Origin of the sequence: Dankookia rubra, assembly GCF_004355005.1 — a bacterium.
Lineage (GTDB): Bacteria > Pseudomonadota > Alphaproteobacteria > Acetobacterales > Acetobacteraceae > Paracraurococcus > Paracraurococcus ruber_A.
Map to the genome: position 1 here is coordinate 54,518 of NZ_SMSJ01000006.1, position 184,400 is coordinate 238,917.

The window sequence follows — 184,400 nt, forward strand, 5'->3', positions numbered from 1 at the left end:
CGCGGAAGCGCGTAGCCTCCGGCCCATGCGCCTGTTCTATTCCTCCGGCTCCCCCTTCGCCCGCGCGGTGCGCGTCGCGCTGCGCGAGACCGGATTGATCCACCGGGTCGAGGAGGTTGAGACCACCCTCCGCGACCCTGCCTCCACCCTGCTGCCGCACAACCCGGTCGGCCGGGTGCCGACGCTGGTGCTGCCGGACAGCACGGCGCTGACCGAAACCGCGCTGATCCTGCCCTTCCTCGACACGCTCGGCGGCGCCTATCCGCTCGTGCCGCAGGGCGCCCTGGCCGATTTCGGCCGCGTGCTCGGGGCGACGGACGGCATGGGGGTCTGGAACCGCGAGCTGCGCCGGCCGCTCAATGAACGCTCCCCCACCGTCATCGCGCTGGAAACCACCCGCACCAACCGCGTCGCCGATGCACTTGAGGCGGAGGTCGCTGCCGGCGGCTGGGCGCTCGACGCGCCGCCCGATGCACCGCGCATCGCCCTCGGATGCCTGCTCGGCTATGCCGAGATGCGCCACCGCGCCTGGCCCTGGCGGGAGGGGCGGCCGGCGCTCTCGGCCTGGTTCGACCGGCTGGCGGCGCGGTCCAGCTTCGCCGCCACCATCCCGCCCGTCAGCGGCATTTGACATGGGCGGGCAGGGCGGCAGACTCCCGGCAATACCGGAGGGTCCAGGCATGGCCATGCAGCCGCGCGAGCGCGTCCCCTATTCCGCCATCGTCGACCGGCCGGCGCTGAAGCTGCCTGGCGGCGCCCGCGTCGCGGTCTGGACCATCGTCAACCTCGAGGTCTGGGACATCGGGAAGCCGATGGCCCGCCAGGTGCTGCCGGCGCCGACCGGCCAGGTGCTGAGCCCGGACGTGCCGAACTGGTCCTGGCACGAATACGGCATGCGCGTCGGCGTCTGGCGCTTCTTCAAGCTCTACGAGAAGCTCGGCATCGCGCCCACGCTGTCGGTCAATGCGCGCGTGGTCGAGGACTATGAGCGCGTCGCGGCGCAGGCGCGCGAGGCCGGTTGGGAATTCATGGGCCATAGCTGGGAGCAGGGGCCGATCCACAAGGAGCCGGACCAGCGGGCGATGATCCACCGCTCGATGGACCGGCTGGAGACGTTCACGGGCAAGCGCCCCGTCGGCTGGCTCGGCCCGGGCCTGACCCAGACCTGGGAGACGCCGGAGCTGCTGGCCGAGGCCGGCGTGCAATACATCGGCGACTGGGTCTATGATGACGAGCCGACCACGATCCACACCGACCGCGGCCCGCTGGTCACGCTGCCTTATACGGTGGAGCTGAACGACATCCCGATGATGATCGTGCAGCACCACGAGAGCGACTACCTGCTGAAGCGCGCCATCGACCAGTTCGACCGGTTGTACGAGGAAGGCGCGGAGCGGGCGAAGATCCTGTCGATCGCCATCCATCCGTATATTTCGGGGCAGCCGCACCGGATCAGGTATCTCGAAGCCTTCTACGACCATGTCGCGCAGAAAACCGGCGTGCTGCACTGGAACGGCGTGCAGCTGCTGGACTGGTACCGCGCCGAGCAGGCGCGGCTGGGCCTCTAGGATGAAGCTCTACTACGCGCCCAATACGCGCGCGGTCCGCATCGTCTGGCTGCTCGAGGAGCTCGGGCTGCCCTACGAGATCGAGCGCTTCACCCTGGGCGACCGGCGGATGCGGGCGCCGGACTACCTGGCGGTGCATCCGATGGGGCGGGTGCCGACCCTGGTGGATGGCGAGGTCACGCTCTTCGAATCCGGCGCCATCGTCGAATACCTGCTGGCGCGGCATGGCGGCGGGCGGCTGCGGCCAGCGGTCGCCTCGGCGGAATTCCCGCGCTACCTGCAATGGCTGCACTATGCCGAGGGCATGATCATGCCGCCGGTCAATACCATCGTGGTCGAGACCAAGCTGCTGGCGCCGGAACGCCGCAACCCCGTGAACGTCGAGCGCGCGACCAAGCTGCTGTCGCGCATGCTGGACGCGGTGGAAGGGGGGCTGGCGGGGCGCGACTACCTGGCCGGCGCGTTCAGCGGCGCCGACATCATGACCGGCCATGCCTGCACCGTCGCGGCGCGGCTCGGCGCCGACCTCGCGGACAAGCCGTTGGCCGCCGCCTATATCGACCGGCTGAACGCGCGGCCGGCGCTGCAGCGGGCCTGGGCCACCTGATCAGCCCAGGATATCGGCCGGTGCCTCGCGCCGCAGCCGGTCGCCGAGTTCCATTCCCAGCCGCGCGGCATCGGCGACCGGGCCTTCGATGGTCCGCTTCAGCACGAAGCTGCCATCGGGGCGGGCGATCAGCCCGCTGAGGAACAACGTGTTGTCCGGCCGCAGCGTCGCATAGGCGCCGATCGGCGTGCGGCAGGAGCCGTCGAGCGCGCCGAGCAGGGCGCGTTCCGCGGTGGCGACGCTGCGGGCGGTGCGGCATTCGATCGCCGAGAGCAGCTCGTGCAGCTCGACATCCGCGGCGCGCACCGTGACGCCGACGATGCCCTGGCAGGCCGCGGGCAGCATCATCCCGGGGTCGAGCAGCACGCCGGCCTCGCGCTCCAGCCCCATCCGCCGCAGCCCGGCCAGCGCGAGGAAGGACGCCGCGAAATCGCCGTTGCGGACGCGGCCGAGGCGGGTCTGGATATTGCCGCGGATCACCTCGCAGCGCAGGTCGGGGCGCATGGCCAGGATCTGCGACTGGCGGCGGACGGAGGCGGTGCCGACCAGCGCGCCGTAGGGGATGCAGGCCAGCGGGTCGCCGCGGTCGGGCGCGCCGCAGACAGGCCCGAGGATGATGGCGTCACGCGGGTCCTCCCGCTGCAGGGTGCAGGCGAGCACGATGCCGGGCGGCAATTCGGTTTCGAGGTCCTTCAGGCTGTGCACCGCGAAGTCCACCTGGCCGTCCAGCAGCGCCTCGTGGATTTCCTTGGCGAAGAGGCCCTTGCCGCCGATATCCGCCAGCGGCCGGTCCTGCACCCGGTCGCCCTCGGTGCTGATGACGTGTTCCTCGAAGGCCTTGGCGTCGCGCAGCACCGGGCAGAAGCCGCTGATGATCGAGAGGAAATGCCGTGTCTGCCACAGCGCCAGCGGCGAGCCGCGGGTGCCGACGCGCAGCGGCAGGGTGCGGCCCTGGCCGTGGCGGCCGGCGGCAGGGGCATCGAGGGTGCGAAGGCGGCTCATGGTCAGGCTCCGGCGATCACAGGCTCAGGCACGCGCCAGGCCGAAGAGATGGGCGAGGTCCTTGAAGAAGATCCGCACATGCGCCATCGGGTCGCGGCGGACCAGCTCCTTGTTCATGTAGCTTTCCCAGGTCAGGCGCTGCACGTCCTTGTCCCGGCAGATGGAGACGAACTTCTCCCGCCGCTTCTCCGACGAGTACCAGAAGTACTGCATGATCCCGAGGATCCAGAAGACCCGGCCATGCGCCTTCATGAAGCGCTTGCGGGCGAGGCCGAGCGCGGCGGCCCTGCCGGTGGCGAGGCATTCCTCCACCGCCCCCGCCGCCAGGTGGCCGCCGAGCATGGCATAGTAGATGCCCTCGCCCGAGGCTGGCGCGACCACCCCTGCGGCATCGCCCGCCAGCACCACGTCACGGCCGTTGTCCCAGCGCCTGGCGGGCTTCATCGGGATCGGCGCGCCCTCGTGCCGGATGGTGCGGGCACCGTCGAGGCCGGTGGTCCTGCGCAACTCGGCGATCGAGCCGCGCAGCGGGAAGCCCTTCACCGCGGAGCCGGTGCCGATGCTGGCGGTGTCGCCATGCGGGAAGATCCAGGAATAGAAATCTGGGGAGTGCTTGCCCTGGTAGAAGACGTCGCAGCGGCGGGCGTCGTAGCTGCCGGTGCCGGGCTGCGGCGCCTCGATGATCTCGTGATAGGCGAAGACGCAGGGCACGGTGGCGGCGATCGGCACTTCCTGCTTCGCCACCCTGGATTTCGCGCCATCGGCACCGATGACGGTGCGGGCACGCAGCCGCACCTCCTCGCCCGACTTCGTCGCATAGACCACGACCGCCATGCCGTCGGCGTCGCGTTCGATCCGCTCGAAGCTGCCGGTGTGGCGCTCGGCGCCTGCCTCGGCGGCGCGCACGCGCAGGTACTCGTCGAAATGTTCGCGGTCGACCATGGCGACATAGCCGTTGCCGTCGATCGGCATGTCCACCTCGCGGTTGGACGGCGCGATCATGCGCGCGGCATTGACCCGGGCGACGATGATGTGGTCGGGGATGTCGAAGTCGCGGATCGCCCGCGGCGGGATGGCGCCGCCACAGGGCTTGATGCGCCCCGCCCTGTCCAGCAGGGCGACATGCCGGCCGCCGCGCGCCAGGTCATGCGCCGCGGTGGCGCCCGAAGGCCCGCCGCCCACGATCACCACGTCCCAGGTCTCGGTCGGCATGGATCGTCTCCCTAGGGTCTGGACGGCGCGAGCGCGCCGAAATCACCCGCCGCCGAGGCCGGGCGGCCGATGCGGGTGGCGAGCAGGGCGGAGAAGAGGAAGAGCAGCGCCTCGGCCGCGAAGACCGCGCCATAGGCGATGCCGGGGGAGGCGACGAGGCTGCGCGCCAGGTCGCTGGCCGCCGCGCCCGCCAGGCCGCCGAGCCCGAAGGCGACGGCCTGCGCCGCGCCCCAGAGGCCGACGCGCATGCCTTCCCGGTTGTCGCGGCCGCGGCCGGCGAGCTGCATCATGGTGGCGATGGCCGCCGCGGCGAAGGCACCGTTGGCGATGCCGAGCGCGACATAGGCGGCGCGCAGCGGAAAGCCGGGCCCCATGGTGCCGGCCGCGGCCAGCGCCGCGAGCGCGAGCGCCGAGGCGAGGCAGCCGCCGATGGTCCAGGCGCGCAGCGAGCCGAGGCGCTCGCCGCCGAGGCCCCCGGCCAGCGCCGCCAGGATCATGCCACCGAAGACGCCCATGTGCTGGGCCGAGGCGAGCTTCGTCGTCTCGCCCAGCGAGAGGCCGAAGACCTGGCCGCCGAAGGGCTCGAGGATCAGGTCCTGCGCCGAATAGGCGAGCATCGAGACGAAGACGAAGATGGTGAAGCGCCGCGCCTCCGGCTCCGCCCAGATCTGGGCGAGCGCGTCGCGGAAGCTGCCCCTCGGCGCGGGCCGGGCCTCGGCGGCGGGGGCGGCGGGTTCCATGCGCCAGATCGCGGCGACGGCCAGCAGCACGGCGATGCCGCAGACCGTGCCGGTCACCGCCAGCAGCCGCTGCGGCGAATAAGGGTCGAGGAAGCGGCCGGCCAGCGCCGTGGTGACGATGAAGCCGAAGATCATCATCAGCCAAACGATGGTCGCCGCCGGCGCCCGACGGTTCGGCGCCACCCGTGTCGCCAGCAGCGCCAGCAGCGAGGTGCCCGCCGCGCCCACCCCGGCCCCGACGCCGAGGAAGGACAGCACCGCAAGGCCGATGCCGAGCGCCAAGTGCTCCGCCATCAGCGCTGTCGCCGCCGCGGCGCCGAGCCCGCCGAGGGCGAGGACGCCGATGCCGCCGATGATCCAGGGCGTCCGCCGCCCGCCGCGGTCGGAGCCATGGCCCATGGCCGGGCGGGACAGCTGCACGGCGTAGTGCAGCGCCACCAGCAGGCCGGGGATGGTCGCGGGCAGCGCGAGCTCCACCACCATGACGCGGTTGATGGCGGAGGTGGTCAGCACGACGACGGCGCCGAGCGCGGTCTGCACCAGCCCCAGCCGGAAGATCCCGAGCCAGCCCAGGGTGTGACCCCGGCGCGGCCGATCCACGCTGCGGTCCTGCGGATCTCCGCGATCGGACGCGCTCATGGCAGCACCACCGGCCGCAGCGCAAAGGCCGTCACTAGCATCCCCAGCACATAGAGCGTGGTGCCGGTGCCGTTGTACCAGGGCGCCTTCTCCCGCGGGCTGGCCAGCAGCACGCGCATCAAGGCCACCTGCGCCAGCAGCGACGCGGCGATCGCCGCCGCGTGCCAGGGCGCGCCCCAGCTCAGCAGCAGGCCGACCACCGCCACCTGCGGCACCGCCATCAGCGCGCAGGCGAGCTGCGCCGCGCGGTCGACCCCGAGCGTGACGGGCAGGGAGTTGATGCCGGTGCGGCGATCGCCCTCGACGGCCTTGAAGTCGTTCAGCGTCATGATGCCGATGGCGCCGAAGCTGTAGAGCCCCGCCATTAGCAGCACCCGCGCGTCCGGCGCGCCGGCGCTCATCACCGCCGCGCCGGTGATCCAGGGCAGGCCCTCGTAGCAGGCGGCGCAGGCGATGCCGCCGAGCCACCCATCCCGCTTCAGCCGCAGCGGCGGCGCGGAATAAGCCCAGGCGAGGGCGAGCCCCAGCACCGTCGCGGCGAAGCCCCAGGGGCCGAGGATGGTGGCGACGGCCAGCGACAGCGCGGTCCACATGACCGCGATGCGAAAGCCCCAGTCGCCCGGGATGCGGCCGGAGGGGATCGGCCGGTTCGGCTCGTTGATCGCGTCCACGTGCCGGTCGTACCAGTCGTTGATCGCCTGGCTGGTGCCGCAGACCAGCGGCCCGGTCAGCAGGATGCCGGCGACGATCAGGTGCCAGCGGCCATTGCCGCCGAGGCCGGAGGAGACGACGCCGCAGGAGAAGGCCCACATCGGCGCGAACCAGGTGACCGGCTTCAGCAGCTCGAGGCAGGCGGACAGGGCTGGGCGCGCGACGGTGGCTGACATGCACTACCCCTGTTCGGATCCGTCGGCCGGCAGGTCGCCGAGCCCGTAGCGCCGCAGCTTCACGTAGAGGCTCTGCCGGCTGAGCCCGAGCATCTCGGCGGCCGATGCGCGGTTGTCGCCCGTCAATTCCAGCGCCGCCTCGATGCAGAGCCGCTCGATCACGTCGGTTGCCTCCCGCACCAGGTCCTTCAGCGGCACCTGGCCGATCAGCTCGGTCAGCTGTTCCACCGAGCGCGGCGTGCGGGTGGAGGCGCGGGCCGGCGCGGTGACGCGCGGGCCGACATCGCGGATGGCGAAGCCGTAGCAGGGGCCGACACCGTTCATGACGGAGACGGCGGAGATCTCGACCTCGGTCGTCGCGCCGTACTCGCCGCGCATGGTGGTGACGAAGAGGCGCACCGGGCCGCGCTGCCGCAGGCTGGCGGTCAGCACCTCGAGCTCGACGCCGGGCTGGCCCAGCCAGCGCTCCAGCGGTTCGCCCAGTGCCTGGTCCTCGTTCGCCAGCTGCGCCATGTCGAGGAAGGCGGCATTCGCGGTCATGATCCGGCCGTCCTGGCCGGTGACGACAAAGGCGTCCGGCACGTTCTCGACCAGCTTCAGCAGCTTGGTCTTGGCCTTGGGCAGGACGATCGCATTGGCATCGGCGACCGGGATGCCGAGCCGCACCAGCAGGTAGGTCGTGCTCTCCTGCCGGAAGGGGGAGGCAGAGACGATAATATCCTTGCTGTCCTCCTCCAGCTGCACCCGGACCTCGTCGGCGCGGCCGGTGGCGCGGACGCCGGACAGCAGCAGCTCGACCGCTTCGCGGCCCTTGGGGTCGAAGATCTCGAGGAAGTCGCGCCCGGCCGGCCGGCGCGGCGTGCGGCCCAGCAGGCGGTCGGCTGCCTGGTTGGTCTCGGTCACCTTCTGCGCCTGGGGGTCGAGGATCAGCACCGGGTCGGACCAGAGCTGGAAGAGCATGCGGTAGCGCGTCTCGGCATGCCGCAGCCGGGAATAGTCGCGGTCGAGCGACTGCTGCGCTTCCAGCAGCCGCTGTTGCAGCGCCGAGAGCTGGCGGAGGTCGCGGCCGAAAGCGACGGCGCGGCTGCCGTCACCGATCCGCACCGCGGAGAACAGGATGGGTACGGAGGCGCCGCGGGCCGAGAGCAGGTTCACGTGCCGCCATTGCCGGCCCGCCACGGCATCCGAGTCGGCCAGCAGCGACTCGACCTTGGCCCGGCTGTCCGGCGCGACCGTGTCGATCCAGGGCTTGCCCAGCCAGGAATCCTGGCCGGCCAATTCCTCCGCGAGGCTTTCGCTGTTGAAGGCGACATCGCGGACCGCGCCCGCGGCATCCACGATGATGGCGACGTCGGCGGCTGCCGTGATCAGAATCGCCGCGGCTTCCGCATCCAGGTCGCCCAGCGACGTCTTCGGGGCTTTGAATGCCTTCACGAGCGAGATATCCCTTTACGGCTGAGAGCGCAGCCCTCCTCTTTCCTACCGCCATGCGGCTCAGTCCAGATGAGCCATCAAAGAAAGCATCCGTTCGGCCTGCAGGATGGCCTGCTCGCCATCGGTCGCGGTCGCATCGGCGCCGACCAGTGCCACGAATTCCGGGTGGGCGTTGAAGATCGGGCCGCCCACCATCACGCCGGCGCCGCGGTTGCGGACGCTTTTCCGCACCCTGCGGATGCAGGTGGCGATGGCGTCCAGCCGGTCCTCGGACGCCGCCGAGATGCCGATCACCTGGAAGCTCTCGCGCCGCATCAGGGTGGCGAATTCGGCTTCCCCGCGCGGGGCCGGGTCCCAGACATCCCAGCCGGCCTGACGGAAGAAGGCGGCCAGCATGTCGCGGCCGAAGCTGTGCTGCTCCCCCGGCGGGTTCATCAGCAGCACGCGGCGGTTGCGCGATTGCGGCCTGACATGGCGGCTCAGCGCGTCGTCGTAGTCCCGCACCATGTGCTGCAGCCGCATCAGGCCGAGCGTCACGGTCGAGAAGTCCGCCCGGTCATCCGCCCAGGCCTGGCCGAGCCAGCGCGCCGCCGGCGCCAGCAGGTCGAGGTAGACGCGCGGCAGCGTCACGCCCCGCGCGCGCAGCCCCTCGACCAACGCCAGGGCGGCGACGTGGTCGTCGATGACCAGCAGGGCGCAGAGGGATTCGACATCCGCCATGGTCGGCATGGCGCCGAACAGGGCATCGAGGTCGGTGCGGGGCGTGGCGGTGCCGCGGGTCAGCAGCAGCCGGGGCAGGACGGTGTCCTCGATCGCCCGGGACAGGGCGCGGCGCTGGATTTGCCGCTGGTCGGGCTCGGGAAGCAGCCAGAGGCTCTGCGCATCATCGAGCCCCAGGCGGGCCGGGGGTGGGCCGGCGGCAGAGGGTGCCTCGGCCCGGTGCCTGGATGCGATGCTCTCTCCCAAGGACACCATTGGGCCTCTCCCCGTTGCGGAGTTTATCGACCCGCTCGCAACCGAGTGTCAATCACTCCTTACGTCAATCGAGCTTGACACTCCAAAGCGACCGGACCTAGCCTTCCTGACAGCGAGATCGTCGCTGCGGGAGGCACGCCGGAACGCCGGAAGGATCTGCCAAGAAATTGCCGGTTCTCCGCGGAGGCCGGGATCGCATTGGCTGGACCAAGACCGACGACTGAGCGGACCTTCGGGACAGAGGGTTGTCAAGCGATGTTTACGTCCGGCGTGCTGGCAAAGCTCACTGCCCCCATCGATTCCTGCCCCTGGGGCACCGTGGCGGGACGCCACGCTCGCCACGCACCCGCCCGCCGGCCGCTCTACACGCAGGAGGAGCGCCGCCGCCGCGACGCCTCCCCCTGGACCCTGGTGCAGGGCGTGCTTGCCCCGCTGCAATTCGCGGTCTTCCTCGTCAGCCTCGGCCTGGTGCTGAACTTCCTGGCGACGGGGGAAGGCTATGCAGTCGCCACCGCCTCGGTCGTGGTCAAGACCGTCGTGCTCTACGTCATCATGGTCACCGGCTCGATCTGGGAGAAGGTGGTCTTCGGCCGCTGGCTCTTCGCCCGCGCCTTCTTCTGGGAAGACGTCTTCAGTATGCTGGTGCTGGGGCTGCACACCGCATACCTCGCCCTGCTGCTGACCGGCGCCGGCGACGCGCAGGGCCTGATGCTGCTGGCGCTTGCCGCCTATGCCGCCTACGTCGTCAACGCCATGCAGTTCGTCATGAAGCTGCGGGCCGCCCGGCGTGACGAGCGCGGCTGGCGCGGCGCCGAGCCCGACGCGCTGGGCTATTCCAAGTGAGCAGCCTCGCAGCCCTCGGCCGGTCGCCCGCCGACCAGGCGGGCTGCACCGAGGCCCCCGTCCTGCGGGAGCGTGGCCAGCGCGAGGTCTTCTGCGGCCTCACCGGCATCATCTGGCTGCACCGCAAGATCCAGGACGCCTTCTTCCTCGTCGTCGGCAGCCGCACCTGCGCGCACCTGATCCAATCCGCCGCGGGGGTGATGATCTTCGCCGAGCCCCGCTTCGCCACCGCCATCATCGACGAGCGCGACCTGGCCGGACTGGCCGACGCAAACGACGAGCTGGACCGCGTGGTCGGCCAGCTGCTGGCGCGGCGGCCCGACATCCGGCTGCTCTTCCTGGTCGGCTCCTGCCCATCCGAGGTCATCAAGCTCGACCTCTCGCGCGCGGCGCAGCGGCTGAACCGCACGCATTCGCCGGATGTGCGGGTGCTGAACTACTCCGGCAGCGGCATCGAGACGACCTTCACCCAGGGCGAGGATGCCTGCCTCGCCTCCCTCGTGCCGGAGATGCCGGCCTCGGTCACCAGCGCGCCGGCGCTGCTGGTGGTGGGCGCGCTGGCCGAGGTGGTGGAGGACCAGATGCGCCGGCTCTTCGCCGCGCTCGGCATCGGCCCGGTCGCCTTCCTGCCGCCGCGCCGGGCGCGCGAGCTGCCCGCGGTCGGGCCGAATACCCGCATGCTGCTGGCGCAGCCCTTCCTGGCCGATACCGCCCGCGCGCTGGAAGCCCGCGGCGCGGTGCACCTGCCCGCGCCCTTCCCGCTGGGGGCCGAGGGCACCACCGGCTGGCTGCGCGCCGCGGCCGGAGCCTGGGGCATTCCCGCCGACCGCTCCCGCGCGGTGACCGAGGCCGGCGAGCAGCGTGCCCGCATCGTGCTCGACCGCCACCGGGAGGCGCTGGCCGGCCGTCGCATCTTCTTCTTTCCCGACAGCCAGCTGGAAATTCCGCTGGCGCGCTTCCTGGCGCGGGAGCTCGGCATGCGTCCGGTGGAGATCGGCACGCCCTATCTTCACCGCGCGCATCTGGCGGCCGAACTGCCGCTGCTGCCGCGGGACGTGCTGCTGTCCGAGGGGCAGGATGTCGACCGGCAGCTCGACCGCTGCCGCGCGGAGAAGCCGGACCTCGTCGTCTGCGGCCTCGGGCTGGCCAATCCGCTGGAGGCCGAGGGCTTCGCCACCAAGTGGTCGATCGAGCTCGTCTTCACGCCGATCCAGGGCTACGAGCAGGCCGGCGACCTCGCCGAGCTTTTTGCGCGGCCGCTGGTGCGGCGCCAGAAGCTGAGGGTCTAGGCCGATGCAGCTCGCCGTCTGGACCTATGAGGGGCCGCCGCATGTCGGGGCGATGCGCGTCGCCACGGGGATGGCGGGGCTGCACTACGTCCTGCATGCCCCGCAGGGCGACACCTATGCCGACCTGCTCTTCACCATGATCGAGCGGCGCAGCGCGCGCCCGCCCGTCACCTACACCACCTTCCAGGCGCGCGACCTCGGCGGCGACACCGCCGAGCTGTTCAAGACGGCGGCGCTGGATGCCTATCGGCGCTTCGAGCCGGAGGCGATGATCGTCGGCTCCTCCTGCACCGCCGAGCTGATCCAGGACGACCCGGGCGGCCTGGCCAAGGCGCTGCGGCTGCCGGTCCCCGTGGTGGCGCTGGAGCTGCCCTCCTACTCCAAGAAGGAGAATTGGGGGGCATCCGAGACCTTCTACCAGCTGGTCCGCGCCCTGGCCGGGCCGCATGCGCCGCCGCCCGGCACCCGGCGCGGCCCGGGGCGCGTCTGCAACATCCTCGGCCCGACCGCGCTCGGCTTCCGCCACCGCGACGATGTCAGGGAGATCACCGGGCTGCTCGGCCGCATGGGCATTGAGGTGCGGGTGACCGCGCCGATGGGCGCGCGGCCGTCCGACCTCGCGCGGCTGGGCGAGGCCGACTTCAACGTGGTGCTCTACCCCGAGGTCGCGGGGCAGGCGGCATCCTGGCTGACCCGGACCTTTGGCCAGAAGGCGACGCGGACCATCCCGATCGGCACCAACGCGACCCGCGCCTTCGTCGAGGAAGTGGCCGCGCTGGCCGGCATCGACGCCGCACCGGTGCTGGCCGCCGAGGAGGCGCGCGCCGCCTGGTATGCCCGCTCGGTCGACAGCAACTACCTGACGGGCAAGCGGGTCTTCGTCTTCGGCGACGCGACGCATGCGGTGGCCGCGGCCCGCGTCGCCGCCGAGGAGATGGGCTTCAAGGTCGTGGGTCTCGGCACCTACAGCCGCGAATTCGCCCGCGACATCCGCGAGGCGGCGAAGCTCCACGATGTGGAGCCGCTGATCGGCGAGGACTACCTCGAGGTCGAGGCGGCGATCCAGGCGGCGCAGCCGGAGCTCATCCTCGGCACCCAGATGGAACGCCACATCGCCAAGCGCCTGGGCATCCCCTGCGCGGTGATCTCGGCGCCGGTCCACGTGCAGGACTACCCCGCGCGCTATTCGCCGCAAATGGGGTTCGAGGGGGCGAATGTCCTCTTCGACACCTGGGTCCATCCGCTGATGATGGGCCTCGAGGAACACCTGCTAGGCATGTTCCGCGAGGATTTCGAGTTCCATGCCGAGGCCGCGCCCTCGCATCTCGGCGGCGCGCCTGCGCCAGCCCCCGTTGCAATCGCCGAAGCCCCCGCCGGCCCGGCCGGCTGGACCGCCGAGGCCGAGGCCGAGCTGAGGAAGATCCCGTTCTTCGTCCGTGGCAAGGCGAGGCGCAATACCGAGCGCTTCGCCGGGGAGCGTGGCCTCGCCAGCATCACGCTGGAGACCCTGTATGACGCCAAAGCCCATTTTTCCCGCTGAGGAGGCCGCATGAGGATCGAGACGCCGCATGCCGCGCTGCACCGTGGCCGCACAGCCTCCCATCTCGACGGGGAGGGCAGCGTGCAGGTGCACCTCGACCCGAACATGACCATCGGCACCGCCAAGGTCTTCTCGGTCTACGGCAAGGGCGGGATCGGCAAGAGCACGACCAGCTCCAACCTCTCGGTCGCCTTCTCCAAACTCGGCAAGCGGGTCCTGCAGATCGGCTGCGACCCGAAGCATGACAGCACCTTCACCCTGACCAAGTCGCTGATCCCGACCGTCATCGACGTGCTGGAATCCGTGCAGTTCCACGCCGAGGAGCTGCGGCCCGAGGATTTCGTCTTCCAGGGCTACAACGGCGTGATGTGCGTGGAGGCGGGCGGCCCGCCGGCCGGCACCGGCTGCGGCGGCTACGTCGTCGGCCAGACGGTGAAGCTGCTGAAGGAGCACCACCTGCTGGAGGAGACCGACGTCGTCATCTTCGACGTGCTCGGCGACGTGGTCTGCGGTGGCTTCGCAGCACCTTTGCAGCATGCCGACCGCGGCATCATCGTCGCGGCCAACGACTTCGACAGCATCTTCGCGATGAACCGCATCATCGCCGCGATCAAGGCGAAGTCGAAGAACTACGACGTCCGGCTCGGCGGCGTCATCGTCAACCGCAGCGACGACACCGACCAGATCGACAAATTCAACGCCGCGACCGGGATGAAGAGCCTGGCGCATTTCCCCAACCTCGACGTCATCCGCCGCTCCCGCCTGAAGAAGGCGACGCTGTTCGAGATGGACAGCACGCCGGAGCTGGAGGCGGTGAAGCTCGAGTATCTACGCCTCGCGGCCAGCCTCTGGGCGGGCACGCCGGCGCTGGAAGCCTCGCCGATGAAGGACCGCGACATCTTCGACCTGCTGGGGTTCGACTGATCCCATGAAGCTCTCCCGCGTCTGGATGAAGCTCAGCCCGGACCTGCTGCCCTTCGCGGATGCGGCGTCCGAGACGCTGCCGCTCGACCGGCTGCTGCGGCTGTCGCTGTTCCAGGTCTCGGTCGGCATGGTGGCGGTGCTGCTGATCGGCACGCTCAACCGGGTGATGATCGTCGAGCTCGGCGTGCCGACCTGGATGGTCGCCGTCATGGTCTCCCTGCCGCTGGTCTTCGCGCCCTTCCGCGCGCTGATCGGCTTCCGCTCGGACCAGTACAAGTCGGTGCTGGGCTGGAAGCGAGTGCCTTACGTGTGGCTCGGCTCGGTTTGGATCTTCGGCGGTCTGGCGATGATGCCCTTCGCGCTGATCATCCTGTCCGGCGACACCTTCGCGCCGCCGGTCGTCGGCCAGGTCGCCGCCGGCATCGCCTTCCTCTGCGTCGGCGCGGGCATGCATACCGTGCAGACCGTCGGCCTGGCCCTGGCCACCGACCTTTCCCCGGTCGAGCAGCAGCCGCGGGTCGTCGCCCTGCTCTCGGTCATGCTGCTGCTGGGCATGCTGCTCAGCGCCCTGGCCTTCGGCGCGCTGCTGGCGAATTTCAGCCAGCTGCGGCTGATCCAGGTGATCCAGGGCGCCGCCGTCGTCAGCATCGTCCTCAACCTCGTCGCCGTCTGGAAGCAGGAGGTGCGGAACCCCGCCGCCACCCGCCCGGACCGCGATCGCCCGGCTTTCCAGCAGGCCTGGGACGAGCTGCGCCGGACCGGCCAGTGGGTCCGCCGGCTGACCGCGACCGGGCTCGGCAGCTTCGCCTTCGCCATGCAGGACGTGCTGCTGGAACCCTATGGCGGGCAGATTCTCGGCCTGACCGTCTCGCAGACCACGCTGCTGACCGCGGGCTTCGCGGCGGGCGGCATCATCGGCTTCATCCGCGCAGCGCGGCGCATCTCGGACGGCGGCGACGCGCACCGCGTGGCGGCGACCGGGGCACTCTGCGGCGCCTTTGCCTTCACCACCGTCATCGCCGCGGCGCCGCTGAGCAGCGGCTTCGTCTTCGCCTTGGGCGTCGGGCTGATCGGCTTCGGCGGCGGGCTCTTCGCGCATGCGACGCTGACCGCCTGCATGCGCGCCGCACCGCCGGCGCAGATCGGCCTGGCGCTCGGCAGCTGGGGCGCGGTGCAGGCGACCTGCGCCGGCGGCGCCATCGCCGTCGGCGGCCTGCTGCGCGATGCCATCTCCGGCCTCGCCATGCGCGGCGCGCTGGGGGAGGCACTGGCCGGCCCCGTCACCGGCTACGGCCTGGTCTACCTGCTCGAGATTGCGCTGCTGTTCGCCACCATCGTCGCCATCGGCCCGCTGGTGCGGCCGGTGGGCAATGACCTGCAACCCGAGGACGTGCGGCTCGGCCTGGCCGGGTCGCGCGGGGCATCCTAGCGCGAGGAGACAAGCGTCATGACATACATCGCCTATTCCACGCAGTTCGACGCAGCGCTCTTCTCGCTGTACGCCTTCTACGTCGCCTTCATCATCCTGATCATGTACCTCCGCAACGAGGACCGGCGGGAAGGCTTCCCCCTGGTGCACGAGCAGAACGGCGATCTCGTCATCATCAACCCGCGCAGCGCGCCGAAGCCGAAGGTCTGGAACCTGGCGCATGGCGGGCCGACCGTGGCGGGGCGCGAGGAGCGCGACCTGACCGGCCTGCTGACGCCGACCGCCCGCGTCCCCGGCGCGCCGCGGCTGCCGCTCGGCAACCCGCTCGCCGATGGCGTCGGCCCGGCCGCCTATGCCCTGCGCGCCGACGTGCCCGACCTGACCTTCGACGCTTCGCTGCCGAAGATCGTCCCGCTCCGCGCCGCACCGGAATACAGCATCGCGCATGAGGATATCGACCCGCGCGGCTGGTACATGATCACCGCCGACAAGCGCGTCGTCGGCACGGTGAAGGACCTCTGGGTCGATCGCTCCGACGTCATCCTGCGCTACATCGAGATCGCCGTGCCGGGCGCGAATGCCCGCAACGTCGTCTTCCCGATCGGCCTGGCGAATTTCGACGCGGGCAGGCGGGAGGCGCATACCAGCGCGCTGCTGGCCGACCAGTTCCTCGCGGCGCCGGCGCTGAAGAACCCCGACCAGATCACCCTGCTCGAGGAAGACAAGGTCAGCGCCTATTTCGCCGGCGGCTACATGTACGCCACCCCGAACCGGCAGGAGCCGGCGCTGTGATCAAGGAACACGACTATGAGCCGGTCTGGGGCCTGCCGGAGAAGCTGCCGGAGGGTGAGGTCATTTTCTGGCAGGGCCGGCCCGACCAGCGGGCCTTCGCGCGGCGGGCGCTGCACCTGCCGGGCCTCGCCGCCTATTTCGGCGTGCTGGTCGCGGCCCGCGTCGTCTCGGTGCTGATGGCCGGCGCCTCGCTGCCCGTCACCGCGCGGGATGCGCTCTGGTTCATCCTGCCCTCGCTGCTGGTCATCGGCATCGCCCTGGTCTTCGCCTGGGGCGTGGTGCGCACCACGGCCTATACCATCACCAACCGCCGCCTGGTCATGCGCTTCGGCATCGCGCTGTCGATGACGGTGAACCTGCCCTATGCGCTGGTCGGCTCGGCCGCGGCGAAGCTGCATGCCGATGGCTCGGGCGATGTCAGCCTGGCGCTGCTGAAGCCGCACCGCGTCTCCTACCTGTTTTTCTGGCCGCATGCGCGCCCCTGGCACCTGCTGCGGCCGCAGCCGACCCTGCGCGGCATCGCCGATGCCGGCGCGGTCGCGCAGATTCTGGCCCGTGCCTTGGCCGGCGCCGCCTCGGTCCCGGTGCAGGCCATGGCGACCGCCGGCGCCAAGCCGGGCAGTGCCGACCTGCCGCAACCGCAAGCGGCTTGAAGGAGGGGAGGGGAGCATGCCGGTGCGCAACCCAGGCCGCAGGATCCCGCGGGCACCGCTGCTGATCGGGCTCGGCCTGCTGGCCTTCACCCTGGCCGTCACCGATCTCTTCGGTCTGGTCGGCGGCGCCGGCGCCTCCACCACCGCGCCGGCGCTGGAACGTTCGCTGCGCTTCGAGGACCGGGCCGATGGCGCCATTGTCGCCCGCGAAGCCGCGACCGGCGCCGAGGTGATGGTCTTCGATCCCGGCACCAACGGCTTCGTCCGCGGCACGCTGCGGGCGCTCGCGCGCGGCCGGCGCCAGGCCGATCTCGGCCGCGACGCTCCCTTCCGCCTCGCTGCCTGGCGCGATGGCCGCGTCATGCTGCAGGACACCGCGACGGGCCGGGAGGTCGAGCTGAATGCCTTCGGCGACACCAACAAGGATGTCTTCCTGCGCCTGCTGATTGCCCCGGAGCCCAAGCCATGAACGGCCCCCTCGCCTGGCTGACCGGCGGACGCACCGTCGAGGTGCCCTGCACGGTCGATATCGAGCAGACCTTCGACAGCCTGCACGCGCATGCCATCCCGGAAGGCGTCACCTTGCGCCCCGGCGACCGCGTGGTGGTGCATGGCGCCCCGGCCGGCATACCCTATGGCCAGGCCGTCAGCTTCACCTGCCGCGCCACGGTCTACCGCGCCGGCTGGCTGCAGCGGGTCTGGACCGAGGCCTCGGCCATCCTGGAGCTTGCTGACCTGTACCACTGCGGCTTCGAGCCGAGGGAAACGCCATGAACGCCGTCACCCCGAAGCGGGCGATCAACGATTCCACCCGGATGGCCACCACCGACACGGTGCTGACCCCGCGCTTCTACACCACCGACTTCGACGCGATGGACCGCATCGACGTCAGCAGCATCCGCGCCGAATGGGATGCGCTGATGGCCGAGTTCAAGTCCGACCCGAACAAGGGCCACTTCGTCCGCTCCGCCGCCTTCGACGAATTCCGGATGGAGGACCTGCCGCCCGGGCTGCAGGCCGAGCTGAAGGAATTCCTGGTCAGTTCCGTCACCGCCGAGTTCAGCGGCTGCGTCCTCTACGCCGAGATCAGGAAGCGGGTGAAGAACCCGGACATGAAGGACCTGTTCGGGGTGATGAGCCGCGACGAGGCCCGCCATGCCGGCTTCATCAACGACGCGCTGAAGGATATCGGGATCGGCGTCGATCTCGGCTTCCTGACCAAGGCGAAGAAGTACCACTACTTCTCGCCGAAGTTCATCTTCTACGCGACCTACCTGTCCGAGAAGATCGGCTACGCCCGCTACATCACCATCTTCCGCCAGTTCGAGAAGCACCCCGAGCTGCGCTTCCACCCGATCTTCATGTGGTTCGAGAAGTGGTGCAACGACGAGTTCCGCCACGGCGAGGCCTTCGCCCTGCTGATGCGCGCCAACCCGCACCTGCTGCAGGGGCGCAACAAGCTCTGGGTCAAGTTCTTCCAGCTGGCGGTCTACGCGACGATGTACGTGCGCGACCACGGCCGGCCGGAATTCCACAAGGCGCTCGGCATGACGCCGACGGAATACGACCACCGCGTCTTCCAGACCTGCACCGCCATCTGCACCCAGGTATTCCCGGTGACGCTTGACACCGACCGCCCGGCCTTCCGGCGCGGCCTCGACCGGCTGTTCGAGATCACCGAGAAGCTTGCCGCGCTGAAGGGCCGGAGCGGCCTCGGCGCCTCGCTCCGCCGCACCGGCCTCAAGCTCTCGGCCGGCGCGACCTTCGCGCGGCTCTATTTGCTGCCCGGCAAGCATGCGGCGCTGCCGGCCGATGTCCGCATGGCGCCGGCCTGGTAGCATGGCCGACTTCGCCCTTCCCGCCCTCTTCGCGCTGTTCATCTGGTGGTTCAGCACCGGCGCGATCCTGTGGCTGGACGGGCTGCCGGCGCGGACCTACCGCATCAGCATGGCGGGGGCGACGCTCGTCCTCGCCGCGGCGCTCTGGGGGCTTTCGGCCAGCAGCGCGGATGCCTCGGTGCTCGGCGCCTATTGCGCCTTCTCCTGCGGGCTGCTCGCCTGGGCCTGGCAGGAGATGGCCTTCCTGATGGGCTACGCCACCGGCCCGTCCCGCGCGCCCTGCCCGGCGGAGGCCACGGGCTGGCGCCGCTTCACCCTGGCGCTGCGGGCGATCCTCTACCACGAACTGGCGATCCTCGTCGGCGCGGTCGCCGTGGTCGCCGTCACCTGGGGCCAGCCGAACCAGGTCGGCACCTGGACCTACCTGCTGATCTGGGGGATGCGGCAGAGCGCCAAGCTCAATGTCTTCCTCGGGGCGCGCAACCTGAACGAGAATTTCCTGCCGCCGCACCTTCGCTATCTCGGCAGCTTCTTCCTGCGCCGGCCGATGAACCTGCTCTTCCCCTTCGCGGTGACGCTGGCGACCCTGCTGACCGCGCTGCTCTTCCACCTCGCCCTGGCGCCCGGGGCGACCGACTTCCAGGCCGCCGGTTTCACCTTCCTCGGCACCCTCGCGGCGCTGGCGACGCTGGAGCACTGGTTCCTCGTCCTCCCCATCCCGGCCGAGGCGCTGTGGAAATGGGGCCTTCGTTCGCGGGCGGCGCCGAAGCCGGCGCAGCCCGACATCCACCCGGCGCGCTTCCGCGCCGGTACGGCGCCCGCCGCATGAACGGCGCCCGCGTGTCCAGCATCGGTGCGGTCGTCGATGCCCTGCCGTGAGGCCCGGTGAGGCCAGAGGGAGGTACCATGAACTACGAGGCGTTCTTCAAGAAGCAGATCGGCACCCTGCACCGCGAGGGGCGCTACCGCGTCTTCGCCGATCTCGAACGCCAGGCCGGCGCCTATCCGCGCGCCGTGCACCACCGCTCGCGCGGCGCGCAGGACGTGACCGTCTGGTGCTCGAACGACTATCTCGGCATGGGCCAGCACCCGAAGGTGCTGGCGGCGATGCACGAGGCGCTGGACAAGTGCGGCGCCGGGGCCGGCGGCACGCGCAACATCGGCGGCACCAACCATTACCACGTGCTGCTCGAACAGGAATTGGCCGACCTGCACGGCACCGAGGCGGCGCTGCTGTTCAACAGCGGCTACATGTCGAACTGGGCCAGCCTGTCCACGCTTGCCGGCCGCATGCCGGGCTGCGTCATCGTCTCCGACGAGCTGAACCACGCCTCGATGATCGAGGGCATCCGCCACAGCCGGGCCGAGCGCCGGGTCTTCGCCCATAACGACCCCGAGGACCTGCGCCGCAAGCTGGCCGACCTGAACCCGGAAACCCCGAAGCTGGTCGCCTTCGAGAGCGTCTATTCCATGGACGGCGACATCGCCCCGATCGCCGAGCTCTGCGACGTCTGCGACGAATACGGCGCCATGACCTATGTGGACGAGGTCCATGCGGTCGGCCTCTACGGCAAGCGCGGCGGCGGCATCACCGAACGCGACGGCGTCGCCCACCGGCTGACGGTCATCGAGGGCACGCTCGCCAAGGCCTTCGGCGTGGTCGGCGGCTACATCGCCGGGTCGGCCGCGATGTGCGACTTCGTCCGCAGCTATGCCTCGGGCTTCATCTTCACGACAGCGATCCCGCCCGCGGTCGCCGCCGGCGTGCTGGCCAGCATCCGCCACCTGAAGGCCAGCAGCCTCGAGCGGGACGCGCTGCAGGAGCGTGCGGCGACCGTCCGCCGCCGGCTGGACGCGATCGGCGTGCCGCATCTCGACAACCCCAGCCACATCGTCCCGGTGATGGTACGTGACCCGGTGGTCTGCAAGGAGATCAGCGACCTGCTGCTCGACCAGTACGGGATCTACGTGCAGCCGATCAACTACCCGACCGTCCCGCGCGGGACGGAAAGGCTGCGCCTGACCCCCGGCCCGCTGCATTCGGACGCCGACATAGACCACTTGGTCTTCGCCCTCGGCGAGATCTGGGCGCGGTTCAGCCTGCAGCGGGCGGCCTGAGGTCGGCGGGGAGCCTGCGAAGGCTCCCCGGCAGGCGCGGTCCGGCGGATTGGCAAAAGCCGGAACGGCACCAATCTACCCGCGGCCGGATGAACATTGAGGAGATTTCCAGGGTGACGTCAGACAACAAGACCCCGAAACCGCGCCGTGCCGTCCTGCAGGCCGCCGGCCTGGCCGCTTTGGCCCCGATCGCCATTCGTCCCGCCAAGGCGCAGGACAAGCTGCAGGGCTCCATGGTCATGTACCAGGACAAGCCGAAGGATGGCCAGAAATGCGGCGGCTGCCTGCATTTCCAGCCGCCGAATGCCTGCGCCATCGTCGCCGGCAATATCAGCCCCGAGGGCTGGTGCGCGGTTTGGGCGGCGAAGCCCTGAGGCTAGACTAGACCCGGCGCGGCCCCCACGGCCGCGCCGGAGCCACATATGCCGCAGCCTGCATGTCCGGACGGGGCCCCATGAGCCAGCGAGTCCCGTTCCCATTTTCCGCGATCGTCGGCCAGGACGAGATGAAGCTGGCCATCTTGGTGGCGGCGGTCGATCCCGGGATCGGCGGCGTGCTCGCCTTCGGCGACCGCGGCACCGGCAAGTCCACCGCCATCCGGGCGCTCGCCGGCCTGTTGCCGGACATCCCCGTGGTCGAGGGCTGCGCCTATCGCTGCGACCCCGGCGATGCCCGCGCGCTCTGCGACGACTGCCGTGCCCGCCAGGCCCGCGGCCCGCTGCGCACGCGGATGGCGCCGGTCCCCGTGGTCGACCTGCCGCTCGGCGCGACCGAGGACCGGGTGGTCGGCGCGCTCGACATCCAGCGGGCGCTGGCCAATGGCGAAAAGGCCTTCGAGCCCGGCCTGCTGGCCCGCGCCAATCGCGGCTTCCTCTACATAGACGAGGCGAACCTGCTGGAGGACCACTTGGTCGACCTCCTGCTCGACGTCGCCGCCTCCGGCGAGAACGTGGTGGAGCGCGAGGGACTGTCCATCCGCCACCCCGCCCGCTTCGTCCTGGTCGGCTCCGGCAACCCCGAGGAGGGGGAGCTGCGGCCGCAATTGCTCGACCGCTTCGGCCTTTCGGTCGAGGTCCGCACCCCCGGCGACCTGCCGAGCCGGATCGAGGTGATCCGCCGGCGCGATGCCTATGACCGCGACCCCGCCGGCTTCGCCGCGCAATGGGGTGGCGCCGAGGCCGAGTTGCGCGGGCGCATCCTCGCGGCGCGCGAGGGGCTGGCGCAGGTCGCGGTGCCGGACACGGCCTATGAGCGCGCGGCGCAGCTCTGCCTTTCGCTCGGCACCGATGGCCTCCGCGGCGAGCTGACCTTGATCCGCACCGCCCGGGCGCTCGCGGCGCTCGAGGGCAGCGCCGCGGTCGGCGATGCCGAATTGCGCCGCGTCGCCCCGCCCGCCCTGCGCCACCGGCTCCGCCGCAACCCGCTGGACGAGGCGGTGGCCGGCACCCGGGTGGAGCGCGCGGTGCAGGAGTTGTTCGGCCCGTGACCACGCAGGGGCCCGACGACCCGACCCCTTGGGCGGAGGCCATGCAGGCCGCCGCGCTGCTGGCGATCGACCCGGCCGGGCTCGGCGGCGCCTCGCTCCGCGCCATGCCGGGGCCGGTGCGCGACGCGTGGCTGGCCCTGCTGCGCGGCCTGCTGCCGGCGGGCACGCCCTGGCGCCGCGTGCCGCTCGCGGTTGGCGACAGCCGGCTGCTCGGCGGGCTCGACCTGACCGCGACCCTGCAATCCGGCCGCCCGGTGGCCGAGCGCGGCCTGCTGGCCGAGGCCGATGGCGGCGTGCTGGTCCTGGCCATGGCCGAGCGCGTCACCGCCAATACCGCGGCGCATCTGGCCATGGCGCTCGACACCGGCGAGGCCATCGCCGAGCGCGACGGCCTGGCGCTGCGGGCCCCGGCGCGGCTGGCCGTGGTGGCCCTCGACGAGGGCCTGGCGCCGGAGGAGGCACCGCCCGCCGCCCTGCTGGAACGCCTGGCCTTCCGCCTCGACCTGCACGCCATCGCGCCGCGCGAGGCGGAGGGCGAGGCGCCGGATGTCGCCGCGGCGCGGGCGCGGCTGCCCGCCGTCACCGCCGGCGACGACATCCTCGTGGCGCTCTGCGGCACCGCGCTGGCCCTCGGCATCGGCACGTTGCGGGCACCGGTCCTGGCCTTGCGGGCGGCCAGGGCCGCGGCGGCGCTGGCCGGCCGCGACGCGGTGACCGAGGACGACGCTGCGCTCGCGGCACGGCTGGTGCTGGGGCCGCGCGCCCTGGTACTGCCGGCCGAGGCGCCCGCGGAGGAGCCCGGATCCGAGGCGGAGCAGCCGGCGCCCGAGCCGCCGCCCGACCCGGGCGAGGAGGATGACCTGCCCGACCCGCAGGCGCTGCAGGACATGATCCTTGCCGCCGCCGCGGCGGCGGTGCCGGCGCACCTGCTGGACGGGCTCAAGCTCGGCGAGGCGGCGCGCTCGCGCACGCCCGGCAAGGCCGGGGCGCAGAAGGCCTCGCCGCGGCGCGGCAGGCCGATCGGCGTCCGCGCCGGGGAGCCTCGGGGCGGCGCGCGCCTGGCGCTGGTCGAGACGCTGCGGGCTGCGGCGCCCTGGCAGCGGCTGCGCCGGCGGAGCGCGGCGCCGATCGCGGCGCGGCCCGGTGAGGACATGCCGCGCCGGATCGAGATCCGGCCCGGTGAGGACACGCCGCGTCGGATCGAGATCCGGCGCGAGGACCTGCGCATCCGCCGCTTCCGGCAGCGCTCCGAGACGGCGACGATCTTCGCCGTCGACGCCTCCGGCTCCGCCGCGCTGCACCGGCTCGGCGAGGCGAAGGGCGCGGTCGAGCTGCTGCTGGCGGATTGCTACGTGCGCCGCGACAAGGTGGCGCTGCTGGCCTTCCGCGGCACCGGGGCCGAGTTGCTGCTGCCGCCGACCAGCTCGCTAGTGCGGGCCAAGCGCAGCCTGGCCGGGCTGCCCGGCGGCGGCGGGACGCCGGTGGCCGCGGCGCTCGACGCGGCCCTGGCCCTGGCCGATGCGGTGCGGCGGAAGGGACAGACCCCGCTGCTGGTGATGCTGACCGATGGCCGCGCCAATGTCGCCCGCGACGGCGCCGGCGGCCGTGCCCGGGCCGAGGCCGAGGCGCTGGAGGCCGCCCGGGCGCTGCGCGCCGCCCGCGTCGCCTGCGTGCTGGTCGATGTCTCTCCCCGCCCGGCCGAGGCCGGCCGGCGGCTGGCCGCCGAGATGGGCGCCAAGTACCTGGCGCTGCCCTACGCCGACGCAGCGACGCTCTCCCGCGCCGTGAAGGCCGAGGCGGCATGAGCCGCGAACGCGGGTCGGGGTCCGGGGACCGACCCGGTCCCCGGTGGGGGGCCAGGGGGCAAAGCCCCCTGGAAGGCCGTTGATCCCCGCGGACTGGCCGAACCGGAGTTCCAGCCGGTTCGTCACCGCGGGCGGCCTGCGCTGGCACGTCCAGGTCGCCGGCAGCGGCCCCGTGCTCCTGCTGGTCCACGGCACCGGCGCCGCGACGCATTCCTGGCGCGACCTGCTGCCCCTGCTCGCCCGGCACTTCACCGTCGTCGCGCCCGACCTGCCCGGCCATGGCTTCACCCAGCGGCCGCGCGCCGAGGGGCTGTCGCTGCCCGGCATGGCGCGCGGCGTCACCACACTGCTGCGCGCGCTCGGCCTCAAGCCGGCGCTCGCCGCGGGGCATTCCGCCGGCGCCGCGGTGATCGCCCGGATGACGCTCGACGGCGGCATAGCACCAAGGGCGCTGGTCGGGCTCAACGCCGCGCTGCTGCCCTTCGAGGGGCTGGCCGGGCAGATCTTCTCCCCCATCGCCCGGCTGCTCTCCGGCCTCCCCGCGGTGCCCTGGTTCTTCGCTTGGCGCGCCGGCGACCGCGGCCTGGTCGAACGCCTGCTGCGCGACACCGGCTCGACCCTCGATCCGCGCGGCGTCGAGCTCTATGGCCGGCTGGTGCGGCAGCCCGGGCATGTCGCCGCGGCGCTCGGCATGATGGCGCATTGGGAGCTGCGGCCGCTGCTGCGCGACCTGAAGGCGCTTTCCGTGCCCCTGGTGCTGGTGGTCGGCGGGCATGACCGGACCGTGCCGCCCTCCGACGCCCGGCGCATCCGCGCCGCGGTGCCGGGCACCCGGATCCTCGACCTGCCGGCGCTCGGCCACCTCGCCCATGAGGAGCGGCCGGCCGAGGTCGCCGGCATCCTTCTGCGGATCGCCGAGGAGGCCGGCGCGCTGGCCGCCGTCACCGCATGATCCTGCCCGCGTCCCACCCGCAGCGGCTCGAGCTGAACGACGAGGTCCATGCCCGGCCGCCGGAGGCGATGGCGCCGCCGCTGCGCGTCTCCTACCTCGCGCTGCTGAACGACCCGGCGCGACGCGACGCGGCCTGGGAGGCGGTGGTGGCGCTGGCGCAGCGCATGGCGGTCGCACCGCCGCTGCCCGGGGCCAGCCATTTCAGCGCCGATTTCGGCCCCTTCCGGCTGAAATGGGAAAGCCACACCGAGTTCCACCGCATCATGATCTTCGCGCCCCTGAAGGGCGACGTCTCCGCCCCGCTGGCCGGCGACGACCCCTTCACCGAGCCGGCCATCGCCACCGTCCCGGCCGATTGGGTCGAGGCGCTGCCCGGCCGGCTGCTGGTGGCGGCGCATGTCGGGCTGCTGTCCTCCGCCGCGGCGGCGCCCGACCTGGACACGATCTCGGATCGGCTGTTTGCCGGCAACGTCCTGGCCGGCGGGCAGATGGCCGGCGGCCTCGCGCACGCCTTCACCGATTTCCGCATCCATACCGGCGGCTTCAGCCGGATGCTGGTGCTCGACGGCGGGATGAGCCCGCGCCAGGCCGGCCGCTACGTGCAGCGGCTGCTGGAGATCGACACCTACCGGATGCTGGCGCTGCTGGCGCTGCCCATGGCGCGCGAGATCGGCCCCTTCCTGACGCGGTCCGAGCAGGAACTGGCGCGGATCATCAGCGCCCTGGTGAAGGCGAGCGACGCGGACGAGCCGGAGCTGCTGGAGCGGCTGACCAACCTGGCCGCCGAGGTGGAGGCGCGCGAGGCCGAGTCGCTGTACCGCTTCAGCGCGGCCGATGCCTATTACGAGCTGGTGCAGCGCCGCATCGCCGAGCTCCGCGAGGTGCGGATCGAGGGCGTGCAGACGCTGCAGGAGTTCACCGAGCGCCGCCTGGCGCCGGCGATGAACACCTGCCGGGCCATCGCGGCGCGGCAGGATGCGCTGTCCCGCCGCGTGGCACGGGCGACGGCGCTGCTGTCCACCCGCGTCGATCTCACGCGCGAGCGGCAGAACCAGGAAGTGCTGGCCTCGATGAACCGCCGGGCGCAGCAGCAGCTGAGGCTGCAGGAGACGGTGGAGGGGCTGTCGATCGCGGCGGTGACCTACTACGTCGTCGGGCTGGTCGGCTATGTCGCGAAGGGCCTCAAGGCGGGCGGGGCGAAGCTCGACCCCGACCTGGTGACGGGCGTTGCCATCCCCGTGGTGGCGGTGGTGGTGGCCTTGGGCCTGCGGCAGGTGCGGCGCTTCCTGAAGCGGCGGCGGAAGCCCCGGGCGGGCGAGTGGGGCGGCTTCAAGCCGCCTCAACCGGGTTGAGGCCGATCCGGTCTTTTCGCCGGGAAAGCCGCGGTCCTGCCCGGCGCCGCGCCCGCACGGGTTTTAGCTTTCAGGCTTTGAGGCGCCTCGGCCGGCCTTCCGGGGATGCCATGCGCGGTTTCGGACAAACTCCGTCCGCTGACATTATTCCTATCGCACGGAGCCGGGCAAAGCGCAACGAATCCCGTGCCCGGACAGGCATGCCGGGCGCAGCCGCGGCCCTTGGTGGTGCCGATGCCGGCGCCCGGCCCTTCTGGCCGCGGATCGGACCTCCGTGCGCCGCCCGTCAGCCGAGGAAGCGGTCGAGCTGGTCGAAGCTGCCGCCCCAGCCGCCGCTCATCGACGGGATGGCGGCGGCGAAGGCCGCGCGCTCCTCGGCCGTCGCCTCGATCGGCGACCAGCGCAGCGTCACCTGCGTCGCCTCGGCCTCGCCCGATGCCGGCTCGAAGGTCACGGTGGTCAGCAGCTCCGGCGGCCAGGCGCCACCGAAGGGAGAGGGCGCGATATTGCCCGCCGCATCGCCGAAGGCATGCGCCCAGACCAGGCGGGCGGGCGGGACGACCTCACGATAAACGAAGCGCGCCCACATCGTGCCGCCCTCCGGCATTTCCATCCGCGCATGCAGCAGGCCGCCCGGCCGCAGCTCGAAGCGGAGGACGGTGGTGGTGACGCCCTTCGGGCCGAACCACTGCGCCAGCATCTCGGGCTTCGTCCAGGCATCCCAGACCCGCCGGCGCGGCGCCCGGAACAGCCGGGTGATGGTGAACTCGGGTCCCGGTTCGGCGGCAGCCATGGGTCAGCCTTTCCTGTCCTGGGTGTGGGGGGCCTCAGTGCCGGGTGACCGCAGCAGCGTGTCCAGCCGGTCGAAGCTGTCGGTCCAGAGGCTGCGGAGCTGGTCGAGCCAGGCGCTGGTCTCGTCCACCGCCGCCAGGCGCAGCCGGCGGGGCCGCGCCTGGCGGTCCTGGCCGCGCTCGATCAGCCCGGCGCCCTCCAGCACCTTGAGGTGCTTCGAGATGGCCGGCTGGCTGATGCTGAAGGGCTTCTGCAGCTCGGCGACGGTGGCCTCGCCATGGGCCAGCCGGGCCAGGATGGCGCGGCGGGTCGGGTCGGCCAGGGCGGCAAAGGTCCGGTCGAGCCTGTCCTGCATAGCCGGAAGGCTATATAGCCGATCGGTTATGCGCAAGGATGCTGAGGCGGCCGGGCCCGGTTCGCGGCGACCGGTGCCACCGCGGCGCGGCCGGCGAGAGGCCCGGCGCGGCCCAGCTTGGCCTGCCGGAACGAGGGATGGGCATGGCCGGCCCAGCGCCCGGACGCTGCTCGCGCGCTCACCGGCTTTGCCGCCTTGCTGGCCCTGTCCGGGCCGCCCGCGCTGGCCTTCTCCGACCCGCGGCGGCGTGGCGGGATGCCGTCGGCCGATCCGGCGCGGCTTGCCATAGCGCCGGGCCGGCCTTCCTCAGCCGCCGTACTGCGCCTCGCTCACCTGCTCCATCCAGGTCACCGCACTGCCGTCCAGCTTCTCCTGGATGGCGATATGCGACATCGCGGTGGTGGGGGCGGCGCCGTGCCAGTGCTTCTCGCCGGGCGGGAACCAGACCACGTCGCCGGGGCGGATCTCCTCGATGGGCCCGCCCTCCCGCTGCACCCGGCCGCAGCCGGCGGTGACCACCAGGGTCTGGCCGAGCGGGTGGGTGTGCCAGGCGGTGCGGGCGCCGGGCTCGAAGGTGACCAGGGCACCGGCGACCCGGGCGGGGTCGGGCGGGCTGAACAGCGGGTCGATCCGGACGATGCCGGTGAACCAGTCCGATGGCCCCTTGCCGGAGGGCTGGGTGCCCGCGCGCCTGATGTCCATGCGGGGTTTCCTGATCGATGGAGGCAAACAAATGTCGGGGTGGGGGAAAGCGTTCCCTCCCCGAACCCCATGTTTCCGTTCTGCGGGCCGGGTGTTGTCGCGGGAAGGAGGCGGGCAGGGGCCGGTTAATAGATTGGATAGAATCGTCGGCAATGGGCGAGGGCCGGACCCTGGGCGGCCGATCCCATGAATTCTGACGTCGCCCAAGGCACCCATGCAGGCTGACCTCCCATTTCAGCGATGATGCGATGTCCTACAACCTTGAGAAAGAACTCGAAGCCGACATTCGTCTGAATACCTGGCTCCGCCGCTGCAACGGGGCCATGTCGGAGACGCTGGTCTGGTTGACCGTGGTGACGTCGTTTGCCTTGACCGTCGTGGCGTCCGTGTTTCCGGATGCGAAAGTCTTCAGCAATCTGACCTTCATCGCGTTGTTGTCGCCGCTGCCCGGCATCCTCACCGTCATTCGCACTGCGCTCGGTCCGAACCGGAAGGCGGCCTTCTTCGTCGAGAAGGAAGCCAGGCTGAAGAACATCCGCCGCAGGCTCGGCGCGTGTGTCATCGACGCCAAGGAAGCCGCGAGCGAATGGTGCGCGCTTGAGGAAGACGCCATGCGCCGGTGGCAGGAGATCATGCGACTGGAAGGTGAAGGGTCTTACGGCAGCCAGTCCGGTGGCGCATCGCCGCAGCCTAGTGCGAGCTTGGACGCAGCGCGCCTCAAGCTGCCGAGGAAGGGGCAGACCGAAAGACCTGCCGGGGCAGGCGACGGACCTATGCCCTGATAGGGCGCCGCATCCGATACCACCTGCGTTAGCGCCGGGCCCGCGGCGGGACGGGCCGCATGGGGCTGGTTCGCCGAATGGCCGCTGCGGATCGCGTGCCGCAGCACGCCTCCCGGCCGGTGCGGGCACCGCTGGACCGGGTCCTCCGCGAAGGCGGGGAACATGCCGCCTTCCCGCCCCGCCTCTTCCTACCGCGGCACCACCGGAAACGTCGCCGCCATCGCCCAGGCCAGCGCCAGCGCATTGGCCAGCGCCGCCGGCAGCGGCGACCCCGTGGCGCGGAAGCTCCAGCGGCCGAACAGCCCGAAGACCACCAGAAAGACCAGCATCACCGGCACGATGATGATCAGGAAGAACAGCCGCCGCGCGTCGAGCGCCACCGCGCCGAGCAGCGAAAGCAGGAACAGCGCCTTGGTCGCCGGATAGGCCAGCCGCGCCGCCGCTGTCCCGCGCGTCGCCCATTCGTCCGCCAGGAACCAGGGCAGGGTGCCGAGCAGGATCAGCGGCACCAGCCAGGCGCGGTGCGGCGCCGGCAGGAAGGACAGCACGAAGCGGTCGAGCGCGAGGCCCAAGCCGAGGATGGCATAGGCGGCGATCGCCAGCGCCGCGACGGCGACGGCCAGCGGGGCGGCGCGCGCGCCCGGCGCCTCGCCGCGCCGCGCCCACCACAACCCGGCCGCGGTCAGCGCGCCGTAGGCCGCGCAATGCACCGTCAGGTAGTCGCCGAGCAGGATGGGCAGGAAGCCGGTGGGCAGCAGCCGCAGCAGCAGCGGCGTGGCGACGGCGGGCAGCACCGCCACCGGCCAGAAGCGCCGCCAGGGCAGGCCGCCGCCGCCCGGCGCCGCCGCGGCGCGCGGCAGCAGGTGCGAGAGCGGCCAGGCCAGCGCCAGCAGCCCGCCGAGCAGCAGGCCGATCGCGCCGCCGCGCGCGTCGAGCATTCCCTCGCCGTCGCGGCCGAAGGCGGCGTTCAGCCAGGCGCGGGCCTCGGCCAGGCTCTGCCGGGCATAGAGGATGCCGATATGCTCGACCCCCTGCACCAGCACCAGGCGGCGGGCGGTGCCGGCGTCGAACGCGCCATAGGTCGTCTCGGGCTCCGGCGGGCCGGGAGAGGCCAGCGCCACGATCCGCCGCGCCGCCTCCTGCAGGAAGGCGGGCTCCCAGGCCCCCACCGCGACCAGCAGGTTGCGCGGCTGGTCGGCCGTGACCTCCGGCCCGAAGCCGGAGAAGGCCACGGTCGCCGCGGCCTCCGGCCGGGCGAAGGCCCAGCGGATGACGATGTCGGCCGCCATGGAATGGCCGAGCAGCGCCAGCCGCCCGTCGCCGAGCGGCCGCGCCGCCGCGGCCACCCGGCCCAGCGCCTCGAGCAGCACGCCCGAGGCCGCCTTGTCGTCCGACAGCCCGCCCGAGAGCGGCGTGGGGTTCCGGCCATGGCCGGGGAAGTCGAAGGTCACCGCGGTGAAGCCGGCCTGGGCGAGCGTGGTGGCGAAGGGCTGCATCATCTGCTGCGAGCCGGCGAAGCCATGCGCGATGACGACGACCGGCGCCGCGCCGCCGGATGCGGGGCGGTAGACCGTCGCCGGGATCTCCCCCACCGCCAGCGGCGCCACCGCCAGCCCGCCGAGCGGCGCGCGCAGCCGCGTCAGGCCGAGCGCAATGCCGGCCAGGGCCAGGAGGGTCACCATTCCCAGGGCAAGACGCCGCACCCGATTTGTCCCCGTTGTCTGACGTTTTGCCCTGGCCACGACTGTCAGGCTGGATTTACAGTAACCGATCAACGGGTTTCCGACAGCCGCGGCGCAGACCGCGCGCCTCCAGATGGGGTCCAAGATGCGTCTGTCCCGGCAAGAACCCGTTCTCGGCCCCGAAGACCTCGCCGCCTGCCGGGCGCTGCTCGCCGGCGGGTCGAAAAGCTTCCACGCGGCCTCCCGGTTGCTGCCGCGGCGGATCGCCGAGCCGGCCACCGCGCTCTATGCCTTCTGCCGGGTCGCCGACGACGTCATCGACCTCGACCCCGGCCCTGCCGCGCTGGCCGGGCTGCAGGACCGGCTGCGGCGGGCCTATGAGGGCCGGCCGCTGCCGATGGCCGCCGACCGGGCGCTGGCCTCGGTCATCGCCCGCTACGCCATCCCCCGCGCGGTGCCGGAGGCGCTGCTGGAAGGCTTCGCCTGGGACCGCGCCGGGCGGCGCTACGAGACGCTGGCCGACCTCACCGCCTATGCCGCCCGCGTCGCCGGCACGGTCGGCGCCATGATGGCGCTGCTGATGGAGGAGCGGAGGCCGGCGGTGCTGGCCCGCGCCTGCGACCTCGGCGTCGCCATGCAATTCTCCAACATCGCCCGCGACGTCGGCGAGGATGCCCGGGCCGGGCGGCTCTACCTGCCCATGGCGTGGATGCGGGAGGCCGGGCTCGACCCCGAGGCTTGGCTGGCCGACCCGGTCTTCGATGCCCGGCTGGCCGGGGTGGTGCGGCGGCTGCTGGCCGAGGCGGCGGCGCTTTATCGCCGCTCGGAGGCCGGGATCGCCCGGCTGCCGCTCTCCTGCCGCCCGGGAATCGGCGCCGCGCGCTGGATCTATGCCGAGATCGGCCACCAGGTGGCGCGGGAGGGCTTCGACAGCGTTTCCCGCCGCGCCGTGGTCTCGGGCCGGCGCAAGGCGGCGCTGCTGGCCCGCAGCCTCGGCGCCATCGCCCTGCCGGCCGGCGCCACCGACGCGCCCTGCCTGCCGGAAACGCGCTTCCTGGTCGAGGCGGTGGCGGCCGAGCCGCGCCGCCTGCGCCCGGCGCCGCCGGACCGGCGCCTCGGCCAGCAGGTGGGCTGGATGCTCGACCTGATGCTGCGGCTGGAGCAGGAGCGGCCGCTGAACGGCGGCATGCGCTAAACCGAAGCGGCCATCGCCGCGTTCCGCTGCGCATCGAAGCGGCGGAGGCGGTTTGCATGGGTCAGTCCCTGGTCGAGACGGCGCGCGGCGCGCTGGCGCCGCGGCGGGTCGGCGACGGCGACATCGCCACGGCGCTGGCGGTCTGCGGCGGGGCGGTGCTAGCCTCGGCGCTGCTGGCGGCGCGCTGGTCGCCCTCCCCGGTGCATGGGCGCATCCGGCGGGACTACGAACGCTTGGAGAAGCCGCCCTTCAACCCGCCCGATGCCGCCTTCGCCATCTGGGGGCCGATCTATGCGGCGCTGACGGTCTCCGGCGCCCGGCTGTGGAATGCCCGGCCGAGCCCGGCGCGCAGCCGCGCCCTGGCGCATTGGTGGGGCATCCAGGGGCTGAACGCCGTCTGGGTGTGGCTCGGCTTCGGCAAGCGGCTGCGCGGCGCGGCGACGCTGGAAGCGGCCGTCACGGTGGTGAATGCCGCGGCCTATGTGGAGACCGCCCGCAAGGTGGACCGGCCGGCGGCCTGGCTCGCGGTGCCCTATGCCGCCTGGATCGGCTTCGCGGCGCTGCTGAGCGAGGAACTGTGGCGGCGGAACCGGTAGGCAAGGAAGGCAAGGCCAGGGAGGAGGTATCCTCCCAGGACCCTTTTCTGTTTTTCTGAGTCTTGCGTGCGCCGCGTGGCGGCAGCCGACTCATGAAAGGAAGGGGCGGGGCTCGGGAAGGGACACCCGTTTCCCTTCCCAACCAGTGTCATTTGAAACCGATTTGATCTCTGTCAAGGTGACCTGACAATTCCCCGGGCAGCCTCCCAGTGCCGGCCGAAGCCGGGGGAGGCCCAAGCGATGCGCATCGTCCTGATCCACCCGAACTACCATTCGGGCGGCGCCGAGATCGCCGGCACCTGGCCGCCGGCCTGGGTCGCCTATCTCTCCGGTTTCCTGAAGGCGGCCGGCTATGCCGACATCACCTTCATCGACGCAATGACCGAGCAGCTCGACCACGCGCAGGTGCGGGAACGGCTGGGCGCGCTGCGGCCCGACCTGGTCGGCTGCACCGCCATCACCCCCGCGATCTACGAGGCCGAGGCGATCCTGCGCATCGCCAAGGAGGCTTGCCCGCAGGCGGTGACCGTCCTGGGCGGCATCCACGGCACCTTCATGTACGGCCAGGTTCTCGCCGAGGCGCCCTGGATCGACGCCATCGTGGGCGGGGAGGGGGAGCAGGTGCTGCTCGACCTGGTCCGCTGCGTCGAGGCGGGCCGCTGGCCGGCGGAACGCGCCGGCGTCAAGGGCATCGCCTATGGCGAAGCGGGCCAGGCGGTGGCGACCCCCGCCGCGGCGCCGATCGCCGACATGGACCGCATCACGCCGGACTGGGGCATCCTCGACTGGCAGCGCTACATCTACACGCCGACCGGCACGCGCGTCGCGATCCCCAACCTGGCGCGCGGCTGCCCCTTCACCTGCAGCTTCTGCAGCCAGTGGAAATTCTGGCGCGACTACCGGGTGCGCGACCCCCGCAAGGTGGTGGACGAGATCGAAGGGCTGGTGCGCGACCACCAGGTCGGCTTCTTCATCCTGGCGGACGAGGAACCAACCATCCACAGGAAGAAGTTCGTCGAGTTCTGCGAGCTTCTGGTCGAGCGCAGGCTGCCCGTGCTCTGGGGCATCAACACCCGTGTCACCGACATCCTGCGGGACGAGGCGCTGCTGCCGCTCTACCGCAAGGCCGGGCTGATCCACGTCTCGCTCGGCACGGAAGCCGCGGCGCAGTTGAAGCTCGAGCGCTTCAACAAGGAGACGACGATCGCCCAGAACAGGAAGGCCATCCAGCTGCTGCGCGCCAACGGCATCGTTGCCGAGGCGCAGTTCATCGTCGGACTCGAGAACGAGACGGCGGAGACGCTGGAGGAGACCTACCGCATGGCGCTCGACTGGAACCCGGACATGGCGAATTGGGCGATGTACACGCCCTGGCCCTTCAGCGACCTGTTCCAGGAACTCGGCGACAAGGTCGAGGTCTTCGACTTCTCGAAGTACAATTTCGTCACGCCGATCATGAAGCCGGACGCGATGGACCGGGCGACGCTGCTCGACCGCACCATGGCGAACTACCGGCGCTTCTACCTGCGCAAGTCCTTCCTCGGCTACCCGTTCGAGCGCGACAAGGCGAAGCGGAAGTATCTGCTGGGCTGCCTCAAGGCCTTCCTGAAATCCGGCTTCCGGCGGACCTTCTACGACCTTGGCAAGGTCGGCTACTGGGGGCCGCAGACCAAGACATCGGTCGACTTCCATTTCGACGCGACGCGCACGATGAGCGCGGCGGCGGCGCGCGCCGCACAACGCGATGTGGAAGACCATGCACCGTCCCAAGGCGAAGCTGCCGGCGGCCAACGTCAAAGCCTGCGGTGGCGGCACGGAGCAACTGCCCGAAAGCGTCGAGTAGATGGACGGCGGCGCGCATCCCGGCGGCCGGATCGGGCCGAACGCCATCACCCGGATGGCCGAGGCGCTGCCGGCCGACGCCGTCGATGCGCTCTTTGCCGAGGCCGGCCTCGCCGCCTATCGCCGCGCCCCACCGGCCGGGATGGTGGCGGAGCGCGAGGTCGCCGCGCTGCACCGCGTGCTGCGGGCGCGGCTCGACCGCGCGGCCTATGCCGCGGCCGCCTGGGAAGCCGGGCTGCGCACCGGCGACTACCTGCTGGCCAACCGCATCCCGCGCCTGGCGCAAGGGCTGCTGCGCGCGCTGCCGGCAGCCCTGGCCGCGCGCCTGCTTTGCGCCGCGATCCGCCGGCATGCCTGGACCTTTGCCGGCAGCGGCGCCTTCGCCGCCAGGCCCGGCACGCCGACCCTGCTTTCTATCGCGGGCTGCCCGCTCTGCCGCGGCGCGGTGTCCGGCCAGCCCGCCTGCGGCTATTTCGCCGCGAGCTTCGAGCGGCTGTTCAGCCGCCTGGTGCATCGCCGCGCCCGCGTGACCGAGACCGCCTGCGCGGCGATGGGCGATCCCGCCTGCGTCTTCGCGGTGACCTATACCCGCTGATTGACCTCGATCACGTTGGAGGCGGGGTCGAGCAGGTAGATCTGCCGCATGCCGGCCATGGCATAGACCCCGGCATCCGACACCAGCACGCCCGCCGCTTCCAGCCGTGCCTTCACCGCGCCGACATCCGGCACGCAGAAGGCCGGGTGGCCGCCGATCGAGGGGTTGTGGGCGAAGCCGTTGCGCAGCGCGAAGCCGGGATCGGGGCGGATGATGTGCAGGCCGCTGTTGTCGGTGCCGAGCGTCAGCACCGAAAGTTCCGCCGGGTCGATGCTGAAGTCGCCGCGCGCGGCCGGCGCCTGCCAGCGCCCTTCGCGCATCCCGGCCATCTCGACGTAGAAGGCCGTGGCCTCCCGCACGTCGGCCGCGGGCAGGTTGACGTGGTGGACGTGCCAGCCGGGCTCGGGCGCGGCTGGCCCCCGCGCGACGAAGGCGACGAGGTTCGATGCCGGGTCGAGCGTCCAGAGCGCGTCGGTGCCGAATTCCGCCCGCTCTGCCTCGAGGCAGGGCAGCGCCGCCCGGCCGAGGTTGCCGGCGACCCGGTGCAGGTCATCCACGGCAATCGCCACGTGCCGCGCCCCGGCGGGGCCGAGCAGCCCGCCCGCCGTGCGGGACAGCACCCGGTCGGGCCGCTGCAGCCGGAGGCCCGGGCCGAATTCGAGCGTCCGCGCGTCGCGGTGCCGCGGCGCGCCGAGGCCGAGCAGCGTGCCGAAGACATGCCCGGATGCGGCCAGGTCGTGCGCCGCCAGCGACGCTCCCAGAATGGACCAGGTCATGTGGCGCTTCCCTCCCGGCCCGCAGGGTCCCACGCGCACCCGGCGCCAGCAAGCGGATCAGCCGGCCTCCCGCGCCCAGCTGACCTCCGGCGGGTCGCGGAACGCGAAGCGCAGCAGGTGGCGGGCGACGACATCCTCCAGCCCCGGCAGCGCCGCCGGGTCGGCGGCCTCGATCCGCAGGGCCAGCACGTCGCCCTCGGCCGCCAGCGCGCAGGTGCCGGCGGGGAAGGCGATGCTGCCGCTGGTCTCCGCCAGCGTCACCGGCAGCCTGTGGGCGAAGTGCCGGCAGAGCTGGCCGAGGTACCGGCGGGGCTGCTCCATGGCCACCCGCGCGACGGAGGCCGGCATCACGTGCGCTCCACCGCGACGGCGGCGGCATCCAGTGCCGCGGCCACGGCATTCGCCGCCTCCTCGGTCAGGGGCCCGCGGCCGAGGCGCAGGCGCAACGCCAGCTTCAGGTTCTCCATGGCGCGGGCGACCTGGGGCGCCGGCCCGCCGCCAAGCCGCCGCCCGGCTTCCTCCATCCGGGCGAGCAGGGCCTCGACCGTCGCGCGGTTGGCCTCAAGGAAGGCGCGGCCCTCGGCGGTGAGCTCGAGCTGCTTGCGGCTGCCCTCGCCGGCGGTGGCGGCGACGTGGCCGAGCTCCTCCAGCATGGTCAGGGTCGGGTAGATCACGCCGGGGCTGGGGCTATAGGCGCCGCCGACCCGCTCCTCGATTGCCTTGATGATCTCGTAGCCATGTCGCGGCTTCTCGGCGATCAGCCGGAGGACGACCAGGCGCAGGTCGCCCTGGCCGAAGAAGCGGCCGCGGCCGAAGCTGCCGCGGCCATGCCGGCCGCCGCCAAGGTCGAAGCGGTCCGGGCCGTGCTCGCCACGGGCGAAGCGGCGGCCGTGGCAATGCGGGTGGTGGATGGGTCGGTGATGCATGCATATCCCTTGTGAATGCCTTTCGGCGTATCTTAGATATATCTAAGAACGACATTCGCAAGGGGGGTAGCCGGCGCGGCCTGCCGCGCCGGCCTGCCGGTCAGGTCACCACGCGCTTGTAGAGGTGCCAGGTGGCATGCCCGAGCACCGGCATCACCACCGCCAGCCCGATGAAGGCCGGGATGCTGCCCAGCAGCAGCAGCACCGCCACGATCACGCCCCAGATCGCCATCGGCCCGGGATTGGCGATGCAGGCCTGCACGGAAGCGTTGATCGCCGAGCCGATCCCGACCCGCGGCCGGTCGATCAGCATCGGCACCGAGACCACCGTCAGCACCAGCACCAGCAGGGCGAAGACGAAGCCGACGCCATTGCCGAACAGCAGCAGCCGCTGCCCCTGCGGCGTGGTGAAGGCGGCGTGCACCATCTCGCTGAAGCTCATCGGCGGCAGCTGGCCGAGGGTCGCGTTCCAGATCATCTGCGCCACCGCCACCCAGGCGACGAAGATCGCCATCAGCAGGATGCCGAGCATGGCGATCTGCGGCAGGTTCGGGTGCCGCAGCACGGCGAAGGCGGTCAGCCAGGAGACCTCCTCCCCCGCTTCCCGGCGCCGGCTGATCTCGTAGAGGCCGACCGCCGCGACCGGCCCGACCAGGCTCAGCCCGGCGACCAGCGGCCAGAGCAGCGGCAGCAGGTCGCCGCCCGAGAAGGCGCGCGCCGCGACCAGTCCGACCAGCGGATAGAGCACGCAGAGGAAGACGAGCTGCGTCGGGATGGTGCGGAAATCGTCCCATCCCTGTCGCAAGGCGATCTGCAGATCGGCGGTGCCGATGCGGCGTATTCCCGCCTCGGCGACATCGGCAGCCAGGCGGTCATTGGTCCAGGCGTCAGCCATAGCGCAACCCTCCCCTTGTCGCCGCGCCGCGCGCGGCCTTGCCGTGATCCAGACGGACCCGGGGCGGCGCCGGCCATGGAGGGGCGGGAGCCGCCACGCGAGCCTTAGCGATCGCGATATGGCGCCTTCCCGTGCCGGGCTTGGGTCACGACCCGGCGAGGCGTGGATTCCGATTGACGCCACTGTCTATTCAAGTTGACAGTCATAATCGACAAGCAAGCCCGACACGCGCTCGGGCATTCGGGGAGGTCGCCAGATGGACGCCGTCACGCGGATCGAAAGGGCCCTGTCCGCCGCCATTGGCCTGGCCGAGGGGCCGGGCTGCCCGCCGCGCCTGGCCCAGGCGATGCGGCACGCGGTTTTCCCGAAGGGCGCCAGGGTGCGCCCACGGCTCTGCCTCGCGGTCGCCGGCGCCTGCGGCGACGACGCACCGGTGCTGGCCGAGGCCGCCGCCGCCTCGATCGAACTGCTGCACTGCGCTTCCCTCGTGCATGACGACCTGCCCTGCTTCGACGACGCCGCGACCCGGCGCGGTCGGCCCAGCGTGCATGCCGCGCATGGCGAGCCGCTGGCGGTGCTCGCCGGCGACGCGCTGATCGTGCTGTCCTTTCAGTTGCTCGCCCGCGCCGCGCAGCAGGCGCCGGCCCGGCTCGGCGCGCTGGTGACGGTTATCGGCGATTCGGTCGGCGTGCCGCGCGGCATCGTCGCCGGCCAGGCCTGGGAGAGCGAGCCGCGCTGTGACCTTGCGCAGTACCAGCGGGAGAAGACCGGCTCGCTCTTCGCCGCCGCGACCGCCGCCGGCGCCGCCGCGGCGGGCGCCGATGCGGCGGTCTGGCGGCTGCTCGGCGACCGGCTGGGCGAGGCCTACCAGGTCGCCGACGACCTGCGCGACGCGGTCGAGGACGAGCAGGAGATGGGCAAGCCGGCCGGCCAGGACGCGGCGCACCACCGCCCCAGCGCGGTGCTGCAATACGGCCTGTCCGGCGCCATCGCGCGGCTCGAGGACCTGGCGGCCGAGGCAGTCGCCGCCATCCCGGACTGCCCCGGGGCCTCGGCGCTGCGCGCGGTCATCCTGTCGGAGACCCGCCGGCTGCTGCCGCGCAAGCTGTCCGCCAGCGCGGCCTGACCCATGTCGGGCAGTGCCGACGCGATGTCCTCCGGAGCGCCGCCCGGCCTGCCGGAGCGGCTGCGCGATCTTTATGACCGGCTGCTCGCCAGCCCGCGCTTCCGGCAGTTCGCCACCCGCTTCCCGCTGACCCGGCCCATGGCCCGGCGGCGGGTGCGCGCGCTCTTCGATCTCTGCGCCGGCTTCGTTTATACCCAGACCCTGCTGGCCTGCGTCCGGCTGCGGGTCTTCGAGATCCTGCGCGACGGGCCGGTGCAGCACGACGTGCTTGTCGCCCGGCTGGGGCTCTCGGCCGGGGCCGCCGCGACGCTGCTGAACGCCGCGGAGTCGCTGAAGCTGGTGGCGCGCCGCCGCGGCGGGCGCTGGGGCCTCGGCGCGCTCGGCGCCGCCATGGTCGACAATCCCGGCGTCACCGCCATGGTCGAGCACCATGCGCTGGTCTACCGCGACCTGGCCGACCCGGTGGCGCTGCTCCGGCGCGACCGCGGCGGCAACGGGCTCTCGGGCTACTGGCCCTATGCCGAGGTCGAGCGCCCCGCCACGCTGCCGGATGCGCAGGTCGCCGCCTATACCGCGCTGATGGCGGCGTCCCAGCCCTTCATCGCGGAGGAGGTGCTGGCGGCCTACGACTTCTCGGCGCACCGCTGCCTGCTTGATCTGGGGGGCGGCGACGGCAGCTTCCTGCGCGCGGTCGCGGCCCGGCATCCCGATCTCCGCCTGATGCTCTTCGACCTGCCGGCGGTGGCCGAGCGCGGCCGCGCCGCCTTCGCCGCAGCGGGCCTTGCCGGCCGGGCCGAGACCTTCGGCGGCGACTTCACCGAGGGGCCGATGCCCGGCGGCGCCGACATCGTCTCGCTCGTCCGCATCGTCCATGACCACGACGACGCGAGGGCGCTGGCCATCCTGCGCTCGGCCCGCAGCGCGCTCGCCCCGGGCGGCACGCTGCTGGTGGCCGAGCCGATGTCCGGCACGCCGGGCGCCGAGCCGATCACGGAAGCCTATTTCGGCTTCTACCTGCTCGCCATGGGCACCGGCCGGCCGCGGAAGGCCGAGGAACTGGCCGCGCTGCTGCGCCAGGCCGGCTTCGATGCGCCGAAGCTGATGCCGACCCGCACGCCGCTGCTGGCGCGCGTCATGGTCGCCAAGGCGGCTTGAGGCATGTCAAACAAGCTTGACACTTTGAATTGTCAAGATACTCTGACATCGGGCTGGACATGGGAGGTCCAAGCAATGGACACCATCGCCGTCCTGCTGAGGGGACCGGAAGACCTGGGCCTCGAAAGGCTCGACCTCACACCCCCCGGCACGGACGATGTCGTGGTCGCGGTGGAGTGGAGCGGCATCAGCACCGGCACCGAGCGGCTGCTCTGGTCCGGCCGCATGCCGCACTTCCCCGGCATGGGCTACCCGCTGGTTCCCGGCTACGAAGCGGTCGGCCGCGTGACCCAGGCCGGCCCGGATGCGGGCCGTGCGGTCGGCGAGCGGGTCTTCGTCCCCGGCGCGCGCTGCTTCGGTCCCGTCCGCGGCCTGTTCGGCGGAGCCGCGGCGCGCCTCGTCGTGCCGGGCGCCAAGGTGGTGCCGATCGGCGAGGGCCTGGGCGAGGCCGGCGTGCTGCTGGCGCTCGCCGCCACCGCCCACCACGCCACTCCGGCCGGCGCCCTGCAGCCGGAGCTCATCATCGGCCATGGCGTGCTGGGCCGGCTGCTGGCCCGGCTGGCGATCGCCGCCGGAGCGCCGCCGCCGACCGTCTGGGACAGCAATGCCTCCCGCCGCGACGGCGCCGAGGGCTACCGCGTGGTGGACCCCGCGACCGACGACCGCCGCGACTACCGCGCGATCTGCGACGTCAGCGGCGACCCGAAGCTGCTCGACACCCTGATTGCCCGCTTGGCGCCGAGCGGCGAGATCTGCCTGGCCGGCTTCTACGCCGAGCCGCTGAGCTTCGCCTTCCCGCCCGCCTTCATGCGGGAGGCGCGGCTGCGCATCGCGGCCGAGTGGAAGGCGCCCGACCTGCTGGCGGTGCAGGCGCTGCTCGCCGCCGGCCGGCTCTCGCTGGACGGCCTGATCACCCACGTCGCGGCTGCGGCGCGGGCGCCGGATGCCTACCGCACGGCCTTCACCGATGCGGCCTGCCTGAAAATGATCCTCGATTGGAGGGACTGCGCATGAACGCGGCCGTCGGCAAGACCCCGTCCGAGTCCCCGAAATCCAGCATGGCGGACGCCCTGCGCGCCGAAGCCGCGCAGGAGCCGGACGCGGTGCATACCGGGCCGGTGAAGAAGCAGGCCCAGGTCATCGCCATCTACGGCAAGGGCGGCATCGGCAAGTCCTTCACCCTGGCGAACCTGTCCTACATGATGGCGCAGCAGGGCAAGCGCGTGCTGCTCATCGGCTGCGACCCGAAGTCGGACACCACCAGCCTGCTCTTCGGCGGCAAGTCCTGCCCGACGATCATCGAGACGTCGTCGAAGAAGAAGCTGGCCGGCGAGCCGGTCTCGATCGGCGATGTCTGCTTCAAGCGCGACGGCGTCTTCGCCATGGAGCTCGGCGGGCCGGAGGTCGGCCGCGGCTGCGGGGGCCGCGGCATCATCCACGGCTTCGAGCTGCTGGAGAAGCTCGGCTTCCACCAGTGGGACTTCGACTACGTGCTGCTCGACTTCCTGGGCGACGTGGTCTGCGGCGGCTTCGGCCTGCCGATCGCCCGCGACATGTGCCAGAAGGTCATTGTCGTCGGCTCCAACGACCTGCAATCGCTGTATGTGGCGAACAACGTCTGCAGTGCTGTCGAGTACTTCAAGAAGCTCGGCGGCAATGTCGGCGTCGCCGGCATGGTCATCAACAAGGATGACGGCACCGGGGAGGCGCATGCCTTCGCCGCCGCCGCCGGCATCCCGGTGCTGTCCGCCATCCCGGCCGACGACGATATCCGCCGCAAGAGCGCCAACTACGAGATCGTCGGCACGCCCGGCGGCCCCTGGGCCAGCGTCTTCGAGCAACTCGCCGTCCAGGTTGCCGAGGCGCCGCCGCTGCGGCCGACGCCGCTGAGCCACGACGCGCTGCTCGGCCTGTTCAAGGGCGACGCGGTCGGCCGCGGCGTGACGCTGCAGCCCGCGACGATGGAGGACATGTGCGCCTCCGCGGTGCTGACGAAGCCGTCGCTCGAAGTGGTCTACGAGGGCGCCTGAGCCATGGACGCTCTCCCCCCCACCCTCGAGGCGACCGGCTCCGGCTGCCATGGCGGCCGGGAGACGATGCTGGCGGCGGCCGGCGCGGCGGGGAAGACCGCGGCGATGGACCAGCTCATGCAGGACTATCCGCGCGGCCCGCACGACCAGCCGCAGAGCATGTGCCCGGCCTTCGGCAGCCTGCGGGTCGGGCTGCGGATGCGGCGGGTGGCGACGATCCTCTCGGGCAGCGCCTGCTGCGTCTACGGACTGACCTTCACCAGCCATTTCTACGGCGCCAGGCGCTCGGTCGGCTACGTGCCCTTCAATTCGGAGACGCTGGTCACCGGCAAGCTCTTCGAGGATATCCGCGAGGCGGTGCAGCTGACCGCCAGTCCCGCGGACTACGACGCCGTCGTCGTCATCAATCTCTGCGTCCCGACCGCCTCCGGCGTGCCGCTCGACCTGCTGCCGAAGCAGGTCGACGGCGTGCGGATCATCGGCATCGACGTGCCCGGCTTCGGCGTGCCGACCCATGCCGAGGCGAAGGACGTCCTCGCCGGCGCCATGCTGCGCTATGCGCGACTCGAGGCCGAGGCCGGCCCGGTGGCGCGGCCGCGCGGCGCGGTGGAGGGACAGCCCAGCGTCGCGCTGATCGGCGAGCTCTTCCCGGCCGACCCGGTCGGCATCGGCGCGCTGCTGGCGCCGATGGGCCTCTCCGTCGCGCCGCAGACCCCGGCGCGGGAATGGCGCGACCTTTATGGCGCGCTGGACTGCGTCGCGGCTGCCGCAGTGCATCCCTTCTATACCGCCAGCATCCGCGAATTCCGCGCGGCCGGCCGCCCCGTGGTCGGCTCCGGTCCCGTCGGCGTCGAGGGCACCGCGGAATGGCTCGAGGCAATCGGCCGCGCGGCGAACCTGCCGTCCCAGCGCATCGACCTGGCCAAGGCGCGCGCCTTGCCGGCGGTGCAGGGCGCGCTCGCCGCCAGCCCGATCGCCGCCCGCGTCACCGTCTCGGGCTACGAGGGCTCCGAGCTGCTGGTCGCCCGGCTGCTGGTCGAGGCCGGCGCCGAGGTGCCCTATGTCGGCACCGCCTGCCCGCGCACCGAATGGTCCGAGGCCGACCGCGCCTGGCTCGCCGCCCGCGGCGTGCACGTGCAGTACCGCGCCAGCCTCGAACAGGACGTGGCGGCGATGGAGGAGGTGAAGCCCGACCTCGCCATCGGCACCACCCCGCTGGTGCAGCGGGGCAAGGAACTCGGCATCCCCTCGCTCTACTTCACCAACATGGTCTCGGCCCGGCCGCTCTTCGGCCCGGCCGGCGCGGCCTCCATGGCGGCGATCGTCGCGGCGCAGACCAAGGGGCGCGAGCGCTTCTCCCGCATGGTCGGCTTCTTCGAGGGCGTCGGCACCAAGGACGGCGCCGGCTACGGATTCACGGGCAAGCCGATCGATCCCCCCGGCTTCCGCGACCGCCAGCGCAAGCAGCGCCTGGCTCGCGCGAAGGCCGAAGAAGCGGTGGGGACCTGAGCCATGCTCGTCCTCGACCATGACCGGGCCGGCGGCTACTGGGGCGCCGTCTATGCCTTCGCCGCGGTGCGCGGCCTGCGCGTCGTCATCGACGGCCCGGTGGGCTGCGAGAACCTGCCGGTCACGGCGGTGCTGCACTACACCGACGCGCTGCCGCCGCACGAGCTGCCGGTGGTGGTGACCGGGCTCGACGAGGACTCGCTGTCGCAGAACGGCACCGAGGGGTCGATGCGCCGCGCCGCGGCGAGCCAGGACCCCGACCTTCCGGCGGTGGTGGTCACCGGCTCGATCGCCGAGATGATCGGCGGCGGCGTGACGCCGGAGGGAAGCAACCTGCTGCGCTTCATCCCGCGCACCATCGACGAGGACCAGTGGCAGGCGGCCGACCGCGCCATCAACTGGCTCTGGACCGAGTTCGGCGCCAAGCGGGGCAAGGTGAAGCCGCGCGCCCGCCGGGAGGGCGAGGCGCCGCGGGTCAACATCATCGGGCCGATCTACGGCACCTTCAACATGCCGTCCGACCTCGCCGAGATCCGCCGCCTGGTCGAGGGCATCGGCTGCGAGGTCAACCTGGTCTTCCCGCTGGGCTCTCACATCGACGACGTGGCCAGGCTGCCGAATGCCGACGTCAACATCTGCATGTACCGGGAGTTCGGCCGCAAGCTCTGCGAGGAGCTCGACCGCCCCTATCTACACGCGCCCTTCGGCATCTTCGCCACCACCAACTTCCTGCGTAAGCTCGGCGAGCTGACCGGGCTCGACCCCGAGCCCTTCATCGAGCGCGAGAAGCACACCACGATCAAGCCGATCTGGGACCTCTGGCGCAGCGTGACGCAGGACTTCTACGCCACCGCCAGCTTCGCCGTGGTGGCGACCGAGACCTACGCGCGCGGCCTCCGGCGCTTCCTCGAGGAGGAGATGGGCGTGCCCTGCGCCTTCTCCTTCGCCCGCAAGCCTGGGATGAAGCCGGACAACGCCGCGGTGCGGGAGGCGATGAAGCGCACGCCGCCGCTGGTGCTGTTCGGTTCCTACAACGAGCGCATGTACGCCGCCGAGACGCGGGCGCGCTGCACCTATATCCCGGCCAGCTTCCCCGGCGCGATCATCCGCCGCGCCACCGGCACGCCCTTCATGGGCTTCGCCGGCGCGACCTACCTGGTCCAGGAATACTGCAACGCGCTGTTCGACGCGCTCTTCCACATCCTCCCCCTCGGCACCGACCTCGACCGCGTCGAGCCGACGCCGGCGCGCCCGGCCGAGATGTGGGAGCCGGCGGCGCAGGCGGTGCTCGAGCGGCACCTGGAGGCCGAGCCCTTCCTGCTCCGCATCTCGGCGGCCAAGCGGCTGCGCGAGCGTGCCGAGCGCGACGCGCGCGCGGCGTCGGAGACGACCGTCACCGCGGCGCGCGTCTCGCGCCTGCTGGCCGAGCTTGCCGAGGGACGCGTCGCATGAGCGCGCCCGGCGAGGCTTCCGGCACCCCATCGCGCGCGGCGTTCGCCGTCGCGCCGATCCCTGCCGCGCGGGACCTGCGCGGTACCGGCCGCAAGGCCATGTAGGAGGTCCGACTATGGCGGATATCAAGGGACCCTCCGGCTTGACGGAGGACGAGGCGAGGGAGGTCAACAACCTGCTGATGAAGGGTTGGGCGTTCTCCGTCTTCGCGTCGATGGGTGCGCATATCCTGGTGTGGCTGTGGCGTCCGCTGGTCTACGGCGGCCAGGCCGTGCCGCCGGATTGGCGCTTCTTCTGATTGGCTGAGGGGCGGCCGCGCGGCCGCCTTGTCGCCCGCATCCTGGGGAGAGAACCATGTTGAATATGCACAAGATCTGGATGCTGTTCGATCCACGCCGCTCGCTGGTCCTCGCGGCCATCGGCGTCATCGCGATCGCCTTCGTCATCCACTTCGCGGTGCTCAGCTCACCGCGCTACTGCGACCATCTCGGCTGGTGCGCGCCGACGATGAATGCGCAGCCGGGCGCCGTGGCCGCCCGTCCGCCCGCGCGGTAGTCCGCCGGCGTCCGCTTCACGACAGTGGGCGGGACGGGCGGAAGCCTGCCCCAGCCCCTGTCGGAAGCATCCTGCGACGGCCTGACCGCCGCCGCGCGGATGAGGGGATCATGCGATGTCCATGCTGAGCTTTGAGCAGAAGTACCGTGTCCGCGGCGGCACCCTGGTCGGGGGCGATCTCTTCGACTTCTGGATCGGGCCGTTCTGGGTCGGCTTCTTCGGCATCACCACGGCATTCTTCACCGTGATCGGCACCGCGCTGATCCTCTATGGCGCGGCCATCGGCGGTACGTGGAATCCGTGGCTGATCAATATCGCGCCGCCCGACCTGAAGTACGGCCTCGGCCTGGCGCCGATCCGGGACGGCGGGCTGTGGCAGATCATCACGATCTGCGCCATCGGCGCCTTCGTGTCCTGGATCTTCCGGCAGGCGGAGATCTCGCGGAAGCTCGGCATGGGGTACCACATCCCCGTCGCCTACAGCGTCGCGGTCTTCGCCTACATCTCGCTGGTGGTGATCCGGCCGGTGCTGCTGGGTGCCTGGGGGCACGGCTTCCCCTATGGCATCTTCAGCCACCTCGATTGGGTGTCGAACGTCGGGTACCAGTACCTGCACTTCCACTACAATCCGGCGCACATGATCGCGGTGACCTTCTTCTTCACCACGGTGCTGGCGCTGTCGCTGCACGGCGGCCTGGTGCTCTCGGCGCTGAACCCGCCACGGGGCGAGGCGGTGAAGACCTCGGAGCACGAGAACAGCTTCTTCCGCGACTTCATCGGCTACTCGATCGGCACCCTTGGCATCCACCGGCTCGGCCTCTTCGTCGCGCTGTCGGCCGGCTTCTGGAGCGCCGTCTGCATCATCATCAGCGGGCCTTTCTGGTCGCGCGGCTGGCCCGATTGGTGGGGCTGGTGGCTCAACCTGCCGATCTGGTCGTAAGGGGGAGGGACCGATCCATGGCCGAATACCAGAATATCTTCACCCGGATCCAGGTCATCGGGCCCGCCTATCCCGGTGTGCCGCTGTCGCGCGACAGCGTCGAGCGGCAGGGCAAGGTCGGGCACTGGCACCTGCTCGGCCGGCTCGGCGACGCGCAGGTCGGGCCGCTCTATCTCGGCATGACCGGCCTGCTGTCCGTGATCTGCGGCTTCATCGCCTTCGAGATCATCGGCCTGGTGATGCTCGACAGCGTCAACTGGGACATCCGGCAGTTCGTCCGTCAGCTCTTCTGGCTGGCGCTCGAGCCGCCGGCGCCGAAATACGGCCTGCGCTTCCCGCCGCTGAACGAGGGCGGCTGGTGGATCGTCGCCGGCTTCTTCCTCTCGCTTTCGGTCATCCTGTGGTGGATCCGCACCTATCGCCGGGCCCGCGCGCTCGGGATGGGGACGCATGTGCCTTGGGCCTTCGCCGCGGCGCTCTGGCTGTTCTTTGTCTGCGGCTTCCTCCGGCCGCTGGCGATGGGCTCCTGGTCAGAGGCGGTGCCCTTCGGCATCTTCCCGCACCTCGACTGGACCGCGGCGCTGTCGATCCGCTACGGCAACCTGTTCTACAACCCCTTCCACGCGCTCAGCATCGTCTTTCTCTATGGCGCGACGCTGCTGTTCGCCATGCACGGCGCCACCATCCTGGCGCTCGGGCGCTTCGGCGGCGAGCGCGAGATCGAACTGGCGATCGACCGCGGCACGGCGGCCGAGCGCGGCGGGCTGTTCTGGCGCTGGACCATGGGCTTCAACGCCACTTTCGAGAGCATTCACCGCTGGGCCTGGTGGTTCGCCGTGCTCTGTCCGCTCACGGGCGGCATCGGCATCCTGCTGACCGGCACGGTGGTGGACAACTGGCACCAATGGGCGATGCAGCACGCCTTCGCGCCCTCCTACCCGCCGGAGGCCTTCAACGCTCTGCCTGATCCTGCCCTGGGAGGTGCACGATGAGCTACGCCCTCAAAGCCGCCGGCGCCGCCGCGGCGCTGATCGGCGGCTTCGCGCTGCTCTTCACCTTCGAGCGGCCGCCGATGGATACCGTCCAGCTCGGCTATCGCGGGCTCGGCATCGAACAGGTGGTGAACCCGCGGCTGGAACGCATGACGCTGGCGAAGAACGCCATCCCGGCCGTGGTGCCGCAGGTCGGCGCGGTCGGGCCGAAGGCGAGCGCGGTCTACAAGAATGTCCAGGTGCTGGGGGACCTTTCGGTCACCCAGTTCGCCCGGACCATGGCGGCGCTCACCGGCTGGGTGGCGCCGGAGCAGGGGTGCAACTACTGCCACAACCCCAACAACATGGCCTCCGACGAGATCTACACGAAGGTCGTGGCACGGCGCATGCTGCAGATGACCGCCCGGATCAATGCCGAGTGGAAGAGCCATGTGCAGGAGACCGGCGTCACCTGCTACACCTGCCACCGCGGCCAGCCGGTGCCGGCCTATTCCTGGGCGCACAACGACACCCCGCCGCGCTCCGCGGGCCTCTCGGTCGGCACGGCGGGACAGAACCTGGCCAGCGGCTCGGTCGGCCTGACCTCGCTGCCCTATGATCCCTTCACGCCCTATCTCAGCGGCAATGCGCAGATCCGGGTGCAGACCCCGGCGCCGCGCGTCATGCCGGTGAAGCCCGGCATCAAGGATGCCGAGTGGACCTACGGGCTGATGATGCACATGTCCACCTCGCTGGGGGTCGTCTGCACCTACTGCCACAACTCCCGCGCCTGGTATTCCTGGGAGGAGAGCCCGCCGCAGCGGACCAATGCCTGGCACGGCATCCGCATGGTGCGGGACGTGAACAACAACTTCATCACTCCGTTGCAGCCGCAATGGGCGGCCAATCCCTATGGCCCGCCGACGGGTCCGGTCCAGCCGCGCGTCGGCCTGCATGGCGACCCGCTGAAGGTGAACTGCGGGACCTGTCACCAGGGCGCCTATAAGCCGCTGCTCGGCGTCTCCATGCTGCAGGATTATCCGGAGCTGAACGCGGTGACCAACATCGACGCGCCGCCGCCGATCCGGCAGTAGTCGCGGCCCGGTTCGCCGGGTCGGCACCGGACAGGGCCGGTGCCCCGCCGCGGCGGGGGCCGGCCCTTGCCAATTCAAGGGGGCGAAAGGGGGCCTGCCGCACCCCCCAATCGCCGCCGGGGTGGGTTGCGACCTGCGTCGCTTCGGCTATATCCATGCGCGGTTGCCTACCGTGCCCAACCGGCGCGCGGTGCCATTCGTCCGTCGCGTTGCCAAGGACGCCATCGCCGATGAGCTCGCTTGAACTGAACAAGGCCTTCGCCGCCGTCCTGACGGCCGGCATCACCTTCATGTTGGCCGGTCAGGTCGGCAAAATCCTGGTGCATGGCGAGCGTCCGCACGAAAGCGCCATCAAGATCGGCGAGACCGCCGCGCCCGCCGGCGCGCCGGCCGCCGCGCCTGCCGGGCCGGAGCCGATCGCCGGCCTGCTGGCCAATGCCAGCGTCGAGAACGGCCAGGGCATCGTGCAGAAGCAGTGCGCCGCCTGCCACAGCGTGAATCAGGGCGGCAAGAACGGCGTCGGCCCCAACCTTTACGGCGTCGTCGGCGCGCCGCACGGCCATGCCGAGGGCTTCAACTACTCCGCGGTGCTGAAGTCGAAGCAGGGCCCCTGGAACTACCAGGAGCTGAATGAGTGGCTGTACAAGCCCTCCGCCTACGCGCCGGGCACCCGGATGGGCTATGCCGGCCTGAGCAATACCCAGCAGCGCGCCGACGTGATCGCCTACCTGCGCTCGATCTCGCCGAATGCCCCGCCGCTGCCGCCGGCCGGTGCCGCCGCGGCGCCGGCCGCCGCCCCGGCTGCCGCCGCTGCTGCTGCTGCCCCCGCCGCCGCTCCGGCCGCGGCCGAGGCCGAGATCCCGGCCGTCGGCCCGCTGATGGCCAGCGCCGATCCGGAGAAGGGCGGCGCCCTGTTCCGCCGCCAATGCGCCGTCTGCCACAGCGCGAACGAGGGCGGGAAGAACGGCGTCGGCCCGAACCTCTACGACGTGGTCGGCAAGCCGCATGGCCACCTGGAAGGCTTCAACTATTCCGCCGCGCTGAAGGGCAAGCAGGGCCCCTGGAACTACGAGGAGCTGAACCATTGGCTGCTCGCCCCGGCCAAGTATGCCCCGGGCACCCGGATGGGCTTCGTCGGGCTGAAGGACGTGCAGGACCGGGCGAATGTCATCGCCTACCTGCGCAGCCTGTCGCCCAACCCGCAGCCGCTGCCCTGAGCCGCGCCTGACACCCAGGAAAAACCCCGGCAGCCGCGAGGCCCCGGGGTTTTTTCATGTCCGGACGGCGGGGGTTGGTGCTACCGGCTCAGTTCCCGCGTCATCGCGTCGATCCCGCCGAGGGTCAGCGGGAACATGCGCTGCTCCATCAGCTTGTGCAGGATCTGCGCCGACTGGTAGCGCGGCCAGGCCGCCTCCGGCATCGGGTTGAGCCAGGCGCTGCGGCGGAAATGGCCGGTCATGCGGTCCAGCCAGACCTGGCCGGTCTCCTCGTTCCAGTGCTCAACGCTGCCGCCGGGCTGGATGATCTCATAGGGGCTCATCGCCCCGTCGCCGACGAAGATCGCCTTGTAGTCCGGGCCGTATTTCCGCAGCACCTCGAAGGTCGGGACCTCGCTTTCCTTGCGCCGGCGGTTGTTGGTCCAGAGCCGCTCGTACGGACAGTTGTGGAAGTAGTAGTGCTCGAGGTGCTTGAACTCCGCCCGGCAGGCGGAGAAGAGCTCGGCGCAGACCCGGATGTGGTCGTCCATCGACCCGCCGATATCGAGGAAGAGCAGCACCTTCACCGTATTGTGCCGCTCCGGCACCATCTTCAGGTCCAGCGTGCCGGCGTTGTTGGCCGTCGCCCGGATGGTGTCGGGCAGGTCGAGCTCGGTCGCCGCGCCCTGCCGGGCGAAGCGGCGGAGACGGCGCAGCGCCAGCTTCATGTTGCGGGTGCCGATCTCGATGTCGCCGTCGAGGTCCTTGAACTCCCGCTTGTCCCAGACCTTCACCGCGCGGCGGTTGCGCGATTCCTCCTGGCCGATGCGGACGCCCTCGGGGTTGTAGCCATGGGCTCCGAACGGAGAGGTGCCGCCAGTGCCGATCCACTTGCTGCCGCCCTGGTGGCGGCCCTTCTGCTCGGCCAGGCGCTGCTTCAACAGCTCCATCAGCTTGTCGAAGCCGCCGGCGGCCTCGATCGCCGCCTTTTCCTCCTCCGACAGCAGCTTCTCCGTCAGCTTGCGCAGCCATTCCTCCGGCAGTTGCTGCATCGGGTCGCCCTCGGGCGGCTCGAGTCCCTTGAAGACCTCGCCGAAGACGCGGTCGAAGCGGTCGAGCAGGCGCTCGTCCTTCACCAGCGTGGCGCGCGACAGGTGATAGAAGTCGTCGACGCTGTAGTCGGCGACGCCGGACTTCATGCCCTGCAGCAGGGTGAGGTATTCGGTGATGCTGGCCGGGATGCCGGCGGTGCGGAGCGCGAAGATGAACTGGGCGAGCATCGAACGTCTCCCGGAGAAGATCGGGGAGAGAAGGCATTCTCCCCCCGGACCCCCCTCATCTATTTCTGTGAGTCGGGACCCGACTCGGAAAAAGCGGTGAGTGGGGGTTTGGGGGGTCGAGCACCGAAGGTGATCAACGGTGCCCTCTCTCCCCCAAGGACCTCACCGCCCCTGCTGCCGCCGCGACAGGAAGGCCAGCCGCTCGAACAGGTGCACGTCCTGCTCGTTCTTCAGCAGCGCGCCGTAGAGCGGCGGGATGGCGGTCTTCGGATCCGAGGACCGCAACACCTCGGGCGGCAGGTCCTCGATCATCAGCAGCTTCAACCAGTCCAGCAACTCGCTTGTCGCCGGCTTCTTCTTCAGCTCGGTCACGCCGCGGACCTGGAAGAAGACGTTCAACGCCTCCCGCGCCAGCTCCTGCTTGATGTCGGGGTAGTGCGCCTGGACGATCTTCTCCATCGTCTCGCGGTCGGGGAAGCGGATGTAATGGAAGAAGCAGCGGCGCAGGAAGGCGTCCGGCAACTCCTTCTCGTTGTTCGAGGTGATGATGACGACGGGGCGGTGCTTCGCCACCACCGTCTTCCGCGTCTCGTAGACGAAGAACTGCATGCGATCGAGCTCGAGCAGCAGGTCGTTCGGAAATTCGATGTCGGCCTTGTCGATCTCGTCGATCAGCAGCACCTGCGGCCGGTCGGCCTCGAAGGCGTCCCAGAGCTTGCCGCGGACGATGTAGTTGCCGATGTCGTGGACCCGCTCGTCGCCGAGCTGGCCGTCGCGCAGCCGGGAAACGGCGTCGTACTCGTATAGTCCCTGCTGCGCCTTGGTGGTCGACTTGATGTGCCACTCGATCAGCGGATGGCCGAGCGAGGCGGCGACCTCGTGCGCCAGCACGGTCTTGCCGGTGCCGGGCTCGCCCTTCACCAGCAGCGGGCGCTGCAGCGCGACGGCGGCATTGACCGCGACCTCCAGGTCGCGCGACGCGATGTAGCTCTCGGTGCTCTTGAAGCCGGCCACGCCAGGCCCTCCCGCCATTCCATCGTGAGAGTGTGGTCATCCGCCCGTCGCGGCAAGGGCATTGGCGGAAGGCCGGCCCGGGTGTAAGCCGCGGGGCTTCGGTGGGCCATAAGCGGCCCGACAGCTTGGCCGGAGGGCTAGGATGAACGATCCGATCACCGTTTCGCGTACCAAACCGGAGCTGAAGGTCGAGCGGCCGAAGCTGCACAAGGTCCTGCTGGTCAACGACGACTTCACCCCCCGACACTTCGTGGTGCGGGTGCTGCGGGCGGAATTCCGCATGGGCGAGGAACAGGCCGGCCGGGTGATGATGACCGCGCATCGGCGCGGCGTCTGTGTCGTGGCGGTCTTCACCAAGGATGTGGCGGAGGAGAAGGCCACCGCCGCAACGGATGCCGGGCGGCAGGAGGGCTACCCGCTGCTCTTCACGACGGAGCCGGAGGAATGAGGTCGGGGAGGGAAACAGGCATGCCCTCCCCGGACCTCACCCTTCCTTTTTGTGGGTCGGCTGCCGCCGCGCAGCGAGTGCTGGACCCACAGAAATAGATGAGGGGTTGGACGCATGCGTCCAGCGGGGGAGAATACCTTCTCCCCCAGCCTTCCCGCCGGTTCAGGCCTTGGCCAGCCCGGCTTCCTTCATCGCATTGCCCAGCGCCGCGTCGGCCTCGGCCAGCGCCTTCCCGGCGCCCGCCGCATCGGCATAGACCAAGCCGAAGCCGCGGGCGTTCATGAAGTCCTGGTATTCCTTGCTGTCATAGACCTTCTTCAGCGCGGGGCCGACGGCCGCCACCACCTCGGCCGGCAGGCCGGCGGGCCCGGCGATGATCCGCATGGCGCCGGTGGTGAAGCCGATTCCCATGGCTTCCTGCAGGGTCGGGATATTGGGGAAGGCGGAGAGCCGCGCCGGCGCCATCACCGCCAGGCTACGGGCCCGGCCGGCATCCAGCATGGCGCGCGCCTCGGGCACCGAGCAGGTCGTGAAGTCGAGCCCGCCCGCCGCCAGGTCCTGCATCGCCGGCGCCGCGCCGTTCGACGGCACCCAGCGGACGTGGTCGGCCTTCAGCCCCATGGCGATCAGCCAGCCGGCCAGCGCCAGGTGCCAGATGCCGCCCTGGCCGGTGCCGCTCGCCTTGAACTTGCCGGGCGGGCTGGCCTTGATGGCCTCCGCCAGGTCCTTGGCCGTCTTGTAGGGGGAGGAGGCATTCACCTGGATGCCCGGCGGGTCGTTGTTGAGCTGCCCCAGCGGAGTGAAGTTCTTGTAGGTGACCTCCGTCAGCCCCTGCCAGTGCAGCATGCAGATCTCGGAGGTGATGATGCCGAGTGTGTAGCCGTCCGGGTTGGATTGGGCGATCGCGGCATGACCGACGACGCCCGAGCCGCCGGTGCGGTTCACCACGTTGAAGGGCTGGCCGAGGTCGCGCTCGAGCAGCGTCGCGGCGATGCGGACCACGGCATCGGTGCCGCCGCCGGCGGCCCAGGGGCAGAGCAGCTGCACCGGGCGGGCCGGCCATTTCGGCTGGGCGAGGGCGGGGGCCGCCAGCAGGGCGGCGCCGCTGCCGAGCAGGGTGCGGCGGGAAAGCTCGATCATGGGTGGTCTCCTCCTCGGGCGCCCCACCCGGCGGGGTGCCTCGTTGCGTCGATAGCTAGGGCAGGTGGCCACCGGGCGGCAATGCCCGGTGGCGGAACTTTGCGTGACCGGTCTTAACCCGCGGCCAGGCGGCGGCCGCGGGTGCGGTTCCAGATCCAGACGCCGAGCGGCCAGAGCAGCGCGCCGAAGGTCAGGGCCGCCAGCACGCCGGAAACCGGGCGCTCGAAGAAGGGCAGGATGTCGCCGTCCGACTTGATGAGGGATGTGACGAAATTCTGCTCCACCATTGTCCCCATCACGATCCCCAGCACCAGCGCCGCCACGGGATAGCCGTTGCGCTCCATCACGAAGCCCAAGATGCCGAAGACACCGACCAGCAGGACCGAGAACAGGTTGCTGCCGGTGGCGAAGGCACCGACCGCGCAGAGCAGAAGGATCACCGGCATCACTGCCGCCCGCGGCGCCCGCAGCACGGTGCTGGCGATCCGAATCATGATGATGCCGAGCGGGATCATGATGATGTTGGCGATGATGAAGATGAGATAGAGCGCGTACATGCTCGACGCCCGCTCGGTGAACAGCGTCGGGCCGGGGTTCAGCCCCTTCATGTAGAGCACGCCGATGGCGATCGCCGTGATGGTGTCGCCCGGGATGCCGAAGAGCAGGCTCGGCACCCAGCCCGAGGCGAGCGAGGCGTTGTTGGAGGCGCCCGCCTCGACCAGCCCTTCCGGGTGGCCGGTGCCGAAGAGCTCCGGCTCCTTCGAGAACTTCTTGCTCATGGCGTAGCTGACCCAGGCCGCCATGTCGGCCCCGGCGCCCGGCAGCACGCCGATGATGATGCCGATGATGTTGCCGCGCCACATCGGCCATTGGTACTTCTTGGTCAGCATCCACTGGTTCGCCAGGATGGAACCGAACTTCCGCCGGGGCAGCGGCGGCGGCTCCGCCGTCACCATCGCCCGCATCACCTCGGACACCGCGAAGACGCCGACCAGGGCCGGGATCGGCTCGATCCCGCCCAGCAGGTCCGTGAGCCCGAAGGTGAAGCGCGGCGTCCCCGCCGGGTTCTCCATGCCGATGCAGGAGACCAGCAGGCCGAGCAGCATGGAAGCGATGGCCTTGATGGGCGAGGACCGCGCCACCAGCGTCGCGCACATCAGTCCGAGGAAGGCGAGCCAGAAATACTCGTAGGTCGAGAAGGACAGCGCCATCTCGGCCAGCAGCGGGGCCATCAGCACCAGCGACAGGGTGCCGACGACGCCGCCGATCGCCGAGAACCAGAGCCCGGCACCGAGCGCCATCTCCGCCTGGCCCTTGCGGGTCATGGCATAGGCTTCGTCCGTGTAGGCGGCGCTGGCGGGCGTGCCGGGGATGCGCAGCAGGCAGCCCGGAATATCCCCGGAGAAGATCGCCATGGCCGAGGCCGTGATGATCGTGGCGATCGCGGCGATCGGCGAGAGCCAGAAGGTCACCGGCACCAGCAGCGCCGTCGCCATGGTGGCGGAAAGGCCGGGCAGCGAGCCCACCACCAGCCCGTAGATGGCCGAGGCCAGGATGGCGACGACGACATCGACCTGCGCGACCATGCGGCAGGCTTCGAGAAGGTCCATCATGTCGGGGTCACCACGGGGCCGGCAGGACGCCCGCGGGCAGCGGCACCCGCAGCAGCTTGTAGAAGGCGAGATGCACCAGCAGCGGCGCGACGATTGCCAGCGGCACCGCCAGCCGCGGCCGGGCGCCGAGCGCGAAGGCGGCGACCAGCACCATGATCGCCCCGGTCAGCAGGAAGCCGAGCGGCTCCGAGGCATAAACGTAGAAGGCCAGCAGCGCGGGCGGGATCAGGGCGCGGAGGCCGCCCAGCCGCCAGGGGCCGGGGCCGGCATCCTCCTCCTCCGGCACCTCGAAGCTGCGGCCGACGCCGAAGGCGATGAGGGCGCCGCAAATGACGAGGCCGCTGCCGATGACGAGGGGGAAGGCGGCCGGCCCGACATCCTGGCCGGGCACCGCCGGCAGGCGGGACCCCACGATGGCGGCCGCGCCGCCCAGGGCCACGAGGACCGCGCCGGTGACCCGGTCGGACAAATGCACCGAAATCTCCTGGGACTGTTTCCTTGGAGCACAGTCTAGACGAGTGGGCGGATCGCTCCAGACCCCCCGGCGCGGATTTGTCCGCCGGCCCCGGCCGGGCCATGATGGGGGAAAGCGGCAACGCCGAACCGGAGACGTCCCCCATGAGTCGAACCGCAGCATGAGCATCGCCTGGCACGGGTTGCTGTCCTCGATCGATGCCACCGAGGCCGGGCTGCAGGGCGCCGGCTATATCGCCAACCGGCAGATCTCCACCGCCCTCTACCTCGCCCACCACCTCCGCAAGCCAATCCTGGTCGAGGGGCCGGCCGGCGTCGGCAAGACCGAGCTGGCCAAGGCCGCGGCATCCTGGCTCGGCCTCAGCCTCATCCGCATGCAGTGCTACGAGGGACTTGACGAGTCGAAGGCGCTGTACGAGTGGAAGTACGGCAAGCAGCTGCTCTACACCCAGATCCTGAAGGACCGGCTGGGCAGCGTCCTCGGCGAGGAGCCGGGGATGGAGGCGGCGATGCGCCGCCTGCACGGCGTCAGCGACCTGTTCTTCTCCGAGGAATTCCTCGAGCCCCGCCCCCTGCTGCGGGCGCTGCGGGAGCCGGGCGGGGCGGTGCTGCTGATCGACGAGGTCGACAAGGCCGACCAGGAATTCGAGGCCTTCCTGCTCGAGCTGCTGTCGGACTACCAGGTCAGCATCCCGGAGATCGGCACGGTGAAGGCCGACATCGCGCCGATCGTGCTGCTGACGTCCAATTCCATGCGCGACCTGGGCGATGCGCTCAAGCGCCGCTGCCTGCACCTGCATATCGGCCTGCCGGATGCGCGGCTGGAGGCTCGGATCATCGCCTCCCGCGTCCCCGACGCGGCCGAGGACCTGCGGCGGCAGCTTGTGGCCTTCGTGCAGCAGCTGCGCGGGCTCGACCTGAAGAAGCTGCCCTCGGTCAGCGAGACCATCGACTGGGCGCGGGTGCTGGTGCTGCTGCATGCGGCGCAGCTGGACCACGCCATGGTGCGGGACACGCTGAACGTGCTGCTCAAGTTCGAGAGCGACATCGAGGCGGTGCAGCCGCAGATCGCCGACCTGCTGCTGAAGGCGAAACGGGAGGCGGTCCCGGTACGCTGATGGCCAGCGCTTCCATGGAAGGCCCGCTGCTCGACTTCTTCCGCGCCGCCCGCAGCGCCGGGCTGCGGATCTCCCCGGCCGAGAGCATCGACGCGACCCGGGCAGCGCAGGTCGTGGGCTTCGCCGACCGCGATCGGCTGCGCGACACGCTTGCCATCGTCATGGCCAAGACCGTGGAGGAAAAGCGCGAGTTCGGCGCGATCTTCGACCTGTTCTTCAAGCGCGGCCACTTCTCCGCCGGGGCGGAACCGGAGACGGAGGCGCCGCCGGGGCCGCAACCCCCGCCGGGCGGCGAGGCCGGCGGCGGCGAGGGCGAGGGCAACGGGGGTGGCGGCGGGCCGCTGGCGGAGATGCTGCTGGCCGGCGACCAGGCGGCGCTGGCCGCGGCGGTGGAGCGGGCGGGGCAGGAGGCCGGCCTGTCCAACATCGCGCTCTTCACCCAGGTCAACCTCTTCACCCGCCGCATCCTGGAACGGATGGGGCTGCAGGCGCTGGAACGTGCCATCACCGCCGCGCCGGAAGCCGAGCGGACCGGCCGCCTGCGCCAGGGCCGCGACCGGCTGCGGGAGCAGGTGAAGGAGTTCGTCGAGCAGAACCTGGCGCTCTATGCCCGCGGCGAGACCGAGGCCTTCCGCGAGCGGATGCTGACCCAGACGCGCCTGTCCGCCATCGATCGGCGCGACCACGAGCGCATGCGGCTGCTGGTCCGCGCCATGGCCCGCCGTCTGGCGACGCAATACGGCCGCAACCGCAAGCGCGACCGCCGCGGGGTGCTGGACGTGCGGCGGACGCTCCGGCGGAACATGGGCTGGGACGGGATCCCCTTCCACACCATCTGGAAGCAGGAGCGAATCCAGAAGCCGAAGCTGGTGGTGCTCTGCGACGTCAGCGGCTCGGTCGCCGCCATCGCGCAATTCCTGCTGCTGTTCCTCTATTCGCTGAACGAGGCGCTGTCCGACCTGCACGCCTTCGCCTTCTCCGGCAACCTGGTCGATGTCTCGGAGATCCTCGCGCGCAACCCGATCGAGACGGCGATCCCCGAGGTCATGGCGCGGGCCGGCTTCGGGTCGTCCAACTACGGCATGGCACTGGCGGATTTCGAGGCCGCGCACATGCGACTGCTGGACAGCCACACAACGGTCATCGTGCTGGGCGACGGACGCGGCAACCGAACCGACCCGCGCACCGACATCCTGACCCGCATGGCTGACCGGTCGAAGCAGATCGTCTGGCTGAACCCGGAATACCGCACGCTGTGGGGGACGGGGGATTCCGACATGCTGCGCTATGCGCCGCATTGCCGGGTGACGGCGGTGTGCAACACGCTGCAGCACCTGGAGAGGGTGATCGGGGAACTTCTGCGAGACGGCGGCTGAGGCAAGGTTGGGGAAGGAAAGGTATTCCCTCCCCAAGCCCCTCCCTTCCCCTTTGTGAGTCGGGCGCCGACTCGGGAAAAGGGATGATGGGGGTGGACGCATGCGTTGAACGGGGAGAATACCCTTCCCCCGGCCTTACCCCACTCGGCGCCTCGGCGCCTCGACCCCCGCCGCGTTTCCTTCCGGCTCGAACCGCACGGCATTCGGGTGCAGCACCGTCGCCGTCGTCACCTCCGCCACGCTGCGGATGCCGGCCTGGCCGAAGGTGCCGCGGATCTCCTCCATGAAGGCGGCCGTTGCATGGCCGCCACCGGCTTGGCCGATCGCCGCGACCGAGAGCAGAAAGGCCCGCCCGGCAAAGCAGAAATCCGCCCCCGCCGCCAGCGCCCGCAGCACGTCGAGCCCGGAGCGGATCGAGCCGTCATAGAGGATCTTCGCCCGCCCGCCGACCGCGGCCGCGATCGCCGGCACCGTGTCGATCGAGGCCGGCGCCGCATCGAACTGCCGGCCGCCATGGTTCGAGACCCAGATGCCGTCGACGCCGAGTGCCACGGCGCGTTCCGCATCCGCCGGATGCTGGATGCCCTTCAGCACCAGGGCGCGCGGCCAGGCCTCCCGGAACCGGGCGATGTCGTCCCAGGTCACGCCGGTGGTCATGTTCTGCGTGACGAAGCTGGCCAACTCGCCGACCGAGGCAGTCTCGCCGACGTATTTCCGCATGTTCTCGAAGCGCGGCTGGCCCTTCTGCAGCATCTCCAGCGCCCAGAAGGGCGCGCGGGCGATGTCGAAGATGGTCCGCGGCCGGAACCTGAACGGCACCACCAGCCCGTTGCGCACGTCGTGCACCCGCTTCTGCCGCATCGGCACGTCGAGCGTGACGACCAGCGCATGTGCGCCCACCGCCTCGGCCCGAGCGATCATGTCGAGGGACAGCCGGTGGTGTTCGGCCGGCATGCCATAGAGCTGGAACCAGAGGCTGTCGGGGGCGATCCGCGCCAGTTCCTCCATGCCCACGTTGGCGACGGTGGACGATACATAGGGGATGCGCGCGGCCTGCGCCGCGGCGGCCAGGATGGCATCCGCCCGCGGCCAGACCATGCCGACATTGCCCATCGGCGCGACGCCGACCGGGGCCCCATAGTCGCGGCCGAAGATCGAGGTGGCGATGTTGACGCCGGAAAGGTCGACCGCATAACGCGGCACGATCCGCACCGCGTCCATCGCCGCCCGGTTGTGCGCCACGTTCGGCGCGCCGTCGCCGACGCCGCCCGCCACGAAGTCGTAGGCGAAGCGGGCGACGCGCCATTTCGCCCGGCGCTGGAGATCGTTGAAGGTGGGGTACTTGCGGCGCAGCTGTGCGGCCGGCGTGTCCGCGGCGCCGGTTGCACCCCAGCCCGCTGGCTTGCCCGTATTGCCCGTGCCACTGCCGCTCATGCCGCATTTCCCCCCATCCGTTGCGGCGATTATGCACCCTTGCGGCGGGGCGGAAAGCGGCCGCCGCCACCGGGACGCCTCACGCCGAGATGACGCATGAATTCGTTGCAACGGGCGACTATACTGGTCCGACGCCGTTGAGGCCGGGCCCTTCACCGTTCGGTGCAGCAGGAGACTTCCAGCATCATGGCCTTCGACCGATCCCGGCCCGCCTTCGCCCTGCGCGCGGCCCTGTTCTGCCTGCCGCTTCTGGCGGGCTGCACCCCGCCGCAGCAGCCACCGAATGGCTGGGCCACGCTGCCGAACGATGCCGTGGTGGGCGCCGGCGACCCGGTGCGGGCGGCAATGATCAATACCGCCTATGTCTTCGGCAACCCCGGCAGCGTCGCCGGCCGGCCCGATCAGGCGGCGCGCGCGGTCGCTAACTATACGTTCCTGACGGTCGAGCTGCCCTACGGCCCGCGCTGGCGCGGCTTCAACCCGAATGTCTCGACCGAACTCGGCTTCGGCATGCGGGAAGTGCAGGCGGCCTTCGGCATCGCGCCGAACGTGCCGACCCAGGCGGTGGTGGATGGGCTTTACGGCGCGTCCCGCGCGCTGCGCGCCGGCGATGCCGCGGCGGCGGAGCGCATCCTCTCGCCGCCGGTCTTCACCCTGGGCGGCGCCGCGACGGTGCAGCGCCTGGCCGCCATGCCGGTGCTGCCGCGCGCCGCGGCCGGGGCGAACCTGGCCCTGCAGGAGATGGACCGCCAGGACCGGCTCGGCTCCTCGCGCGGCAACGACGGCGGCGGCGGCGGCAGCGGCCGGCCGTAGCAGGGCGGGCGCGAGCGGCTATTCCGCCGCCCGCTTCGCGTAGATGCCCATGTTGTTGTAGGGCGCATAGGGCGGGAAGGCTCCGATCGCGGTCATGTCCACCTCGACCAGGCTCGGACCCGGGGTGGCGACGGCCTTCGCCACCGTCCCGGCCAGTTCCTCGGCCCGGCTGACCTTGAAGCTCGGCAGGCCGGCGACGGCGGCCAGCTTCTGCAGGTCCGGCCCCAGCAGGTCGCCGAAGAACATCCGGCCGTCCTGCAGCGCGCCCTGGATATGCTTGATGACGCCGTAGCCGCGGTCGTTCATCACCATGATGACCAGCTCGGCACGTTCCTGCACGGCGGTCCAGAGCTCGGTCTGGTTCATCGCGAAGCCGCCGTCGCCGACCATGGCGATGGCCTTGCGGCCGCCGCCCGCCATCGCCGCGCCGATCCCCATCGGCAGGCCCGGGCCGATCGCCGCGCTGATCGGGTGGACCGCGTCGCGCGGGCCATAGACCGGGAAGACCCGGTTGCCCCAGGAGGAATTGCTGATGGTGATGTCGCGCACCCAGAGCGCATCGCGCGGCAGGGCGCGGCGCAGCTCCGCCGGGAAATCGGCATAGGGGCCGAGCGTGTCGCGGTATTCCGCCAGCGCCCGCTCCTTCATCGCCGCGAAGTCGGCGGCGAAGCCGGGATCGACGGCCATGCGCCCCTGCAGCCGCTTCGCCAGCCCGGCCATGGCCAGCGCCGCGTCGCCGCAGACGAAGGCGGTGTTGCCGTAGGTGCGGCCATTGGCGCGGGGGTCGACATCGACATGCACGCGCGGCTCGGGCAGGGGCAGGGAGAAATCCCCCGTCTCATGCCCGCGCAGGCGGGAGCCGACGACCAGCATGGCGTCGCAGGTCTTGTAGAATTCCTGCACGCGCGGCGCACCGTTGCCATGCAGCCCGCCGAGGGTCATCGCATGGTCCTCGGCCACGATGCCGCGCCCGTTCCAGGACGACACCGCGCCGAAGCCGAGCGCCAGCAGCGCCAGGGCCTCGGCGCCGGCGGCCTTGGCGCCGTTGCCGAGCCAGAGCATCGGCCGCTTCGCCCGGGCCAGGATCTCCGCCGCCTCGTCGAGCGCGGCTTCCGATGGCGGCGTGGGCGGCGGCACCGGAAGGACCAGCGTGTCCAGCTGCGCCGGGCGCGGGATGGGCGTGCGCTGGATGTCGATCGGCACCTCGACGCTGACCGGGCCCATCGGCGGCGTGAGGGCCAGCGCCGCGGCGCGGGTCAGCACGCCCAACGCCTCCTGCGCCGAGCGGATGCGGAAGGCGGCCTTGCCGACGGCGGCAAGCATCGCGGTCTGGCCGGGCACGTCGTGCACCGTGCCCATGTCGCGGTCGATGAACTTCGTCGGCGTCTGGCCGGTGATGTGCAGCACCGGGGAGCCGGCGAACTGCGCCTCCACCAGGCCCGGCACCGTATTGGCGGCGCCCGGCCCGGTCGAGGAGAACATCACCCCGAGATGCCCGGAGACCCGCGCATAGGCATCCGCCATGTGCGCCCCGCCCATCTCGCCCCGCGCCATGCAGTAGCGGATGGCGTTGCGCCGGCCGATGCCGTCCAGCATCGGGATATTGTGGACGGAGACGATGCCGAAGCAGGTGGTGACGCCGATGCGCGAGAGGAACTCCGCCACCAGGTCGCCGACATTGTAGGCGTTGTCCGCCATGCTTGTTTCCCCCCGAAGGTCGCGGATCAGATGCCGTTCTTCAGCACCCGCTTGGCGATCGCCATGCGGTGCACCTCGCTCGGGCCTTCGTAGATCCGCTGCACCCGGACCTGGTTGGCCATGAGCTGGAGGGGCAGCTCCTTCGTCATGCCCATGGCCCCGAAGGTCTGCATAGCGTGGTCCAGCACCTCCTGCGCCATCTCGGTGGCGAAGACCTTCAGCATCGAGGCCTCGGTCCGCACGTCCTCGCCGGCGCCCATCTTCGCCGCGGCATCGCGCACCATCAGGCGGCAGATGTGGATCTTGGTCGCGGCCTCGGCGATCCACCACTGGATCGCCTGGCGGTCGGCCAGCTTGACCCCGAAGGTGGTGCGGTTCTTCGCCTGCTCGCACATCATGGCCAAGGCCCGCCGCGCCATGCCGGTGCAGCGCGCGCCCATCTGCAGCCGGCGCACGTTCAGCCGCAGCTGCATCGGCGCATAGCCCTCGCCGAGCTTGCCCAGCACCTGGGCGTCGGCGACGCGGCAATCCTCGAAGACCAGCTCGTAGGTCCGCCTCCCGCCGATCATCGGGATCTCGCGCTCGATGACGAAGCCCGGAGTGCCGCGGTCGACGATGAAGGCGGTGACACCTTCCTGCCGCTTGCCCTCACCCGTCCGCGCCATGAGGATGATGAAGTCGGCCCGGGGCACGCCGCTGACCCAGATCTTGCGGCCGTTGATGACCCAGCCGTCGCCATCCCTGACCGCGCGGGTGGTCATCCCCGCCGGGTCGCCGCCGGCCCCGGGCTCGGAGATGGCGATGGAGGAGCGCATCTCGCCGCGCGCATACGGGTCGAGGTAGCGGCGCCGCTGGTCCTCGTTCGCCACCGCCTTCAGCATGTGCAGGTTGGGGCTGTCGGGCGGGAAGAGGAAGGGTGTGACGGTGCGGCCCATCTCCTCCTCGACCGCCATGAGGGCGGCCAGCGGCAGGTCGGCGCCGCCGAACTCCTCGGGTACATCCAGGCCCCAGAGGCCGAGCTCCTTGCAGGTCTTCAGCAACGGGGCCTCTTCCTCCGGCGTCAGCCCGTAGCGCTGGCCCTCGGATTCCCGCTTCAGCACCGCGGCCTCGAGCGGCATCAGGTCGCGCTCGACGAACTTGACGACGAGGTCGCGCACCATCCGGTGCTCCTCGGCCAGTGCCGGAATCCCGCCCATATTGAAGCCGTCCATGGCCCGTTTCCCCAAAGAGTCGCCGTTGGCGGGGAGATTAGACCCGGGCGGCGGCGGGCGCGAAGCCCCCAAAGGCCGGGGAGAAGGTATTCTCCCCGGACCCCTCATCTATTTCTGTGAGTCTGGCATTCGCCGCGCGGCGGCACCCGACTCCCAGAAAGGAAGGGAGGGGTCCGGGGAGGGAATACTTTTCCTCCCCGGCCTTGCTGCCATCAGACCTCGGCTGGCGCTTGCCGATGGGCGAAATTCGCCTGGTTCAGCTTGCGGCGATGATCCTCGTACAGCAGCGGCTCGTAGCACGCCGGGTTCTCCGCCGAGACGCAGCTCGGTACCGGGCGGATCACCGCGTCGTTGTCGGGGCCGAAGAAGAAGGGAATGGCATAGCGCATCTCGTTGGCGGCATTCACCACCCGGTGCGGTGTCGGTGCGAAGCGGTTGTTGGAATAGCGGCCGAGCATCTCGGCCGTGTTCACCACGAAGGTGCCGGGGATGGCCGGCGGGCGCAGCCACTCGCCCTCCCGGGTCCGTACTTCCAGCCCGGGCAGGGCCGATTGCGCCAGGAAGGTGATCAGGTTGGTATCGATATGCGGGGCGAAGCCGAAGCGGCCCTCCTCGGGCTCCGGCTGCGGCTGGTAGCGGATCAGCCGCAGGGTGCAGGCCGGGTCGCGGAAGTCGCCGGCCAGGTAGTCCCGCGGCATGCCGAGCGCCATGGAGACCACCGGCAGCAGGCGCAGGGCCAGGGCCTCCATCGCTGTGAAATAGGCCAGCGTCGCCTCGCGGAAGCCGGGCAGGCCGGGCGGCCAGCGGTTGGGCGCGACGAAAGGCTTGCCGGCGAGGATGTCCGGGTGGTCGGGGCCGCGGTCGCGGATAATGTAGAAGCTCTCGTTCAGGTTGGGCTTCTTCACCTCGGCCACCCTGCTGGTGCGGATCACCTGCGCCCCGGTCGGCAGGAAGCCGATGTTGAGCGCACCCACCTTGAGCGACAGCTTGACCTCCTCCGGCAGGGCGAAGAAGCGTGCCGCGGCCTCGAAGCAGCCGGCCGGCAGGGCCGGGTCGATGCCGTGGCCGGACAGCACCAGGAAGCCGGTATCCTCGCAGGTCCGGGCGACGCGCTCGGCCAGCGCCTCCGCCGCGGCGGGCTCGCCGGCCAGGGTCGGCGCGATGTCGAGGACGGGGATACGACCTTCGGCGAGGCTCATGGTGGTCTCCGCGCTGCTCGGGGCATCCCAGCACGGGATGGCGCGGCCGGCTACTCCGCGGCGATCCGCGCCGGGTCCAGCCGCACCTGCTTCAGGTCATAGGCCAGCAGATCGTCGTAGAGCCGCGGCATGTTGGCCTCGAACAGGCCGCGCGTCACCCCGGCGGCGACCCGCGGCGCGGCGATGCTCATCGCGTTGATCGAGCTCCCGGCGGGGCCGAAGGACAGGCTGGTTCCGATCCCGAACAGGTGGATGTCGCGGATCCAGGGCGTCTCGCCCGGGCGCTTCTCGGCGAAGGAGCTGTCGGGGTTCAGGTAGGGGAAGCGGCCGATGCGCTCGTCGGCCTCCTCGGGTGGCGGCGCGTAGCGGTCGTGCCATTGCGCGATGTTGCCGGCGCAATGCTCCAGTTCCGGCACCGCGCCCGGATCCATCCGCACGCCGGTGCCGCAGATCAGGAAGTCGGCGGCAAAGTCGCCGCGCGGCGTCGCCAGCACGGCACGGCCGTTCTCGGCCCGCGCATCGGTCCAGGGCCGGCCGAGATGCATGGTGAAGTTGGGGAAGCGGCTGGCGCGGTCGTAGGTGTCCTGCGCGAAGCCTTCCCGCATCCCGAGGATCTTCGCCATGAACCGCCAGCGCCAGGCGTCCGGCATCTCGTGCAGGTGCTTCAGGAAGCCGGCAAAGGTCAGCCAGCGATAGGGCTGCACGTCCATCGGCTCGGCACGGCGGCAGAACAGGTGAACCTCGGCCGCGCCGGCTTCCAGCGCCACCGCGGCATTGTCGAAGGCGGAGGCGCCGGCCCCGAGCACCGCCACGACGCGGCCAGCGAGCGCGGCGAAGTCGATCCCGTCGGCCGCATGGGCGCGCAGCGCGGCTGGCAGCGCCGCGACGAATTCCGGCATCCACCAGTGCCCGATCCCGACCTGCCCTGTCGCCATGACCACCTTCCGCGCCAGCAGCGGCCCGCGGCTGGTCTCGACCGCCAGGCAGGGCAGGCCGTCATCGGTGCGGGCGGGGGAGATCGCGCCGGCAGCGACGCCATTGCGCACGGGGATGCCGGTGACCCCGCGGAACCAGCCGAGGTAGTCCTGCCAGCGCTCCTTCGGGATCCAGGGCATCGCCGCGAAATCCGCCTCGCCCCACTGCGCCTCGTGCCAGGCCTGGTAGGTGAGGGCGGGCAGCTTGAGGTCCGGGCCGATCTGATCCTTCGGCGAGCGCAGGTTGTGCATCCGGGCATAGGTGACCCAGGGACCCTCCCGCCCCGACGGGGCGCGGTCCACCACCAGGATGTTGTCCACCCGGTCGCGCCGCAGGGCATGCGCGACGGCCAGGCCGCATTGCCCGGCGCCGATCACCAGGCAGTCCAGCACCGGTGCCCCGCCGCTGGTCTTCGGCACCAGCCAGGGCGCGCGCGGATGGGCCGTCAGCGCCAGCTCGCGGGCAACATCGGCTTCCAGCTCGGCGAGGGTATGCGGCGCGGGCATCGGGCACTCCTGCTGCGGTGCAAGATAGGCCCGGGGCGGCGCATCGCAACGATTACTCGGCGATGAGCCCGGCCAGGGCCGCCGGCTCGCTCAGCATCGGGTAATGGCCGGTATCCAGCTCATGCCAGGCGGCCCGAAGCGCCTGCTGCAGCCGCCGCTGGTGCGCGACCGGCGGGTTCTGGCTGCGGCGGCACCAGACCACGCTGGCCTGCCAGGGCATCGACCAGAAGCGCGGCAGCACCACCGGCGCCGTCATGGGGAGGATCGGGTGCTGGCAGATCCGCTCCAGCGTCCAGGCGCGGGTCCCGGCATCCAGCTCGGCGAAGAGCCGACCCTCGGCATCCGCCCGGCTCGGCCCGCTGGTCAGTTCGGTGTTCACCGCGGTCGGCCGGGCGACGATGTCGGGCAACTTCTCGCCATCCTGCAGCGCCAGGGCATCGGCAAAGACCAGTCGGCCGATGCGCTCCGGCGCCAGCTCAGCCAGCTTGCACATCACCATCCCGCCGGTCGAGGTGCCGGCGACCACCGCATCCCGCCAATCCTCGTGGAACAGCAGGGAGGCCAGTTCCTCCGCCTGGCTCTCGGTGGTGATGCGGGGGCGGATGGCATGCGCCCGCTCGGCGCAGCCGTCGAGGCTGGGGGCAAGCACCAGGTGGCCCGCGGCGCGCAGCCTGGCGGCGACCCGGGTCCAGATCCAGCCGCCCTGATAGGCGCCGTGGATCAGCAGGATATTGGCCACGTTACGGTATCTCCCTCTTTCCGGGCATGATGCGCCGCGCGGAAGTCGGTTGACAGGCCCGTCCCCCGGCCCATCCTGCCGGCAAAGCGAGGGAGACGTTCCATGCCCGATCTGGATATGGTGATCCGCGGCGGCACCGTGGTGGATGGCGGCGGCGGCAAGCCCTTCGAGGCCGATGTGGCGATCGCCGGCGGGAAGATCGTCGAGGTCGGCAAGGTGGCCGGGCGTGGGACGGAGGAGATCGACGCCCGCGGCAAGATCGTCACCCCCGGCTTCGTCGACATCCACACCCATTACGACGCCCAGGCCACCTGGAGCAGCCGGATCGACAGCAGCAGCTACAACGGCGTCACGACGGCGCTGATCGGCAATTGCGGCGTCGGCTTCGCGCCCTGCCTCCCGGCGCGGCGCGATGCGCTGGTCAAGCTGATGGAGGGCGTCGAGGACCTGCCCGAGGTGGTGCTGGCCGAAGGCCTGCCCTGGAGCTGGGAGACCTTCGGCGAGTTCATGGACACGCTCGACGCGCGCCACTACGACATGGACATTGCCGCGCAGGTGACGCACGCGCCGCTGCGCGTCCACACCATGGGCGAGCGGGCCGCGGCGCATGCGGTGGCGACGCCGGCGGAGATCGCCGAGATGGCACGCCTTGCGGCCGAGGGGATCCGTGCCGGCGCGCTGGGTTTCTCGACCTCCCGCGCCATCGCCCACAAGACGCTGGACGGGCGGCATATCCCGACGCTGGGGACGCCGGAGGACGAGCTGGAGGCGATCGGCCGCGCGGTCGGCGAGGCCGGGGCGTCCTGGATGCAGGTGATCTCCGATTTCGATGAGCCGGAGGACGAGTTCGCCCGGCTGCAGCGCATCTGCACGGCGTCCGGTCGTCCCATGACCTTTTCCCTGCTGCAGCGGGAGAGCCGGCCCTGGCTCTGGCGCTTCCTGCTGGAGAGGATCGAGGCGGCGAACCGCGAGGGCATCCGGATGACCGGGCAGGTCATGGCCCGCCCGGTCGGGCTGATGTTCGGCTTCGAGCTGTCGCAGCACCCCTTCGTGGCGAAGCCCTCCTGGCAGGCGGTCGCTAACCTGCCCTTCGAGCAGCGGATGCAGGCGCTGCGCGACCCCGAAATCAAGGCACGGCTGCTGGCGGAGGAGATCGCCGACCCGGCGATACGGGCGCGGCTGAATACCTGGGACATGATCTTCAGGCTGGGCGATCCGCCGGATTACGAGCCGCTGCCGGAGACCAGCCTCGGCGTTACCGCCGCACGCCGCGGCATGGCGCCGGCCGAGCTGGCCTGGGAATGGATGATGGAGCAGGGTGGCCGCGCCATCCTCAACCGCCCGATCATCAACTACGCCGATGGCGACCTGGAGGCGGTGCGGACCATGGTGGAGCATCCGCAGACGCTGATGGGCCTCGGCGACGGCGGCGCGCATGTCGGCATCATCTGCGACGCGTCGTCCACCACCCACATGCTGTCCTACTGGACCCGCGACCGCACCCGCGGGCCGAGGCTCCCGCTCGAATTCGCCGTGAAGCGCCTCACCCGCGACAACGCGATGGCGCTTGGCCTGGCGGATCGCGGCCTGGTGGCGGCGGGGAAGAAGGCGGACATCAACGTCATCGACTACGACCGGCTGCAGGTGAAGGTGCCGGTGATGCGCTACGACCTGCCGGCCGGCGGCAAGCGGCTGGTGCAGCGCGCCGATGGCTACACCGCCACGCTGGTGAACGGTGCCGTCACCTACCGCGATGGCGAGGCGACCGGCGCGCTGCCCGGCCGCCTGGTGCGGGGCGCGAAGGCGTAGCGCTACCCGCGCATCGCTGCCCAGACCCGCTCCGGCGTCAGCGGCATCTCGAGATGCGTGACGCCATGTGGCCGCAGTGCATCCACCACCGCGCCGACCAGCGCCGGCAGCGCGCCGACCGTGCCGGCCTCCCCGGCGCCCTTGACGCCGAGCGGGTTGGTCCTGGTCGGCACCGGGTTGCTCTTCACCAGGATGTCGGAGAAGTCGCTGGCGCGCGGCATCGGGTAGTCCTGGAAGCTCGCCGTCAGCAACTGGCCCCCGGCGTACAGGATCGCCTCGCCGAAGACCTGGCCGAAGCCCTGCGCCACGCCGCCATGAATCTGCCCCTTCACCAGCAGCGGGTTGATGACGGTGCCGACATCATCGACGACGGCATAGGCCAGCAGCCGCGTCTCGCCGGTCTCGGGGTCCACCTCCACCTCGGCCACATGGCAGCCGTTCGGGAAGGTTGCGTCGCCCGGCCGGGTCACCAGCGCGGCGCCGAGGCCGAGCTCCGCCCCGTCCGGCAGCGCGCCGGGCACGTAGCTGGCCTTGGCCACCGCCTCGAGCCCGAGGCCCCGGTCGGTGCCCACCACGCGGAAGGTGCCATCGGCGAATTCCATGTCCGCCTCAGCCGCTTCCAGCAGGTGCGCGGCGATCTGCTTGCCGCGGGCGATCACCTTCTCCGCCGCGCCGACCAGCGCGCCGCCGGCCGCCATCATGCTGCGCGAGCCGATGGTGCCGCGGCCATGCGCCACCACGTCCGTGTCGCCGAACTGGATCCGCACCCGGTCCGGCGCCAGGCCGAGCTGCGAGGCGATGATCTGGCGGAACACCGTTTCATGCCCCTGGCCGTGGTTGTGGCTGCCGAGCAGGATGGTGGCGGTGCCGCCGGAATCGAAGCGGATCTCGGCGCCTTCCTCCAGCGGCTTTCGGTGCGGTCCGCCGGCGCTCTCGATCGCATTGGCGATGCCGATGCCGCGCAGCATGCCGCGTGCGTCCGACTGCGCGCGTCGCGCCGGAAAGCCGTCCCAATCCGCCGCCTGCATCGCCAGCGCCTGGTTGCGCGGGAAGTCGCCGCTGTCATAGGCGTAATCGAGGCCGGTCTGGAACGGCATCTCCTCCGGCCGGATCATGTTGCGGACGCGGATCTCCGCGCGGTCCATGCCGAGCTTGCCGGCGGCGAGGTCGACCAGCCGCTCCATCGCATGGATCGCCTCCGGCCGCCCGGCGCCGCGATAGGGTGCGGTCGGCTGGGTATTGGTGAAGTAGCCCGTCACCTCAGTGCAGATATGCGGCGTGCGGTAGACGCCGGCGAGGCCGCCCACGTTGTTGGTCGAGGAGACCGGCCCCTGCCAGGCGAGATAGGCGCCCATGTTCGACAGCGTGCGCACCCGCATCGCCAGGAAGGTGCCGTCCGCCGCGACGGCAAGCTCGGCGGTCGAGACATTGTCCCGGGCATGGCTGTCGCTCAGGAAGCTCTCGGTCCGCGTCGCCGTCCAGCGCACCGGCCGGCCGAGCCGCCGCGCCGCCAGCAGGCAGAGCACATGCTCGGGGAAGGGGCTCTCCTTCATCCCGAAGCCGCCGCCGACATCGGGAGAGACGATCCGCAGCCGGTTGGAGGGGATACCGAGCGCGAATTCGGCGATCTCGTTCCGCATCACATGCGGCAGCTGCGTGCCGGTATAGAGGGTGTAGCGGTCCTCGATCGGGTCGTGCGTCGCCAGCGCATTCCGCGGCTCCATCGGATTGGCCGAGACGCGGCTGATCCGGTAGTCGAGCGCGACGACATGCGCCGCCCGGGCGAAGGTCGCCTCCACCGCGGCGAAGTCGCCCAAGGAGAAATGGAAACACTCGTTGTCCGGCGCGAAGTCGGGCCAGACCGCCGGCGCGCCCGTGCGCGCCGCCTCGGCCAGGTCGGTGACGGAGGGCAGCGGCTCGTAGCCGACCTCGATCCGCTCGGCCGCATCCTGCGCCGCGGCCGGCGTCGTCGCCACCACGGCGGCCATCGCATCGCCGACATGCCGCACCGCATCGGCCGGCAGCACCCGCCAGGGCGGCTGCACCAGCGGCGAGCCGTCCCGCCGGTGCCGCGGCGTGACACAGCGTAGCCGCGCCGGTATGTCGAGCTCGGCCGCGGTGAGCACCAGCAGCACGCCCGGCATAGCGCGGGCCGCCGTGGTGTCAATGGCGGTGATGCGGGCCGCGGCGTGCGGGGAACGCAGGACGTGCAGGTATGCCGCGCCCGGTGCCGCGATGTCATCGACGAAGCGGCCGGCACCGCGCAGGAAACGCGCATCCTCCACCCGCCTGACCGGCGCGCCGATGCCGATATCCGTCATGTCGCATTTCCCCCTTCGCGTCTTGTCCGGGATGCTAGCCGAAGTCGGGCGGATCGCCGAAGCCCCTTGCCCGATCGCCGCGCAGGGTTTTTCCTGGGCGGCATGTCGAGTTCCAGCGACGTCACTGAGGCCGGCCGGCGCGCCCAGACCAAGGCGCGGAACCGGGAGGCCATCCTGGCCGCCGCGCGACGCGCCTTCGCCGAGCAGGGTTACGAAGCCGTCAGCGTGCGCGACATCATACGCGCCACCGACCTCGCCTCCGGCACCTTCTACAACTACTTCCGTTCCAAGGAGGAGATCGCCCGCGCGCTGGCGGCCGATGCGGCGCAGCGGCTGCGTCCGCTGCTGCGGGCGGAACGCGCGAAGGCGATGGACCTGGAAGCCTGGCTGGGTGGTGCGCTGCGCGCCTATTTCCATTTTCTGGTCGAGGAATACGGCGGCACCGCCGCAGGCCCGCCGCATGTGCGGATGGACGCGACCCCGGCGCAGCGCGCGGTCTTCGAGGAAATCCGCGAATCTCTCACCGGCATCCTCGGCGACCGGCTCGCCCCCGGGGCCGATACCGCCTATCTGACGGCGGGGGCGATCGGCATCGCCCGCTATATCGGCGAACAGATGCTGCGGCGTGCGCCGCCCGATCCGGACGGCGCCGCGCGTTTCGCGGTGCGGCTGATCCTGCACGGGCTGCCCACGGCGGCCCGGGAGGGCTGATCAGCCGGGGATACGCACCGGCAGGTCGGTGATCCCGTGCACGAAGGAGGAGAAGACGCGCTTCGGCTCGCCGACCACCTCGATCCGGTCGAAGCGCTTCAGGATCTCCTCCCACAGGATCTTCAATTGCAGCTCCGCCAGCCGGTTGCCGACGCAGCGGTGGATGCCGAAGCCGAAGGACAGATGCTGGCGCGGCCGCTTGCGGTCGATGATGAAGCGCTCCGGCTCTTCGATCGCCTCCGGGTCGCGGTTGCCGGAGATGTACCACATGACCACCTTGTCGCCGGCCTTGATGCGCTGGCCGCCGAGCTCGACGTCCTGCACCGCGGTGCGGCGCATATGCGCAAGCGGCGTCTGGTAGCGGATGATCTCCGGCACCATGGTCTCGATCAGTCCCGGGTTGGCCCGCAGTTTGGCGTATTCGCCGGGATTCCGGTCGAGGAACAGCACGCCGCCGCTGATCGAATTACGCGTGGTGTCATTGCCGCCGACGATCAGCAGGATCAGGTTGCCGAGGTATTCGCGCGGCGTCATGTTCCGCGTCGCCTCGCCGTGCGCCAGCATGGAGATCAGGTCCGGCCGCGGATCGGCATTCACCCGCTGGTTCCACAGGTCGGTGAAATAGGCGAGGCATTCGGCGAAGACTTCCTCGCGCTTCGCCTCCGAGTCGATGTAGCCGCCGGCCTCGGGCGCCGCCGTCGCGCAATCCGACCAGAAGCTCAGCTTGCGGCGGTCCTCGTAGGGGAAGTCGAACAGCGTCGCCAGCATCGTCACCGTCAGCTCGATCGAGACATGCTCGACCCAGTTGAAGGTCTCGTTGCGCGGCAGGCCGTCCAGGATCGTGCAGACCCGGTCGCGGATGATGCCTTCCAGCTTCGCCAAGTTGGCGGGAGCGACGATCGGCTGCACCACCTTGCGCTGATCGTCGTGCCGCGGCGGGTCCATGGCGATGAACATCGGCAGCTGCAGCTCCTTCGGCCGGTCGCGGATGGAGATGCCACCGAAGCCGCTGTCGGAGCTGAACGCCTTATGGTTCACCTCGACCGCCATGATGTCCTTGTACTTGGTCACCGACCAGTAGGGGCCGAACATCGGGCTGGTGGTGCTGTAGTGCACCGGCGCGTCGCGCCGCAGCCGCGCGAAGGTCGGCCACATCGTATCGTCCTGGAAGCGCGCCGGGTTGCCCGGGTCGAGCTGGTCGAGCGGCGTGGTCCAGGCATCGGCATGCGGATCGTAGCTGACGGGGGCGTTCATCGCTTACTCTCCCTCAGTGCTGGGCTTCGGGCAGCCGGACGACAAGGCCATCGAGCGCCGCGCTCATCGTGATCTGGCAGGACAGGCGCGAGTTCGGCTGGGCCGTCGCGGCGAAGCTCAGCATGCTCGCCTCTTGCTCGCTCGGCTCGCCGGTCCGCTCCAGCCAGGCTTCCTCGACGAAGACGTGGCAGGTGGCGCAGGCGCATTCGCCGCCGCAATCGGCGTCGATCCCCGGCACGCCGTTGTCCACCGCGCCGCGCATGACCGAAAGCCCCTCCTCCAGCTCGACCTGATGCGCGGTGCCATCGTGCTCGATATAGGTGACCTGCGGCATGGACGTCTTCCCTGTGTCTCGTTCTTGCTTAAGCGGTGAGGTCGCGCAGCGGCTGTGCCGCGTCGCGCAGGATGGCCGGCGCCACCCGCGCCTGCCTTGCCACCAGCATGCGCCCTGCCATGAACTCGGCTGGGGCATTGACGGCTTCCACCGCCAGCACGCGATGCTCGGGGTCGAGGTGGAATACGGCGAAACCGGGGGCCCCGCTGTCGCCGCGAACCACCGCCTCGTGCACGTCGAAGGCGAGGCCCGCCATCTGCAACCGCAACTCGAACTGGTCGGACCAGAACCACGGAACCTCGGGTGGCGGCGGGGCGCGGCCACAGATATCGGCGGCGGCCTGCTTGGCCTGCTCGATCGCGTTCGGCACGCTTTCCAGCCGTCCCGTGCGGCCATACAGGGGCAGGGGCCGCTGGGTGCAGTCGCCAATGGCGTAGATGGACGGGTCGCTGCTGCGCGCCGCCAAGTCCACCACCACGCCGCCGGCGCAATCCAGCCCGGCCGCCTCGGCCAGTTCCGTGTTCGGCACCGCGCCGATGCCGACCAGCACCGTGTCACAGGGGATGCGGGTGCCGTCCGCCAGCAGCACGGCCCGCGCCGCGCCGCCCTCGCCCTCGATCGCAGCAACCTCGACGCCGGTCAGGATTTCGACGCCGCGGGCCCGGTGCTGTGCCTCCAGGAAGGCCGAGAGCGTGTGGCCGGCGACGCGCGCCAGCACGCGCGCCTCGCGCTCGATCACCAAAGCCTCGGCACCCAGAGCTCGGGCGGAGGCCGCGACCTCCAGCCCAATATAGCCGCCGCCGATCACCGCCAGGCGCGCCCCCGGGCCGAGCGCCGCGTGCAATGCATCGGCATCGGCGGTGCCGCGCAGGGCCATCACGCCGGCGAGCTCCGCGCCGGGCAGCGGCAACGCACGCGGTCGTGCCCCAAGTGCCAGGATCAGCCGGTCATAGCCCAGCACCGCGCCGTCCGAGAGCGTCACCCGCCGCGCCGCACGATCCACCCTGACGACCCGCGTGCCGAGCCGCATCTCGATGGTCTGCTGGGCGTAGAAGCGGGCCGGGCGCAAGGCCAGGCTCTCGGCCGTTGCCTCGCCCTTCAGCCAGGCCTTGGACAGGGGTGGGCGCTGATACGGGGCGTTCGGCTCCTCGCCCACCAGCACGATGCTGCCCTTCCAGCCATATTGGCGCAGGAAGGCTGCAGCCGAGCCGCCGGCATGCCCGGCACCGGCGATGACAATGCGTGGCGGATCCTGGCTCACGCGGTAGGTGTCCCTCCTGGTTGGCGGGATGACACACCGAAGGTGACGCCTGCGTCAAGAATGGCCGCGGTGCCGACAGCGGCCGGGAGGAAGGACGGGCCGACGCCGGAACGGGTCCGGGTGCGGCGCGAAACCCGCACGGTTTCCTGGGGGCAGCGGGGCGGGGTTTCACGTTCTGCTGCGATGGCGAACGCGCTGGCGGTCATGGCGTATATAGACGCTGAACCCCCCGATGGACCTAAAGCAAGGCGAGTTATGCGGAGACGGCGTATACTGATCGTTGAGGACGATCCCATGGTGGCGCTCGACCTCGAGGCGATCGTGCTCGGGGCCACGGATGCGGATGTTGCGGTGGCGAATTCGGTGAAGGAGGCCAGCCGCGCGCTGAGCGAGGCGGAATTCGACGCCGCGCTGCTGGATATCGACGTGTTGGATGGCAAGACCTTCCCGGTCGCGCATCTGCTGGCTGAATGCGGAACGCCCTTCGCCTTTGTCTCCGGGGCGAGGCGGGAGGAGGTGCCACTGCCGCTGCGGCAGGCGCCATTCCTTCCCAAGCCATACGATCCCCAGGATATCGAGCGAACGTTCCTGGCCGGGCTGGCGAGTCGGGGTTGAGACTTCGATCGGCGGCCGGTGCTGGGGCTCTACCCTGCCCGGAGCAGCCGGCGCGAGGGCCGGAAGGAAAGATACCATCATGATGCCGGCCGGATTCGAGCCAGGCCAAACCGCAGCCGCGCCGACCGTTTGGGACGAACGGGCGCGGCTTGCGGCGCTGGACAGCTACTCCATTCTTGATACTCATCCGGAACAAGCATTTGATGAGGTGGTGCGGCTGGCGTCACAGATCTGTGACGCACCCTTTGCCGTGGTGAACCTGATTGCCGAGGAGCGGCAATTCTTCAAGGCGGAGATCGGGCTGGGAGTGCGGGAGACGCCGCTCGACGTCTCGATCTGTGCCCATGCGCTGCTGCGGCCCGGGCTCTTCGTGGTGACCGACACCACGCGGGATGCCCGCTTCGCCTGCAACCCGCTGGTTACCGGCGCGCCGCACCTGCGCTTCTATGCGGGCGCCCTGCTGGAGACGGAGGAGGGGCTGCCGCTCGGCACGCTCTGTGTCCTGGACCGGGAGCCACGGCCGGAGGGACTGACCCAGCAGCAGGCCTTCGCCCTGCAGGTGCTGGCTCGGCAGGTGATGTCGCAGCTGGAGCTGCGGCGGGCGCTGAAGGCGCGGGAGGCCGATGCCGCCGCGATCGCCGAGTCCGAGCGGCAGTTCCGCATCCTGGCGGACAGCATGCCGCAGATGGTCTGGGCTACCCAGCCCGACGGGTTCCACGACTACTACAACCAGCGCTGGTACGAATTCACCGGCATGCCGGCCGGCTCCACCGACGGCGTCGCCTGGAACGGCATGTTCCACCCGGACGACCAAGTGCGGGCCTGGGCGCGTTGGCGGCACTCGCTAGAGACCGGCGTGCCCTACGAGATCGAGTACCGGCTGCGCCGTGCCGACGGCGTCTATCGCTGGACCCTCGGCCGTGCCTTGCCGGTGCGGGACCAGCAAGGCCGCATCATCCGCTGGTTCGGCACCTGCACCGACATCGAGGAGCAGAAGCAGGTCGAAGAGCGGCTCCGCATCAGCGAGGAGCGGCTGCGGCTGGCGCTCAGCGCGGCCGAGATGGTGGGCGCCTGGGTCTGGGACGTGCCGGCCAACCGGATCACCGCTGATCCCGGCTATGCCAGGCTGTTTTCGGTAACGCCGGAGGCGGTCGCCGCCGGACTGCCGATCGAGACCTTGCTGCCGGCGATCCATCCGGCAGACCTGCCCGCGACCGAGGCGGCGATCAACGCCGCCCTGGCCGGCACGCAGGACGGCGCCTTCGAGGCCGAGTACCGCGTGCTGCTGAAGGATGGCAGCATCCGCTGGGTTGCGGCGCGCGGCCGTTGCGAGCACGACCGGGCCGGGCAGCCCACGCGCTTCCCCGGCGTTGTGGTCGACGTGACCGAGCGCCGCCAGGCGGAGGAGGCGAAGGAGCTGCTGGCGCTGGAGCTCTCGCACCGCATCAAGAACATCTTCACCGTGGTCGGCGGCATGGTCTCACTCTCGGCGATGAACGCCTCGGCCGAGACGCGGAGTTTCGCGGGCGTGCTGCGGCGGCGGCTGAATGCGCTGGCGACGGCGCATGAATATGTCCGGCCGCACGGACCGGATTCCCGCCCGGCGGAGCTCGAGACCACGCTGCACGGGCTGCTCGGCAAGCTGCTGGCGCCCTATGCGGAATTGAGCGGCGAGCGCGTGCGCGTGCTGGGCGACGACGCGCCGATCGGGGTCAAGGCGGCGACCTCGCTGGCGCTGATCCTGCACGAGCTGGCGACCAATGCGGCGAAGTACGGCGCACTGGTCGGCCCGGAAGGCTGCGTCACCATCACCGGCGAACGGCATGACGGGCGGCTGACGCTGACTTGGCAGGAACGCGGCGGCCCGGCGGTGGAAGGCCCGCCTGAGCGCCGCGGCTTCGGCACGGTGCTGGCGGAACGCGGCGCGATCACCCAGCTCGGTGGCAGCATCGCGCATGACTGGGCGGCGGCTGGACTGACCTTGCGGCTGGACGTGCCGCTGGAGCGGCTGGCGCATTGATGGGCGGGGCTTGGGAAGGGAAGGGTGTTCCCTCCCCAAGCCCTGCCGTTCCTTTTCGTGAGCCTTGCACTCGCCGCGTGTCGGCTGCCGCCTGAGAAAAGTAGATGAGGGGTCCGGGGAGAATACCTTCTCCCCGGCCTTTTAACTGTCGAGGAGTTCCCGCACTGCCGCCTTGACGAAGGCCGCATCCGCCGGGTTCGGCTGCGGGTTGCCGGCGCGGTGGCCCCAGATGCTCGGGATCGGCAGCAGCCTGCCGTGCCTCAGATACGGCAGCTCCGCCACGTTGTCGGCGACGCGGAAATAGAGGTCGGTCTCGCCCGGCATCAGCAGCACCCGCGCTTCGATCGCCGAGAGTGCCTTGGCCAGGTCGCCGCCGAAGCGCGGATGGTCGCTGATGTCGCCGGCGTCCCAGATGCGAAGCTGGGCCAGCAGGTCTGCGGCGGGGCGGCGGCCGAAGCGCTGTTCCCAGTCTCGCACCAGGAAGGTCTCCAGATCCGGCGCGCCGAGCGCAGTAAGGTGCAATCCCTCGCGGTAGAAATCCTGGCTCAGCGCCCAGGCGGCATAGCTGCGGCCGAAGGCGCGCAGCGCCCTGACCGGCTGGGCCGAGAACAGTGCGGTGCCGTCATACTCGGGGGCGGCTTCCAGGATCGCCATCTGGCTCCGCAGGAAAACCTGATTGTGCACGGCGGTGCGGGCGCTGCCGCAGAGCACCACGGCGCGCGCGACCTCGGCCGAATGCGCCGCGGCCCAGTGATAGGCCTGCTGCGCGCCCATCGACCAGCCATAGACGCAATGCAGGCGCTTGATCCCCCAAACCTCCCGCAGCAGCCGGCGCTGCGCCGCGACGCTGTCCCAGGAGGTGACGAGGGCCGGCCAGGGCGCGCAATTGGACGGGGAGGAGGACAGCCCGTTGGTGAACATGTTGGGGATGACGATGAACCAGCGCGTCGGGTCGAGGATGCCGTCCGGCCCGATCAGCCATTCGAGGTCCGGATGCTGCGCCCCGTAGCTGGTCGGGTACAGCACGACGTTGTCGCGCGCCGCATTCAGGGTCCCGTGCGTCTTCCAGACCAGCTTCGCATCCGGCAGCACGCCGCCCTTGTGCAGCGGCACGTCGCCGAGGTGGAAGGTGCCTTCCGCGGTCGGCCAGCTCATGCCCGCAGCGCCTTCACGAAGTCGGCGTGGAAGCGAGCATAGCCCGGCTGCAGGTGGGCCAGCTTCTCCTTCAGCACGGCATGCACACCGGCGAGGCGGTGGAAGGGGACGAAAGGATAGAGGTGATGCTCGGCGTGGTAGGGCATGTTCCACATCAACAGCCGCAATGCGGGCGAGGTCAGCACGGTGCGGGTATTGGTCAGCCCGTTGCGGTCGGTGCTGCAGCCGGTGTGCTCGGCCAGCAAGTAGAGCCGCAGCAGCGGTTGCGCCAGCAGCTGTGGCACCACCCAGAACAGGAAGGGCGTTTCCCAGCCGAAGACCAATGCCGAGACCAAGGCGCCACCCAGCAGGAAGGCGACCTCGCCACGGATGCTGCGGATGACGCGCGGCGCCGCGGCCTCCCCGATATAGGGATAGGCCGAGAGGTCGCCGCGCAGCCCGTCCCGCAGGATGATCATGCGGAAGCGCCAATAGGGGATCGACAGAACGCGCAGCAGGTAGCCGTCCAGCGTCGTCGGCGGCGGCGTCAACAGCTCCGGCTCACGTTCCGGGTCCTGGGTGAAGCGGTGATGCGCGGTGTGGTAGAGTTGGTAGAAATGCCAGTTGTAAAGCGCCGGCGCCCCGGACAGCCAGCCGACCACGGCATTGACCCGGCGATCGGCGAAGGCCGTGTAGTGCGAGGTTTCGTGGAAGGGTGCGAAGAGCGCGACCTGCACCACGCCCAGCAGCAGCATGGCCGGCAGCACCCACCAGCCCGGCGCCAGCGCCACCAGCGTGCCGGTCGCCAGCAGCAGCGCCACATGCAGCGACAGCTGTCGCCAACCCGCTGCATCTGAGCGCGCGGCGAAGGCTTTCATCTCGGCAGCGGAGGGTGCCTGAATGGATCAGACCTCCACGTCCCGGTTGACGTCCTTGTACAGAAGGTAGGCGGCGCCCTCCCAGCCCGTGCAGTAGAATTGCTGCGGCACGAAGCTGCCCATCCAGACGAAGTCGCCGGTCCAGAGCTCGTGCCAGTCGCGGTCCAGCAGCTGCAGCCCCTGACCTTCCAGCATGACCAGCCCGTGCTCGAAAATGTGGGTCTCGACGCAGTGGAAATGCGTGCCGGGCGCGAAGCCCATCACGTTCATCTCGAAATCCATCGACACGTCGGCGGTGCCGAGCAGGTATTGCCGCCAGCGGCCGCTGTCGTCGACCGTGGTGCGCGGCGTCGTGTCTCGGCTGCCGAAGCGCGGGGCGGGCGCGTCCTGGCCGGGGGCGGGGACGTAGCGGCGCTTGATCCAGATGCTGCGGGACGCCTCGGCGCCTTTGTTGACGAAGGACAGGACAGTGCCGGCCGGGACATAGGCGAAACCGCCCGGCGCCAAGCTGGCCGATTCGCGGCCCGCGGCGATCTCCAACGTGCCGGACTGGACATAGAGGAAATGCTCGTAGCCGTCGTCGCGCGGCGCGGCGGTGCCGCCGCCCGGGAAGACCTCCAATGTCCCTTGCGCGAAGCGGGCGCCCATTAGCGGCGTCGCCTGGTAGTAGACTTGGGCGTTGCGCAGCCCGGGCAGCAGGCTTGGAAACATGCCGTCCGGCGGCAGGATGGCGTAATTGCGGGCAAAGAGGCTGCGGTTGTGGCCGATGACGCCGGGTGGGACGAAGGCGGGCATGGTGGGGCGGGCTCCGGGCAGGGGGCGCCACGGGCCTTAGCAGGAACCGGGCCGCGCCGCGCGCGCCATGCATTCCATGGATTGCCGTGCGGCGCAAAGCGCAGTGGCCGGGGTGCCTTGCCGGCGGGACTGGGGCGGCCCTAGGCTGCCGCACCGGCCGCCAGAGCCGGCCGAGGATCGCAGTTCCGGCCCGCATTCCTGCCGAGAGGGCCCCGTATGCACCCCTTCACGCTGCCTGAGAGCATCCAGGCCCGCGTCGCCGCGCGCTGCGGCACGCCGCACCCCTTCGCGCGACTCAACCCGAAAAGCACCGCGCTGGTTGTGGTCGACCTTCAGAACGGCTTCATGCGGGAGGACGTGGCGCATGCCTGGTGCCCGATGGCCGAGCATGTCGTGCCCGCGGTGAACCGGCTGGCCGGGGCGCTGCGCCGGGCCGGCGGCGGCGTCTTCTGGATCCAGAATACCTTCGATGCGCGTTGCGAAGCCGAATGGTCCGTCATGCAGGACATGGCGACGCCGGCGGCCCGCGCCCGCCGCGCCGCGGCGATGAGCGAGGGAACGGTCGGCAACGCGCTCTGGCCGGCGCTCGACGTGCAGCCGGTCGACGAGGTGGTGCGCAAGTACCGCTACAGCGCCTTCATCCAGGGCAGCTCCGAGCTGCCGGCACGGCTTCGCGCGCGCGGATTCGACACGGTGCTGATCACCGGCACGGTCACCGGCGTCTGCTGCGAAAGCAGCGCGCGCGACGCGATGATGCTGAACTTCCGGACGGTGATGGTGCCGGACGGTTGCGCGGCGATGACGGACGAGGAACATGCGGCCTCGCTCATCGCCTTCTACCTGCAATTCGGCGACGTGCTGGCGGTCGATGAATGCATCGCCGGCTTCGCCGCCACGGACACGAAGGAAGCAGCGTGAAGAAGGTAGCCTTCATCGGGACCGGCGGGACCATCGCCTCCATCGGCAAGGGCCCGCTCGACTACGTCGACTACGGCGCCAACGGCGTCATGCTGCAGGCCGGCGGCATCCTCGACCGCTTCCCCGAGGTGCAGCAGGTCGCCGAAGTCTTCGCAGTGCCCTACCGCAACGTGCCCTCGCCGCAGATCGGCTGGAGGCAGTGGCAGGAACTTGTCCTGCTCTGCGACAGGGTGGCGGCGGAGACGCCGGACCTGGCAGGCATCGTCATCGGCCATGGCACCGCCTCGCTCGAGGAGACGGCGTATTTCCTCTCGCTGACCCTGAAGGTCCCGGTGCCGGTGGTGGTGGTCGGCTCGCAGCGGCCGGCTTCCTCGCTCTCGACCGATGCCGGGCTGAACTTGGTGAATGCCGTTCGGGTCGCCGCGAGCGTGGAGGCGCGCGGCCTCGGCGCGCTGGTGCTGCTGAACGACGAGGTCCAGGCGGCGCGGGAGGTGACCAAGACCTCGACCGGACGGATGCAGACCTTCCGCAGCCCGGACTTCGGCGCCCTGGGCCATGCCGATGGCGACCGCCTCGCCTGGTACCGCAAGCCGCTGCGCAAGCTGGCGCCGGAGACGGAGTTCGACATCCGCAAGCTGCCCGAGCTGCCGCGGGTCGATATCGCCTACAGCTATTCGGATGCCGACGGCACCGCGGTGCGCGCCTTCGTCGCCGCTGGTGCCCGCGGCATCATCGCCGCCGGCTTCGCCCCGGGCTTCGTCACGCCGGGCGACGCGGCGGCGCTGAAGGACGCCCGCGATGCGGGCGTCGTCGTCATGCAGTCCACCCGCGCCGGCAGCGGCCGCGTCTTTCCGACGACCAAGCTGGCCGAGGCCGGCTTCATCCCGGCCGACAACCTGAACCCGCAGAAGGCGCGCATCCTGCTGGCGCTGGCCCTGACGGTGACGACCGACCCGGCGGAGATCGGCCGGATCTTCGCCACCTACTGACGCGCGCGGAAGGCCGTGGTGGCCTGAACCGGTCCGATGCGCTCAGCCGATCCGGAAGGCGGCGGTGCTGCCGCTGCGTCCGGACGTGACCTCGAGCTTCGCCGGGATGCGCTCGCGCAGTTCCGGCACGTGGCTGATGACGCCGACATAGCGGTCCCCGGCCTGCAGCCCTTCCAGTACGCCGATCGCGGTCTCCAGCGTATCCGCGTCGAGCGTGCCAAAGCCCTCGTCGATGAAGAGCGCATCCAGCTGCTGCGCCCCGGCATGCGCGGCCACCGTCTCCGCCAGGCCGAGCGCCAGCGCAAGGGAGGCGCAGAAGCCCTCGCCGCCCGACAGCGTCGCGGCCGGCCGGGGCTGCGCGTTCCAGCGGTCCAGCACCTCGATATCCAGCCCGCCGGACCGCCGCGCCTCCTCCCGCCGGCGGATCGCGTAGCGGCCGTCCAGCATGGTGGCGAAATGCCGGTTGGCGGCCTCCAGCGCCTTGTCCAGCAGGGCCGAGAGAACATAGCCCTCGAAGTCGAGCCCGGTGCCCTTGCCATCGGCCAGGTCGGCCAGGTTCTGTCGCAGGCCGAGGGCCCGCTCGGCCGCCGCCAGGGCCCGTGCGGCGGCGTCGATGTCGACCAGCAGCCGGTCCATGGCATCGAGCTCGCCTTTTGCCCGCACCGCCGTCTCCGCCGCCGCTTGCGCCGCGGCGGCGGCCAGGGCCAGCGCCTCGGCCAGGGCCGGCAGGTCGGGCGGGGCCAGCCCCGCCGCCTGCGCCGCCTTCTCCGCCGCGACGGCCCGTGCGGCGGCCAAGTCCTGCTCGTGCCGGGCGATGCCCTCGGCCAGCCGGTCCTGCGCCTCTGCGGACAGCATGGCGCTGCGCAGCGTGGCCGGGTCGGTGAAACCCGCCAGGCGGGCGGCCTGGCCCAATGCCGCGCGCGCCGCGACGGCCGTGGCGGCGGCAGTGGCGGCGGCGGCGGCGGTTTCGCCGACGCGCTCGATGCGGCCGCGCGCCTCCTCGCCGGCCTCGGCCAGCTCCACCCGGGCACGCCGCAACCCGGCCTCCGCCGCATCAGCGCGCGCCGTGGCGGCCATGGCGTCGCGCTGCAGCGCCGCGGCATCGGGGCAGGGGCTCGGCAGCCGCGCGAGCCGGTCGTCGCGCGTCGCCTGCGCCGCGGCGGCGGCGAGTGCCGCCTGGTCGAGCGCCGCTGCAGCGGCTTCGGCCTGGGCCTCGGCCGTCGCCAGCGCCGCATGCGCCCGCTGGCACGCGGCCTCCAGCGCCGGCAGTTCGGCGGCGGCATCGCCGGCCGCACCGAGCGCCTCGGTCGCATCGCGCTCGGCGCCCAGCAGCGCGGCGCGATCGCGCAGGCCGCGGCCCAGCGCGGCTTCCACCAGCTGCCGCCGCTGCTCGGCCAGCTGCTCGGTCGTGGCCGCCTGCGCCGCCGCCGCCTGGGCCTGCTCCGATGCGCGGTCGGCCGCAGCGGCCAGCGCCTCGGCCGCCTCGATCGCCGGCAGCTCGCCCGGCCGCGGCATCGCCGGGGATGGGTGATCGAGGCTGCCGCAGACCGCGCAGGCCTCGCCGGGCTGAAGCGCCTGGGCCAGATGCGCCGCCTGGTCGGCCGCGAGCATCGCCCGTGCCGCGGCCAGGGCCTCGCGCGCCGCGGTTGCGCCCGCCTGCGCCTCGCCGAGCGCGGCTTGGCACGCCGCCGCGGCCTCGCGCGCCCGCAGCAGGTCGCGCTCGGCATCGGCGAGCGCCTCGGCTGCCTGGCGCTGGCGTGTCGCTTCCTGCACCGCCATCCGGTGGCGGTCCTGCTGCGCCGCGACTGCCTGGCGCGCCACCAGCGCGGCATCGGCCGCCGTTCGCGCCGCCCGCGCCGCGGCCGCCCCACCGAGCGCTGCCGCCTTCGCCGCCTCCGCCCGCTCCGCCAAACGGCGCGCGGCGCCCGCCTTCGTCGCCGACTCGGCCGCCGCGGCGACCTCCGTCACCAGCAGGGCCAGGCGCTGCGCCTCGGCGCGGTCGGCACGGAGCGAGGCCTCGCGCGCCGGCGCATCGGCCAGCGCCGCCTCGGCCCTGGCGAGCCGTCCGGCCGCCTCGGCCGCGCGTGCCTCCGCCCGCTCCGCCTCGGCGGTGGCGGTCCTGGCGGTGGCGGCGGCGGCGTCGCTCTCGGCCAGCAGGCCGCTGAGCCGGTCGGCCTGGCGGGCCAGGGCAAGGCGCGCCTGGTCGGCGGCGATGCCGGGGGCAGCCGCATCCAGCTCCTGCAGGACCTCGGCCGCCGCGCGATGTTCCGCGATGCGCCGCTGCGCATCGCGGCCGGCTTCCTCGGCTTGGCGGGCCAAGGTCTCGGCCAGCCCCGTTGCCGAGCGCGCCGCGACGGCAGCGGTCAGGCTGGCGGCTAGCGCCGTGCGCTGTTCCCGCGCCATGGCAGCATCGGCCGCGCCGCAGCGGGCGAGCAGGGCGCGATGCTCGGTGTCGCGGTCGCGCAACGTCTCGCGCGCCAGCTTGGCGGCTGCCTTCAGCGCTTCCTGCACATGCTCGTAGAAGGCGGTGCGGAACAGGGTCTGCAGGATCGCCTGCCGGTCGCCCGGGGAGGCGGTGAGCAATTCGCGGAAGCGGCCCTGCGGCAGCAGCACGACCTGGCGGAATTCAGCGGCGGTGAGGCCGAGCAGTTCGGCGATCTTCGCCGTGACCTCTGCCTCCCGCTCGAAGGGCTGGTCGCCGCTGCCGAGGTGGAGCAGCGATTGCCGGCCGCGCTCCAGCGTGGTGCCCTCGCCGCGCTGCTTCGGCCGGTCCCAGGCGAGGCTGCGGGTGATGCGCCAGCGTGTGCCTGCCTGCTCGAACTCGAAGACCACCTCGGTACGCCGGTCGGGTGGTGCGTGCTGGCTGCGGAGGTGCCCGGGGCGCCGTTCCTCGCCGCTGCTCTCGCCGAACAGGGCGAAGCAGATCGCATCCAGCAGGCTGGTCTTGCCGGCGCCGGTCGGGCCGCAGATCAGGAAGAGCCGATGCGCGCCGAGGGCGGCGAAATCGACCTGCTGCCGCGCGGCATAGGGGCCGAACGCGGCCATGGTGAGCGTCAGCGGGCGCATCAGGCGATGGCGGCCTCGGCCTCGGCGATCGCTGCCGCCACCACCGCATGCGCCTCCGCCGGCAGCGGCGCGCCCCGCATCGCCGCATGGAATTCGCCGAACAGGTCGAAGGGCCGCAGCGCCCGCGCTGCGCCGTCCGGCGCCACCAGCGGGCCGGGCTGGCGCGGTTGCTCGGCATAGCCGAAGCCGATGATTCGGGGATAGAGCTCGGCCAGCGCGCGCTGCGCGTCGGGGATTGGCTGCGCATCGGTCAGGGTGATGGCGACGAAGTCGTCGCGGCCCTCGGTGGCCGCGCGCAGGGCGGCGAATTCGCCGTGCAGCAGGCGGAGGCCGCGCAGCGGCGCCAGCGCGATGGCCTCCGTCGCCACGCCGCCGGCAGCGTCGATCTCGACCAGCAGCATCTGCTTCGCCTGGCCCGCCTCGCTGGTCGAATAGGCCAATGGCGAGCCGCTGTAGCGCAGCCGGCCGTTCAGCAGCGCCTGCGGCCGGTGCAGGTGGCCGAGCGCGACGTAGTGGAAGCCGGCGAAGCGCGCGGCGGCGATCTGCCCGGTGCCGCCGACCGAGATGCCCCTCTCGCTGTCGCATACCGCGCCGCCCGCGACGAAGGCATGCGCGACCAGGACCCGCCGGGCGGTATCGCCGCACAGCGTGTGCAGCTGCGGCGCGAGCCAGGCGAAGCCGGCATCGTGGTCGGCGAAATCGCCCGCCCCGGCATGCTGCGCCAGCCCGAGCGGCGTCGCGTAGCCGGCGGCGACGATGGCGACCGGCCCATGCGCATCCCGCAGCGTGACCACGCGGCCGAGCGGCGAATCGCCGATATGCAGGCCGGCGGCGGAGAGCATCCGCGCGCCGAAGGAGAGCCGCCGCGCCTCGTCATGGTTGCCGGGGATCATGACCACCGGGATCCGCAGTCCGATGACGATGCGGTGCAGGATGTCGTCCAGCAATTCCACAGCTTCGGCCGGCGGGACGGCGCGGTCGAAGATATCGCCGGCGATGAGCACGGCGTCGGGCGCCGCGTCGGCAACCAAGCGGGGGAATTCCTCGCCGAGCAGGTGTTCCTGCTCCGCCCGCAGGGAATGGCCGCCCAGGGTGCGGCCCAGATGCCAGTCGGCGGTGTGCAGGAGGCGCATGGCGCCGGACCTTGCCCAGGTGCCCGGAGTCGGCGCAAGGGGCCGGGGGGGGGGAGCGAGGCTGCTGCGCCTCAGCCGCGCCGCGCGCCGCGGGCCAGCCAGAGCGTCGCTGCCAGCATCAGCGCGGTGCCGAGGCCGAGGCCCCAGCCCGGCGCTTCGCCGAAGAGCATCAGCCCGAAGCCGGCACTGATCGGGATGCCGGCATACTCGATCGGCGCCAGCAACCCGACCTCCGCCCGGCGCGACGCCAGCTGCAGCAGCATGTCGCCCAGCACCGCCAGGGCCGAGCCCGCCAGCAGGCAGGCGAGCGCGAGGCCTGAGGGCCCATCCCAGACCCAGGCCGAGACCGGTCCCCAGACCAGGACCGAGGCGATGCCGTACCAGGCGACCACCCGCGCCGGCGGCTCGGTCCCCGACATCCGCTTCAGCGTGATCATCACCAGCGCCCCGGTGACGCCGCTGCCGACCGCGGCGACGGTACCCAGTGAAAGCGCACCGTCCGGCCGGGCGATGGCCAGCACGCCGGCGAAACCCAGCAGCGCCGCCAGCACGCGGTCCCGCCGCAGCCTCTCGCCCAGCAGCAGCACCGCCAGCGGCAGCGCCCAGAGCGGCTTGGCCTGCATGATGGCGACCGCATCGGCCAGCGGCATCCAGGCGATCGCCAGGATGTACAGCATGAAGCTGGCGATCCCGGCCGCACAGCGCAGCGCATGGCCCGAGGGCCGCCGCGTCGCGAGCCCCGGCACCCCATGCCGCAGCAGCCAGGGCGAGAGGATCAGCAGGGTGAAGGCGCCGCGCGCGAAGGGCACCAGCGGCAGCGGCAGCCCGTCCTGGATTGCCAGGCGGAAGCAGGCGCCCATGCCGGCGAAGGCGGTGGTCGAGGCGAGCATGAGCCCGAGTCCGACCAGGGCAGGCGAGGGCGTCATCACATGGTCCTTACGGCACCGCTGCATTGCGGCAAAGGGATTGCCGCCGGATTGACGCCGCGCGCCGCCGCCGCGACGCTTCGCGGGAGCGAGGGAGGGAATGCGCGATGTACGCGATCGACGTGCTGATCCAGGGCTATCCCGGGAAGTCGCTCTGCCATGGCGGCCTGGGCTGGAGCACGATCGCGCTGCTGCGCGGGCATGGCAGAACGATCCTGATCGATGTCGGCGCCTTCGCCGTGCGTCCCGAATTCGGCCGTCAGCTGAAAGCCGCGGCGTGCGACCCGGCCAGCGTCACCGACGTGGTGCTGACCCACGCCCATTGGGACCATTCGGTGAACTATACGCTCTTTCCCAATGCCGATGTCTGGATCGGCCGGGCGGAGATGGACTGGGCGACGGGCGTCCCCGCCGGCTTCAACCCGCTGCCCGAGCTCTACGTGCGGGACCTGGCGCGCCACCCGAGGCTGCATTTGCTGGAGGACGGCGAGCGCTTCCTCGACGGCTTCACCGCGCATCTCTGCCCCGGCCATACGCCGGGCTGCCTGGTCTACCGGCTGGAAGGCAACGAGCACCCCATCGTCTTCTCCGGCGACGCCGCGAAGAACCGCGCCGAGCTGCTGTCGATGGCGACCGACATGACCATGGATGCCGGCGCCAGCCATGCCAGCCTCGAGCGCATCTGGGGATTGTGGCGGCAGGTACCGGGCACGCTGCTGATCCCCGGGCACGACCTGACCATGCGGCTCGATGCCGCCGGCCGGCCCGAATACATCGGCCAGCGCCGCGCCGGCATCGCCTCCTGGTTCAACGAGGACCTGGCGGTGATGGACGAGTTCGACATCTCCGCACCGCGTTTCTGAATGGAGCCATCCCCCGCCACCCGCGCCTGGGTCCGGCTGCCCTCCGGCCGCCGGCTCGACCTGCTGGCGCCGACGCCCTTCGACTGGACGGATGAGGATCTGGCGGTCGGCCTCTCGCGCACCTTCCGCTGGGGCGGGCATTCAACCTGGCCCGGCGCGCCGCTATCGGTCGCGCAGCATTCGCTGGCCGTGCTGGCGCTGCGCCGGGCCAAGGCGAGGAGCGGCCTGGCGCAGGCGGAGGCGCGGCGAGAGCTGCTGCACGACGCCGAGGAAGGGCTGCTTGGCTTCGACTGCATCTCGCCGCTGAAGCCCTTCCTCGGGGCCGGCTTCGCCGCGCTGCAGGACCGGCTCTCGGGCGCCGTCGCGCTGCGCTACGCCCTGCCTTCCTGGACGCCCGAGACCAAGCGCGCGCACAAGTCCTGCGACATCGCGCTCGCCGCGGCCGAGGCGGTGCATGTCGCCGGCTGGACGCGGGAGGAGGTGCGCGGGACGCTTGGCATCCGCGCCGCGGTGATGGCGGCCGACCCGCTCGCCATGCTCTACGACTCGGAGCCCTGGCGTCCCTGGCCGCCGGAGCTGGCGGCTGAGCGCTTCCTGACGGCGCTCGAACGCTTGTCCCAGGGCTGAGGCCATCCTGCCGCGATGAGCGATGCCCCCTCCGTCCTGACCGACTTCGCCTTCACCCACCGCCTGCGGGTGCGCTGGGCGGAGCTCGACCCGCAGCGCATCGTCTTCAACGCGCACTACCTGACCTATTTCGACGTGGCGCTGTCGGAGTACATGCGCGCCATCGGCTTCAAGGCGCCGGACGGGCTGGCGAAGCATGGCTGCGACATCGTCCTGGCCAATGCCAGCCTCGATTTCCGCGCCTCCGCCCGCTACGACGACGAACTGCTGCTGACCGCCCGCATCGCCCGGATCGGCCGCACTAGCCTCGGCTTCCGCATGGGCTGCTTCCGCGAGGATGCGCTGCTGGTCGAGGGCCGGCTGACCTACGTGAATGTCACCTTGGGCGCGCATGTGCCGGCGCCGCTGCCGGAACCCTTCGTCGCCAAGGTGCTGGCCTTCGAGCGCATCGCTCCGGAGCGAAAGCCTGCCCGGGCTTGAGTCCGGCGGAAAAGATTGGACATTCCGTGCGTTAGTGGGGAATCTTGGGACGCAATCTGCGCCCCGCTCTCGACGCCCATCGCGGGCGGAAGGTCCCCACCGCCATGCTGGCGGGCTCCCATGTCGCCCTCGGGGCCGCCGCCTGGATCGCGGCCGCCCCCCATCTCGGCCGGCCGCCGCTGGACCCCGAGGCGCTCGCGCTGGCGGTCCTGGGCGGGCTGCTGCCGGATATCGACCACCCGAAGAGCTGGGTCGGGCGGCGGCTGCGGCCGGTCTCGGACATCGTCGCGCGGATCTTCGGCCATCGCGGCATCACCCATTCGCTGCTCGCCCTGCTCGGCTGCGGCTGGCTGCTGCGGCAGGGTGTCCTGCCGCCGCGCTGGGCGGAGCCGCTGGTCGCGGGCTATCTCAGCCACCTCCTGGGCGACCTGCTGACGCCGCAGGGCCTGCGGCTGCTCTGGCCGATGCGCGGCACCTGGGCGCTGCCCTTCTGCCGCACCGGCTCGCCCTTCGAGCCGCTGGTCGTCGCCGTCGTCCTGGTCGCGGCCTGGACCACCCTGGCCGAGCCGCCCGACCCGCGCGCCGCGCTGCGGCGCTTCGGTCTCTGTCTCGGCTGCGCCGCGGAGGCGCCCTTGCCGCTGCCGCCGCGGCCGCCTCCGCCGCCGAAGCGGCGGCTCGCCGGGCAGGACGGGCAGGGTGCCATTGCCCGGGCTGCGGCCGACGGATGACTCGTCGGTGGCGGGTGCGGCGGCCGAAGCCGCCCGGCGCCGCCCCTTCCCCTGGACCCCGCGCCGCGCTTGGATGCCGGCCAAGCAAGCCTGCAGGAGAGAGACATGCCAGGGAACCCAGCCGTGCCGATCGCCGGCAACCGCTTCTGCATCGTTGGCGGCGCGAGCCTGGTCGGCTCCGCGACGGCCGCGGAGCTGCTGGACCATGGCGCGGCCGAGGTGGTGCTCTTCGACAATTTCGCCTTCGGGTCGGACGCCGCCATCGCGCATCTGCGGGACCACCCGCGGCTGAGGCTGGTGCGCGGCGACGTCATGCGGATGGCCGACCTGCTGCGGGCGACCGAGGGCATGGCGGGCGTGCTGCAGCTCGCCGCCTACATGACCCTGTCAATGGACCGCGACCCCTGGTCGGGGCTCGACGTGAACATTCGCGGCGTGCAGAACGCGCTGGAGGCCTGCCGCGCCAGCAAGGTGGCCAAGGTGGTCTTCGCATCGTCGAACGCCACCTACGGCTACGGGCCGGGCGTCGCCGGCGAGCTGGTCGAAAGCACGCCCTTCCACAGCCAGGGCGCCCCGCCGGCCGCCATCCTGTATGGCGCCACCAAGATCATCGGCGAGCAGCTCTGCCGCGACGCGCACCGCAAATGGGGCCAGGACTATGTCGTCCTGCGCTATTCCACCGTGTACGGCGAACGCCAGCACTACCGCGCCGCCAATGCGCTCTACATCATCGAGACGCTGGAGAAGGTGCGCCGCGGCGAGTCGCCGGAGGTCTTCGGCGACGGTTCCGAGACCAAGCACTTCGTCTATGTCGGCGACCTGGCGCGGGCCAACCGCATGGCCTTCGAGAGCGCGGCGACCGACGTCGCGGTGAATACCTCCGGCCCCGCCCCGATGACGACGCTGCAACTTGTCGAGATGGTGACCGAGCTCGCGGGCGGCGGCCCTGCGCCGCGCTTCGTCGGCAACGCGCCGGGCAAGGTCCGGCTGACCAGCGGCGGCGCCTTCCGCATCGCGCACGAGGCGGCCTTCGCGGCGATCGGCTGGAAGCCGGAGGTGGACATGAAGGAGGGCCTCCGCCGGCTGATCGCCTGGCGCGACTCGAACGAGGGGAAGGCGGCATGACCACCCGCCGGACAGTCCTGGCGGCCGGCGGCGCCCTGCTCGCCGCCCCGGCGCTCGGCCAGCCCCGCTGGCCCGACCGGCCGGTCGAGATCGTCGTCGGCTTCGTCGCCGGCGGCGGCACCGATCTCGACGCCCGCAGCTATGCGCGGGCGCTGGAGAAGCGGATCGGCGGCACCGTCGTCGTCACCAACCGCCCCGGCGCGGGCGGCGAGCTGGCGCTGTCGAGCGTCGTGCGGGCGAAGCCGGACGGCCATACCCTCGGCACCACCAACTACCCCAGCCTGATCACCATCCCGATCGAGCGGCAGGCGCAGTTCAAGCTCGACGACTTCGCCCCGCTCGGCAACCTTGTGAAGGATCCGAGTGCGATCACCGTCCTTGCCTCAAGCCCCCATGCCAGCCTCAGGGACCTGCTGGACGCGGCGCGGGCGAAGCCGGACCAGCTCACCTACGCCTCCCCCGGGGTTGGCACCGACGACCACCTGCAGCTGGTGCTGCTGCAGGCGGCGACCGGCATCCGCATGACCCATGTGGTCTTCCAGGGCGACCCGCAGCTGCGCACCGCCATCCTCGGCAAGCAGGTGGACTGCATGGGGCTCAACCTCGGCGCCGTCCTGCAGGTGCCGGACGGCTTCCGCATCCTGTCGCAGGGCGGCGCGGTGCGCAGCCGCTTCCGCCCCGACGTGCCGACGCTGAAGGAGCTCGGCTTCCCCGTCGAGATGGCCTCCGAGCGCGGGGTGGTGGCGCCCGTCGGCACACCGCCTGCCATCCTCGCCCGGCTGCGCGAGGCGACCGAGGACATCGCCCGCGACCCGGAATTCGTGAAGCAGTTGGAAGACCGCTTCACCGAGCCTTCCTGGGAGCCCGGGGAGGCCTGGTTCGCGCGGTTGCGGGCGCAGGAGGCCGATTACCGCGGGCTATGGCAGCGCACGCCCTGGGCACAACGTTAGTTTACACGAACTTTATCTCACGATTGACCATCGCTGCGGCAAATGCGACGCATGGGGGGTGAGCGCACTCGACCCCAGCATCGCCGAGCAACTGGCGCAGGACCTGCCGCCGGAGGATTTCCGGCGCATTGTCGAGACCTTCGAGGACGACCTTGGTCGCCTCGCGGCGGAACTCGAGCGCGCCGGGCTGGCCGGCAGCCTCGACGCCTATCGCCGCGTCGCGCACAGCCTAGCCGGTGCCGCCGCCGCGGTCGGCGCGGTGATGCTGGAACGCACCGCGCGGGTGGCGATGGATCCGCGTTCCGGCATGCCGCCGGCGCAGATGGTGCCGATCATTCGCGCCCAAGCGGCCGCCGCGCTGCAGGAATTGGCGGTGCTCGCCGCCCGTGCGGGCGACGACTCCGCCGCTCCATGACCCCGGCATGACCACCCCCGGCGGCCGCATCCTGCTGGTCGAGGACACCCCGACCCAGGCCGAGGTGGCCAAGGCGCATCTGCGGGAGCTGAACCACACCCTCCGTCTGGCCGAGACTGCCGCTGCCGCGCTGGAACAGGCCCGCGCCTGGGACCCCGACGCGATCCTGCTCGACCTCGAATTGCCGGACGGCTCCGGGCTCGACGTGCTGAAGACCCTGCGGCAGGAGGGCTTCGAGGCGGCGATCATCGTCATCACCGCCAATGCCTCGATGACCACCGCGGTCGAGGTGATGAAGTGGGGGGCGACCGACTTCCTGCCCAAGCCTTATCCCAAGGCCAAGCTGGTCTTCACGCTGCAGAACGCGATGGAGAAGCGGCGTCTGGTGATCGAGAACCGGGCACTTGAGACCGAGCTCAGGGCGGCCCGGTCGGGCGCCGCGCGCGACCGCTTCCACGGCTTCATCGGCGCTTCCGCCGCCATGCAGGCGGTCTACCGGACGATCGAGAGCGTGGCGAAGAGCCGCGCCAGCATCTTCATCACCGGGGAGAGCGGCACCGGCAAGGAACTGGCCGCCGAGGCGGTGCACAAGGTCAGCGAGCGGCGCGGTGCCTTCGTCGCGCTGAACTGCGGCGCCATCCCGCGCGACCTGCTCGAGAGCGAGATCTTCGGCCATGTGAAGGGCGCCTTCACCGGCGCCACCGACAACCGGATCGGCGCCGCCCGCCAGGCGGATGGCGGCACGCTTTTCCTGGATGAGATCGGCGAGATGCCGCTCGAGATGCAGGTGAAGCTGCTGCGCTTCGTGCAGACCGGGACCCTGCAGCCGGTCGGCGCCTCAAAGCCGGAGAAGGTGGATGTCCGCTTCGTCTGCGCCACCAACCGCGACCCGCTGGCCGAGGTGGAGGCGGGGCGCTTCCGCGAGGACCTCTACTACCGGCTCTACGTTGTGCCGATCGAAATGCCACCGCTGCGGGCGCGCGAAGGCGACCCGGTGCTGATCGCCCGCACCTTCCTGCAGGCCTTCGCCAGGGAGGAGAAGAAGCGTTTCTGCGGCCTGGCGCCGGAGGCCGAGGCGGCGATCCGGGATTACCCCTGGCCGGGCAACGTGCGGCAGTTGCAGAACGCCGTCCGCAACGCGGTCGTGATGCATGACGGGGAGCGGTTGGAGGCGGCGATGCTGCCGGCCATGTTGCTACGTGCCCTGCCGCGGGCCGTCCCGGCGGCGCCGCCGGCGGCGCTGGCGGTCGTCCTACCGCAACCGCTGCCCGAACCCGTCTTGGCGCCCGCGCCGGCCCCCGCTTGGTCGGTGCCGGAATCGCTGGTGCCCGCCTGGTCACCCTCGGCGCCGCCGGAGCCGTCGCCTGCCGCGATCGAGATCCAGCCGCTCTGGAAGATGGAAAAGCGGCTGATCATGGCGGCGCTGGAGCAGACCCGGCAGGATGTGCCGCGGGCCGCCTCACTCCTCGAGATCAATCCGTCGACGATCTACCGCAAGCTGCAGGCCTGGCGGTCGGCGGAGAAGCCGGACGGCTGAGTGCCATACTTGGCACGCGAAGATCCGCCGTGAGATCCCAAGGGCCAGGCGCCTGAATGGACACCGCCGTCGGTCAGGCGAAGCCAAGGGCGGCGGATGCGGCCCGGCCGGCGTTTCAGGCGCACGACGGGTCATCCCTCATGCGCCTGGCCTCAGTCGGCGCGCCAGTTGAGCCGCCGCAGCAACCATTCCCGATAGGCCAGCGAGACCGCCGGGGCGGCGTTGAGCGCCGCCAGCACCGGGGCCGACTCGGCGCCCGACAGCGGCCGGATTCCCGGGGCCCAGCCGAGCTTCGTCTCCTCGTCCAGCCAGCGCTGCGCCGCGCTGCGCCAAGCGGCGACCAGGTTGGCCGGGGTCAGGGCGGGCAGCACCAGCGCCGCCTGCAGCCGGGCGCAGCCGGCCGCGGCCAGGGCCGCCGAGCGCAACTCCGGCGGCCCGGCGAGCGGCAGGTCGAACAGCGAGGGCACCTCGGGCAGCAGCGGGTCGCGCAGCCCGGCCGGTTCCAGCGTGAACCAGGGCCGTGCGCCGATGGTGGCGATGCGGGCCGGCAGGTCGGCGCCCACCAGCAGCGCGGCCTCCACCATGCCCTGGCCCAGGGCCGCTTCCAGCCGCAGCGGCGCGGCGCCCATGACCGGGCTGGCGGCGAGGCCGAGCAGGTCGCAGCCGAGCAACGCCGCAGCGCCCGGCATGTCCGGCCCGGCCAGGCCGAAGCGCGGCGCGGCGCCGGCGACTGGCATCGCCGCCCGCCCCACCACCACGGCCGAGCCCTGCGCGGCGCAGACCGGCAGCCAGCCAGCGGCGTCGAACCGGGCGCGCGGGTCGCCGATCATGCGGGCGAGCGCCGCGAGGCCGGGCAGGACCAGCAAGGTGCGGCCATCCGGCGCGCCTTCGGTGGCAAATCGGTTGGCGGCGGTGACGCCGTCGGGCCCGCCGAGCACGGTGCTACGGAGCGAGATCGCTGTGGTGGCGCCGCGGCCGAGCGAGGTGGCGAGGCGGCCGGCGAAGCGGGCGAAGGCGCCATCCTCCGGTCCCGGGACCAGCAGCGTGGCGACTGCCGGCAGCATCGCCTGGCCGGGGCGGGGCAAGGCGGCGGCCATGGCGCCGAGGCCGGCCAGCAGCCCCTGGCGGCGGGACAGGATCGGGCGAGCCTGCAACGCGGTGTCCTCCCGGCTGGGCCTGGTAGCATCTGGGACGGCGGGGTGCCGGCCCGGGGATGCCATGCCGTGCGGGCCTGGAATGTCAGGCCCATCCCCCGTCAGGCCAAGGGCCGCCGGGCGTGTCGCCATGCCCGGCGGCCGCTGGCTAGTCCTCGTACTGCAGCAGCGCCTCGAAGGGTACGTCCAGCTTCTGCCGGCCGCCAAGGAAGGTCAGTTCGATCAGCGCCGCGACCAGCGGCACCTCGGCCCCGGCCTGGCGGAGCAGGCCGATGCCGGCCGCCATGGTGCCGCCGGTGGCCAGCAGGTCGTCGAGCAGCACCACGCGCTGGCCGGGCGACACGGCATCGGCCTGCATTTCGATTCGGTCGGTGCCGTATTCCAGCGCATAGTCGAGGCCGACGGTCGCGCCGGGCAGCTTGCGCGGCTTGCGCAGCATGACGAAGCCGAGGCCGAGTTCCAGCGCCAGCGGGGCGGCGACCAGGAAGCCGCGGCTCTCGATCCCGGCCAGCATGTCCGGCTTGTAGGGGCGGATGATGGCGGCGAGGCGCTCCATCGCCGCGCGCCAAGCCGGGCCGTGCCGCAGCAGCGTCGAGATGTCGTAGAACAGGATGCCCGGCTTCGGGAAATTTGGGATGCCGCGGATATGGTCGCGGAGGTCGAGCGTGCTGTCGGTCATGGCCGGTCCTGCTGGGGCGTTCGGGCGCCCGGACCGGCCTGCGGCACGACGGGCGGCGGATACTAAAAGCATCCGCGGCCGGCGGCGGCAACCGTGTGGCAGCAGCAAGGGCTTGGCGGGGCGGCATCGCGGGTGCATCTGGCGTGCATGTCGCGCATCGCCATCGCCGTTCCCGCCGGGCTCATCGCCTTCTTCGTTTATGTCGGCCTGGTGCTGATGGCGGCGGACCACGTGTTGCAATGGCACTGGCTGGCGCAGGTGCCCTTCTTCGTCATCGCCGGCATCGCCTGGGCCTTCCCGGCGAAGTGGCTGATGGTCTGGGCCGCTGGCCAGCGCTGAGGCGCGCCGATGTCCGCCGCGCCGCAGGGCGCGGAGGATTGAATCGGCTCGCCCTGAATGCAGCGCCGATCGCCGCCGCGCCGGAAGACTGCCTCGGCTGACCCGACATGCAGTACCATAGAAAAAGCCCCGCCAGCGGATGCTGACGGGGCTTTCCGGCCTTGCCCGACGTGGTCGGAGCGAGAGGATTCGAACCTCCGGCCCCTGCGTCCCGAACACAGTGCTCTACCAGGCTGAGCTACGCTCCGTCGGTCGGGCTGCCGTCCCGCAGCGGCGGGTGCCCTGCGGGAGCGCGCATATAACCCCCGCCGTGCGGCAGGGCAAGCGGGGTTAGAGACGTTCCGGCGGCGCCGCGGTATCCGGCGGCGGCGCGGCCTGCAGCATGCCAAGTGCGGCCGGCACATCCGCCGCCACCGCATAGAGCCGGCGGTTGCTGGGATCGACGAAGCCCTGCGCGATCATGTCCTCGACCACCGCCAGGAAGGGCTGCGCCCAGCCATTGATGTCGAGGATGATGACCGGCTTGTCGTGCAGGCCGAGCTGCCGCCAAGTGATGATCTCCACCGTCTCGTCCAGCGTCCCGAGCCCGCCCGACAGGGTGACGAAGGCGTCCGCCAACTCGAACATCCGGGTCTTGCGGGTATGCATGCTGGTGGTCACCTCGAGCTCCGCGAGGTCCGGATGCGGGCGTTCGACCCGGGTCAGGAATTCCGGGATCACCCCGTGCACCCGACCGCCGCCGCCGATCGTCCCCGCCGCCACCGCCCCCATCAGCCCGACTCCGCCGCCACCGTAGATCAGAGTCATCCTCGCCCCGGCCAAGCCGGCGCCGAGCGCCCGGGCGGCGGCGAGATGCGCGGGATCGGTACCGGCACGGGTGCCGCAGAAGACGGCAACGGAACGGATATGCTGGGGCATTGGTCTCTCCGATGGATGCCGCATCCTGGCACGGATCGGCCGTGAGCCGGAGACGGAGAGGCGCGATTATCGCGGCGCGGAACGAGCGCACTGGGTGTGCCTCCCTTGTCAGTCCGCTAAATCCCCCGGAACATCCCTCCATTGCAGGCAATGCGGATCGGGGGGGGCCTGAATGATGCGCATGAAGACCGTATTGGCGGCGCTTGGGCTTATGGTGCTGGCAGGGACTGCCCTGGCCCAGACCGATGTGATCGCCGAACGGCGTGCTGGGCTGAAGCGGATGGGTGGCCATATGGAGGCCATGAAGCCGGTGGTCGATGCCAAGGGCGACGTGAAGGCGCTGGAGCCGCGGATCGACGACATGATCGTCTGGTACCGCGGCATGCCGGCGCTGTTCCCGCCCGGCTCCGGCACCGGCGATACCAAGGCGCTGCCGGCGATCTGGACGGATTTCGGCAGGTTCCAGGAAGCCAACACCGCCCTGCTCGGCCAACTCGCCACGCTGAAGGCAGCGGCCGGCGCCGGCGATACGGCGGCCTTTGCCGCCGCCTATGCCGAAACAGGGCCTAAATTCTGCGGCAGCTGCCACCGGCCCTTCCGGGCGCGCTGACCAACCGCCGCGGCTGGGCCTTCAGCCCAGCCGCGAGACGCCATAGATCGCCAGCGCCGCCACCGCGAGCAGCGCCGCGGCCAGGACTGGCGAGCCGAGGCGCGGCGGCGCCGCCCCCACGGGCAGGGACTTCCAGCCCGTCACCATGGGCCGCACCAGGTCGTGTCGCTTGACCAGCCAATAGGCCAGCACCGCCAGGACATGCAGCCCTGCGGCCAGCAAGATCAGGTTGAAGACGCGGTGGTGCAGGCCGGTCAGCCGGTCGCTGGTCTCGGCGGCCACGGACTTGGCCAAGGGTCCGTAATCGCCGTAGCCGCTATCGGCGAAGAGCCCGGTCAACGGCTGTGCCAGCAGCAGGGCCAGCAGCACCAGCACCATCCAGCCGCCGGCGGCATTGTGGCCGATCTCCCGGTCCGGCTCCGGCCGGCGAAAATGGGCCAAGTGGCGCAGCGCGCCGACCGGCGACCGCAGGAAGCGGCCGAACCGGGCGGTGTCGGATCCAACGAAGCCCCAGCCGATGCGGAACAGCACCAGGGTCAGCACCGCATAGCCCGAGAGGTAGTGGACCCGCATGCGCCCGGTCTCGATGCTCCACCAGGACAGGCCGATCAGCAGCACGACGGACCAATGGACCAGGCGCACCCAGCCATCCCACACCTGCACCCTGACCAGCGTCTGGTCGTCCATGGTCTCGATACCCCGCCGATGCCGCTTGCAGAATAGCCGCTGCCGACGCCGGGATGCAGGGGGACGATCCGCCGGCGGGTCGATGCCACCGCGCCTGTTCGATTGCCGCCGGGACCGGTCGCGGTATCATGCGCTTGTCGCCGGACCGGACTCGCGCATAGTTAACGAATCATGACGGAAGCGACCAAGCTTGGGCGAATCGGTCTTGCTGGACTGATCGTGGTCGCGGCGATCGGGGCAGCCTGGCTGATGATGCCGGACGCCTTTCCGCGCTTCGGGCCCCGGCCCGGCGCGGAACCGTTTCCCCTGGCCGCAGGCCTGTCCGGGCTCCCGCAACCCGCCCCGGCGCCGATCGTCGATCCGGGCCTGCCCGATCCCCGCACGGAGGCGCCTCGCTTCCACGTGGCACGGGTCAGCGCCCGCGGCATGCTGGTCACCGCTGGCCGCGCGGCGCCGGGTGCCGAGGTGCACTTGCTGGACGACGGGCGGGAACTCGGCCGAGCCCGGGCCGATACCCGCGGCGAGTGGGTGATCCTGCCTGGCGACGCGCTGCCGCCCGGGCCGAAGGAATTGGCGCTCCTCGCCCGCAGTCCCGGCGGCGACCCGGTCCGCTCCCGCGAAACGCTGCTGCTGGTGGTGCCGGAGGCGCAGGTGGCCCAGGGCAGCCCGCCAGCGACGCAGATGGCGGTGCCGCAGGGTGCACCTGCCGCGCGACCGGATGCTGCCGGCGCCATGGCCATGCTGCTGCCCGCGACCACTGCCGCTGGCGCCGCTCCGCGGCCGCTGCAGGTGCCGGCGGAGGCCGCGCCGGGCCGCCAGCGCCTCGCTCTCGACGTCGTGGATTACGACGAGGCCGGCGGCATGCGCTTCGCCGGCAGCGCCCCGCCGGGGTCGATCGTGCGGGTCTATGTCGGGCGGGACCATGCCGGAGACGCGGTGGCAGACCCCGCTGGCCGCTGGGCGCTGAGCCCCGCCAGCCAGCCGAGTTTCGGCCGGCATACCCTCCGGGTCGATCAGCTGGCCGCGGCAGGCAGCGTCGCGGCGCGGATCGAAATGCCCTTCCAGCGTGACCGGGTGCAGGAAGAGACGCTGCCCGATGGCCGGTTGGTGGTGCAGCCCGGCACCAACCTTTGGCGGATCGCCCGCCGGGTCTATGGCCGCGGCACCCGCTACACGGTGATCTACCAGGCGAACCGGGAGCAGATCCTCGACCCCAACCGGATCTATCCCGGTCAGCTGTTCAGCCTGCCCGAAGGTCCGGCCGAGGCGGATTCCAGCCGGTCCAGATAGGGGTCGAGCGCCAGGGCGAAGCGGACCATGGCGGCGATCACGCCGGTTGCGGTCGGCGCCGCCGCCGTGTCGGCCGCCGCTTCGAGGCGGATGCGATGGTCCGGGAGCAGCTGTACCCGCCAGCCCGGCGGCAGGGAGCGCGGCAGGGTCGCCACCGTCGCCAGGGCCGTGGCGCGATCGGCTCCCGGCTCGGCGGTCGAGGGGATACGGCCAGCGATGGCCGCGAGGTGCACGCCATCCATCCCCAGGGCGGCTTCGCAACGCCGGCCACGCCAGGAAAAGCGCAGCGCAGGGCGGGCCGAGGCTTCCCTGGGCTGCAGGGCGCCGTCCCTGGTGACAACGAAGGGACCGAGGATCAGGGGCTGCATCACCCCGGCAGCTTGCCCGATAGGAGTGAACACACCATAAACCGCGCCCATGTCTCTCGGACGCAGCCTGCGGCTCGTGCTGTCCCCGCCCCATCCGGCGGGCCGGCCCTTCATCATCGGTGGCGTCGCGGTGGCGCTGGTCGGCGGGGGTTTCCTCGGCGCCTGGCTCTTCTGGCTCGGCACGATCTTCACCCTGTTCTGTCTGTACTTCTTCCGGGACCCGAAGCGGATCCGGCCGGAGCGGGAGCAGCTCGTGCTGGCCCCGGCGGACGGCCATATCGTCAGCGTCATGTCGGCGGTTCCGCCGGAGGAGCTCGGCCTTGGGCCCGCACCGCGTTGGCGGGTTGCGATCTTCCTCAGCGTACTCGACGTGCACGTGAACCGGGTGCCGGCCGACGGCACGGTGACGCGCATCGCCTACCGGCACGGCAAGTACCTCAATGCCTCGCTCGACAAGGCGAGCGTCGACAACGAGCGCAATGCGATCGCGCTGCGGCTGCCGGACGGCCGCGACATGGCGGTGGTGCAGATTGCCGGGCTGATCGCCCGGCGCATCCTCTGCGACATCAAGGAAGGCGATACGGTCATCGCCGGCGAGCGGTTCGGCATCATCCGCTTCGGCAGCCGCACCGATGTTTACCTGCCGGCAGGCATCCGGCCGGTGGTGGTCGAAGGCCAGACCATGATCGGCGGCGAGACGGTGATCGCCGACCTGACGCCGCTGCGGGTGCTGCCGTGAGCGGCGCGGGACCGCGGGGCGCCGGGTTGCGCGGGCGGTTGCGCCGCTTCCGGCCGCGCACGCGGCCCCGCTACCAGGGCCCGTCCTTCAACCGGCTGGTGCCGAACATCCTGACCATGCTTGGCCTCTGCGCCGGGCTGACCGCGATCCGCGTGGCGCTCGACGCGGAATGGGAGAAGGCGGCGGTGCTGATCGTCGTCGCCGCGGCGATCGACGGGCTGGATGGCCGCATTGCCCGGCTGCTGAAGGCGACCAGCCGCTTCGGCGCGGAATTCGACAGCCTGTCGGACTTCCTCTGCTTCGGCGTGGCGCCGGGGCTGGTGCTCTACATGTGGACGCTGCATGACGCGCGCGGCATCGGCTTCGCGCCCTGCCTACTCTTCGCCGTCTGCTCCGCGCTGCGGCTGGCGCGGTTCAATGCCTCGCTCGAGGAAGCGCCGGCCCTGGCGCTGACCGGCCCGCCGCCGAAGCCTGCCTATGCGCAGAACTTCTTCACCGGCGTCCCGGCTCCGGCCGGGGCGGGGCTGGCGCTTTTCCCGCTTTTCGCCGCGTTGACTTTTACCGAATGGAACCTCCCGGGACTGGCCGCGGCGGCGCGTCATCCGGCCCTCTCCGGCGTGCTGCTGGTGGTTGTCGGCGGGCTGATGGTCTCGACCCTGCCGGCCTGGAGCTTCAAGAACTTCAAGGTGCCGGCGGAATACGTGCTGCCCCTGCTGCTCGGCGTCGGCGCCTATGTCGCGGTGCTGCTGACCGAGCCCTGGGCGGCGCTGGCAGTGGCCAGCCTGCTCTATGCCGGGATGCTGTTCTTCTCGGTCCGCAGCTATGGCCGGCTGAAGCGGGAGGCCGAGGCGATGCTGGAACCGGTCGTGATCGCATCGCAGGACGACCGCGCGAACGGGTGAGCGCACCGGGCCTGTGGCGGCCTTCCCCGCGGAACCCATAGCAGGCTAGGCTTTCCGGCAGAAGGCGGCCGCCCTCCGGGGCGAGCAATGCCCATGATCCCGGAGGGTCGGTCATGAAGATGATGTGGTTCCACCTGATGCCCTACACCGAGCTCCCGGACGACTTCCGGGAGAAGCATCCCTCGGTCTGGGTGGACATCCACAGCTCGCTCTTCGATCCGAAGCGCGCGCACCTGATGTACAACGACTTCATGGACGAGCTGGAATACGCCGCCGACTGCGGCTACGACGCCATCTGCGTCAACGAGCACCACTCGAACGGCTACGGGCTGATGCCGAGCCCGAACCTCATCGCCTCGGCGCTGTCGCGGCGGACGACGCAGGTGCCGATCTGCGTCATGGGCAATTCGCTCGCCCTCTATAACCCCCCGACCCGCGTGGCCGAGGAATTCGCCATGCTGGACGTCATTAGCGGCGGAAGGCTGATCGCCGGCTTCCCGGTCGGCACGCCGATGGACACCTGCTTCGCCTATGGCCAGAACCCGAGCCAGCTGCGCGAGCGCTACCTCGAGGCGCATGACCTGGTAATCAAGGCCTGGACGGAGAAGGATACCTTCGCCTTCAACGGCCGCTTCAACCAGCAGCGCTACGTCAACATCTGGCCGCGCCCGGTGCAGCAGCCGCATCCGCCGATCTGGATCCCCGGCGGCGGGTCGGTCGAGACCTGGCAGTGGTGCGCCGAGATGGACTACGTCTACTGCTACCTGTCCTATTACGGCTACAAGGCCGGCAAGGCGACGATGGACGGGTTCTGGGCGGAGATGGACCGCCTCGGCAAGGACCGGAACCCCTACCGCGCCGGCTTCGCCCAGGTGGTCGCGGTCGCCGAGAGCCGCGAGCAGGCGATCGAGCTCTATACCGAACCGGCCGAATATTTCTTCAACCGCTGCCTGCATGTCGACCCGCGCTTCGCCGCGCCCGCCGGCTACAGCACGGAGGCGACGCAGCGCGCCGGGCTGGAATCCATGGTGAAGAAGGCGGCAAACGCGCAGTCGCTCATCATGGGCGACAAGACCAACCGCGGCATGACCATGGCCGACTTCGTCGACCGCGGCTATGTCGTCATCGGCTCGCCCGACGAGGTGGTGGAGCAACTCAACGCGCTGGCCGACGACCTGAATGTCGGCCACCTCATGCTGCTGATGCAGTTCGGCAACATGGGCAAGGAGCTGACCCAGTACAACACCCGCATCTTCGCCGAGAAGGTGATGCCGCGCCTCAAGACGCGCTTCTCCGAATGGGAGGATCGCTGGTGGCCGAAGCCGATGCAGCCGGCCGAGCGCGCCGCGCTGCCCGGCTTCGCGCCGAAGCTGGCGGCCGAGTAGGAGCGCCGCGGTGAGCGAGCCCGAGGTCTCCACCGTTGATGTCAACGGCTTCGCAACGCGCATCTGGCGTAAGGGGAGCGGCGCGCCGCTCGGCTTCCTCGCCGGCTTCGGCGGGCTGCCGCGCTGGGTGCCGTTCCTCGATCGGCTGGCGGAGCGGCGGACGGTGATCGTGCCCTCGCTGCCCGGCTTCCCCGGCGGCGACCGCGGCCACAGCGTGCTAGACACGCATCTTGATTGGCTGCTGGCGGTGCGGCAGATCATCCAGGCCGCCGGGCTGCAGGGCGCCGACCTCGCAGGCAGTTCGGTCGGTGCCTCGATGGCGGCCGAGATGGCGGCGCTCTGGCCCGACAGCGTGCGGCGCCTGGTGCTGATCGCGCCCTTCGGCCTCTATGACGAGACCGACCCGCCGCTCGACCTCTGGGCGCAGCGGGCCGACCAAGTGGCCGGGCTGATCTGCGCCGACCCGGAGATTTGGCGCGCGCTGAAAGCGGTGCCGGAGGGCGCCAACAGCGTCGAATGGCCGATCGAACAGACCCGCGCGGTCGAGGCCTCGGCGCGTATCTTCTGGCCGCTGGGCAATTCGCGGCTGGAGCGGCGGCTGCCGCTGGTCAAGGCGCCGACCCTGCTGCTCTGGGGCGAGCAGGACCGCGTCATGCCGCGCAGCTATGCCGCGCGCATTGCCGCGGCGCTCGGTGGCCCCAACGAGATTCGCACCATCCCCGGCGCCGGCCACCTGGCCGAACTCGACCGGCCGGATATGGTGGCGGACGCAATACTGTCCTGGGTGGGATGATCCAATGCCGCTTGATCCCGGTGCCGTCACCGTCCTCAACCTCATCAAGGAACTCGGCCGGCCACCGCTGCACATGCTGACGCCGGCGGAGGCGCGGGAGGCGACGGCGAAATCGCGCGCCGTCATGCAGCCCGAGCCGGAGCCGGTGGCGGAAGTCGAGGACCTGACCTGCCCCGGCCCGCTCGGCCCGGTCAGCCTGCGGCGCTACCGCGCGGCCGGGACGCAGGCGAGCGACGTGCTGCCCTGCCTGCTGTACCTGCATGGCGGCGGCTGGGTGATCGGCGACCTCGACAGCCATGACCAGATGTGCCGCGTGCTGGCCAATGCAGCGCGTTGCTGCGTGGTTGCGGTCGACTACCGGATGGCGCCGGAACACGTCTATCCCGCGGCGGTCGACGATTGCGCCGCGGCGCTGCGCTTCGTCGCTGGGAATGCCGCGACGCTGCGGATCGATGCCGACCGCATCGCGGTGGGCGGCGACAGCGCCGGCGGCAACCTCGCCGCGGTGCTGGCGATCATGGCGCGCGACGGGACGGCGCCGAAAATCGACTTTCAATTGCTGCTGTATCCGGCAACCGACATGGCGGGGGAGCGCCCGGCCTATCAGCGCTTCACCGAGAATCTGGTCCTGACCGACAAGACCATGCGCTGGTTCATCGACCACTACACGCCGGACCCGGCTCGGCGCCTGGAATGGCAGGCCAGCCCGCTGCGCGTGCCAAGCCTGAAGGGCGTGGCGAGCGCCTTCGTCATGACCGCCGGCTACGACCCGCTGGTCGACGAGGGAATTGAGTATGCGAAGCGGCTGGAGGCGGACGGCGTGCGGGTGACCTCGGTCTACATGGCGGACCAGATGCACGCCTTCCTCGGCATGGGGAAGTTCATCCCGGCTGCCGACCTGGCGCTGCGCCAAGCCGCGCTGTCGCTGGCGCATCACTGGGCGGGGGGCTGAGCGCGTGACGGGGATGCTCGACGGCAAGTCGGCGCTGATCACCGGCGCGGGCTCCGGCATCGGCCGTGCCGCCGCGCTGGCTTTCGTGCGCGAAGGCGCCTGGGTCGCCGCCGCCGACCGCAACCTCGACGCCGCAAAGGCTACCGTTGCCGCGATCGAGGCGATGGGCGGCGAGGCGGTGGCGATCGCCTGCGACGTTACCGATGACGCGCAGGTGGCGGCGATGGTGGCGGCGGCGGTGAACGCCTTCGGCGGGCTCGACTGCGCCTTCAACAATGCTGGGGTCGCGCCCTACCAGTTGAATTCGGCCGGAGTGCTGACCGCAGACCTGGAGGAAGCCTCCTGGCTCGGCTTGATCGACATCAACCTTCACGGCGTCTGGCGTTGCCTGCGGCACGAGGTGGTGCAGATGCGGAAGCAGGGCGGCGGCGCTGTCGTCAACACCGCTTCCATCCTCGGGCTGATCGGCAGCGGTGGGGCCGCGGCCTATGTCGCCAGCAAGCATGCCGTGGTCGGGCTGACCAAGGCGGCGGCGATCGATCACGCGCCGGAGAACATCCGGGTCAACGCGGTCTGCCCCGGCTATATCGAGACGCCGATGACCGAGGAAACGGTACGCCGCCGCGGCGAGGCTTTGATGGCGCGAGTGCCGATGGCGCGGATGGGCAGGCCGGAGGAGATCGCCGAGGCGGTGGTCTGGATGTGCTCCGACCGCGCCGGCTTCGTCACCGGGTCCTGCTGGCAGGTCGACGGCGGCTATACCGCTCGCTAGGGCGGGGCGGGGCGCAAGCCCCGCCGCCGCAGGACGTCAGACGTTGGCGCCCTCGATCACCCCGCCGAAGCGCTCCCAGGTGCTGCCGGTCCAGCGCTGCAACTGCATCTGCTTGATCGGGTGGAAGTTGGTGGCGGAGGTGCTCACCTTGATGCCCGGCAGGGTGGTGGCCGGGATGAAGTCGTTCAGGCTGGCCGCCTGCTTCATGATGCTCTCCCGCGAGAAGTTGCCGTTGCATTGCTGCAGCACCTTCACCATGGTCTGGGCGATGCCGTAGGCGAAGGGGAAGCTGCCGTCCTTCACGTCGCCGTCCGGGATGTACTTGGCCATGAAGGCACGCCATTCGTTCATGCCGGCGTCGTTGGCCCAGCCCGGATCGGTCGGGTCCTTGAGATAGGCGGAAGTGATGATGCCGATGCCCTTCTCCGGCCCCGCCGGCTCCATCACCGTGCCGACCGAGATCGAGACATTGGTCAGGAAATGCACCGGCCGCCAGCCGACATCGAAAACCTTCTTGATGGTCTGTGCCGCGAATTTCGGCGTAGTCGCGGTCAGCAGCACATCGGCGCCGCTGCCCTGCAGGGTGACAACTTGGCTGTCGATGGTGGGGTCGGTCGCCTCGTGGCTGACAGCGCGGACGATGCTGTCGAACTTGGCGCCCAACACGTCCTTCACGCCAGCGACATAGTCCTTGCCGAAATCGTCGTTCTGGTAGAGCAGCGCCAGCTTGGCTCCCGGCTTCTGCTCCAGCATGTGCTTGGTGTAGATCTGCGCTTCCGTCCGGTAGCTGGGCTGCCAGCCCATGGTCCAGGGGGTCTCCTGGTAGTTGCCCCACTTGTCCGCGCCGGTGGAAAGGAACAGGTGCGGTACCTTGCGCTGGTTCACGTAGCGCACGATGGCGCTGTTGGTGGCGGTGCCGAGCGTGTTGAACAAGAAGGCGACCTTGTCCTGCTCGACCAGCCGGCGCACCTGTTCAACCGTCTTCGGCGGGCTATAATTGTCATCGTAGGTAATGAAGTTGATCTTGCGCCCGGCAATGCCGCCCTGGTCGTTGATCATCCTGAAGAAATGCTGGTGCGAGCGGCCGATGCTGCCATAGGCGCTGGCTGGGCCGCTATAGGGCATGGTGTTGCCGATGCGGATCTCGGTCGCGGTGACGCCGGGCAGGTCCTGGGCACGGGCGATGGCCGGTGCGGCAAGTGCGACGGTGCCGGCGGCAAGCAGATGGCGGCGGGACAGCGGCATCGTTGTTTCTCCCTTCGGTTCAGACATCCGCCCCTTCGATCAGGCCACCGAACCGGACCCAGGATGCGCCGTCCCAACGCTGGAGCTGCATCTTCTGGATCGGCCGGTAGTCCTGCGGGCCGGTATTCAATGTGATGCCGGGCAGCAGGACTGGGATCGCCACATCCTTGAGATTGGCGGCCTGCTTCATCACGTTCTCACGTGAGAAATCGCCGTCGCACTGCGTCAGCAGCTGCTGCAGGGTGCGGCCCAGCGCGAAGCCATAGACGACATTGGCATCGTTCAGGTCGGCATCGGGCATCCACTGCTTCGTGAAGGCGCGCAACTCGTTCATGCCCGGGTCGTCGCGCCAGGCGGCGTCGGCCTGGTCCTTCAGGTAGCCAGAGGTGACGATGCCGATGCCCTTCTCCGCGCCCGCGGGCTGCATCACCGCCGCGACCGAGAGCGAGACGTTGGTCAGGTAGCGCTGCGCCTGCCAGCCGATGTCATGCACCTTGCGGATCGCCTGCGCCGCGGCCTTGGGGCCCAGCGCGATCATCAGCACATCGGCGCCGGTCGCCTGCAGCGACAGGATCTGGCTGTCCGGCGTCGGATCGGTGATCTCGAAGGAGACCGCCTTGACCGTTCTGTCGAAGCGCTCGGCGCCGAGCACGTCGCGCATGCCGGCGATGTAGTCCTTCCCGAAATCGTCGTTCTGGTAGACGATCGCCAGCTTGAAGTCGCGGCGCTCGGCCAGCAGGTGCTTGGCGTAGATCTGCGCCTCGGTCCGGTAGCTGGGCTGCCAGCCCATGGTCCAGGGCGTCTCCTGCCAGTTGCCCCATTTGTCGGCGCCGGTGGCCAGGAACAGGTGCGGCACCTTGCGCTGGTTGACGTAGCGCAGCACCGCACTGTTGGTCGGCGTGCCGAGCGTGTTGAACAGGAAGGCGACCTTGTCCTGCTCGACCAGCCGGCGGATCTGCTCCACCGTCTTCGGCGGGCTGAAGGCGTCGTCATAGGTGACGAAATTGATCTTCCTGCCCTTGAAGCCGCCCTGCTCGTTCAGCATGCGGATGAAGGCCTGCTCGGTGCGGCCGATGACGCCGTAGGCGCTGTTCGGGCCGCTATAGGGCATGGTGTTGCCGATGCGGATCTCGGTGGCGGTGACGCCGGGCGCTTCCTCCGCCCGGGCGATCGCGGGGGCGGCAAGCGCGGCGCCCGCCGTGCCCAACAGATGGCGTCTGGTCAGCATTGCGGTGAGCCTTCCTGGTTCAGACATTCGCGCCTTCGATGATGCTCCCGAAGCGGACCCAGCCCTTGCCATCCCAGCGGGTGAGCTGCATCTGCCGGACGGGGTGGTAGTTGTCCGGCGCGGTGGAGACGGTGATGCCCGGGAGCAGCGTGCCGACCTCGAAGGGCGCCAGGTTGGTCGCCTGCCGCATCACGTTGTCCCGGCTGAAGTCGTTGCCGCATTGCCGCAGCGTGCGGATCATGGTTTCGCCGAAGCCATAGGCCAGGGTGTAGTTGTTGTCGGTCAGGTCGGCATCCGGCAGGTACTGCCGCATGAAGCCGCGCCATTCGTTCATCCCGGGGTCGTCGGCCCAGGCGGGGTCCATCTGGTCCTTGCGGAAGTCCGAGGTGATGGCGCCGATCGTGCGATCGGCCCCCGCCGGCACCATGACGGCGGCGGCGGAGACCGAGACGTTGGTGACGAAGGTCAGCGGCTTCCAGCCGATCTCGTAGACCCGCCGGAGCGCCTGCGCGGCGAAGCGCGGCGCCGCGGCGATCACCAGGATGTCGGCGCCCTGCAGCTGCACGACCTGGCTGTCGACGGTCGGGTCCGTCGCCTCATAGGTCGCGACCCGGACCAGCTGGTCGAAGCGCGGCCCCAGCACGTCTTTCAGGCCGTTCAGGTAGTCCTTGCCAAAATCGTCGTTCTGGTGGAGCAGCGCGACCTTGCCGCCCGGCTTCTGCTCGGAGAAGTACTTGGCGTAGATCTGCGCCTCGATCCGGTAGCTGGGCTGCCAACCGATGGTCCAGGGATAGTCCTTCGGATTGGCCCATTTGTCGCCGCCGGTCGCCAGGAACAGGTGCGGGACCTTGCGCTGGTTGACGTAGCGGTGGATTGCGCTGTTGGTCGGTGTGCCGAGGCTGTTGAACAGGAAGGCGACCTTGTCCTGCTCGATCAACCGGCGGGTCTGCTCCAGCGTCTTCGGCGGGCTGTAGGCATCGTCATAGACGATGAAGTTCACCTGCCGTCCGGCAACGCCGCCCTGATCGTTAAGCCGCCTGAACATCCCGCTCAGGAGGCGGGAGATGACGCTGTAGGCCGACGCCGGACCGGACAGAGAATTGGTGCTGCCGATGCGGATTTCGGTCGCCGTGACGCCCGGCGTCTCCTGCGCCCGCGCCAATGCGGGCGCCGCCAGGCCGCCCGCCGCCAACATTACATGCCTTCTACCGAGCATCTTGTTTTCCCCCACTCCTTTTGGGGGCGCGCGCGTCGCTATACGTTGGCGCCCTCGATCACGTTGCCGAACCGGACCCAGCCCCTGCCATCCCAGCGCTGCAGCTGCATGTGGCGGATCGGGTGGTAATTGTCGGGGCTGGTGCTGACCTTGACGCCGGGCAGCAGCGTCGGCAGCTCGAGCGACGCTATGTTGGTCGCCTGCTTCAGGACATTCTCGCGCGAGAAGTCGTTGCCGCATTGCTTCAGCGCCTGCAGCAGCGTCAGGCCGACGCCATAGGCATAGGTGTAGTTGTTGTCGCCCATGTCGCCGTCCGGGATGTAGTGCGCCATGAAGTCGCGCCATTCCTTCATACCGGGATCACCGGCCCAGGACGGGTCCGACTGGTCCTTGCGGTAGTCGGAGGTGATCAGGCCGACCGCCTTCTCCTTACCCGCCGGCTCTAGGACGACGGAGCCGGAGACCGAGACGTTGCTCATGAACATCAGCGGCTTCCAGCCGGAGTCGAAGACCCGGCGGATGGCCTGGGAGGCGAAGCGCGGGATGATACCGCAGACCAGCGCGTCGCAGCCAGCCGCCTGCAGCGAGACGATCTGGCTGTCGATGGTCGCGTCGGTGGCTTCGTGCGAGACCAGCTTGACCATGGCGTCGAAGCGCGCGCCCAGCACGTCCTTCACGCCGTTGACATAGTCCTTGCCGAAATCGTCGTTCTGATGGATCAGGCCGATCCTGGCGTTCGGCTTCTGCTCCAGAATGGATTTGGCGTAGATCTGCGCCTCGGTCCGGTAGCTGGGCTGCCAGCCGATGGTCCAGGGGTAGTCCTTCGGATTGGCCCATTTGTCGGCGCCGGTCGCCAGGAACAGGTGCGGGACCTTGCGGGCATTCATGTAACGGTGGATGGCGCTGTTGGTCGGCGTCCCAAGATTGTTGAACAGGAAGGCGACCTTGTCCTGTTCCACCAGCCGGCGCGCCTGTTCAAGCGTCTTCGGCGGGCTATACGCGTCGTCGAGGACGATGAAGTTCACTTGGCGGCCGGCGATGCCGCCCTGCTCGTTGAGCCGCTTGAACATCGCGGTTAGACATTTCGGGATCAGCGAGTAGGCCGAGGCGGGGCCGGAGAGCGCGTAGGTCGTGCCGATGCGCAACTCGGTCGCGGTGACGCCGGGGCTTTCCTGGGCGCGCACGATGCCGGGCAGGGCCAGCACACCGGCTGCCCCGCCAAGGAAAGTGCGACGTGTGGTGGTCATGCAGTCACTCCAAGGTCTCGTTAGCGTTCAGCCGCGGCCGCGCAGCCGACCGGCGACGCGCCGCAACAGGCCGGCGAAGCCGTCCGGCAACAGAAAGAGGAAAGCAATGAGGATGACGCCGTAGATCACGCCCGGTGCCGCCTTGCTGATAGCTTCGGCAATATTCGGCACGAAGAGCACGAAGAGCCCGCCGAAGAGCGAGCCGAGGATGGAGGCGACGCCGCCCACCACCATGCCGACGAAGAGCGTGATCGAGACGCCAAAGCCGAAGCTGTCGGGCGCCACGAACTCGATCGCCACCGCCGAGAGCGAACCGGCGATGCCGGTGATCATCGCGCTCACGGCGAAGGCCTTGGTTTTGAGGGAGGCGATGTCCATGCCCATCGCCTCGGCGGCGGTCGGATGGTCGCGTGTCGCCATCAGCGCGCGGCCGATGCGGCTGCGGATGAGATTCGACACGAGCAGGAAGCAGGCGCCGGCGACGATGACGGTGACGACGTACATCCACTGGTCCGGCGAGAGCGCGATGCCCGCTGGCGCATCCGGCTTCACCAGGAACAATCCTTGCACGCCGCCAGTCCAGTCTTCGATCGACTTGTGCTTGAGGATCTGCGGCACGGCGACAGCAAGGGAGAAGGTGGTCAGCGCAAGGTAGTGGCCGGCCAGCCGCAACGCCGGAAAGCCGATGGCGAATCCGACCGCGGCGCAGACTGCCGCGGAGAAGGGCAGCGTCGCCCAGAAGGACCAGTCCCAATGCGACATCAGGATCGCGGTGATGTAGGCGCCGACGGCGAAGAAGGCGCCGTGGCCGAGGCTGATCTGGCCGTTGTAGCCGGAGACGATGTTCAGGCCGAGCACGGCCAACGCCATGATCACCGCCATGGTCAGCTGAAAGAGATGAAAGCTCTCCAGCACGAAGATCGGCGCGATGGCGACGATCAGGCCCAGCAGGACCAGCAGCGCCCGCTGCCAGGCGGGGGTGGCGGCCGGGGCGGCGATCGCCCCGAGTTCGACCTCGGACTCCAGTCCCTTGCTCGCGCTCATGATGGTTTCACACCCGGCTGAAGACGACGCGGCCGAACAGGCCGGAGGGACGCACGACCAGCACGCCGATGATAATGGCGAGCGCCACCGTCAGCTTGAGCTCGGTGCCGACCACATAGGCACCGGCAAGATTTTCGAGCACGCCGACGGAGAAGCCCCCGAGCACCGCGCCGGCCGGATTGTCGATGCCGCCCATCAGCGCGCCGGCGAAGGCATAGAGCAGGATGCCTAGCATCATGGTGGGGTCGAGGAAGACGACCGGCGCCACCATCATCCCCGCCACCGCGCCGATCGCCGCCGCCATGCCCCAGCCCAGCGCCAGCATCCAACCGACATGGATGCCGACCAGGCGCGCCGAGCGCGGATTGTAGGCCGCGGCGCGCATGCCGAGGCCGAGCTTGGTGAAGCGGAAGAAGGCCCAGACCAGGGTCAGCACGGTCAGCGTCACCACCGTGCTGCCGAGCTCATGCGCCGAGACCAGCCCGCCGAAAAGCGGCCTGTCGCTGGTAAAGGGGGTGGGGAAGACCTTGGTCGTATAGCCGAAAATCCAGCCGGTCGCGTTGCCGACGATCAGCAGCAGGCCGATGAAGACGCCGACCAGGGTTAGCACGGGTGCGTTGGAGACCGGTCGGATCAGGATGCGTTCCACCACCACGCCGATGCCGAAGGACACCACCACGGTGGCGAAGAAGGCGACCCAATAGGGCATGCCCGCCTGCACCATGGACCAGGCGATGAAAGTCGACAGTGTCGCCATCTCGCCCTGAGCGAAGTTCACGTGATGCGTCGCTTGGTAGATCATGACGATCGCCAGCGCGACGGAGGCATATATGCCGCCAGTCGCGATGCCGGCGACGATCTGGTGTGCAAGGCCGTCCATGGTCTCAGTACCCCAGATAGGAGCGGCGGATGGCCTCGTCCTGCCGGATCTCGGAGGCGATGCCGGACATGACGATGTTGCCGGTTTCGAGCAGGTAGGCGAGGTCGGCGAGCTCCAACGCCAAGTTGGCGTTCTGCTCCACGAGCAGGATGCCGACGCCGCTCTCGGCGCGAATCCGCCGCATGATGCCGAAGATTTCCTGCACGATCAGCGGCGCGAGGCCGAAGCTCGGCTCGTCCAGCAGGAGCAGCTTGGGGCGCAGCAGCAGCGCGCGGGCGATCGCCAACATCTGCTGCTCGCCACCCGAGAGCGTACCGGCCTGCTGCTTCCAGCGCTGCTGCAGGCGGGGGAACCACTCGCAGAGCCGGTCGAAATCCGCCTGCACCTTGTCGTCGTTGCGGATATAGGCGCCGAGGCGGAAATTCTCCTCGACGGTCAACTCCATGAAGGTGCCACGGCCATCCGGCACATGCGCGATGCCGCGGCGGACGATGTCCTCGGTCGCGCGGCCGGAGATCGAATCGCCCTGGAAGCGAAGCTCGCCCTCGGTGCGGACCATGCCGCAGATGGCGCGCAGCGTGGTGGTCTTGCCCGCGCCATTGGCACCGAGCAGCGCGGTCACGCCGCCCTCGTCGACCCGGAAGTCGAGCCCATGCAGCACATGCGCATGGCCGTAGCCGGCCTTCAGACCCTTGACCTCAAGCAGCGTCGGCATGCTCGTCCCCGCCACCAAGGTAGGCCCGGATCACCTCTGGGTCGCTGCGCACCTCGTGCGGCGTGCCGTCGGCGATCTTCTTGCCGAAGTCGAGCGCGACGACCTTGTCGGAGACGCGCATGACCAGGCTCATGTGATGCTCGACCAGCAGGATCGAGAGTTCGAAATTCCGCCGGATCTCGCCCAGCAGCACTGCAAGCTCGTCGACCTCGCCGTGGTTGAGTCCGCCGGCCGGTTCGTCCAGCAGCAGCAGCTTCGGCCGGCTGATCAGCGCACGCGCCATCTCGACGCGCTTTTGCCAGCCGAAGGGCAGGGCGGCGACCGGCGCGTCGGCGACGCGCTCGAGATTCAGCAGCGCCAGCAGCTCGCGTGCATGCGCCGCGGCATCGGCGGCCTCGCGCCGCACCTGTGGCAGGCCGAAGGCGCTGGCGACGAAGCCGGTATGCCCGGAGGAATGTGCCCCGGCGAGGACATTCTCCCGCACCGTCATGCTGCGGAACAGTGCCAGGTTCTGGAAGGTGCGGCCGATGCCGAAGCCGGTCATTCGGTGCTTCGGCTCGCCGGTGATGTCTCGGCCGGCGAAGCGGACGGCGCCGGAATTCGGCCGGTAGATGCCGCTGATGCAATTGAAGGTGGTGGTCTTGCCGGCGCCGTTCGGGCCGATCAAGCCACAGATCTGCCGCTCCTCCACCTCGAAGGAAACGCCGGCAACCGCCGTCACGCCGCCGAAGCGGATGACGATGTCTTGGACTTCAAGCAGCGCCATGCGGTGCCCGCTCAGCGCGGCAGGCCGCGCCAGGGCGCGGGGACGATTGCGGATGGCGACCGCGCGAGCGGCCCGCTGGGGCGAAGCATGCAACCTCCCTCAGCCGCGTCATGAGCCCTTTGTGGGTCTCCGGCGGCTTTCGTTCCTGGACTGGGAGGCATTAGACCGGGCCGCCGCGCCCGGCGCAAGTCACCAAACCCAAGCGATACGGGCTACCGGCGCAGGCTGTGAAACGGCGGAGGGGGAGGGTAAGGCGGGCGGCGGGTCAGCCTTGCCGGGTCGCCCGTCCCCACCTGCCCGGAGGCGGTGGTGTCAGATGAAGTTCTCGCGGGCGATGGCGGCCACCCGGTGGAAGCCGGCCAGCGCATCGAAGGTCTGCTGAGCGATCGCCGCGGGATCGTCGGTGAGCTTCGCAACGACCAGATAGAGCCGGCCGCGCCCGGCGTTGGGCTGCGACGGCGCATGCACCAGCTCGGCGGTCTGCGGCGCGTCATAGCTGGCGAGGATCTCGGCATTCAGCGGCCGGCTGCCGATGCGCTTGGTGTCGTACCATTGACGCAGCACATAAGTGTCGCCCGTGGTGGGGTCGCGCCCGAAGGCCGCCTGGTTGTTGCGGTCCAGCGGGGTATAGGACGCCGATTTGTCGTGCAGTCGGATCTTGAAGTCGAGCCCGGCCGGCAGGCCGGCAGGGCGCAGCGTCACACGCCATTCGAACCCGTCCCGCACCGCCTCGGCCGCTTCCGCCACCTCCTCCGCCGCGGCCTTTCGCAACGAGGAGAAACGCTGGTCGGTCGCCAGCGCGGCGTGCCAGGTACGAAACAGGGTCCGCACCGCGGCGCGGGATTCGACGGGGATCAGCCGCAGCAAGGGGATGGTCAGCGGCCGCTCGGTCATGGTGTCACTCACTTGCGTCGTTGCTCCACCAGGACACCACTTGCGCGCAGCGCCTTCAGTTCTTCCGCCGAGAATCCCCGCCCCGCCAGCACCTCGTCGGTGTGCTCGGCATAGCGGGGGGGCGCCGCCCGCGCGCCGCCTGGGGTGCGGGACAGCTTGATGGGGGTGCCGAGGCCGCGATAGCTGCCGAGCTCCGTGACCATGGCGCGATGCGCGGTATGCTCCGCCGCCATCGCTTCGTCCACATGCAGCACCGGCCCGGCGGGCAGGCCTGCGGCCAGCATGCGCCGGGTCAGGTCGTGGCCATCCTCCTCGGCGAAGCGTTTCTCGAGGACTTCGGTCAAGGCGTCGCGGTTGACGACGCGGGCGCCGTTGGTGGCGAAGCGCTCGTCCTTCGCCATCTCGGGGAAGCCGAGGAACTCGCAGAATTTGCGGAAGGCCGGATCGTTTCCGGCGGCGACGAAGATCTCGCAGGTCTTCGTCCTGAACTTGGAATAAGGCGCCAGGTTCGGGTGCGGGTTGCCGGTCGGCCTCGGTCGCTTGCCGTTCAGGAAGAAATTGGCGGCATGCGGGTGCAGCAGCGCCATGCCGCAATCATGCAGCGTCATGTCGCAATACTGGCCGAGGCCGCTGCGTTCCCGCTCCTGCAGCGCCATCAGGATGGCGATGGTGCTGAAGAGGCCGGTCGCGATGTCGACGATCGGATTGCCGAGGCGGGTCGGGCCGGAGGTCTCGGTGCCGTTGATCGACATGAGGCCGACCATCGCCTGCAGCACGGCGTCGTAGCCGGGGAAGCCGCCGAGCGGGCCGGTTGCGCCGAAGCCGGAGACGCGGCAATGCACGAGGCGCGGGAAGCGCGCCTTCAGCACCGAATCGTAGCCCAAGCCCCATTTCTCCATCGAGCCGGGCTTGAAATTCTCGACCAGCACGTCGGCGCCCTCGAGCAGGCGCAGCAGGACGTCCTTGCCCGCGGGCTTCGAGAGATCGAGGCCGACCGAACGCTTGTTGCGGTTGACCCCGACGAAGTAGCTGGCATCGCCGGCCTCGTCGAAGGGCGGGCCCCAGTCGCGCACCTCGTCGCCCTGCGGCGGCTCGAGCTTCACCACCTCGGCGCCGTGGTCGGACAGCACCATGGTGCAGTAGGGGCCGCCGAGCACGCGGGTCAAATCGATCACGCGCAGCCCCGCGAGAGCGCCGGCGGAACGCGCCAAGCCCTTGCCTTCGATTGTGGAGGAGACGTCGCTCATGCGGCAATCTTCCTGTCGAACACCCGGGCACAGAATTCCGGGTAGGTTTCCAGCATCTCGTCGCAGACCGGGCCGCGCAGCAGCTCGAGTTCCGCTGGCGTCGGGTCCGGCGTCTGCGGCACCTGATCCGGAGCGTCGAAACCGAAGCCGGTGGCGGCGCGAATGCTCTCGACCGTCTCGCCGGGATGCAGACTGAGCAGCGAGAACCGCGCGCGCGCCGGGTGGAAGGCGAAGACGCATTTCCCCGTCACCAGTGCCTGGGCATGGCCGCGGCGGAATACACCCGGTTCGTTCACGCCATTGGCGGAGATATTGTCTACTCGCTCGACCAGGACGCGCGGCGAATGCTCCTCGCGGAACAGGATGGTCCGATGCGACATCATGTACATGAAGGCCGAGCCGAAAGAGCCGGGAAACCGCACGTCCTTGCCCGGCCAGGCACCGGTGCCGACCAGGTTGAGGTTGGCTTGGCCGTCGATCTGCCCGCCGCCGAGGAAGAACAGGTCGATCCGCCCCTGTCCCGTCAGGTCGAAGAGCTCGCGCGTGCCTTCGGTGAAGGGATTGCCGCTGCGCTTGTGCAGCAGCGACAGGCGGACCGGATGCCCCTGCTTCTTCACCAGCCAGCAGGCCGCAGCCGGCAGGGGAGAGGCGGCGCCGACCGCGATATGCCGGGCCGGCGGCGCATCGGGCGCCAGGATTAGCCGGGCGAGCGCGGCGGCGAGGCGTTCCTCGGGACGGATCTCGCTCATTCGGCGGCCGCCGCCCGAGGCCCGAGGACCTCGCGCTCCAGCCAAGCGGCGAAGCCCGCCTCGGTCTTCGCCATCCGCGCATAGTCCGCGACATAGGCGGCATCGGTGCCGTATTCGTCGAGCAGCGCCACCGGATGTGCGCCGCGTTCGGCGATGGCGATCTCGGTCACGTAGGTCGCGTTGATGGTGCCGGCGGCGAGCCGCTCATCCTCGAGGAAGTTGCCCTCGACCACGCGCTCCACCGTCACCAGCGCCCGCTTCGAGGCATGCGCGATGGTGGCGCATTCGCGCCGGCGGCCGAGCCAGACATTGCCGTCCGCATCTGCCATGGCGGCGTGGAAGATGGCGACGTCGGGCGAGATGGCGGGCAGCAGGACGATCGGATCCTCGCCCTGGTCGGCATAGGGGTTGGCGATCACTGTCCAGTCCGGCCGGTGCGCCAGGATGTCGCTGCCGATCAGCCCGCGCAGCGGCATGAAGGGCACGCCCTTCTCGGCCGCCTGCAGCATGGTGTGGACCGCCGGGCAAGTGCAGTCGCGCACCACCAGCGTCCCGGCCCGGACCGCGGCCGAGAAGCGCGGCGCGAAGCCGGCCTCGCCGAGCGAGACGGCGCTGGTTTCGATCTCGGCCACGCAGCCGGCGCCGATCAGCATGTCGGCGGCGAAGCCGGCCACCGGCACGCCGAGCAGCCGCAACCCGCGCGCGCCGCGGCGCACCAGGGCCTTGGCCAGGGCGACCGAGGGCAGGGAATTGTCGGGCGGCAGGGCGATGAGTGCGCCGTCGGGCACGCTCGCGGCCATTGCCTCCAGGCTGATCGGGGTGGTCATGGGCATTCCTCCGATCGCGCACCCTAGAGCAGCGGCCCCCCGGGGGAAACGCCCGCGGGCACGAATCTGCCCCGTTGGCCCGGCTGGCGTAACGGCAGGGCTGGGCTAGGCTGCCCCGAACAGGAGAAATCATCCATGCGTTTCAGGATCGCGGGCTTGTTCGCCGCCGGGCTGCTTGCCGCCGCCCCGGCCCAGGCCGAGGTGACCCGCTTCGAATTGCAGGGCGCCGCCGCCCCGGCCTTCGGCGGCAAGGAATTCGGCCCGGCCGGGCGCTACGAGCGGATCGTGGCCAAGGCCACCATCGCCCTCGACCCCGCCGATGCGCGCAATGCGATCATCGCCGACCTGGCGCTCGCCCCACGTGATGCGGCGGGGAAGGTGGAGGCCACCGCGGAGGTCATCATCCTCCGCCCGGCCGAGGCCGCCCGCGGCAACGGCACGCTCTTGGTGGAAGTGCCGAACCGCGGCCGGGAGATCATCGGCCAGCTGATGAACGACGCGCCGGCGGCCAACCTGCTCTCGGGCGGGACCGATCCGGGTAATGGCTACCTGATGCGGCAGGGCTATACCCTCGCCTGGATTGGCTGGCAGGCGGATATCCCGGCGGGACAGGGAATGCGGCTGGCGGCGCCGGTGGTGCCGAACGTGACCGGCCCGTCGCGTGAGGAGTTCCTGTTCGACCACACCCGCAGCCCGGTCACGGTGCCGCTGACCTACCCGGCCGCGGCGACCGAGGGCGCGACGCTCACCGTCCGCGCCCAGGCCGGGGATCCGCGGCAGACCCCGCCTGGCCTTTCCTTCCGCTTCCTCGATGCGCAGCAGGTCGAGATCACCCGCCCCGCCGGCTTCGATGCCGGGGCGCTATACGAGCTGGTCTACACCGCGAAGGACCCGGTGGTGCAGGGCATGGCCTTCGCCGCCTTCCGCGACATCGGCGGCTTCTTGCGCTGGGAGAAGGGGCCCGCCAACCCGCTCGCCGCCGGTCAGCGCGGCACGGTGGACCAGGCGGTGCTGACCGGCGTCTCGCAGTCTGGCCGCTTCGTGCGGGACTACCTTTATCTCGGCTTCAACGAGGATGAGCGGGGCCGCCAGGTCTATGGCGCGATACTGGCGCATATCCCTGGCAGCCGGCGCACCTTCACCAATGCCCGCTTCGCCCAGCCCGGCCGCAACCCGACCCCGCATGGCGACCGCCACTACCCGGCCGACCAATTTCCCTTCACCTACGCGGCCACCGAGGACCACCTGACCGGCAAGCGGGACGGCCTGCTGGCCCGCTGCCGCGTCACGAATACCTGCCCGCGCATCATGCAGACCGACAGCGAATACGAGTTCTGGGGCGCCCGCGCCTCGCTGCTCGTCACAGATACGCAAGGCAACCACCTCGACCTGCCGCCCGAGGTCCGCGCCTACATGATGACCGGCCACCCGCATTACGCCGCAGCGCAAGCGGTGGCCGAGCGGATCGACCGCTGCGCCCTGCCGGTGAACCCGCTGCAGGCCGGCGCGCCGATGCGGGCCCTGCTGGCGGCGCTGGAGGCCTGGCAGCGCGAGGGCGTCGAGCCGCCCGCCAGCCGCTACCCGATGCGCAGCGCGGGAACGCTGCTGCCCGCCGCCGGCCTCTACCCGGCGATCCCGGCGCTCGGCTATCGCGGCACCTTCGGCCCGGCCCAGCTGGTGGACAACACGGTCGTCCCGCCCGTGGTGAAGGGCGAATACACGGTGCTGCTGCCCCGGGTCGATGCCGACGGCAATGCGATCGGCGGCGTCCGCGGCCCGGTGATCGAGGTGCCGAAGGCAACCTACACCGGCTGGAACCCGCGTGCCGCCGGCTTCGCCCAGGGTGCGCTCTGCTACAATACCGGCGCCGCGGTGCCCTTCGCCGCGACCCGGGCCGAGCGCCTGGCGGCCAATGACCCGCGGCCCTCCCTTGAGGAGCGCTACGCCACCCCGGCGGCCTATGTCGCGGCGGTGCGCGCGGCGGCGGCGCGGCTGGTAGCGGAGCGGCTGCTGCTGCCGGAGGACGCTGCGGCGATGGCGACGGCGGCCGAGGCCGATGCCCTCGCCCGGTTGCGGCGCTGAGCATGCGACGGCGCCTCGCCATGGCGACGGGCCTGCCGCCGTACGCGGCCCGGATGCCGGTGGAGGGCAAATCGGCTGTCCGGGCGGTCTTGGTCGGTCGACTGTCTTGACCGCAGCCGGGTGCCGGGCCTAGGCTCGGGCAAAATCCAGGGAAGGTCCTCGCCATGGCCGCAGCCGAACTCGGCAACGTGCAACTGGAACGTCAGGTGGCCATGTCGGGCGCCGACCCCGCCGCCCGCGCCCGCGCCCTGATCCCGCTGCTGGAGGCCTGTGGCCCGGCGATCGAGCGGGGCAAGGAGCTGGTGCCCGAGGTGGTCGCGGCGCTGCTCGACAACGGCTTCCTCCGGCTGCTGCTGCCGCGCTCGATCGATGGCGGCGACATCTCCCTGCCCGACTTCGCCGAGGTCTGCGAGGCGATCGCCATCGGCGATGCAAGCACCGCCTGGGGCGTCTGCCAGGGCAATGTATCGGCCATGACCGCTTCGGCCTACATGGCGCCGGAGGTGGTGCGTTCCCTTTTCGGCGACCGCTGCGCGGCGCTGGCCTGGGGCGCCCGGCACAATCGCGCCAAGGCGGTGATCGTCGACGGCGGCTACCGCGTCACCGGCGTCTGGGACTTCGCCAGCGGCAACCGGCACTGCACCCTGCTCGGCGCGCATATGCCGGCGGTTCATCCGGACGGCACGCCGCGCCTGTCGCCCGAAGGCAAGCCGGAGGACGTGACGGTGCTCTTCCCGCGCGAGCAGGCGCGGGTCACGCCGGAATGGAATTCGCTCGGCCTGCGGGGCACCGGCAGCGATGTCTACGAGGTGGAGGACCTTTTCATCCCTGACAGCCATGCCTGCGTGCGCGACCGCTTCGAGCGCCGTACGGACCACCGCCCGGTCACCGCCATTACCTCGCATCTCTGCTACGCCACCGGCTTTTCGGCCACCGCGCTCGGCGTCGCCCGCGGCCTGCTGAACCGCTACGTCGCGCTGGCCCGCGGCAAGACCGCGCGCGCCGGGACGCAGCCGATGGCGGAGAACCATTGCGTGCAGTCGGAGATCGCCCAGCTCGAGGCGACCCTGCGGAGCTGCCGGATGTACCTGCTCGGCACGGTGCGGGAGGCCTGGGCCGAGGCGGTGGCGCAGGGCGCGCTGGCGATGGAGACGCGCATCGCACTGCGTCTGGCCACCACCACCGTGATGCGCCAGGCGACCGACGTTTCGGTCGCCTGCTACCGCGCCGGCGGCACCACTGCGATCCTTGAGGCGAACGAGTTCGAGCGCCGCTTCCGTGATGCGATGAGCGTGTCCCAGCACCTGCAGGCAACTCCTTGGCACCTGGAGACGGTAGGGCGCTTCCTGCTGGGCAGCGGGGAGAAGCCGGCCTTCGTCTGAGGCCGGCACCGTCATGGCCGGATGAATTCGACTTCATCCTGCGCGGCGGCGCCCCGACCAGACGGCGGCGATCCGAGGCCGTGGCGGCCCGCCATGCGCCTGGTGCCGTGTGCACTATCCGATGGCGGTTTCCGCCATGTAATCCGCCGCCGGTCGACCGTTGCGGCAAATGCGGGCTTGCGATAACCCAACTGCGAGTAACTCGCAATTGCGGTGCTTCCATGAACCGACGCATGCTCCTCGCCCTGTCCGCCGGCCTTGCTGCCAGCGCCGCGCTGCGCGCCATGGCCGCACCCATCGTCCCGCCGCTCGACCTCGACATCCCCATCTGCCGCGGCGGCCTGCGCCGCGTCGCCGAGGTGCCGCAGCGCGATGCCTTGACGCCCGAGGCAGCGGATGCCGACTTCCTCGAGAAGATGGGCCTGCTGGAGGGGCACCTCATCGTTGGCCGCCGGCTGCTGGAGGCCGGTCAGGCGCGGCTCGCAGTGCCGCATTTCGGCCACCCGATCCGCGAGCTTTACACCTGGCTGGAGCCGCGCCTCGCCTCCCGCCGCGTCCCGGGTTTCGAGCGCGAGCTGGAGGTGATGGAAGCCTGGGCCGAGGGCGGCAATGCCGGCACCGATGGCCGCTTCGGCGAGGCCTGGACCTCGCTGGCCCCGAAGCTGACCCGGGCCAAGCGGGCGGTCGACCCGCAGCGCCTGGCCAGCGCCCGCTTCATGCTCGGGCACGTGGCGATGATGGTCTACGACGTCGCCTCCGATTACGGCGAGAGCATCGAGCGCGGCCGCATCGTCAACGTGGTCGAGTACCACGACAGCATGGGCTTCCTCGCCTATGCGACGCAGACCGTGGCGGAGCAGCAGGCCGCCGGCCGGGCGCCGGCCGAGTGGGTGGAGGCAGCGGGCGTGCTGGAGGAACTCCGCAGGCTCGCTTATGCCGAGCTGCTGCCGCCCGGCCGGTTGCCGACCAGCGTCAGCTCCGTCCGCAGCCGCTCCGACCGGATCCAGGCGATCGCGGCGCGAGTGCAAGCGTGAAGGCTGCCTTCCGCATTGGTGTAACTTTCCTGCTGCTGGCCGGCCCGGCGCAGGCGCAGATGCGCAATGTCGGCCCCGGCGTCGCCGACCGGACCGGCACGCAGACCCGTGGCGGCAGCGACGAGATCGTCTTCGGCGGCGAGGTGCAGGCGACGCTCCAGCTCGACGTCAATGGCCGCCGGAGCAGCACACCGGCCAACGGCAACCTCTTCACCGAATCCCTGGCGGCGGCCTACCTGCTGCTGCCCTACGGCTTCGCGGTGAATGGCGTGCTGCGGCTGGAACAGGCCGGCAGCGCCGCGGACGGCAAGGGCAGCGTCTTCCGCGACCAGACCCTGTGGGCCGACGAGCTCTACCTGACCTGGAGCCGCGGCGTGCTCGACGTCTTCGGCGGCAAGATCCACCCACGGTTCGGCAGCGCCTGGGATCGCGGCCCCGGCCTCTACGGCACCGATTTCGGCCGGGAGTACGAGCTAGTCGAGAAGATCGGCGTCGGCGCGCGGCTCTGGGCCTCCGACCTGCTCGGGCTGACCCGGACGATCGGCTCGCACAACCTGCAGGTCGAGATGTTTGAGGCCGACCGCAGCGCGCTGTCCTATTCCGGCTTCAACCCGCGCTGGGCGCAGACCAGGTCGAGCATCGACCCAGTGACCGGCGAGGCGGTGACCCGCACCGACTGGCGCTGGCGCAACCGCCGCGCCACCGGCGGCGCGGACAACACCGATTTCTCCGGCGGCTCGGTGGCCTCGCTGGCCGGCTACGGCATCCCGATGCCGCGCGGCCTGGCGGGCTATACCGCCTCCTATGCCGCGCGGAAGCCGGGGCAGGATGCGGTGGAGGCGGGCCGGGCGGCAACCGAGCAGGCCTGGTCCTTCGGCGCCTTCTGGACCGTGCCCTTGCCGCAGCGGCTGGAGGCGGCGCCCTTCGCCGAATATGTCCACAAGGACCAGGCCGACGGCTACCGCGACCGCACCGTCGAGTACCTGACGGCCGGCATGGATCTGCGCCGGGCGCCCTGGACGGTGTCCTACGCCTACTTGGCGAACCGCAACGAGAACCGGGCCGCGGGGCTCCGCGGCACGCGGGTGCAGCAGACCGCGAGCGTCACCTACGACCTCTACTTCGTCGCGCCGCTGCCGATCCTGCGCAGCGCCTCGGTGACGGTCGGCTGGCGGCGGCTCAGGGAGGCCGGCGAGGCGGCCAACGACTTCGGGGGGCTGGTGGGATGGGCTTGGAAGTTCTGAGGCGCGCGGCCGCCTGCGCCGCCGCGGTGCTGCTCGGCGCTGCGGCGCTGCCCGACGGCTCCAGCATTGATCCTTCGGTCGACCGTTTCCCGGCGCAGATCCTCCGCAGCGAGGTCGCCGGCGGCAGGCAGAGCTTCATCGTCGCACTCGGCAACACCGCCTTCTCCTCTCCGCTGCTGTACGGTGAGGCGGCGCGGCAGGCCGGTCTGTCCTGCAATTCCTGCCACGTGAACGGTCACGCCAATCCCGACTTCCACATCCCCGGCCATTCCGCGCGGAAGGGCAGCCTCGACCCGACCGGCAGCCTGTTCGATCTCGCGGCCGAGGACGGGGTCGAGAACCATGTTGACATCCCGAGCCTGCGCGGCATCCGCTACCTCGCGCCCTATGGGCGGGACGGCCGCATCGCCTCGCTGCGGGAATTCGCCCGGCACGTGATCGTCAACGAGTTCGCCGGGCCGGAGCCGGCGCCGATGATCCTCGACGCGCTGGTCGCCTACATGGGCGAGTTCGAGTTCATCCCGAATTCCCGCATCACCGGGGACGGCCGGCTGGCGCCGGGCGCCACGCCGGCCGAGGCGCGCGGCGAGGCGGCCTTCGTCACGGCCTGCGCCGCCTGCCACGTTCCCGGCACCGCCTTCACCGATGGCCGCGCGCATGATGTCGGCACCGATGGCCGCTTCCGCACGCCGACCCTGATGAACGTGGTGGACAGCGCGCCCTTTGGCCATGACGGCCGCTGGCCGGACCTCGAGGCGGCGGTCGCGGGCCATGTCCCGGCCATGTCGGCGGACCAGCGGGCCGACATCGTCGCTTTGCTTGCCGCCGCCGGCGCGGCGGACGACGCGACCCAGCCCGCCACCTTCCGGCTGGAGATGGGCGAACTCGCCACCTATGTCGGCCTGCTCGACCAGACCCTCGTCCGCGGCGATGCGGCGCTGACCCGCTTTGTGGTGGACACCGTGAATGCCGAGATGCGCCGGGTAGAGCGCGGTTTTCCCGAGGGCGACACGCGGCGCCTGGCCGCAAGGCCGGACCGCCACAAGCTGGTCCCGCTGGACTACGCGGCGTTGCGCGGCGGGCTGAACCGGGTCGCCGCGCTGGCCGAGGCAGGCGACCGCGGTGCGGCCGTGGCGGCGCTCGACGCCTATCACGACCTGGCAGAGAAGATGGTCGCGAACTACCCAAGGCCGGGGAAGGAGCGGCGGTGAGGCCCGCCGCCCCAGGGACCTACAAGGGCTTCAGCGGCACCGGGACACCCGGCGGCAGCGGCACCTGGGCCACGTTCAGGGTCATCGCCACCGCGACGTAGTAGCCGCTGACCGCGATAAGATCGATGATGCCGCGCTCGCCGAAGCGGTCCCTGGTCGCGGCGTAGGTCTCGTCCGAGACCTGCTTGGTCCTGTGCAGCTCGGTGCAGAACTGCCAGACCAGGGCCTGGTCGGCATCCATCCCGTCCGGCTTCTGGCCCTCCGCCACCGCCTCGGCGATGGCCGGCGGCAGCCCGGCCTTCATCGCCAGCAGGTGGTGGGCATACCATTCGTACTGCGCCGACCACTCCCGCGCGGTGACCAGGATCGCCAGCTCGTTCAGCGCCGCCGGGATTGAGGTGTCGAAGCGCAGGTACTCGCCAAGCTTTTGGAAGCGCTCCGCCACTACCGGGCTGCGGAGCATGGCGGGGAAGGGGCCGCGCAGCCCGCCGCGCGGGCCGGAGACGATGCCGTCGACGATGCGCTGCTGCTCCGGGGTCATCGCCTCGGGCGGCAAGGGGGGCAGGCGGCCGGCGCGGCCGTCATCGGCCGGCAGGCTCGTATCACTGGGCATGGGTTTCCTCCCGCAGTCGTGGCGGCATTGTCGCCCTCGGGGGCGGGCAGCGGCAACACCCCCCGGTTCCCGCTCTGGCCCCCTTCGCAACCCGCACCGCCTGCCCTAGCGTGCGATCACAGGGAATTTCGCGGCCCGGAGACATAATGGCCTATGCGCTGCAGCAGCTGATCAACGGGATCAGCCTGGGGATGATCTACGGCCTGATCGCCGTGGGCTACACCATGGTCTACGGCATCATCGGCATGATCAATTTCGCCCATGGCGACGTGTTCATGATCGGTGCCTTCATCGCGCTCATCACCGTGCTGCTGCTGCAGCTAGGCGGGATGATGGACGGGCCGGCGGCGATCCTGCTGGTCCTGCTGGTCTCGATGGCCTTCACCGCGCTTTATGGCTGGTCGGTCGAGCGGGTGGCCTATCGCCCGCTGCGCGGCAGTTTCCGCCTGGCGCCACTGATCTCGGCGATCGGCATCTCCATCGTGCTGCAGAACTACGTGCAGGTCAGCCAGGGGGCCCGGGTCAAGCCGATCGGCACGCTCGTGCCGGGCGGGGTGGAGGTGATGCGCGACGGCCCCTTCGTCGTGCAGTTCTCCTACATCCAGATGCTGATCATCGCCGTCACGCTCGGCGTGCTGGCGGTCTTCACCATCCTCGTCACCCGCACGCCGCTCGGCCGCGCCATGCGGGCCTGCGAGCAGGACAGCAAGATGGCGTCGCTGCTGGGCATCGACACCGACCGCACCATCAGCCTGACCTTCGTCATCGGCGCCGCACTCGCGGCCGTCGCCGGCACGCTCTACATGATCCGGTACGGCGTCATCGACTTCTATATCGGCTTCCTCGCGGGAGTGAAGGCCTTCACCGCCGCGGTGCTGGGCGGCATCGGCTCGCTGCCCGGGGCGGTGCTGGGCGGGCTGCTGATCGGCTTGATCGAGACCTTCTGGTCGGCCTATTTCAGCGCACAGTACAAGGATGTCGCCGCCTTCTCCATCCTGGTGGTCACCCTGATCTTCCTGCCCACCGGGCTGCTCGGCCGGCAGGAGGTCGAGAAGGTATGACCCCGGCACAGGCCATTCGCGACGCGGCCATCGCCGCCGCCGTCGCCTTCGGGCTCTTCGTCATGCTGGTCGGGCTGCGGACCGATGTGGGGCCGGAGGGCGGCCTGATACTGCGGCAGCGCTGGGGGCAGGTGGCGCTGCTCTGCGGCATCGTCTTCGCCGGGCGGCTGGCGATCACGACGCTGGCCGGCCGCCGCGCGCTGCAGCCGAGCACCGCGCCCGGGCCCTGGACCGCGAGGCTGCAGCGGGCCGGCAAGCTGCTGGCCCCGGCGCTGCTGGCCGTGGCGCTGGTGCTGCCCGCCATTCCCGGGATCGGCCGCTATGAACTCGATATCGGGATCCTGGTGCTGACCTACATCATGCTTGGCTGGGGGCTGAACATCGTGGTTGGCCTGGCCGGGCTGCTCGACCTCGGCTACGTCGCCTTCTATGCCATCGGCGCCTATTCCTATGCGTTGCTGGCGCAGTATTTCGGCCTCTCCTTCTGGATCTGCCTGCCACTGGCCGGCATCCTCGCCGCTTTCTGGGGCGTGCTTCTAGGCTTCCCCGTCCTGCGGCTGCGCGGCGACTACCTCGCGATCGTGACGCTCGCTTTCGGCGAGATCATCCGCGTGGTCCTGCTGAACTGGACCGAGCTGACCAACGGGCCGAACGGCATCAGCGGCATCCCGCGCCCGAGCTTCTTCGGCCTGCCCTTCAGCATGGCGGGTGGCGAGGGCACCTTCGCCGGCTTCTTCGGGATCGAGCCCTCGCCGAGCCACCGGGTCATCTTCCTCTACTACGTCATCTTCGCGCTCGCCCTGCTGACCAACTGGGTCACGCTGCGGCTGCGACGCCAGCCACTGGGCCGGGCTTGGGAGGCGCTGCGGGAGGATGAGATCGCCTGCCGCGCCCTCGGCATCAACATCACCACCACAAAGCTGACCGCCTTTGCGCTCGGCGCCATGTTCGGCGGCTTCGCCGGCGCGTTCTTCGCCACTCGCCAGGCCTTCATCAGCCCGGAAAGCTTCACCTTCATCGAGAGCGCCATCATCCTGGCGATCGTCGTCCTCGGCGGCCTCGGCAGCCAGGTCGGCGTCGCCATCGCCGCGCTGGTGATGATCGGCGGCTTCGAGGTGTTCCGCGGTCTGGACGAGTGGCGGATGCTGGTCTTCGGCGGGGCCATGGTGGTCATCATGGTGCTGCGGCCGCGCGGCCTGGTCGGCACGCGGACACCCTCCATCGCGCTCGGGGAGAAGCGCGCGATCGGCGGAGACCTGGTCGGTGAGGGGCGCGGATGATGCCGGCCGACGAACCGCCGCGGGTCGAGGAGGACGGCCTCACCCGGAAGATGACCGGCGACCGGCGCGTCCACCGGGAGATGATCCTCGAGGTCGCCAACCTGACCATGCGGTTCGGCGGCCTGACCGCTGTCTCCGCTGTCTCCTTCGCCGCCTCGCGCGGCGAGATCACCGCCGTGATCGGCCCGAATGGCGCCGGCAAGACCACGCTGTTCAACTGCATCACCGGCTTCTACCGCCCGACCGGCGGCGCGATCCGGCTGCACCGGGCAAACGAGTTGCCGGTCGACCTGCACCTGCTGCCCGGCCACCGCATCGCCCGCGCGGGCGTCGCCCGCACCTTCCAGAACATCCGGCTGTTTCCCGGCATGACCGCGCTCGAGAACCTGCTGGTGGCGCAGCACGTCAAGCTGATGGCGGCGACCGGCTTCGGCATCGGCGCGGTGCTCGGCCTGTCGCGCTACCCGAAGGCGGAGCGCCAGGCGGTGGAACTGGCGCGGCAATGGCTTTCCGCCACCAACCTGCTCGACCGCGCCGACGATCCGGCCGGGGCGCTGCCCTATGGCGCGCAGCGGCGGCTGGAGATCGCTCGGGCCATGTGCACCGAGCCTGCGCTGCTGTGCCTGGACGAGCCCGCCGCCGGCCTCAATCCGCGCGAATCTGACGAACTCGCCCGGCTGCTGCTGGAGATCCGCGGCCAGGGCACGTCCCTGCTGCTGATCGAGCACGACATGGGCGTGGTGATGCGCATCTCCGACCGCGTGGTCGTGCTGGACCACGGCAAGCTGATTGCCGATGCCGCGCCCGCCGCGGTGCAGGGCGACCCCAAGGTGATCGCCGCCTATCTCGGCGAGGGCGACGAGGACGAGGAGGCCGAGGCATGAGCCCCGCGCTGCTCGAGGTCGACCGCGTCTCCGCCGGTTATGGTGCGGTGCAGGCGCTGAACGAAGTTTCGCTGCACGTCCAGCCCGGCGAGATCGTCACGCTGATCGGTGCCAACGGAGCCGGCAAGTCGACGCTGCTGATGACCATCTGCGGCCAGCCGAAGCCGCGCAGCGGCCGCATCAGCCTGGCCGGGGCGGACATCACGGGTCAGCCGACCCATGCCATCATGCGCCGCGGCGTGGCGCAGTCGCCCGAGGGCCGCCGCATCTTCCCGCGCATGACGGTGCGGGAGAACCTGCTGATGGGTGCCGAGGCGTTGACGAAGGACGAGCCCGGGCCGCAGATGGAGCAGGCCTTCGCCCTGTTCCCGCGGCTGAAGGAACGGCTCTGGCAGCGCGGCGGCACGCTCTCGGGCGGTGAGCAGCAGATGCTCGCCATCGGCCGGGCGCTGATGTCGAAGCCGAAGCTGCTGCTGCTGGACGAGCCCTCGCTCGGCCTCGCCCCGCTGGTGGTGAAGCAGATCTTTGATGCCATCCGCAGGCTGAATGCCGAAACCGGGCTGACCGTGCTGCTGGTCGAGCAGAACGCCAACCAGGCGCTGCGGCTGGCGCATCGGGGCTACGTGCTGGTGAACGGCCGGATCACCATGGAAGGCCCGGGACGGGCTCTGCTGGCCCGGCCGGAGATCCGCGACGCCTACCTCGGCGGCGGCCACGGCTGACAAGGCGCGGCCGGGTCCGTTACCCTGCCGCAAGCGGCCGTGCCCGGACTCGGGCAAGGCCGGCAACCAAAAGGAGAAACAGGGATGCTCAAGCGCAGGACGCTACTTCAGGCCGCCACCGCGCTGCCGGTGGCCATGGGCTCCACCGGGGCCTTCGCGCAAGGCTCGGGCCCGATCCGCATCGCCTGCGCCGGGCCGCTCACCGGCTCCAACGCCGCGGCCGGTGACCAGATGAAGATCGGCGCCCAGCAGGCGGTGGCCGATTTCAACGCCGCCGGCGGCGTGCTTGGCCGGCAGCTCGTATTGGAGTTGGGCGACGATGCCTGCGACCCGCGCCAGGCGGTCTCGGTCGCCAACCAGATGGCCGGCCGCAAGGTGGCGATGGTCGCCGGCCACTACTGCTCGGGCAGCTCGATCCCGGCCTCCAAGGTCTATGCCGAGGAAGGCGTGCTGCAGATCAGCCCGGCCAGCACCAACCCGAAATACACCGATGAGGGCAGCTGGAACACCTTCCGCGTCTGCGGCCGGGACGACCAGCAGGGCCAGGTGGCCGGCGCCTATATCGCCAAGACCTTTCCCGGCAGGAAGGTGGCGATCCTTCATGACAACCAGGCTTACGGAAAGGGCCTGGCCGAGGAGACCAAGAAGTCGCTCAATGCGGCCGGCCAGAACGAGGTGCTGTTCAGCGCCTATACCCCCGGCGAGCGCGACTACAGCGCCCTGGTCTCCCGGATGAAGGAGGCCGGTGTCCAGGTCATGTACATCGGCGGCTACTATACCGAGGCCGGGCTGATCCTGCGCCAGGCCAAGGAGCAGGGCATGGCGGTTACCATGATCGGCGGCGACGCCCTGGTGACCAAGGATTTCTGGCAGATCACCGGCGCCACCGGCGAGGGCACGCTGATGACCTTCCCGAGCGACCCGCGCAACCGTCCCGCGGCGGCCAAGGTGGTGCAGAGCTTCAAGGCCAGGAACGTCGATCCGGAGGGCTACGTCCTCTACACCTATGCCGCCGTGCAGATCTGGGCCGCCGCAGCCGAAAAGCTGAAGAGCATCGACCCGAAGAAGATCGCCGAAGCCATGAAGTCCTCGGGCCCGTGGCAGACCGTTCTGGGTCCGATCAGCTTCGACAAGAAGGGCGACGTCACCGTTGCGGATTATGTGTTCTACGTGTGGAAGAACGGCGCCTATAGCGAAATCTAGCTTGAAGCCGGGCCGCGAAGGGCCCAGCTTCCACCCATCGTCAACAACCGAAAGGAGGTGATCCAGTGTCTCATTGTTCGCAGGTGGATGCCGCAGCCGCGGCCTGGATCATCGTCTCCGCCACTGCGGGGATGGCTTCCTGAGCCACGCGGGGCGGTAACGCCCGAAACAATGGAAGGGCCTCGGCGGGATACCGCCGGGGCCCTTCGCAATTTCGGCCCGCTTCGTCAGGCCTGCCAGTCGGCGATGGCGTCGCGCAGCGCCGTGGCGATGCGGTGCTCGAAGGCAAAACCTGCCGGGCTGTCGAAATGCCCGGGCAGGTGCCATTCGTAGGTGGGATGCGGGCGGGGGACGCGCAGCGCCACGGCCTCGGGTAGCAGGTGCTCCGTCGCCCCTGGCACGCCCTCGATGGGGTTGTGCAGCAGGAAGAGGCCGAGCCGCGACTCCCGCACCCTTCGCCGCAGCGCCGCCAGCAGCCGCTGCGCGAGCGCCGCATCCGGTGCCGCCTCGGTAACCAGGAAGCAGACCCGGAGGGGCACCCCCGGCGCGGCGCAGGCCCGCTCGAAGCGGCGGGCCAGGATCTCGAGGTCGAGGCGGAGCGGCGCGAGGCCGTCCTCCTCCCATTGCGGGCCGGCATGGTGGTTCCAGACCGCGCCGCCATCCTGCCGCCGCAGCAGCCGCCGGCCGCTCGGCGTGGTCACCGCATGGATGGCCGAGGGGGGGGCATAGCCGGCCCAGCCTTCCTCCAGCGCTGCGAGCACCACGGGCAAGTGGTGGGCGGCCAGGGCGAAGGGGTTCAGTGCTTCCATCGCCTGCGGCGTGCTGCGGAAACCCCAGCGGGCCGGCAGGTTCCAGGGCAGGCAATGCAACCCGAGCGGCAGCAACGGGACCCGGGCCAAGCCGGCGGCCCAGGCCGATTCGCGGAAGGCCTGGCGGGCCTGCGCGCGCGCCAGCGCCGTCCCCGGTCTCCCCGCGGCCTCCCCGCCGAGGCCGCGCAGCAGGGCGCGTGGCAGGGCGGGCGGGATGCCGACCGCGCCATGCTGTTCCAGCCGGGCGAACGCCCAGGCGCGCGCCGGAGCGAGTGCCGCGGCGGGCATGCGGTGGGCCAGCGCGGCAATCATCTCCGCCGCCTCCGCCAGGGTCAGCGCGGCGGCGGCGAAGCGCCGGTCTACCGCCTCCTCGATATGCCGCTGCAGCAGCCGGGCCAGCGGCGCCGGCATCGGCGGCAGGCGAGTCAGGTCCAGCGCCGCCTGCAGGGCCCGCTCGGCCTCCATCGCGCTCAGCCTCGCCAGCCGCGCGCGGCGCGGGCAGACTGCACCGGGGCTGATCGCACCGGGGGAAAGCCATGATCCGCAACGTCCTGTTCGTCATGTGCGACCAGCTGCGCTGGGACCATCTCTCCTGCGCCGGCCACCCGCACCTGCAGACCCCGAACATCGATGCCCTGGCGAAGCGCGGCATTCGCTTCCCGAATGCCTTCGTGCAGAGCGGCATCTGCGGCCCGTCGCGGATGTCCTTCTATACCGGGCGCTACGTCTCCTCGCACGGCTCGACCCACAACCGGGTGCCGCTCTCGGTCGGGGAGGTGACGCTGGGCTGGCACCTGCGCGAGAGCGGCCGGACCCTGGCGCTGGCCGGCAAGACCCATGTCCTGCCCGACGCGCACGGGATGCGGCGGCTGGAGCTCGACGGCCAGAACGACCTGTCCACCCTGCTGAAGGAGGGCTGGTTCCGGCTGGTCGACCGGCATGACGGCCACCACGGCGAGCCCGACAGCGCCTATGCCGACTGGCTGCGGTCGAAGGGCTATGCCAGCCGTGACCCCTGGACGGATTTCGTCATCGCCGTCGACGGCCCGGACGGCAAGCCGCTGTCCGGCTGGAAGATGCGCAATGCCTGCTACCCCGCCCGGGTCGCCGAGGCGCATAGCGAGACCGCCTATACCACCGACCGCGCGATCGAGTTCCTGGAGCGCCAGGGGGACGACCCCTTCGTGCTGCATCTGTCCTATGTGAAGCCGCATTGGCCCTACATCGCGCCGGCGCCTTACCACGCCATGTACGGGCCGGAGCACTGCCTGCCAGTAAAGCGGCACGAGGCCGAACGTGGCCCGGGCGCCCACCCGATGGTCCGCGCCTGGCAGGACGAGGAGGTGGCGCAAAGCTTCCAGCAGGACGTGGCGATCGAGACGGTGCGGCCGACCTACCAGGGGCTGATCCGCCAGGTCGACGACCATCTCGGCCGGGTCTGGGCGACGCTGGAGACGCTCGGCCGCTGGCAGGACACGCTGGTCATCTTCACCGCCGACCATGGCGACTACCTCGGCGACCACTGGCTGGGCGAGAAGGAGCTGTTCCACGACTGCGTCCAGCGCGTGCCCATGCTGGTCTACGACCCGACCGTGGCGGCGGACGCGACGCGCGGAACGGCGGACCCCCGGCTGGTCGAGGCGGTGGACGTGGTACCGACCATCCTCGATGCGCTCGGGCTCGACCCGGCCAGCCATGTGGTGGAGGGACGCTCGCTGGTCCCGGCGCTGCGGGGCGTGGCCGCGCGGTCGCAGGGCGCCGCGGGCGCAGCGCGTGACGCGCCCGGCGAGGCCTCGGAAGACTGGCGCGACTGCGCCATCAGCGAGCTGGACTGGACCTTCCGCGGCGCGCGCCGGCGCCTCGGCTATCCCACCGGGCAGCACATGGCCTGGATGGTCCGCACCGATCGCTGGAAATACATCCACTGGACCGGCGGGCTGAGGCCCCAGCTTTTCGACCTGGTGCAGGATCCGGACGAGTTCCACGACCTCGGCGACGACAGGACATTGGTCGGCGTGCGCGACGCCATGCGGCACCGGCTGCTGCAGTGGTTCACCCGGCTGAAGTCGCGCACCACGATCACCTGGGCCGAGGCGGAGCAGCGCACCGACAGCCACAAGAAGGCGGGCGTCTTCCTCGGCGAGTGGTAGTCACCCGCCGGGGAGGGCCTTCCCGGCGGGCGATCCAAAGCAACGCGCCGGACCTCCGGCATGCCGCGTCAGTCGGCCCAGACCTTGTCCTGCACCACGACATGGGCGGTGACGAAGCCCGTATTGTCGTCATAGGCGCCGGGGGCATCGTGGAAGCCGGTGCCGTCCACCACGCCGAGCACCAGGGTCCGCGCCGCATCCGGCGCCAGGAAGGCCTGGACATGGCCCGTCGCATCCAGCCCGTCGCCGATGAAGAAGGGCTGGTCGATGGCCGGTGCCAGGCTGCCGAAGACCTCGCCCAAGCTGGTGAAGTCCAGCGTGGCCGGGGCGATATGGCCCGCATCGTGCTCATGCCCGTCGAGGAAGACGCCGACCAGCATGCCGTTGCTGTGCGCCACCAGGCCGGCCAGGCCAGCGGTCGGGTTGATGGCGGTGCCGGCGCCGGCGTAGAGGTCCGAGCCGTCCGGCCCGGTCGCCATCATGCCATGCCCGAAGGAGAAGCCGCCGGCGACGTCGGAAATCGTCACCACCCGGCCGGTGCCGGTCCCGAGATCGACCGAGACCGGCGCGGTCGCACCCAGCCCGGAGACGGTCCCGGCAAAGTCGTAGAGCGCGTCGGTGGCGTGTACCGTCACGTCGGAGGCCGGCGGGTCGGCATGCGTTGCCTCCGGCAGGCTGAAGGAGGCGAGGTTGGTCACCACGCCGTCAAGCCGGATGAAGGCACGTTCCACGCCGACCAAGTCGAGGTGGAGGGTAGCATTGGTGAAATGCGCCGCCGGATCCTCGACGACGGTCGAGGTCACGAAGGTCTTCAGCGCCGACAAAGCCAGCCGCACGCTGGGCGTATACTGGTCGCCGTTCAGGGTAATATAGACCGAATCGGTTCCCGACCCGCCATCGATCTGGTCGTAGGCGAGCGGCGACAGGATCGCATGGATCTGGTCGTTGCCGGCGCCGGCGAAGACCTCGTTGTGGCCGAAGTTGCCGGCGATGCGGTCGGCAACCGCGCCGCCGACCAGACGGTCATCACCGGTCGAGCCGCGCAATACGACCGGCGTCATATGGGCAGAGGCATCGAGCGTGCTGCCGGCGGCAGTGGCATGGAGGACGATTTCAGTCATTGATCGGCGCAATTCATCCGGGTCCACGCGTGCTGCATTGCACGCGGTTCAATCGGACGCATACAAAATACCGATCAGAAGCAACTTTTTCGTGAGGATCTGTCGCGCACAACGCGGATCAGCCAGCAGATATCATGCCTAATGGGTGATAGTCGCGGCCGTAATAGATCAACCCGTGATCCGCATCGCTGCCCTGCCGGATCGTCTGCACCTCGGCGAAGACGACCAGGTGGGTGCCCTTCTCAATGATCTCGGTCACCCGGCAATCGAAGGCCGCCACCGCGCCTTCCAGCATGGGATTGCCGGTCTCGGCGGTCGCCCAGGTCCCGGCGAGGAAGCGCTCCTCCATCGGGCATTTCGTCACCCCGGCGAAGACCTTCGCGGTATCTTTCTGTGCCGCCGCCACGACGTTGACGCAGACCGTTCCGTTCGCCTTCAGCACCGGGGCCGCCGTCGCGCCACGGTTCATGCAGACGAGCAGGGTCGGCGGCTCGTCCGTCACGCTGCAGACGGCGCTGGCGGTGAAGCCGCCGCGCCCGGCTGGCCCGCCGGTGGTGATGATGTTCACTGCGGCGCCCAGCCGGGCCATGGCGTCGCGGAATTCCTGGCGGGTGACGGTCATCGTGGATGCGGCCCTGCTGCTTGGCGTCAGTAAAGCATGGGCCGCGGGAATGGGCACCCGGGGGCGCCCCGGTCACCGGGCTGCGGCAGGCTCCGCGCAGCCGCCGCCATGCGGCCGCAACCGCTGCACCCAGCAGCTGGCACTGGCAGATTCGGCCGCGAGCCGGGCGAGGGCGACATCGACCGGCGGGAGCATCATCTCGGCGGGGGAGAAGGAGAACAGCGCTTCCCGCGGGATTCCGCGCGAGGCGCCGTCCTCCGACAGCAGCTTGGTCGGCATCGGCATGGCAAGAACTACCAGGGCGAGCATGGCCCAGCGGTGCATTCTGTGATTGCCGCCCTGGGTGACAGGCATCTCCGGTGCAATGCTGTCGGCAGCGGATACGGAACGGTCATATCCGCTCCAGGATTCACCCCATTCCGTGTCATAGAGAGCGTTGTGCATCTCGGACGGTCTCCGGTACAGAAGTTGGCAACCGAAGGTTGTTAAGCTAGTTATAAGACTCTCTTCGCGAGTTGCAATCCACCTTTGGAGCCTGGTTCGCGCGAGTGATCTCCTGCCTTGATAAACACTGCGGGTGTCGCCGGGGCGCCTACATCCTGTACGGCCGCGTCGGGCCGGCGGTCTCACCTGCCGTCAGGGGCGCTGTTCAGCGTCCTGCCGGCCGCTCGGCCGACAAAGGCGCCGAGACATCCTCCAGCGACCGGCCCTCGGCGGCGAAGCCCAGCCGCCATTCGGTCGCCGCCGCCACCAGCATAAGCGCCGCCGCCGCCAGGTAGCCCCACATGATGTGGCTGCGATCGCCGCTCTCGATCAGCCAGCCGAACAGCGTCGGGCCGACCACCCCGCCGACCGCGGTGCCGATCGCATAGAACAGCGCGATCGCCATCGCCCGCATCTCGAGCGGAAAGCTCTCGCCGACCGTCAGGTAGGCGGCCGAGGCCGCGGCCGAGGCGAAGAAGAAGATCACCGTCCAGGCCGCCGTCTGCTCCCAGGCTGTCAGCCAGCCGGCGGCGAAGGCAAGCCCCGTCCCGGCCATCAGCAGGCCCGACAGCGCATAGGTGCCGGTGATCATCGGCTTGCGGCCGATGGTGTCGAAGAACCGCCCCAGCAGCAGCGGCCCGGCCAGGTTGCCGAGCGCAAAGGGCAGCATGAACCAACCGATATGGTGCGCCGGGATGCCGTAGAATTTGGTCAGCACCAGCGCATAGGTGAAGAAGACCGCGTTGTAGAAAAAAGCCTGGCAGGACATCAGCACCAGGCCGAGCACCGCACGGTCCCGATGGGTGCCGAACATGGTCGCCCAGATGTCGCCGAGCGAGGCGGCGCCACGCTTGTGCAGCACGACATTGCCGTAGGAGGGTGGCGGCAGCGGGCCGCTGGAGGCCGCCACGTCGCGCTCGATCTCGCCGACGATCCGTCCGGCCTCCTCCGGCTTGCCGTGCAGCATGAGCCAGCGCGGGCTTTCCGGCAGGTGCCGCCGCAGCAGCAGCACGACCAGCGACAGCGCCCCGCCCACCACGAAGGCGCCGCGCCAGCCGATCTCGGGGTCGATGATCGCGGGGTCGAGCACCACCAGCGCGACCACGGCGCCGATCGCTGCCCCGCCCCAGAAGGTGCCGTTGACGCAGAGATCGGTGGTGCCGCGGTAGCGGGCTGGGATGAGTTCCTGGATCGCCGAGTTCACAGCGGCGTATTCGCCGCCGATGCCGGCCCCGGTCAGCGCCCGGAACAGCGCGAAGGACCAGAAGTCCCAGGCGAAGCCGGTGGCGACGCTGGACAGCATGTAGACGATGAGGGTGATGAAGAAGAGCCGCCGCCGGCCGATCCGGTCGGCCAGGTAGCCGAAGCCGAGCGCCCCGGCGACGGCGCCGATCAGGTAGGCCGAGGCGGTCAGGCCGATCTGGGTCGAGGTCAGCGCCAGGCTCGGGCTCTGGTGGATGGCGCCGGCCAGGCTGCCGACCAGCGTCACCTCCAGCCCGTCGAGCACCCAGGTAATGCCTAGCGCGACGACGACGCGCCAGTGAAAGCCGCTCCAGGGCAGCCGGTCGAGCCGCGCGGGCACATCGGTCTCGAAGCGGTCACCCGTGGTCGGGCCCGGCGTGTCGCGCATGGGGCGTTCTCCTCAGGGAGGAAAGTTTTGGGCCGCAGGATGGTTGCACCCCGGCGGGAGTGCAGGGGGCCTGTCAGGCTTTCCTGATCGTTGCCAAAGCCTCGGCTACTCGCCGACCGGCGCCGCAGGAACTGGACACCTAATCGCGTCTGTCCATGCTTGGTCCGGAAGAAGAATTCGATCGCGGAAATAGCTGGCTCTCAATGTAGGCCAAGCGGATGTAGATCGGATTCATGCGGTCCGCGACCGTATTAGCTGCCGCCAACTGCGCCTCCGAGTGGGCTTGCGCGACAACAACCCGTTCAAGCCCCTCCACGTGCTTCTCAAGCTTCAGCAAGCCATCCTCGAGCGTGCGGACACGGGTCTCCAAGCGGTCGGCTACCTTGGAAAGGTTCGCTTCGATTTTCCCCATCCGCTCGATCAAGTTGAGCAAGTCAACGAAGCGGCCGATGCCCCACTTCACCAAACGAACCCGCTTGCCGGGACCGGATCCGTCGCTTTCCTCTGGAGAGCCAGGCGGAATGGCAGCGGGCTCAGCCAAGACGCTGCACCAGCGCCGCGACTCGGGCCTCGGTCTCGCTGGACCGGCGCAGGATGGCATCGAGTTGCCGGTCAAGTTCTGCAAGGCCCGGCTTGCCCGGCGGATCGGCGATCGGCGGCAAAGGATCACCGAGCAGCACGGCGACGCGTACTTCAGTCTCACTGGAACTTAAAAGCATCGCATCGATCCGTTGATCGAGCTCGGCGAAGCTTGGCTCGACATTCGGCCGATCGACCCTCAGGTCGTTCCGTCGCAGGAGATCGTCCGGCTTGTTGTTCAACTCGTCCAGCGTGGGCCCCTTTGGGATTGATGCTGACGTTTCACCCCGGCCGATATTTTGCCAAGAAGGAGAGGCAGGCCGGCGTGGGCCATCGACCTGTGTCACCGATCCAGGCCACTGACCTTGCCGTGCGACGGCCGTTCGCGGCAGTGCCCCGCCATTCGGCATGGCCGGAACGGGATCGAAACCCTGAACAACCGCCGCAAGCGGCTTTGCGACCTCCTCCAACGGACGCCCCTCGGCATCGAAGCCTAGCAGCCATTCGGTCGCGGCGGCTACAAGCATCAGCCCGCCCGCCGCGAGATAACCCAGCATGATGCCGCTGCGGCTCTCACCCCCGATGAGCCAGCCATAAAGGGCGGGCCCGCCGGCGCCCAGCGCCATGCCGATCGCGTAGAACAGCGCGATCGCCGTGGCCCGCATCTCCAGCGGAAAGCTTTCCCCGACCGTCAGGTATGCTGCTGAGGCAGCGGCCGATGCGAAGAAGAAGATGACCGCCCAAGCCGCCGTCTGCTCGAGAACGGAGAACCACTCATAGGCAAATGCGATGCTGGTCCAGATCGTCAGGAGGCCGGTCAAGCCGTAGGTCATGACGATCATTGGCTTTCTCCCGACCGTATCAAAGAAACGACCGAGGAAAAACGGTCCCGACAGATTGCCGAGTGCGAAGGCCAACATGTACCAGCCGACCGAATGGGCCTGAACGCCGTAGAATTTGGTAAGCACCATCGCGTAGGTGAAGAAGAAGGCGTTGTAGAAGAAGGCTTGGCACGACATGAGTACGAAGCCGAGCTTGGCGCGGTCCCGGTGTGTGCCGCGCATCGTGTCCCAGACCTCCCGCAGGGAAGCGCCGCCTCGGCGGTACAGCAGGAGCTTGTTGCTGGAAGGCGTCGGCAAAGGGCCGCGGACGCGGATGATGTCCCGCTCTATCGCGCTGACAATCCGCTCAGCTTCCTCCGGCCTGCCGCGCAGCATCAGCCAACGCGGGCTTTCCGGCAGATAGCGCCGCAGGCAGAGGACCACGAGGCACAGCAATCCGCCCGCCACGAAGGCGACGCGCCAACCCTCTTGCAGGCTGGTTTCAGGGTTCAGCACCAGCAGGGAGATGACCGCGCCCATGGCGGCGCCACCCCAGAATGTCCCGTTGACGTAGAGATCGGTTCTGCCTCGCAGCTGGGCTGGAACGAGTTCCTGGATGGCCGAGTTCACCGCAGCGTATTCACCGCCGATGCCGGCACCGATCATCGCGCGGAACAAAGCGAGGGACCAGAAGTCCCAGGCAAAGCCTGTAGCGATCGTCCCCGCCATGTAGACCAGGAGCGTGACGAAGAAGAGGCGCTGCCGGCCCACGTGATCCGCCAGCCAGCCGAAGCCGAGCGCGCCAAGCCCTGCACACGCGACATAGGCGGAACCGATCCAACCCATCTGGGTGTTGCTCAGGTCAAGGGACCGCGGATCCTGAATGGCACTGGCCAGGCTGCCGACGAGCGTCACCTCCAGCCCGTTCAGGACCCATGCGACGCCCAGGGCCAGGACGACACGCCAGTGAAAGCGGCTCCAGGGCAGGCGGTCGAGCCGCGCTGGAACGTCGGTCTCAAAGCGGGATTCCGTAGCGGTAGCGGCCGATGGACCGTTGTCAGAAGATCGCACTGTTTCACCATGCGCTATCGCTGAAAGTGGAAGTCCTGAAAGTACCGGATCGTTCCATTATTTTAGATTTCTTTGAAAACGATAATGTCTCTGATCGCGTCAGCTTCCGAATCAGAATACTTCATTTTGTCGATGGCTTGTCCATATACATGAATGTGAAAAGTCAGTAATATTTGTAATTAATACGGTTACTTTTTTGATTTAGTGGACTAGAACAGTCTCAAAACCAAAAACAATGCCAGTTTCATTGATGCGGCCTGATGTTCGTTGAGGGTGGCCAAGCACGGTTACGGGCAAGCGCCATCCCCCTCGGCATCGGAGGCGCACGGCAGCCTCGAAGAGGCGGCACGTGGAATTCCTTGCCGATCATGGTCGTGATCGTGCTCCGCCGGCGAGGCAGGCCGGCGCGCCTGCAGCGTGGCCCGGCCAATCGGACATGGCAGAGGAGGCGTGGCAAGCCGCGGCGGCGGTGGTTAGATGCCGCGCATCATGCGTGGATGAGGAGGGGACGATGCCCGAGATCGAGATCGCCGCGGCCGATGGCAGCGGCAAATTCGCCGCCTATGTCGCCATGCCGAAGGGCAGGCCCGCCGGCGCGGTGGTGATGATCCAGGAGATCTTCGGCGTGAACGCCACCATGCGGCAGCTCTCCGACTGGGCGGCCGAGATGGGCTTCATCGCCATCAGCCCCGACCTGTTCTGGCGGCAGGAGAAGGGCGTCCAGCTCGACCCCGATGCCGGCCAGGCGCAGTGGGACAAGGCCTTCAAGCTCATGCAGGGCATGGATCAGGACAAGGCGGTCGAGGATCTGAGGTCCACCATCGCCCATGCCCGCAGGATGGAGGGCGCCAACGGCAAGGTTGCGACCATGGGCTTCTGCCTCGGCGGGCGACTGGCCTTCATGACCGCGGCGCGCACCGATGCAGATGCCAATGTGAGCTACTACGGGGTCGGCATCGAGGGGCTGCTGGGCGAGGCCGGCGCCATCAAGGCACCGCTGATCCTGCACATCGCCGAGAAGGACAAGTTCGTGCCACCCGAGGCGCAGGCGAAGATCCTGGAAGGGCTGAAGGGCCACGCCCAGGCCAGCGTCTACGTCTATCCCGGCGTCGACCACGCCTTCGCCCGCATGGGCGGGCATTCCTGGGATGCCCGTGCGGCGACGATCGCCAATGGGCGGACGGCGGAGCTGCTGGCCAAGGTGCTCGGCTGAGACGGGCAGGGGCGGCGCAGGCCGCCCCAATGCGCTGGACCGCGACCGCCTGACCGTGCCATGGCGGTCCGGCTCTGTTTGCACCGGCGATTCACGCCCCGGGTGTTTCCACCCAGGGCGGTCGCGGGCTATCCCAGCCGGTAGAACCGGCTCGCCGTGCCGCTGAACAGCGCGGTGCGCTCGGCGGCCGAGGCGCCCGCCGCCAGCTTCTTGCAGGCGTTCCAGAAGACGCCGTAGCTATAGCTGCCCTTGTCGACGGGAAAGTTGCTCTCGAACATGCAGCGGTCGGCGCCGAACAGGCCGATCGTGGCGTCGATCCAGAGCTTCCATGCGGCGGCTAGCGCGTCGGAGGAAGGCGGCTCGGCCTGCTCCTCGAAGCCCATGCCATTGATGCGCATCCCGAGGCCGCCGAGCTTAACGCAGACATTCGGGCAGGTGGCGAGCTCGGCCATGGCGGCTCGCCAGGACCGGAACACCTCCTCCTTCTGGCCGGCATAGCCGCGGATGCCGAGCGGCCCGCCGACATGGTCGAGCACGATCGGCGTCTCCGGGAAGGCCCGCGCCAAGGCGGTCAGGTCGGGGATCTGCGGGTGGTAGAGCCAAGCATCGAAGCTGAGTCCGAGCGGGGCGAGCTGCGCGAAGCCGGCGCGGAAGTCGTCGCGGAACAGGATGTCCTGCGGCGGTGTATAGGCCGGGTTCATGATCGCCGGGTCGGGGTCCCAGGCGGTGATGTGGCGGATGCCGCGGAAGCGGCCGCCGCCGACCTGGATATGGGCCTGCAGCACATCCTTCGCCTCGGCGCCGATCTGCAGGTTCACATGGCCGACGATGCCCTCGCAGACCCGGGTCGGGCCATAGCCGCCGGAGGCGCTCATCGCCGCGACGCCGTTGACGAACTCGGTCTCGCCGACCGGCCTGTAAGCTTCCGGACCGCCGGCGCGATGCATGGCGCGGCACTGCACGAAGACGGTCGAGACGATGTTGTGGCCCTGGTTGGTGTCGGCCAGCAGGTCCGGCAGCAGGTAGCGCCAGTCCGGCCGGTCCCAGAGGTGGTGGTGCGGATCCACGATCGGCAGCGCCGGATCCAGCGCCTCCTCGGTGCGGCGGGCCAGCCAGTCCTCGCGGACCGGGACATAATGCTGGAAGGCGGTGCTGCTCATACGGGCGGTTCCCCAGGACGTTTCCCGCCGGAAGCTTACCCCTCTCGCCACCCCATGCCAGCCGCCCCTATCCTGGCCGCCAAAGCATGGAGGACGCGATGGGCCTGCCCTTGGATGGCGTGCGGGTGATTGAGGTGGGCCAGGCACTGGCCGGGCCGTTGGCCGGGGTAATTCTGGCCGACATGGGCGCCGAGGTGATCAAGATCGAGAAGCCGGACGGCGGCGACGATGCCCGCATCTGGGGCCCGCCCTTCGGGCCGGATGGCGAGACCAGCCTTTATTTCTACAGCCAGAACCGCAACAAGAAGAGCGTGGTGCTGGACCTGAAGGAGGCCAAGGACATCGAGGCGCTGCACCGGCTCTGCGAGACGGCCGACATCCTGATCCAGAACCTCCGCCCCGGCGTGGTGGACGAGATCGGCATCGGGCCGGAGGCGATGCTCGAGCGGCATCCGCGGTTGGTCTACTGCTCGATCTGGGCTTTCGGCTACCAGGGGCCGATGCGGCTGAACCCCGGCTTCGACCCGCTGCTGCAGGCCTATGGCGGCATGATGAGCATGACCGGGCGGCCGGACGATCCGCCGACCTTCTGCGGCGCCTCGATCAACGACAAGGCGACGGGGCTGTTCTGCGTCATCGGCGCGCTGGCCGCGCTGCGGCAGCGCGACCGCACCGGCCGCGGTTGCCTGGTGGACACCTCGCTGTTCGAGACCTCGGTCTTCTGGGTGGAGGGGCAGGTGAACCAGCACCTCGCGACCGGCGAGGTGCCGAAGCGCCATGGCACCGGCGCCGCCGTTATCGTTCCCTACCAAGTCTTCGAGACCGCCGACCGCCCGCTCTGCCTCGCCGCCGGCAATGATCGGCTGTGGGCCCGCTGCGCCAGGGTGCTGGGCCATCCGGAATGGGCGACGGACGAGCGCTTCGCGAAAAGCCGGCAGCGTGTCGCGCATCGCGCCGTGCTGGTGCCGCTGATCGCCGAGGTGCTGCGCGGCAACACGCGGGCGCACTGGATCGCGGGACTCGAGGCGGTCCGGGTGCCCTGCGCGCCGGTGAACGATATCGGCGAGGTGGCGGCGAGCGAGCAATTCGCCGCGGTGGACATCGTGCAGACCCTGCCCGAGAGCGGCGTCCGGGTGGTCGGCCTGCCGATCAACTTCGACCGGACGCGGCCGTGGTCGGTAACCTCGGCGCCGAAGCTCGGCGAGCACACGGAGACGATCCTGAAGCGGTAGAGTGGATCGTGGGCGGGTGTGAACGCCCGGACGTGCAAACCCGCTCCGCCAAAGCCGCGCTGCTGCGGTCTGCGTTCGTTTCCGGATGCAAACTGCTGCAGCGGCCCGGTCAGGCCGCCGCCTTCGACGGCACCAGCCCGCTGCCCTGGGCCAGTGCCGAAGCCTGATCCGCCGGCACCGGCCGGCCGAGCAGGAAGCCCTGCGCCTCGTCGCAGCCGACGCCGGACAGGGCGGCGAGTTGTTCCTCCGTCTCCACCCCCTCCGCGGTGATGCGGAGGTCGAGGCTGTGGCCGAGGCCGACGATGGACTCGATGATCGCCGCCGCCTTGCCGTCCCGCCGTACCTCCCGCACGAAGGCGCGGTCGATCTTCAGCGTGTCGAAGCGGAAGCGCCAAAGATAGGCCAGGCTGGAATAGCCGCTGCCGAAATCGTCGAGCGCGATGCCGACGCCGAGCCCGTGCAATTGCTCCAGCATGCCCAGCACGGCGTCGGTGTGTTCAAGCAGCAACCCCTCGGTGATCTCAAGCGTCAGGCGACGCGGCGCCAAGCCGCTTTCCTGCAGCGCGGCGCGGACCGCGCCCAGCACCTCCCCCCGGCGGAACTGCACCGGGGAGAGGTTGACCGCGACGCCGATCGGGTCCGGCCAGCGCGCGGCTTCGCGGCAGGCGATGCGCAGCGCCCAGGCACCGACCGGCAGGATCAGCCCGGTCTCTTCCAGCAAGGGGACGAATTCGGTGGGGGAGACCGGACCGCGTTCCGGGTGGCTCCAGCGCAGCAGCGCCTCGAAGCCCAGCAGGCGGCGGGTCCGGACCTCGAAGACCGGCTGGTAGTGAAGCTGGAATTCCTCGGCCGCCGCCGCCTGGCGGAAGGCGCCTTCGAGCGCGTGGCGGGCGGTCAGGGCGGAGTCCATGCCGGGCTCGAAGAAGCGGGCGGTGCCCTGGCCTTCGGCCCGAGCGCGGCGCAGCGCCATGCCGGCCTGCGCCAGCACGTCGTCCACATGCAGGCCGGGGGCGGCCACGGCGATTCCGGCGACGGCGCCGCAGATCAGCGGGCGGCCGTCCAGCGCGTAAGGACGCGAGAGTTCCCGTACCAAGCGGCCGGCGAAGCGGGCGGCAGCTTCCGGCTGGGTGCCGACCCGTTGGAGAATGGCGAAATCGGCCTTGCCGGTGCGGGCGACCAGGTCGTCCGCGCGCGCCGTGGCGACCAGCCGGGCGGCGGCTTGGCGCAGCAGGGCATCCCCGCCTTCCGGCCCCAGCGTGTCGCGGATGGCGGCAAAGCCGTCCAGTTCCAGGGTGATGACGGCGGGCGGGCGATCCTGCCTTGCCCCGGCCAGTGTCGCCATCAGCGCCGCACGAAAGACCGGGGCATCGGCCAGTCCGGTCAGCGGGTCGGTCACCGTCGCCAGGGGGGCACGGCGCAGCAACGGCAAGGCAAGCAGCCCAGCCAAGCCGAGCAGGGGAAGGGCGAGGGCGGTTGGCAGGCCCGGCGCGGCACCGGCGAGACCGAATCCGCCCGGCAGTCCTAGCCCCAGCCCGCGAGTGCCGCCGCCCAAAGCAAGCGGGCGGCGCGGCGCGGCGGGGCCGTCAGCGGATGGGCGGAGGTCCAGGGCATGGAGCAGCTTCCCGTTACGATGGCGGGAATATCCAGGCGACTGGTTGAGAAAGGCCTAGCAGGAGGGGAATGGTGCCCAGGGGCGGAATCGAACCACCGACACTGCGATTTTCAGTTGGGAGATCCCGGGCGTAAGCTGTTGAACACAACGGACTGCGCCAGCACTGCGCTAGAATTGTGCTAGGCGGGCGCAAGCCGCTGATGCCGTGCTCGCGATGTTCAAGCCCGGATTTCACAAGGCCCAGGTGAAGGCCACCTGAGCACTCCCTGATTCACACCAGGGTCCTGAGCGCCAGGTTACATCGCGTGGCCGCCGCCGACCGGCAGGCCGATCGCGGCGAGCGCCATCCACACCGCCATGGCGACCATCATCAGGTTCTCGGTCAGAGAGACGAACCCGAGGGGGACGTTGCTCGAGCCGCCGACGCAGGCGCACCTGAGCTCGCGCCGGTCGATGTAGACGGCCTTGAACACCGAGACGACACCCACCGTCCCGATGAAGAGAGCGGTCGGCACCGACAGCCAGGTGAGCGCGCCCGCGACCATCAGCACGCCCGCCAGTCCTTCGGCAAAGGGGTAGATGTAGGAGTAGGGCACCCACCGCTTGGCCAGCAGGTCGTAGTTCAGGAACATGGTGGCGAAGCCCTCGACGTTCTGGAGCTTCAGCAGCGCCAGCACCACCATCGAGAAGCCGATGAACCACTCCGCCGCGCGGAGGGTGAAGGCGCTCCCCGTCACGGCATGGCTTGCCGCCATCGCCATCAGGGCGGTCATGGCGAACAGCGCGACCACCGGGCGGTAGCTCGTCGCCTTCGGGTCCGCCACGGGCTTGCCGAGGAAGCGGCGCAGGTCGTCGTGGCCGCCGATGCGCTCGCCCCCGATGAAGACCTGGGGCGTCGTTGCGACCCCATGTTCCGCCTTGAAGGCGTCGGTCTGCTCGCGCGTGGTGAGGTGTTGATCCTCGACCTCGTAGCCGGAGCGCTCCAGCAGGTCCTTGGCCTTGAGGCCGTAGGGGCAGGTGTGGTGCGGCATCACCATGCGGTGGATGACCGCCTTCTTTTCCGCCGCGGGGCGGCTCGGTGTCGGTGAGAGGAGGGTTGTGGCCGACATGTTCGGTTTCCTTGAAATCCGGTCGGCACGAATATAGGTCCCGTACCATGGTACGGAGTCAAGGGACCAAATCACTCCCCGGCGCCGAACTCGCCGCTGCCGGGCCGCTCACCATCGGCGCGCTGGCCGCCGCCGGTGGCGTAGGGGTTGAAACGATCCGTTTCTACCAACGCAGGGGTCTGCTCGGGACGCCGACGCGCGAGGGTGGAATCCGGCACTACGGCCAGGAGGACGTGCGTCGCCTGCGGTTCATCAGGCAGGCGCAGGCGGCGGGCTTCACGCTGGAGGAGATCAGGGAGCTCCTGGACCTGGACGCCGGCGAGGACCGCAGCCGTGCCCGCGAGCTTGCGAGGGCCCGCGTCGGAGCCCTCGACGCCAAGATCGCCGAGCTCCAGCGCGCCCGCGATGCCCTCCGTCGCTTGGCGAGCGAGTGTGCCGAAGGAAGCACCGGGCCATGTCCGATCCTGACGTCCTTCGATGTTTGATGCGCGAAAGCGTCCTTGCCGGCGGTCAAGGCCCGACGGGAAGTCGGCTTTAAGGAGAGGGTCTAACCCGAAGTAGACGACCCCGGGCGGGAAGCTACGCCGGATCGAACGGAAACCCGGTGGGCACCAGCGCCGCGCGGCTGGCGGCGACCACCTCGTCCACGAAGGCCACCGCCGCCCGCACCCGCGGGCTACGCCGCAGATCCTCGTGGTAGAGCAGCCAGAGCGGCATAGCCGGCATGGCGCGCGGCGCGGGCACGCGCCGCAGCGCCGGATCACCCTCCCCCGTGAGGCATGGCAGCACGGCGCAGCCGAGGCGCGCGCGCGCCGCCGCCAGCAGCGCCTGCATCGTGTTCGAGCGCAACGCCATCCGCTCCGGCGGCACCAGGTCCACGAGGTAGCGCTGGAGCGACGTGCCGCCCGCCGGCTCCTCGTAGGCCAGGAACGACTGCGCCTCGAACGGCCGCGGGTCCGAGGCGGCCGCGTAGCAGGCGAAGGCGATCTCTCCCAGCCGCCGCGCGACCAGCCCCGGCAGATCCGGGCGCGACAGCCGCACCGCGAGGTCCGCCTCCCGCCGCGAGAGGTCGAGGCTGCGGTCGTCGCCCACCAGCTCCAGCCGCAGCCCAGGATACGCGCCCAGCAGGCCGCCGAGCGCCGGGGCGAAGAGCGAGGCGGCGAGGGTCGGCGTCGTCGTCAGCCGCACCGGTCCGGTCAGCCCGGCAGCCGCCGCACCGTCCAGCCGCCGCAGCAGGCCGGTCACCTCCTCCTCCATCCGCTCCGCTGGGGCCAGCACCTCCTCGCCGAGCGGGGTCGCGGCGAAGCCCTCCGGCCCGCGCTCGAACAGCGGGGCACCGAGGTCGCGCTCGAAGCCGTCCAGCCGCCGCGCGATGGTGGTGTGATCGACCCCGAGCGCCCGGGCTGCGGCGGAGAGCGTCCCGCCACGGTGCAGGGCTAGCACCACCCGTAGCCGATCCCAGTCGGCCAGCGCCCGCTCGGCCGTGTGTTTTCGCGCAGCCATTGTGCAATTTGGCGCATCGACCGTGCGGAAGTCCACGGCCATTCTCGCGGCCTGACCCCACGGGGCGGGCTGGCTCTCGGCGCACCGACCCATTGCGCGGTGCCGTGCGCCGCCTGCGCCCCATACCAGAACCCAATGACGCCCGAGGAGGCATGTCCATGAGGATCACACAGGTCCGGAACGCGACGTTGGTCGTCGACTACGCGGGGAAGAAGTTCCTGATCGACCCGATGCTGGGAGCCAAGGGGAGTTACCCCCCATTCGCGGGCACCCCCAACGGCCACCTGTCCAATCCCCTGGTGGACCTGCCTGCCCCGATCGGCGAGATCATCGATGTCGATGCGGTGATCGTGACCCACACCCACCTGGATCACTGGGATGACACCGCCAAGGCTTCCCTGCCCAAGGGCCTGCCGCTCTTCGCGCAGAACGAGAAGGACGCGACCGCCATCCGGGCGGCCGGGTTCACCGATGTCCGGGTCCTGTCGGCGGAGACCGGTTTCGGCGGCGTCACCCTCGCCAAGACCCCTGGCCAGCACGGCAGCGACGAGGCCATGGAGAAGATCGGCGACAGACTGGGGACGGTCTGCGGGATGGTCTTCCGGCATCCCGGCGAGAAGACCCTGTATCTCGCCGGGGATACTGTCTGGAATCGGCACGTCGAGGAGAGCCTCGGGAAGCACGCGCCCGAAGTCGTCGTCCTGAACTGCGGTGACGCCCAGATCGTCGGCCTCGGCTCCATCATCATGGGCAAGCAGGACGTCCTCGAGGTCCACAGGGCAGCGCCCGGTGCCACCATCGTGGCCAGCCACATGGAGGCCGTGAACCACGGCATGCTGTCCCGGAAGGAGCTGCGGGAGTTCCTCGAGGAGAAGGGCATGGCGGGCCGCGTCCTGGTGCCCGAGGACGGCGAGACCCTTCGGTTGTGAGAGCATGGGCACGAAACAGCCGCGGATGAATGAGCCTGTGCAGGCCATCGATCCAGGACCGGCGACGGCGTTCCCGTTTGAACGGGGCAACGTCGCCCGGCTTGCAGTTGCCCAGGCCCTGGCCGGGGCCAATGCCACCGTCATCTTCGCCACCGGAGCAGTGGTCGGCAACACGCTCGCCCCGGACAAGGTCTTCGCCACCCTGCCGGTGACGGTGTTCGTCATCGGCACGGCGGCGACCACCCTGCCGGCCGGGGCGCTGGCGCAGCGGTTCGGCCGTGGGGCGGTGTTCATGCTCGGGACGGGGTGCGGCGTCCTCGTGGGCCTGCTTGCCTCCTGGGCGGTGCTGCTCGGCTCGTTCTGGCTATACTGCGTCGCCGCCTTCTTCGGCGGCGCCTACATGGCCGTCACCGCTACTTTCCGCTTCGCCGCCGCGGACTGCGTTCCGGCCGACCGCCGCGCCCGCGCCCTCTCCTTCGTCATGGCCGGGGGATTGTTCGCAGGCATCATCGGGGCACAGCTCGTCACCTACACGATGGACCTCTGGCCGCCCCACCTGTTCGCGGCGACCTACCTCGCCCAGGCAGCGGTCGCGGTCCTCGCCGGGCTCGTCCTGTCCGGCGTCCGCCTTCCCGCACCGACGAGGCGAGAGGGCCGGGCCGGCCGGCCGCTCGGGGTGCTCGTCCGCCAGCCCCGCCTTATCGCCGCCGTCACGGCGGGAGTCGTCTCCTACTTCATCATGAACTGGCTGATGACCTCCGCGCCGCTCGCCATGCGGCTCTGCGGGTTGTCGCAGGCCGACGCGAATCTCGGGATCCAGTGGCACGTGCTGGCCATGTACGGCCCGTCCTTCGTCGCCGGGTGGATTATCTCGCGCATCGGCGCCCCGCAGGTGGTGGCCGCCGGTCTGGCCATCTCCGCATGTGCCGCACTGGTCGGCCTCTCCGGGGTGGCCGTCTGGCAGTTCTGGGCGTCGTTGGTCCTGCTCGGCTTCGGGTGGAATTTCGGCTTCGTCGGGGCGTCCGCGATGATCCTTGACTGCTACCGGCCGGAGGAGAGGACACGGGTCCAGAGCATGAACGACTTCGCCGTGTTCGGCTCGATGGTGGTCGGGTCGCTCCTGTCCGGGGGCCTCCTGAACAGCTACGGATGGGAGGTGGTCTGCCTGATCTCCTTCGTGCCGCTGCTGCTCGCGGCGCTTACCCTGTGGGCCACCGGCGCGCTTCGGTTGCGTCCCGTGGTCTCCTAGCCTTGCCCCGGGGGAAGCGAGATGCCGTGGTAGAACCCATGCCCTCCCTGCCCCAGCCCGCGCGCGGAACCGCCCCGGGCCGGCCGCACGGGGTGTTCTTCGGCTGGCGCGTCGCCGCCACCGCCTCCGCCACGGCGCTCTTCTCCTGGGGTATGGGCTTTTTCGGACCCGCCATCTACCTGCGGACGCTGCTCACGGAGCATGGATGGGCGGTCTCCGCGGTCTCCGCCGCGGTGACGACGCACTTCCTCGTCGCCGCCGCCCTGGTCTCCTTCCTGCCCGAGGCGCACCGGCGCTTCGGCGTCGCCGGGATCACGCGCGCCGGCGTCGCCCTGCTCGCGGCCGGCGCCCTCGGCTGGGCATCGGCGCGCGAGCCGTGGCAGGCCTTCGCCGCCGCGGTGCTGTCGGGCGCCGGCTGGGCGGCGACCAACGGGGCCGCCCTGAATGCGATGGTGGCTCCCTGGTTCGAGCGACGCCGCCCTGCCGCTCTGGCCATGGCCTTCAACGGTGGCGCGGTGGGCGGTGTGCTGTTCCCGCCGCTCTGGGTGGCGCTGATCGCCGGCCTGGGCTTCCCCGGGGCGGCGGCGGCGGTCGGCGCGGCGGCGCTGCTGGTGCTCTGGCCACTGGCGGGACGCCATCTCCGCCCGACGCCGGCGTCGCTCGGCCTGGCCCCCGATGGGGGCGCCGCGGCGGGCGCTTCCACCCCGGCGACCGATGATGCCGCGGCGGGGCCGCCACGCTCACCGCCGGCGCCCGCGCGACCTGGTCGTCTGGCGCTGCTGCGCGAGCGGCGCTTCGCCACCATGTCGGTGGCCTTCGCGCTGTGCATGTCCGCCCTCGTGGGGCTCTACGCACACATGCTAGCGCTGCTCGCACCGAGGCTCGGGGATACCGCCGCGGCGGGGGCCCTCTCGCTGGCGGCCGGGTGTATGGTCGCCGGGCGCACGGGCGTGGGCTGGATCCTCAGTCGCGGCGGCAGCCGGCGCGGCGCCGCTGCAGCGACGTTCGGCGTGCAGGCGTGCGGGGGCGGAGCGCTGCTACTCGGCGCAGTCGTCATGCCGCCCGGCACGGAGTCCGTCGCCGCGGCGCTGGGCGGCTGCGCCCTGCTGGGTCTCGCGGGGGGCAACCTGGGCGTGCTGCCGTTGCTGATCGTGCAGGCCGAGTTCGGGCGCACTGACGCGCCGCGCGCGGCAGCGATGGCGGTTGCGATGAACCAGGCGGTGATGGCCTGCGCGCCCGGCATCTTCGGAGCGCTGCGCGACCTGACGGGGAGCTATCTGCCGGCGCTGGTGCTCGCCATCGTGGCGCCGCTCGTGGCCACGCGGCTCGTGCTTGCCGGCGCGACTGGCGGCGGGCACCATTCCCCGCGTTGCGGCACGGCGCACTGAGGCGCGGAGAGTCGTGCCGGCCCGGGGCGAAGCGGACGATGACAGGCCGAGTTTTCTACTGCGGCTTAGAAAACAGTCAGGTGCGAATGTTCCAACGGCTCGGAGGGGCACCTGGGCGGCGGACGGCCAAGAGGCGCCGGCGGACTAGACACGGGCAAAGACCTGCCGGATGGCAGGGTCGCCCGGCTTGTAGCCCGCGCGCGGCTCGAAGCGGACGTCCAGCACTTCGATGGCGGCGACATCCCTGGCCCGGAGCAGCTTCCAGCCGGCACGATGCCGCGAGGCGCTCTCGCCCGCGAGTTGGTAGCAGCGCAGCAGCTCCTTGCTGTCGCTGGTCCGCCCGTAGACATGCGGCTCGACGATGCGGCTGCCCGCGGAGTAGACCAGCTTGAGCAATCGACGTTGCTCGATGGCCGCGGCGATCAGGCCGTTCATCCGGTTCCTTTCACCACCTCTGCGGCCGATCCAGCGTCAGCACGCACCCGCGGCCGTACTGGGCCTCCAGCATAGCCCGGGCCTTGCCGCTGTCGTCGGCCTGAATGGTCACCCGCTGCGTCAGCCCGTTGGGCAGGCGCACCACCGCCACAAACTCGTCCATGCTTCTGATCTCCCACGTTCAGGGAGGCCAGCCATTGGTGGCCGGCCCCATTGCGACAGGTTGGTCTGGTCGTCAGGCCGCCTTTGTCGCGCCGGCCCGGCGCTTGAACGCCTTGCTGCGCTCCTGCGCCGCGATCGCCAATTGCGCGTCCAGTTCGCCGGCCCGCGCCGCCGCGATCAGCGCCCCGATCACCCCGGGCAGCTGGTCGAGGCTGCCGACCTCCACGCTGGTGCTGCCGGCCTTGTCCAGCGGTAAAGGCTTGGCGCCATACCGGACCATGAAATGCACCGTGCCGGCGCTGTCCTCGAACCAGTCGCGCCGCACATGCACAGGCTGCATCACCCGCACCCGCTCGCCGGCATCATTGGTCCGGTAGACGGGGCGTGTCGCTTCCAGTGCGCGGCCCTCCAGGTGAGCGGTGAGCAGCTGCTTCTGCTGCTCCAGATGGGCGACCACCTTGGCGCGGGCGCGCCCTTTGGCATCGGCGGGGGCCGAGACGGGCGCGGCCTTGCCCAGCTTCAATCCCTTTAGCGACATCGGGAGCTCCTCCGTTCTGACTTCGTGCCGATCGATCTACAGCCGTCGTTCAGAAGGCCAACCGAAAAGGCGGGGCCGTGCTCACCTTTTCTCCCGACCGCCCGATGCGCCGGGATCGCTACCCAGCAGCACGCCGGGTCCAGCGTCACACTTGCCCTAAGATGCCCCTGCAAGAGGATCACCAGGGGCGGGGGCTACACGAGTGCGCTCAAGGGCGCTGCACCCTGTATGACCCGCGCAGGGGCGCTCTGGGGCATGCCCCGTGCGGGCCCTGCCAAGCCCGTGTAGGGGGCAGCCCGTGTGGATAGCTCTGGCAGCCGGATTGACGCCGGCTGCCCTAATCGGCCCGCGCAGGGCAGCGCAGAAGACTGCTATTGCCGGCTGCTTCAGCATGGTGCTGTGGCCTTAGCATTGGTGTCGGCGGATGTTCAGGCGGAAAAAGGCAGTCATAAGGTTCCGCGACCGCGCCGAGGCCGGCCGGTGCCTGGCCGAGCGTCTGCGACACCTTACGGGGACCAACTCGGTGGTATTCGCGCTGCCGCGTGGCGGTGTGCCAGTCGGCATGCCGATCGCAGAAGCACTGGGAGCTCCACTTGACCTGCTGCTCGTCCGCAAAATTGGTGCGCCAGGTCAGCCGGAACTCGCGCTTGGCGCCGTGGTAGATGGAGAGCCACCGCAAACAGTGCTGAACGACCAGATAATCAAATGCCTCAGTGTGCCACCCGGGTTCATCGCACAAGAGGTGAACCGGCAGCTTGAGGAATGCGAGCGCAGGCGACATCTGTGGATGCGTGGGCGATCCCCGATCGTACCTTTCGGTTCTACGGTCATCCTTGTGGATGACGGTATCGCGACCGGCGCAACGGCTCGTGCCGCCATTCTGGCGATAAGGCGCACCGCGGCTGCGCGCCTCGTCCTTGCCGTGCCAGTCATATCCTACGAAGTTGCAGAGACGCTTCGGCCACTTTGCGATCAAGTATTGTTTTTAGTTGAGCCGCACCAGCTTGGCTCGGTCGGTGCCTTTTACGACGACTTTCATCAGCTCACGGACGAGGAGATGATAGGCTTGCTTCAAAACGGCCTGGTTTGGGGCAGGCAAGATGAGCATACAGGCGATCCTCGCTGAGTCGCTGACGGGCGGCGCTGCGCCCCGGCCCTCGACAACAAACACAGCGCGGAACTTGGGCCCGGATGAAGTGCTGAAAATCAGCAAATCTCGCCAGATGCAGCTCCGTTCCGGTTCAAACGTCTGCAAAATTACTCCGGATAAGATCGGATAACCCATTAGGTTTTCGAGGAAGGGCAGCGTGGCGTATAACCGCAAAGTCATTTCCACTGGAGAAACACCGATGGCCAAAGCATCGCCGGGCCGACCTCGCACACAGCGAGCCCAGAAGTCCAAAGCGCAGGAAGCACCGCCGGAGACTCACGGCGACGAGGGCGCCGAGCAACCGGCATTTCTCAAGCAACTAGAAAGCCTAAACATCGGCGAGCTTCGTCGGGTCATAACCTTCGCCGAGGCCCGGATCAGGGAGCGCGAGGCGAGCGAGAAGGCTGCGACCCGGGAGGAGCTACAGAAGCTGGCGCAGGAGCGTGGGTTCAGCATGACCGATCTTTTCGGCGAGCTCGTTCCGCATGCCTCCGCAAAGCGGGGACGAAAATCTGGTGAGCCAGGAAAATCGGAGCGAGCGCCCGTCGAAGCCAAGTACAGGGGTCCCAACGGGGAACTGTGGAGTGGACGGGGAAGGATGCCAAAGTGGCTCCATGTCGCTGAGGCTGAAGGCCAACCGAGAGATAGTTTTCTGATAAGTCCCGAATAGCGGGCTGATGTGAAAGACGCGCTGGAATGCCGCCAGCGCGTTTCGAAAACATGACGCATTGGCGCAGAGTGGGCTTCCGCAAGCTGCGATTGGACACCAATCAGGACCCGGTGCTCGCCATCGTGCGTCCGCCAGAGAGCGCCACTACTGCGCAAGAGGCCGAGGCGACCGCTTGGCGGCTCCACACGGTCCGGAGCGTCCTTGCCGAGCTGAAGAAGTACCAGGGCATCGAGCTGTCGCCGGCCCGAAAGCAGCATGAGGACACTGACCATGAGTGCCATGCTGGGGCGGCGTCGGCCGGAACCAGATGCTTGGATACCAGTTCTGTCCGGATCCCGTTCGGAGCAAATCATGGCACAGCAGGGCAAGGACCCAGTGCGGTCCGACGACGACCGGCACGAGAAGGCGAGGGACCTCGGCGAAGCGGCACTCGGCAAGCTCGCGGAAGGGCAAGAGGCCGAGGCTGACCGACTGATCGAGCAAGCCAAGAAGCTCGACGAATCCGCGTTGAAGGAAATCGTTGAGGATCTTGAGGAGGATGCCGGATCGGATCCGGACGCGGTCCAGAAGTCACCCGGCTGAAAACCGAGCGTGCCGACCGAATGGGCGTCGGGATCGATGCGCAACATTGCGGCAAAGCTCCGGTTCGCGTCTAACTGCCGGTCCTGTGGTGGGACGCGCTACGATCACGCACGAACTCAACAAGAGCCAGGCCTGACCGCAACCACGGCGCTGCGTATGGCGTTCCCGGGGAGATGGAGCAGCAGATTACCATTGCCCGTCCGGCCGCTGAGGTCTTCACCTATCTGGCCGACCCCGCCCATCTGCATGACTGGCTGCCGCAGCTGCGCCGCGAAGAGACGAACCTGCCGGAGAGCGGGCTGGAAAGCGATAGCGCTGCCGGCACGGTGTGCTGGTCCTTTGACCCGGACGGGGAGTGGAAGGTACAGGAGACGGAAGGGGTAACGAGGCTGACGCTGCAGCTCCAGCGCGACACCGCCCCGGCTGCCGATCCAACTGGACCAGAGACGCCGGAGGACGCTGCCCGCTTCAGCGCCGAGGCCGCCCTGCAAAGCTTGAAGTCACATATCGAACGTGCCGGAGGCGGCGACCCCGACTTGCGAACGGCTGATGTTCCGAGTCGCGTGTTTGGCCACACGGCAACCCAAGACCCTGACATCTGAGCGGCGAAAAGCGCGATCGCTCCAGTAGCCGTTTGTTCCAGTTCGCCGGACTAGAGGTGACACGACGACTGTAGGTCTTGAGGTAATCAGGAAAGGCTCGTGGTTTCAGTTACTGCCGGCGTAAACGCTCGGCAGCGAGGGCCAGTAGCTGCGCTATTGTCGCCATCGTCTCCGCTACGATCTCCCGGTCGCCGAGGTCGGTGGAGCAGCCTCGAGCCAGTACCGGTGCGTCGGAGGGGGTGGCACCGTCCTCGAGGGTATGTGTGCGGCTCTTGGGCTGAAACACCGAGATGCTGAGGAACGCGTCCGGCACCACAACGCCTTGAACCTTCGCCGCTTTGAGTGCCCATTCTTTCAGGTTTACGGTCAGCTCGCCGCGTCCCTGATAAATGTCGATCGCCTTCTGGGCGATGCTCTTGTATTGCTTCGGTGAGTTCTCAAGCAGCGCCTCGAGAAACGCTTCGATCTGGTCCATAAAATATCGTCCTCGAAAATGGGTTAGCCCGCCGGCGGCTGGAATGGCCGGCGGGCCTGGCCTTGGTCTGGACGACGTGGTGACCAAGAGATCCGATTGCGCATTGATGCTCTAGCTTGAAGCATGATGGCCACCTCCCGTGTCGTCTCGAGAGGCTCGATTCCCAGCTCTCCTCTCCTGGCTATTTAGCGCCACACATTTGAGCGATGCCTCCACGCAGAAATGCCGTCGTGCTGGCCATTAAGGCGTCTACGCCCTGTTGCCAGCTGAAGGCTAAGAAAGTTGCGCAAAACCGAAAGAAAGGAATTTTTCCTTATGAGAATCGCAGATTTCGTTCTCGACTGAAGAATTATGGTCCGCCGGACGTGAGCTTGGCCCTTTGAAGCGGACGCCTCGAGAGCATCGTGGCCGGGCGACATTCCATCCGAACGGTGAGAAGAAGCAAGAATGCGAGGGTACGCTAAACGGCTGGCCCGGCAGGAAAGGATTTCTTCCTCCTTGCCGGCAACAGCGCGCAGCTGCGCCCCTCGAGCTCCGCCCAAATCGCACTTGCAAGAGCATCCATCTCAGACGCTTGCACAGTCGTGGAGCCATCGGCGACGGCCTTCACCCGTACAAACAGTGACAGCAGAGCTGCAAAAGATGCCGGTCGACGCGAGCAGATGATGTGATCGTAGTAGCGAGCGCCCATATTCAAAAATTCCGTCGAAAACGTGGCGTGGTTCTTGAGAAAGCCAAGGCGTCTCAGCGTGTTGTAGGCGTTTTCCAAAATCATGGGTGTTCCCTCCAGGAATAAATAAATACGATGTCAGCTGTATTTACCGCTGCAAGCGCGCTCAAAGATGGCGCGGAAACTCGATCGCCACTGCGATCCAACAAGCAAAAATAGGGAGGGTCACATGTCTCAAATGATAAACCATTGGCTGCCGGGCTTTATCCGGACATTTCGGTGGTGGGAGATAATGCCCCCGCGGAAAACCACGCGCCTGCAAGGCCGCCGCAATGGCTAACATCCCGATCTACACCAAACCGGTGGTGAACCGCGCGGACTACCTCGAAGCATTGCGAAGAGAGTTAGAGGAACTTGCGCCAGCGTTATTCGTCACATTGGTGTTCAATCGATCCACCACGCTCGAGAGCGCGATTAAGGCACTGGACCATTTCCACGCCTGCGTAGACAACGCATTGCTCGGCTCAAAGTGGGCCAAGCCGAACCGGAGATCCCGACGAACCCGCTTTCTGGCGATAGCCGAGAACGTCGGCAGCAATCTGCATCTGCACCTCGGGGTGGTGCCGGCGGATAGAAAGAACCTGCAATTCTGGCAGGTGTCCCGCCGTATCTGGAAGAATGCGGCCACCAGCGGCAACATCGACATGGATCAATGGCGTTATGGACCTGGCGCAATCGACTACATGCTCAAGCAGGTCCGACCCGAGCTCTCGGAAAATATCCACTACTCGCGGCACTACGAGGCCGGGAGAAGCGCGGGCTGCTAGGCGGCCTGCAAGATCGACATAGACGTCAGGTCATCGCCGTTTGCAACGCTACGGAGGCTCTGCCAGCACGTCATTCTGCATCGACCCGACTGCCGGCTCTCCTGACATTCAGGACCCTGCAGTGTCTTCCTGTGATTAGAAGACAACGGTTCAGAGAGATCGTCCACACTTCAGACAGTGACGCTCGAGATGCCTGATCTCAGTTCTCCTTCCATACCGCACCTCGAGTGCTCACATCGGCACAAGACACATCGGTCCGCTTCAACTGAGTTTACTTGGTTTACTCGAGGTCATCCGTTTGGGTCTGCGCCCTGGCAAACAGACCGAGCGCGTCCGAGTGAAAGCTGATCTCCCTCTCCGGCTGCTTGTGGGTGAAGATGTCGCGGATGACTCTGCGCGCCCGCCGGACGTTATCCGGTATGAGATGGTCCGTATTGTCGGGGAGGTCGGCGAGAATATTGGCATCGATGATCGCTTGGGTCAGCGCCTCGACGTTGTGGTTGCACAGCATTACCCGGCCGGCGGTGTCCCAACCCAGGAACCGGTCTGGCACGCGCCGCAACTCGGCCATGCTTAGGAGCTGTCCTACATGGCTGTTGCGCAGCATGGGCACGACATCCGCTACCCCCATGGTGCCCTTGTCGAACTGGACCGTATGGAGCCGCAGGCGCTTGGGGCTCCAGTTCACCCCCACGATGGCCTTCAGGTCGACATGCCCGTAGAGGAAGGGCGTCGCGGTGTCGAAGGTGACCCGGATGCGACGCCCGAGATGCTCTTCCAGCGCGCGCTTCAGCGCCGTCAGGAGCAGCGCGTATCCGATGTCGCTGGTCCCGAGGAAGTGCAGGTGCTGGAGCCTTCCCAGCAGCCCCTTGCGCGCGAGCCGTACGAGCACGCGCAGGACGTGCCGCATGTCGAAGCGCATCTGCCCGCCCCAGGCGATGCCCTCGAACTCGCCGATGAAACGCTCGATCTTTTTGAGCCATGCCTCCGCCTCGGCCGGCGTATGGCCCTGGAGGACGGCAAGCCTGAGTAGCGTGTCGCGTATCCGGTTCTGGCTCAGGAACTCGTGGCTGGCCAGGCTGTCCGCGAGGGCGAGGGCGAACTTCTTATAGTAGTGGTTTCCCTGCCGGTAAACCGCCGCGCTCGGGACGTCGAGCGCGAGCACCGCGTCGCAGTACTTCTCGGCCCAACGCAGCACAAGGAGGCGGGTGGCATCGTCGACCGGCAGGTTGGCCCCTATGAGCTGGAAGCCACCGCTGTCGGCCAGTATGTAGCTCCCGGCGGTCTCCCGTCTCCCCACCATGTCGCTGAGAGGTTTTGCCAGATTCTTCGGGTCGCGTTCCATCACCACGCCCGCGGAGTAGAGGGCGCCGGTGAGCCTGAACAACCGAGTTTCCGGCCAGAGGAAGTCGAGATCCCGGGGCGTCAGGCCGGAGGCCAGCGCCGCCGCCGGGTCGGTGACCACATAGCGTGCCGTGGATGTCTGGATGGCAGGATAGTACGTGGCGTAGTCACGCCATAGTTCGTCGAAGTTCATGTTGTCGGTTCCGACGGAGGAGGGAACCCGGGGTGCCGCCCGGGTCCCACGGCTTCGCTCAGCGCGGGCGGCGGGCGCCGTTTTAGGTATCCTTCGTGCCCGGCGGCATCGTCGCAGCGTCTTGTGCCCCTGCTCCGGCCTTCCCCGGGACAGGATCGGCAGAAGCCGGTGCTTCGGTGTCGCCGGTGCCCTCCTCGGCAGCCTCGACAGTGGAGACCTTCGGGGACCACCGCGCGAATGCCATCGGCTGCATCAAGGCCGCGATGCGGACACCTTCGTGGCGCGTGCAGAGGGGCACCCACACCCAGAAGGTCGCCTGGGCCGTGCGCGTCTCGAACCGCAGCAGGCCCCTGCTGTCCACCTCGAGGCCCACGTCTCCTACGAGGCGGAGTGCCGCCAACGCCGAAACCACGTTCAGCCAATCGGTCGTGGCCACCTTCACAGACATGGCGGGCGCCTTCGGCTTCGACCCTGGGTCGTGGCCGATCTCAGTGCCGTACCTCTCGTGCTCGACCGCAATCACGCTGCCGTCGAGCTGCAGGTCGAGAATGGGGGGGCGGTCCCTGGTCACCTTCCTCAACGGAGCGCAGTAGTCGCGCGAATGGGCCTTGAAGGCGGACCGGGGAATGCTCGTCTTGAACTGAGGGGCGAAGCCGTCGCGATCGACGTCGAGGGGATGCGAACCGCTGTCACCGTCGTCGGTGGCCCAGGCTGCCGCCCGAGTCATCGCCATGGAAATCGGCCTTGCCGATTCCTTTTTGGTTGCGGTTGGCGACAGGACCCACCTGCAGTGCGTCGCAGACCCCAGTTCCTGGGGATCGGACACATGGGCGAACGCAAAGCCAAACAGGTTCTTGTACGGCCCCAAGTAGATCTCCATTCGCCGGAGTGACTTGGCGTTGGCCCACAGGGTTCCTTCCGGCCGTTCGGGCGCGAGCGCCTCGCGGATGGGGTCGATGGGGAAGATCTCGACCACTGGAAAGGCGTCGAGGTGGGTGGGCGAGACGAGCAGCGACAGGCCCGGCCTGACGAATAGGTGCCGCCCGCTCTTGACCGGATTGCCACGCCTGTCGGTCTTCTTTGTCGGTATCTGTGGTACGCAGGTCGTGCCGACCGAAGAGACGGCGCCGAGCAATGCCAATACGGGCTCCGGCTCGGCTCTCGCCGCCACTACGAGCCGTCCGAGATCGCTGTTCCGGTCGACCTCCTCGTCGATCAACTCGTACATTTCGCCCACCTTTGTGTAGAGCGCGAACGGCGGCAACGGTGCCGCGGCCGCCCCGCGCTGGGCACGAGCGCCTCGGCCCAGGGCACGACTCCCACGCTTGATCTGCTCGTCGAGCAGTTTCTTGCCGTCGAGCGGAATTTCGCCCTCATCGCCGGCACCGTCCCCGCCCCGGACGGGCGGATGCCTGAGGCGGGTGTAGCCACCGACTTCTCGATAGACGTCGAAGACGGCTCGAACGCCCGCGGCCCCGGGCTCCGGCACCCGGCTGAGCCGCTTCACCACCTCGGCTTTGAGATTCTCGACGGCGTTGGCGCGCTGCCCTGCGAGGGTGGCATGGGCCTGGTCCTTCGGATCTAACTCCGGGTGGTAGGCATAAACGTTGTCTAGCCACGGCTTGCTGTTACTGCCGTACTGCAACCCCATAGTCTCGACCTTTGGCCTCACCAGCCCGGCATCGTGCTTGTCGTCGCCGTAGACGAGGATGATTGATAGGCGTTGCCCGATGACGGCCGACAGTTGCGCCCGCGTCCCCTTCTCAACCCTCCCACACTCCAGCGCGCAGGCATGGGCGCGCTTCACGCGCTCGCTGGGATCGCCGTCCGCATCGAGCCCGGCTAGATCTACTGGCGGCTCGATCGCCGCGGCCTGCTGGTCTGGAGCGACTTCCGCCGCTGAGGTCCGCTCACCTTCGGCCGTGGCCGCCGGAGCGGAGGCACCGTCGCCTGAACGAACTTCAACTGAGTTGAGGCTCGCGGCGGCATCATCGGAGGACGCCAATGGCGCCGCATCCGGCTGTCCGGCATCTGAAGGCCCGGAACCAGTAATTCTTGACATCATTGTCCCTTCGCGCTGAAGGGACGGCGTGCGGAGACCGGGACGGCGACGACGCGCGGCAACGGCCACCGCACAGCGCCCCTCGGGTGCTGGCCAGTGACCGCCTGCCATCAGTTGGCGGATACCCTACCTTTTAGCGCGGGCGAGGGAGGCTCCTGCCCGAAGGCGGGCCTCTACGATCGGCTGATTGGGACCGATGAACCTCGTGAGCAGCGGCCCGTCTCCGCTGCCCGATGACAATGCCTACATCGCCGAAACGGCGTTCAGAGGCAATAGCCCAAATTCGACTTTGCGCATCCGGACGAAATGGCACGACCCGCTCGCCCCGTCGTTGCAGGCATGGACACATGCCCGACCGCGTCGCTCGGCGGAATCAAGTGGCGCCACTGGACTCCACGGGTGATGTCGAGCAGGGGGGGCGCGATTGTGAACTTCAGCTGTGCATGACGGGCCGGGCGATCAAGCGCGGCTGCGCGCGACGGCCACAATCCGGCTCACGGTGGCGGGGTTCACACCGAACAGGCGCGCGGCTTCGGAGCCGGTCCTCTCGCCGTTCAGCACCAGCCGCGCGACAAGATCTCGCTGGGCCACCGTGAGCTTCGGTCGCCTGCCGCCCCTCCGCCCATGGATGGCGGCTGCCGCAAGCCCGGCGCGGGTGCGCTCGCGTACCATCGCCCGCTCGAACTCCGCAAAAGCGCCCACCATCTGCATCATCATGCGTCCGGCCGGTACGCTGGTGTCAATGGCTTCGGTCAGTGAGCGGAAGTCTGCGCCGGTGACCTCGACGCGGTCCATGATGTGCAGCAGATCCTTTAGCGAGCGCGATAGCCTGTCGAGCTTCCAGACCACCACCACGTCGCCGGCCCTGACCTGGTCAAGCATCCGGTGCAGCTCGGGCCGGTCCCACCGCCCGCCGGAAGCTCGCTCCGTGAAAATGCGTTCAGCTCCGGCGGCCTGAAGCGCCGCTACCTGTGCGGCGGTGTCTTGATCATCTGTGCTGACGCGCGCGTACCCCAGAAGCATTGCGCAAACCCATTTCTGTTGGGTTGAATTATGCAACAGGTTTGCGCAAAGGGCGACCGCGCAGGAGAGCTGGGCCGCGGTTAGCGTTGCACAGACGTACGTTTGTGCGGGGGCAAGTCGTGCGTTGTCCTCCCCTGGATAAGGCGCTAGGCCGGGCAGCAAGCGGATGAGAAAGCCCAGGCCCAATAGGTCGGCCGGAATGGACGTCGTGGCAGGAGCCACCGACGCAGCAGCTCCGTTGTCACCTCTCGCTGCCGAGCCGCCGCCTCGATCTCCCGATCGGTCAGCGACGTCCAAGCTACCATACGTGATCTTCCAGCGCACGCCCGATGGGCCGTACTGGGTCCGCTTTAGCATCCGCGGCGAGGGCCAGATCCGCCGCCCGCTCGAGACGCGCGACCCGACATTGGCCGAGCAGCTCGCGCTTGAGGCCTATGTCGAATCCAAGCATCGCGCGAAGTCCGGTCTGCGCAGCCGCGCCCGGACCTTCAGCAGGGTCGCCGAAGAGTTCATCACGCAGCTGCGGCGGGAGGCGGAGCGCAAGGAGCGAAGGCAGTTCCAGGTCGACCAGTGGCGTCGCATTGTGGAGCGCTACTTCGTCAGCTTCTTCGCTGAGCGCGCCATCGACGGCATCATAGATGCCGACATCCATCGTTACCGCGAGTGGCGCAAGGATTACTGGACCATCGGTCCGGGCAAGGACGTCCAGATCATCCCCTACATGCGTGGTGGTCGCCAGATACGCCGCCCGATCACGGCCAGGATGCGGAAGCCACCTTCGCCGAGCGCACTACGCAGCGAGTTCGTGGTCCTGCGCCTGCTGTTCCGCTTCGCCGCTCAGCAGGGATACATCAAGACGGCACAGGTGCCGGAAATCCACCTGACCCGTGTGCCCGCAAACGCTCGGCCCAGCTTCGAGGCGCATGAGTTCACCCGCTTGGAGCAGGTCAGCCTTGAGCGCCTAACTGACGCCAAGATCAATGACCACGTGCGACGCGATCGTGCGGTGCTGCACGCTTACTGCATGATCGCCGCACTGAGTGGCTGTCGGCCAACTGAGTTGAAGAACCTCAACTGGAGCGATGTCCTGGGCTACCGCGAATGCCGGAGCATGCCGATTGACGAACGTGACGTCAGACTCCGGGTGAGGGGGAAGGGCAAGAACCGCGTCTTCGTGCCGATGCTGGCAGCAGTTTCTTGGTTCGATATCCTTTGGAACTTTTGGCTGAAGGCTGCAGGCCGCGAGCCGGGCGACGACGACCCGGTGTTTGCAACGCCTACGGGCAAGCGGCTGGGCTCTGTGAAGAAGAGCCTCTCCGAGCTGCTGAGGGCTGCCGGGCTGCTGACCGACCACCGCGGTGCGCGGCGCACCGCCTACTCCTTCCGGCACTTCTACATCAGCCAGCAGCTGATCGCCGGTGTGGACGTGTTCCTGCTGGCCAAGAACGCCGGTACGAGCAGCGACATGATCGAGCGGTTCTACGGCCAGGTGAAGCTGGAGCGCATGGCCAAGGAGCTCAGGCCGGAGTGGCGCAAGCAGTAGGGACTATCTAGTCAGGTGTTGAGATTTCACAGCACCCGGCCCGTCGATAGCTGTCCGAGGTGCACGATCCAACGCCGTCTACAATTTCAAATTGGTGATGCAAGTCGCTGCAACCAAGGCAGTTTGCATTTCAGCAGATACGCCTTCGCGACACTGGATAACTCAGCGGTCGGCAGAACCATCTCCCGGATCTGACGCATCAGATCCAAAAGTTTCGCTTGGGCATACACCCGCTGCTCTATCGGCATCGCGCTTATATGAGCAGCTTCCCTGGCAAGTTCATCGCATTTGTTCCATATTTCCCGCCGCACCTCATTTAGTGGCTCAAAGTCGAGGTGCAAAACGTCGATGCTGAGCTCAACACGGTCGAAGTCTACTGTACCTGCTGGGCAGGCGGGTACTGGCTTCCCGGCTTCATCAAATGTGATCAATGCTGGGTCAAGGTCGTTGCAAGGATCCAGCAGCAAACATGTTTCTAATCTTATATCCTCGGTCGGTAACGTGGCGATGAAGCTCCCTTTTGCCAAAGGGAACTTATCCCATTTGCCGAGAAGCGGGCCATCGATCTCATCCCGGCTGGGCGTATTCATTACGGCCCCTGCCAAACGATAGTTGGATAAGTTGAAGGCTAACCACCAGTATCCAGACCGTGGATCCTCGTGTTCGTTTGCCACGCGCCCTTTCGGACGGAAATGGTCAACGTGCCAGAAGCTCACCTTATCTTTCGCTTCGCTATACCAACATTTATTATGGGAAAGTAACTCAAGGTGAGGCTTTACCATTTCCCTCCAAAATGCGCTGTGTCGAGTTATGAATGCACGCCTCTCACGGTCGGTCGTAAGGCTGACCAGTCGAGTTGTTAACCTTTCTGCTTCTCGGCGGACCTCGGCAGGAAATATGGCCTCATCAAAGCGAATGAAGATCACGGCTGCGTCCCGGCACTAAGCTCTTTAATTACCTGGTCGGCGAGGGCGTTCATTGCCTCCAAGTCGGCAGGCGACTGTAATGGAGTATCGGCTGTGCGAACGTGAGCCATGCGCTTGAGAAATAGGTCGTACAAGGGATCACGGGACACTCGCCTAAGCCCAATCTGCGCTAGTTCACGCGAAAGCTCCTCCATGCGGTCTTCTTGCGCGGGGCTCCTTACAGAGTCGGCTAGCGAAAAAAGCGCGTTTCGCTCATCGAGCTTACGCTGTGTGATTGGATCGAGGGTTGTAGAAAGTCCGAATATGTCGGTCAAAATTCCGGCCACTCCCAAGCCTCGTGGATCGATAGGCGGTCTTTGTACCGAGACCCGCCCAAAGTCATCCCGTGACATCACCTGCACCTGCTGACGTTGAAGGCTCGCCATCGTGAGCGGGTCATGGGACGTCATGACGATGTGACTGGTAGGGTCAGTCCGCCATCCATTCGGGTCATCCGTTTCGTCGGAAGAGAATTGGTGCGCTAGTTCGAGGTACTTCCACTTCCACGCGGGATTCAGATGTGTATCTGGTTCGTCCAGTAGAAACAGGGACTCATCGTGGCGCGTGAATTCCATCAAACCCAAAACCGTGAGCAGCTGCTTTTCGCCATCGCTGATTTCATGGAACGGCAATTCTGCATCTGCTCCCTCTCGGTGAACCCAAAGACGCACCTCTCTGACCAGATCCGAGATGTCGAGGGTCTCGAGCATCGCAAAAAACGATTTCGCGTCGTCGAATCCACCGGCCAATTTACCCAAAGTCTCCTCGTCCTTTATGAACAGATAGACATGTTCCTCAGACGTGGCATTCCCGCGATAGTCGGTCTGAACGGACTGCTCAATACGAATGGGTGCAGTGGCGTACGCCCACAGCTTATCGAGCAGGCGACGGACTACTCCGTAGGCGAACCAGAAGTTGGGGTCCCCATGCTTCACGAGAGTGGGGGAGGGACGCTTTTGCCCTTTTCGACCTTTAGCCCACCAGGGCTCTTTCATCACGATCAACGCGCTGTGCAAACCGGTGATGCCCATGTGCTCCCGCAGTAGTTGGCGTGCTCGGCGATTATCAAAAGCGAAATAGGAGAGCAGCGCCAGCTGGCCGTAGAAATGTCTGCAGTAAAAAAGGCGACGCAGCTCAGGATCGCGGGTGTTTAACTCGAGCTCGGCTCCGGGCTTGATCACTTTGGAATAATAGAGGCTCTGGTGCTTGTCGAAGAGCTTTTCAAATCTATCACTTTGCCCAGAGTAATATCCGAAAACATGGTTCGGCAAAAATTCGGGCGCACGCTTGCGGAACGCATTCAGTCGGATTGATGTTCCGATCTGCTCTGCGGGTTTCGGAGACTCGGGATGCCCTTCCTTGATTACAATGCTGATCTGCGGTGATGTCAGGTCGGTCCAGCGGTTATCTAGTTCAATCCATTTTGCGCGGCAATGGTAGCGAAGGAAAAAGCGAAAGGAGATGCTGTTCCCCAGATCGAGGGCGCGAAAAACCGTGACGAGCGCCTCCAAAATGTTCGACTTGCCTGCGCCGTTAAGGCCAATCAGGACGGTGGCAAACTCGTCCTCGTCAAAATTAATCTCGACATTCCGTAAATTTTTGAAGCCATCGATTTTGAATAGATCAAGTCGCATCACACACCTCAACGTGCCCTTTTTGTTTACTTTCCCGAAGGGCCATATCGCCCAGCTCGCTAGCGAGCTGTTTATAGAACTCGTCTATACTCATCCCAGAGAGGCGGTAGAGCTCGAGAGCAGTGATGGCGCTCAATTGGCGAGCATCCAACAGGGATCGTAGGTAGCCTACAGGCACGTCCCTCCGTGTCTTTTCTTCGGCGCCGACAGGAGGAGTTGGAGCCGGCTCGGGCTCATCCGAAGAGCTGACGCCGCGCGGCCGTCGCCGGACAGACTTAATCTCCTTCATTGCTTGCTCCTTTTCGGCGCGAGCACGTTCCACGACAGTGTGCCCACTGGCTTCGCTATCACTTTGAAGTGTAAGTTCACCCCGATATGCGGCGGAAGCCAGAGCTTCTCGGAGGTTTTCCATTTGCTGGAGCAGCGAATCGCAATGAGACTCGAACCGATCCGCTCGGTGAAGACCTGACCGAATGGCGGCCACGATCTGTCGCTGGGCGTCGGAGGGGGGTAAGGGAACTGGAAATTGCTTCAAGTCGGAAAGATTGATCCCACTCTGAGCGACACCTTTCACCTGCTCATTTAGAATGTCTTGAGCTGCAGGGCTTCCGAGTAGGTAAGCGATGTACTCCGGAACCACCCCTTCCAGGAGCGGAATCACGGCAACTTCGCGGCTTACATTTGAGCCAATTAGACCTGGTCCGGCGACAGCGACGCCTCCGACCGTGCCCCGTATAGTAATGAGCACCTCACGCCCACGAAGGCGCGTCCGACCGTATCGCTCCTCAATGCTCGGCGTAACGCGTTTCAGGCTTTCGGTATCGATGCGGAAGCCTTTTACATCGCCGCCGCGCACAGTCGGAATGCCTGTAGGGTCTGGGTCGCCGGTTTGCACGATGCCATAGGAGATCCCCCGGGTAGGGTCAGTTAATGCCTCAAGGGTCGTTCTGCCCCAACTTGCGCTGGATGGGCCCATAAGACGTATGTGTCCGTCGGACGGTTTAGGGCTGGCTGGGGGTTCGATGTACTCGCTTTCAGCACGACCGGCGAGGGCCCAAGCTTCCCGCCGGCGGATGCGCAGTTCGTCCACCAAATGCTTGGCGGATGAATCACTTTGGCCGCGGTCTTGTCGGCCGGGCAAAACACCACGAATGCCTGTGGAGATAAGAGTGCGGCGGTAGGCGACAAGCCGTGTTCGAGCACCCTCGATCATCCTGGAAGCATTGTCTGCGCGCGCCTTGCTAGTCGCAAGCTGCGCAATGATACGTTTTTGTTCCGAAAGCGGTGCTACTGGGATTTCTGTATTCTCGAGGAAAGTGCGCGGAACTCGCTGCTGGCCGACTGCTCCGGTCATACTTACCGCGGCGTTTCGACGAAACGACCTTTGCCTTAAGTAGAAATGCAGATACTCGGGGAGAATACCACCAAGGGGGCGAAGTACAAAAAACTCTGTAGATCCACAGCCCAGCCCATTCAGCAGGTTGCGGACCACGGCGCATTTTCCATTCTCCATCGAGGGCGTGATTTTCGCAAAAATAACATCGCCATCTGCGAAGTGTGTAAATCCAGACCAGACCTCCCTCAACGATACCGTCGTAGTAGACGAAATCCTGCCCGACTGGTCATCAATGCTCGCCATCGGGACAAACGACACCGATAGAGCATCTGGTAAATCGGGCGAATGCTTGGGGTTAAACAAGCAGAGGTCGCCCAGCGGGGCTGTCGCCCAGCCTCTCGGGACGGCTCCTGGCCTCACTTATTTGACGCCTGGCTGAGGGGGTCTGAACCTGGCGGAAAGTCGAGGATATCTGAGAGCTCTTCCATTTCGTCGAGTGCCGCGCGAAGCTTGGCGATGATCTCTGCGCAAAGTTCACCTGGATCAGAAGCAGAATCGCTCGCCGCGGTGTCGTCCCGAAGCCATGCAATGCTAAGGTCGTCACCACGGGCAAGTATTTCGTCGCGTGTAAAACACCGGAAGCGACCTGATTCGCCTTGGTCCGTGCGGGGACTTCTCCCGTGAGGATCGGTGCCGAAAGCTAATTCGAAGCTGATGAAATCTTCGCGCGCGAGTGGGCGCCGCTTTCTGATCGGAGCGGAGTTTGCCCGCATATCGTAGATCCAAACGTGCTCGGTGTTGGTCTCGGAATCGCGGTTTAGGAAAAGCACATTGGTCTTGACGCCCTGCGCGTAGAAAATTCCAGTCGGCAGCTTAAGGATAGTGTGTAGGCGGCATAGGCTCATAAGTTCGCTTCGGACTTCTCTGCCTGCCCCATCCTCAAACAGCACATTGTCGGATACGACAACAGCAGCTCGGCCGCCAACGGGCAGGGCGCGGTAGACGTGTTGGAGGAACGAGAGCTGCTTGTTTGCTGTCTTGAATCGTAAATCAGTGCGCGTCGGATTGCCCCCGCCCTTTTTCGCGCCAAATGGCGGATTAGTTAGTATGACGTCGGGGACGTCCAGCTGCGCGATGTCGGGAGACAGCGCGTCGCCGCGACAGTATCGGTCGCTCTCTATGCCGTGCAGAAGTAGATTCATCAGGCCAAGGCGGTGCGTGTCAGGCACGAGTTCCATGCCTTGAAATGCTTTGGTGGCTTGGAAAGCCTGCTGCGATCTGGTCAAGGCAGCAGCCCGCCCCGCAAGATTTTTCACGTAGCGGTCCGCAGCGACTAGAAACCCGCCTGTACCCGCAGCCGGGTCTTGGATAATTTCCCCGACTTGCGGCTGGATCAATGCAACCATACAGTCGATCAGAGGGCGCGGGGTAAAATACTGGCCCGCGCCGGATTTCTTTTCGGACGCATGCTTGTCAAGTATACCCTCATAGGCGTCACCTAATCCTTCGCGCCCTGAGGAATACCAATCGATCGTGTTGATCGCATCCACTACTAGTGATAAGTTGCTCGAACGAGAGATTGAGGTTTGTGCGTTTCGGAAAATGTCACGTACTCTCGGCGATCCTTTGCTCCCAAGTCTAAAGAGCATGGCGCGATAGAAGTCGAGGCGCTCGGCAGGTGGCTGGCTTATTAGATCGCTCCACCTGCAACCGCTCGGAATGTTTGGTCCACTGGAGCCGTCGCCACCCTGCACGTCGGCTGCTCCGGTCTCGGCGGCCATCTTCAGGAAAAGAAGATACGTTAGCTCAGTCACATATTGGTGGTAGGTGATGCCATCATCCCTCAGGGCGTGGCAGAGCGCCCAGAGGCGGGCGACATTGTCCTGAGTGTTGGCCATAGTTCCCCGAGTGTAGGTTGAGCGGCGTCTGCACTGAATACAGCGGCGTCGGCTTCGTCTCTAGTCGTGAACGAGCTCCCCGTATCTGCTGCGGCTGTGCATTTAGAGCTGAGCGGTGGGCATGGCCGCCGGACCGTCGCACCCCTGCGGAGGATCACTCCCTCGACCGTGCTAGAACTGTGCTAGCGCACCAGACACTCACCAACCTACGGTGCTGAAACAGAAGGGGATGCGACAGGACTGTGCTAGCACTGTGCTAGGCGCACGCGGCCGTGAGAGCGCAACTGCGCCGCTTATAAACTCTTGATCCACTTGGGAGAAATGGTGCCCAGGGGCGGAATCGAACCACCGACACTGCGATTTTCAGTCGCATGCTCTACCAACTGAGCTACCTGGGCCCAAGCGGCCGGCCTTGTCTAAGGCCGCCGGCAGAGGCCGCGGGAAATAGCGGAAGGCGTTCCGCCTGTCCACCCGGCTTCGTGCGGTTTTCTCGCTCAGACGTCGTCTCCGTCCTGGTCGTCTGGCTTCACTGGGATGGCGTAGTCGCCGGCCAGCCAGCGGCCGAGATCCACCTGCCGGCAGCGCGCCGAGCAGAAAGGGCGGAAGCGGTTGTCCGGCGACACTGGCTTGCTGCAGACGGCGCAGCGACGCGGCGGGCGGGGCGGCGGGGCGGGGTCAGCCATGGGCGGCCTCCTCGATCTCGGCCTGCGCGGGGGAACGCGCCGGGTCGGGGTGCAGCTGCAGCGGCATGCCGATGGTCGCCTCCGCCTCTGCCAGCGCGCCTGGCAGGTTTCGCAGCGCGGCGATGACGGCGGGCGCCGCGCGCAGTGCCCAACGGCGGCCAGGGCGCAGCGCCGCCTCGCGCGCCGCGCGGCGCAGGGCGGCGAGGCCGTGGGTGAGCAACGCGGGCGGCCAGCCCAGCACCTCGTGCAGCGGCGGGTGGATGCGCTGGCGGAGGATCTCGAAGAGGCCGAGCGGGCCGAGGCCGAGCAGCCGCGCCAGCCGGTCGGCGGCAAGGGCCCTGGCTAGCGGCTCGGCCAGCGCTTCCCGCCGCTTCGTGGTCAGGCCGGCGAGGTCGAGCAGGATCGGCCCGGCCAAGTTGCGCAGGCGGATTTGCCGCGCCGCTTCGGCCACTGCGGCGTGGTTGAGGCGGAACTGGGCCTGCGGGTCGCGGCCGCCGGCGGCGCTGCCGGCATCGACGTCGATGGCGGTGAGCGCCGGCGTCGGGTGCAACAGCAGGCGGCCGCCGCCCGGCAGCGGCACCTCGGGGCCGGCGAGCTGGTCGAACTCGGCCTCGAGCGCATCATCGAAGACTGGGGCGTGGCTCAGCGTCACGCGAACAGGGCCGAGGGCGGCGCGCAGCCGGGCGGCAAGGCCGGCGCCGTCGGTCCGGAGCTCGGCTTGCGGATGGGCGCGAGCCAGGCGCAAGGCCGCCTCCGGGCCGCGGGCGAGCAGCGCGGGGCCGCCGGGCGGGGCGGCGGCGGCGCGCGCGGCCTCGGCGTCGGTCAGCCTGGCGGTCAGCCGGGGCCCCTTGCCGCCCTGCGAGGCGCGGATAACGCGGACCGGCAGCATCTGGCCCTCGCTGGCCGACTTGCCGATCGGCTGCCGCGCCGCGCCGATGGCTGATTCCGGCAGGAAGCCGGTCTCGCCGTCGGCCATGGCGAGGAAGGCGCCCGCCATGGCCGGCGCCAGGGCCGACACCCGCGCCCGGTGCAGGTCGCCGACGCCATCCGGCCGCGCTGGTCGTTCGACCCAGGCCTCGACCAGGGTATCGTCGTCGAGCAGCGCGACGCGCACCTCGCCCGGCGACGTGGAGGCCAGGATGGTCTTCATTGGTCGCGCGCCAGACGCGGAAAAATGGAAGGGGGTACGGAGGGATACGTCCCCCCGTCCTTCACGGCCGCAGCCACCCCACGCCCCTGAGCAGCTGCGCCGTCTCGAACAACGGCAGCCCGACCACGTTGGAGTGCGAGCCCGACAGGAAGCGCACGAAGACCTCCGCCCGCTTCTGAATCTGGTAGCCGCCAGCCACGCCCTGCCATTCGCCGCTGGCGACGAAGTCCTCGACCTGCGCCTCGGTCAGCCGCTGGAAGGCGAGGGCGGTATCGACCAGCCGGGTGCGCAGCGTGCCGTCCGGCGCGCGCAGCGCGACCCCGGTATAGACATGGTGCCGGCGGCCCGAGAGCAGGGTAAGGAAGCGACGCGCCTCCGCCGCATCGGCCGGCTTGCCGAGGATGCGCCGGCCGAGGCCGACGACGGTATCGGCCGCCAGCACCAGCGCCTCCGGCTCCAGGGCGACGGCGGCGGCGGCCTTGCTGGCCGCGAGCCGCGCGGCGAGCTGGCGCGGCAGTTCCTCCTTCCGGGGGGTCTCGTCGATGTCGGTGGGCAGGACGCGGTCGGGCACGACGCCGATCCGGGCGAGCAGGTCCAGCCGCCGCGGGCTGGCGGAGGCCAGCACCAGGGGCGGTCGCGCCGCGGTCAAGGCGCTTACTTGAAGCGGAAGGTGATGCGGCCCTTGGTCAGGTCGTAGGGCGTCATCTCGACATTCACGCGGTCGCCGGCCAGCACGCGGATGCGGTTCTTGCGCATCTTCCCGCTGGTATGGGCCAGGACCATGTGTTCGTTGTCCAGCTTCACGCGGAACATCGCGTTGGGCAGCAGCTCCACCACGGTGCCGCTGAATTCGATCATATCCTCTTTCGACATTCGAAACCTTATCTGCGCGCGGCGCGAGACGCCGCGTCACCTTGCTTTGGACCGCGCGCGTGGCGGAGGGGACCGGCGGGACGCGCCCAGGGGGGTGCCCCCCCCGGGGATTGACTGGGCGGCGGCAACATGATGGGCGGGGGGGAGCGGGTCAAGGCGAGCCGACCCGGCGGGTTTCAGCCTAGCCGAAGGGCGACGCTCCGGCCATGTGCCTGCAGGCCCTCGGCCTCGGCCAGGGCGACGGCGGCGGGGCCGATGGCATTCAGCCCGGCCGCGGTCGCCTCCACCCAGGTGGTCCGCTTGAGGAAGTCGTAGATCGAGAGGCCGGAGGCGAAGCGGGCGGTGCGGCCGGTCGGCAGCACATGGTTCGGCCCGGCGACATAGTCGCCGATCGCCTCCGGGCAGTACCGCCCGAGGAAGGCGGCGCCGGCATGGCGGACCTCGGCGAGGGCCGCGCGCGGGTCGGGCAACATGAGCTGCAGGTGTTCCGGGGCCAAGCGATTGGTGAGCCGATAGGCCTCCGTCCAGTCGCGGACCAGGATCACCGCGCCGTGCCGCTTCCAGCTCTCGCCGGCGATGGCGCCGCGGGACAGGGTGCCGAGCTCGGCCTCGACCGCGGCGGCGACGGCGGCGGCGAAGCCGGCATCGTCGGTGACGAGGATCGCCTGGGCCGATTCGTCGTGCTCGGCCTGGGCCAGCAGGTCGGTCGCGACGTGGCGCGGGTCGTTCGAGGCATCTGCGAGGATGACGACCTCGGACGGGCCGGCAATGGAATCGATGCCGACGCGCCCGAAGACTTGGCGCTTGGCCTCGGCGACATAGGCATTGCCGGGGCCGACCACGCGGTCGACCGGGGCAATGGAAGCGGTGCCCCAGGCCAGCGCCGCCACGGCCTGGGCGCCGCCGATGCGATAGACCTCGGTCACCCCGGCGCGGCGGGCGGCGGCGAGGACCAGCGGGTTGAGCTGCCCGCCCGGGGTCGGCACCACCATGGCGATGCGGCCGACGCCGGCGACCCGCGCCGGCAGGGCGTTCATCAGCACCGAGGAAGGATAGGCCGCCTTGCCGCCCGGGACGTAGAGGCCGACCGCGTCGAGCGCATTCCAACGCATGCCGAGCGTAAGCCCGGCCGGGTCGGGCAGCTCCAGGTCGCGCGGCCGCTGCGCTTGGTGGAAACGCTCGATCCGCGTGGCGGCGAGGTCGAGGGCGGCCATGAGGGATGGCTCGATCCCGGCGGTCGCCGCGTCGATCTCGGCCGCGGTAACCCGCAGCGCGCCGGCATCGGCCGGCTGCCAGCCATCGAAACGGGCGGTGAGGTCCAGCAGGGCGGCGTCGCCGTCGCGCTTCACCGCGCCGATGATCTCGCCGACCGCGGCATCGACCCGCGCCGTTGTCTCCCGTGCGCTGTCCAGCAGCGCTTCGAAGCCGGCGGCGAAACCGGCCTCACGCGTGTCGAGCCGGATCATGCCGCGGCAGCCAGGGCGTTGCGGAAGCGGGCGATCCAGGCGCCAATGCGTTCCGGTTGGGTCTTCAGCGCTGTGCGGTTGACGATCAGCCGTGATGTCACCTGGGCGATCACCTCGGTCTCCACCAACCCGTTCGCCTTCAGCGTGCTGCCGGTGGCGACCAGGTCGACGATGAGCCGCGACAGGCCGAGCGAGGGGGCGAGCTCCATGGCGCCGGAGAGCGAAACGATCTCCGCCTGCACGCCGCGGGCGGCGAAGTGGCGCCGGGTGATGTTGGGGTACTTGGTGGCGACGGTCACCCGCGACCAGCGGCTGGCATCGTCGCGGCCCGCGGTCGCCACCGGCTCGGCGACCGAGACGCGGCACTTGGCGATGCCGAGGTCGAGCGGCGCGTAGATCTGGTCGTAATCGAATTCCATCAGCACGTCGGCGCCGCAGATGCCGATATGCGCCGCGCCGAAGGCGACGAAGGTCGCCACGTCGAAGGGCCGGACCCGGACCATGTCGAGCCCGGGGTCGGAGCTCTCGAAGCGCAGGCGCCGGCTGTCCTCGTCGATCAGGTCCTGCGCCGGGGTGACCCCGGCGCGGGCGAAGACGGGACCGAGCTCGGTCAGAATGCGGCCCTTCGGGACCGCGAGGATCAGCGGGCCGGCATCCGCCGTGGCCAGCGCTGCGGGATCGGTGATGGGCAGGTCCATGGAAGAGCCTAGCACTGCGGCAGGGTGGGGGCGCGAGACATCTTCATGTCAACCCGCGACCCGAGCGATATCGGCGCCAACGGCAGCGAGCTTCGCCTCCACCCGCTCATAGCCGCGGTCGAGGTGGTAGACCCGGTTCACGATCGTCTCGCCCTCGGCGGCCAAGCCGGCGAGGATGAGGGAGACCGAGGCGCGCAGGTCGGTCGCCATGACCGGCGCGCCCGAGAGCTTCGGCACGCCGCGGACAATGGCGGAATGGCCGTGGTAGTTGATCCGGGCGCCCATGCGCATGAGCTCCGGGACGTGCATGAAACGGTTCTCGAAGATCGTCTCGGTGATCATCGCGGCGCCCTCGGCGACGCACATCAGCGCCATGAACTGCGCCTGCATGTCGGTGGCGAAGCCCGGGAAGGGCTCGGTCATCACGTCGACGCCCGAGAGACCGTTCATGCGGGAGACGCGGAGGCCCTCCGGCCGCTCGGTCACCTCGACCCCGGCTTCCCGCAGGATGCGGGCCGTGGCGCCAAGATGGTCGAGGCGCGCGCCTTCCAGCAACACCCGGCCGCCGGTGATGGCGGCGGCGATGGCGAAGGTGCCGGCCTCGATCCGGTCCGGTACCACGCGGTGGGAGGCGCCGGTCAGGCTGGTGCTACCCTCGATCCGCAGCCGGTCGGTGCCGATGCCCTCGATCCGCGCGCCCATCCGCATCAGGCATTCCGCGAGGTCGCTGATCTCCGGCTCGCGCGCCGCATTGACCAGCTCGGTCTCGCCATCCGCGAGGCAGGCGGCCATCAGCAGGTTCTCGGTCGCGCCGACCGAGACCTGGGGGAAGAGGATGCGGGCGCCCTTCAGGCCGCGCGGCGCCTTGGCCAGGATGTAGCCGGATTCGATCTCGATCTCGGCCCCCATCTGCTCGAGGCCCTTCAGGTGAAGATCGACCGGACGGGTGCCGATGGCACAGCCGCCGGGCAGCGAGACCTTCGCCTCGCCGAAGCGGGCCAGCAGCGGGCCAAGCACGAGAACCGAGGCGCGCATCTTCCGCACGAGGTCGTAGGGCGCCTCGAGGTTGGTGGCAGCGCCCGAGAGGGTGATGGTGCGCGCCGCCTTGTCGTGCTCGACCGTCAGGCCGTGCTGCTGCAGCAGCCCGGCCATGGTGGCGATATCGGCCAGGTCCGGCGCGTTCAGCAGGCGGAGCGGCCCGTCCGAGAGCAGGCCGGCGGCCATCAGCGGCAGCGCCGCGTTCTTGGCGCCGCTGATCGGGATGCGCCCTTCCAGCGGCCGGCCGCCGCGGATGCGGATGCGGTCCATGTGCGGCGTTCCCTACTGCGAAATGCGCCGGCGCTGCGTCGTGCAGGCGGCGTGATCGGCACGGCACGGCATGGTCAGAGCTTCGGCAGCGCGACGCCGCGCTGGTGCATGTACTTCCCGGCCCGGTCGGCATAGCTGACATCCGGCGGCGCCGCGCCCTGCAGGAACAGGAACTGGCAGATGCCCTCGTTCGCGTAGATGCGGGCGGGCAGCGGCGTGGTGTTGCTGATCTCGATCGTCACCTGCCCCTCCCATTCCGGCTCCAGCGGGGTGACGTTCACGATCAGCCCGCAGCGGGCGTAGGTCGACTTGCCCAGGCAGATCACCAGCACGTCGCGCGGGATGCGGAAATATTCGACCGTGTGGGCGAGCACGAAGGAGTTGGGCGGGACGATGCAGGTCTCGCCGCGGCGGGTGACGAAGCTGTCCTCGGCGAAGTGCTTCGGGTCGACCAGGGCGTTGTCGACATTGGTGAAGACCTTGAACTCGTCGGCCACGCGGGCGTCGTAGCCGAAGGAGGACAGGCCGAAGGAGATCATGCCTTCGCGCCGCTGCGCCTCGACGAAGGGCTCGATCATGCCGTGATCGGCCGCCATCCGGCGGATCCAGTGGTCGGGCATGATCGACATGGCGGCGCGCCTTCGGGGTGGGGGGACTGCACGGCCCCGGCTGGCCCGGGCGCCCCGGAATGGGCCGCCCCCTTAGCCCAGCCGCCCGGCAGCGGCAACCGGAACCATGCCCTCAGGCCTTGTCTCCGGGCTTTTCCGGCGGGGCTTCCCGCGCCCGGGCCTGGGCCTTCCGCTTGCGGAGGTTGGCGCGCAGCGCCGCGGCCAGCCGCGCCTCGCGCTCGGCCTTGGGGTCCGGATCGGGCCTGGCCGGATTGGTCTTCGGGGTCGGGTCGGGCGGCTTCGCCATGTGCAAGGGATCGCCGGGCAGAGGCGCGGCGTCAACGCTCCGCCGCCCGCCACCGCGGCGCGCGCGATGGCCTGATCCGCAAGGCTTTTCCCGTGCTGGCGTCGATGCCACATGCGTGGTGGATGGCCGTGGATGCGGGTCGCGCTTGCTTGACAGGTAGCGGGGTGTGCCGTAGCAGCCACGTGCCTTCCGACGGGGAGCCGGAGGAGGAGCGCGGTGAGCGAGAAAGACGGGTTCGAGGAGCGGTTGCGCGAGGCCAGGACCCGCAGGGGACTGGACAAGCCGCAGGCCACCCGGGGCTCGCCTAACTCAGGACCTTGGGGCGTCGGTTTCCGCGCCGGTGTCGAGGTGGTGTCGGCCCTCGGGGTTGGCGTTTTCCTCGGGATCGTGCTGGACCGCTGGCTCGGGACCTGGCCGTGGCTCTTCCTGCTGTTCTTCGTCCTGGGCAGCGCCGCCGGGATTCTGAACGTCTATCGCTTGTTCAGTCCACGCCGCGGCGCTGGTCGATGACGGGCCGTGCCTGACCGCGCGGCGCAAACGGGTGCTGGGAGCCGAAAGTGGCCGCCGAAGGCAAATCGATCGACGCGCTGAGCCAGTTCGAGCTGACCCCCGTTCTCGGGGCCGTCGGCAATGCGGTGGGGTTCACCCAGTCGACTGCGCATATGCTGCTGGCCGTCGGGCTGGTGACCGCGCTCATGCTGTGGGGCGTGTCCAGGCGCGCCATCGTGCCGGGCCGGCTGCAGGCCCTGGCCGAGAGCAGCTACGAATTCGTCCATGAATTGGTCGTCGGCCAGGTCGGCGACCAGGGCCGGAAGTACTTCCCCTTCGTCTTCTCGCTCTTCATGTTCATCCTGTTCGGCAACCTGCTCGGCATGGTGCCCTACGGGTTCACCTTCACCAGCCACATCGCGGTCACCTTCGGCCTGGCGGCGCTGGTCTTCGTGGTGGTGACGGTCATCGCGCTGATGATCCACGGCACGCATTTCTTCGGCTACTTCTTCCCCGAAGGCGCGCCGAAGGTGCTGGCACCGCTGATCATCCCGATCGAGGTCATCTCCTACCTCTCGCGTCCGGTCAGCCTCTCGGTCCGACTCTTCGCCAACATGGTTGCCGGCCACGTCATGCTGAAGGTCTTCGCCACCTTCGTCGTGATGATCGGCTCCGCCGCCGGGGTGCTGGGCATCCTCGGCGCGACCCTGCCGCTCGCGGTGAACATCGCGCTGATCGGCTTCGAATTGCTGGTGGCCTTCCTGCAGGCCTACGTCTTCGCCATCCTGACCAGCATCTACCTGCACGACGCGGTGCACCTGCACTGAGTTGTCGGGCTGACCCCAACCAACCCCTTCAGCACACAAGGAAGGACTGCTTCACATGGACGTTCTCGCCGCGAAGGCCCTCGGGGCCGGTCTCGCAGTTATCGCCCTCGCCGGCGTCGGCATCGGCATCGGCAACATCTTCTCCGCCATGGTGTCGAGCGTGGCCCGCAACCCGGGCGCCCGCGACGCGGTCTTCCCGATCGGCATCCTGGGCTTCGCGCTGACGGAAGCCGTCGCGCTCTTCGCCCTGCTGATCGCCTTCCTCATCCTGTTCACCTGAGACGGCCGGATGGCGCGCCTGCCCGGACCGGCGGGCGCGTGTCTGCGTCCAATCAGGCGAGGAGATTTGCCGTGAGCCCTCGGGCCTTGAAGCCTTGGGTCCTGACCGCGACGGTGGCGTTGCTGGCCCTGGCACCCCGCTTGGCCCTCGCGGCCGATACCCATCCCGGCGAGCCGGTGACGGGCATGCCGCAGCTGGCCTTCGGGCACCCCGAACAGGGGCGCTACCTGATCGCCAACATCGTCTGGCTCTTCATCATCTTCGGCGTGCTCTACTACGTCATGGCGCAGTACGCGCTGCCGGCGGTGGGCAACGTGCTGGAGGCGCGGCGGGCGCATATCGAGGGTGACCTCGAGCAGGCCCAGGCCGCAAAACTGCGCGCCGATGCCGCAATGGCCGAGCACCAGGCCGGGACCGCCCGGGCGCGTGCCGAGGCGCAGGCTTCCGTCGCCAATGCGGCGCAGCAGGCGCAGGCCGAGGCCGCCAGCAAGGCCGAGGCGCTGAATGCCCGGCTGAACGCGCAGATCGCGGCCGCCGAGGAGCGCATCACCGCGTCGCGCGACAGCGCGATGGGCGCGCTGCGCAGCGTCGCCGCCGACACGGCGGAAGCGCTGGTGACCCGGCTAACGGGCCTTGCCGACCGTGCCGCGGTCGAGCAGGCGGTCGGCGCCGAACTGGCAGCGCGGGGGCGGGCCTGATGCATCACTACGAACATTTTTGGCTCGACCCGAAGTTCTGGGTCGGCGTCAGCTTTGTCATCTTCCTGCTGCTCGTCGGCCGGAAGGCCTGGGCACAGCTGACCGGGATGCTCGATGCCCGCGCCGAGAAGGTGCGGGCCGAGCTGGCCGAAGCCGCGCGGCTGCGCGAGGAGGCCGAGGCCATGCTGAAGCAGGCCGAGGCCGACCGCGCCGCGGCGGCCGAGGAGGCCAAGGAGATGCTGCGCCGGGCGCATGCAGAGGCGGCGCGGGTCGGCGAAGCGGCCGCGGTGGAGGCCGAGGCTTCGGCAGCGCGGCGCGAGCGGATGGCGATGGACCGGATCGCGGCGGCCGAGGCCGGGGCGGTTGCGGAAGTGCGCCAGGCGGCGGCGGAGATCGCCACCGCGGCGGCGCGCAACGTCATCGCCCAGGGCATGACCCAGGACGCCGACGCGAAGCTAATCGACGCCGCCGTGGCCGACCTGCCGCGCGCCTTGCGCGCCTGAGGCGAGCCGACAGTTTAGTGGCTTGGCCCCGTGCCGGGCGGATGAACGGGGGCCTCGCGGCCCCCGTTTCGTTTTGCGCCTCTCGACGGCTTTGCGGATCGCAGGCGGCGCGATAACGTCCCGCGCCTTCAGGTGCTGGGAGATCAATCATAATGCGACGTCTTGCCCTTGCCGCCGCGCTGCTTTGCGGCACGTCCCTTGCTATCCCCGCGCCGGCCAGTGCCCAGGTCTTCCGCTGGGCCAACGACGGCGACGTCAACTCGATGGACCCGTACACGCGGCAGGAGACCTTCCTGCTGTCCTTCAACGCCAACATCTACGAGCCGCTGGTGCGGCGGGACAGGCAGATGGGCCTGGAGCCGGCCCTGGCCGAGCGCTGGGAGCAGCCTTCCCCGACCGTTTGGCGCTTCCACCTGCGCCGCGGCGTCAAGTTCACCGACGGCACGCCCTTCACCGCCGACGACGTGATCTTCAGCGCCGAACGCGTGCGCGGGCCGGGCAGTCAGATGAACTCCGTGCTGGCCTCGGTGAAGGAGGTCCGCAAGGTCGACGACCACACGGTCGAATTCGAGACCCGGGTCCCCAATCCCATCCTGATCCAGGAGATCACCAACTGGGGGATGATGTCCAAGGCCTGGGCGGAGAAGAACAACGCCGTCCGGCCAACCGACCTGACCACGCGGGATGAGAATTTCGCCACCCGCAACGCCATGGGCACCGGTCCCTTCCGGCTCGTGAGCCGCGAGCCCGACCGCAAGACGGTGCTGGAGCGCAACCCGGGCTGGTGGGACAAGCCGACCCACAACGTGGAGCGGGCCGAGCTCAACATCATCGCCAATGACGCGACGCGGGTCGCCGCCCTGCTCTCGGGCGAGGTGGACTTCGTCTACACCGTGCCGCCGCAGGACGTGGATCGCATCCGCCGCACGCCGGGCATGCAGGTCATCCAAGGGGCGGAGCTGCGGACGATCTTCTTCGGCCTTGACCAGCTCCGCGACGAATTGCTCAAGAGCGACGTGAAGGGCAAGAACCCTTTTAAGGACGTCCGCGTCCGCCGCGCCATGCTGCTCGCCATCGACGTCAACTCCATCCAGCGCATCGTCATGCGCGGCCAGTCGCGCCCGACCAACCTGCTCTATGGGCCAGGCGTGAACGGCTTCCGCGAGGAGGACGACAAGCGCCCGGCGGTCAACATTGAGGAGGCGAAGAAGCTGCTGGCCGATGCCGGCTACCCCAACGGCTTCGGCGTCACGCTCGACTGCCCGAACGACCGCTACGTGAACGATGAGGCGATCTGCACCGCGACGGTTGCGATGCTGGCCCGCATCGGCATCCGGGTGAATCTGGTCGCGCAGACTCGGGCCCGCTACTTCGCCGAGATTAACGGCCCCCGCTACAACACCAGCTTCTACATGCTGGGCTGGACGCCGACCTCGGTGGACGCCCATAACTCCTTGTTCAACTTGGCCGCAACGCGGGACGGCACCCGCGGCGTCTTCAACAGCGCCGGCTACTCCAACCCCACCTTCGATCAGCTGGTCGGGCAGATCGCGGTGGAGACGGACGCGGCGAAGCGCCAGCAGCAGATCAGCCAGGCGAGCAAGATCCTGCAGGACGACGTGGCCTTCCTGCCCCTGCACCAGCAGCAGATCGTCTGGGCGGCGCGCAGCAATGCCGAAGTGGTGCAGACCCCCGACAACTACTTCCAGCTGCGGCATGTCCGCCTGCAGGCGAAGTAGCCCGACAGGACCGGGGAGGGGCGACCCTCCCCGGCCCAGCCCTGCGCCTCAGCGCTGCGCGGTCTGCACCGCCAGGAAGTTGCCGAGGCTGTCCTCCGCCACCCGCAGCCACTGGGTCTGCTCGATGCGGAAGGCGTCCCACTTCTCGTGCAGCCGTTTGAAGCGCGGGTTCTGCGCGCCGATCTCGGCGAACAGCTCCTGCGAGGCCTTGTAGCAGGCCTGCATGACGTCGCGCGGGAAGCCGCGCAGCTGCGCCCCGCCGGCGAGCAGGCGGCGCATCGCCTGCGGGTTCAGCACGTCGTAGCGCGCCGCCATCCAGTGCCAGCTCTCGGTGCAGGCGGCGTTCAGCACCGCTTTGTACTGCGCCGGCAGGTCGTCATAGGCCTTGGCATTGACCATCAGGTCGACCGAGGGCGAATACTCCCACCAGCCCGGATAGTAGTAGAAGGGCGCGATACGGTGGAAGCCGAGCTTCTCGTCGTCGTAGGGGCCGACCCATTCGGCGGCGTCGATCACCCCTCGCTCCAGCGCCGGGTAGATGTCCGGCCCGCCGAGCTGCTGCGGGATGACGCCGAGCTTCTGCAGCGCCGAGCCGCCATAACCGGCGACGCGGAACTTCAGCCCCTTCAGGTCGTCGACGCCCTTGATCTCCTTGCGGAACCAGCCGCCCATCTGCGCGCCGGTATTGCCCGCCGGGATGCCGACCACGCCCTGGTCGCGATAGACCTCGGCATAAAGGTCCCGGGCGCCGCCATGGGTCAGCCAGGCCCAGTGCTGGCGGGAGGACATGCCGAAGGGCAGGCAGGTGACGATGGCCAGCGAGGGGTCCTTGCCGAGGTAGTAGTAGCCGCTGGTGAAGCCGCACTCGACGGTGCCGCCGCCGACCGCGTCCAGGACCTGCAGCGCGGGCACCACCTCGCCCGGTCCGAAGACCTGGATCTGGAAGGCGCCGTCGGTCATCTCGGACACCCGGCGGGCGAGGTATTCTTGCGTGCCGAACAGGGTGTCGAGCGACTTCGGGAAGCTGCCCGGGCAGCGCCAGCGGATCCGCGGCTGGGCGGAGGCCAAGTTCGGGGAGACGAGCGTCGCGGCGCCGGCGGCACCCGCGGCGCCGCTGGCGATAAGACGGCGGCGGTTCATTCTGGATGTTTCTCCCTGGGGTTGGGTGGCCTCAGATTGCGCGGAACCGTCCCGCCGCGCAACGGAGCTTCCATGCCTCAGACGTCGGCAAAGGCGCCGCTCTGCTGCCGCCACAGCCGGGCATAGACGCCGTCCTGCCGCAGCAGCCCGGCATGGGTGCCTTCCTCGGCGATCCGGCCGTGCTCCATCACCACCAGCCGGTCCATGCGCGACAGGGTGGACAGGCGGTGGGCGATGGCGATCACCGTCTTGCCCTCCATCAGCGTCTCCAGCTGTTCCTGGATCGCCGCCTCCACCTCCGAGTCCAGCGCGCTGGTCGCCTCGTCGAGCACCAGGATCGGCGCGTCCTTCAGCAGGACGCGCGCGATGGCGACGCGCTGCCGCTGACCGCCGGACAGCTTCACCCCGCGTTCGCCGACATGGGCGTCGTAGCCGCTGCGGCCGCGCCAGTCGGCCAGGTCGCGGATGAAGGCATCGGCATGGGCGCGGGCGGCCGCCGCCTCGATCTCGGCCGTGGTCGCCTCCGGCCGCCCGTATCGGATGTTGTCGCGGATCGAGCGGTGCAGCAGCGCGGTATCCTGCGTTACCACGCCGATCGCGGCGCGCAGGCTCTCCAGCGTGACGCCGTCGATGTCCTGGCCGTCGATCAGGATCCGCCCCTCCTCCGGCCGGAAGAAGCCGAGCAGCAGGTTGACCAGCGTCGACTTGCCCGCGCCGGAATGGCCGACCAGCCCGACCCGCTCGCCCGGCGCGACCCGCAGGTCGAGGCCCTGCAGCACGCCCGTCTCCCGCCCGTAGGCGAAGCGCACCCGCTCGAAGCGGATCTCGCCTCGCGGCACCTGCAGCGCCACGGCGCCGGGCGGGTCGGGCGCGGTCGGCGGCACCGCGATGGAGTTCATGCTCTCCTGCACCACGCCCAGGCTCTCGAAGATCGAGGTGACGTTGAAGGCGACCCAGCCGGAGATGTTGGCGATCTGCCAAGCCATCGGCAGCGCCGTCGCCACCGCCGCAACCTCGATCGCGCCCCGGGTCCAGAGCCAGACCGCGACCGAAGCCATCGCGGTGATCATCGCCGCGTTCAGCGTCGCCAGGGCGAAGCCGTTGAAGGTGACCAGCCGCATCTGCCGCTGGAAGGCGGACGTCAGCGCCAGCAGCCCGTCGCGGATGAAGGCGTCCTCCTCCCGCGCCCGGGCGAAGAGCTTCACCGTCTGGATGTTGGTATAACTGTCGACGATCCGCCCGGTCAGCAGGCTGCGCTGCGCCGAGGCTTCGCGCGAGCGTTCCCGCATCCGCGGCACCAGGTAGCGCAGCAGCAGGGCGTAGAGCGGGAACCAGGCGAGGATCGGCAGCGCCAGCCGCCAATCGGTCTGCGCCAGCAGCAGCACCGCGGCGGTGCCGTAGACCAGGATGTACCAGACCGCGTTGATGACCTGGACGATGCTCTCGCGCAGCGCCGGCCCGGCCTGCATGACCCGGTTGGCGATGCGGCCGGCGAAATCCTCCTGGAAGAAGGGAAGGCCCTGGCGGACCACCTGCCAGTGGCTCTGCCAGCGGATCAGGCTGGTGACGTTGCCGTTGATGCCCTGCTGGGTGATCAGGTTCTGCAGCAGCAGCGCAGAGGGCCGGCCGATCAGCACCAGGGCGCCCATGCCGACCAGCATCGGCCAAGCCTCGGCCCAAAGCCTGTCGGGCGCATGGGTGGTCAGCAGGCCAATCAGCTTGCCGATCATGGTCGGGATGGCGGCGTCCATCAGCGCCACCAGCAGTCCGGCGACGAAGAGCGCGACGAACAGCGCCCGGGTCTGCTTGAGGAAGTGCCAGTAGAAGCCGGTCAAGGTGCGCGGCGGCGCCGTCTCCGGCACCGGGCTGCCGAGCAGGCGGCCGGCGGACTCGCCGGGCGGCGCGACGGGGTCGATCAAGCGTTCGAAAAGTCGGAAGGGGCGCAGGGACATGCTGCAGGAACCGCCCTGCGCCGCCTGGGATCAAGCGAAATCCCGTGACGAAGGCGCGACATGGCCGGGAACTTGCAGGGCCAACGCCGGATTCAGGATTTGCCCGTACCGTACCGGGTGCAACGCACAGGAAGCCTCCGCATGCGCGACCCGTCCGACCCCCTGGACCGCACCGCCGCCCTGTTCTCCGCCTGCCTGATGGAGGCGGCACGCGGCCGGGCGCGGACCGCGGCGCATCTGCGGGTCAGCGGCCCGGGGGCGCTGCCCATGATGCTGGCGCAGGGCCTGTTCACCGCCGTCGCGGCGCTGGCCGTGCTGCGGCTGTTCCTCCGGTTCTGAACCGAATCGCGGCAGGGCGTGAACGCCCGGAAGCGCGAACCGGCGCCAGTGACAACGCGCGGCAGCGGACCGGCGTCCGGACCTCGGCGCAATCCGCTGCAGGCGGTCCTATTCGGCCGCTTGCGGGCCCTCCACCAGCTCGACAGCCCGGCCGAGATCGACGCTGAGCAGGCGGCTCACGCCGCGTTCCTGCATCGTCACGCCATAGAGCCGGTGCATCCGCGCCATGGTCAGTGGGTGGTGCGTCACCACCAGGAAGCGCGTGCCGCTTTCGGCCGCCATGCCGTCCAGCAGGTCGCAAAGCCGCTCGACATTGGCGTCGTCCAGCGGCGCATCCACCTCGTCCAGCACGCAGACCGGTGCCGGGTGGCAGCGGAACACCGCGAAGATGAGCGAGAGCGCGGTCAGCGCCTGCTCGCCGCCCGAGAGCAGCGACAGCGCCGAAAGCTTCTTGCCCGGCGGCTCGGCATAGATCTCGAGCCCCGCCTCCAGCGCATCCTCGGAGCCCACCAGCGCCAGGTGCGCCCGGCCGCCGCCGAAGAGTCGGCCGAAGAGGCTGCGGAACTCGGTGTCCACCCGGTCGAAGACCGCGCGTAACCGCTCCCGTCCCTCCCGGTTCAGGTGGCCGATCGAGCCGCGCAGCTTGGCGATGGCGGCGCCGATCTCCTCGCGCTCGCGGGTGATGTCGGCGATGCGCGCCTCGATCTCCGCCATCTCGACATCGGCGCGGAGGTTGACGGGACCCATCTCCTCCCGCTCCCTCGCCAGGCGCTCCAGTTTGCGCCGGGCCTTGTCCTCGGCGGCATCGGTCAGCTCCTCCGGCGCCGGCAGCTCGGCATTCTCGCCCAACCGTTCCACCACCCGACCCTCGACCGCCTCGGCCGCCACCGTCGCCTGCTCGGCGGCGCCTTCGGCCCGCAGCTGCGCCTCGCGTGCCGCGGCGAAGGCGGCGTCGGCGGCGCGGCGGGCCTCGCCGGCGGCCTGGCGCTCGGCCTCGGCGGCGGCGAGCG

Annotated in this window: 180 protein-coding genes, 2 tRNA genes and 3 pseudogenes; 95 read left to right on the top strand and 90 right to left on the bottom strand. The window is 69.6% G+C overall.

Features of this window, described 5'->3' with window-relative positions:
• Nucleotides 1–25 precede the first annotated feature (25 nt).
• The 3 genes from E2C06_RS07235 to E2C06_RS07245 are packed head-to-tail and all read left to right on the top strand — an operon-like array spanning nucleotide 26 to nucleotide 2,175.
• Nucleotides 26–631, top strand: a complete 606-nt coding sequence (locus E2C06_RS07235; RefSeq protein WP_133287928.1) for a glutathione S-transferase family protein — start codon at nucleotides 26–28, stop codon at nucleotides 629–631.
• A 49-nt stretch (nucleotides 632–680) separates the two neighbouring features.
• Nucleotides 681–1,568, top strand: a complete 888-nt coding sequence (locus E2C06_RS07240; protein ID WP_133287929.1) for a polysaccharide deacetylase family protein — start codon at nucleotides 681–683, stop codon at nucleotides 1,566–1,568.
• Between the two features lies 1 nt (nucleotide 1,569).
• A complete protein-coding gene (locus E2C06_RS07245; protein ID WP_133287930.1) occupies nucleotides 1,570–2,175 on the top strand; it encodes a glutathione S-transferase family protein in 606 nt (201 codons plus the stop codon).
• Here the strand turns inward: E2C06_RS07245 and hemC are convergent, their stop codons facing one another.
• Genes hemC through E2C06_RS07275 form a run of 6 tightly spaced genes read right to left on the bottom strand, consistent with a single transcriptional unit; the run spans nucleotide 2,176 to nucleotide 9,064 of the window.
• On the bottom strand, nucleotides 2,176–3,177 hold the full coding sequence (gene hemC, locus E2C06_RS07250; protein WP_133287931.1) for a hydroxymethylbilane synthase: 1,002 nt from the start codon (nucleotides 3,175–3,177) through the stop codon (nucleotides 2,176–2,178).
• A gap of 24 nt (nucleotides 3,178–3,201) precedes the next feature.
• Entirely contained in the window at nucleotides 3,202–4,389 is a 1,188-nt protein-coding gene (locus E2C06_RS07255) for a geranylgeranyl diphosphate reductase (RefSeq protein WP_133287932.1), read from the bottom strand.
• A gap of 11 nt (nucleotides 4,390–4,400) precedes the next feature.
• A complete protein-coding gene (locus tag E2C06_RS07260; RefSeq protein WP_133287933.1) occupies nucleotides 4,401–5,768 on the bottom strand; it encodes a BCD family MFS transporter in 1,368 nt (455 codons plus the stop codon).
• Complete coding sequence (gene chlG, locus E2C06_RS07265) at nucleotides 5,765–6,655, bottom strand: chlorophyll synthase ChlG (protein WP_133287934.1); 891 nt, start codon at nucleotides 6,653–6,655, stop codon at nucleotides 5,765–5,767. The genes E2C06_RS07260 and chlG overlap by 4 nt, the downstream gene beginning before the upstream one ends.
• Nucleotides 6,656–6,658: 3 nt before the next feature.
• Nucleotides 6,659–8,089, bottom strand: coding sequence for a transcriptional regulator PpsR (gene ppsR / locus E2C06_RS07270; RefSeq protein ID WP_133287935.1), 1,431 nt, complete (start codon nucleotides 8,087–8,089; stop codon nucleotides 6,659–6,661).
• A 60-nt stretch (nucleotides 8,090–8,149) separates the two neighbouring features.
• Nucleotides 8,150–9,064, bottom strand: a complete 915-nt coding sequence (locus tag E2C06_RS07275; RefSeq protein WP_133287936.1) for a cobalamin B12-binding domain-containing protein — start codon at nucleotides 9,062–9,064, stop codon at nucleotides 8,150–8,152.
• Nucleotides 9,065–9,319: 255 nt separating this feature from the next.
• Between E2C06_RS07275 and bchF the strand changes: the two genes are divergently transcribed.
• The 17 genes from bchF (at nucleotide 9,320) to E2C06_RS07360 (ending at nucleotide 26,085) form a co-directional block, all read left to right on the top strand.
• Entirely contained in the window at nucleotides 9,320–9,907 is a 588-nt protein-coding gene (gene bchF, locus E2C06_RS07280) for a 2-vinyl bacteriochlorophyllide hydratase (protein ID WP_133287937.1), read from the top strand.
• Nucleotides 9,904–11,196, top strand: a complete 1,293-nt coding sequence (locus E2C06_RS07285) for a ferredoxin:protochlorophyllide reductase (ATP-dependent) subunit N (RefSeq protein WP_133287938.1) — start codon at nucleotides 9,904–9,906, stop codon at nucleotides 11,194–11,196. Before bchF ends, E2C06_RS07285 begins: the two co-directional genes overlap by 4 nt.
• A gap of 4 nt (nucleotides 11,197–11,200) precedes the next feature.
• Complete coding sequence (gene bchB, locus E2C06_RS07290; protein WP_133287939.1) at nucleotides 11,201–12,736, top strand: ferredoxin:protochlorophyllide reductase (ATP-dependent) subunit B; 1,536 nt, start codon at nucleotides 11,201–11,203, stop codon at nucleotides 12,734–12,736.
• A 9-nt stretch (nucleotides 12,737–12,745) separates the two neighbouring features.
• Nucleotides 12,746–13,660, top strand: coding sequence for a ferredoxin:protochlorophyllide reductase (ATP-dependent) iron-sulfur ATP-binding protein (gene bchL, locus E2C06_RS07295; protein ID WP_133287940.1), 915 nt, complete (start codon nucleotides 12,746–12,748; stop codon nucleotides 13,658–13,660).
• Between the two features lie 4 nt (nucleotides 13,661–13,664).
• A complete protein-coding gene (locus E2C06_RS07300) occupies nucleotides 13,665–15,089 on the top strand; it encodes an MFS transporter (protein WP_133287941.1) in 1,425 nt (474 codons plus the stop codon).
• Nucleotides 15,090–15,107: 18 nt separating this feature from the next.
• A complete protein-coding gene (gene puhA / locus E2C06_RS07305; RefSeq protein ID WP_133287942.1) occupies nucleotides 15,108–15,881 on the top strand; it encodes a photosynthetic reaction center subunit H in 774 nt (257 codons plus the stop codon).
• Entirely contained in the window at nucleotides 15,878–16,534 is a 657-nt protein-coding gene (puhB, locus tag E2C06_RS07310; RefSeq protein ID WP_133287943.1) for a photosynthetic complex putative assembly protein PuhB, read from the top strand. The genes puhA and puhB overlap by 4 nt, the downstream gene beginning before the upstream one ends.
• 16 nt (nucleotides 16,535–16,550) lie before the next feature.
• Nucleotides 16,551–17,003 carry a photosynthetic complex assembly protein PuhC gene (puhC, locus tag E2C06_RS07315; protein WP_133287944.1) on the top strand — a complete coding sequence of 151 codons (453 nt, stop codon included), beginning with the start codon at nucleotides 16,551–16,553 and terminating at the stop codon, nucleotides 17,001–17,003.
• Entirely contained in the window at nucleotides 17,000–17,308 is a 309-nt protein-coding gene (locus E2C06_RS07320; protein ID WP_133287945.1) for a hypothetical protein, read from the top strand. Before puhC ends, E2C06_RS07320 begins: the two co-directional genes overlap by 4 nt.
• Complete coding sequence (gene acsF / locus E2C06_RS07325) at nucleotides 17,305–18,372, top strand: magnesium-protoporphyrin IX monomethyl ester (oxidative) cyclase (protein WP_133287946.1); 1,068 nt, start codon at nucleotides 17,305–17,307, stop codon at nucleotides 18,370–18,372. Before E2C06_RS07320 ends, acsF begins: the two co-directional genes overlap by 4 nt.
• Before the next feature lies 1 nt (nucleotide 18,373).
• Entirely contained in the window at nucleotides 18,374–19,201 is an 828-nt protein-coding gene (gene puhE, locus E2C06_RS07330; protein ID WP_133287947.1) for a putative photosynthetic complex assembly protein PuhE, read from the top strand.
• A gap of 77 nt (nucleotides 19,202–19,278) precedes the next feature.
• Nucleotides 19,279–20,490, top strand: a complete 1,212-nt coding sequence (gene hemA, locus E2C06_RS07335; RefSeq protein WP_133287948.1) for a 5-aminolevulinate synthase — start codon at nucleotides 19,279–19,281, stop codon at nucleotides 20,488–20,490.
• Nucleotides 20,491–20,603: 113 nt separating this feature from the next.
• On the top strand, nucleotides 20,604–20,864 hold the full coding sequence (locus E2C06_RS38635; protein WP_206664461.1) for a high-potential iron-sulfur protein: 261 nt from the start codon (nucleotides 20,604–20,606) through the stop codon (nucleotides 20,862–20,864).
• 80 nt (nucleotides 20,865–20,944) lie between these two features.
• Nucleotides 20,945–21,976: a magnesium chelatase ATPase subunit I gene (bchI, locus tag E2C06_RS07345; RefSeq protein ID WP_133287949.1), complete on the top strand. Its 1,032-nt coding sequence runs from the start codon at nucleotides 20,945–20,947 to the stop codon at nucleotides 21,974–21,976.
• Nucleotides 21,973–23,781 carry a magnesium chelatase subunit D gene (locus E2C06_RS07350; protein WP_241671161.1) on the top strand — a complete coding sequence of 603 codons (1,809 nt, stop codon included), beginning with the start codon at nucleotides 21,973–21,975 and terminating at the stop codon, nucleotides 23,779–23,781. Before bchI ends, E2C06_RS07350 begins: the two co-directional genes overlap by 4 nt.
• 79 nt (nucleotides 23,782–23,860) lie before the next feature.
• On the top strand, nucleotides 23,861–24,733 hold the full coding sequence (gene bchO, locus E2C06_RS07355) for an alpha/beta fold hydrolase BchO (protein WP_241671162.1): 873 nt from the start codon (nucleotides 23,861–23,863) through the stop codon (nucleotides 24,731–24,733).
• The gene (locus E2C06_RS07360) at nucleotides 24,730–26,085 is read left to right on the top strand and encodes a DUF3422 family protein (protein ID WP_133287951.1); all 1,356 of its coding nucleotides are present in this window, start codon (nucleotides 24,730–24,732) and stop codon (nucleotides 26,083–26,085) included. The genes bchO and E2C06_RS07360 overlap by 4 nt, the downstream gene beginning before the upstream one ends.
• Nucleotides 26,086–26,371: 286 nt before the next feature.
• Here the strand turns inward: E2C06_RS07360 and E2C06_RS07365 are convergent, their stop codons facing one another.
• The 3 genes from E2C06_RS07365 to E2C06_RS07375 form a co-directional block, all read right to left on the bottom strand.
• On the bottom strand, nucleotides 26,372–26,878 hold the full coding sequence (locus E2C06_RS07365) for an SRPBCC family protein (RefSeq protein WP_133287952.1): 507 nt from the start codon (nucleotides 26,876–26,878) through the stop codon (nucleotides 26,372–26,374).
• A gap of 3 nt (nucleotides 26,879–26,881) precedes the next feature.
• Nucleotides 26,882–27,232 carry an ArsR/SmtB family transcription factor gene (locus tag E2C06_RS07370; protein ID WP_133287953.1) on the bottom strand — a complete coding sequence of 117 codons (351 nt, stop codon included), beginning with the start codon at nucleotides 27,230–27,232 and terminating at the stop codon, nucleotides 26,882–26,884.
• Between the two features lie 306 nt (nucleotides 27,233–27,538).
• Nucleotides 27,539–27,934 carry a (R)-mandelonitrile lyase gene (locus E2C06_RS07375; protein ID WP_133287954.1) on the bottom strand — a complete coding sequence of 132 codons (396 nt, stop codon included), beginning with the start codon at nucleotides 27,932–27,934 and terminating at the stop codon, nucleotides 27,539–27,541.
• A gap of 248 nt (nucleotides 27,935–28,182) precedes the next feature.
• Here E2C06_RS07375 and E2C06_RS07380 point away from each other — a divergent pair, with 248 nt between their 5' ends.
• On the top strand, nucleotides 28,183–28,716 hold the full coding sequence (locus tag E2C06_RS07380; protein ID WP_133287955.1) for a hypothetical protein: 534 nt from the start codon (nucleotides 28,183–28,185) through the stop codon (nucleotides 28,714–28,716).
• 188 nt (nucleotides 28,717–28,904) lie between these two features.
• Here the strand turns inward: E2C06_RS07380 and E2C06_RS40210 are convergent, their stop codons facing one another.
• Entirely contained in the window at nucleotides 28,905–30,419 is a 1,515-nt protein-coding gene (locus E2C06_RS40210; protein WP_206664462.1) for an alpha/beta hydrolase, read from the bottom strand.
• A gap of 124 nt (nucleotides 30,420–30,543) precedes the next feature.
• Between E2C06_RS40210 and E2C06_RS07390 the strand changes: the two genes are divergently transcribed.
• The 4 genes and pseudogenes from E2C06_RS07390 to bchJ all read left to right on the top strand — a co-directional run bounded on the left by E2C06_RS07390 (nucleotide 30,544) and on the right by bchJ (nucleotide 34,626).
• The gene (locus E2C06_RS07390; protein WP_133287956.1) at nucleotides 30,544–31,593 is read left to right on the top strand and encodes a phytoene/squalene synthase family protein; all 1,050 of its coding nucleotides are present in this window, start codon (nucleotides 30,544–30,546) and stop codon (nucleotides 31,591–31,593) included.
• A gap of 56 nt (nucleotides 31,594–31,649) precedes the next feature.
• Nucleotides 31,650–32,189, top strand: a complete 540-nt coding sequence (locus E2C06_RS07395; RefSeq protein WP_133287957.1) for a TspO/MBR family protein — start codon at nucleotides 31,650–31,652, stop codon at nucleotides 32,187–32,189.
• Between the two features lie 240 nt (nucleotides 32,190–32,429).
• Nucleotides 32,430–33,851 (top strand): annotated as a pseudogene (gene bchE, locus E2C06_RS07400) (magnesium-protoporphyrin IX monomethyl ester anaerobic oxidative cyclase); the annotation flags it as partial.
• A gap of 181 nt (nucleotides 33,852–34,032) precedes the next feature.
• A complete protein-coding gene (gene bchJ / locus E2C06_RS07405) occupies nucleotides 34,033–34,626 on the top strand; it encodes a bacteriochlorophyll 4-vinyl reductase (protein ID WP_133287958.1) in 594 nt (197 codons plus the stop codon).
• Here bchJ and E2C06_RS07410 read toward each other — a convergent pair.
• The 4 genes from E2C06_RS07410 to E2C06_RS07425 form a co-directional block, all read right to left on the bottom strand.
• On the bottom strand, nucleotides 34,614–35,402 hold the full coding sequence (locus E2C06_RS07410; protein ID WP_133287959.1) for a VOC family protein: 789 nt from the start codon (nucleotides 35,400–35,402) through the stop codon (nucleotides 34,614–34,616). The two genes, bchJ and E2C06_RS07410, sit on opposite strands and share 13 nt — an antisense overlap.
• Nucleotides 35,403–35,459: 57 nt before the next feature.
• Nucleotides 35,460–35,750 (bottom strand): DUF2218 domain-containing protein, encoded by a 291-nt coding sequence (locus E2C06_RS07415; RefSeq protein ID WP_133287960.1) that lies wholly within the window; start codon nucleotides 35,748–35,750, stop codon nucleotides 35,460–35,462.
• Nucleotides 35,750–36,328 carry a PadR family transcriptional regulator gene (locus E2C06_RS07420; protein WP_133287961.1) on the bottom strand — a complete coding sequence of 193 codons (579 nt, stop codon included), beginning with the start codon at nucleotides 36,326–36,328 and terminating at the stop codon, nucleotides 35,750–35,752. Before E2C06_RS07420 ends, E2C06_RS07415 begins: the two co-directional genes overlap by 1 nt.
• Nucleotides 36,329–36,428: 100 nt before the next feature.
• Complete coding sequence (locus E2C06_RS07425) at nucleotides 36,429–37,223, bottom strand: DUF2189 domain-containing protein (protein WP_133287962.1); 795 nt, start codon at nucleotides 37,221–37,223, stop codon at nucleotides 36,429–36,431.
• A gap of 256 nt (nucleotides 37,224–37,479) precedes the next feature.
• On the opposite strand from E2C06_RS07425, the gene E2C06_RS07430 reads away from it, so the two are divergent.
• The 12 genes from E2C06_RS07430 to E2C06_RS39200 all read left to right on the top strand — a co-directional run bounded on the left by E2C06_RS07430 (nucleotide 37,480) and on the right by E2C06_RS39200 (nucleotide 49,272).
• Entirely contained in the window at nucleotides 37,480–38,349 is an 870-nt protein-coding gene (locus tag E2C06_RS07430) for a polyprenyl synthetase family protein (RefSeq protein ID WP_133287963.1), read from the top strand.
• Between the two features lie 3 nt (nucleotides 38,350–38,352).
• Complete coding sequence (locus E2C06_RS07435) at nucleotides 38,353–39,504, top strand: methyltransferase (protein WP_133287964.1); 1,152 nt, start codon at nucleotides 38,353–38,355, stop codon at nucleotides 39,502–39,504.
• A 75-nt stretch (nucleotides 39,505–39,579) separates the two neighbouring features.
• Nucleotides 39,580–40,518 (top strand): chlorophyll synthesis pathway protein BchC, encoded by a 939-nt coding sequence (gene bchC / locus E2C06_RS07440; RefSeq protein WP_133287965.1) that lies wholly within the window; start codon nucleotides 39,580–39,582, stop codon nucleotides 40,516–40,518.
• A complete protein-coding gene (locus E2C06_RS07445) occupies nucleotides 40,515–41,534 on the top strand; it encodes a chlorophyllide a reductase iron protein subunit X (protein ID WP_193560428.1) in 1,020 nt (339 codons plus the stop codon). The genes bchC and E2C06_RS07445 overlap by 4 nt, the downstream gene beginning before the upstream one ends.
• 3 nt (nucleotides 41,535–41,537) lie before the next feature.
• Complete coding sequence (bchY, locus tag E2C06_RS07450) at nucleotides 41,538–43,043, top strand: chlorophyllide a reductase subunit Y (protein WP_133287966.1); 1,506 nt, start codon at nucleotides 41,538–41,540, stop codon at nucleotides 43,041–43,043.
• Nucleotides 43,044–43,046: 3 nt separating this feature from the next.
• A complete protein-coding gene (gene bchZ / locus E2C06_RS07455) occupies nucleotides 43,047–44,495 on the top strand; it encodes a chlorophyllide a reductase subunit Z (RefSeq protein WP_133287967.1) in 1,449 nt (482 codons plus the stop codon).
• A gap of 115 nt (nucleotides 44,496–44,610) precedes the next feature.
• Complete coding sequence (locus tag E2C06_RS07460; RefSeq protein ID WP_133287968.1) at nucleotides 44,611–44,793, top strand: M14 family metallopeptidase; 183 nt, start codon at nucleotides 44,611–44,613, stop codon at nucleotides 44,791–44,793.
• A 65-nt stretch (nucleotides 44,794–44,858) separates the two neighbouring features.
• The gene (gene pufA / locus E2C06_RS07465) at nucleotides 44,859–45,050 is read left to right on the top strand and encodes a light-harvesting antenna LH1, alpha subunit (RefSeq protein ID WP_133287969.1); all 192 of its coding nucleotides are present in this window, start codon (nucleotides 44,859–44,861) and stop codon (nucleotides 45,048–45,050) included.
• A 115-nt stretch (nucleotides 45,051–45,165) separates the two neighbouring features.
• On the top strand, nucleotides 45,166–45,990 hold the full coding sequence (gene pufL, locus E2C06_RS07470; protein ID WP_133287970.1) for a photosynthetic reaction center subunit L: 825 nt from the start codon (nucleotides 45,166–45,168) through the stop codon (nucleotides 45,988–45,990).
• Between the two features lie 17 nt (nucleotides 45,991–46,007).
• Nucleotides 46,008–46,982: a photosynthetic reaction center subunit M gene (gene pufM, locus E2C06_RS07475; protein WP_133287971.1), complete on the top strand. Its 975-nt coding sequence runs from the start codon at nucleotides 46,008–46,010 to the stop codon at nucleotides 46,980–46,982.
• Nucleotides 46,979–48,055 (top strand): photosynthetic reaction center cytochrome PufC, encoded by a 1,077-nt coding sequence (gene pufC / locus E2C06_RS07480; RefSeq protein WP_133287972.1) that lies wholly within the window; start codon nucleotides 46,979–46,981, stop codon nucleotides 48,053–48,055. The genes pufM and pufC overlap by 4 nt, the downstream gene beginning before the upstream one ends.
• A 230-nt stretch (nucleotides 48,056–48,285) precedes the next feature.
• Nucleotides 48,286–49,272: a c-type cytochrome gene (locus E2C06_RS39200; protein ID WP_193560429.1), complete on the top strand. Its 987-nt coding sequence runs from the start codon at nucleotides 48,286–48,288 to the stop codon at nucleotides 49,270–49,272.
• Nucleotides 49,273–49,352: 80 nt separating this feature from the next.
• On the opposite strand, the gene E2C06_RS07500 is transcribed toward E2C06_RS39200, so the two are convergent.
• Together E2C06_RS07500 and E2C06_RS07505 are read right to left on the bottom strand one after the other, a co-directional pair.
• Nucleotides 49,353–50,531 (bottom strand): vWA domain-containing protein, encoded by a 1,179-nt coding sequence (locus E2C06_RS07500; protein ID WP_133287973.1) that lies wholly within the window; start codon nucleotides 50,529–50,531, stop codon nucleotides 49,353–49,355.
• A 162-nt stretch (nucleotides 50,532–50,693) separates the two neighbouring features.
• Nucleotides 50,694–51,545, bottom strand: coding sequence for an AAA family ATPase (locus E2C06_RS07505; protein ID WP_241671163.1), 852 nt, complete (start codon nucleotides 51,543–51,545; stop codon nucleotides 50,694–50,696).
• A 142-nt stretch (nucleotides 51,546–51,687) separates the two neighbouring features.
• Here E2C06_RS07505 and clpS point away from each other — a divergent pair, with 142 nt between their 5' ends.
• Nucleotides 51,688–51,993: an ATP-dependent Clp protease adapter ClpS gene (gene clpS, locus E2C06_RS07510; RefSeq protein ID WP_133287975.1), complete on the top strand. Its 306-nt coding sequence runs from the start codon at nucleotides 51,688–51,690 to the stop codon at nucleotides 51,991–51,993.
• A 162-nt stretch (nucleotides 51,994–52,155) separates the two neighbouring features.
• On the opposite strand, the gene E2C06_RS07515 is transcribed toward clpS, so the two are convergent.
• From E2C06_RS07515 to E2C06_RS07525, 3 genes are all read right to left on the bottom strand, one after another.
• Nucleotides 52,156–53,133, bottom strand: coding sequence for a tripartite tricarboxylate transporter substrate binding protein (locus E2C06_RS07515; protein ID WP_133287976.1), 978 nt, complete (start codon nucleotides 53,131–53,133; stop codon nucleotides 52,156–52,158).
• Between the two features lie 113 nt (nucleotides 53,134–53,246).
• Complete coding sequence (locus E2C06_RS07520; protein ID WP_133287977.1) at nucleotides 53,247–54,746, bottom strand: tripartite tricarboxylate transporter permease; 1,500 nt, start codon at nucleotides 54,744–54,746, stop codon at nucleotides 53,247–53,249.
• Nucleotides 54,747–54,753: 7 nt separating this feature from the next.
• Nucleotides 54,754–55,221, bottom strand: a complete 468-nt coding sequence (locus tag E2C06_RS07525) for a tripartite tricarboxylate transporter TctB family protein (RefSeq protein ID WP_133287978.1) — start codon at nucleotides 55,219–55,221, stop codon at nucleotides 54,754–54,756.
• 160 nt (nucleotides 55,222–55,381) lie between these two features.
• Here E2C06_RS07525 and E2C06_RS07530 point away from each other — a divergent pair, with 160 nt between their 5' ends.
• Entirely contained in the window at nucleotides 55,382–56,338 is a 957-nt protein-coding gene (locus tag E2C06_RS07530) for an AAA family ATPase (RefSeq protein ID WP_133287979.1), read from the top strand.
• Nucleotides 56,338–57,714 carry a VWA domain-containing protein gene (locus tag E2C06_RS07535; RefSeq protein ID WP_206664463.1) on the top strand — a complete coding sequence of 459 codons (1,377 nt, stop codon included), beginning with the start codon at nucleotides 56,338–56,340 and terminating at the stop codon, nucleotides 57,712–57,714. Before E2C06_RS07530 ends, E2C06_RS07535 begins: the two co-directional genes overlap by 1 nt.
• 135 nt (nucleotides 57,715–57,849) lie before the next feature.
• Here the strand turns inward: E2C06_RS07535 and E2C06_RS07540 are convergent, their stop codons facing one another.
• Nucleotides 57,850–59,148: an alpha-hydroxy acid oxidase gene (locus E2C06_RS07540; RefSeq protein WP_133287980.1), complete on the bottom strand. Its 1,299-nt coding sequence runs from the start codon at nucleotides 59,146–59,148 to the stop codon at nucleotides 57,850–57,852.
• A 186-nt stretch (nucleotides 59,149–59,334) separates the two neighbouring features.
• On the opposite strand from E2C06_RS07540, the gene E2C06_RS07545 reads away from it, so the two are divergent.
• The gene (locus tag E2C06_RS07545) at nucleotides 59,335–59,961 is read left to right on the top strand and encodes a hypothetical protein (protein WP_133287981.1); all 627 of its coding nucleotides are present in this window, start codon (nucleotides 59,335–59,337) and stop codon (nucleotides 59,959–59,961) included.
• An 18-nt stretch (nucleotides 59,962–59,979) separates the two neighbouring features.
• On the opposite strand, the gene E2C06_RS07550 is transcribed toward E2C06_RS07545, so the two are convergent.
• From E2C06_RS07550 to E2C06_RS07570, 5 genes are all read right to left on the bottom strand, one after another.
• Nucleotides 59,980–61,659: a thiamine pyrophosphate-binding protein gene (locus E2C06_RS07550; RefSeq protein WP_133287982.1), complete on the bottom strand. Its 1,680-nt coding sequence runs from the start codon at nucleotides 61,657–61,659 to the stop codon at nucleotides 59,980–59,982.
• A 26-nt stretch (nucleotides 61,660–61,685) separates the two neighbouring features.
• Entirely contained in the window at nucleotides 61,686–62,870 is a 1,185-nt protein-coding gene (locus tag E2C06_RS07555; protein ID WP_206664464.1) for an acyl-CoA dehydrogenase family protein, read from the bottom strand.
• Between the two features lie 212 nt (nucleotides 62,871–63,082).
• On the bottom strand, nucleotides 63,083–64,069 hold the full coding sequence (locus E2C06_RS07560) for an isopenicillin N synthase family dioxygenase (RefSeq protein WP_133287983.1): 987 nt from the start codon (nucleotides 64,067–64,069) through the stop codon (nucleotides 63,083–63,085).
• A 50-nt stretch (nucleotides 64,070–64,119) separates the two neighbouring features.
• Nucleotides 64,120–65,550 (bottom strand): NAD(P)-binding domain-containing protein, encoded by a 1,431-nt coding sequence (locus E2C06_RS07565; protein ID WP_133287984.1) that lies wholly within the window; start codon nucleotides 65,548–65,550, stop codon nucleotides 64,120–64,122.
• 52 nt (nucleotides 65,551–65,602) lie between these two features.
• Nucleotides 65,603–66,289: an alpha/beta fold hydrolase gene (locus tag E2C06_RS07570; RefSeq protein WP_165982262.1), complete on the bottom strand. Its 687-nt coding sequence runs from the start codon at nucleotides 66,287–66,289 to the stop codon at nucleotides 65,603–65,605.
• A 102-nt stretch (nucleotides 66,290–66,391) separates the two neighbouring features.
• Here E2C06_RS07570 and E2C06_RS07575 point away from each other — a divergent pair, with 102 nt between their 5' ends.
• The gene (locus E2C06_RS07575) at nucleotides 66,392–68,098 is read left to right on the top strand and encodes an N-acyl-D-amino-acid deacylase family protein (protein WP_133287986.1); all 1,707 of its coding nucleotides are present in this window, start codon (nucleotides 66,392–66,394) and stop codon (nucleotides 68,096–68,098) included.
• A 2-nt stretch (nucleotides 68,099–68,100) separates the two neighbouring features.
• On the opposite strand, the gene E2C06_RS07580 is transcribed toward E2C06_RS07575, so the two are convergent.
• Nucleotides 68,101–70,419: a xanthine dehydrogenase family protein molybdopterin-binding subunit gene (locus E2C06_RS07580; RefSeq protein WP_133287987.1), complete on the bottom strand. Its 2,319-nt coding sequence runs from the start codon at nucleotides 70,417–70,419 to the stop codon at nucleotides 68,101–68,103.
• 66 nt (nucleotides 70,420–70,485) lie between these two features.
• Between E2C06_RS07580 and E2C06_RS07585 the strand changes: the two genes are divergently transcribed.
• Nucleotides 70,486–71,130 (top strand): TetR/AcrR family transcriptional regulator, encoded by a 645-nt coding sequence (locus E2C06_RS07585; protein WP_206664465.1) that lies wholly within the window; start codon nucleotides 70,486–70,488, stop codon nucleotides 71,128–71,130.
• On the opposite strand, the gene E2C06_RS07590 is transcribed toward E2C06_RS07585, so the two are convergent.
• The 3 genes from E2C06_RS07590 to E2C06_RS07600 are packed head-to-tail and all read right to left on the bottom strand — an operon-like array spanning nucleotide 71,131 to nucleotide 73,979.
• On the bottom strand, nucleotides 71,131–72,384 hold the full coding sequence (locus E2C06_RS07590; protein WP_133287988.1) for a cytochrome P450: 1,254 nt from the start codon (nucleotides 72,382–72,384) through the stop codon (nucleotides 71,131–71,133).
• A gap of 13 nt (nucleotides 72,385–72,397) precedes the next feature.
• The gene (locus tag E2C06_RS07595; protein ID WP_133287989.1) at nucleotides 72,398–72,718 is read right to left on the bottom strand and encodes a 2Fe-2S iron-sulfur cluster-binding protein; all 321 of its coding nucleotides are present in this window, start codon (nucleotides 72,716–72,718) and stop codon (nucleotides 72,398–72,400) included.
• A 28-nt stretch (nucleotides 72,719–72,746) separates the two neighbouring features.
• A complete protein-coding gene (locus E2C06_RS07600; protein WP_133287990.1) occupies nucleotides 72,747–73,979 on the bottom strand; it encodes an NAD(P)/FAD-dependent oxidoreductase in 1,233 nt (410 codons plus the stop codon).
• A gap of 294 nt (nucleotides 73,980–74,273) precedes the next feature.
• Here E2C06_RS07600 and E2C06_RS07605 point away from each other — a divergent pair, with 294 nt between their 5' ends.
• Together E2C06_RS07605 and E2C06_RS07610 are read left to right on the top strand one after the other, a co-directional pair.
• Nucleotides 74,274–74,594, top strand: coding sequence for a response regulator (locus E2C06_RS07605; RefSeq protein WP_206664466.1), 321 nt, complete (start codon nucleotides 74,274–74,276; stop codon nucleotides 74,592–74,594).
• Nucleotides 74,595–74,673: 79 nt separating this feature from the next.
• Nucleotides 74,674–76,614, top strand: coding sequence for a PAS domain-containing protein (locus tag E2C06_RS07610; RefSeq protein ID WP_206664467.1), 1,941 nt, complete (start codon nucleotides 74,674–74,676; stop codon nucleotides 76,612–76,614).
• A 141-nt stretch (nucleotides 76,615–76,755) separates the two neighbouring features.
• Here the strand turns inward: E2C06_RS07610 and E2C06_RS07615 are convergent, their stop codons facing one another.
• The 3 genes from E2C06_RS07615 to allE are packed head-to-tail and all read right to left on the bottom strand — an operon-like array spanning nucleotide 76,756 to nucleotide 79,421.
• Nucleotides 76,756–77,769: an alpha/beta fold hydrolase gene (locus E2C06_RS07615; protein WP_133287991.1), complete on the bottom strand. Its 1,014-nt coding sequence runs from the start codon at nucleotides 77,767–77,769 to the stop codon at nucleotides 76,756–76,758.
• Nucleotides 77,766–78,626 (bottom strand): fatty acid desaturase, encoded by an 861-nt coding sequence (locus E2C06_RS07620; protein WP_133287992.1) that lies wholly within the window; start codon nucleotides 78,624–78,626, stop codon nucleotides 77,766–77,768. The genes E2C06_RS07615 and E2C06_RS07620 overlap by 4 nt, the downstream gene beginning before the upstream one ends.
• Before the next feature lie 27 nt (nucleotides 78,627–78,653).
• A complete protein-coding gene (gene allE, locus E2C06_RS07625; RefSeq protein ID WP_133287993.1) occupies nucleotides 78,654–79,421 on the bottom strand; it encodes a (S)-ureidoglycine aminohydrolase in 768 nt (255 codons plus the stop codon).
• Nucleotides 79,422–79,637: 216 nt separating this feature from the next.
• On the opposite strand from allE, the gene E2C06_RS07630 reads away from it, so the two are divergent.
• Both E2C06_RS07630 and E2C06_RS07635 read left to right on the top strand, forming a co-directional pair.
• Nucleotides 79,638–80,339, top strand: coding sequence for an isochorismatase family cysteine hydrolase (locus E2C06_RS07630; RefSeq protein ID WP_133287994.1), 702 nt, complete (start codon nucleotides 79,638–79,640; stop codon nucleotides 80,337–80,339).
• Nucleotides 80,336–81,328 (top strand): asparaginase, encoded by a 993-nt coding sequence (locus E2C06_RS07635; RefSeq protein ID WP_241671164.1) that lies wholly within the window; start codon nucleotides 80,336–80,338, stop codon nucleotides 81,326–81,328. Before E2C06_RS07630 ends, E2C06_RS07635 begins: the two co-directional genes overlap by 4 nt.
• Before the next feature lie 42 nt (nucleotides 81,329–81,370).
• Here the strand turns inward: E2C06_RS07635 and E2C06_RS07640 are convergent, their stop codons facing one another.
• From E2C06_RS07640 to E2C06_RS07650, 3 genes are all read right to left on the bottom strand, one after another.
• Complete coding sequence (locus E2C06_RS07640) at nucleotides 81,371–84,394, bottom strand: AAA family ATPase (RefSeq protein ID WP_133287996.1); 3,024 nt, start codon at nucleotides 84,392–84,394, stop codon at nucleotides 81,371–81,373.
• Nucleotides 84,394–85,527: an exonuclease SbcCD subunit D gene (locus E2C06_RS07645; protein ID WP_133287997.1), complete on the bottom strand. Its 1,134-nt coding sequence runs from the start codon at nucleotides 85,525–85,527 to the stop codon at nucleotides 84,394–84,396. Before E2C06_RS07645 ends, E2C06_RS07640 begins: the two co-directional genes overlap by 1 nt.
• 71 nt (nucleotides 85,528–85,598) lie before the next feature.
• Complete coding sequence (locus E2C06_RS07650; protein WP_133287998.1) at nucleotides 85,599–86,453, bottom strand: DMT family transporter; 855 nt, start codon at nucleotides 86,451–86,453, stop codon at nucleotides 85,599–85,601.
• Nucleotides 86,454–86,560: 107 nt separating this feature from the next.
• Here E2C06_RS07650 and E2C06_RS07655 point away from each other — a divergent pair, with 107 nt between their 5' ends.
• The 8 genes from E2C06_RS07655 (at nucleotide 86,561) to E2C06_RS07690 (ending at nucleotide 93,178) form a co-directional block, all read left to right on the top strand.
• A complete protein-coding gene (locus tag E2C06_RS07655; protein ID WP_133287999.1) occupies nucleotides 86,561–87,316 on the top strand; it encodes an MBL fold metallo-hydrolase in 756 nt (251 codons plus the stop codon).
• Complete coding sequence (locus E2C06_RS07660) at nucleotides 87,317–87,943, top strand: phosphohydrolase (RefSeq protein ID WP_133288000.1); 627 nt, start codon at nucleotides 87,317–87,319, stop codon at nucleotides 87,941–87,943.
• Between the two features lie 15 nt (nucleotides 87,944–87,958).
• Nucleotides 87,959–88,423 (top strand): acyl-CoA thioesterase, encoded by a 465-nt coding sequence (locus E2C06_RS07665; protein ID WP_133288001.1) that lies wholly within the window; start codon nucleotides 87,959–87,961, stop codon nucleotides 88,421–88,423.
• A gap of 104 nt (nucleotides 88,424–88,527) precedes the next feature.
• Entirely contained in the window at nucleotides 88,528–89,151 is a 624-nt protein-coding gene (locus tag E2C06_RS07670; RefSeq protein WP_133288002.1) for a metal-dependent hydrolase, read from the top strand.
• A gap of 105 nt (nucleotides 89,152–89,256) precedes the next feature.
• Nucleotides 89,257–90,276, top strand: a complete 1,020-nt coding sequence (locus E2C06_RS07675; RefSeq protein WP_133288003.1) for an NAD-dependent epimerase/dehydratase family protein — start codon at nucleotides 89,257–89,259, stop codon at nucleotides 90,274–90,276.
• Entirely contained in the window at nucleotides 90,273–91,226 is a 954-nt protein-coding gene (locus E2C06_RS07680; protein ID WP_133288004.1) for a tripartite tricarboxylate transporter substrate binding protein, read from the top strand. Before E2C06_RS07675 ends, E2C06_RS07680 begins: the two co-directional genes overlap by 4 nt.
• 58 nt (nucleotides 91,227–91,284) lie before the next feature.
• Nucleotides 91,285–91,641, top strand: a complete 357-nt coding sequence (locus E2C06_RS07685) for an Hpt domain-containing protein (RefSeq protein WP_165982263.1) — start codon at nucleotides 91,285–91,287, stop codon at nucleotides 91,639–91,641.
• Between the two features lie 7 nt (nucleotides 91,642–91,648).
• Nucleotides 91,649–93,178: a sigma-54-dependent transcriptional regulator gene (locus E2C06_RS07690; protein WP_133288006.1), complete on the top strand. Its 1,530-nt coding sequence runs from the start codon at nucleotides 91,649–91,651 to the stop codon at nucleotides 93,176–93,178.
• Nucleotides 93,179–93,330: 152 nt separating this feature from the next.
• Here the strand turns inward: E2C06_RS07690 and E2C06_RS07695 are convergent, their stop codons facing one another.
• Nucleotides 93,331–94,332, bottom strand: a complete 1,002-nt coding sequence (locus tag E2C06_RS07695; protein ID WP_133288007.1) for a hypothetical protein — start codon at nucleotides 94,330–94,332, stop codon at nucleotides 93,331–93,333.
• 148 nt (nucleotides 94,333–94,480) lie between these two features.
• On the bottom strand, nucleotides 94,481–95,011 hold the full coding sequence (locus E2C06_RS07700) for an adenine phosphoribosyltransferase (RefSeq protein WP_133288008.1): 531 nt from the start codon (nucleotides 95,009–95,011) through the stop codon (nucleotides 94,481–94,483).
• A 147-nt stretch (nucleotides 95,012–95,158) separates the two neighbouring features.
• On the opposite strand from E2C06_RS07700, the gene E2C06_RS07705 reads away from it, so the two are divergent.
• Nucleotides 95,159–95,350, top strand: coding sequence for a DUF2842 domain-containing protein (locus tag E2C06_RS07705; RefSeq protein WP_133288009.1), 192 nt, complete (start codon nucleotides 95,159–95,161; stop codon nucleotides 95,348–95,350).
• Between the two features lie 171 nt (nucleotides 95,351–95,521).
• Here E2C06_RS07705 and E2C06_RS07710 read toward each other — a convergent pair.
• Both E2C06_RS07710 and E2C06_RS07715 read right to left on the bottom strand, forming a co-directional pair.
• Nucleotides 95,522–95,598: transfer RNA gene (locus E2C06_RS07710), tRNA-Pro, on the bottom strand.
• Nucleotides 95,599–95,680: 82 nt separating this feature from the next.
• Nucleotides 95,681–96,268 carry an LOG family protein gene (locus E2C06_RS07715; RefSeq protein ID WP_133288010.1) on the bottom strand — a complete coding sequence of 196 codons (588 nt, stop codon included), beginning with the start codon at nucleotides 96,266–96,268 and terminating at the stop codon, nucleotides 95,681–95,683.
• Between the two features lie 181 nt (nucleotides 96,269–96,449).
• Between E2C06_RS07715 and E2C06_RS07720 the strand changes: the two genes are divergently transcribed.
• Complete coding sequence (locus E2C06_RS07720) at nucleotides 96,450–96,878, top strand: c-type cytochrome (RefSeq protein ID WP_165982264.1); 429 nt, start codon at nucleotides 96,450–96,452, stop codon at nucleotides 96,876–96,878.
• Between the two features lie 21 nt (nucleotides 96,879–96,899).
• Here the strand turns inward: E2C06_RS07720 and E2C06_RS07725 are convergent, their stop codons facing one another.
• Nucleotides 96,900–97,565, bottom strand: coding sequence for a cytochrome b/b6 domain-containing protein (locus E2C06_RS07725; protein WP_133288012.1), 666 nt, complete (start codon nucleotides 97,563–97,565; stop codon nucleotides 96,900–96,902).
• A 171-nt stretch (nucleotides 97,566–97,736) separates the two neighbouring features.
• Here E2C06_RS07725 and E2C06_RS07730 point away from each other — a divergent pair, with 171 nt between their 5' ends.
• Nucleotides 97,737–98,855, top strand: coding sequence for a LysM peptidoglycan-binding domain-containing protein (locus tag E2C06_RS07730; protein ID WP_133288013.1), 1,119 nt, complete (start codon nucleotides 97,737–97,739; stop codon nucleotides 98,853–98,855).
• Here E2C06_RS07730 and E2C06_RS07735 read toward each other — a convergent pair.
• Nucleotides 98,798–99,223, bottom strand: a complete 426-nt coding sequence (locus E2C06_RS07735; protein ID WP_133288014.1) for a hypothetical protein — start codon at nucleotides 99,221–99,223, stop codon at nucleotides 98,798–98,800. The genes E2C06_RS07730 and E2C06_RS07735 overlap by 58 nt on opposite strands.
• Nucleotides 99,224–99,272: 49 nt before the next feature.
• Here E2C06_RS07735 and E2C06_RS07740 point away from each other — a divergent pair, with 49 nt between their 5' ends.
• The 6 genes from E2C06_RS07740 to E2C06_RS07765 all read left to right on the top strand — a co-directional run bounded on the left by E2C06_RS07740 (nucleotide 99,273) and on the right by E2C06_RS07765 (nucleotide 104,766).
• Entirely contained in the window at nucleotides 99,273–99,962 is a 690-nt protein-coding gene (locus E2C06_RS07740; protein ID WP_133288015.1) for a phosphatidylserine decarboxylase, read from the top strand.
• On the top strand, nucleotides 99,959–100,864 hold the full coding sequence (locus E2C06_RS07745) for a CDP-alcohol phosphatidyltransferase family protein (protein ID WP_241671165.1): 906 nt from the start codon (nucleotides 99,959–99,961) through the stop codon (nucleotides 100,862–100,864). Before E2C06_RS07740 ends, E2C06_RS07745 begins: the two co-directional genes overlap by 4 nt.
• A gap of 113 nt (nucleotides 100,865–100,977) precedes the next feature.
• Complete coding sequence (locus E2C06_RS07750) at nucleotides 100,978–102,249, top strand: LLM class flavin-dependent oxidoreductase (protein ID WP_133288016.1); 1,272 nt, start codon at nucleotides 100,978–100,980, stop codon at nucleotides 102,247–102,249.
• A 10-nt stretch (nucleotides 102,250–102,259) separates the two neighbouring features.
• Complete coding sequence (locus E2C06_RS07755) at nucleotides 102,260–103,042, top strand: alpha/beta fold hydrolase (RefSeq protein WP_165982265.1); 783 nt, start codon at nucleotides 102,260–102,262, stop codon at nucleotides 103,040–103,042.
• 4 nt (nucleotides 103,043–103,046) lie between these two features.
• The gene (locus E2C06_RS07760) at nucleotides 103,047–103,994 is read left to right on the top strand and encodes an alpha/beta hydrolase (protein WP_133288018.1); all 948 of its coding nucleotides are present in this window, start codon (nucleotides 103,047–103,049) and stop codon (nucleotides 103,992–103,994) included.
• A gap of 13 nt (nucleotides 103,995–104,007) precedes the next feature.
• Nucleotides 104,008–104,766: an SDR family NAD(P)-dependent oxidoreductase gene (locus E2C06_RS07765; RefSeq protein ID WP_165982273.1), complete on the top strand. Its 759-nt coding sequence runs from the start codon at nucleotides 104,008–104,010 to the stop codon at nucleotides 104,764–104,766.
• 36 nt (nucleotides 104,767–104,802) lie between these two features.
• On the opposite strand, the gene E2C06_RS07770 is transcribed toward E2C06_RS07765, so the two are convergent.
• The 12 genes from E2C06_RS07770 to E2C06_RS07825 all read right to left on the bottom strand — a co-directional run bounded on the left by E2C06_RS07770 (nucleotide 104,803) and on the right by E2C06_RS07825 (nucleotide 116,824).
• Nucleotides 104,803–106,011, bottom strand: coding sequence for an ABC transporter substrate-binding protein (locus E2C06_RS07770; protein ID WP_133288020.1), 1,209 nt, complete (start codon nucleotides 106,009–106,011; stop codon nucleotides 104,803–104,805).
• Between the two features lie 19 nt (nucleotides 106,012–106,030).
• Nucleotides 106,031–107,239 carry an ABC transporter substrate-binding protein gene (locus tag E2C06_RS07775; protein WP_133288021.1) on the bottom strand — a complete coding sequence of 403 codons (1,209 nt, stop codon included), beginning with the start codon at nucleotides 107,237–107,239 and terminating at the stop codon, nucleotides 106,031–106,033.
• 19 nt (nucleotides 107,240–107,258) lie between these two features.
• A complete protein-coding gene (locus E2C06_RS07780) occupies nucleotides 107,259–108,455 on the bottom strand; it encodes an ABC transporter substrate-binding protein (RefSeq protein WP_133288022.1) in 1,197 nt (398 codons plus the stop codon).
• A 38-nt stretch (nucleotides 108,456–108,493) separates the two neighbouring features.
• On the bottom strand, nucleotides 108,494–109,702 hold the full coding sequence (locus E2C06_RS07785) for an ABC transporter substrate-binding protein (RefSeq protein ID WP_133288023.1): 1,209 nt from the start codon (nucleotides 109,700–109,702) through the stop codon (nucleotides 108,494–108,496).
• Between the two features lie 27 nt (nucleotides 109,703–109,729).
• The gene (locus E2C06_RS07790; RefSeq protein WP_133288024.1) at nucleotides 109,730–110,746 is read right to left on the bottom strand and encodes a branched-chain amino acid ABC transporter permease; all 1,017 of its coding nucleotides are present in this window, start codon (nucleotides 110,744–110,746) and stop codon (nucleotides 109,730–109,732) included.
• 7 nt (nucleotides 110,747–110,753) lie between these two features.
• Nucleotides 110,754–111,626, bottom strand: coding sequence for a branched-chain amino acid ABC transporter permease (locus tag E2C06_RS07795; protein ID WP_133288025.1), 873 nt, complete (start codon nucleotides 111,624–111,626; stop codon nucleotides 110,754–110,756).
• 4 nt (nucleotides 111,627–111,630) lie between these two features.
• Complete coding sequence (locus E2C06_RS07800) at nucleotides 111,631–112,341, bottom strand: ABC transporter ATP-binding protein (protein WP_133288026.1); 711 nt, start codon at nucleotides 112,339–112,341, stop codon at nucleotides 111,631–111,633.
• Nucleotides 112,325–113,107: an ABC transporter ATP-binding protein gene (locus tag E2C06_RS07805; RefSeq protein ID WP_133288027.1), complete on the bottom strand. Its 783-nt coding sequence runs from the start codon at nucleotides 113,105–113,107 to the stop codon at nucleotides 112,325–112,327. The genes E2C06_RS07800 and E2C06_RS07805 overlap by 17 nt, the downstream gene beginning before the upstream one ends.
• 312 nt (nucleotides 113,108–113,419) lie before the next feature.
• Nucleotides 113,420–114,013 (bottom strand): hypothetical protein, encoded by a 594-nt coding sequence (locus E2C06_RS07810; RefSeq protein ID WP_133288028.1) that lies wholly within the window; start codon nucleotides 114,011–114,013, stop codon nucleotides 113,420–113,422.
• Nucleotides 114,010–115,248, bottom strand: coding sequence for a CaiB/BaiF CoA transferase family protein (locus E2C06_RS07815; RefSeq protein ID WP_133288029.1), 1,239 nt, complete (start codon nucleotides 115,246–115,248; stop codon nucleotides 114,010–114,012). Before E2C06_RS07815 ends, E2C06_RS07810 begins: the two co-directional genes overlap by 4 nt.
• Nucleotides 115,245–115,997 carry a CoA-transferase gene (locus tag E2C06_RS07820; protein ID WP_133288030.1) on the bottom strand — a complete coding sequence of 251 codons (753 nt, stop codon included), beginning with the start codon at nucleotides 115,995–115,997 and terminating at the stop codon, nucleotides 115,245–115,247. The genes E2C06_RS07815 and E2C06_RS07820 overlap by 4 nt, the downstream gene beginning before the upstream one ends.
• A complete protein-coding gene (locus tag E2C06_RS07825) occupies nucleotides 115,994–116,824 on the bottom strand; it encodes a CoA transferase subunit A (protein ID WP_133288031.1) in 831 nt (276 codons plus the stop codon). The genes E2C06_RS07820 and E2C06_RS07825 overlap by 4 nt, the downstream gene beginning before the upstream one ends.
• Nucleotides 116,825–116,959: 135 nt before the next feature.
• On the opposite strand from E2C06_RS07825, the gene E2C06_RS07830 reads away from it, so the two are divergent.
• The 5 genes from E2C06_RS07830 to E2C06_RS07850 all read left to right on the top strand — a co-directional run bounded on the left by E2C06_RS07830 (nucleotide 116,960) and on the right by E2C06_RS07850 (nucleotide 123,777).
• Entirely contained in the window at nucleotides 116,960–118,906 is a 1,947-nt protein-coding gene (locus E2C06_RS07830; RefSeq protein WP_133288032.1) for an alpha/beta hydrolase domain-containing protein, read from the top strand.
• 164 nt (nucleotides 118,907–119,070) lie between these two features.
• Nucleotides 119,071–120,288: an acyl-CoA dehydrogenase family protein gene (locus tag E2C06_RS07835; protein ID WP_133288033.1), complete on the top strand. Its 1,218-nt coding sequence runs from the start codon at nucleotides 119,071–119,073 to the stop codon at nucleotides 120,286–120,288.
• A gap of 233 nt (nucleotides 120,289–120,521) precedes the next feature.
• Complete coding sequence (locus tag E2C06_RS07840; RefSeq protein WP_133288034.1) at nucleotides 120,522–121,322, top strand: hypothetical protein; 801 nt, start codon at nucleotides 120,522–120,524, stop codon at nucleotides 121,320–121,322.
• A complete protein-coding gene (locus tag E2C06_RS07845; RefSeq protein WP_133288035.1) occupies nucleotides 121,319–122,566 on the top strand; it encodes a hypothetical protein in 1,248 nt (415 codons plus the stop codon). The genes E2C06_RS07840 and E2C06_RS07845 overlap by 4 nt, the downstream gene beginning before the upstream one ends.
• Nucleotides 122,554–123,777 (top strand): cytochrome c peroxidase, encoded by a 1,224-nt coding sequence (locus tag E2C06_RS07850; protein WP_165982266.1) that lies wholly within the window; start codon nucleotides 122,554–122,556, stop codon nucleotides 123,775–123,777. The genes E2C06_RS07845 and E2C06_RS07850 overlap by 13 nt, the downstream gene beginning before the upstream one ends.
• A gap of 19 nt (nucleotides 123,778–123,796) precedes the next feature.
• Here E2C06_RS07850 and E2C06_RS07855 read toward each other — a convergent pair whose 3' ends face one another.
• On the bottom strand, nucleotides 123,797–124,390 hold the full coding sequence (locus tag E2C06_RS07855; RefSeq protein ID WP_206664468.1) for a carboxymuconolactone decarboxylase family protein: 594 nt from the start codon (nucleotides 124,388–124,390) through the stop codon (nucleotides 123,797–123,799).
• A gap of 146 nt (nucleotides 124,391–124,536) precedes the next feature.
• On the opposite strand from E2C06_RS07855, the gene E2C06_RS07860 reads away from it, so the two are divergent.
• The 5 genes from E2C06_RS07860 (at nucleotide 124,537) to E2C06_RS07880 (ending at nucleotide 129,540) form a co-directional block, all read left to right on the top strand.
• A complete protein-coding gene (locus tag E2C06_RS07860; protein WP_133288037.1) occupies nucleotides 124,537–125,451 on the top strand; it encodes an ABC transporter permease subunit in 915 nt (304 codons plus the stop codon).
• Entirely contained in the window at nucleotides 125,448–126,731 is a 1,284-nt protein-coding gene (livM, locus tag E2C06_RS07865) for a high-affinity branched-chain amino acid ABC transporter permease LivM (RefSeq protein ID WP_133288038.1), read from the top strand. The genes E2C06_RS07860 and livM overlap by 4 nt, the downstream gene beginning before the upstream one ends.
• Entirely contained in the window at nucleotides 126,728–127,615 is an 888-nt protein-coding gene (locus tag E2C06_RS07870) for an ABC transporter ATP-binding protein (RefSeq protein ID WP_456305173.1), read from the top strand. Before livM ends, E2C06_RS07870 begins: the two co-directional genes overlap by 4 nt.
• On the top strand, nucleotides 127,612–128,337 hold the full coding sequence (locus E2C06_RS07875; RefSeq protein ID WP_133288039.1) for an ABC transporter ATP-binding protein: 726 nt from the start codon (nucleotides 127,612–127,614) through the stop codon (nucleotides 128,335–128,337). Before E2C06_RS07870 ends, E2C06_RS07875 begins: the two co-directional genes overlap by 4 nt.
• 84 nt (nucleotides 128,338–128,421) lie before the next feature.
• Nucleotides 128,422–129,540 carry a branched-chain amino acid ABC transporter substrate-binding protein gene (locus E2C06_RS07880; protein ID WP_133288040.1) on the top strand — a complete coding sequence of 373 codons (1,119 nt, stop codon included), beginning with the start codon at nucleotides 128,422–128,424 and terminating at the stop codon, nucleotides 129,538–129,540.
• Between the two features lie 227 nt (nucleotides 129,541–129,767).
• Here E2C06_RS07880 and E2C06_RS07885 read toward each other — a convergent pair whose 3' ends face one another.
• Nucleotides 129,768–130,814, bottom strand: coding sequence for a hypothetical protein (locus E2C06_RS07885; RefSeq protein ID WP_133288041.1), 1,047 nt, complete (start codon nucleotides 130,812–130,814; stop codon nucleotides 129,768–129,770).
• 71 nt (nucleotides 130,815–130,885) lie between these two features.
• Between E2C06_RS07885 and E2C06_RS07890 the strand changes: the two genes are divergently transcribed.
• Complete coding sequence (locus E2C06_RS07890) at nucleotides 130,886–132,499, top strand: sulfatase-like hydrolase/transferase (RefSeq protein ID WP_133288042.1); 1,614 nt, start codon at nucleotides 130,886–130,888, stop codon at nucleotides 132,497–132,499.
• Nucleotides 132,500–132,567: 68 nt separating this feature from the next.
• On the opposite strand, the gene E2C06_RS07895 is transcribed toward E2C06_RS07890, so the two are convergent.
• From E2C06_RS07895 to E2C06_RS07920, 6 genes are all read right to left on the bottom strand, one after another.
• On the bottom strand, nucleotides 132,568–133,620 hold the full coding sequence (locus tag E2C06_RS07895; RefSeq protein WP_133288043.1) for a hypothetical protein: 1,053 nt from the start codon (nucleotides 133,618–133,620) through the stop codon (nucleotides 132,568–132,570).
• A 118-nt stretch (nucleotides 133,621–133,738) separates the two neighbouring features.
• Entirely contained in the window at nucleotides 133,739–134,242 is a 504-nt protein-coding gene (locus E2C06_RS07900; protein ID WP_133288044.1) for a flavin reductase, read from the bottom strand.
• Nucleotides 134,243–134,314: 72 nt separating this feature from the next.
• On the bottom strand, nucleotides 134,315–134,566 hold the full coding sequence (locus tag E2C06_RS07905) for a hypothetical protein (protein WP_133288045.1): 252 nt from the start codon (nucleotides 134,564–134,566) through the stop codon (nucleotides 134,315–134,317).
• 325 nt (nucleotides 134,567–134,891) lie between these two features.
• A complete protein-coding gene (locus E2C06_RS07910; RefSeq protein WP_133288046.1) occupies nucleotides 134,892–136,355 on the bottom strand; it encodes an MFS transporter in 1,464 nt (487 codons plus the stop codon).
• A gap of 139 nt (nucleotides 136,356–136,494) precedes the next feature.
• Nucleotides 136,495–136,896 carry a hypothetical protein gene (locus tag E2C06_RS07915; protein ID WP_133288047.1) on the bottom strand — a complete coding sequence of 134 codons (402 nt, stop codon included), beginning with the start codon at nucleotides 136,894–136,896 and terminating at the stop codon, nucleotides 136,495–136,497.
• Nucleotides 136,889–138,826 (bottom strand): MFS transporter, encoded by a 1,938-nt coding sequence (locus E2C06_RS07920; RefSeq protein ID WP_193560430.1) that lies wholly within the window; start codon nucleotides 138,824–138,826, stop codon nucleotides 136,889–136,891. The genes E2C06_RS07915 and E2C06_RS07920 overlap by 8 nt, the downstream gene beginning before the upstream one ends.
• 511 nt (nucleotides 138,827–139,337) lie before the next feature.
• Between E2C06_RS07920 and E2C06_RS07925 the strand changes: the two genes are divergently transcribed.
• Entirely contained in the window at nucleotides 139,338–140,039 is a 702-nt protein-coding gene (locus tag E2C06_RS07925; RefSeq protein WP_133288049.1) for a dienelactone hydrolase family protein, read from the top strand.
• A gap of 128 nt (nucleotides 140,040–140,167) precedes the next feature.
• Here the strand turns inward: E2C06_RS07925 and E2C06_RS07930 are convergent, their stop codons facing one another.
• The gene (locus tag E2C06_RS07930) at nucleotides 140,168–141,199 is read right to left on the bottom strand and encodes an amidohydrolase family protein (protein ID WP_133288050.1); all 1,032 of its coding nucleotides are present in this window, start codon (nucleotides 141,197–141,199) and stop codon (nucleotides 140,168–140,170) included.
• Nucleotides 141,200–141,297: 98 nt separating this feature from the next.
• Between E2C06_RS07930 and E2C06_RS07935 the strand changes: the two genes are divergently transcribed.
• Nucleotides 141,298–142,431, top strand: coding sequence for a CaiB/BaiF CoA transferase family protein (locus tag E2C06_RS07935; RefSeq protein WP_133288051.1), 1,134 nt, complete (start codon nucleotides 141,298–141,300; stop codon nucleotides 142,429–142,431).
• Between the two features lie 109 nt (nucleotides 142,432–142,540).
• Here the strand turns inward: E2C06_RS07935 and E2C06_RS07940 are convergent, their stop codons facing one another.
• Together E2C06_RS07940 and E2C06_RS07945 are read right to left on the bottom strand one after the other, a co-directional pair.
• A complete protein-coding gene (locus E2C06_RS07940) occupies nucleotides 142,541–143,860 on the bottom strand; it encodes a putative bifunctional diguanylate cyclase/phosphodiesterase (RefSeq protein WP_133288052.1) in 1,320 nt (439 codons plus the stop codon).
• Between the two features lie 479 nt (nucleotides 143,861–144,339).
• Entirely contained in the window at nucleotides 144,340–145,152 is an 813-nt protein-coding gene (locus E2C06_RS07945) for a MauE/DoxX family redox-associated membrane protein (protein WP_133288053.1), read from the bottom strand.
• A gap of 47 nt (nucleotides 145,153–145,199) precedes the next feature.
• Between E2C06_RS07945 and E2C06_RS07950 the strand changes: the two genes are divergently transcribed.
• The gene (locus E2C06_RS07950; protein WP_133288054.1) at nucleotides 145,200–145,637 is read left to right on the top strand and encodes a MerR family transcriptional regulator; all 438 of its coding nucleotides are present in this window, start codon (nucleotides 145,200–145,202) and stop codon (nucleotides 145,635–145,637) included.
• 94 nt (nucleotides 145,638–145,731) lie between these two features.
• Here the strand turns inward: E2C06_RS07950 and E2C06_RS07955 are convergent, their stop codons facing one another.
• Entirely contained in the window at nucleotides 145,732–146,655 is a 924-nt protein-coding gene (locus E2C06_RS07955; RefSeq protein WP_165982267.1) for a LysR family transcriptional regulator, read from the bottom strand.
• Nucleotides 146,656–146,813: 158 nt separating this feature from the next.
• Between E2C06_RS07955 and E2C06_RS07960 the strand changes: the two genes are divergently transcribed.
• From E2C06_RS07960 to E2C06_RS07970, 3 genes are read left to right on the top strand one after another with little or no spacing between them, the layout of a single operon-like run.
• Nucleotides 146,814–147,584 carry an MBL fold metallo-hydrolase gene (locus E2C06_RS07960; RefSeq protein WP_133288056.1) on the top strand — a complete coding sequence of 257 codons (771 nt, stop codon included), beginning with the start codon at nucleotides 146,814–146,816 and terminating at the stop codon, nucleotides 147,582–147,584.
• Between the two features lie 25 nt (nucleotides 147,585–147,609).
• A complete protein-coding gene (locus tag E2C06_RS07965; RefSeq protein ID WP_133288057.1) occupies nucleotides 147,610–148,833 on the top strand; it encodes an MFS transporter in 1,224 nt (407 codons plus the stop codon).
• A gap of 38 nt (nucleotides 148,834–148,871) precedes the next feature.
• Complete coding sequence (locus E2C06_RS07970; RefSeq protein WP_165982268.1) at nucleotides 148,872–150,221, top strand: MFS transporter; 1,350 nt, start codon at nucleotides 148,872–148,874, stop codon at nucleotides 150,219–150,221.
• Nucleotides 150,222–150,365: 144 nt separating this feature from the next.
• On the opposite strand, the gene E2C06_RS07975 is transcribed toward E2C06_RS07970, so the two are convergent.
• The 3 genes from E2C06_RS07975 to E2C06_RS07980 all read right to left on the bottom strand — a co-directional run bounded on the left by E2C06_RS07975 (nucleotide 150,366) and on the right by E2C06_RS07980 (nucleotide 151,356).
• A complete protein-coding gene (locus E2C06_RS07975) occupies nucleotides 150,366–150,656 on the bottom strand; it encodes a hypothetical protein (RefSeq protein WP_133288059.1) in 291 nt (96 codons plus the stop codon).
• A gap of 10 nt (nucleotides 150,657–150,666) precedes the next feature.
• Entirely contained in the window at nucleotides 150,667–150,819 is a 153-nt protein-coding gene (locus tag E2C06_RS37435; protein WP_165982269.1) for a hypothetical protein, read from the bottom strand.
• A gap of 72 nt (nucleotides 150,820–150,891) precedes the next feature.
• On the bottom strand, nucleotides 150,892–151,356 hold the full coding sequence (locus E2C06_RS07980) for a hypothetical protein (protein WP_133288060.1): 465 nt from the start codon (nucleotides 151,354–151,356) through the stop codon (nucleotides 150,892–150,894).
• A gap of 424 nt (nucleotides 151,357–151,780) precedes the next feature.
• Between E2C06_RS07980 and E2C06_RS07985 the strand changes: the two genes are divergently transcribed.
• The 5 genes and pseudogenes from E2C06_RS07985 to E2C06_RS08000 all read left to right on the top strand — a co-directional run bounded on the left by E2C06_RS07985 (nucleotide 151,781) and on the right by E2C06_RS08000 (nucleotide 154,360).
• Complete coding sequence (locus E2C06_RS07985; RefSeq protein ID WP_133288061.1) at nucleotides 151,781–152,482, top strand: phosphoribosyltransferase; 702 nt, start codon at nucleotides 151,781–151,783, stop codon at nucleotides 152,480–152,482.
• A gap of 181 nt (nucleotides 152,483–152,663) precedes the next feature.
• Nucleotides 152,664–153,176: an H-NS histone family protein gene (locus tag E2C06_RS07990; protein ID WP_133288062.1), complete on the top strand. Its 513-nt coding sequence runs from the start codon at nucleotides 152,664–152,666 to the stop codon at nucleotides 153,174–153,176.
• 50 nt (nucleotides 153,177–153,226) lie between these two features.
• Nucleotides 153,227–153,424, top strand: a pseudogene (locus E2C06_RS40740) (DUF3489 domain-containing protein); the annotation flags it as partial.
• A gap of 103 nt (nucleotides 153,425–153,527) precedes the next feature.
• Nucleotides 153,528–153,758: a hypothetical protein gene (locus tag E2C06_RS39205; RefSeq protein ID WP_241671167.1), complete on the top strand. Its 231-nt coding sequence runs from the start codon at nucleotides 153,528–153,530 to the stop codon at nucleotides 153,756–153,758.
• Between the two features lie 173 nt (nucleotides 153,759–153,931).
• The gene (locus tag E2C06_RS08000) at nucleotides 153,932–154,360 is read left to right on the top strand and encodes an SRPBCC family protein (protein ID WP_133288064.1); all 429 of its coding nucleotides are present in this window, start codon (nucleotides 153,932–153,934) and stop codon (nucleotides 154,358–154,360) included.
• A gap of 109 nt (nucleotides 154,361–154,469) precedes the next feature.
• On the opposite strand, the gene E2C06_RS08005 is transcribed toward E2C06_RS08000, so the two are convergent.
• Together E2C06_RS08005 and E2C06_RS08010 are read right to left on the bottom strand one after the other, a co-directional pair.
• A complete protein-coding gene (locus tag E2C06_RS08005; protein ID WP_133288065.1) occupies nucleotides 154,470–154,835 on the bottom strand; it encodes a hypothetical protein in 366 nt (121 codons plus the stop codon).
• 460 nt (nucleotides 154,836–155,295) lie between these two features.
• Nucleotides 155,296–155,610, bottom strand: a complete 315-nt coding sequence (locus E2C06_RS08010) for a DUF6626 family protein (protein WP_133288066.1) — start codon at nucleotides 155,608–155,610, stop codon at nucleotides 155,296–155,298.
• Between the two features lie 227 nt (nucleotides 155,611–155,837).
• Here E2C06_RS08010 and E2C06_RS08015 point away from each other — a divergent pair, with 227 nt between their 5' ends.
• Nucleotides 155,838–156,332 (top strand): hypothetical protein, encoded by a 495-nt coding sequence (locus tag E2C06_RS08015; protein WP_133288067.1) that lies wholly within the window; start codon nucleotides 155,838–155,840, stop codon nucleotides 156,330–156,332.
• A 280-nt stretch (nucleotides 156,333–156,612) separates the two neighbouring features.
• Here the strand turns inward: E2C06_RS08015 and E2C06_RS08020 are convergent, their stop codons facing one another.
• The 3 genes from E2C06_RS08020 to E2C06_RS08030 form a co-directional block, all read right to left on the bottom strand.
• Nucleotides 156,613–157,869 (bottom strand): hypothetical protein, encoded by a 1,257-nt coding sequence (locus E2C06_RS08020; RefSeq protein WP_133288068.1) that lies wholly within the window; start codon nucleotides 157,867–157,869, stop codon nucleotides 156,613–156,615.
• Between the two features lie 82 nt (nucleotides 157,870–157,951).
• A complete protein-coding gene (locus E2C06_RS08025; protein WP_133288069.1) occupies nucleotides 157,952–159,874 on the bottom strand; it encodes a hypothetical protein in 1,923 nt (640 codons plus the stop codon).
• Between the two features lie 516 nt (nucleotides 159,875–160,390).
• Entirely contained in the window at nucleotides 160,391–160,954 is a 564-nt protein-coding gene (locus E2C06_RS08030) for a recombinase family protein (protein WP_133288070.1), read from the bottom strand.
• Nucleotides 160,955–161,261: 307 nt separating this feature from the next.
• Between E2C06_RS08030 and E2C06_RS08035 the strand changes: the two genes are divergently transcribed.
• Nucleotides 161,262–162,497 carry a tyrosine-type recombinase/integrase gene (locus tag E2C06_RS08035; RefSeq protein ID WP_193560431.1) on the top strand — a complete coding sequence of 412 codons (1,236 nt, stop codon included), beginning with the start codon at nucleotides 161,262–161,264 and terminating at the stop codon, nucleotides 162,495–162,497.
• Nucleotides 162,498–162,583: 86 nt separating this feature from the next.
• Here the strand turns inward: E2C06_RS08035 and E2C06_RS08040 are convergent, their stop codons facing one another.
• The 14 genes from E2C06_RS08040 to E2C06_RS37440 form a co-directional block, all read right to left on the bottom strand.
• On the bottom strand, nucleotides 162,584–163,423 hold the full coding sequence (locus tag E2C06_RS08040; protein ID WP_133288071.1) for an HNH endonuclease family protein: 840 nt from the start codon (nucleotides 163,421–163,423) through the stop codon (nucleotides 162,584–162,586).
• Nucleotides 163,420–165,096: an AAA family ATPase gene (locus tag E2C06_RS08045; RefSeq protein WP_133288072.1), complete on the bottom strand. Its 1,677-nt coding sequence runs from the start codon at nucleotides 165,094–165,096 to the stop codon at nucleotides 163,420–163,422. The genes E2C06_RS08040 and E2C06_RS08045 overlap by 4 nt, the downstream gene beginning before the upstream one ends.
• Complete coding sequence (locus tag E2C06_RS08050; RefSeq protein ID WP_133288073.1) at nucleotides 165,086–166,852, bottom strand: restriction endonuclease subunit S; 1,767 nt, start codon at nucleotides 166,850–166,852, stop codon at nucleotides 165,086–165,088. The genes E2C06_RS08045 and E2C06_RS08050 overlap by 11 nt, the downstream gene beginning before the upstream one ends.
• Nucleotides 166,849–168,330 carry a class I SAM-dependent DNA methyltransferase gene (locus tag E2C06_RS08055; RefSeq protein ID WP_133288074.1) on the bottom strand — a complete coding sequence of 494 codons (1,482 nt, stop codon included), beginning with the start codon at nucleotides 168,328–168,330 and terminating at the stop codon, nucleotides 166,849–166,851. The genes E2C06_RS08050 and E2C06_RS08055 overlap by 4 nt, the downstream gene beginning before the upstream one ends.
• Nucleotides 168,331–168,652: 322 nt before the next feature.
• Nucleotides 168,653–168,728 (bottom strand) — tRNA-Phe (locus E2C06_RS08060).
• 96 nt (nucleotides 168,729–168,824) lie between these two features.
• The gene (locus E2C06_RS08065) at nucleotides 168,825–169,013 is read right to left on the bottom strand and encodes a DNA gyrase inhibitor YacG (protein ID WP_133288075.1); all 189 of its coding nucleotides are present in this window, start codon (nucleotides 169,011–169,013) and stop codon (nucleotides 168,825–168,827) included.
• The gene (locus E2C06_RS08070; protein ID WP_133288076.1) at nucleotides 169,006–170,163 is read right to left on the bottom strand and encodes a ribonuclease E/G; all 1,158 of its coding nucleotides are present in this window, start codon (nucleotides 170,161–170,163) and stop codon (nucleotides 169,006–169,008) included. The genes E2C06_RS08065 and E2C06_RS08070 overlap by 8 nt, the downstream gene beginning before the upstream one ends.
• Before the next feature lie 61 nt (nucleotides 170,164–170,224).
• Complete coding sequence (locus tag E2C06_RS08075; RefSeq protein ID WP_133288077.1) at nucleotides 170,225–170,812, bottom strand: Maf family protein; 588 nt, start codon at nucleotides 170,810–170,812, stop codon at nucleotides 170,225–170,227.
• Nucleotides 170,813–170,817: 5 nt separating this feature from the next.
• A complete protein-coding gene (infA, locus tag E2C06_RS08080) occupies nucleotides 170,818–171,036 on the bottom strand; it encodes a translation initiation factor IF-1 (protein ID WP_111471402.1) in 219 nt (72 codons plus the stop codon).
• Nucleotides 171,037–171,212: 176 nt separating this feature from the next.
• Nucleotides 171,213–172,502: a histidinol dehydrogenase gene (gene hisD, locus E2C06_RS08085; protein ID WP_133288078.1), complete on the bottom strand. Its 1,290-nt coding sequence runs from the start codon at nucleotides 172,500–172,502 to the stop codon at nucleotides 171,213–171,215.
• Entirely contained in the window at nucleotides 172,499–173,200 is a 702-nt protein-coding gene (gene hisG, locus E2C06_RS08090; RefSeq protein ID WP_133288079.1) for an ATP phosphoribosyltransferase, read from the bottom strand. Before hisG ends, hisD begins: the two co-directional genes overlap by 4 nt.
• A gap of 48 nt (nucleotides 173,201–173,248) precedes the next feature.
• A complete protein-coding gene (gene murA, locus E2C06_RS08095) occupies nucleotides 173,249–174,508 on the bottom strand; it encodes a UDP-N-acetylglucosamine 1-carboxyvinyltransferase (RefSeq protein WP_133288080.1) in 1,260 nt (419 codons plus the stop codon).
• A 74-nt stretch (nucleotides 174,509–174,582) separates the two neighbouring features.
• Nucleotides 174,583–175,137 carry a dCTP deaminase gene (gene dcd, locus E2C06_RS08100; protein ID WP_133288081.1) on the bottom strand — a complete coding sequence of 185 codons (555 nt, stop codon included), beginning with the start codon at nucleotides 175,135–175,137 and terminating at the stop codon, nucleotides 174,583–174,585.
• A gap of 112 nt (nucleotides 175,138–175,249) precedes the next feature.
• Nucleotides 175,250–175,423 carry a hypothetical protein gene (locus E2C06_RS37440; protein ID WP_165982271.1) on the bottom strand — a complete coding sequence of 58 codons (174 nt, stop codon included), beginning with the start codon at nucleotides 175,421–175,423 and terminating at the stop codon, nucleotides 175,250–175,252.
• Between the two features lie 216 nt (nucleotides 175,424–175,639).
• Between E2C06_RS37440 and E2C06_RS08105 the strand changes: the two genes are divergently transcribed.
• From E2C06_RS08105 to E2C06_RS08130, 6 genes are all read left to right on the top strand, one after another.
• Nucleotides 175,640–175,933, top strand: a complete 294-nt coding sequence (locus E2C06_RS08105) for an AtpZ/AtpI family protein (RefSeq protein WP_133288082.1) — start codon at nucleotides 175,640–175,642, stop codon at nucleotides 175,931–175,933.
• Nucleotides 175,934–175,980: 47 nt separating this feature from the next.
• The gene (locus E2C06_RS08110) at nucleotides 175,981–176,739 is read left to right on the top strand and encodes a F0F1 ATP synthase subunit A (protein ID WP_133288083.1); all 759 of its coding nucleotides are present in this window, start codon (nucleotides 175,981–175,983) and stop codon (nucleotides 176,737–176,739) included.
• Between the two features lie 55 nt (nucleotides 176,740–176,794).
• Complete coding sequence (locus E2C06_RS08115) at nucleotides 176,795–177,019, top strand: ATP synthase subunit C family protein (protein WP_133288084.1); 225 nt, start codon at nucleotides 176,795–176,797, stop codon at nucleotides 177,017–177,019.
• Between the two features lie 71 nt (nucleotides 177,020–177,090).
• Nucleotides 177,091–177,717 carry a F0F1 ATP synthase subunit B family protein gene (locus tag E2C06_RS08120; RefSeq protein WP_241671168.1) on the top strand — a complete coding sequence of 209 codons (627 nt, stop codon included), beginning with the start codon at nucleotides 177,091–177,093 and terminating at the stop codon, nucleotides 177,715–177,717.
• Complete coding sequence (locus E2C06_RS08125) at nucleotides 177,717–178,220, top strand: F0F1 ATP synthase subunit B family protein (protein WP_133288085.1); 504 nt, start codon at nucleotides 177,717–177,719, stop codon at nucleotides 178,218–178,220. Before E2C06_RS08120 ends, E2C06_RS08125 begins: the two co-directional genes overlap by 1 nt.
• A gap of 152 nt (nucleotides 178,221–178,372) precedes the next feature.
• The gene (locus tag E2C06_RS08130) at nucleotides 178,373–179,959 is read left to right on the top strand and encodes an ABC transporter substrate-binding protein (RefSeq protein ID WP_133288086.1); all 1,587 of its coding nucleotides are present in this window, start codon (nucleotides 178,373–178,375) and stop codon (nucleotides 179,957–179,959) included.
• A gap of 48 nt (nucleotides 179,960–180,007) precedes the next feature.
• Here the strand turns inward: E2C06_RS08130 and E2C06_RS08135 are convergent, their stop codons facing one another.
• Both E2C06_RS08135 and E2C06_RS08140 read right to left on the bottom strand, forming a co-directional pair.
• The gene (locus E2C06_RS08135) at nucleotides 180,008–181,099 is read right to left on the bottom strand and encodes a TRAP transporter substrate-binding protein (protein WP_133288087.1); all 1,092 of its coding nucleotides are present in this window, start codon (nucleotides 181,097–181,099) and stop codon (nucleotides 180,008–180,010) included.
• A 77-nt stretch (nucleotides 181,100–181,176) separates the two neighbouring features.
• Nucleotides 181,177–183,051, bottom strand: a complete 1,875-nt coding sequence (locus tag E2C06_RS08140) for an ABC transporter ATP-binding protein (protein ID WP_133288088.1) — start codon at nucleotides 183,049–183,051, stop codon at nucleotides 181,177–181,179.
• A 141-nt stretch (nucleotides 183,052–183,192) separates the two neighbouring features.
• On the opposite strand from E2C06_RS08140, the gene E2C06_RS08145 reads away from it, so the two are divergent.
• Entirely contained in the window at nucleotides 183,193–183,390 is a 198-nt protein-coding gene (locus tag E2C06_RS08145) for a hypothetical protein (protein ID WP_133288089.1), read from the top strand.
• A gap of 108 nt (nucleotides 183,391–183,498) precedes the next feature.
• Here the strand turns inward: E2C06_RS08145 and E2C06_RS08150 are convergent.
• Nucleotides 183,499–184,400 (bottom strand): annotated as a pseudogene (locus E2C06_RS08150) (chromosome segregation protein SMC); the annotation flags it as partial.

Coding starts and splice junctions, on each gene's coding strand:
- E2C06_RS08145 (WP_133288089.1), top strand. CDS start 183,193: ATGCGCGACCCGTCCGACCCCCTGGACCGCACCGCCGCCCTGTTCTCC.
- bchY (WP_133287966.1), top strand. CDS start 41,538: ATGGACGCTCTCCCCCCCACCCTCGAGGCGACCGGCTCCGGCTGCCAT.
- hisG (WP_133288079.1), bottom strand. CDS start 173,200: ATGGACCTGCCCATCACCGATCCCGCAGCGCTGGCCACGGCGGATGCC.
- E2C06_RS07950 (WP_133288054.1), top strand. CDS start 145,200: ATGGTACGGAGTCAAGGGACCAAATCACTCCCCGGCGCCGAACTCGCC.
- E2C06_RS07680 (WP_133288004.1), top strand. CDS start 90,273: ATGACCACCCGCCGGACAGTCCTGGCGGCCGGCGGCGCCCTGCTCGCC.
- E2C06_RS07750 (WP_133288016.1), top strand. CDS start 100,978: ATGAAGATGATGTGGTTCCACCTGATGCCCTACACCGAGCTCCCGGAC.
- E2C06_RS07645 (WP_133287997.1), bottom strand. CDS start 85,527: ATGCGCCTCCTGCACACCGCCGACTGGCATCTGGGCCGCACCCTGGGC.
- E2C06_RS08115 (WP_133288084.1), top strand. CDS start 176,795: ATGGACGTTCTCGCCGCGAAGGCCCTCGGGGCCGGTCTCGCAGTTATC.
- E2C06_RS07375 (WP_133287954.1), bottom strand. CDS start 27,934: ATGGACATCAGGCGCGCGGGCACCCAGCCCTCCGGCAAGGGGCCATCG.
- E2C06_RS07565 (WP_133287984.1), bottom strand. CDS start 65,550: ATGCCCGCGCCGCATACCCTCGCCGAGCTGGAAGCCGATGTTGCCCGC.
- E2C06_RS07830 (WP_133288032.1), top strand. CDS start 116,960: ATGCGTTTCAGGATCGCGGGCTTGTTCGCCGCCGGGCTGCTTGCCGCC.
- E2C06_RS07590 (WP_133287988.1), bottom strand. CDS start 72,384: ATGAACGCCCCCGTCAGCTACGATCCGCATGCCGATGCCTGGACCACG.
- E2C06_RS07460 (WP_133287968.1), top strand. CDS start 44,611: ATGGCGGATATCAAGGGACCCTCCGGCTTGACGGAGGACGAGGCGAGG.
- E2C06_RS07580 (WP_133287987.1), bottom strand. CDS start 70,419: ATGACGGATATCGGCATCGGCGCGCCGGTCAGGCGGGTGGAGGATGCG.
- E2C06_RS07235 (WP_133287928.1), top strand. CDS start 26: ATGCGCCTGTTCTATTCCTCCGGCTCCCCCTTCGCCCGCGCGGTGCGC.
- acsF (WP_133287946.1), top strand. CDS start 17,305: ATGAACGCCGTCACCCCGAAGCGGGCGATCAACGATTCCACCCGGATG.
- E2C06_RS07675 (WP_133288003.1), top strand. CDS start 89,257: ATGCCAGGGAACCCAGCCGTGCCGATCGCCGGCAACCGCTTCTGCATC.
- E2C06_RS07895 (WP_133288043.1), bottom strand. CDS start 133,620: ATGACTGAAATCGTCCTCCATGCCACTGCCGCCGGCAGCACGCTCGAT.
- E2C06_RS07255 (WP_133287932.1), bottom strand. CDS start 4,389: ATGCCGACCGAGACCTGGGACGTGGTGATCGTGGGCGGCGGGCCTTCG.
- E2C06_RS07540 (WP_133287980.1), bottom strand. CDS start 59,148: ATGAGCGGCAGTGGCACGGGCAATACGGGCAAGCCAGCGGGCTGGGGT.
- E2C06_RS07560 (WP_133287983.1), bottom strand. CDS start 64,069: ATGAGCCTCGCCGAAGGTCGTATCCCCGTCCTCGACATCGCGCCGACC.
- E2C06_RS07925 (WP_133288049.1), top strand. CDS start 139,338: ATGCCCGAGATCGAGATCGCCGCGGCCGATGGCAGCGGCAAATTCGCC.
- E2C06_RS07785 (WP_133288023.1), bottom strand. CDS start 109,702: ATGACCACCACACGTCGCACTTTCCTTGGCGGGGCAGCCGGTGTGCTG.
- bchI (WP_133287949.1), top strand. CDS start 20,945: ATGAGCCAGCGAGTCCCGTTCCCATTTTCCGCGATCGTCGGCCAGGAC.
- E2C06_RS07435 (WP_133287964.1), top strand. CDS start 38,353: ATGTCGGGCAGTGCCGACGCGATGTCCTCCGGAGCGCCGCCCGGCCTG.
- E2C06_RS07815 (WP_133288029.1), bottom strand. CDS start 115,248: ATGAGCGACGTCTCCTCCACAATCGAAGGCAAGGGCTTGGCGCGTTCC.
- E2C06_RS07910 (WP_133288046.1), bottom strand. CDS start 136,355: ATGCGCGACACGCCGGGCCCGACCACGGGTGACCGCTTCGAGACCGAT.
- E2C06_RS07555 (WP_206664464.1), bottom strand. CDS start 62,870: ATGGACGGCTTCAATATGGGCGGGATTCCGGCACTGGCCGAGGAGCAC.
- E2C06_RS07875 (WP_133288039.1), top strand. CDS start 127,612: ATGAGCCCCGCGCTGCTCGAGGTCGACCGCGTCTCCGCCGGTTATGGT.
- E2C06_RS07630 (WP_133287994.1), top strand. CDS start 79,638: ATGCACCCCTTCACGCTGCCTGAGAGCATCCAGGCCCGCGTCGCCGCG.
- E2C06_RS07840 (WP_133288034.1), top strand. CDS start 120,522: ATGCTCCTCGCCCTGTCCGCCGGCCTTGCTGCCAGCGCCGCGCTGCGC.
- pufL (WP_133287970.1), top strand. CDS start 45,166: ATGTCCATGCTGAGCTTTGAGCAGAAGTACCGTGTCCGCGGCGGCACC.
- E2C06_RS07945 (WP_133288053.1), bottom strand. CDS start 145,152: ATGTCGGCCACAACCCTCCTCTCACCGACACCGAGCCGCCCCGCGGCG.
- E2C06_RS07395 (WP_133287957.1), top strand. CDS start 31,650: ATGGGTCAGTCCCTGGTCGAGACGGCGCGCGGCGCGCTGGCGCCGCGG.
- E2C06_RS07500 (WP_133287973.1), bottom strand. CDS start 50,531: ATGCTCGCCCAGTTCATCTTCGCGCTCCGCACCGCCGGCATCCCGGCC.
- E2C06_RS07430 (WP_133287963.1), top strand. CDS start 37,480: ATGGACGCCGTCACGCGGATCGAAAGGGCCCTGTCCGCCGCCATTGGC.
- E2C06_RS07725 (WP_133288012.1), bottom strand. CDS start 97,565: ATGGACGACCAGACGCTGGTCAGGGTGCAGGTGTGGGATGGCTGGGTG.
- E2C06_RS07975 (WP_133288059.1), bottom strand. CDS start 150,656: ATGAACGGCCTGATCGCCGCGGCCATCGAGCAACGTCGATTGCTCAAG.
- E2C06_RS07650 (WP_133287998.1), bottom strand. CDS start 86,453: ATGACGCCCTCGCCTGCCCTGGTCGGACTCGGGCTCATGCTCGCCTCG.
- E2C06_RS07365 (WP_133287952.1), bottom strand. CDS start 26,878: ATGGCTGCCGCCGAACCGGGACCCGAGTTCACCATCACCCGGCTGTTC.
- E2C06_RS07700 (WP_133288008.1), bottom strand. CDS start 95,011: ATGACCGACAGCACGCTCGACCTCCGCGACCATATCCGCGGCATCCCA.
- E2C06_RS07245 (WP_133287930.1), top strand. CDS start 1,570: ATGAAGCTCTACTACGCGCCCAATACGCGCGCGGTCCGCATCGTCTGG.
- E2C06_RS08030 (WP_133288070.1), bottom strand. CDS start 160,954: ATGCTTCTGGGGTACGCGCGCGTCAGCACAGATGATCAAGACACCGCC.
- E2C06_RS07860 (WP_133288037.1), top strand. CDS start 124,537: ATGGCCTATGCGCTGCAGCAGCTGATCAACGGGATCAGCCTGGGGATG.
- E2C06_RS07545 (WP_133287981.1), top strand. CDS start 59,335: ATGGCCTTCGACCGATCCCGGCCCGCCTTCGCCCTGCGCGCGGCCCTG.
- E2C06_RS07900 (WP_133288044.1), bottom strand. CDS start 134,242: ATGACCGTCACCCGCCAGGAATTCCGCGACGCCATGGCCCGGCTGGGC.
- E2C06_RS07670 (WP_133288002.1), top strand. CDS start 88,528: ATGCTGGCGGGCTCCCATGTCGCCCTCGGGGCCGCCGCCTGGATCGCG.
- E2C06_RS07665 (WP_133288001.1), top strand. CDS start 87,959: ATGAGCGATGCCCCCTCCGTCCTGACCGACTTCGCCTTCACCCACCGC.
- puhA (WP_133287942.1), top strand. CDS start 15,108: ATGACATACATCGCCTATTCCACGCAGTTCGACGCAGCGCTCTTCTCG.
- E2C06_RS07740 (WP_133288015.1), top strand. CDS start 99,273: ATGTCTCTCGGACGCAGCCTGCGGCTCGTGCTGTCCCCGCCCCATCCG.
- E2C06_RS07930 (WP_133288050.1), bottom strand. CDS start 141,199: ATGAGCAGCACCGCCTTCCAGCATTATGTCCCGGTCCGCGAGGACTGG.
- allE (WP_133287993.1), bottom strand. CDS start 79,421: ATGCCCGCCTTCGTCCCACCCGGCGTCATCGGCCACAACCGCAGCCTC.
- E2C06_RS07425 (WP_133287962.1), bottom strand. CDS start 37,223: ATGGCTGACGCCTGGACCAATGACCGCCTGGCTGCCGATGTCGCCGAG.
- E2C06_RS07970 (WP_165982268.1), top strand. CDS start 148,872: ATGCCCTCCCTGCCCCAGCCCGCGCGCGGAACCGCCCCGGGCCGGCCG.
- E2C06_RS07420 (WP_133287961.1), bottom strand. CDS start 36,328: ATGCATCACCGACCCATCCACCACCCGCATTGCCACGGCCGCCGCTTC.
- E2C06_RS08010 (WP_133288066.1), bottom strand. CDS start 155,610: ATGATTTTGGAAAACGCCTACAACACGCTGAGACGCCTTGGCTTTCTC.
- E2C06_RS07610 (WP_206664467.1), top strand. CDS start 74,674: ATGATGCCGGCCGGATTCGAGCCAGGCCAAACCGCAGCCGCGCCGACC.
- E2C06_RS37435 (WP_165982269.1), bottom strand. CDS start 150,819: ATGGACGAGTTTGTGGCGGTGGTGCGCCTGCCCAACGGGCTGACGCAG.
- E2C06_RS37440 (WP_165982271.1), bottom strand. CDS start 175,423: ATGGCGAAGCCGCCCGACCCGACCCCGAAGACCAATCCGGCCAGGCCC.
- E2C06_RS07380 (WP_133287955.1), top strand. CDS start 28,183: ATGTCCTACAACCTTGAGAAAGAACTCGAAGCCGACATTCGTCTGAAT.
- E2C06_RS07605 (WP_206664466.1), top strand. CDS start 74,274: ATGGTGGCGCTCGACCTCGAGGCGATCGTGCTCGGGGCCACGGATGCG.
- E2C06_RS07760 (WP_133288018.1), top strand. CDS start 103,047: ATGCCGCTTGATCCCGGTGCCGTCACCGTCCTCAACCTCATCAAGGAA.
- E2C06_RS07445 (WP_193560428.1), top strand. CDS start 40,515: ATGAACGCGGCCGTCGGCAAGACCCCGTCCGAGTCCCCGAAATCCAGC.
- E2C06_RS07885 (WP_133288041.1), bottom strand. CDS start 130,814: ATGGAGGCCGAGCGGGCCCTGCAGGCGGCGCTGGACCTGACTCGCCTG.
- E2C06_RS08140 (WP_133288088.1), bottom strand. CDS start 183,051: ATGTCCCTGCGCCCCTTCCGACTTTTCGAACGCTTGATCGACCCCGTC.
- E2C06_RS07720 (WP_165982264.1), top strand. CDS start 96,450: ATGAAGACCGTATTGGCGGCGCTTGGGCTTATGGTGCTGGCAGGGACT.
- E2C06_RS07805 (WP_133288027.1), bottom strand. CDS start 113,107: ATGGCGCTGCTTGAAGTCCAAGACATCGTCATCCGCTTCGGCGGCGTG.
- E2C06_RS07960 (WP_133288056.1), top strand. CDS start 146,814: ATGAGGATCACACAGGTCCGGAACGCGACGTTGGTCGTCGACTACGCG.
- E2C06_RS07705 (WP_133288009.1), top strand. CDS start 95,159: ATGTCGCGCATCGCCATCGCCGTTCCCGCCGGGCTCATCGCCTTCTTC.
- puhC (WP_133287944.1), top strand. CDS start 16,551: ATGCCGGTGCGCAACCCAGGCCGCAGGATCCCGCGGGCACCGCTGCTG.
- E2C06_RS08130 (WP_133288086.1), top strand. CDS start 178,373: ATGCGACGTCTTGCCCTTGCCGCCGCGCTGCTTTGCGGCACGTCCCTT.
- bchB (WP_133287939.1), top strand. CDS start 11,201: ATGCAGCTCGCCGTCTGGACCTATGAGGGGCCGCCGCATGTCGGGGCG.
- E2C06_RS07980 (WP_133288060.1), bottom strand. CDS start 151,356: ATGTCGCTAAAGGGATTGAAGCTGGGCAAGGCCGCGCCCGTCTCGGCC.
- E2C06_RS07735 (WP_133288014.1), bottom strand. CDS start 99,223: ATGCAGCCCCTGATCCTCGGTCCCTTCGTTGTCACCAGGGACGGCGCC.
- E2C06_RS07935 (WP_133288051.1), top strand. CDS start 141,298: ATGGGCCTGCCCTTGGATGGCGTGCGGGTGATTGAGGTGGGCCAGGCA.
- E2C06_RS07535 (WP_206664463.1), top strand. CDS start 56,338: ATGGCCAGCGCTTCCATGGAAGGCCCGCTGCTCGACTTCTTCCGCGCC.
- E2C06_RS07640 (WP_133287996.1), bottom strand. CDS start 84,394: ATGCGCCCGCTGACGCTCACCATGGCCGCGTTCGGCCCCTATGCCGCG.
- infA (WP_111471402.1), bottom strand. CDS start 171,036: ATGTCGAAAGAGGATATGATCGAATTCAGCGGCACCGTGGTGGAGCTG.
- E2C06_RS07655 (WP_133287999.1), top strand. CDS start 86,561: ATGTACGCGATCGACGTGCTGATCCAGGGCTATCCCGGGAAGTCGCTC.
- pufA (WP_133287969.1), top strand. CDS start 44,859: ATGCACAAGATCTGGATGCTGTTCGATCCACGCCGCTCGCTGGTCCTC.
- E2C06_RS07390 (WP_133287956.1), top strand. CDS start 30,544: ATGCGTCTGTCCCGGCAAGAACCCGTTCTCGGCCCCGAAGACCTCGCC.
- E2C06_RS07415 (WP_133287960.1), bottom strand. CDS start 35,750: ATGCCGGCCTCCGTCGCGCGGGTGGCCATGGAGCAGCCCCGCCGGTAC.
- E2C06_RS07260 (WP_133287933.1), bottom strand. CDS start 5,768: ATGAGCGCGTCCGATCGCGGAGATCCGCAGGACCGCAGCGTGGATCGG.
- E2C06_RS39205 (WP_241671167.1), top strand. CDS start 153,528: ATGGCACAGCAGGGCAAGGACCCAGTGCGGTCCGACGACGACCGGCAC.
- hisD (WP_133288078.1), bottom strand. CDS start 172,502: ATGATCCGGCTCGACACGCGTGAGGCCGGTTTCGCCGCCGGCTTCGAA.
- E2C06_RS08000 (WP_133288064.1), top strand. CDS start 153,932: ATGGAGCAGCAGATTACCATTGCCCGTCCGGCCGCTGAGGTCTTCACC.
- E2C06_RS07765 (WP_165982273.1), top strand. CDS start 104,008: ATGCTCGACGGCAAGTCGGCGCTGATCACCGGCGCGGGCTCCGGCATC.
- E2C06_RS07820 (WP_133288030.1), bottom strand. CDS start 115,997: ATGAGCGAGATCCGTCCCGAGGAACGCCTCGCCGCCGCGCTCGCCCGG.
- E2C06_RS07530 (WP_133287979.1), top strand. CDS start 55,382: ATGAGCATCGCCTGGCACGGGTTGCTGTCCTCGATCGATGCCACCGAG.
- murA (WP_133288080.1), bottom strand. CDS start 174,508: ATGGACCGCATCCGCATCCGCGGCGGCCGGCCGCTGGAAGGGCGCATC.
- E2C06_RS08020 (WP_133288068.1), bottom strand. CDS start 157,869: ATGAACTTCGACGAACTATGGCGTGACTACGCCACGTACTATCCTGCC.
- bchC (WP_133287965.1), top strand. CDS start 39,580: ATGGACACCATCGCCGTCCTGCTGAGGGGACCGGAAGACCTGGGCCTC.
- pufM (WP_133287971.1), top strand. CDS start 46,008: ATGGCCGAATACCAGAATATCTTCACCCGGATCCAGGTCATCGGGCCC.
- E2C06_RS07240 (WP_133287929.1), top strand. CDS start 681: ATGGCCATGCAGCCGCGCGAGCGCGTCCCCTATTCCGCCATCGTCGAC.
- E2C06_RS07800 (WP_133288026.1), bottom strand. CDS start 112,341: ATGCCGACGCTGCTTGAGGTCAAGGGTCTGAAGGCCGGCTACGGCCAT.
- E2C06_RS07905 (WP_133288045.1), bottom strand. CDS start 134,566: ATGCACCGCTGGGCCATGCTCGCCCTGGTAGTTCTTGCCATGCCGATG.
- dcd (WP_133288081.1), bottom strand. CDS start 175,137: ATGTCGATCATGCCCGACCACTGGATCCGCCGGATGGCGGCCGATCAC.
- E2C06_RS07790 (WP_133288024.1), bottom strand. CDS start 110,746: ATGAGCGCGAGCAAGGGACTGGAGTCCGAGGTCGAACTCGGGGCGATC.
- E2C06_RS07275 (WP_133287936.1), bottom strand. CDS start 9,064: ATGGTGTCCTTGGGAGAGAGCATCGCATCCAGGCACCGGGCCGAGGCA.
- puhE (WP_133287947.1), top strand. CDS start 18,374: ATGGCCGACTTCGCCCTTCCCGCCCTCTTCGCGCTGTTCATCTGGTGG.
- E2C06_RS07965 (WP_133288057.1), top strand. CDS start 147,610: ATGAATGAGCCTGTGCAGGCCATCGATCCAGGACCGGCGACGGCGTTC.
- E2C06_RS07515 (WP_133287976.1), bottom strand. CDS start 53,133: ATGATCGAGCTTTCCCGCCGCACCCTGCTCGGCAGCGGCGCCGCCCTG.
- E2C06_RS07795 (WP_133288025.1), bottom strand. CDS start 111,626: ATGGACGGCCTTGCACACCAGATCGTCGCCGGCATCGCGACTGGCGGC.
- E2C06_RS07550 (WP_133287982.1), bottom strand. CDS start 61,659: ATGGCGGACAACGCCTACAATGTCGGCGACCTGGTGGCGGAGTTCCTC.
- E2C06_RS08125 (WP_133288085.1), top strand. CDS start 177,717: ATGCATCACTACGAACATTTTTGGCTCGACCCGAAGTTCTGGGTCGGC.
- E2C06_RS07360 (WP_133287951.1), top strand. CDS start 24,730: ATGATCCTGCCCGCGTCCCACCCGCAGCGGCTCGAGCTGAACGACGAG.
- E2C06_RS07775 (WP_133288021.1), bottom strand. CDS start 107,239: ATGCTGACCAGACGCCATCTGTTGGGCACGGCGGGCGCCGCGCTTGCC.
- E2C06_RS07985 (WP_133288061.1), top strand. CDS start 151,781: ATGTTCAGGCGGAAAAAGGCAGTCATAAGGTTCCGCGACCGCGCCGAG.
- bchZ (WP_133287967.1), top strand. CDS start 43,047: ATGCTCGTCCTCGACCATGACCGGGCCGGCGGCTACTGGGGCGCCGTC.
- E2C06_RS07320 (WP_133287945.1), top strand. CDS start 17,000: ATGAACGGCCCCCTCGCCTGGCTGACCGGCGGACGCACCGTCGAGGTG.
- E2C06_RS07730 (WP_133288013.1), top strand. CDS start 97,737: ATGACGGAAGCGACCAAGCTTGGGCGAATCGGTCTTGCTGGACTGATC.
- E2C06_RS08005 (WP_133288065.1), bottom strand. CDS start 154,835: ATGGACCAGATCGAAGCGTTTCTCGAGGCGCTGCTTGAGAACTCACCG.
- E2C06_RS07715 (WP_133288010.1), bottom strand. CDS start 96,268: ATGCCCCAGCATATCCGTTCCGTTGCCGTCTTCTGCGGCACCCGTGCC.
- E2C06_RS08045 (WP_133288072.1), bottom strand. CDS start 165,096: ATGCGACTTGATCTATTCAAAATCGATGGCTTCAAAAATTTACGGAAT.
- hemA (WP_133287948.1), top strand. CDS start 19,279: ATGAACTACGAGGCGTTCTTCAAGAAGCAGATCGGCACCCTGCACCGC.
- E2C06_RS08070 (WP_133288076.1), bottom strand. CDS start 170,163: ATGAAGACCATCCTGGCCTCCACGTCGCCGGGCGAGGTGCGCGTCGCG.
- E2C06_RS07575 (WP_133287986.1), top strand. CDS start 66,392: ATGCCCGATCTGGATATGGTGATCCGCGGCGGCACCGTGGTGGATGGC.
- E2C06_RS07520 (WP_133287977.1), bottom strand. CDS start 54,746: ATGATGGACCTTCTCGAAGCCTGCCGCATGGTCGCGCAGGTCGATGTC.
- livM (WP_133288038.1), top strand. CDS start 125,448: ATGACCCCGGCACAGGCCATTCGCGACGCGGCCATCGCCGCCGCCGTC.
- E2C06_RS07855 (WP_206664468.1), bottom strand. CDS start 124,390: ATGCCCAGTGATACGAGCCTGCCGGCCGATGACGGCCGCGCCGGCCGC.
- bchJ (WP_133287958.1), top strand. CDS start 34,033: ATGGACGGCGGCGCGCATCCCGGCGGCCGGATCGGGCCGAACGCCATC.
- bchL (WP_133287940.1), top strand. CDS start 12,746: ATGAGGATCGAGACGCCGCATGCCGCGCTGCACCGTGGCCGCACAGCC.
- E2C06_RS07595 (WP_133287989.1), bottom strand. CDS start 72,718: ATGCCGCAGGTCACCTATATCGAGCACGATGGCACCGCGCATCAGGTC.
- E2C06_RS07615 (WP_133287991.1), bottom strand. CDS start 77,769: ATGAGCTGGCCGACCGCGGAAGGCACCTTCCACCTCGGCGACGTGCCG.
- E2C06_RS07835 (WP_133288033.1), top strand. CDS start 119,071: ATGGCCGCAGCCGAACTCGGCAACGTGCAACTGGAACGTCAGGTGGCC.
- E2C06_RS08055 (WP_133288074.1), bottom strand. CDS start 168,330: ATGGCCAACACTCAGGACAATGTCGCCCGCCTCTGGGCGCTCTGCCAC.
- E2C06_RS07870 (WP_456305173.1), top strand. CDS start 126,728: ATGATGCCGGCCGACGAACCGCCGCGGGTCGAGGAGGACGGCCTCACC.
- E2C06_RS07690 (WP_133288006.1), top strand. CDS start 91,649: ATGACCACCCCCGGCGGCCGCATCCTGCTGGTCGAGGACACCCCGACC.
- chlG (WP_133287934.1), bottom strand. CDS start 6,655: ATGTCAGCCACCGTCGCGCGCCCAGCCCTGTCCGCCTGCCTCGAGCTG.
- E2C06_RS39200 (WP_193560429.1), top strand. CDS start 48,286: ATGAGCTCGCTTGAACTGAACAAGGCCTTCGCCGCCGTCCTGACGGCC.
- E2C06_RS07410 (WP_133287959.1), bottom strand. CDS start 35,402: ATGACCTGGTCCATTCTGGGAGCGTCGCTGGCGGCGCACGACCTGGCC.
- E2C06_RS07955 (WP_165982267.1), bottom strand. CDS start 146,655: ATGGCTGCGCGAAAACACACGGCCGAGCGGGCGCTGGCCGACTGGGAT.
- clpS (WP_133287975.1), top strand. CDS start 51,688: ATGAACGATCCGATCACCGTTTCGCGTACCAAACCGGAGCTGAAGGTC.
- E2C06_RS07780 (WP_133288022.1), bottom strand. CDS start 108,455: ATGCTCGGTAGAAGGCATGTAATGTTGGCGGCGGGCGGCCTGGCGGCG.
- E2C06_RS07370 (WP_133287953.1), bottom strand. CDS start 27,232: ATGCAGGACAGGCTCGACCGGACCTTTGCCGCCCTGGCCGACCCGACC.
- E2C06_RS07890 (WP_133288042.1), top strand. CDS start 130,886: ATGATCCGCAACGTCCTGTTCGTCATGTGCGACCAGCTGCGCTGGGAC.
- E2C06_RS07660 (WP_133288000.1), top strand. CDS start 87,317: ATGGAGCCATCCCCCGCCACCCGCGCCTGGGTCCGGCTGCCCTCCGGC.
- E2C06_RS08135 (WP_133288087.1), bottom strand. CDS start 181,099: ATGAACCGCCGCCGTCTTATCGCCAGCGGCGCCGCGGGTGCCGCCGGC.
- E2C06_RS07880 (WP_133288040.1), top strand. CDS start 128,422: ATGCTCAAGCGCAGGACGCTACTTCAGGCCGCCACCGCGCTGCCGGTG.
- E2C06_RS07770 (WP_133288020.1), bottom strand. CDS start 106,011: ATGCCGCTGTCCCGCCGCCATCTGCTTGCCGCCGGCACCGTCGCACTT.
- E2C06_RS07825 (WP_133288031.1), bottom strand. CDS start 116,824: ATGACCACCCCGATCAGCCTGGAGGCAATGGCCGCGAGCGTGCCCGAC.
- E2C06_RS08015 (WP_133288067.1), top strand. CDS start 155,838: ATGGCTAACATCCCGATCTACACCAAACCGGTGGTGAACCGCGCGGAC.
- E2C06_RS07300 (WP_133287941.1), top strand. CDS start 13,665: ATGAAGCTCTCCCGCGTCTGGATGAAGCTCAGCCCGGACCTGCTGCCC.
- pufC (WP_133287972.1), top strand. CDS start 46,979: ATGAGCTACGCCCTCAAAGCCGCCGGCGCCGCCGCGGCGCTGATCGGC.
- E2C06_RS08065 (WP_133288075.1), bottom strand. CDS start 169,013: ATGGCTGACCCCGCCCCGCCGCCCCGCCCGCCGCGTCGCTGCGCCGTC.
- E2C06_RS07620 (WP_133287992.1), bottom strand. CDS start 78,626: ATGAAAGCCTTCGCCGCGCGCTCAGATGCAGCGGGTTGGCGACAGCTG.
- hemC (WP_133287931.1), bottom strand. CDS start 3,177: ATGAGCCGCCTTCGCACCCTCGATGCCCCTGCCGCCGGCCGCCACGGC.
- bchF (WP_133287937.1), top strand. CDS start 9,320: ATGTTTACGTCCGGCGTGCTGGCAAAGCTCACTGCCCCCATCGATTCC.